The 230,686-nt window shown below is 45.5% G+C and carries 160 protein-coding genes and 1 pseudogene (2 of these 161 cut by a window edge); 63 read left to right on the plus strand and 98 right to left on the minus strand.

Annotated elements, in window-relative coordinates; all coding sequences use genetic code 11:
• The 3 genes from DXN04_RS16765 to DXN04_RS16775 all read left to right on the plus strand — a co-directional run.
• On the plus strand, positions 1-1,647 hold the 3' portion of the coding sequence (locus DXN04_RS16765; protein ID WP_116854537.1) for a M43 family zinc metalloprotease. Its footprint begins 504 nt before the window's first position; 1,647 of the gene's 2,151 nt are visible here — the last part of the coding sequence; its start codon lies beyond the left edge, outside the window; the stop codon is at positions 1,645-1,647.
• Positions 1,648-1,649: 2 nt separating this feature from the next.
• A complete protein-coding gene (gene mqnE, locus DXN04_RS16770) occupies positions 1,650-2,831 on the plus strand; it encodes an aminofutalosine synthase MqnE (protein ID WP_116854538.1) in 1,182 nt (393 codons plus the stop codon).
• A gap of 150 nt (positions 2,832-2,981) precedes the next feature.
• Positions 2,982-3,794, plus strand: a complete 813-nt coding sequence (locus DXN04_RS16775) for a DUF4382 domain-containing protein (protein ID WP_116854539.1) — start codon at positions 2,982-2,984, stop codon at positions 3,792-3,794.
• A gap of 157 nt (positions 3,795-3,951) precedes the next feature.
• Here DXN04_RS16775 and DXN04_RS16780 read toward each other — a convergent pair whose 3' ends face one another.
• On the minus strand, positions 3,952-6,201 hold the full coding sequence (locus DXN04_RS16780) for a DUF7133 domain-containing protein (protein WP_116854540.1): 2,250 nt from the start codon (positions 6,199-6,201) through the stop codon (positions 3,952-3,954).
• Between the two features lie 256 nt (positions 6,202-6,457).
• Between DXN04_RS16780 and DXN04_RS16785 the strand changes: the two genes are divergently transcribed.
• Complete coding sequence (locus DXN04_RS16785) at positions 6,458-7,720, plus strand: NupC/NupG family nucleoside CNT transporter (RefSeq protein ID WP_116854541.1); 1,263 nt, start codon at positions 6,458-6,460, stop codon at positions 7,718-7,720.
• 149 nt (positions 7,721-7,869) lie between these two features.
• Here DXN04_RS16785 and DXN04_RS16790 read toward each other — a convergent pair whose 3' ends face one another.
• Together DXN04_RS16790 and smc are read right to left on the minus strand one after the other, a co-directional pair.
• Positions 7,870-8,265 carry a DUF4259 domain-containing protein gene (locus DXN04_RS16790; protein WP_116854542.1) on the minus strand — a complete coding sequence of 132 codons (396 nt, stop codon included), beginning with the start codon at positions 8,263-8,265 and terminating at the stop codon, positions 7,870-7,872.
• A 157-nt stretch (positions 8,266-8,422) separates the two neighbouring features.
• Positions 8,423-11,953 (minus strand): chromosome segregation protein SMC, encoded by a 3,531-nt coding sequence (gene smc / locus DXN04_RS16795; RefSeq protein ID WP_116854543.1) that lies wholly within the window; start codon positions 11,951-11,953, stop codon positions 8,423-8,425.
• Between the two features lie 409 nt (positions 11,954-12,362).
• On the opposite strand from smc, the gene DXN04_RS16800 reads away from it, so the two are divergent.
• On the plus strand, positions 12,363-14,600 hold the full coding sequence (locus DXN04_RS16800; protein WP_116854544.1) for an FUSC family protein: 2,238 nt from the start codon (positions 12,363-12,365) through the stop codon (positions 14,598-14,600).
• A 68-nt stretch (positions 14,601-14,668) separates the two neighbouring features.
• On the opposite strand, the gene bshC is transcribed toward DXN04_RS16800, so the two are convergent.
• The 6 genes from bshC to DXN04_RS16830 all read right to left on the minus strand — a co-directional run bounded on the left by bshC (position 14,669) and on the right by DXN04_RS16830 (position 25,091).
• Complete coding sequence (bshC, locus tag DXN04_RS16805) at positions 14,669-16,264, minus strand: bacillithiol biosynthesis cysteine-adding enzyme BshC (RefSeq protein ID WP_116854545.1); 1,596 nt, start codon at positions 16,262-16,264, stop codon at positions 14,669-14,671.
• Between the two features lie 145 nt (positions 16,265-16,409).
• Positions 16,410-17,711 carry a TolC family protein gene (locus tag DXN04_RS16810; protein WP_158569057.1) on the minus strand — a complete coding sequence of 434 codons (1,302 nt, stop codon included), beginning with the start codon at positions 17,709-17,711 and terminating at the stop codon, positions 16,410-16,412.
• A gap of 10 nt (positions 17,712-17,721) precedes the next feature.
• The gene (locus DXN04_RS16815; RefSeq protein WP_116854547.1) at positions 17,722-20,787 is read right to left on the minus strand and encodes an efflux RND transporter permease subunit; all 3,066 of its coding nucleotides are present in this window, start codon (positions 20,785-20,787) and stop codon (positions 17,722-17,724) included.
• A gap of 21 nt (positions 20,788-20,808) precedes the next feature.
• Positions 20,809-21,843, minus strand: a complete 1,035-nt coding sequence (locus DXN04_RS16820; protein ID WP_116854548.1) for an efflux RND transporter periplasmic adaptor subunit — start codon at positions 21,841-21,843, stop codon at positions 20,809-20,811.
• A 465-nt stretch (positions 21,844-22,308) separates the two neighbouring features.
• Positions 22,309-23,580 carry a glucose-1-phosphate adenylyltransferase gene (locus DXN04_RS16825; RefSeq protein ID WP_116854549.1) on the minus strand — a complete coding sequence of 424 codons (1,272 nt, stop codon included), beginning with the start codon at positions 23,578-23,580 and terminating at the stop codon, positions 22,309-22,311.
• Between the two features lie 86 nt (positions 23,581-23,666).
• Positions 23,667-25,091 carry a glycogen synthase gene (locus DXN04_RS16830; RefSeq protein WP_116854550.1) on the minus strand — a complete coding sequence of 475 codons (1,425 nt, stop codon included), beginning with the start codon at positions 25,089-25,091 and terminating at the stop codon, positions 23,667-23,669.
• 295 nt (positions 25,092-25,386) lie between these two features.
• Here DXN04_RS16830 and DXN04_RS16835 point away from each other — a divergent pair, with 295 nt between their 5' ends.
• Complete coding sequence (locus DXN04_RS16835; protein ID WP_116854551.1) at positions 25,387-26,292, plus strand: DUF72 domain-containing protein; 906 nt, start codon at positions 25,387-25,389, stop codon at positions 26,290-26,292.
• Positions 26,293-26,357: 65 nt separating this feature from the next.
• Here DXN04_RS16835 and DXN04_RS16840 read toward each other — a convergent pair whose 3' ends face one another.
• On the minus strand, positions 26,358-26,552 hold the full coding sequence (locus tag DXN04_RS16840) for a hypothetical protein (protein WP_116854552.1): 195 nt from the start codon (positions 26,550-26,552) through the stop codon (positions 26,358-26,360).
• Between the two features lie 168 nt (positions 26,553-26,720).
• Between DXN04_RS16840 and DXN04_RS16845 the strand changes: the two genes are divergently transcribed.
• The gene (locus DXN04_RS16845) at positions 26,721-29,078 is read left to right on the plus strand and encodes an ABC transporter permease (RefSeq protein WP_116854553.1); all 2,358 of its coding nucleotides are present in this window, start codon (positions 26,721-26,723) and stop codon (positions 29,076-29,078) included.
• A gap of 178 nt (positions 29,079-29,256) precedes the next feature.
• Positions 29,257-32,187, plus strand: coding sequence for an FAD-binding and (Fe-S)-binding domain-containing protein (locus DXN04_RS16850; protein ID WP_116854554.1), 2,931 nt, complete (start codon positions 29,257-29,259; stop codon positions 32,185-32,187).
• Positions 32,188-32,286: 99 nt separating this feature from the next.
• Here the strand turns inward: DXN04_RS16850 and DXN04_RS16855 are convergent, their stop codons facing one another.
• Positions 32,287-32,841 carry an RNA polymerase sigma factor gene (locus DXN04_RS16855; protein ID WP_116854555.1) on the minus strand — a complete coding sequence of 185 codons (555 nt, stop codon included), beginning with the start codon at positions 32,839-32,841 and terminating at the stop codon, positions 32,287-32,289.
• Between the two features lie 199 nt (positions 32,842-33,040).
• Here DXN04_RS16855 and DXN04_RS16860 point away from each other — a divergent pair, with 199 nt between their 5' ends.
• The 7 genes from DXN04_RS16860 to DXN04_RS16890 all read left to right on the plus strand — a co-directional run bounded on the left by DXN04_RS16860 (position 33,041) and on the right by DXN04_RS16890 (position 42,663).
• The gene (locus DXN04_RS16860; RefSeq protein ID WP_116854556.1) at positions 33,041-33,973 is read left to right on the plus strand and encodes a FecR family protein; all 933 of its coding nucleotides are present in this window, start codon (positions 33,041-33,043) and stop codon (positions 33,971-33,973) included.
• The gene (locus tag DXN04_RS16865; protein ID WP_116854557.1) at positions 33,954-37,010 is read left to right on the plus strand and encodes a TonB-dependent receptor; all 3,057 of its coding nucleotides are present in this window, start codon (positions 33,954-33,956) and stop codon (positions 37,008-37,010) included. Before DXN04_RS16860 ends, DXN04_RS16865 begins: the two co-directional genes overlap by 20 nt.
• 9 nt (positions 37,011-37,019) lie before the next feature.
• A complete protein-coding gene (locus DXN04_RS16870; protein ID WP_116854558.1) occupies positions 37,020-38,354 on the plus strand; it encodes a DUF4876 domain-containing protein in 1,335 nt (444 codons plus the stop codon).
• Positions 38,354-39,955 (plus strand): DUF6850 family outer membrane beta-barrel protein, encoded by a 1,602-nt coding sequence (locus DXN04_RS16875; RefSeq protein WP_116854559.1) that lies wholly within the window; start codon positions 38,354-38,356, stop codon positions 39,953-39,955. Before DXN04_RS16870 ends, DXN04_RS16875 begins: the two co-directional genes overlap by 1 nt.
• Positions 39,956-39,964: 9 nt before the next feature.
• Positions 39,965-41,086: a cytochrome-c peroxidase gene (locus tag DXN04_RS16880; protein ID WP_116854560.1), complete on the plus strand. Its 1,122-nt coding sequence runs from the start codon at positions 39,965-39,967 to the stop codon at positions 41,084-41,086.
• A gap of 223 nt (positions 41,087-41,309) precedes the next feature.
• Positions 41,310-41,837, plus strand: a complete 528-nt coding sequence (locus DXN04_RS16885) for a hypothetical protein (protein ID WP_116854561.1) — start codon at positions 41,310-41,312, stop codon at positions 41,835-41,837.
• 313 nt (positions 41,838-42,150) lie between these two features.
• Positions 42,151-42,663, plus strand: coding sequence for an OmpH family outer membrane protein (locus DXN04_RS16890; protein ID WP_158569058.1), 513 nt, complete (start codon positions 42,151-42,153; stop codon positions 42,661-42,663).
• Between the two features lie 345 nt (positions 42,664-43,008).
• Here DXN04_RS16890 and DXN04_RS16895 read toward each other — a convergent pair whose 3' ends face one another.
• Both DXN04_RS16895 and DXN04_RS16900 read right to left on the minus strand, forming a co-directional pair.
• Positions 43,009-43,887 carry an inositol oxygenase family protein gene (locus DXN04_RS16895; protein ID WP_116854563.1) on the minus strand — a complete coding sequence of 293 codons (879 nt, stop codon included), beginning with the start codon at positions 43,885-43,887 and terminating at the stop codon, positions 43,009-43,011.
• 285 nt (positions 43,888-44,172) lie between these two features.
• Complete coding sequence (locus tag DXN04_RS16900; RefSeq protein WP_116854564.1) at positions 44,173-45,804, minus strand: sodium/sugar symporter; 1,632 nt, start codon at positions 45,802-45,804, stop codon at positions 44,173-44,175.
• Between the two features lie 107 nt (positions 45,805-45,911).
• On the opposite strand from DXN04_RS16900, the gene DXN04_RS16905 reads away from it, so the two are divergent.
• A complete protein-coding gene (locus DXN04_RS16905; protein WP_116854565.1) occupies positions 45,912-46,940 on the plus strand; it encodes a hypothetical protein in 1,029 nt (342 codons plus the stop codon).
• Between the two features lie 25 nt (positions 46,941-46,965).
• Here the strand turns inward: DXN04_RS16905 and DXN04_RS16910 are convergent, their stop codons facing one another.
• Entirely contained in the window at positions 46,966-47,925 is a 960-nt protein-coding gene (locus tag DXN04_RS16910) for a (-)-gamma-cadinene synthase (RefSeq protein WP_116854566.1), read from the minus strand.
• A 177-nt stretch (positions 47,926-48,102) separates the two neighbouring features.
• The gene (gene idi / locus DXN04_RS16915) at positions 48,103-48,618 is read right to left on the minus strand and encodes an isopentenyl-diphosphate Delta-isomerase (protein WP_116854567.1); all 516 of its coding nucleotides are present in this window, start codon (positions 48,616-48,618) and stop codon (positions 48,103-48,105) included.
• Between the two features lie 368 nt (positions 48,619-48,986).
• On the opposite strand from idi, the gene DXN04_RS16920 reads away from it, so the two are divergent.
• The 3 genes from DXN04_RS16920 (at position 48,987) to DXN04_RS16930 (ending at position 51,195) form a co-directional block, all read left to right on the plus strand.
• Complete coding sequence (locus tag DXN04_RS16920; RefSeq protein WP_116854568.1) at positions 48,987-49,466, plus strand: GAF domain-containing protein; 480 nt, start codon at positions 48,987-48,989, stop codon at positions 49,464-49,466.
• Positions 49,467-49,475: 9 nt separating this feature from the next.
• The gene (locus DXN04_RS16925) at positions 49,476-50,234 is read left to right on the plus strand and encodes a tyrosine-protein phosphatase (RefSeq protein WP_116854569.1); all 759 of its coding nucleotides are present in this window, start codon (positions 49,476-49,478) and stop codon (positions 50,232-50,234) included.
• 283 nt (positions 50,235-50,517) lie between these two features.
• On the plus strand, positions 50,518-51,195 hold the full coding sequence (locus DXN04_RS16930) for a response regulator transcription factor (RefSeq protein ID WP_116854570.1): 678 nt from the start codon (positions 50,518-50,520) through the stop codon (positions 51,193-51,195).
• Here the strand turns inward: DXN04_RS16930 and DXN04_RS16935 are convergent, their stop codons facing one another.
• Positions 51,196-52,710: a sigma-54 interaction domain-containing protein gene (locus tag DXN04_RS16935; RefSeq protein WP_199415070.1), complete on the minus strand. Its 1,515-nt coding sequence runs from the start codon at positions 52,708-52,710 to the stop codon at positions 51,196-51,198.
• Positions 52,711-53,221: 511 nt separating this feature from the next.
• Between DXN04_RS16935 and DXN04_RS16940 the strand changes: the two genes are divergently transcribed.
• Positions 53,222-54,199, plus strand: coding sequence for a GNAT family N-acetyltransferase (locus DXN04_RS16940; RefSeq protein ID WP_116854572.1), 978 nt, complete (start codon positions 53,222-53,224; stop codon positions 54,197-54,199).
• A 648-nt stretch (positions 54,200-54,847) separates the two neighbouring features.
• Here the strand turns inward: DXN04_RS16940 and DXN04_RS16945 are convergent.
• Entirely contained in the window at positions 54,848-56,014 is a 1,167-nt protein-coding gene (locus DXN04_RS16945) for a hypothetical protein (protein WP_116854573.1), read from the minus strand.
• A 338-nt stretch (positions 56,015-56,352) separates the two neighbouring features.
• Here DXN04_RS16945 and DXN04_RS16950 point away from each other — a divergent pair, with 338 nt between their 5' ends.
• A complete protein-coding gene (locus tag DXN04_RS16950) occupies positions 56,353-56,583 on the plus strand; it encodes a hypothetical protein (RefSeq protein WP_116854574.1) in 231 nt (76 codons plus the stop codon).
• Positions 56,584-56,658: 75 nt separating this feature from the next.
• Here DXN04_RS16950 and DXN04_RS16955 read toward each other — a convergent pair whose 3' ends face one another.
• The 19 genes and pseudogenes from DXN04_RS16955 to DXN04_RS17045 form a co-directional block, all read right to left on the minus strand.
• Positions 56,659-57,663, minus strand: coding sequence for a hypothetical protein (locus DXN04_RS16955; RefSeq protein ID WP_147319964.1), 1,005 nt, complete (start codon positions 57,661-57,663; stop codon positions 56,659-56,661).
• Positions 57,664-57,672: 9 nt separating this feature from the next.
• On the minus strand, positions 57,673-59,016 hold the full coding sequence (locus tag DXN04_RS16960; RefSeq protein WP_233525612.1) for an MBOAT family O-acyltransferase: 1,344 nt from the start codon (positions 59,014-59,016) through the stop codon (positions 57,673-57,675).
• Positions 59,017-59,331: 315 nt separating this feature from the next.
• The gene (locus DXN04_RS16965; RefSeq protein ID WP_116854576.1) at positions 59,332-60,924 is read right to left on the minus strand and encodes a T9SS type B sorting domain-containing protein; all 1,593 of its coding nucleotides are present in this window, start codon (positions 60,922-60,924) and stop codon (positions 59,332-59,334) included.
• A gap of 226 nt (positions 60,925-61,150) precedes the next feature.
• Complete coding sequence (locus DXN04_RS16970; protein ID WP_116854577.1) at positions 61,151-62,281, minus strand: DegT/DnrJ/EryC1/StrS family aminotransferase; 1,131 nt, start codon at positions 62,279-62,281, stop codon at positions 61,151-61,153.
• A gap of 15 nt (positions 62,282-62,296) precedes the next feature.
• Positions 62,297-62,896, minus strand: coding sequence for an acetyltransferase (locus DXN04_RS16975; protein WP_233525613.1), 600 nt, complete (start codon positions 62,894-62,896; stop codon positions 62,297-62,299).
• Positions 62,897-62,908: 12 nt separating this feature from the next.
• Positions 62,909-63,502 (minus strand): sugar transferase, encoded by a 594-nt coding sequence (locus DXN04_RS16980; protein WP_116854578.1) that lies wholly within the window; start codon positions 63,500-63,502, stop codon positions 62,909-62,911.
• A gap of 27 nt (positions 63,503-63,529) precedes the next feature.
• Positions 63,530-65,668, minus strand: a complete 2,139-nt coding sequence (locus DXN04_RS16985) for a discoidin domain-containing protein (protein ID WP_158569059.1) — start codon at positions 65,666-65,668, stop codon at positions 63,530-63,532.
• Positions 65,669-65,696: 28 nt separating this feature from the next.
• Positions 65,697-66,911 carry a glycosyltransferase family 4 protein gene (locus tag DXN04_RS16990; protein WP_147319965.1) on the minus strand — a complete coding sequence of 405 codons (1,215 nt, stop codon included), beginning with the start codon at positions 66,909-66,911 and terminating at the stop codon, positions 65,697-65,699.
• On the minus strand, positions 66,912-68,000 hold the full coding sequence (locus DXN04_RS16995; protein WP_116854581.1) for a glycosyltransferase: 1,089 nt from the start codon (positions 67,998-68,000) through the stop codon (positions 66,912-66,914).
• An 8-nt stretch (positions 68,001-68,008) separates the two neighbouring features.
• A pseudogene (locus DXN04_RS35805) lies at positions 68,009-68,164 on the minus strand (DapH/DapD/GlmU-related protein); the annotation flags it as partial.
• Between the two features lie 353 nt (positions 68,165-68,517).
• Positions 68,518-69,609: a glycosyltransferase family 4 protein gene (locus DXN04_RS17005; protein ID WP_116854583.1), complete on the minus strand. Its 1,092-nt coding sequence runs from the start codon at positions 69,607-69,609 to the stop codon at positions 68,518-68,520.
• Positions 69,610-69,625: 16 nt separating this feature from the next.
• Positions 69,626-70,822: an O-antigen ligase family protein gene (locus DXN04_RS17010; RefSeq protein ID WP_116854584.1), complete on the minus strand. Its 1,197-nt coding sequence runs from the start codon at positions 70,820-70,822 to the stop codon at positions 69,626-69,628.
• A gap of 2 nt (positions 70,823-70,824) precedes the next feature.
• The gene (gene asnB / locus DXN04_RS17015; RefSeq protein WP_116854585.1) at positions 70,825-72,750 is read right to left on the minus strand and encodes an asparagine synthase (glutamine-hydrolyzing); all 1,926 of its coding nucleotides are present in this window, start codon (positions 72,748-72,750) and stop codon (positions 70,825-70,827) included.
• 3 nt (positions 72,751-72,753) lie between these two features.
• Complete coding sequence (locus DXN04_RS17020; RefSeq protein WP_116854586.1) at positions 72,754-73,977, minus strand: oligosaccharide flippase family protein; 1,224 nt, start codon at positions 73,975-73,977, stop codon at positions 72,754-72,756.
• A gap of 89 nt (positions 73,978-74,066) precedes the next feature.
• Positions 74,067-75,074, minus strand: coding sequence for an SDR family oxidoreductase (locus DXN04_RS17025; protein WP_116854587.1), 1,008 nt, complete (start codon positions 75,072-75,074; stop codon positions 74,067-74,069).
• Between the two features lie 18 nt (positions 75,075-75,092).
• The gene (locus DXN04_RS17030; RefSeq protein WP_116854588.1) at positions 75,093-76,382 is read right to left on the minus strand and encodes a nucleotide sugar dehydrogenase; all 1,290 of its coding nucleotides are present in this window, start codon (positions 76,380-76,382) and stop codon (positions 75,093-75,095) included.
• A gap of 31 nt (positions 76,383-76,413) precedes the next feature.
• Positions 76,414-78,828 (minus strand): GumC family protein, encoded by a 2,415-nt coding sequence (locus DXN04_RS17035; protein ID WP_116854589.1) that lies wholly within the window; start codon positions 78,826-78,828, stop codon positions 76,414-76,416.
• Positions 78,829-78,848: 20 nt separating this feature from the next.
• Complete coding sequence (locus tag DXN04_RS17040; RefSeq protein ID WP_116854590.1) at positions 78,849-79,694, minus strand: polysaccharide biosynthesis/export family protein; 846 nt, start codon at positions 79,692-79,694, stop codon at positions 78,849-78,851.
• Between the two features lie 60 nt (positions 79,695-79,754).
• Complete coding sequence (locus DXN04_RS17045; RefSeq protein WP_233525614.1) at positions 79,755-81,407, minus strand: polysaccharide biosynthesis protein; 1,653 nt, start codon at positions 81,405-81,407, stop codon at positions 79,755-79,757.
• Between the two features lie 1,706 nt (positions 81,408-83,113).
• On the opposite strand from DXN04_RS17045, the gene DXN04_RS17055 reads away from it, so the two are divergent.
• Positions 83,114-84,130, plus strand: coding sequence for a GntR family transcriptional regulator (locus DXN04_RS17055; protein ID WP_116854593.1), 1,017 nt, complete (start codon positions 83,114-83,116; stop codon positions 84,128-84,130).
• Between the two features lie 18 nt (positions 84,131-84,148).
• Here DXN04_RS17055 and DXN04_RS17060 read toward each other — a convergent pair whose 3' ends face one another.
• A complete protein-coding gene (locus tag DXN04_RS17060; protein ID WP_116854594.1) occupies positions 84,149-84,751 on the minus strand; it encodes an FMN-binding negative transcriptional regulator in 603 nt (200 codons plus the stop codon).
• Between the two features lie 162 nt (positions 84,752-84,913).
• Here DXN04_RS17060 and DXN04_RS17065 point away from each other — a divergent pair, with 162 nt between their 5' ends.
• On the plus strand, positions 84,914-85,474 hold the full coding sequence (locus tag DXN04_RS17065; RefSeq protein ID WP_116854595.1) for a Crp/Fnr family transcriptional regulator: 561 nt from the start codon (positions 84,914-84,916) through the stop codon (positions 85,472-85,474).
• A gap of 274 nt (positions 85,475-85,748) precedes the next feature.
• Positions 85,749-86,075 carry a DMT family transporter gene (locus tag DXN04_RS17070; protein ID WP_116854596.1) on the plus strand — a complete coding sequence of 109 codons (327 nt, stop codon included), beginning with the start codon at positions 85,749-85,751 and terminating at the stop codon, positions 86,073-86,075.
• Between the two features lie 21 nt (positions 86,076-86,096).
• Here the strand turns inward: DXN04_RS17070 and DXN04_RS17075 are convergent, their stop codons facing one another.
• The gene (locus DXN04_RS17075; RefSeq protein WP_116854597.1) at positions 86,097-86,597 is read right to left on the minus strand and encodes a GNAT family N-acetyltransferase; all 501 of its coding nucleotides are present in this window, start codon (positions 86,595-86,597) and stop codon (positions 86,097-86,099) included.
• Between the two features lie 91 nt (positions 86,598-86,688).
• Positions 86,689-87,120 carry a MarR family winged helix-turn-helix transcriptional regulator gene (locus tag DXN04_RS17080; protein ID WP_116854598.1) on the minus strand — a complete coding sequence of 144 codons (432 nt, stop codon included), beginning with the start codon at positions 87,118-87,120 and terminating at the stop codon, positions 86,689-86,691.
• A 306-nt stretch (positions 87,121-87,426) separates the two neighbouring features.
• Between DXN04_RS17080 and DXN04_RS17085 the strand changes: the two genes are divergently transcribed.
• Positions 87,427-87,966, plus strand: coding sequence for a hypothetical protein (locus DXN04_RS17085; RefSeq protein ID WP_116854599.1), 540 nt, complete (start codon positions 87,427-87,429; stop codon positions 87,964-87,966).
• Positions 87,967-88,150: 184 nt separating this feature from the next.
• Here the strand turns inward: DXN04_RS17085 and DXN04_RS17090 are convergent, their stop codons facing one another.
• On the minus strand, positions 88,151-91,081 hold the full coding sequence (locus tag DXN04_RS17090) for a DNA polymerase III subunit alpha (RefSeq protein WP_116854600.1): 2,931 nt from the start codon (positions 91,079-91,081) through the stop codon (positions 88,151-88,153).
• A 200-nt stretch (positions 91,082-91,281) separates the two neighbouring features.
• The gene (gene dinB / locus DXN04_RS17095; RefSeq protein ID WP_116854601.1) at positions 91,282-92,427 is read right to left on the minus strand and encodes a DNA polymerase IV; all 1,146 of its coding nucleotides are present in this window, start codon (positions 92,425-92,427) and stop codon (positions 91,282-91,284) included.
• Between the two features lie 472 nt (positions 92,428-92,899).
• On the opposite strand from dinB, the gene DXN04_RS17100 reads away from it, so the two are divergent.
• The 5 genes from DXN04_RS17100 (at position 92,900) to DXN04_RS17125 (ending at position 98,131) form a co-directional block, all read left to right on the plus strand.
• Positions 92,900-94,333 (plus strand): hypothetical protein, encoded by a 1,434-nt coding sequence (locus DXN04_RS17100; RefSeq protein ID WP_116854602.1) that lies wholly within the window; start codon positions 92,900-92,902, stop codon positions 94,331-94,333.
• Between the two features lie 108 nt (positions 94,334-94,441).
• Positions 94,442-94,624, plus strand: coding sequence for a DUF6934 family protein (locus DXN04_RS35810; protein ID WP_116854603.1), 183 nt, complete (start codon positions 94,442-94,444; stop codon positions 94,622-94,624).
• Between the two features lie 71 nt (positions 94,625-94,695).
• Complete coding sequence (locus tag DXN04_RS17110; RefSeq protein ID WP_116854604.1) at positions 94,696-94,893, plus strand: hypothetical protein; 198 nt, start codon at positions 94,696-94,698, stop codon at positions 94,891-94,893.
• Between the two features lie 217 nt (positions 94,894-95,110).
• Positions 95,111-95,710 carry a tetratricopeptide repeat protein gene (locus tag DXN04_RS17115; protein ID WP_158569060.1) on the plus strand — a complete coding sequence of 200 codons (600 nt, stop codon included), beginning with the start codon at positions 95,111-95,113 and terminating at the stop codon, positions 95,708-95,710.
• A 1,191-nt stretch (positions 95,711-96,901) separates the two neighbouring features.
• Complete coding sequence (locus DXN04_RS17125; RefSeq protein ID WP_116854607.1) at positions 96,902-98,131, plus strand: AAA family ATPase; 1,230 nt, start codon at positions 96,902-96,904, stop codon at positions 98,129-98,131.
• A 7-nt stretch (positions 98,132-98,138) separates the two neighbouring features.
• On the opposite strand, the gene DXN04_RS17130 is transcribed toward DXN04_RS17125, so the two are convergent.
• The 3 genes from DXN04_RS17130 to DXN04_RS17145 all read right to left on the minus strand — a co-directional run bounded on the left by DXN04_RS17130 (position 98,139) and on the right by DXN04_RS17145 (position 100,329).
• Positions 98,139-98,579, minus strand: a complete 441-nt coding sequence (locus tag DXN04_RS17130) for a carboxymuconolactone decarboxylase family protein (RefSeq protein WP_116854608.1) — start codon at positions 98,577-98,579, stop codon at positions 98,139-98,141.
• Positions 98,580-99,024: 445 nt separating this feature from the next.
• Positions 99,025-99,336, minus strand: a complete 312-nt coding sequence (rhaM, locus tag DXN04_RS17140; RefSeq protein WP_116854610.1) for an L-rhamnose mutarotase — start codon at positions 99,334-99,336, stop codon at positions 99,025-99,027.
• Between the two features lie 423 nt (positions 99,337-99,759).
• The gene (locus tag DXN04_RS17145; protein ID WP_116854611.1) at positions 99,760-100,329 is read right to left on the minus strand and encodes a LutC/YkgG family protein; all 570 of its coding nucleotides are present in this window, start codon (positions 100,327-100,329) and stop codon (positions 99,760-99,762) included.
• Between the two features lie 87 nt (positions 100,330-100,416).
• Here DXN04_RS17145 and DXN04_RS17150 point away from each other — a divergent pair, with 87 nt between their 5' ends.
• From DXN04_RS17150 to DXN04_RS17165, 3 genes are all read left to right on the plus strand, one after another.
• Positions 100,417-100,653, plus strand: a complete 237-nt coding sequence (locus tag DXN04_RS17150; RefSeq protein ID WP_116854612.1) for a hypothetical protein — start codon at positions 100,417-100,419, stop codon at positions 100,651-100,653.
• Positions 100,654-100,978: 325 nt separating this feature from the next.
• The gene (locus DXN04_RS17160; RefSeq protein WP_233525615.1) at positions 100,979-102,295 is read left to right on the plus strand and encodes an amidohydrolase; all 1,317 of its coding nucleotides are present in this window, start codon (positions 100,979-100,981) and stop codon (positions 102,293-102,295) included.
• 76 nt (positions 102,296-102,371) lie between these two features.
• Positions 102,372-102,881, plus strand: a complete 510-nt coding sequence (locus DXN04_RS17165) for a hypothetical protein (RefSeq protein ID WP_116854615.1) — start codon at positions 102,372-102,374, stop codon at positions 102,879-102,881.
• A gap of 297 nt (positions 102,882-103,178) precedes the next feature.
• Here DXN04_RS17165 and DXN04_RS17170 read toward each other — a convergent pair whose 3' ends face one another.
• Positions 103,179-104,168, minus strand: coding sequence for a 2-hydroxyacid dehydrogenase (locus tag DXN04_RS17170; RefSeq protein ID WP_116854616.1), 990 nt, complete (start codon positions 104,166-104,168; stop codon positions 103,179-103,181).
• Between the two features lie 254 nt (positions 104,169-104,422).
• Between DXN04_RS17170 and DXN04_RS35625 the strand changes: the two genes are divergently transcribed.
• Both DXN04_RS35625 and DXN04_RS17175 read left to right on the plus strand, forming a co-directional pair.
• Complete coding sequence (locus DXN04_RS35625) at positions 104,423-104,554, plus strand: hypothetical protein (protein ID WP_262512478.1); 132 nt, start codon at positions 104,423-104,425, stop codon at positions 104,552-104,554.
• 18 nt (positions 104,555-104,572) lie between these two features.
• Positions 104,573-104,797 (plus strand): SusD/RagB family nutrient-binding outer membrane lipoprotein, encoded by a 225-nt coding sequence (locus DXN04_RS17175; RefSeq protein WP_158569061.1) that lies wholly within the window; start codon positions 104,573-104,575, stop codon positions 104,795-104,797.
• A 90-nt stretch (positions 104,798-104,887) separates the two neighbouring features.
• Here the strand turns inward: DXN04_RS17175 and DXN04_RS17180 are convergent, their stop codons facing one another.
• Positions 104,888-105,928 (minus strand): baeRF3 domain-containing protein, encoded by a 1,041-nt coding sequence (locus DXN04_RS17180; RefSeq protein ID WP_116854618.1) that lies wholly within the window; start codon positions 105,926-105,928, stop codon positions 104,888-104,890.
• Between the two features lie 246 nt (positions 105,929-106,174).
• Between DXN04_RS17180 and DXN04_RS17185 the strand changes: the two genes are divergently transcribed.
• Entirely contained in the window at positions 106,175-107,218 is a 1,044-nt protein-coding gene (locus DXN04_RS17185; RefSeq protein WP_116854619.1) for an XAC2610-related protein, read from the plus strand.
• Between the two features lie 114 nt (positions 107,219-107,332).
• On the opposite strand, the gene DXN04_RS17190 is transcribed toward DXN04_RS17185, so the two are convergent.
• The 9 genes from DXN04_RS17190 to DXN04_RS17230 form a co-directional block, all read right to left on the minus strand.
• Entirely contained in the window at positions 107,333-108,712 is a 1,380-nt protein-coding gene (locus DXN04_RS17190) for a lactate utilization protein B (protein WP_116854620.1), read from the minus strand.
• A gap of 19 nt (positions 108,713-108,731) precedes the next feature.
• On the minus strand, positions 108,732-109,469 hold the full coding sequence (locus tag DXN04_RS17195) for a (Fe-S)-binding protein (RefSeq protein WP_116854621.1): 738 nt from the start codon (positions 109,467-109,469) through the stop codon (positions 108,732-108,734).
• Between the two features lie 22 nt (positions 109,470-109,491).
• On the minus strand, positions 109,492-110,865 hold the full coding sequence (locus tag DXN04_RS17200; RefSeq protein WP_116854622.1) for an FGGY-family carbohydrate kinase: 1,374 nt from the start codon (positions 110,863-110,865) through the stop codon (positions 109,492-109,494).
• Between the two features lie 173 nt (positions 110,866-111,038).
• Entirely contained in the window at positions 111,039-112,313 is a 1,275-nt protein-coding gene (locus DXN04_RS17205) for a TIM barrel protein (protein ID WP_116854623.1), read from the minus strand.
• A gap of 133 nt (positions 112,314-112,446) precedes the next feature.
• On the minus strand, positions 112,447-114,564 hold the full coding sequence (locus DXN04_RS17210) for a bifunctional aldolase/short-chain dehydrogenase (RefSeq protein ID WP_116854624.1): 2,118 nt from the start codon (positions 114,562-114,564) through the stop codon (positions 112,447-112,449).
• Between the two features lie 150 nt (positions 114,565-114,714).
• Positions 114,715-115,773 carry an L-rhamnose/proton symporter RhaT gene (rhaT, locus tag DXN04_RS17215; protein ID WP_116854625.1) on the minus strand — a complete coding sequence of 353 codons (1,059 nt, stop codon included), beginning with the start codon at positions 115,771-115,773 and terminating at the stop codon, positions 114,715-114,717.
• Between the two features lie 324 nt (positions 115,774-116,097).
• The gene (locus DXN04_RS17220) at positions 116,098-116,286 is read right to left on the minus strand and encodes a hypothetical protein (RefSeq protein WP_116854626.1); all 189 of its coding nucleotides are present in this window, start codon (positions 116,284-116,286) and stop codon (positions 116,098-116,100) included.
• A 1-nt stretch (position 116,287) separates the two neighbouring features.
• Complete coding sequence (locus DXN04_RS17225) at positions 116,288-116,755, minus strand: DUF6934 family protein (RefSeq protein WP_116854627.1); 468 nt, start codon at positions 116,753-116,755, stop codon at positions 116,288-116,290.
• Positions 116,756-116,908: 153 nt separating this feature from the next.
• A complete protein-coding gene (locus DXN04_RS17230; RefSeq protein WP_116854628.1) occupies positions 116,909-118,426 on the minus strand; it encodes a glycoside hydrolase in 1,518 nt (505 codons plus the stop codon).
• A 277-nt stretch (positions 118,427-118,703) separates the two neighbouring features.
• On the opposite strand from DXN04_RS17230, the gene DXN04_RS17235 reads away from it, so the two are divergent.
• The 4 genes from DXN04_RS17235 (at position 118,704) to DXN04_RS17250 (ending at position 125,805) form a co-directional block, all read left to right on the plus strand.
• The gene (locus DXN04_RS17235) at positions 118,704-119,615 is read left to right on the plus strand and encodes a helix-turn-helix domain-containing protein (RefSeq protein ID WP_116854629.1); all 912 of its coding nucleotides are present in this window, start codon (positions 118,704-118,706) and stop codon (positions 119,613-119,615) included.
• A 201-nt stretch (positions 119,616-119,816) separates the two neighbouring features.
• Positions 119,817-120,848, plus strand: coding sequence for an efflux RND transporter periplasmic adaptor subunit (locus DXN04_RS17240; RefSeq protein ID WP_116854630.1), 1,032 nt, complete (start codon positions 119,817-119,819; stop codon positions 120,846-120,848).
• Positions 120,849-120,866: 18 nt separating this feature from the next.
• On the plus strand, positions 120,867-125,219 hold the full coding sequence (locus DXN04_RS17245) for an efflux RND transporter permease subunit (RefSeq protein ID WP_116854631.1): 4,353 nt from the start codon (positions 120,867-120,869) through the stop codon (positions 125,217-125,219).
• Between the two features lie 28 nt (positions 125,220-125,247).
• Positions 125,248-125,805 (plus strand): TetR/AcrR family transcriptional regulator, encoded by a 558-nt coding sequence (locus DXN04_RS17250; protein ID WP_116854632.1) that lies wholly within the window; start codon positions 125,248-125,250, stop codon positions 125,803-125,805.
• A 53-nt stretch (positions 125,806-125,858) separates the two neighbouring features.
• On the opposite strand, the gene DXN04_RS17255 is transcribed toward DXN04_RS17250, so the two are convergent.
• The 5 genes from DXN04_RS17255 to DXN04_RS17275 all read right to left on the minus strand — a co-directional run bounded on the left by DXN04_RS17255 (position 125,859) and on the right by DXN04_RS17275 (position 133,021).
• Positions 125,859-126,452 (minus strand): hypothetical protein, encoded by a 594-nt coding sequence (locus tag DXN04_RS17255; RefSeq protein ID WP_116854633.1) that lies wholly within the window; start codon positions 126,450-126,452, stop codon positions 125,859-125,861.
• Between the two features lie 88 nt (positions 126,453-126,540).
• Entirely contained in the window at positions 126,541-128,517 is a 1,977-nt protein-coding gene (locus DXN04_RS17260; RefSeq protein WP_116854634.1) for a PAS domain-containing sensor histidine kinase, read from the minus strand.
• A 108-nt stretch (positions 128,518-128,625) separates the two neighbouring features.
• Positions 128,626-129,654 (minus strand): LLM class flavin-dependent oxidoreductase, encoded by a 1,029-nt coding sequence (locus DXN04_RS17265; protein ID WP_116854635.1) that lies wholly within the window; start codon positions 129,652-129,654, stop codon positions 128,626-128,628.
• A 168-nt stretch (positions 129,655-129,822) separates the two neighbouring features.
• Complete coding sequence (locus tag DXN04_RS17270; RefSeq protein ID WP_116854636.1) at positions 129,823-132,027, minus strand: helix-turn-helix domain-containing protein; 2,205 nt, start codon at positions 132,025-132,027, stop codon at positions 129,823-129,825.
• 115 nt (positions 132,028-132,142) lie between these two features.
• Entirely contained in the window at positions 132,143-133,021 is an 879-nt protein-coding gene (locus DXN04_RS17275; RefSeq protein ID WP_233525616.1) for an SAM hydrolase/SAM-dependent halogenase family protein, read from the minus strand.
• Between the two features lie 852 nt (positions 133,022-133,873).
• Here DXN04_RS17275 and DXN04_RS17280 point away from each other — a divergent pair.
• The 5 genes from DXN04_RS17280 (at position 133,874) to DXN04_RS17300 (ending at position 146,676) form a co-directional block, all read left to right on the plus strand.
• Positions 133,874-134,392 (plus strand): DUF4402 domain-containing protein, encoded by a 519-nt coding sequence (locus tag DXN04_RS17280; protein WP_116854638.1) that lies wholly within the window; start codon positions 133,874-133,876, stop codon positions 134,390-134,392.
• A 20-nt stretch (positions 134,393-134,412) separates the two neighbouring features.
• Positions 134,413-135,270 (plus strand): fimbrial biogenesis chaperone, encoded by an 858-nt coding sequence (locus DXN04_RS17285; protein ID WP_147319966.1) that lies wholly within the window; start codon positions 134,413-134,415, stop codon positions 135,268-135,270.
• Between the two features lie 336 nt (positions 135,271-135,606).
• Positions 135,607-143,454, plus strand: coding sequence for a T9SS type A sorting domain-containing protein (locus tag DXN04_RS17290; protein ID WP_116854640.1), 7,848 nt, complete (start codon positions 135,607-135,609; stop codon positions 143,452-143,454).
• Between the two features lie 4 nt (positions 143,455-143,458).
• A complete protein-coding gene (locus DXN04_RS17295) occupies positions 143,459-143,956 on the plus strand; it encodes a DUF4402 domain-containing protein (protein ID WP_116854641.1) in 498 nt (165 codons plus the stop codon).
• Positions 143,957-143,958: 2 nt separating this feature from the next.
• The gene (locus tag DXN04_RS17300) at positions 143,959-146,676 is read left to right on the plus strand and encodes a carboxypeptidase-like regulatory domain-containing protein (protein WP_147319967.1); all 2,718 of its coding nucleotides are present in this window, start codon (positions 143,959-143,961) and stop codon (positions 146,674-146,676) included.
• 63 nt (positions 146,677-146,739) lie between these two features.
• Here DXN04_RS17300 and yiaK read toward each other — a convergent pair whose 3' ends face one another.
• From yiaK to DXN04_RS17340, 8 genes are all read right to left on the minus strand, one after another.
• Positions 146,740-147,711, minus strand: a complete 972-nt coding sequence (gene yiaK, locus DXN04_RS17305; protein WP_116854643.1) for a 3-dehydro-L-gulonate 2-dehydrogenase — start codon at positions 147,709-147,711, stop codon at positions 146,740-146,742.
• Positions 147,712-147,823: 112 nt separating this feature from the next.
• The gene (locus tag DXN04_RS17310; protein WP_116854644.1) at positions 147,824-149,044 is read right to left on the minus strand and encodes an ABC transporter permease; all 1,221 of its coding nucleotides are present in this window, start codon (positions 149,042-149,044) and stop codon (positions 147,824-147,826) included.
• 145 nt (positions 149,045-149,189) lie between these two features.
• Positions 149,190-149,939: an ABC transporter ATP-binding protein gene (locus DXN04_RS17315; RefSeq protein WP_116854645.1), complete on the minus strand. Its 750-nt coding sequence runs from the start codon at positions 149,937-149,939 to the stop codon at positions 149,190-149,192.
• Positions 149,940-149,968: 29 nt separating this feature from the next.
• Complete coding sequence (locus DXN04_RS17320; RefSeq protein ID WP_116854646.1) at positions 149,969-151,219, minus strand: efflux RND transporter periplasmic adaptor subunit; 1,251 nt, start codon at positions 151,217-151,219, stop codon at positions 149,969-149,971.
• Positions 151,220-151,241: 22 nt separating this feature from the next.
• Positions 151,242-152,558, minus strand: coding sequence for a TolC family protein (locus tag DXN04_RS17325; RefSeq protein ID WP_116854647.1), 1,317 nt, complete (start codon positions 152,556-152,558; stop codon positions 151,242-151,244).
• A 136-nt stretch (positions 152,559-152,694) separates the two neighbouring features.
• Positions 152,695-154,653 (minus strand): alpha-L-arabinofuranosidase C-terminal domain-containing protein, encoded by a 1,959-nt coding sequence (locus DXN04_RS17330; protein ID WP_116854648.1) that lies wholly within the window; start codon positions 154,651-154,653, stop codon positions 152,695-152,697.
• 223 nt (positions 154,654-154,876) lie between these two features.
• Entirely contained in the window at positions 154,877-156,325 is a 1,449-nt protein-coding gene (locus DXN04_RS17335; protein WP_116854649.1) for a RagB/SusD family nutrient uptake outer membrane protein, read from the minus strand.
• A gap of 21 nt (positions 156,326-156,346) precedes the next feature.
• Positions 156,347-159,415, minus strand: a complete 3,069-nt coding sequence (locus DXN04_RS17340) for a SusC/RagA family TonB-linked outer membrane protein (RefSeq protein WP_116854650.1) — start codon at positions 159,413-159,415, stop codon at positions 156,347-156,349.
• A gap of 504 nt (positions 159,416-159,919) precedes the next feature.
• Here DXN04_RS17340 and DXN04_RS17345 point away from each other — a divergent pair.
• The gene (locus tag DXN04_RS17345; RefSeq protein WP_116854651.1) at positions 159,920-160,642 is read left to right on the plus strand and encodes a hypothetical protein; all 723 of its coding nucleotides are present in this window, start codon (positions 159,920-159,922) and stop codon (positions 160,640-160,642) included.
• Between the two features lie 194 nt (positions 160,643-160,836).
• On the opposite strand, the gene DXN04_RS17350 is transcribed toward DXN04_RS17345, so the two are convergent.
• The 9 genes from DXN04_RS17350 to DXN04_RS17390 all read right to left on the minus strand — a co-directional run bounded on the left by DXN04_RS17350 (position 160,837) and on the right by DXN04_RS17390 (position 171,079).
• The gene (locus DXN04_RS17350) at positions 160,837-161,361 is read right to left on the minus strand and encodes a hypothetical protein (protein ID WP_116854652.1); all 525 of its coding nucleotides are present in this window, start codon (positions 161,359-161,361) and stop codon (positions 160,837-160,839) included.
• Positions 161,362-161,524: 163 nt separating this feature from the next.
• A complete protein-coding gene (locus DXN04_RS17355) occupies positions 161,525-162,022 on the minus strand; it encodes a hypothetical protein (RefSeq protein WP_116854653.1) in 498 nt (165 codons plus the stop codon).
• Positions 162,023-162,185: 163 nt separating this feature from the next.
• On the minus strand, positions 162,186-162,551 hold the full coding sequence (locus DXN04_RS17360; protein WP_116854654.1) for a hypothetical protein: 366 nt from the start codon (positions 162,549-162,551) through the stop codon (positions 162,186-162,188).
• An 80-nt stretch (positions 162,552-162,631) separates the two neighbouring features.
• The gene (locus DXN04_RS17365; RefSeq protein WP_116854655.1) at positions 162,632-164,068 is read right to left on the minus strand and encodes a RagB/SusD family nutrient uptake outer membrane protein; all 1,437 of its coding nucleotides are present in this window, start codon (positions 164,066-164,068) and stop codon (positions 162,632-162,634) included.
• 18 nt (positions 164,069-164,086) lie between these two features.
• Positions 164,087-167,245 (minus strand): SusC/RagA family TonB-linked outer membrane protein, encoded by a 3,159-nt coding sequence (locus DXN04_RS17370; RefSeq protein ID WP_116854656.1) that lies wholly within the window; start codon positions 167,243-167,245, stop codon positions 164,087-164,089.
• A 100-nt stretch (positions 167,246-167,345) separates the two neighbouring features.
• Positions 167,346-167,915 (minus strand): peroxiredoxin family protein, encoded by a 570-nt coding sequence (locus DXN04_RS17375; protein WP_116854657.1) that lies wholly within the window; start codon positions 167,913-167,915, stop codon positions 167,346-167,348.
• Between the two features lie 178 nt (positions 167,916-168,093).
• Positions 168,094-168,297, minus strand: a complete 204-nt coding sequence (locus DXN04_RS17380) for a heavy metal transport/detoxification protein (RefSeq protein ID WP_116854658.1) — start codon at positions 168,295-168,297, stop codon at positions 168,094-168,096.
• A 4-nt stretch (positions 168,298-168,301) separates the two neighbouring features.
• Complete coding sequence (locus DXN04_RS17385) at positions 168,302-170,449, minus strand: heavy metal translocating P-type ATPase (protein ID WP_116854659.1); 2,148 nt, start codon at positions 170,447-170,449, stop codon at positions 168,302-168,304.
• A 66-nt stretch (positions 170,450-170,515) separates the two neighbouring features.
• Positions 170,516-171,079, minus strand: coding sequence for a helix-turn-helix domain-containing protein (locus tag DXN04_RS17390; protein WP_116854660.1), 564 nt, complete (start codon positions 171,077-171,079; stop codon positions 170,516-170,518).
• Between the two features lie 49 nt (positions 171,080-171,128).
• Between DXN04_RS17390 and DXN04_RS17395 the strand changes: the two genes are divergently transcribed.
• Positions 171,129-176,573, plus strand: coding sequence for an alpha-2-macroglobulin family protein (locus DXN04_RS17395; RefSeq protein ID WP_116854661.1), 5,445 nt, complete (start codon positions 171,129-171,131; stop codon positions 176,571-176,573).
• Positions 176,574-176,695: 122 nt separating this feature from the next.
• Positions 176,696-177,520, plus strand: a complete 825-nt coding sequence (locus tag DXN04_RS17400; protein WP_116854662.1) for a hypothetical protein — start codon at positions 176,696-176,698, stop codon at positions 177,518-177,520.
• Here DXN04_RS17400 and DXN04_RS17405 read toward each other — a convergent pair.
• The 4 genes from DXN04_RS17405 to DXN04_RS17415 form a co-directional block, all read right to left on the minus strand.
• A complete protein-coding gene (locus DXN04_RS17405; protein WP_116854663.1) occupies positions 177,504-181,382 on the minus strand; it encodes a PAS domain-containing hybrid sensor histidine kinase/response regulator in 3,879 nt (1,292 codons plus the stop codon). The genes DXN04_RS17400 and DXN04_RS17405 overlap by 17 nt on opposite strands.
• 98 nt (positions 181,383-181,480) lie before the next feature.
• A complete protein-coding gene (locus tag DXN04_RS34815) occupies positions 181,481-181,624 on the minus strand; it encodes a hypothetical protein (protein ID WP_158569062.1) in 144 nt (47 codons plus the stop codon).
• 49 nt (positions 181,625-181,673) lie between these two features.
• Positions 181,674-182,939 (minus strand): exosortase N, encoded by a 1,266-nt coding sequence (gene xrtN / locus DXN04_RS17410; protein ID WP_116854664.1) that lies wholly within the window; start codon positions 182,937-182,939, stop codon positions 181,674-181,676.
• The gene (locus tag DXN04_RS17415) at positions 182,936-185,407 is read right to left on the minus strand and encodes an XrtN system VIT domain-containing protein (RefSeq protein WP_116854665.1); all 2,472 of its coding nucleotides are present in this window, start codon (positions 185,405-185,407) and stop codon (positions 182,936-182,938) included. Before DXN04_RS17415 ends, xrtN begins: the two co-directional genes overlap by 4 nt.
• 266 nt (positions 185,408-185,673) lie before the next feature.
• Between DXN04_RS17415 and DXN04_RS17420 the strand changes: the two genes are divergently transcribed.
• From DXN04_RS17420 to egtD, 6 genes are all read left to right on the plus strand, one after another.
• Positions 185,674-185,955, plus strand: a complete 282-nt coding sequence (locus DXN04_RS17420) for a DUF427 domain-containing protein (RefSeq protein WP_116854666.1) — start codon at positions 185,674-185,676, stop codon at positions 185,953-185,955.
• A gap of 32 nt (positions 185,956-185,987) precedes the next feature.
• Positions 185,988-187,367 (plus strand): mercuric reductase, encoded by a 1,380-nt coding sequence (locus tag DXN04_RS17425; protein WP_116854667.1) that lies wholly within the window; start codon positions 185,988-185,990, stop codon positions 187,365-187,367.
• Between the two features lie 89 nt (positions 187,368-187,456).
• Entirely contained in the window at positions 187,457-188,356 is a 900-nt protein-coding gene (locus DXN04_RS17430; RefSeq protein WP_116854668.1) for an ABC transporter ATP-binding protein, read from the plus strand.
• Positions 188,343-189,890 carry an ABC transporter permease/substrate-binding protein gene (locus tag DXN04_RS17435; protein WP_116854669.1) on the plus strand — a complete coding sequence of 516 codons (1,548 nt, stop codon included), beginning with the start codon at positions 188,343-188,345 and terminating at the stop codon, positions 189,888-189,890. The genes DXN04_RS17430 and DXN04_RS17435 overlap by 14 nt, the downstream gene beginning before the upstream one ends.
• Positions 189,881-191,029, plus strand: coding sequence for an ergothioneine biosynthesis protein EgtB (gene egtB, locus DXN04_RS17440; RefSeq protein ID WP_116854670.1), 1,149 nt, complete (start codon positions 189,881-189,883; stop codon positions 191,027-191,029). The genes DXN04_RS17435 and egtB overlap by 10 nt, the downstream gene beginning before the upstream one ends.
• 27 nt (positions 191,030-191,056) lie before the next feature.
• Complete coding sequence (gene egtD / locus DXN04_RS17445) at positions 191,057-192,049, plus strand: L-histidine N(alpha)-methyltransferase (RefSeq protein WP_116854671.1); 993 nt, start codon at positions 191,057-191,059, stop codon at positions 192,047-192,049.
• Between the two features lie 40 nt (positions 192,050-192,089).
• Here the strand turns inward: egtD and DXN04_RS17450 are convergent, their stop codons facing one another.
• Together DXN04_RS17450 and DXN04_RS17455 are read right to left on the minus strand one after the other, a co-directional pair.
• Complete coding sequence (locus DXN04_RS17450; protein WP_116854672.1) at positions 192,090-193,274, minus strand: aminotransferase class V-fold PLP-dependent enzyme; 1,185 nt, start codon at positions 193,272-193,274, stop codon at positions 192,090-192,092.
• 9 nt (positions 193,275-193,283) lie between these two features.
• Positions 193,284-193,757 carry a DinB family protein gene (locus tag DXN04_RS17455; RefSeq protein ID WP_116854911.1) on the minus strand — a complete coding sequence of 158 codons (474 nt, stop codon included), beginning with the start codon at positions 193,755-193,757 and terminating at the stop codon, positions 193,284-193,286.
• 260 nt (positions 193,758-194,017) lie between these two features.
• Here DXN04_RS17455 and DXN04_RS17460 point away from each other — a divergent pair, with 260 nt between their 5' ends.
• A complete protein-coding gene (locus tag DXN04_RS17460) occupies positions 194,018-194,569 on the plus strand; it encodes a TetR/AcrR family transcriptional regulator (RefSeq protein ID WP_116854673.1) in 552 nt (183 codons plus the stop codon).
• Positions 194,566-195,798, plus strand: a complete 1,233-nt coding sequence (fabF, locus tag DXN04_RS17465) for a beta-ketoacyl-ACP synthase II (RefSeq protein ID WP_116854674.1) — start codon at positions 194,566-194,568, stop codon at positions 195,796-195,798. The genes DXN04_RS17460 and fabF overlap by 4 nt, the downstream gene beginning before the upstream one ends.
• 7 nt (positions 195,799-195,805) lie before the next feature.
• On the opposite strand, the gene DXN04_RS17470 is transcribed toward fabF, so the two are convergent.
• Positions 195,806-196,045, minus strand: a complete 240-nt coding sequence (locus DXN04_RS17470; protein ID WP_116854675.1) for a DUF3820 family protein — start codon at positions 196,043-196,045, stop codon at positions 195,806-195,808.
• Between the two features lie 416 nt (positions 196,046-196,461).
• Here DXN04_RS17470 and DXN04_RS17475 point away from each other — a divergent pair, with 416 nt between their 5' ends.
• Complete coding sequence (locus DXN04_RS17475) at positions 196,462-197,736, plus strand: sensor histidine kinase (RefSeq protein ID WP_233525617.1); 1,275 nt, start codon at positions 196,462-196,464, stop codon at positions 197,734-197,736.
• A 5-nt stretch (positions 197,737-197,741) separates the two neighbouring features.
• The gene (locus tag DXN04_RS17480) at positions 197,742-198,152 is read left to right on the plus strand and encodes a response regulator (protein WP_116854676.1); all 411 of its coding nucleotides are present in this window, start codon (positions 197,742-197,744) and stop codon (positions 198,150-198,152) included.
• 61 nt (positions 198,153-198,213) lie between these two features.
• Here the strand turns inward: DXN04_RS17480 and DXN04_RS17485 are convergent, their stop codons facing one another.
• Positions 198,214-199,440 (minus strand): hypothetical protein, encoded by a 1,227-nt coding sequence (locus tag DXN04_RS17485; protein ID WP_116854677.1) that lies wholly within the window; start codon positions 199,438-199,440, stop codon positions 198,214-198,216.
• A 95-nt stretch (positions 199,441-199,535) separates the two neighbouring features.
• On the opposite strand from DXN04_RS17485, the gene DXN04_RS17490 reads away from it, so the two are divergent.
• Entirely contained in the window at positions 199,536-202,985 is a 3,450-nt protein-coding gene (locus tag DXN04_RS17490) for a T9SS type B sorting domain-containing protein (RefSeq protein WP_116854678.1), read from the plus strand.
• 121 nt (positions 202,986-203,106) lie between these two features.
• Here the strand turns inward: DXN04_RS17490 and DXN04_RS17495 are convergent, their stop codons facing one another.
• The 3 genes from DXN04_RS17495 to DXN04_RS17505 are packed head-to-tail and all read right to left on the minus strand — an operon-like array spanning position 203,107 to position 208,845.
• Positions 203,107-203,748, minus strand: a complete 642-nt coding sequence (locus DXN04_RS17495; RefSeq protein WP_116854679.1) for a DUF3823 domain-containing protein — start codon at positions 203,746-203,748, stop codon at positions 203,107-203,109.
• Between the two features lie 5 nt (positions 203,749-203,753).
• The gene (locus DXN04_RS17500) at positions 203,754-205,628 is read right to left on the minus strand and encodes a RagB/SusD family nutrient uptake outer membrane protein (protein ID WP_116854680.1); all 1,875 of its coding nucleotides are present in this window, start codon (positions 205,626-205,628) and stop codon (positions 203,754-203,756) included.
• Between the two features lie 58 nt (positions 205,629-205,686).
• On the minus strand, positions 205,687-208,845 hold the full coding sequence (locus tag DXN04_RS17505; RefSeq protein WP_116854681.1) for a SusC/RagA family TonB-linked outer membrane protein: 3,159 nt from the start codon (positions 208,843-208,845) through the stop codon (positions 205,687-205,689).
• Positions 208,846-209,125: 280 nt separating this feature from the next.
• Between DXN04_RS17505 and DXN04_RS17510 the strand changes: the two genes are divergently transcribed.
• Complete coding sequence (locus tag DXN04_RS17510; protein ID WP_116854682.1) at positions 209,126-209,476, plus strand: hypothetical protein; 351 nt, start codon at positions 209,126-209,128, stop codon at positions 209,474-209,476.
• A gap of 17 nt (positions 209,477-209,493) precedes the next feature.
• On the opposite strand, the gene DXN04_RS17515 is transcribed toward DXN04_RS17510, so the two are convergent.
• The 6 genes from DXN04_RS17515 to DXN04_RS17540 all read right to left on the minus strand — a co-directional run bounded on the left by DXN04_RS17515 (position 209,494) and on the right by DXN04_RS17540 (position 219,277).
• Positions 209,494-211,062, minus strand: a complete 1,569-nt coding sequence (locus tag DXN04_RS17515) for a SusD/RagB family nutrient-binding outer membrane lipoprotein (RefSeq protein WP_116854683.1) — start codon at positions 211,060-211,062, stop codon at positions 209,494-209,496.
• Positions 211,063-211,090: 28 nt separating this feature from the next.
• Positions 211,091-214,366 (minus strand): SusC/RagA family TonB-linked outer membrane protein, encoded by a 3,276-nt coding sequence (locus DXN04_RS17520; RefSeq protein ID WP_116854684.1) that lies wholly within the window; start codon positions 214,364-214,366, stop codon positions 211,091-211,093.
• Positions 214,367-215,022: 656 nt separating this feature from the next.
• Positions 215,023-215,292, minus strand: a complete 270-nt coding sequence (locus tag DXN04_RS34575) for a hypothetical protein (protein ID WP_147319968.1) — start codon at positions 215,290-215,292, stop codon at positions 215,023-215,025.
• Positions 215,293-215,332: 40 nt separating this feature from the next.
• Positions 215,333-216,034, minus strand: a complete 702-nt coding sequence (gene pepE / locus DXN04_RS17530) for a dipeptidase PepE (RefSeq protein WP_116854686.1) — start codon at positions 216,032-216,034, stop codon at positions 215,333-215,335.
• Positions 216,035-216,219: 185 nt separating this feature from the next.
• Positions 216,220-218,583 (minus strand): TonB-dependent receptor, encoded by a 2,364-nt coding sequence (locus DXN04_RS17535; RefSeq protein ID WP_199415071.1) that lies wholly within the window; start codon positions 218,581-218,583, stop codon positions 216,220-216,222.
• Positions 218,584-218,731: 148 nt separating this feature from the next.
• Positions 218,732-219,277 carry a hypothetical protein gene (locus tag DXN04_RS17540; RefSeq protein ID WP_116854688.1) on the minus strand — a complete coding sequence of 182 codons (546 nt, stop codon included), beginning with the start codon at positions 219,275-219,277 and terminating at the stop codon, positions 218,732-218,734.
• Positions 219,278-219,424: 147 nt separating this feature from the next.
• On the opposite strand from DXN04_RS17540, the gene DXN04_RS17545 reads away from it, so the two are divergent.
• The gene (locus DXN04_RS17545) at positions 219,425-220,264 is read left to right on the plus strand and encodes a glycoside hydrolase family 16 protein (RefSeq protein WP_116854689.1); all 840 of its coding nucleotides are present in this window, start codon (positions 219,425-219,427) and stop codon (positions 220,262-220,264) included.
• Between the two features lie 43 nt (positions 220,265-220,307).
• On the opposite strand, the gene DXN04_RS17550 is transcribed toward DXN04_RS17545, so the two are convergent.
• The gene (locus DXN04_RS17550) at positions 220,308-220,835 is read right to left on the minus strand and encodes a hypothetical protein (RefSeq protein ID WP_199415072.1); all 528 of its coding nucleotides are present in this window, start codon (positions 220,833-220,835) and stop codon (positions 220,308-220,310) included.
• Positions 220,836-220,937: 102 nt separating this feature from the next.
• Positions 220,938-221,459, minus strand: coding sequence for a CPCC family cysteine-rich protein (locus DXN04_RS17555; protein WP_116854690.1), 522 nt, complete (start codon positions 221,457-221,459; stop codon positions 220,938-220,940).
• Between the two features lie 418 nt (positions 221,460-221,877).
• On the opposite strand from DXN04_RS17555, the gene DXN04_RS17560 reads away from it, so the two are divergent.
• Positions 221,878-225,822, plus strand: a complete 3,945-nt coding sequence (locus DXN04_RS17560; RefSeq protein WP_116854691.1) for a sugar-binding protein — start codon at positions 221,878-221,880, stop codon at positions 225,820-225,822.
• Positions 225,823-225,913: 91 nt separating this feature from the next.
• On the opposite strand, the gene DXN04_RS17565 is transcribed toward DXN04_RS17560, so the two are convergent.
• On the minus strand, positions 225,914-227,512 hold the full coding sequence (locus DXN04_RS17565; protein WP_116854692.1) for an alpha-amylase family glycosyl hydrolase: 1,599 nt from the start codon (positions 227,510-227,512) through the stop codon (positions 225,914-225,916).
• 100 nt (positions 227,513-227,612) lie between these two features.
• Between DXN04_RS17565 and treZ the strand changes: the two genes are divergently transcribed.
• A complete protein-coding gene (gene treZ / locus DXN04_RS17570) occupies positions 227,613-229,409 on the plus strand; it encodes a malto-oligosyltrehalose trehalohydrolase (RefSeq protein WP_116854693.1) in 1,797 nt (598 codons plus the stop codon).
• Positions 229,410-229,456: 47 nt separating this feature from the next.
• Here the strand turns inward: treZ and DXN04_RS17575 are convergent, their stop codons facing one another.
• Positions 229,457-230,686, minus strand: the end of a protein-coding gene (locus tag DXN04_RS17575) for a DNA gyrase/topoisomerase IV subunit A (RefSeq protein WP_116854694.1). 1,311 nt of this gene lie beyond the right edge of the window; only the last 1,230 of its 2,541 coding nucleotides appear in the window; its start codon lies beyond the right edge, outside the window; the stop codon is at positions 229,457-229,459.

Here is a 230,686-nt window from a genome sequence, read left to right on the forward strand (position 1 = left end):
ACCGGTGGTACCCCCCAATGGGACGGTGATAGCTATCTCAATATCTGGGTCACTCATCTCGAAAGTGGTTACCTCGGTGTAGCTACTTTCCCGGGTTTATATGCTGACGACCAGCAGGGCGTTGTAATTGATTATACCGGTTTCGGTACCACCGGTACCGCCACCTCTCCATACAATAAAGGCCGTACCGCCACCCACGAAATAGGTCACTACTTCAACCTCCGCCACATCTGGGGCGATGAAGATGCCTGTGCCGCGGACGATGGCATCGATGATACGCCTAAACAGGCAAAAGCAACTTATGGCTGTCCGGCATGGCCACAGGTTGACCAGTGCGCAAGCAGTAATCCGGGGTATATGTTCGAAAATTACATGGACTACTCCGACGATGCCTGCCTGGTACTCTTCACCACCGAACAGGTAGACGTGATCCGTACTACCCTCACCGATGACAGGGCTAGCCTGCTCAACTCCAATGGCTGTACTCCCCTGGACCTGAAAACACTCGATGCACAGGTAGAAAATGTAATCAGCCCATACAACCAACAGTGTGATGCCAGCATTACACCTTCCGTTCTCCTGAAAAATATGGGTCTGACCACCCTCACCAAAGTGAACATCAACTACCAGACCGACGAAGGCACCGTGTATACCACGGCCTGGACGGGTAGTCTGGCAGCACTGAAATCAGATACCGTTAGTCTGCCTACCAGTTCACTCGATGTGGGTGAGCATGTGCTGAAAGCATGGACCACTCTCCCGAATGGATCCGCGGACGATGATGCCACTAATGATACTGCCTGGAGCACCTTAAGCTATTATAACAACATCACCTTCCCCCTGAAAGAGGGTTTCGAAAGCAGCACCTTCCCGCCTGCCGGCTGGGAGATCAGCAATCCGGATGGATCTTATACCTGGGAAAGGACCACCGTAAGCCGTGGCGATAGCAGCTACTACGCCATCGTGGTCCGCAACCATGCCTACCAGGTCAACGACGAGGCAGACGATATCCGTACCCCGACCATTGATCCGGGCGGTGTGGATTCCATCTTCCTCTTCTTCGATGTGGCAGCAGCCAGCTATACGAACATTACTGACAATTCGAATACTTATTGGGACAGGCTCCTGGTGATGACCACTTCCGACTGTTCCCTTACCTACGATACCCTTTACAATAAAGAGGATAGTACCCTGGTAACGGTAAAAACACCGGTAACCTCAGAATTTGTACCTACCGCCGCACAATGGCGCAGGGATTCTGTGAACCTGACTCCTATCATGAAGAAGGGCCAGTTCAGGGTCGTATTCAGGAACATCGCCAATAACGAGAACAATATATACCTGGACAATATCAACATCGTGACGAAGTCTACGCTCCCTTACCTGAAGGAAAAAGGTATTACCGTAGGACCGGTTCCGACATCCGGGGCACTCTACGTGACCTTCCTGGAAAAGCCGGACAACCTGGATTACATTGGTTTATATAATACTTCAGGGCAAATGATCGCGAGTCAGCGTGGCTCCAATATCGATGGCAGCAATCGTTTCACTTTTGATTTGGTAAATGAGCCAAATGGTGTTTATTTTGTAAAGTTAATTTACCGGAATACTAAGGCAAAGACTTATAAGATCATAAAAGTGAATTAGAGATGATAACTCAAAACGATTATCCTGCAGTGGAAACGCTGTTGCAGGATGCCAGGCTGGATAAAGCATTGAAGACCATTGGAGAAAAGGTGCTCGCAGGTGAGCGGCTGACGACTGATGAGGGCATACTGCTGTTTGAAAAAGGCGAACTGGGCTATGTGGGTGCGCTGGCCAATTTCGTACGGGTACGTATGCATGGGGATAAAACCTACTTCAACAGGAACTTCCATATTGAGCCAACGAACGTTTGTATCTTCACTTGTAAATTCTGTTCATATTCAAAGCTTTATAAGCATAAAGAGGAAGGCTGGGAACTGAGCGTTGACCAAATGCTGGACATCGTTAAGAAGTATGACGGCCAACCAGTTACGGAAGTGCACATCGTAGGTGGTGTGCATCCGAAAATGAACCTGGATTTCTTTGTAGAACTGCTGGAAAAGATCAGGGCTCACCGTCCTGATTTACATATCAAAGGATTTACAGCGGTAGAGCTGGACTATATGTTCCGCAAAGCCAAACTGAGTGTACAGGAAGGGATGAAAAAACTGCACGATGCCGGTCTGCAATCCATGCCGGGTGGCGGTGCGGAAATCTTCCATCCTGATATCCGTGCACAGATCTGCCATGATAAAGTAGATGCAGATGGCTGGCTGGATATCCACAGGACAGCCCATAACCTGGGTATGCATACGAATGCAACCATGCTGTATGGTCACGTAGAGCAGTACTGGCACAGGGTGGATCATATGGAGCGCCTGCGCCGCTTGCAGGACGAAACAGGAGGATTCAATACCTTCATTCCCCTGAAGTTCAGGAATAAGGATAATGAAATGGAACATGTAGGTGAGGTTTCCGTAATTGAAGACCTGCGCTTGTATGCAATCGCACGCCTGTATATGGACAACTTCCCGCATCTGAAAGCTTACTGGCCAATGCTGGGCAGACAAAGCGCGCAGCTGACTCTCTCATTTGGAGTGAATGACCTGGATGGTACCATCGATGATACTACGAAGATCTACTCAATGGCGGGCGCTGAAGAGCAGAACCCGAGCATGAATACCGCTCAACTGGCCATGCTGATAAAGCAGGCAGGCAGAAGACCGGTAGAGAGAGATACTGTTTATAATGAGATTAAAGATTATACAGACGTTGTTTTTTCTGATGAGGAATTAATGGCGAAGTAAAATCGACCCTCCATAAGAGAATTATAAAAAGCAGATGATCAATTCATCTGCTTTTTTGTTTATATAAAAAGGAAATCTTCTTAAATATATAAATATAGTTTTATACATTTGGTATTAGTTTTTAGAAAAACCTACATAAACCAAGTATCAATGAGAAAAACCAATTTCGTAAATCTGACGAAGGGACTATTATTTGCATCTACACTCTCTTTTTGCTTTACAGCATGTTCAAAAAACGACAAGGAAGGTAAATCACAGATCCAGATTGCACTGACTGACGATCCGGGTGATTACAAAGCTGTGTACATTGATGTACAGGAAATCAATGTCAACTATTCTGACAGCGATGACAATGGCTGGCAAAGTTTGCCCGGTGTGAAGAAGGGCATTTACAACCTGCTTACATTGGTGAACGATAAGGACACCGTATTGGCAGATGCAGCTATCGCCTCAGGCACACTTAAGGAGATCAGGCTGGTGCTGGGAGATGACAACTGGGTTGTGACCAACAGTGGTGACTCCATCAGGATGCAAACACCCAGCGGACAATCATCCGGTATCAAATTAAAGATCAACATGCCGGTATCAGAAGGCATCCTGTACAAATTACTGCTGGATTTTGACGTGGCTAAATCTGTTCATGAAGCAGGTACCGCAGGTAAGTATGTATTGAATCCGGTGATCAGAACGATCCTCGAAGCGCAGGGCGGTAGTGTGAAAGGCGTGGTATTGCCGGCAGTGGTACCATCAGCAGTAATGCTGATCAATGGTACGGATACAGTAGCCAGTACGTATACCGGAGCAGGAGGTGCATATTTATTGAAGGGTATTGATGCAGGTACGTATAGTCTGCATGTGGTATCTACTGATTCCACATTGGCACCGGCAGCTATTGAAGGTGTGAGTGTGACGACAGGACAGGTTACCGTAGCTGATACAATTACATTGCCTGATGCCAGATAATAAAAATTAAAAAGAGGTTGTAGCAAAAGTATAATTTCCGGGATTTAATCCGGATTCCTGGTGGAAAGCATTTTCTTTTATTGAATGCTAAATGCTACCAGATTACTTTTGATACAACCTCTTTATTTTACCAGGGAAGTTAACTCAACCTGTATTTTTAATTCAACTCTTCTATCGTAAACGGCTTTTGCCTTCCTTTGTACTTCTTCCTTATTTCCTGTATATCCTTATCCGTTACCTTCGATCCCTGGTTACTCCAACAATTTCTGATGAAGCTAAGCACCTCCGCAATGTCCTGATCATTGTATTCATCATTACTTCCAATCCCCGGCATATCTGCACTGATTTCGGGTGCTTTATAGTGTTTTCCATTTACATCAATTGGTCCGGTAAGGCCGTATAACACTATGGAAATCAGCCGTTTCTTGTCGCCGGTTACTAACTGTGACTGATTCAGCGGAGGAGCTAAAGATTTGATTCCATCCCCGTCTTTTCCGTGACAGGTCTGGCAAATATTGGCAAATAACTTTGCTCCTCTTGGATACTCTTTTACGAGTGCATCCGTCATTTTTGCTTTGCGATGATTCTCGATATCTTTTATAATTGCTTCGAGATGACGACGCATGGCGATGGTGGTATCGCTATTTATCTGAATGAGCTGAGTGAGTAATTGTGATTCTTTCCCAGCATTATTATTGATAATTGCATCTGCTACATAACGGTCGTTTGCATAGCGTGTCATCAATTTAGTTTGCAGGTCTGCACTGTTAGGCAGGTATGGTAATACCAGCGCAATGTAAGGCGCGAGGAATACATTTTCTTCCAGTGATGTCAGCAAAGCGGTGGCGGCAGGAGCCTTCACCGAAGGTAGTGCAGCGATGGCCGCAGCCTGTAAGTAAGGGTTCTTTTGATGGAGCAGGAACTCAATTTCTGAGAATTGCAATGCCCCCAGACCTTCCAGTGTCCATAGTGCATGGATGGCACCATAGGTATTCCCTTCCTGGTGCAGGCGTTCCTTCAGGTGTGGAATGAGCTGGGTGTAGTGATGATCAATGATCATCTGCTGTGCCTTATCCCTGATCCAGCCGTTCGGATTTTCCAACAGGGCAAAGAGCTTGTCAGGGTTATTATCCAGTGCCATCGGCCGGATCTTTGCCCCTGCCGGCACAACGCGGTAGATGCGGCCGCAATTGAGTGGGTTGGTCAGCTTACGACTCTTGATCTCATCTTTGAGATAAGGAGTCAGGTAAGTTTTGTGCTGGATGATCCCGCGGTACATATCTACAATATAAAGGGCACCATCGGGTGCATCGTAGAGACTTACAGGCCGGAAACGTTCATCATCGCTGGCCAGGAATTCTTTTTTCTGGTAGGCCTGCCGGCCTTTTACGATATAGCCGCTATCCTGGATAATATTACGTTTGATCAGGTTGCCACAGGGCTCTGCTACAAAGATGTTGTTGTTGTATTCCTTGCCGAGCAGGCCCCCCCTGTATACGAGCGGACTACAGGCAGCGGTCATTTCTACCAGTCGCAGACTATCATCGAGGACGCCTTTCATATAACCCCGGTTCACACCTGGTGTCGGGTGAATAGGATATACACGGTTGTCCGGAACGATCTTCTCATCATAACCAGCGATGGATTTCTGGTTCGGGTTGCGGGCACCGAGGCCGGGTGGAAAGTAATCGCCAAGCACGTTCTCAGAGTTATTATTGGAATAGAGACGGCCGAAATTATCCTGGGATATACCCCATTGCCCCCGGAAGTGGGTATCCTGTTTCACCCATTTACCGTTGATCTGGCGGTAGCGTTTATCAGATTTTGCATTATAGATCCAGTTGTCCATCGCGCGGAGCAGGCCGTTGGGCTGGTGCTCAACGTTGCCCCCTTCAGTGTATTTGTCATCTACGAGTATGCGCTTGCCGGCGATGTCGTTTTTCACAGGCACGAACCAGAGTTTAGGTGGTTCTGCCAGCAGGAAGCCGCCGGGTACGAGGCAGATGGCACGGGGCAGGATCAACGAGTCCAGGAGCACCTTGCGGGTATCAGCAATTCCGTCATGGGTGGTATCCTCCAGGATTACCACTTTGCCATTGGGTACGTCCTCGCCTGTACCGACAGTATCGGGCATGTAACCCATCATTTCAACGACCCACATACGGCCTTTGTCGTCGAAGGTCATGGCAACGGGAGTTGTGATCAACGGTTCCGACGCGACCAGCTGGATTTCGAGTCCTTTTTCAACCTGCATGTGAGAGATAGCGGTTTTGGCATCCAGTACAGGGGATGGACCAAGTTTTTGTCTCATAGCGGTGGAATCTGCATGTTGATCCTTTGCCGGTCCCGGGCTGGTACAGGCGGAGAGCCAGTAAGCAGCAGCCAGGAAAAGTGTCCAGTTTTTCATTTATGAAATCGATTGAAATGACAATTTAGATATAAAATTATATTAAATGCAAGTGATTTTGATAGGGGGTAAATGCTTGGTTACCTAACCAGAACTTTAGCAGGATCCCCATTTCATTAGAAAAAAACTAAATCCGATTATCCAGGGAAAAAAGTACCCATTTTTACCCCTTAAAAGCTCCTATTTACAGCAATTTCATCCTAAGTATTTGCCTATTTGTTTTTATCTTCGCTCCTTACTAGATCTAAATTAGCTTATGGGACGTTTTCAGGGCCTTTTTGGTATTATCCTCATCCTGGGACTTGCTTACTTATTTTCCAACAACAAAAAGAAGATCAATTTCCGTCTTGTATTTAGTGGTATCGGATTACAGGTAATAATTGCCCTGCTGGTATTTAAGGTACCACCGGTTTTCCGGTTTTTTCAGTTATTAGGTAAGGCGATGGGTAAGCTGGAGCAGTTTGCCCGTGAAGGTGCGGCTTTTGTGTATGCCGGTATAGCGGTGAAACCGACGCCTGATACGATCAGTGATTATGCGCAGAGTGGTTTTGTATTTGCGTTCAATGTGACGGCTGCAATTATCCTGGTCTGTGCGCTGGTAGCGATCTTTTATCACTTTGGGATTATGCAGCGGATTGTGGCGGTGATTGCCAAAGCGATGAATGTGGTGATGCGTGTGAGTGGTGCGGAGGCTTTGAGCAATGTGGCGAGTGCATTCGTGGGGCAGATAGAGGCCCAGGTAATGATTCGTCCTTATTTGCCATATATGACCAAAAGTGAGTTGCTGGCATCGATGAGTGGTAGTCTGGCGTGTATAGCCGGGGGGATCCTGGTAGTGTATTCCAATATGGGCCTGGCTGCGGGCATGGACCTGGCACCAATGCTGATTACGGCGAGTCTGATGGCGGCACCGGGTGCATTGGTGATTTCGAAGATCGTCTTTCCGGAAACCGAGGAGTCACAGACTATGGGTGTTGTAAAACTGGATGTAAAGAGTCATTATGTGAATGTGATTGATGCGATTTCGCATGGTGCGAGTGATGGCTTTAAGATTGCGATGAATGTGATTGCAATGATCATTGGTTTTATTGCCCTGATAGCGTTTTTGGACTGGGGCCTGCTGAAGATCGGGCATATATTCAACCCTGAATTTAATTTGAGTCTGAATTATATTTTCGGGAAATTGTTTTATCCGGTAGCATGGGCGATGGGTGTGCCGAATGGAGATGTAAATAGTGTGGCGACATTGCTGGGCCAGAAGCTGACGGTGAACGAGTTTATTGCGTTTAAGCATTTGACGGATAAGACGATCCCGGTGGTTTCTTCTAAAGGCCTGTTGATTGTGAGTGTGGCGATTTGCGGGTTTGCTAATTTTAGTAGTGTGGGAATGCAGATTGGTGGTATTGGAGTATTGGCACCAGAGAGAAGAGGGGATCTGGCAGCCTTGGGCCTGAAAGCGTTGTTTTGTGGTACACTGGCGAGTTATTTATCAGCGACGATTGCAGGGATCCTGATTTAATATTATTCCATATATAAAAAAGGGGGGCGACCAATAGTCGCCCCCCTTTTTTATTGAGGCAGGCAGTAATGCCGCTTGTATGACTACAAATAGATAAAGCCTTCTGGCACAAGTCCAAAAGGCTTTCAATCAGGTATTTACAGGTGTAATTAGCTCAGTCTTCTGATCAGCTCATCCTGTACAGCAAACCACGCTTCTACCTCACCACTGTCTGTATATGTCTGCTTCATTTCAGAATTCAGCTTGATCTTTTCAACTACTGAAATTGCCAGTTTTCTCAATGCCAGGGTAGCCAGAACGTTTAAAGAATCCAGCTTTTCCAGTGGAGTTTCAGGATAATCTTCACTGGCTTTACCCGTCAGTGCGGCTACTGTTTCAGCGGCTGCCAATGCGTCTTCGCATTCAGAAGTGTCGAGGAGACCGTCTTTGTTCAATGAGAACTGCAAGGTATCAGCGATCAAGCCTCCATCCTTAGCATCAATCATTTCAAATACCCAGTCTAGTGAACCATCATTTTCAAAATTTCTGGTACCCCATGTGCCCATAGCTATGTAAGTTTTTTGTTTGGTTGCGTAAAGTTAATTCAGACTTCTGAAATCTAAAAGTTCGTACAGCTAATGAATTTTAAAATTTCATGCAGTTGTCAGAAAATAATTTAGAATTCCAGTCCTCAAATTTTAGTCCAAGCGGCTAAAATTTAATTTAGTTCAAACTTCTAAAGTCCACCGGCACCAGCTTACTCACTCCCGGCTCCTGCATTGTCACCCCATAGATCACATCCACTGCCGCCATTGTCTGCTTATTATGCGTGACAATAATAAATTGTGAATTATCTGAAAACTTACGGATCATATTCGTAAACTTCCCAACGTTCGCATCATCCAGCGGCGCATCCACCTCATCCAAGATACAGAATGGAGCCGGCTTGATCAGGTAGATGGCAAACAACAACGCTGTTGCCGTCAGGGTCTTCTCCCCCCCGCTCAACTGTGTGATTGCCGCCGGGCGCTTACCCTTTGGCTTTGCTATGATTTCAATTCCTGTGTCTGCCAGGTTTTCCGGATCACTCAGGATCATATCACACTGATCCTCCTCTGTAAACAGCGCTTTGAATACTCTAACAAAGTTTTCCTTCACCTGGTTAAAGGTTTCCAGGAATTTCTGGTTAGCCGTTGCCTCTACTTCCTGGATCGTGGCCATCAGGGATTCTTTTGCTGTCACGAGGTCATTCTTTTGTTCCAGGATGAACTCATAACGTTTCTTCATCTCCTGGTAGGCTTCTATCGCTGTTGGGTTGATCTCACCCATATTTTCCAGGCGCTTCTTCAGGCGTTCTGCACTACCCTGCAATTCATCTGCCGGCAATGTAGAGCTACGCACTTCATCTATAATCTCATCAAGGTTTACCTTGAACTCCACACTAAGGCGTTCCTTCATGGAGGCCAACTGCAGTTTCAGTTCGTTCACCTTGTCCTTTATCACGGTCAGGGCACGGTCCAGTTCTTCACGCGCACGGGTGCGGGTACGGAGACTGGTTTCCTTTTCCTGCAGCATGTTGCGGAAGTTGTAGTATTCCTGGTCTTTCTCGTTCAGTTCTTTCTCTTCTTCTGCTTTGCGGCGGAAGAGGTCTACCAGACCATCTTCGGCAGCACCCAGCTTGTCTTCGGCAGCGGCGATATTGGCGACTGCGTCTTCCAGCTGACTTTTATTGCTGGTGATCTGGTTGTGCAGATCGCTCAGTTGCTTGCGTTTGAAATCCAGTTCCTGGCGCAGGGCCGCTACTTTGGATTGCTGGCGGGTTTGCTGTAAGTTCTGGTTGTTGAACTGTACGTTTGCCTGGTTGAACTGGGCTTCTGCATCGCTGGCAGCGCGTTCTGCATTGACAATGCTGTCATGCAGGGCATGTACCTTTTCGTTCAGATCTTCCAGTTCTTCCCTCACACCGGCTATACTTTCCTGGTTTTGTTCCAGGGATTGCTGCATTTCGGCCAGGCGTTTATCGCCTGAATCGATGAGGTGACGGAAGTTTTCAATCCTGTTCTGCAGGCCAAACACCTGGTTATTCAGCTGGTTGATCTTTTCACGCTGCTGGTTGATCTTGTTTTCATTCAGCTGGGTGTTGAAGCCCAGGACTTGATTGTGCTTTTCCTGGATCTGTTCGCGCAGGGAAGCTACGATTGTCTCCAGAGCACGGATTTCCTCATCCAGTTTCTCGAGGTTCTTGGCACGGCCGAGTTTCTTTCCTTCGAAAGCACCTACGCTACCGCCGCTCATATTGTATTTACCACGTACAATGCGGCCGCTCTTTTCGATCACGAGTACATCCTGGTCGGAGAGCTGGTCCCATTCGATTCCTGTTACGTTGTCGGCGATGAATACTTTGCCCAGCAGGTAATTGCCCAGACCTTTATAACGTTCGTCGATCTCTACCACATCCAGTGCCGGGATGGTATTGGTTGGGGTAAAGAGCTGGCCGCCCTGGTGATGGAACTGGTCCAGGATAAAGAAATTGGCTTTACCCTTTTTGTTGTCGTCCAGGAGATTGATTGCCTGAATGGCTTCAGCGGCGTTATTTACAACATAATAGTTCAGGTAAGGTTCGAGCAGGTTCTCTACGCAGGTGCGGTAGTCTTCACGACAGAAGAAGATATCGCTGAGAATGGGGGCTTTATTGTTCCAGTCGGTATTTTTCTTAAGGAATTTGATACTGTCGGGGTAACCTTCCAGGCTGTCAACGAGAGATTTCAGCAGGTCGTACTCGTTCTTTTTCTGATCGAGGGTACGGTTCTCATCCACCAGTTTATCGCGGAGTCCTTCGATTTCGCCCTGGGTGGTGAGGATCTTGCCTTTGGTCTCTTCCTGGAAAGCAATCATATCTTCCAGGTCTGCCTTACTATCCAGCAGGGTATCCTGGAGTGCGGCCTTTTCTTCTTCCAGCTGGGTAATTTGCAGCTGGCGGTTGGCTTTTTCTTCCTGGAGCTGTTGGATGCTGCGCACCAGGTTTTGTACCGAGGTATCAGCTACGGCCACTTTCTTCTCTGCTTCGAACTGCTGGCGTTGCCATTGTTGCTGATCGCGGCGGAGGGTTTCGAGGGCCAGTTTCTTCTGATTAAAGGATTCCTTCTTTTCATCAACCATGTCCTGCAGGCCTTCCAGTTGGTCCTGGAGGGAATCGAACACTTCCTGTTCTTCTGTGACCTGGTTTTCGGTAAAGGCGATGGAGTCGGTGAGACCTTGCAGTTGTCCTTCGGCGTTGGCGAGGAAGGAGCTGATGTTGCGTTCTCTTTCCTTTAAGTAGGTAAGTTGTTGGGTCGCGAGGTTCTTGTCGTTTTCCTTGGTACGGATGGTGGCAACCAGTTCGTTAAAGGATTTCTGCAGTACGGACAGTTCGCGTTCCTTGGCTACGAAGTGCAGTTTATCTTCTTCTACGGAGGCTTCATCTTTGGTGATGTCAGCTTCCAGGGCCAGTTTCTTATCTGATTCGGCTTGTTGCTTGTCTGTCAGGTCTTTGAATTCAACATTAAAACCTTCAAGGGCAGCTTTGGCCAGTTCTATAGAGACTTCTCTGTATTCTTTTTTGATTTCGTAGAAGCGTTCAGCTTTGCGGGCCTGTGCTTCGAGGGTTTTGAGGTTGTTGTTGATTTCGAACAGCAGGTCCTCAATACGGTTCAGGTCACCTTCGGTGGCATCGAGCTTAGTCTTGGCCTCCTTTTTACGGGTTTTGTAGATGGAGATACCGGCGGCTTGTTCGAGCATGCGGCGGCGGGAGTTCTCTTTATCTTTGATGATATCATCTACCATACCGAGTTCGATGATGGCGTAGGAGTCTGTGCTGACACCGGTATCCATAAAGAGATTATGGATGTCTTTGAGTCGGCAGGCTACGTCGTTGAGCCGGTATTCGGAATCGCCGTTTTTATAGAATTTGCGGGTGATAGTGACGGTGGTAAACTCAGTAGGGAGTACATTGCGGGTATTCTCAAACGTGAGGCTTACTTCAGCCATCCCACTGGCGGAGCGGGTTTTGGAGCCGTTGAACACCAGGCCGGATTGGTTTTCAGAGCGGAGATTTGAGATCTTATGCTCACCGATAACCCATCGGATGGAGTCGATAATATTACTTTTGCCACAGCCGTTGGGGCCTATAACCCCGGTTACACCTTCATCGAAGTGTAAGACAGTCTTGTCTGCAAAACTTTTGAAGCCTTTGATTTCTAATGTTTTTAAACGCACAATTGCTCCTCTTTGTTTTTTTTAAGCCGTCAAAGATAACTATGATTTCTCTGATTTCTTGTATCAGATTTGCCATTCACAGCACAATTATGTTTCCAGTCATTATTTTTTCAAAGAAAGCAGTAATTTATAATAGATGGACATGTCGGGGGAAATTTAATTATACACAGGTGTGTATAAATTTCAGACAGGTTGTTGACGATCATTGCTTTAGATGAATTATAATGATGGGTTAGCCGATATGGTATGGACTAACAGGGGGCACAAATTAGGGATTTTTTCCATTTTATGCTAAAATTTAAAATGGGCATCAGGCCAACTATTCCAGCCCTAAAGCCCCGGAATAGTTGGGGGTCCACCACCGGGTATAATCTTTGAATGACTATCTTTGCACATATTTAATTTCTACATGCGGCACTGGATCCAGGAAGTCAGGAATTTCATCTACAGCTATCATTTTAGTACTGGTTTACGTACTACCATCAGTGTGGTCGTGCCTTCTGTAGTCTGCTCACTGATGGGCAACCTCCCACTCGGGATCGTTATCTCTCTCGGTGCCCTTGCTACTGCCCTCTCGGACGTTCCAGGCACCGCTATTCATAAGCGAAACGGGACCCTTATTGCCATTGGTTTCATTTGGGCGACCGCCCTCACCACCTCGATCTTCATGCCTTACCCGGTATTGATGACCTTCTATATATTGATCTGTTGCTTTTTGAACCCTATGTTGCTTGTTTATGGCAACAGAGGGGGAAATATCGGGATAGGGGTAATGCTCGTGATGGTGTCCATCCTTGGCGAAAAACCGGTTTCGGTTCACGAGGCTTTCATTCACAGTCTCTATATCTTATTGGGTGCGGTATGGTATGGGCTTCTGGCCCTGGTGCTCTGGCAGATCCGGCCTTACCTGAGTGTACAGCAAATGCTCGCCGAGTGTATTAACGAAACGGCGGATTACCTGCTGGCAAGGGCGCGGTTCTACGATCCGGACGCTGGTAATAAGATTGACGAAATATATAAAGACGTGCTCGCGCAGCAGGTGGTAGTGAGTGAAAAACAGGAAGCGGTCCGCGAACTCTTACTGAAAAGACGCTCTCACCAGGAAGGTACGACAAGTATCAATAAGGCCCTGGTGCTCATCTTTCTCGACATGGTCGATCTGCAGGAGCAGATCATGGCCGCGCAGACTGATTACCAGGCACTCCATGAATCATTTGACAATGCAGGTATCCTGGATAAATTTCATTCACTGATTCTTGAAATTGTAGGTGAACTGAAAATCATCGGTGACGCGGTAGCCGCAGGGCAGCGCTCATTGCCAAAGGCAAACCTGAAATATGAGATTGTGAAAGTGCAAAAGGCGGTGGATGAGATCAGGAAGACTTTACCTACAGTAAAAGAAAGAACACGCTTATTAGTGCTTTCCAATATCCTTCATAACCTGTCCGATATGGCGCAGCGCATTTATAACCTGCACCGCCTTACCCGCCTGGAAAGGGTGAAAGATGAAATCATAGACCCAAGATTACAGTTGTCAAGTTTTACGAGCCATGGCCAGTATGATTTGGAAACCTTTTTGAATAACCTGACTTTCCAGTCGCACATTTTCAGGCATGCCCTGCGTGTGAGTCTGGCGACGGTAACAGGGTATGTAATCGGCCAGGTCTTTCATCTGGACAGGGTATACTGGATCCTGCTGACAATCGTCGTGATCCTGAAACCGGGTTTTAGTATTACGAAAGCGAGAAGTTACCAGCGTATCTATGGAACGGTAGCAGGTGCTTTGTTTGCAGCAGGGATCCTGTTTCTGACAGCGAATAATACCATTATTTTCATTGCCATGCTCCTTTGTATATTGGGTGCGTATAGTTTTATGACGCATCAGTATACTTTGAGTGTGTTTTTTGTGACACCGTTTGTAGTTTTCCTTTTGCACTTTTTGCATCCGGCGCATTTGTATAATGTAGGTTGGAGAGTGATGGATACAACCATTGGGGCCGTCATTGCGTTTTGTGCGAACCTTTTGCTATGGCCGAGTTGGGAGAAGAATACCCTGCCGAACCATATGATTAAGATGGTGAAGAGCAACGCGAAGTACTTTGAGCAGGTGATGCGTATGTATACGCAGGATCCATTTGTGTTGAATGATTATAAATTAGCGAGGAAGGATTCGAATGTAAGTGCAGCGAACCTGATGTCAGCATTTCAGCGGATGCTGTCGGAGCCGAAGAGTAAGCAGCGGAATGGCTCGCAGGTCTATCATTTTGTAGTAGTGAATAATTCGATCATCTCGCATATTGCGGCGCTGGCGAATTATGGGACGACGCATAATGGTGTGAGGTTTCCGCAGCCGGAATACAAGTTATTGAGTCACAATTTGCAGGCATATTTTACGTGTATCCTGGAGATGCTGGAGAAGCCGGGTGAGAAGCCGTCTTCGCCGCCGGTGAACCTGGAGGCCTTTGAGACCCTGGATATGAAGCTGGAGGCGATGTACCAGAAGAGGCAGGAGGAGGTGAACAATGGGAAAGGAGATACGGATCTGCGGCAGGAGATCCTGGAGGTGAAACAGGTGAGGGATCAGTTGCATGCAGTGATGTCACTGCTGAAGGATATGAAGAAGATGCTGGAACAAAGTAATCAGTAATAATAGAAAACGCTTTTCCCTGAGGGAAAAGCGTTTTCTATTAGAGGCCTGCGGCCCCTTATAATTTTTTAATCCGTATAAATGATCCCGAATTGATCCGTCACCGGTTCCAAATGCTCCAATATCAAGTCAAAGAAAGCAGGCCCCTGCTGAATATACCAGGGCATAAAGTTCTCTTTACGCTCCTGTAGACTATTTCCGGGGAATAACCTTTGCTTCAGCACCCGGATCTGGTCCGTTTGCCATGCAAACTTTCTTTTCTCTGCCCGCAGGAACTTGTGCTCCAGCTTACCAATAGACTTAATCGCCTTGGCGCGCTCTGATTCCACTGACTTCACCAAAGTAATATCAATATCTTCCGCTTTCAGCGACAGCTCATCAAATAATTTCTCTACAGCGGTATATTCATCTTTCAATACCAGCGCGGCATTGGTGTGTTTCTGTACATACTCATTGACCAGTGACTCCACATCCCTGAACAGGTCCGCCATATCCAGGCCCAGTTTCTCCAACCTGGCCAGCGATGGCAAATCAGCCATCAGGAATGAATTGCGCAGCAAGAGCACAGGGAATGGTACCTGGTAATGTGTAAACAGGTCCTGTAGCTCCAGCCAGTAAGCGATCTCCCCTCCCCCGCCAATGAAAGCGATATTAGGCAGGATGGTCTCCTGGAAAAGGCCTCTTAATATTACATTCGGACTGAATCGCTCCGGATGCTCCTGCAGTTCCTTCTCCAGCGTTTCGCGGGTAAACTCCACCGGCATGTGCAGCACTTTCCAGGTATCTCCTATCTGGACAATGCGCTCACGGGCAGTCGGGGTCAGGTAAAACAGGTTGATTTCGCGGGGATTCGCCTGTACTTTATAGTGTTGGGACAGCTTTGTAAGCGTCTCATTAACAATTTTGTGGGAATGCTGGTGCAGCAATTCATCTCTCATCACGGGGATGTAGAGACGCTTCAGCGCCGGACTATCCGGCACCAGTACCACCAGTCCGTAACGGCCAAAGAGCTCATTTACAAGGTATAAGGTGGCTTCCTGGATGTTTTCGTGCTCGAGGTATGCCTTCTTCATCATGGCCATGAGTTCGGCAGCATGAGGGCCATAACCCAGGGCGGATTCGATGGTGGTGAAGAGTTCGGCGAAACCTTCAGGCTGCATCCGGCCAACGGCACCCTGCTGGGAAGTAGCCCAGTTGATATTTTTGCCGCCGATGTATACGTGGCCCAGTTCTTCGAGGTCAGCGTCTTCACTGCCCATATAGTAGACAGGAACAAATTTATATTGCGGGTACTTATCCTGTAACTGGCCGGCAAGCTTGATGGCTTGCAGGATCTTGTATACAAAATAAAGGTAACCGGTGAAAATATTAGGCTGGTGGGCGGTGGTCACAGTAAAGGTGTTCGCCTCGCCTAAACTATGGATATTGTTTTTGACGTGATCGGTGATCTGAAGGCCCTGGTATTGCTCTTGTAAGGCAGCAACTAATACCCCACGGTGTTGCGGGTGGGATTTTTTGGCCTTGATAGCGGCTTCGAAATCAGGGGATAAGGATGAATATTTGTAAAAAGGACGCAGATGCGGATGATCCGCGAGGAAGTCTATTACCAGTTGATTGAAATACCCCGTCTGACTATAACGTATATTGCTTACAGGTTGCTCCATACTACACTCAAATGATCTTTTGAATGCACGAATTTAGGGGAAAAGGTGGAGATGGTGGGGGAAATTTCATGAATGGTAAATTTAATATTACCTAAATAAATGGCTTTCCCCCCCGGTAAAAGCCATTTATTTTTAATGTATAACATTAAGGCTGACCAAGTTGATTCCCATAGTACTTCAACCTGATCTCCGCCGATTTCGCTGCAAAACTCACATTGATCAATAAATACCCCGCATTTTCAAAACTCTGTTGCGCCGTTTTCACATCTATAATCGTGGCCTGTTTCAGCTGGAAACGCTGCAAGACAAGATCAAGCAGTTTCCCTGACAGCTCATAGTTGTCCTTCGCCGTCTGCAACTGCATCAGGTTATTATTATACGCCTGCCAGCTCTTCACTATATTCCCAGTATAGTTGATTCCAAGCGTATCCCTGATCAAACGGTCATTAGAAGTATTGATCCCCGCAATCTCCTGCCTCCTTTTATATACCGAACCATTGAAAATGGGAATATTCACCCCCACTCCCAGGTAAGGCCCATAGTTTTGATTCAACAGGGAAAACCCGTCACTGTTCCTGGTATAATTATAATTATATCCCGCATTCCCCGTCAGGGAAGGATAGCGATAGGCTGCCGTCTCCTTTTCCAGGTATTGATCCACCTGTACCTGCTTGCCTGCGGCGATGAGGTCCGGGTGCTGCTCCATGGATTGCAGAATAGGTGCCAGTTGTAGGTCCGTGGCAACGATAATGGTATCCTTTATAGTAATCACTGAATCCTGTTTTAAAGTCAGCACTGTCAGCAAATCCGTCTTCGCCTGGTCTATGACCAGTTGCTGCGCCTGCAGATTCTGCAGCTGGGTATTCAGATCCACCTGCGCCTGGAAGAGGTCAGCATTGTTTGCCACCCCCACACTCTGCTGCGCTTTCACAATATCCAGTTTCTGGCGGGACACCTCTATAGACCGCTCCAGCGTAGCCGCATAGCTCTCCTGGCGAATGATGTCATAGTACTTCGTCATCACATTATAAGTGATGAAGGCAATGCGTGATTTAAGGTAGTCATTGCTTATAGACGCTGTCAGATCCAGTCTCTTCGCAGCATTCGCCACCTTACTCCCGTTATAGATCGGCACCGATGCCCCAAAACTGGCAGAGAGCTGGTTAGAGCGCGCATTGTTGCTGGATTTGTTATTCGCAGGATTGGCATACTTCTGCTCCAGGCTTGTGAGCTGCTCCACATCAGAGCCGGATGCACTCACCACCGGCATACCGCCTGCAATCCCATAGTTATTATTAGTTTCCGCAATCTTCACGTTATTCTCCGCGATCTTAATGCCCAGGTTTTTATTCAGCGCAATATTCACCGCATCCTTCAGTGTCAGCTGCTGCGCATGCAGCAGACCCGGAAAAAAGAAAATAGACAGATATATAATGAATCTTTTCATGCTAATAGTTTTATTCTGCCACATCAGGTATATGCGCCTTATGCTTACCACTCACAAAGGTGTATACAGCCGGAATCACGAACAGTGTCAGGATCAGTGAAAACATAATACCACCTACAACCACAATGCCCAGCGGTACACGGCTCGTACTCGCCGCCCCCAGGCTCATGGCCAGTGGCAATGCACCCAGTGCCGTCGCCAGCGATGTCATAAGGATCGGGCGCAAACGCTGTGAGGCCGCTTCTACTACCGCCTCGTGCTTACTCATCCCCATCTCACGCTTCTGGTTCGTGAACTCTACGATCAGGATCCCATTCTTCGTGACCAATCCAATCAACATGATCATACCGATCTCGGAGAAGATATTCAGTGTTTGTCCGAACACCCAGAGACTCAACAAGGCACCTGCCAATGCCAGGGGCACCGTAAGCATAATCGTAATAGGATCGATGAAACTTTCGAACTGGGCCGCCAGTACTAAATAGATTAAGATCAGCGCCAGCAAAAACGCAAACACGATATTGGAAGAACTTTCCGCATAGTCACGACTGGAGCCTGACAACGCCGTATGGAAGCTCGGATCCAGCAACCGGTCTCCTATCGCCTGCATTGCCGTGATACCATCACCAATGGTATGGCCCGGTGCCAGTGAAGCTGAAATCGTTGCACTCTTAAAACGGTTAAAGTGATACAAGGTAGCCGGACTCGTACTCGTCACCACTTTCACCACCGCATCCAAAGGAATCTTATCTCCACTAGTATTCCGTACATAGATATGACTGATATCAGCAGGCTCATTCCTTTCAGTTCTTTCCAGCTGTGCTATCACATAATACTGGTAGCCATTCATGATAAAGTATGCCAGGCGGCCACCGCTGAATGCAGCCTGCATAGCTGAAATTACATCATTGGTAGACAAGCCCAGGTCCTTGATCTTCATCCGGTCGAAGGTCACTTCCAGGGTAGGCTTTGTAAATTTCAGATCTACGTCAACGTTAGAGAAGGTAGGATCTTTCCTCGCCTCTTCCAGGAATAAAGGAATTGTATTTTTTAGCTTATTTAAATCCTGGTTCTGCAGGATAAACTGTATCGGCAAACTGGTCTTTGAACCAGAACCCACGGCAATCGTCTGTTCCTGGATGGTGAAGATGCGCGCGTCATTGAAGCGCTTCAGTTTCTTGTTCAGGTCATTCGCTATCTCCGCCTGACTACGTTCTCTTTCTTCCGGAGGCACCAAACCAATACGCGGCTGAGAGCTATTGATCACAGAGCCAGCAGGGGTTCTCGCGAATACAAAGTCTCTTTCAGGCACTGAGTCATAGAGGTAGTTAGCGATCTTATCACTCACCGCCTGAGTATAGCTATAGCTTGTACCTTCGGGCAAACTCACCGTCATACGGATACTGCTCCTGTCTTCCAGTGGTGCGATCTCACTTTGTATGCTATGCAGGATCAGGAGCATCATACCAAAGCACAGGATAATAATCAGCCAGGCTGTCCACCTTACTTTCATAAACGCCTCCAGCAGGCGCTTGTAACCATTCTCCATACCCTTGAAGAAAGGCTCTGTTTTTTCATAGAACTTACCATGCCCTGCATCTTTCTTATTCAGGTATACATTTAATACAGGCGTAATAGTGAGTGATACAAATGCTGAGATCAATACCGCCGTAGCCAGCACCACGCCGAACTCGCGGAATAACCTACCCACAAATCCCTGTAGGAAGATTACCGGCATAAACACTACTGCCAGTGTGAGTGAGGTAGAAATTACTGCAAAGAAAATTTCCTTACTCCCTTCCAGCGCGGCCGTGCGGATATTCATGCCCTGCTCTAATTTCCGGAAGATGTTTTCCGTGACCACAATACCATCATCCACCACAAGCCCTGTAGCCAGTACGATACCCAGCAGCGTTAAGATATTGATCGTAAAGCCGGCCAGGTATACGACGAAGAAGGTAGCGATGAGCGAGATAGGAATATCTATCAATGGGCGGATTGCAATCAGCCAGTTTCTGAAGAAGAAGAAGATCACGAGCACCACCAGTGCAAATGCAATGATCAGTGTTTCTTTCACTTCGGCCAGGGACTGCCTGATGTTGCGGGTATTATCAATCAGTACGTTGAATTCAATATCATCTTTGTTCGATTCTTTGATCGCCTGCATGCGCTTTTTGAACTCATCGGCGATTGCTATATTATTAGCACCCGGCTGGGGGATGATCGCCACCCCTACTGCGTTCACACCATTGTATTTCCAGCCCTGCTCTTCTATTTGCGGGCCGAGTTCTACACGGGCTACATCGCTCAGGCGCACGATACCGGTACTGTCTTCGCGCAGGATCAGATCACGGAAATCCTTTTCCGTCGTCAAGCGCCCAAGGGCGTTGATAGTGAGCTCTGTATTATTACCATACACTTTACCTGCCGGTAATTGTACGTTCTCATTGTTCAATGCCGTGCTGATATCATTGTATGCTATATTGTAAGCATCCATTTTAGCTTCATTGAGCCAGATGCGCATGGCATAACTCTTATCCCCAAAGACGTTTACAGAGCTTACCTGGTCGATGGTCTGCAATTGCTGCTGCAATACGTTGTCTACATAATCACTCAGTTCCATCAATGACTTGGTACGGCTTTGAACCGCGAGGATCAGGATGGGATCACTGTTCGCATCCGCTTTGGTGACTACCGGTGGTGCATCGATATCCAGGGGCAGACTCCTGGTAGCCTGGCTCACTTTGTCACGCACATCGCTGGCAGCGGCTTCCAGGTCAATACCGAGATTGAACTCTACCGTAATGACACTGCTGCCAAGGGAGCTATTGGAAGAAATGGTGCGTATACCGGGAATACCGTTGATCTGCTTTTCAAGGGGCTCGGAGATCTGGCTTTCCATGATATCCGGGTTAGCACCGGTATAAGCAGTGGTCACTGTAATAATAGGAGGATCGATGGCAGGATAATCTCTCACTGCCAGGAAATAGTAGCCAATCACCCCAAACAGTATAATCAGGAGGTTCATCACTGTCGCAAGGACAGGCCGCTTCAATGATAGTTCTGAAATATTCATTTGTTGAATTCCGTTGGGTGATTATTGCTGTGCAGCCACGAGTTTTTCCAGTGTCTTCACTTGTCTGACCTTCACAGGGGCATCCGGGCGGGCAAAGAGCACGCCGGTCACCACCACTGTATCACCTACGCTGATGCCGCTGGTGATCTCTACGTTATTGGCTTCCCGCACACCCGTTTGCACGGTAGAGAGGTGGGCCTTGCCATCTTTGACGAGGACTACCTGGTTATTCTTATCGTTTGGAATGAGGGCGTTGGTAGGCACCATAATGGCTTTTGCATCAGCGCCGGCATTGAAGTAGACTTTCACAAATGCACCCGGGCGGCCTTTGCCATCAGAGAGCAGGGCGCGGACTCTGACATTGCGGCTTGTCTGGCTCACCTGTGGTTCCATAGCGATTATAGTAGCCTGTTTGCGGGTGCCGTCGTTGGCATCGCTCACTACGTCTACCACAGCGCCTTTCTTAATGTTATGGGCGTAGTTTTCAGGAAGGAGGAAGTCTACCCGCATCTTGTCGGGCGACTGGATAGTCGCGATCAGGGTAGCTGGCGTAGCATATGCCCCTATGCTGACCTGGCGAAGCCCGATAGTGCCTGTAAATGGGGCACGGATGGCGGCCTTGTCTATCTGTGCCTGTGTATAGGCCATATCAGCTTTAGTACTATTCACGTTGTTCAGTGCCAGGTCATAATCTGCCTGGTTGATGCCGTTAATGGCCAGCAGCTTGCGGTCGCGTTCTTCAGTTTTTTCGTAGAGGTCCAGGAGGACTTCGGACTTTTTCAGTTGTGCCTGCAGGTCGGCATCGTTGATGCGGGCAATGAGGGTGCCTTTTTCAACGACGGTACCCTCGGGCACATTGAGGTAGGTGATCCTGCCACTGATTTCCGGATGAAGTTCGGCGAACTCATTGGGAACGATCGTACCGTTTGCTTCGATGCTGTTAGCGACACTGCGGGTATCAGCAATGATAACATCTACAATGGTAGGTTGGTTTCCCTGAGATTTGGCATCTTCATTCTTTTTGTTGTTATGGCAGGCGACTGATAATAACAGCATACAACATAGCCCCGTTATATGTATTGCCCTTTGATCCAGCAAGACCATCAAAATTGATTTTTTGTTGAGAACCTAAAAAACAAATGTAGATTTCGGGGGAAGGAGGTTTATGATATGTCGGCCAAGCGGCAAAAAGTGTCGGTGATTAATTGAAAAACGGGGATGAACGGGCTTAAATACCCGGTGAATTGGGCGGAATTTTAACAGTATTTAACGCTTTTATCAGGATTTATTTTTTTACATTCCGCAGGCCTGAAAGGCTGTACTGGCAAGGTTTTTCAAAGATAAAGGATTTTATACCACTTGTCATTTTTAAATTCGATTTTAACAGTTTTTTTGACCGCTTGTAAGGGCGCGGATTAAAAATACAGGAGACCATTACTAAAAGTAACCGGGAGGAATAAAAAAAGAGATTTTACCCAGGGTAAAATCTCTTTTTTATAATCAGGATTATTTATATGCTTATTAAATAACAAATCCGTCTGGCAGCACCATCCCATTCTTGATCACCACTATACCATCTTTCACAGTATACTGCTCATGCTCCCCATCTGGCAGTGTTTCGCCCACATTTATCTTCACATTGTTTCCAATACTCACATTCTTATCTATAATCGCATTATTGATTACGCAATTATCTCCAATACCCATGGGTGGATGTCCTTTCGACTTGGCCCTGGCCAGGTCTTCCAGTGTCTGGTAGAAATCACTCCCCATGATATAGCTGTTTGTAATCACCGATCCCTTACCGATGCGGGCACGAATCCCTACTACGCAACGCTCAAGGGTGCTATCATTGATAATGGTACCATCTGCAATGATGGTTTTCTTAAAGGTTCCACTCATTTTCGCCGGCGGCAGCATACGTGCACGTGAATAAATGGTCTGGTGCTCATCGAACAGGTTGAATTGAGGAATATCATCTGTCAGTGACAGGTTGGCCTCCCAGAATGAGCTGATATTTCCAATATCCGTCCAGTACCCGGTATATTGATAGCTCATTACTTTCAGGTCCGCATTGATCGCATATGGGATAATCTCTTTACCAAAGTCAGTTGCAGCGGCCTGCCCTTTCAGCAAATTTACCAGCGTGTTTCTGCTAAAGATATAGATCCCCATACTTGCCAGGTATTCCCTTCCTGCGGCATGCATTTCATCGCTTACCGGTGATGCCCATGGTGCCAGTACATCCTGCTTGGGTTTTTCGGTAAATGAGGTAATGAGGCCATGATCATCCGTTTTCAGAATCCCAAAATCAGAAGCATCTTTCGCAGTTACCGGGATGGTACCGATGGTTACCTCTGCCTGTGATTCAATATGATGTTGCAGCATCTCCCTGAAATCCATCTGGTACAGCTGGTCGCCGGACAGGATCAGCACGTAGTCATACTCGTAGTTCTCGATATGATGGAGACACTGACGCACCGCATCTGCTGTACCCTGGTACCATGTGGGGTTATCTGGAGTTTGCTCAGCTGCCAGGATATCTACAAACGCTTTACTGAAGTGACTGAAATGATACGTATTCTTAATATGCTTATTCAGTGAAGCGGAGTTAAACTGGGTGAGCACAAAGATGCGGTTCATATCCGCATTCAAACAATTGGAGATGGGAATATCTACCAATCTGTATTTACCTGCTACCGGCACAGCGGGTTTCGAGCGCTTGCGGGTGAGCGGATAAAGACGGGTACCGGAACCGCCTCCTAAGATAAGGGAGATAACTGCGTTAGACATATGTTCTATTCTTTTGTTTCGTTGAAATAATGATTACTATAATGGAAAGTCCCGTTTACAAACTTACGTGGAAAGTTCCGTGCCAATTAAGGTCTGATTATAATTGATTCGTATAATTTTACATATTCTGCGGCAGCACTGTCCCAGGAGTGATCGATCTGCATGATATATTCCTGGATTTCCTGCAATGCCTGTGGATCATTGTACAGCTCCACAGCGCGTGCAACGGCCTGACAGGCATCCCAGGCTTCGGCCTGGATAAAGCGGATTCCGAAACCACCGGGTTCTCCAAAGTCTTTCACTGTATCTTTCAATCCACCTACGCTACGTACAATGGGTACCGTACCATAGCGCAATGCATACAACTGGTTCAGGCCACAAGGTTCTACTCTGCTGGGCATCAACAGGAAGTCACTCCCGGCATATATGCGGTGAGACAAGCCCTCATTATACCCATATTGCACATTGAAGTTAGGTCCGGTACCGGCCTTTGTCTGGTGCAAACGCCATTCTGTATGAGACTCCCCGCTTCCTAATACCAGGAAGTTGAGCTGGTTCTGCTGCTCGTACAATGAACGGCCAATAATATCTGGTAACAGGTCAGCTCCTTTCTCACCAACCAAACGGCCAATGAAGGAGAACAATGGTAATTCAGGGTTAAAGCCAAACTCCTCGCACAACTGGCGCTTTATTTCTTTTTTACCTCTTACAAAGGAAGTTTCATCATAATGGTAAGGTAACATCGGGTCCGTTGCAGGATCCCATACCTTGTTGTCAATTCCGTTCAGGATTCCCTTGCACTTACGGCGCTCGCTTCTCAGCAGACTTTCCAGTCCGTTCGCACCATTGTACATTTCTTCGAGATATCCGGGGGATACGGTGGTCACTCTCCAGGCACACTTGATCGCTGATGCAAGGGGATTCACCGCATTGTCCCATCCTACCAGCCCTGCCTTCCAGAGGTCAAAGCCCGGTAAGCGATATAGCTGATCCCAGCCAAACTGCCCCTGGTACTGTGCATTGTGAATGGTAAGCACCGTGGCGATGTTGCGCAGCCTTTCGTACTTGTAAGCATGCGTCATCATAAAAGGAATAAACCCCGTATGATGATCGTGGCAATGTACCACATCCGGATGGTGCTGCCATTCATTCAGCCAGTCCAGTACAGCGATCTGGAATGCCAGGAAACGTTCCATATCATTCCAGTGCCCGTACACGCCCTCCTGGTCCAGCAGGCCCGGAATGTCCAACAGGTACAGGTCAAAGCCCAGTACATTGTTCTTTTCCCGGAACACGTTGACGTGGTACCAGTTGAACCCTACCCAGGTACCTCCCTGATGCACGAGTTCAAATTCATTCTTTTCGAAAAAGCGGGACTTATAGGCGGGCATCACTACCTTGGCTACACAACCCAGATCATGCTGATACTTAGGCAGTGCACCCACTACATCGGCTAATCCTCCTACTTTCGCTACCGGATAACATTCCGCGCTAACGTGTAAAATTTCCATGCTTGTCAGTTAATAAATAAAGCTCTTGTATATAATCAAATTAGCTTGGAAAAAGGATATTGCAAAGGAATATCCAAACTTTCTTTATATTATTTGTATAGCCGCCACTGGTACAGCCTGCTGCCTCCAAAACCACGCCCATCCGGCTTGTAGCAAGCCTTTCAGTTCATAATAATTTTTTATCATAAGGCATCTTCCGGCACCACGATGTGTGGCGATGTAACCACGGAATGCTGAAAAAGCGATTATAGTTAAAAATCTTATCTTCGAAGGTTATTAATTTCCAACTAGTTTTATGCAATTTGGTCGCGTCAATGATTCATTGTTAAATAACATAGACTTTAGTCTGCCTGATCCTGCTGATAATAAACTGGTATTACCCGGTCAGCCTGCAGCAAATCTTTCTGTTTATATTGGCTGCCCCCGTTGGGGAATGAAAGAATGGGTGGGCACCCTGTATCCAAAAGGAACCAAAGAAGCCAATTACCTTGAGGAATACCCTCATCATTTCAATTGTATTGAGTTCAATGCCACTCATTATAAGATCTATGACCCGGGCACTATCGGGAAATGGAAGGCCCGTGTGAACAGGAAGGATTTTAAATTCTGTCCCAAGGTGCCGCAATCAATTAGTCACTACAGCAGTCTGGTGAATGCCCAGGACCAGACCACCGCATTTCTCGAAGGCATCCTCGCACTTGAAGAAAACCTGGGGCCTATCTTTCTGCAACTGGGTGAGAACTTTAGTCCTAAGAGGAAGGAGAATCTGTATAAATACCTGCAAAGTCTGCCGACAGACCTGTCATGGTATGTAGAGCTCCGCCACCCGGACTGGTTTACGAACCCCGCTACTGCCAAAGAACTCTTCGATACCTTCAGGCAATTGAAAATAGGCGCAGTGATTACCGACACCGCCGGCCGGAGAGACTGTGTACATATGCAGCTGTCCACAGCGGGGTCTATGGTCCGCTTTGTGGGGAATAGCCTGCACCCGACAGATTATAAGCGAATGGATGAATGGGTGCTGCGCATAGACAAGTGGATAAAGAACGGCCTGCAGGAATTATATTTTTTCATGCATATGCAGGATGATATGAGTTACATTGAGGCAAGTGTATACTTCATTGATAAACTGAAAGAGAGATCCGGGATCAGCATCCCCAAGCCCGTATTTCAGCCAAGACAACAGTCATTATTCTAAATAGAAAAAGGCAGATAAAAAGCGTATGCTCCTTATCTGCCTTACCCGCTTAAGCAGCCATCATCTTATCGCTGCTGTTGGTTTTTATCGCCTTTGTCTTGTTCTTTTTTATCTTTGTCCTGATCTTTCTTAGGAATAATGATCCTTTCAGGATCATCGGATGTTACTTCTCTCGTAATATCCCGACTATAGTCATTTCCTAAATTTGGTCCTCCCTGTTCAAGACCATTACTACCTATTGATCTGTCTCTTACTTCCATAACTCTCTGTTTTTTGGGTGAATAATGATATAATTTATAGCCCAGAAACCATGCCAGCAAGAGTGTTCATAAGCGGACACAAGTTCCTGAAAGCGAACAGCCTGCAAAACTGAAACTATTCATTTACAAAGCATTACAAACTGGTATCATTGTAGTAATATTTTTTTTATGATCAGGAATTTTTGCCGTGTTGCCTGGCGCAACCTGCTACAGCATAAGACACTGTCTGTAATTAATATTACAGGGCTCGCCCTGGGTATGGCTTTCGCATTTCTCATCTTTATGTGGGTGCAATATGAAAAGAGCTATGATCAGTTCCATTCAAACGGAGACCGGATCGCTTTGTTCATCAAGCACAGCCTCTTCAATGATCAAAAGAATACACAATATGCCACTCCCCTGCCCCTTTACTGGCTCATGCAGCATGACTACCCTGAAGTGAAACGCGCCAGCAGGATTAGTCAGTCGGACAAGATGGGCATTGCCTATGGTACCAATAAGTTTTTCAAAACAGGGATGTGTGCTGATCCGGCCTTTCTCCAGATGTTTTCTTTCCCCCTGGTCGAGGGAAATGCAAAGACAGCCCTGGATGAAGTGAACAGTATTATCCTGACCCAATCACAGGCCCGTGCCTTGTTCGGAAATGCCTCTGCCATCGGACAATTTGTGAAAGTCGACAATATGGATATGCAGGTAACAGGAATAATGAAAGACCTGCCTGCGAATTCTACATTTCAGTTTGATTTCCTCATGCCTTTTTCACTGATGGAAAGGGAATCCTCTTTTGTAAAAGATGCGAATACAAGATGGGGAGTAAACTTTGCCTGGAATGCAGTAGAATTGAATCCTGGTGTGGACATGGCAAGCTTCTCCAGGAAAATACGCAACCTGGTGAATGAACATGATCCGGGGCATGATAATCAATTCCTGGATCTGCAGGCCTTTACACGCATGCACCTGCACAATGAATTCAAGGACTGGAAAGAAGCAGGAGGCAGGATCACTTATGTACATCTCTTTAGTATCATCGGTATCTTTGTGCTGCTCATAGCGTGTATCAATTTTATGAACCTGAGCACGGCCAGATCTGAAAAGAGAGCGAAGGAAGTAGGCATCCGTAAGGCTATAGGTTCCGGTCGTACGCAGTTGATCGGTCAGTTTCTCAGTGAGTCTGTAATAACTTCATTGATTGCATTTGTAGTAGCGATTATATTGATCCTGATCATTCGGCCTTCCCTCGGACAAGCAGGCATATCAAACCTGCATTTCTCCTATCAGCATGTAGCAATGGCATTAGGTATTTGTATTGCCACCGGCCTGCTGGCAGGTAGTTATCCTGCCTGGTATCTTTCCTCCTTCGTACCGGTGAAGGTATTGAAAGGCGCGGTAAAGACAGGTAAGCGTCCTGTTACATTGCGCCGCGTGTTGGTGGTGTTCCAGTTTGCAATCAGTATTGCACTGATAATTTGTACAACGATTGTATTCCAGCAGATCAGGCATGCGCAGACAAGGTTCATGGGCTATGATCCAAATAATCTTTTATCTATACAAACCAGCACCTCGCTGAATAAAAACTTTACCGCCCTGAAACAGGAATTGCTGAATACAGGGCAGTTAGAGGCGGTGACAAGAACGTCACAACCCATGACGGCTAACTACAACAAGTGGAGCGATTTCTCCTGGCAGGGCAAAGACCCTAAAGCAGAAATTTCGATGGATGTGATCATGGGGGATTGGGATTATGATAAGGTAACGGGGATGCAACTCATAGAAGGACGCTCATTTGAGGCAGGCCATCCTACAGATTCAAGTGCTGTCATTCTCAATGAAACCGCATTGAAGACCATCGGCTATACAGATCCTATAGGCAAGACGATTCAGTCCGGTGCCAATACGCTCACCATTATAGGCATTATAAAAGACCTGGTGCTCTACAACCCTTACCAGACGGCCTACCCGCTGGCGATCATCTTTGAAAAAGAAGATGCAAACAATATCCTGATTCGCCTTAAGAAGGGAGCCGACCTGTCAAAGACACTGAGCATCATCGGACCTGTATTTGAGAAGTATAATACCGATCGGCCATTTGTATATTCCTTCACCGACCAGGACTTCGCCCGTAAATTTGAAATGGAGAACCAGGTAGGCAGCCTGGCGGCATCCTTTGCCCTGTTAGCGATCCTGATATCAAGCATGGGACTCTTCGGACTCGCTATGTTCATGGCCGAGCGCAGGACCAAAGAGATCGGGATCAGGAAGGTTTTGGGGGCTAGTCTGCCGCAATTATGGGTATTACTGTCCAGAGACTTTGTCTGGCTGGTGATCCTGGCGGCGCTGATCGCAACACCTTTTGCGTTCTTTTTGATGCGGCAATGGCTGGCGCATTTTGATTACAAAATTGAGATTCGCTGGGAGATCTTTGCGGGAGCGGGTATGCTGGCCTGTGTGATTGCATTGCTAACAGTGAGTACGCAGGCGATAAAAGCAGCGCTGATCAATCCGGTTATTTCATTGAAATCAGAATAAACACTATAGAATGATGCCGGCCGAAGGCCCAGGCTTCCGAAAAGGCCGCTTTTACTCAATGTTAAAGGGGCCTTTTTTCAAAAAATCCTCTATTTTTTAGACAAAATCTAACAAACTCCCCTATTTGCATTCCAGCAATCAAAACATTACTTTTGCCTTCTGAAAAGGGAAGATTAATATGCGCGAAAAGCTTAGGGAGCTTGCCGGACAATTTGCCGGAACGTTATACACTGACGACACCATGCGTACCCTGTACGCCACAGATGCCTCAGCATACAGAGAAATGCCATTGGCCGTAGCTATACCTGCCAATGAGGAGGACATCAAAACACTGATCCGTTTTGCGAGAGCAAACAAAACGTCGTTGATCCCGCGTACCGCAGGAACGTCGTTGGCCGGACAGGTTGTTGGAAACGGTATCGTTGTGGACGTGTCGCGTACTTTCACCAAAATTCTCGAAATCAATACTGAAGAACATTGGGTAAGAGTTCAGCCCGGCGTAATCCGCGATGAACTGAACATGTTCCTCAAACCATATGGTTTCTACTTCGGCCCGGAAACCTCTACTGCCAACCGCGCCATGATAGGCGGGATGGTGGGGAACAATTCCTGCGGCTCCAACTCTGTCGTTTACGGCAGTACCCGCGAACACCTCCTCGAAGTAAAAGCCATCCTCAGCGATGGTTCGGACGTGACTTTCAACAGCATCTCTGCTGACGAATTTCATGCACGCTGCGAAAGGAATGACGGTAGTCTGGAAACGGCCGTTTATAGGCAGATGCGTAGCCTGCTGGGCAACCACTCCCACCAGGAAGAGATCCGCCGTGAATTTCCAAAACCCAGCATCCTCCGCAGAAATACCGGTTATGCCGTAGACCTGCTGCTGGAAACCGCACCTTTCACTGCCGGTAAGGAAGACTTCAACTTCTGTAAACTCATCGCCGGTTCCGAAGGTACCCTCGCCTTCCTCACCGAAATCAAAATTCACGTAGACCCCCTGCCTCCCAAAGAGACTGGTCTTCTTTGCGTACACTTCAATAATGTAGATGAATCCCTGCGGGCGAATATTATTGCCATGCAATATAAACCCAGCGCAAGTGAACTGATAGACCACTATATCCTGGAGTGTACAAAAGACAATATCGAGCAAAGCAAGAACCGCTTCTTTGTGCAGGGCGATCCCGGTGCGATCCTCGTAGTTGAATTCCTCCGCGATACCCGCGAAGCTATCACTGAGATTGCTGACCGCCTCATTGCAGAACTGAAAGCAGCAGGGCTGGGCTACCACTTCCCCCTCCTGTTCGGTGCAGATACCAAGAAGATCTGGACACTTCGGAAAGCAGGTTTAGGCTTGCTCAGTAACCTGCCAGGCGATGAGAAGGCGGTACCAGTGATCGAGGATACAGCGATTGACATCTACGATCTGCCCGACTACATCCGTGACTTCAACGAAGTGCTGAAAGCTAATAATCTCTATTGCGTACACTATGCGCACGCAGGTAGTGGAGAGATCCACCTACGCCCTATCATCAACCTGAAAACAGAGGAAGGCAATGCCCTCTTCCGTAAGATTGCTGAAGAGATTGCGACCCTCGTAAAGAAATACAGAGGCTCCCTGAGTGGCGAGCATGGTGACGGCCGGCTGCGTGGCGAATTCATTCGCCAGATGATCGGTGACAAGAACTATGAACTGCTCAGAGAAATCAAATATACCTGGGATCCGGAGAACATCTTCAATCCAAACAAGATCGTAGATACACCCAGCATGAACAGCATGCTGCGTTATACACCGGGCCAGCAAACACCGCCTATTCAAACCGTCTTCCACTTCCCTGATCAGACGATCCTGCAACATGCAGAACAGTGTAATGGTTCAGGCGATTGCCGCAAGACACAACTGAGTGGAGGCACCATGTGCCCTAGCTATATGGCTACGCGCAATGAGAAAGATACCACCCGTGCAAGGGCGAACATTTTACGTGAGTTCCTTACCCACTCCAATAAAGAAAACCGGTTCGACCATAAAGAAATCAAGGAAGTACTGGACCTCTGTCTGGCCTGTAAAGGTTGTAAGTCAGAATGTCCGTCCAACGTGGATATGGCGAAACTGAAAATGGAATTCCTGCAGCATTACTACGATGCGAACGGCGTACCATTCAGGGCAAAACTGATCAGTAACTACAACCGGCTGAATGGACTGGCGCAATTTGTACCAGGCATTTACAACTGGATGATCAATACCAAAGCAACTGGCAATCTGATAAAGAAGACTTCCGGTTTTGCAAAAGATCGTTCACTGCCCGGTTTACAGCAGACGACCCTGCGCCGCTGGTTTAAGAAAGAGTGGCCGGCGATGAAAGCGATCCTGCCTGTAGCAAAGAAAAAGGTGTACCTCTTCTGTGATGAGTTCACCAACTTCAATGACACGCATATCGGTATCAAAGCAGTGCAATTGCTTTATCGTTTAGGATATGACGTTGTAATGATTGATCACCCCGAAAGTGCCCGTGCATGGCTGTCTAAAGGCCTGCTGCGCAAAGCAAGGGTGTTTGCAGAACAGAATGTGCGCATCTTTAGTGAGGTGATCAATGACAATGTACCTTTGCTGGGAGTAGAACCTTCAGCAATACTGAGTTTCAGGGATGAATATCCGGACCTGGTGCGCGAAGAATTAAGAGCTGCTGCAAAGGAACTGGCGAAGAATGTATTCCTGATTGATGAGTTCCTGGATAAGGAAGCAGAGAAAGGAAACATCAAAGCAGATCAGTTTACAGGGGAGAAGAAACAAATCAAACTGCATGGACATTGCCAGCAAAAGGCGCTGTCTTCTGCATTGTATAGTAAGAATATTTTATCACTGCCGGCGCAGTATTCGGTGGAAGTGATTCCTTCCGGATGTTGTGGTATGGCAGGGTCTTTCGGGTATGAAAAAGAACATTATGACCTGTCGATGCAGATAGGAGAGCTGGTATTGTTCCCTGCTGTAAGGAGTGCTGCCGATGATACACTGATAGCGGCACCGGGCACGAGCTGCAGGCACCAGGTGAAGGATGGTACCGGTAAGAAAGCGATGCATCCGATAGAGATTCTCTTCGATGCTTTGAAGTAAATGCGTAGAAATTAAGCCGGCCGTAACCCATTCTCTCACTTCCTAAATAAAAACGCTTTTGCCGTCGGCAAAAGCGTTTTTATTTAGCCCTATAAAATATCAATTCAATTCCCTCCGCAACTCCTTTATGGCCTCATGTACTTTATTATAAATAGTCCGCTCCGACAAGCCCGTCTTCGCAGCTATCTCCGCATAAGACAAGCCTTCAAAATACTTCAACCGAATCAATAACTGTTTTCTTTCCGTGAGTCGCTGAATAGCATTTGTAATCCTCTGTTGCAGCAAAACATCTTCCTCCCGGTGCAGGCTCACCTGTTCCGGGGATAGTTCAGTAAATAACTGTAAATGTTCGTCTGTCAGTTCCTGTATTGTCGAAAACGCACCTCCCTCCTTTATTAATTTTCTCCTGAAGGAAGTCGTCACATAAGTAAGCGGGAACTCAATATCCTGCAAGCGCTCCCGCTGTTGCCATAACTGCAGGAACTGCTGGTTCAATACATCTTTCACCAGATCCCTGTCAGCCGAAATCTTCAATCCTATCGATAATAAATATGGGAAAAACTGACGGTACAATGCATAAAAATCCTGTTCGCTACGATTGTTTACAAATGCCGTCCATAACGCCCGGATTTCTTCTGTACCCCTGGCACCCATATGTTGGCATATTAAGGCCGCAAAACTACAGCCTTCAAAAAACCATCGTTTATTGAATCGGGAAAAATGTAGCCGATAAAGTTTTCCCAAATTGATTATTGGCCCTGAAACGCTTCACCACAAAGCAATACAGCCGACTAAAATTTTACGCCCGTAAAAACACGAGGGTAAAAACAAAATTCCCCCTGCTCTATATAATATGATTCAGCCACCCGACATAGAAACGTTACTGTTAGACGACAGCTTTATTCAATACTGCCTTGGCAAGGCAGACGAAGCTACCATCCGTCACTGGGATGCTATCAGCAATGAACATCCTGATACTGTAGCCCACGCCAGAGAAATTATACACGGTATTTATAACTGGGGGGCCAGCGAAGAGCTTAATCTCGCTACCGACGCGCTTCGCAGGCAAATTAATCAACCGGCCCGTATCTATCGGATCATAAAGCGTGTGAGCGTAGCAGCAGCCGTTTTGCTCGCAGCAGGTATTAGTTATAAACTGCTGCAACCATCCGCCATGATTACCCTTAGCACTGCCGGCAGTGTCAAAAAAATTATCCTGCCCGACAGTTCAGTGATCTGGATGAATGCTAAAACCACTATTCAATATTCCGGCAGGAAGATCATTCTCAAAGAAGGTGAAATCTTCTGCGAAGTTCAGCATGATGTCAATAATCCATTCACCGTCACTACCGCTACAGGACTGAAGATAGCAGACATCGGCACCAGTTTCCAGGTACGTAGCTATCAGGCTCTTAACGAAGAAAACGTAAGTGTGAGCAGCGGGGTAGTCATGGTAAAAAATCAACTCTTACATCAGGGTGAAGGCATGTCAGTGAACAAGTCTACCAATCAGGCTACACTCATCGCTGCGGAAGAAGTGAGCTGGGTGCAGCAGAAATTTGTCCTGAACAATGTACCACTTAGTCAACTACTACAATCGCTCCAGGAACAGTTCCATGTACGCTTCATTACAAAACAGGATAATGTCCTGAAATGCCGTGTCACTGTTACTTTTACGACCAGTGATCATATCAGCGATATCCTGGACAATCTCAACCTGATCTACGGAATCACTTATAAAATTCAACAGGACGAAATTATTTTAGATGGTAAAGGATGTAATTAAAATAGCCTGCCTGCTGCTCATTACAGCTGTCTGCCATGCACAAACAATCAGCTTCCGTACTGAGAAAGGCTGGAAGCTGGATCACTCCCTGCTGGCGCTTTCTGCGCAATCTGGTGTGAACATCGCCTTCAATCCTGCCGATGCAGACAACATTGCTGTACCTGCGCGATCGTTTGACAAACAGTCGATCGAAAGCATCGTCAGCACATTACTCAATGGTACCGGCCTCGCTTATCGCCTGCAGGGCAACCGCCTTGTGGTTTATAAATCAGCTACTGCTGCACCGAGCAGAATCATACCTCCATCAATGCCTGCTGCCACCAGCAGATCCATTATATCCGGCCGCATCATGGCCGAAGACGGCACCGCACTCCCTTCCGCCAGCATTCGCCTCAGGGAGCTCAATCAGTTTTTCACCACTGATCACAATGGTAACTTCACCATCATCCTCTCCAACGCCGGCTCCTTTACCCTCGAAATCTCTTATGTCGGCTATCAGCAACAAACGCGCAGAATCGAACAGCTCACAAGCGATACCATACTCCCCACAGTATTCCTAAAAGAAGTCAGCCTTCGCCTGAAAGATATAGCAGTCACTGCCACCCGCACATTCGAAGGGAGTTCCAACTCATCTCTCATGATCACCCGGGAGATGATTGAACAAACACCTGCACTAAGCCTGAACGACCTGTTGAACCAGATTCCCAACAGGGCCATCACAGCACCATCCCTGCAGCATGTACAGAATATCAACCTGCGCGCCAGCTTCGCCCCTACTACCGATAACCGGGGTGCTTACCAGCTGAACAATGCATTTGGTATTGCCATCATCATGGATGGAAACAATATTACGAACAACATGAATATGCAGAGTTATAACCCGGGCTACAGGGGTATGACCAATTCATTCATCACCAGTCCGCAGTCTTTTGGTCTCAGCGGTGCAGATGGTGACAATAACTATTCCGGCGACTACACTTTTGGTGGCACTGACCTTCGCCAGATTCCGCCGGACAATATCGAAAGCATTGAAGTCATTGCAGGGGTGGCCTCTGCCAAATATGGCGACCTCACGGATGGGGCCATCATCATCGAAAGACAAGCCGGGATTTCAAAAGGTTATTTCCGTACACAGTTGCGCGATGCCGCCACTACGGCCAGCTTCAGTAAGGGCTTCCGTCTCTCGGAAAAAGCCGGTGTGATGAATGGAAGCTTCAACTATGTCAACTCTTACTTCGACAGCCGCGAGAAATTAAAGGCTTACGAACGTATGAATGGTAATATCATATGGACCAATTACTTTGGCAAAAATAACCGGCTTAAAAACACGACCATCGTGGACTACGGTCGTAACCTCGATGGCATAAAGAGAGACCCCGATGATCCGGCATCCTCTAAGACCCGCTTCGACAGCTGGAACCTCAGTCTTTCTGACAAGGTCACCTATCGCGTAAACGGCCGGTTTGTAAAGAACATCACTGCAAACGTACGCTATAGTGCAGGCCATCAATACAGCTACAGGGAATGGCAGGTAAACAATGCGTATGTATTGTACACCACCGCTACGACCACCGGCATTCATGAAGGCACTTATGCGCCGGGCATTTATACTGCACAGGCCATCGTAGATGGTCGCCCCGTCACGCTGAACAGTAGTCTGGACCTGGCCAATGAATTCCGCACGGGCCGTATCAATCACTTCCTCACCATCGGAGCTAATTACAACTGGGGCCGCAACAAAGGCCTGGGCCAGGTTTCCGATCCCAGCGTTCCACGCATCGGTGCCTATGTAAACACTACCTCTGTAAGCAAATCCATGGGCGAGCGCTATTACGACTACACCCGTGTAGTACCACAACGCGACCTCGGTTTCTATGCGGAAGATGTATTCAAAACACCCATTGCACATCGCGATCTGCATGTACGGGCAGGTGCCAGATTAGATATTCAGAACGGTAAGATCAGTGGCTCTCCCCGTATCAATACCAATTATGAAATAAACAGGAACCTGCGTGTAGGACTCGCTTATGGTCTCGCCTATAAATCGCCGGGCCTTGCCATGCGATACCCGGGTCCGTCCTTCACAGAAATCCCATTGCTGAATGCCTACAATGGCAAGGAAGCAGAAAGTGCTGCCCTGATCTACGTATACCGCTATGATCCTACCAACAAAAATCTGAAACCATCCAGGAGTCAGACGATAGAACTATCCAGTCAATATCACAAAAATGGCTGGAACATTTCAGGCAACCTCTATGGCAAGTGGAATACCAACGGAATCAGTACACAAACCCAATATGAGAAGGTGGAACTGCCTATGTACTCCGCTACCTATGTAGAAGGTTCCAAACCTATCATCAGGCAGGATAGCACCAAACCTTTCCAGATGGCCACAAACGTCTTCAAAAACATCCTGAAATCCAGCAACTATGGCGCAGAACTCATCATCGCTACGCCAAAGATCAGGGCGATTGAAACATCATTTACCCTGGCCACAGGAATCAACCGCACCCTGTCAAGGACGACAGTGAACACCTGGGCACAAAGACCAACCAGTGCCGCCAACACGATTCCGGATTATGCCCTGTCGGGACTATTCCCGCCCAGTAAGGAGTATACTACGTATTGCAATGGTCGTGTCACCTCCGTGACACATATTCCGAAAATCAGCCTGATTATACAGTTTACTGCCGAGTGTACACTCATCAGCAAAACGTATACGGAAGCAAGGAGTGGTATTCCTGTTGCCTATATGACCAATGCATATGACATCGTGTATATAGACAAATTTGATAAAGATGATCCGAGATACGGGTACCTCTACCTGCCTGAGACAGACAGAACATCGAACAGGGCACCGAATCCGCTCATGAACTTTCACATGAGTGTAGGCAAGGAGATCCGCAAGCGTTTCAAATTTGCATTCAACGTATACAATGTATTCAACTACCAGCCTTATTATATCACACCTTCCAATACTTACGAATTTCCTAACAGCTCTCCAACGTTCGGAGCTGAACTATCTGTAAAAATTTAATAAACGATAATGAAAAAGACCTGTTATTTTCTGCTGCTGCTTACTATCGCGACCGTCTGCTCCTGCAAGAAGGAAGACGCAGTAAGCACCGGCATCCAACCAGTGAACCTGATCGTCCATCTTACCTATGCCCTGGACTCCAGCGATTATAGCCTGCCTGTAAAAGGTGTAACCGTAAAAATCACTAATACCAGCACCAGCAGCCAACTGACCGCAAGCTCCAATGACTCCGGTATTGCCCGCTTTACAGCGATCCCTGCCGGTACCTATGATGTGGATGCAACCATCACCATCAGTGCAGATAATTATTATACCATCACAGGAACTTATATCGCCGACGATATTACCTTCAACGCGTCTGAAAAGAATGCCGCTATTGCAGTAGGCAATGACCTGACAATGAACATGACACTGGTAGCAGGTACTACCGGACAGTGGGTGATCAGGCAGGTGTATTTCGCGGGGTCTCATCGTACCGATGGTGCACTGTACCGTGACCAGTTCATCGAAATCCATAACAACAGTGACCAGGTATTGTATGCAGACAGCTTGTACATCGGTCAGGTGTATGGCCGGCAATCATTCACATCTTCCAATTACTATACCCTTACCAATGGCCAGATGGACTGGAGCAAGTCTGTCAATATGCCGGCCGATATCGATGCCAATAACGACTATGTGTATACGCGCACACTGCTCATGATACCAGGTACCGGCAAGACTTACCCTGTACAACCAGGCAGCAGCATCGTGATCGCACAGACAGCTATGAACCACAAGGTACCCTGGACAGGAGCAAACGGTACCACTATCAGCGTTAAAAATCCTGCCCTGACAGTAGACCTGAGCGGTGCAGATTTCGAAGCTTATTATGCAAGCTTCCTCTCTACCCCACTGGCATCTGATGTAGATAACCTGAGTGTACCTAACCTGGAAGTGCTTCAGTACTTTGGCAATGACTGGATCCTGGACAATAATGGCCGCGATGGCTATATCATCTTCAAAGTAGACGGGGCACAGATCGTGAAGAACTGGCCTATGTACAATTTCCCTACTACCAGCACACCCTCTGCTACGGCTGTGAAGTACTACCAGGTTCCACTGAAATATGTCATCGACGCGGTAGAGATCCAGCCCAATACAGCAGAAGACCGCATCCCTAAAAAATTCAGTGCACAGTACGATGCAGGGTTTGCCCTGGTACCTAAAGGCGCTTATTCTTCACAGTCAGTAGTCCGTAAAACACAGAAAACAGTAAACGGCCGCGTGGTATTAAAAGATACCAACAACTCGACTGAGGATTTCGATTATTTCGATGTAGCTACTCCGGGAGGATTCAAATAATGAGAAGAATAATTTTATTTTTTATCAGCGTAGGTGTATCTCCTGTTGTCCTTGCACAAGGGCAACAGGGATATCCTGATCCGGGACAAACGGGCCTGCCTGGTATAGAACAACAGGCAATGCCGGCCGTGAAGCGACAGGTGCCGAAGGGCCAGGAAATTGCGGCCATGCTACTGGCATCAGACTCAGGCCGGTACTTCCTGTACGAGGCCGGCAAACTCTCTCCTGCCTTCATCCGCCACTTCATGCCTACGGGTTACAATACAGTAAAGATTGATTATGGTTCACACAATGGAAAGTTCATCCCTGCTCAGGATGCCACTGCTGACAGGACCTTTACCTTCAGCACAGAGGGTAAGACAAACATTGGTAAAACAGATCTCTGGGGCTCATTTAACTATCAGCGCATAGTAGAAGACAGCACGCGATTCCGGCACCAGACACGTTACAATCCTTCTACACCGTATTACTATGGCTCACCTGCATACGTCAGTTATCGCAGGGCTTTGTACCAGACAAATGTAGGCCTGTCACATTATTTCTTCAATAATCACCTGCCAGTGCTAGCCGGTGTCAACTATCGCATCGGTAATCACTTCTCAGTAAATGATCCCAGGGGTTCGATCAATGATTACCAGTTTACACTGAATGGGGGTACTGGTTATTCCTTAGGTAAAAAATTCACCGCTACCATCGATGGCTACTACGGTTATGGCTCAGAAGTGGTGAATATAGCCTATAAAAATGCAAGCTATGGTGAAAGTACAGTATACCCTGACTATGTGAACTATGTAATCAATGGCTATGCAGAACCGAATCCCAGGTTGACAAACCGTAATTACCGCACCCGATTCAGGCGCAATGGTGCTGGTTTTTCACTGATCTATAAGGATAAAAGTTTTGGTATGCTGGCAGCAACGGCAAAACGGATCAAAGAAAAACAATTCTATTATTACCGTTCCGACGGAGGCTTTGATACACTGGCGCATTATCACCTGACAAGCACCAAAGCAAATGTATTATGGTCGAAGAAACGTTTTGCAGCCAGCTTTGCCTACGAAGCACTGAAAGGTGAAGACCTGCAGATCGTATACAAGGCCAATAATTATCAATACCGTTCAAAGAGCTATACTTTCCGCGCGCTATATACCGGTCGCAGCATGAATTATGGCCTGACGCTGAACAGCAACAGCGAAGAGCGGATGGATGGCATTACAGGCAATTATGTGCAGTATGAGCACATCTCCATACAGCCCAATATCGGCTGGAATTACACCACTAAAAACAAAGACCATTGGGGAGCAGACTTTGCCCTGCATTACACACAATCAGTTCATCCCTTTATCTACACCACCTCCGTGAATGTAAGCTACTTCACACACCAGGTGATTGAGTATGATTACTATTATAATGCTGCCAGCAGTGCCGGCGGAAAATTCTCATTACAATATACCAAACACTTCAAAGGATTTTATGCAGGCCTGAAAGGCACTGTAGCATATACAGCAGCATTCAATGAAAGTACCCTGGTACTGGATGGGGCCATGAAGCCCGGAAAGGACAGGGCATACGGCAATATAGCCTTGCAATTTTATTTTTAATACACCAACATGAAGAGGTCAATTCTGATAGTAGGAAGCTTTATTATTTTATGTTCACTGAACAGTTATACTATTAATCATTTCAAGAGCGAAGCAGATTCATTGCGTGCCCTGTATAGCCGACCGGTGGCAGAATGGCCAAAACCGGAGATCGACAGCGGCATCAGGTACGAAGAGATGCAGGCGCTGCCAAAAGAGAATGCCTGGGCGGAGGGGATGAAAGATCCGGAAGTACAATTAGGGAAATTGTTATTCTTCGATCCCCGCTTATCGGGGTCCGGTCAGATCTCCTGTAGTAGTTGTCACGAGCCGGACCTCGCCTGGACGGATGGCAGGCGGGTATCCTTAGGCAATGACCATTTGCAGGGTACACGCAATACACCAACACTGCTGAATGTATTCATTTACGGCGGCAATTATTTCTGGGATGGCCGGGCGAATAGCCTGAACAATCAGATCTTCGGCCCCTTGAGTGCACATCATGAAATGGATATGGATACTGCATTATTACCAGGAAAATTGCAGGCGATCAAAGGTTATGATTCGCTATTCAGGGCGGTATATAAGAGCAGGGTATCGCTGAACAACATTGGTACAGCACTCAGTGCTTTTGAAAAAACTATCCGCAGCAGGAAGAGTCGTTTTGATTTATTTCTTCAGGGCAAAGATAGTGCGTTTACAGACCAGGAAATAAAAGGGCTGCATGTATTCCGTACCAGGGCAAGGTGTATGAATTGTCACTACGGCACTTATTTAACAGATAAGCAGTTTCACAACATTGGCCTTACTTACTACAAGCGGAAATACGAAGACCTGGGCAGGTATGAGATCACAAAGGACACCAGTGATGTAGGTAAGTTCCGTACACCATCGCTGAGAGATGTGGCGTTTACAGGGCCTTATATGCACAATGGATTGTTTCCCGACCTGGAGCAGATCATTCAGTTGTATAATAGTGGGATGATGATCAGGCCAGGACCTGAATTGAAGGATGACAGGATGTTTCCAAAAACAGATGTTATCATGCGCCCCCTGCGTTTGACGTTAGAAGAGCGGAATGCCCTGGTTGCGTTTTTGAATGCAGCTTCAAACAGGCCAATACATGTGAACAGACCTGAATTACCGAAATAAGGCTTTAATCACCCAATGCTGCGTGCTTTACCGGATATAAACCACGTAGCATTGGCTGATTTTTAAAGAGAAATTAAAATATCCGCTCCTTCAACACATTATTTTATTTTGTAAATTAAAAAACTACCCTATCTTTGCATCCGGGACAAACAAGTATATAATAACCCTATAGTGGTAACCCAAATTTTACATTCTATAAACCTATACTGAAACTCAAAATCAAATGAAGAAACTCCTGTTTTCTGCTGCTGTTGCGGCCCTGTTTTTTACTGCCTGTAAAAAGAAAGATGATGACTCTAATGCTGGTTCCTTCAGTGTGAACGGCAAATCCTATGCAGTCAATTATGGTTATGATGGTACTTACATTGAAGATGGTGTGAGTGATGGCGATGTAGCATTCGTCAGCCATAGTTTTTCTGAGACGGATAATGACAAATTCAGCGGTACTTATAGCTATGTTGACCTGGGTATTGACTCCCTGATCGACGGTGCTACTTATACTTACCTAGCTTCTTACGAAGATGGTTACAACAAAGCTAAGAACTTTGGTTGGGCTGATATTGCAGCGGGTATGAAAGTAGTAAATGGTGAGTATGTTGAAAGTGATGGCGAGGTTTCTCTGGGAAGTCCAACCAGCGGAACTGTTACCGTGAAAAAGTCTGGTTCCAGGTACACCTTTACATTCGAGTTGGTATATAGTACTTCTACTACCGTGAAAGGTCAATACACTGGTACCCTGGAAAAATACTAGCAATCAAATCTGTTTACAAAATAGAAGGAAAGCTGTTTCGGAAAAGCCGGACAGCTTTTTTTATTTACTATCTTCTCTAAAAAGCAATTTATACTTTCCTAACTCCAAAGCCCTTTACCGTCCTTCCTAATTTATTGTCCTAAAAACAGAGCTTAACTTTCCTTTATCATAACCTTAACTTTTTATTAAGCCCCTTTTTTTCACCTTAGCACTATCACGGTAGCGGATCAACTGCCAGCGCAGTTCTGGTCCGAAGGGATTGCTAATGAGGACATTGTTGTTTCGCTATCCTTTTCCTAACCAAACAAAGCCTATGTGCAAAAAATTTACGTTCGTTATCCTATTGCTTTGCATCATTATGTTTTCTTCTTACACTTCATTTGCACAGGCCAGGATCGCCTATGTAAATATGCAACAACTGGTTATCAGTATGCCTGATGCCCGGAAAGCATATGACTCACTGCAACGCTATCAGCAAATATTACTGAAAGACGGCCAGGCATTAGTCGTCGCCTATCAGGCAAGAGTAGCCGAATTTGACAGTTTGCAGGAGCAATACAGTCCTGCAATCAGAGAAGCGAAACTGAAGGAACTGGAGCTGGCTAAAAATAATATTGAGGAATATCGTCAGAAGATGGAACAGCAGCTATCGGCCCGTGAGCAGGATCTCACCACACCTATTCTTGCAAAAGTAAAGAAAGCCATTTCCGACCTGGCAGCAGAAAAAGGCTATGTATGTGTATTAGATAATTCAAAAGATATTGTGGTTACTGCTACCTGTGAAGATTTATTTCCGGCAGCAAAACAAAAGTTAGGCATAAAATAAGCGGTCTTTCGCCATTGATAACCCATACACGCAAGCGAAACACGCATTAAGAGCAGTTCCCTCCAGGCAAGGGAGGGAACCTGCTCTCCTTCAATGGATACTAAAAGTGATTAACCACCTCAACAAAGATTTTTTTTCCATTAGTTGTCTGAATAAAAAAACGGCTGTTTCATTTCTGAAACGGCCGCAATTTTTTGTATGCTTAAGTGGCAATGGAAATGATTATAATACCGCTATTCTTTGACCTACTCTCAAAACCATTCCCGGCCGGCATTCAGAACAATCTTAACCAGTACTCAGGTGATGTGGCCCTGATACCGCCTTTAAACACAATTCTAAGCCCCTCTACAACCTGATGGTCGCCGGCAGATACTTCGCAATCAAATCCTCATAATAAGGCTTTAATTCCGATATAACCGGTGGTTTTGGACTCTTACTATATAAATCATAAGGATTAAACTTCTTTACCCACTCAAACATCTCTTTATCATGATTCGTCATCAGGTGCTCATATGCATGCTCCCTGTGCTGAGAATAGAAAGAGTGATACCTGATCATATACAATGCCGGCTCAGGTAGATAATTCTTCGTCATCTGGTACAAATACTCATCATGGCCCCAACTCATAGACACATTATCCAATCCACAATTAGGACTATAAATACCATATTTCGTATTATATCTCTCATCCCTTGTATCCGGATTCAATGCAAAGAATTCGGGATATACAATCCTGTCAGAAAAAGCACAACCCACCGGGAAAGTATCGCCTACCACTGCCCACTGGGCTTCGCCAAACAAACACAGTACCTTACCCATATCATGAATAAAACCAGTCAGCACAAACCAGTCCGGATGCCCGTCCGCACGAATCGCTTCTGCCGTCTGCAGCAAGTGTTGCAACTGGTCCAGGTCAATGTCCGGGTCAGAATCGTCCACTAATGTGTTCAGGAACTCCATCGCTCCCCATACCGGCATCTCCTTCCTGTTAAAACGCAGGAAATCGGCCCGCTTCTCCTGCACAAACTCATAAGTCTGATAGGTATGATTAAGGCGGTAAAAATCCCGTACAGTATCCCTGCCGGGGTTTTCATAATTACGAAACTCTTCTTTGGCTTTGGCTGGTTCACCTGCATCCGGATAGCGCAGGAGTACATCATCTTCCCATTGTTCAATACTCTGCAGTGGGCGTAGCTCCTCACCGGAGAAATCATGTGCTTTCATACGTGTAGTTTTAAATAAAAGAGTGGAATCAGACTTGACAACCTTAATTTACAAATTACAATCGATTTCAACAAATATTTTTGGCCAAAAACGTCTCATTTTGAGCCATTTTTAAACTTTTTTCAAGAAAAAGATATTTTATTGAATTTTGGAACGCCCTTAAAGAAGGCTGGACTCCCTTCATGCAAACCAGGACATCGTCGATAAACTAAGGAACATTACCGTCCATAAATAAAAATAGGCAAACCCAAACAAGGTTTGCCTATTAAAAATATTATTTCTACCCTACCAAAACACCGTATATAGTGCTGTCAAAATCCCCATTATAATCACAGAACCTACCACAAATCCCGGTGTTGCCCTATACATTTTTCTATCCACAATAATCACCGGCTCCTGGTACTTACTATTCTCTTCCACCAACGTCATCACTACCATTATCAATAACAACAAACCGAATACAATACTCATCCTATCCAAAAACGGAAAATCAGGAAACGCTCCTCCTGTCCACACCGGCAAAAACTTCAATACCGCCGACAAAGGAATCGTAAGCAAAGCTCCCGCCATCGCAGCCCTCGTCGTGGTCCGTTTCCACCACAATCCCAACAGGAAAATCGCCAACACTCCCGGTGCAATAAACCCTACATACTCCTGTATAAACTGGTATGCCTGATCCAGTGTACGCAACGCCGGTGCCACCAGCGCCGCTATCAGCATCGCTACTATTACCACATATCGGCCCACTCTCACCAGCTGTTTTTCAGAAGCATTCTTATTAAAATATTTATGGTAAATATCCAGGGAGAAAATGGTTGAAATACTATTCGCCTTGCCTGCCAGCGATGCCACCACAGCTGCCGTCAACGCCGCAAATGCCAGTCCCTTCAATCCTGCAGGCAACAAATTCAGCAAAGTCGGATAAGCCTGATCCGGTTTCAGCGCACCCGTTGCATCATGCAATTCCGCACCAAACACCCCATTCTGATACAACACATACGCCGCAATACCCGGCAATACCGCAATTACCGGTATCAGCAATTTCAAAAACGCTGCAAACAAAATTCCGCTTCTGGCCGTCTTCAGATCGGCCCCCAGGGTACGTTGTATAATATACTGATTACATCCCCAGTAGTTCAGGTTATTCACCCACATCCCACCTATCAGTACAGACAATCCCGGCAGATCCTTATAATAAGGATGCGTGGATGGGAAGATCATATGAAAATGCGTATCTGCCTTATCCCTGATCAGCGTCAGTCCTTTAAAGATGTCGTCGCCATAACCAAAATGCCTGCTCACCATATGCAAAGCCAGGTACGTTGTAGCCAGACCACCTACTATCAGCACAATCACCTGGATTACGTCCGTATACCCAATTACCTTCATACCTCCCAGCGTCACTATCACAGCAAATAAGGCCAGGCCGAAGATGCACCAGAAAAAGTCAATCCCCGAAATGGCAGATATCGCCAGCGCACCCAGATAAATAATAGAAGTCAGGTTCACAAACACATATACCAGTAACCAGAACACGGCCATAATGGTACTTACCGTGGAATTATAGCGCTGCAACAAAAACTGTGGCATCGTATAAATCCTGTTCTTCAGGTACACAGGAATAAAAAACACTGCCACAATAATCAGGGTCGCTGCACTCATCCACTCATACGTAGATATTGCCAGCCCCAGTGCAAACCCTGATCCTGACATACCTATAAAGTGCTCCGCGCTGATATTGGAAGCAATGAGTGAAGCGCCGATCGCCCACCAGGTCAGCGACCCTTCGGCCAGAAAGAAGTCTTTGGAACTCGCCATGGCAGACTTCTTGCGTTGATAGATCCAGTAGCCATAACTCGCTACTATGACAAAATAAATTAAGAATACGATATAATCGAGTGGCTGTAAATGCTTCATTACAACTAAGCTGTTTAATTGGCCTTAGGGAAAATTATAACTGGGCAAAGAAAGGAAAATATACGGAATTAATGCAGGCTTTTCAATTTATATTATATTTACCCAATATGCTGGAAGTTGATAAAAAAGATGCCCACTTGCTGGAAAGAGCCATTGCACAGTGGGAAACAGATTCCCTCATCTCGCCCGAACAGGCACAAAACCTGCGGGGCACCTGGCACATCCGCACTACGGACTGGCAGGCTATTACCCTTTATATTTTCATCGCTGCTATCTCCTGTGCCCTCATGGCTTTTGGCGCACTGGTGCTCGATGAAAAATGGATTGAAGTACTCCGGCTAAAGTATGCACTGAACGATGGCATTATTTCCCTTGGATTTGCTGTACTCACCGTGTTCCTCTGCATCCACGGCTATCGCCGCCAACAGCGCTATCCGGTTTACTCACTGAACAGGGAACTTTTCTGGCTTCTTCCCATACTCAGTATAGGAGTCAGCGTAGTCTACCTGGGCAAGTCATTTCATTACCTGAATGGTAATTATGGTGTGTTCTGGCTCCTCGCCACCATGTGCTATGGCGTACTTGGCGTAATGCTTTCCAGCAGATTACTCTGGTCGGCTACACTGATTTGCCTTATCCCGGCTTTTGTAAAACTCACCTACTTCCTGAGCAATGGACAAGCCTATTTCTGGGGCATGAACCTCCCCTGCCGCATGGTCCTACTCGCCATCATCATGATGGGCATTCACACCATCTTCTATAAAAACAAACATTACAAACGCATAGAAGACATCACGTGGACAGGTGCCTGGTTACTCCTGCTCCTCTCCGGCTGGATGATCTCCATCTTTGGCAACACCGCCGGCTGGGAAGAATGGCAGCAGGTACGACAGGTACATCTGCTCTGGTGGGTGATCGGCTTTACCATCTTATGCGTAGGCTCACTCCTCTTCGGGATCAAAAAACATGACCCTATGATCCGGGACATGGCCGTACTCTTCCTCTTGCTGGATATGTATACACGCTATTTCGAATACCTCTGGGACCGTACACACAAAGGGCTCTTTTTCGCGATCCTGGCGGCCTCCTTCTGGTGGATAGGCAAGCTCCTGGAAAGAAGATTAAAAAAAGGCTGATCTAAAACAGATCAGCCTTTTTACTTTAATGTGCTATCTCCACTTCTCTTACCTGGTACCTTCCTGTATCATAAAAACTCCAGTCATAATTCGCCGTAATCCATGATCGAAGAATCATAATAAATCTTTCCAGCTCCTTATCCATCACTTCTCCAAAAGACGGCACGAGTTTCTCCAGTGCAGTAAACAATTTTACTTCTTCGTTATGCATCCGGGCTGTTTCATCTACCGCTTCCTGAATTGACAGGTTGCGTTCATGCTGTAACACAAGCACCAGGTTGTGTACATCTCCCTGCCTGGCTTCCTTGGCACAGGAGAAGATATCGTTGCTCCAGCAGACAATATTATTACAAGCCAAAACCAATCGCTGAACAATAAAATGCTGCAGAATTTCAGAAGGCAGATACACCTTTTCGATGATCTCAATCGCTTCCACATCTGCAAATAAAGCCCCTGTATAAGGGCGCATCGTTACATATTCCGCTACAGTAGGAGTCACACCAGCGGCGCGGTTGCCGGCTTCCCAATGGCAAGAGGTAAAGTACTCTTCCATGCTCCTGATGAACCGTAATTGCCAGCCGGGAGACCCCAGCGCCTGCATGCGTTCCCAGATATCTGCGAAACTGCGGCCCAGGATGCTATCCACTGGTGTATTATTACGGAGAATTTGCATAAAGCTGTCCGTCACGCTCTCCAGGTATACCGCCTTTTTGCCCAACTGTGCTTCGTCGCACTGGTCATCGAGCATAAAGAGCCAGGTATTGAAGTTAGCAATCACACAAAGCTCATGTAGCTCCGCATGCGGAAAAGCCCTTGCAGCCAGCCACGCAAAGCGTGCTTTGTTAAATTTAGCAATGCCTTCAGGCGAATTGACAAGACCGAACCGTGTTACAAAGTCCAGGTTTTGGGCGTGTGCAGCTTCTACATGCTGGTTAATGAGTGAGGGAAACGGATATGATATCCGTGGCAGAATAATCGTTGGCATAATTAAAGAGGATTTTGAGTGGGTTCACGCATCTGTGGCATTTAAGGGCATAGAAAAAAAGAAGGGCCCGACCCCCGGTGATGCCGGAAGATCAAACCCTCAAACCAGGAAAAAAAGTGCCCGGGACTGTCGGCTCTGATGACAGCTCCCTCACTTTCTTACTGCATTTCGACAACCTTACTTGCCCAGATGCTCAATTAATTTTGGAAATGCCAGCTTAAACCAGCTGGTAAATTGTGCGGGTTGTTCCTGCAACAACCGGGTTATGGTTTCTACAGGTATAAAACGATAATCGTTTACTTCCTGTGGGTTCGGGTTAATTGTACCATTATAAGTCCCCATGAGTACATGGTCATATTCATGCTCAATAAGGCCATTATCAAAATCAGTACGGTAGGTAAACTGGAATAATTCCGACAATGGACAGTCAAAGCCCATTTCCTCGGATAGCCGCCTGTGGGCAGCCTGTGCGACGGTTTCCCCCGGAAAAGGATGACTACAGCATGCATTCGTCCATAATCCACCTGAATGATACTTATCCAGTGCACGCTGATGCAGCAGCATGTCCCCATCATCATTTAAGATAAATACAGAAAACGCTCTGTGTAATAAGCCTTTCCGATGAGCTTCCATCTTCTCCATTACCCCCGTCACCTCATCCTGTTCGTTAACTAGAATTACCTGTGCTTCCATAATCGTAACAAATATACTAAAACCCGGTTGGCATAATAAACAACTGGCAATTGGAATGCTGAATGACAAGCGTTATGCTTGTGGCGGCGAATGAATGGTTCTCATTTTGTTGTTCTTTTAAAGGTTCTAAACGTGTGCTATAACAATAACAAAAAGCGTGGGGATTTCAATAGGTGCACCGTTTTAAGGAAGAACGGGCCAGGTTAAAAAATACGCCCTGAATATACATAATTATTTGTTCATTCTATCTCCAAAAGGGAGCAGCGGCAAGCCCTGCCGGCAATCCGGCGCATGGTTGTTCCCTCCTCTCCTTTCTTCCTCCCCGCTTTGGCCCCCCATATCTCAACTTTCCCGTATATTTGTACCTTATGGCAGAAGATTTAAGCATCGTACAGGGAGATAAAACAGCCCAATACCAATCTATTATTCCGCAAATCAAAGCACTCACCGATGGCGAACCCGATCTCGTGGCCAACCTCGCCAATACAGTAGCTGCACTGAAGGAACAATTTAACTGGTTCTGGGTAGGATTCTACCTCGTAAAAAAAGACGAACTGGTTCTTGGCCCATTCCAGGGTCCTGTAGCCTGCACCCGGATTAAAAAAGGCCGCGGCGTATGTGGATCCAGCTGGGCACAGGCCGCTACGCTCATCGTACCCGATGTAGAAAAATTCCCGGGGCACATTGCCTGCTCCAGTCTGTCAAAATCTGAAATCGTCCTCCCCATCATCCGCCATGGCGAAGTGATCGGCGTACTGGACGTAGACAGTGAACACCTGTCCCACTTCGACGAAACTGACCAACAATACCTGGAGGAAATAATCTCCGGCCTGAACTTTGAGGATTAATTAAGCATTATGTTTTTCTTCCGTAAAAAACCTGAAAATGTCGAACAAAACCTGCCTTTCCTGGCAGGTATTGGCACTGACATTCACTCACACCTGTTACCCGCCGTAGATGATGGCTCACAGGACCTTGACACATCCGTACACTTTATTGAAACTCTACACGACCTCGGTATCCGGAATGTGATCACGACCCCGCACGTTATGATGGATCGTTATCCTAATTCCCCCGAAACACTGAGTGAACCTTACCAGCAGGTAAAGAACGCACTGATAGAGAAAAATATTCCTGTGCAGTTTCACCATGCAGCTGAATACTACATGGATGAGTTTTTTGAAGAGCTGATGAAAGCTCCGCTCATGACACTGAATGGAGAAATGATCCTCGTGGAAATTTCCTTTATGAGCGCCCCGCCGCAATTACATCAATGGCTCTTCGAACTTGCCGCGCAGGGTTACCGGCCGGTACTGGCACATCCTGAAAGATACAATTACTTCCACTCTACGCCGGAAGAATACAGGGTATTCAAACAAAGAGGTTGTCTCCTGCAGGTAAATCTGCTCTCACTCACTGGCTACTATGGCAAACATATCCAGAAAGCAGCAGAATGGCTCATCGAAAACAAACTGATTGATTACATCGGCACAGACCTGCACCACAGCAAACACCTGCACGCCATCAAATCAATTGCAAAAGATAAAAAACTGGTGAAACTGCTGGAAACGTATCCGTTTAAAAACAATACGATCCAACTGGTTCAAAAAGTATAATTTAAAAAGGCGAAGCAATGCTTCGCTTTTTTTTTGATCCCCACCACCTACCTACCCTAAATCATGGTTTTAGTTGTATATCATATCCCGTTCTCCGCAGTGAATAACACTTTCTGAAAAAAATTCAATATCTTTACCTAGGTCTCGCACTTAAAAAAACCCCATATCTTTTCTGTAAAGCCTCCCTAAGATTGTTATTATTCTATTCCAATCCTACGAACCATTATTCAGATTCAACAACGATTGTTTATTCTCATAAATCGTATGGGAAAAACCATATACCATGAACGCACCTAACACTGACCCTGGCGTAAATAATGATGTTACCCAGCGAATTCTTTTAGTAACAGGCGATGCAGGCATGACCCGGAAAATCCGGCAATTGCTTAGCCCGCAATACACCCTTCTCTGTACAAATACCATTACGGAAGGTATAGAAATGGCCCATCAACATCATCCCGATGTCATCCTCTGCGACGCTTTGGTACAGGATGCTACAGGTTATCAGTTCCTGATCACACTCAGGAATGATTCGGTGCTAAAGCCAACCCCATTCATTCTTTTTTCCCGTCCGAATATGCAGGCCAATATGCGTAAAGGCATGAATCTGGGAGCAGATGATTACCTCGCCGCGCCTTTTACCGGAGAGGAATTACTCAAAAGTATCCACTCGCGCATCAGCAGGTTTCATCACATCAGAGATACTGCCTATTTTGCAAGAGAAAAAGTAACCCTGCAGGAAGTAAGTACCATTGCCATCAATGACCGGCTGAGTAAAACAGAGGCTAAAATACTAAGCATGATAGCCCGGGGTATGAGTAGCAGGGACATAGCATCGTATAAATGTATCAGTGTCCGTACGGTAGATAATCACCGGCATAACATCACAAAGAAGCTACAACTCTCAGGGCCAAATGCACTGGTGAAATTTGCAATCGGCTATGCAGGAGCAATGAGATAATCAACCCCTCCGCAACACATGCTCCTTCACAATTCCCAACTTCTTCATTCTGGCCTCCAGGGTCGTGGGTTTTATATCCAGCATCGCTGCTGCACCCTGTGGACCTCTGATCTTACCATTGCATTGCCGCAATGCCTGGATGATCGCTATCCGTTCAGATTCCGCCAGTGAAGCCGTACGGGGAGGAGACGTGTCCGACGATGCCGCTACCTGCCGGCGTTGCGGCGGTATGATCATTATATAAGGATCCGTCGCCGCAATCACCGCCCGCTCCACTACGTTCTCCAGTTCTCTGATATTGCCCGGCCAGCTGTAGGCTAACAATGCCGGTATACATGCCGGGTGAATTCCCTTTATCTCCTTTCCATACCGCAACGCCGCATTCGCTGCAAAATGCTGCAGCAACAACGGAATATCATCCTTCCGCTCCCGCAAGGGCGGCAGCATAATCGGAAATACATACAAACGGTAATACAGGTCTTCCCTGAACCGCCCGGCCGCTATTTCACGCTCCAGGTCCCTGTTCGTTGCCGCAATAATGCGTACGTCAACTTTGATCGTATGGTTTCCTCCCAGGCGCTCAATTTCCTTCTCCTGGATCGCACGGAGCAATTTGGCCTGCAATTCCAGCGGCAATTCCCCGATCTCATCTAAGAACAAAGTCCCCTTATCTGCCAGCTCAAACTTTCCGATCCGCCTTTCGAGCGCTCCCGTGAACGCTCCCTTCTCATGCCCGAACAACTCCGATTCAATCAACTGCGCCGGCAAGGCCGCGCAATTCACCTTCACCATCTGTCGATGCCTCCTCGGCGAAGCCTGATGTATCGCCGCGGCAAACAACTCCTTTCCCGTTCCCGTCTCCCCGGTCAATAATACCGTGGCACTTGTCGGCGCTACCTGCGACAATAAATGCAATGCCGGTTGCAAAGCAGCACCTCCTATCATTCCTGTATTATGCACCACCAATGGCAATGCGCCGCTCATTTTTTGCCTGTATTCCTCCGCCAGCTGTAAGAGTAGTACCTGCAAACAGGCAGCGGCAAATAAGCCCGCAGACTCATTAACGATTGTTTGCACCGAAGCCGTAATCGTATCTTTCGTATCTGAGAGTAAACAAAGAAATCCTAAATTTTTCTGCTGGTAAAGTAAGGGTTGAATCAAGGCCTCTTTTACACCATTTTTGAACAAAGTGGTCTGGAAAGCATCTCTACGATCCGGGGCATCCAGCTCCAAAATATTGGAGCCTTTGTTAGAGAAATAGGCAGCGGGTATCCGCTCCGGCAATGCCGGAAACAGGAAAGTATTGTCAGCATGCAACCACCAAAAGGCCACCATGCCATCAGCATCGGCAATGCCGATCAGAATGGAAATAGTGTGCAGATATGGCCTGAGTACCGACTGTATAAACGCCATTAATTCCGCCTCGCTTTTGATCCCTTTTACAGCATCATGGTCCGGTTGATTGCCCGTGTGTCCCTTGGGCAGCAACCATTCTAACAAACCGAATAACTCCATATGCCCAACTTTCGTTAACAGAACGCCTTTCATGCCCAAGGCACAAAAAACCACAACTCCAACATTTTGTGCATGCAGTTGGAGAACTCCAATATTTTGGAGCTAGCATGGCTATGGCAATTACTACATGTAATTGATTCACAGACTATTACTCTAATGGCATAGACCTTGCGTCTTCTTGGATCACTTGGTTGGAAATAGAAAGGAGGAAATCTGAGTGTATTCTCACCTTATGGTTGGTGATGCTGTCATGTCTCTACAATCATGAATGGGGAATAACTCTTCTCCAGTTGGTTTCTCATAGGGATAGTAAGATATTACTATCTAAGGGCTGTTTTACAAAAACAGTACCATAACTGTTGTGCCCACCAGGTGTTTGATTGCCCGGAACCAGCCATTTTGCTAAAACTCATCAACCTTTTTTTTACCCCGTTGTGGATGTAAAAGAGACTTAACGGTTGCTTTTGCTTACTAATTCATTATATGCTTTATTGAAAAATTAGTAGAGATTATGTCTTTTATCAATGTAACCATCTATGACAATTCCCGGTGGGACCGTTACATTCGTAACGCCCATACATTTGACTTTAACCATACCTGGTATTATCATAGTACATTTCCGGGTGAACCTTATTTACTGGTTTATGAAGAACGTAATGACTACATCGCGCTCCCTGTCGTATTAAATACCAGCACCAATGGAACACGTTCTATCAGTGGTTTCGCGGGCCCTGTAGCCAGCAGAAGTTTTGCTGTGCTGGACAATGGTCTGCAGGAGCGTTTTGAAACTGCGTTTTTACAATACCTCAATGAACAGCAGATCTCACAGTCGTCCATCCTGTTGCACCCCGTTATTCATGCGGCATTCAAACCGCTGCGCACGGGGCGCCTGCAACAACATGCCGATTGCCTGCTGGTAGACCTGTCGCTGGATCCCGAAACACAGCAATCACACTATGGCGGGAACTTCGTCAATAACGTGTCGCTGCTCCGGCGAAAGGGATATACGGTAAGGCAGGCAAAGTCGATTTACGATGTAGACACATTTGCAGATATTTATAATAGAAATAGCATGCACCTCCCGTCTGCAAGTGCTCATTTTGATAAAGCCTGGTTCAGACAAATGCTCAGACCCAGCGGGTTTGCCAGTACCTTACTACTGGCCTGCCGGGGTACACAGATTACAGGCGGCATATTACTTACGCTTTGCAATGACATGATGCAATTGCACCTGGCTGCTACACATGAACATTACTTACAACAGGCCCCTTTACACTTGTTGCTCGCGGAAGCAGGAGGATTAGGACGGGCAGCCGGCATGCAGTATTTCCATCTGGGTGGCATGGGCTGCAAAATGGATGTTTTGCTAGCCAGCAAGGCAATCACTTTGGAGACCTATCCTGGATTCAGAACCTGGCATGTAGGCGAACAACAGATTCAGCATGCACTAAACAATGAGTATAGACCACGATTATCAATAGCTGTATAAAGATTTGAATTTGGAAAACCAGGTTGACCAAACTGTTGAATGTGTTTTCATTTTGTAGCCCTCCTTTGGAGGGCAATTTTTTTTGAGGTGTATTGCTCACATATGGGCAAAAAAAAACGGCCAACCATGAATGGAAAGCCGGTCTTTCATCCATTGTTTGTTAACCCCAGCTGTCGAACTTTTCTGTTTTTGTTAGGCAGCTGGGGCTACCCTTGCAATGTTTGTTATGCAATATTAATGCATTACTCGATACGATTTTGTTAACCCTTGGTTAACGAGAAATTATTCTTTTGTTATTTTTGCCATTCGTTTATTTCCATCCCACTTTAATGGGATATTGCAGAGTCCCTTATCCAGCGTCATTTTCACTATACTAGGTCATCACACGTTATCTATACGCATAGACTAAGATATATATACGATTACCCTGGGATACCGGGAAGTACAACTAAATACACACCGTGTTTTCTGCATTTTTTTTGCCGGGAGATCACTGTTTATTAAGCGGTTGACAAATTACGGTACAGTTTGAGTATTTACATGTCATTAACAGGCCTGGTTGATTAACTAAAAGGTTGTCCCATAATTTATTGAGACAACCTTTTTTGATTTACAGGCGATATTGCTGTAATTCATTTAACAGCTCCACTACTTTTTCCCTACTTTATTTTCCAGCGTCTCAATCCGCTTTTGCTGCTCAATCAGGTACAAGGTCAGTTCCTCGACTTTCTGCAACAGGATCTTATTCATCTCACCGACATCTACTCCTTTTTCCGCTACTTCTGCAGCAGATGGAACACCAGGTAAATGCTGATGGGTATCTATATACTTCGATACTTCATTCAAAGATGGTAATTGGTAATCTTTACGAAATACAAAATCTGCCCAACCGGTTTGTGTAATCTGCAATCTCTTCGCTCCAATCGTACCATTTACAGCAAGTTTATAAGTACTTGTAGTCGTGGTACCGATGCCTACATTTCCTGTGGCATCTATGCGCATACGCTCTGTGCCGTTACTTGTCAGGAAAGAAATAAAACCACCGGTTACCCCGGTTCCCTTGTTAAAAACGATACCACTATTCATATAGCCTGCTATCTTATGAACCAACCCGAACATAGGAGCACTATTGGCATTGTTATAGGTACGTACTCCCAGGAACGTACCATCGGATGTACCATTGCCAAATTCCTGTCTGCCAAGCACGCTGGCAATTGTATCATTTATTGTCGTTGCAACATCCAGGGTAGCACGCGGTGTCAGTGAACCTAAGGCCAGGCGGCCTGTCAACGTCGCATTCAGGGTATCGGCCAGAATAACAGTGCCTTTAAACTGGTTTTTATACGCAATGGAAGTAACAGTAGTGGCTGAAGCGGACAGCGAGTCGTCAGTAATGGTCCAGCCCCGGTAATTGGCTAATATATCAGCAGATTGTCCCATAGAGAACGCTCGTAGATGGACCCTTGGTGCATAGGGTTTATCATCGATCCATAATACCACCTTTCCATCTTCATTAGCAATATAAACTGGGGGTGTATATCCTCCACCACTACTGATATTGGAAGAATAAATCCTGTCTCTATAAATATAGTAGCTGATCTTCAGGTCTATTATCTGGGCCGCACCGAATACGTAGCCCTCGAGCATAATAGTTGGCATGTGCGTACCATTCGTAAAGGGCAGGTTGGTTTTAATTTTTAAACCTTTTGTGAGTGTGTAGTTATTATAATAAGCACCCACACTATCAGAATAAATTTGTGCTTTCAGTGAAAATGAAGCAATCACCAGGGACAAACAGAATAGAATTTTCTTCATTGTTATTATTATTAAACAGTATTAATCCGCAAATGTATTTACACCAACATGTGCGGAAATGAAATATTAACTATAGTGCATAGGTTACACCAAAGCACTTTTACAAAACAAGAGGATTCAGGTTGTCCAATAAGTTTTACGGGGAAAATTTAAATCAGGAAATGGGCTAACTTCGATCGGGTTGCAACCATTCATGAGCTGGCGAAATAACTCAAATACTTTAATAATTACAAATTCAATTTTAATGATTATAGTCAGGCGCTGCTGAATAAGTATTAAGCTATTGTTAATCAATATTGTATAGCCTATTTTTTTTTTGCTCAAAACGTGTATGTATATTGAATGAATCATCTCCAAACGCGTCAGGTAGCAGTACTGATTATGCCGCAGATGTATCGAATATAGCCAGGAAGCAATATTTGAACATTGCCAAAAGAAGAACAAAAGCAAAAGAGATACGCAGGGGTATCCCTCAGCAATTACCATATGTTAAGCGGGATTTAAAGTATGTCAACTGGCTGATAGAAACGGACGCTACTTTTAAAGAGACATTAAAATGGAAAGAGTAGGCGTTAATGCATCCCGCAATGCGCTTTCCATGCCTTTTATATGGATTGGTAATTACAATCCATTTAGAGAAAGGCCTACAACCGGCTCAGGGTATCTTTTCGGTTTAGAGCAGAAGTTTGCAGATTTTTATCAATAATATTATTCGCCTGCCCGCTCCATAAAGTTTTTATCTCCCCTATTACCATATTCGTCATAATTCCTGCTCCCTGATCATTTAAATGATACTGGTCAGCATATATGGAAGGATCCCGCATAAAAGCCGGTAACTGACTATTATTAATATATGTCACCTGTTCCTTCGCACAAATATTTTTGACTACCTCCATAGATTTAGGGCAATTGATCATTTTGAGGTATACAGGAGATGTAAGGACAACCAATTTACATCCCACCTGTTTTACGTCCCTAATCAGCGATTTCAGGCAGTTGATCTTTAAAGTGTCCAAAGGTAGTCTGGACTTCGGATTGTCTGCCACGTCCAGCGTTCCTTTATATTCTTTAAAGAGCGGCATGTAGCCCAGTTCTGTCTTCTCTGAAGCAGATGGTCTCAACCTGTCACCAATGATCTTTATAATTGTAGAATTATACTGATAGAGCGATGATTTTACCTTTATCCATTCGTAATCGCTTCTGAGGTTTAGAATTGGCTGCATTTCAGGATGTGCATCGTAATAAGGTGTCAGGAAGGACAATTTAGAATAGTCATTTTCATCTTCCGCAAATTCATCGGTAGTCAGATCCAGGAGTATCAGCTTTGGAGTAGTTCTGGCCAATATACATTTCAGCACCGCATAAGAATAAAAAATCCCCTCCCCATCACGACCAGCATTAAAACAGGTGACATGCAAACTGTCCTGTATCAATGAGGATTTATAATGGTGGCTGGCCCTGGATGATCCCAAAATGAAAACATCGTCCTTGGCTTCATTGACTGCATAGGTGCAGGCTTTAGTAGCACCCCCACTTATTTTCAGGTAATTATATTGCAATACCTTTCCCAATCCCCAATCAAGCAGGATCATCAATCCGATAAACACAACAACTCTTATAATTATAGCTTTCCAGGATGTAGATTGCATGATCTTGGATTAAAATTGAAAGTAGATAAACTGGCCGCCGTCAAAAACGCCAAATAATAAGATGTACACGATCCCCATTGCATAGGAAGCATATTTTACATATACACTTGAATGCTGTAGTAAAGGCACTTCCCGTGATGAATACTCCATATAAAGTTCTACAAGGAATAACAACGTTATACCTGAAAATGCATAAAGCATAGTAAGCACCAGACTCGAATTCAACGCAGGCGGTCCTAATTCTGTAAAGATCTTCTTCACTATCAGAAATGCATCAGTCACGGTATTTGCCCTGAAAAATATCCAGGCAAACGTGACGAGACAAAATGTAGTTACGATCTGTATGATCTTGAAGATGACAGGATTTCTGCTGATCAGGGTCATTCTGTTAAAGGCAACTCTCCATTTCTTTGATACAATTGCAAAGATCAGGTAGAAACCATTTAATGCACCCCAGATGATATAGGTCCAGTTGGCACCATGCCACAGGCCACTTACCACAAATACGATGAAGAGATTGAAATACCATCTTGGAACCGGCACCCTGTTACCGCCTAAAGGAATATACAAATAATCTCTGAACCAGGTTGACAAAGAAATGTGCCAACGCTTCCAGAACATATCAATAGAAGTGGCAAAATAGGGACGTTTAAAATTTGTCATCAGGTTAAATCCCATCACCTGTGCGGCACCGATAGCGATATATGAATAACCTGCAAAATCACAATAAATCTGAATGGCAAAAAAGAAAGAAGCGAGCAGTAACATGGTACCATTGTTCTCAGGTACATTGTTATAAATCGCATTTACAAATATTGCTACCCTGTCTGCAATCACCACCTTCATAACAAGCCCCCACAACATCTTTCTCAAACCATTTTCTATCAGGGTTGCATCAGGCGAATGCTTTTCATAAAACTGATGCAAAATATTCTGTGGCCGCTCAATCGGGCCTGCTACCAACTGTGGGTAAAACATGACATACAATGCATAAATGCCCAAATGCCGTTCTGCCTTTTGATTGCCTCTGTACACTTCAATGGTATAACTCATTGCCTGAAATGTATGGAAGGACAATCCTATCGGCAGGATCATATTTAGTAAGGGTAAACCATGTGCAGTAATATGCAGCTGATTTAGCAGCTCATTGATATTGTTCGTGAAAAAATTGTAGTATTTGAATACAGCCAATACACCAACATTTGCAATGATACTGGTGGTTAGAAAAAGTTTCCGCCTGCTCCCCTTCGAATTTTCTATTGCAATACCTGCATAATAGTCAATCAGGATGGTGAAGAAAAGTATGAGAATGTAAACAGGAATGAATGCTGCATAAAAAATACAGCTGGACAATAATAGATGGAACCATCTAAACTTATGTGGTAATAAAAAATAAATTATTGTAACAAGTGGAAAAAAGATCAGAAACTGAAAGGAGTTAAAAAGCATAAAGGAGCTTTTGGTACAGTTTAAAAAATCCCAAATAGTCATCATAATATTGGGGCAAGGCAAAAATATATATTTTGACCTATTCCGCCAAAACTTCTGCCAGCCTATAGATCACTGATCTTTTTTACTATGATTCCGATCGGTCATTTTCCAATTGAACCTATAATGCCTATTATCACCTCATCCATCACCAGATTTCGCCATCAACACGGTCCAAACTCACCTCACCATCACCAAAGTTCCGGTCTGCTTCCTATCCTGCCCATGACTGTCCGTATAAGTGACCATATATACATAATGCCCTGCCGGCATCATATTTCCTTTAAACATACCATCCCAGCCTCGTTCAGGATCTTTCGTTTCAAAGATCATTTCTCCCCATCGGCCATATACAGCCATTCGAAATTCTTTCACATCGTCATGGACCACGGCCCGGAAAATATCATTTTTACCATCTCCATTTGGGCTAAAAGCTGTAGGGAGGTATAAAGCACAACCCCGGGTTTCCCTTGAAATTTCTGCTTCTCCTTCGACCATGCAATAATTGCCGTCTGTAACCCTGATCCGGTATTTCCCATCATTGAGGCCGGTAAATATGCTATCTGACTGTTCTGATCCGGCCCCGATGATGCTATAAACATAATTAGGCGTACCTCCCTGTACAGTAAGGGCGATTGAGCCATTCTGTACTGTATTGCAGGCGATATTTCTGGCAGTGACGTTTAGGATCTTCAGCTCATCGGGCGCTGTTATCTTCAGCTTATTTACTACTACATTGCAATTTGCAGCATCCTTTATCTTCACATTGTATGAACCCGCCGGCAGCGAAGTGAAAATGGAAGAAGAGCTATAACTGGCGCCCCCGTCAATACTAAATGCATACGGAGATACCCCGCCGGATGCAGTTAAATAAATAGCCCCGTTATCAGAATTGTAACAACTGTTATTCACCAGCGATGCTTTCACCTGTACTTCATATTCCCCGATGACCACTTTCTGCTCTGCACTGGTACCGTTTGCACTGGTCACCCTTACCGTATACCAGCCAGGTGCCAGGTGCGACACTGTAGAATCGCTAAAATTGCCAGGGATCCAACGATAAGTATAAGGCCCTTCCCCGGCCTTTACCCTCACTGCAGCGGTACCATTGTTTGAGTTCTTGCAGGGTTTGCTGACTGATACTTCTATCTGAGGCACTTCCCTGATAGACTCCGACAAATTATCCAGCAACATGGCCGAATATTTAGATGAATCACAGGTACCTGTGATATACGGACTGAACAACAGATAATCGCAATCCACCTTCGGCCGGATCGTTATCTCTTTTCGCTGCCAGCCGGTATTATAAAATTCACCGGAGAGCCACAAAGTGTCATCTTTACTATTGAAGCCGTTACCCCCATAGATACCCAGTGAGCCCGCGCAGATCCTTGTGTAATAAATGGGAGGATAAGCAATGTCAAAGCTAAAGGTATAAATCTTACCTGCTTTCAATGGAGAGGAAAGCTTCTGACCAAACGTCTCATCCCAGCTATCGTCATGCATGGCACCTACATAGGTGTTCCCATCTGAAGCCAATTTATCCACTCTATTATAACAAGGTTGGGTATCCGGCGATTTACTGCCAATCACCCATTCCGCTGGCATTATCGCCAGGCCAGCTGTACCTTCGAATGACGGATTACGTATCGGTATATCCTGTGCTGATAAGGTTTTGCATAAACAACAGATAATGGATAAAATAATTAAAGCACGATGTAATAGAAAATACACTTTACAGACAGATGCTGTGCTCTGAATCAGTGTTATCATAGGATAATTAAAATAGTTGTTCCTTCAATTAATGGATTCACCCCATTAAAAGGATATAGTTTTCATAGGACTAAAAAATACAACCTAAATATATAGCAATATTTTAATTATAAAAATATTAAATATTAAATAGTTTAAAAAATAACGACTTGTTAACTTAACATAAGTAAAAGAGGGCGCTTTCATCCAATGAAGCGCCCTCTTTTATTTTCCTTATAAACTGAATTTAATCGAACAAATTGCGAATGATCTTTGCAACGCGCTCAAGGTCAGCCCGCATTAAATTGGAACCACTTGGCAAACACAGGCCTGTATTAAACAGTTCTTCAGAGACTCCATTTACATAAGCCGGAGCACCGGCGAATACTGGTTGTAAATGCATGGGTTTCCATAAAGGCCTGGATTCAATATTATCTGCTTCCAGTGCAAGTCTGATGTTTTCCCTGGTCACACCCTTGCTGATAGCAGGATCAATTACCAGGGTAGTCAGCCAGAAATTGCTGAAGGAGCCAGGTACTTCTTCCAGGAATTTAATTCCTGGCAACTGACCCAGGGTTTGGGTGTAAAAAGATTTATTGCTTCTGCGTTGTTCTACGCGTTCATGCAATACTTTTAACTGACCCCGACCGATACCTGCACAGATATTGCTCATCCGGTAGTTATATCCTACATGGCTATGTTGGTAATGGGGGGCATTGTCCCTGGCCTGGGTAGCAAGAAAACGAGCCTGTCTGACAGCTGCCTCATCATTGCTGATCAGGGCTCCGCCACCACTTGTAGTAATAATCTTGTTACCATTAAAGCTAAGGATACCATAATCGCCAAATGCACCACAGGCAGTTCCTTTATAGGAAGAGCCCAATGCTTCGGCAGCGTCTTCGATCAGTGTGATCTCATATTTGCGTGCTATGGCCACAATCTCCTCCATCTTTGCAGGCATACCATACAGGTGTACTACGATAATGGCTTTGGGTTTCTTTCCTTTTTTAATCCGGTCAATAATAACTTCTTCCAGCAGATCAGGATCCATATTCCAGGTATCCTTTTCGCTGTCCACAAAAACTGGTAATGCCCCTACATACATAATAGGATTGGCCGATGCAGAGAATGTCATACTTTGACAGATCACTTCATCTTCCCTGCCCACGCCTGCCAGGATCAAGGCCAGGTGTAAGGCAGAAGTACCTGAAGACAATGCAGCTACATGCTTTACGCCGGTAACGTTCGACAGTTCCGCTTCGAATCCGTCTACATTAGGCCCCAGGGGCGCAATCCAGTTAGCAGCGAAAGCTTCATTTACAAAGGTCAGCTCCTCTCCTCCCATATGTGGAGATGACAGCCAGATTTTTGTGTTCATTATTTCTGATTATAATTATTTTCTTGTCATTGTACTTCCCGGGTTGCCTACTATCACTGCATGGTCCGGCACATTCCTGATCACTACGGTACCTGCACCTATCGTGGCCCATTTACCTACCAGGATACCAGGTTTAATCACAGCTCCGGCACCGATATGAGTGCCTTCACCGACTGATATGCCACCACACAATGCTACGTTAGGTGAAATATGTACATAGTCTTCTATCATGCAATCATGATCTACAGATGCATTGGTATTGATGATGCAATGGCGGCCGATCACGGTATCAGCATTGATCGTTACCCCGCCCATCACAACTGTACCATTGCCTACCTTTGCCCTGCCTGATAAGATCGCTTTGGGATGGATGCCTTTCACAAAAGGTACATCCAGCTGTTCTGCGATCTTCCTGCGGATATGATTATTTCCGAGGGCGATCAGCATGCCGGTGATCTTGCTGTTCCAATCACTTGTATACCGGTTTACAGGATATTCCCATAATGAATGAACAGCGGGATTGTCGTCGAACAGGCCGGCGACTTTGGTACCCTGTTCCTCCAGGATTTCCAGGATCACTTTTGCATGTCCGCTGGCACCGTACAAATAGATCATTGGTTTTTTAATTTAATTGCCCGTGAATTTTTCTGCTGTAGCAACATTGGCTGCACTGATCCCCTCCGACTTTGCCACTTTAGCAAAGGTGAGGTACAGAATCTTTAAATCCAAACCGGCACTGATATGATCTACATAATAGACATCGTAGGTAAATTTCTGTTGCCAGCTGATGGCGTTGCGGCCATTTACCTGTGCCCACCCGGTAATACCGGGCCTTACATCGTGCCTCCTGGCTTGTTCTACATTGTATAAGGGCAGGTATTCAGGCAAAAGAGGCCGTGGCCCTATCAGACTCATATCCCCTATTATTACGTTCAGGAGCTGTGGCAACTCATCCAGTGATGTTTTTCTTACAAACTTTCCAACAGGCGTTAAGCGTGCTGCATCCGGCAACAAGTTTCCTGCTGCATCCTTTTTATCGTTCATGGTTTTGTACTTCAACACCTTAAAAATCTTCCCGTTCTTTCCAGGGCGTCGCTGTAAGAAAAAGGGAGTACCACCATTGAAAATGGCCAATAGCATGGTCATGACGATAAATACAGGGAATAATACTACGAAAGCGATTGTCGCAACTATCAAATCAATCAATCGCTTTACATACATACTATAAAATTTGCCGGACATATATTTTTATTCTGATAAGGCCATTATTATCTTTTCTCTTGCTGCATCTGCCTGTGATGCATCGCCAGGTGCATCTACCACTGACGCTGCTAATGCTTTGGCTTTTGCTGCACCTACTTTCTTCGCGTACAACTGCAGGAGTTCATAATCTTCAACTCCCATCATAAAACCTTCCCAGCGGCGGGAAGATACGATGTTATTACCATCTACATATACTACTGCGTAATTTGTGGATGCTGCAAAGTAACGCGTTTTGAGTATGTCTTTGAAAGATGGATCTTTTGAATCGGCATAAGCCCAGAATCCAACACCGGTATATCCATTTGAAAAAGCTTTCCATGACATCAGTCTGTAATAGTTATACGGACTCAGTAGTTCTGCGTTTCCTTTTGTTGCATACATCCAGTATTTATCAGGAACCGGCGTTACTGCGGACATGACATCCTCATGTATCTGCATGATATCCATATACTGATTTAACTGTCCGATCTTGTCTTTTGAAAGCTTTCCGACTGTCATATATAGTTTTACACCGGGTATTGCGGATTTTGCCCATTTAGAGAATGCCAGCAGTTTATCAGCATTTTCTTCTGCAATTTCATCATATGGGTACAAATAAACATTTTGCATATTCCATCCACTCTGTGTGATAATTTTACTCAGGTTCTGGAACCATGTTTTAAAATCTGCTTTCCAGGCATCCGACATAAAATCGTTCTTCTTACAATAAGCCAGGTTTTCCTGTGACAAAAAGTTCATGTTTAACAACAGGATTCTTGGCTTGTAATTACCAAAAGCAGATAAATACTGGCTCAGACCGGACCCGGAAGTATGTGCAAGGTCACCCAAAGCAGCTGCAGGAATTGCTGCGTTATTTATATGGTGTTCATATAAATCCTTTACAGCTGCAGCCTTCCTGGTGTTTAGCATCGGATAATTCAAATATGCCCATACGCTTGTATTTAAAGCAAACTTACTTTCTTCAAACCTGATATTCGCTACAGACAAACTTATTGTTATTGTCTGACTGGATTTGCCATCACTTACAGTTATTGTGTTTTTGCCATTACCCACCACTTTGCCCGTCATTTTTGCCAGGAATAATCTTGACTCTCCCGGATCCAGGTTCAGTTGTGTATCTGCTACCTGCAATGGATCGGCAGTTTGCTGATAGTTCATATGAGAGGTGAGGAATGGAACCGTATAAATAGCCAGGGAGCCAGTATGCTGATCACCTTTTGCATCAATGGTGTAATTTGCTTTGCTCTGACTTAGATTGGTTACAATAAAGCCTACATAAGAATGTCCATTGATCACCGTTCTGACGATCATATTATCTGAAGAACGTTTCACAGGCTTATAAACTGCAGTCAGTGCATCCCATGCGTTGAAGAAATTCACAGTAAAATCAGTACCCAGCTGCTGTTTTAGCTGCATTGCAAAATCAACACCTGATGCTACTTTATTATTTTTTCCAACCGGTCCTATTGCCGCCTGGTACTGCAGGTTCTTTGCAGCCATGGCCTTGCTGGATGCATCTTTATGTAGCAGGTCGTCAACCTGGTCATCCACCGGGGTATTGCTGAAAGCCATTTTTGCCGGTGCCCCGCCACCTGTATTAAAGACCTGGATTTCATCACAAAACAACAGCACTCCCTGTACAATAGCCACCAACTTTACATAACGGGCACGTACGGTACCCGTTTTCAAAATGAAGTTGTGCACATTATAGTCTCCCGCCACATTATCCGGACTGGCTACCACGTCGCCAATATACTGATAAGACGACTTATCATCAGAAACAAATACAAATACATTTGTCGGATAATATGCCTGTGCAACTTCTCTCCTACCGGTATTAAATGTTACCTGGTTAAAATCAACTGATTTTCCCAGATCGATCTCTATTGCTACCTTATTTACCTTAATCCAGCCAGCTGTCTGCTTATTATTCCAGAAGTAGCCTGAAGTAAAAACCCCATTGGTCAACACAGTTCTGTCGTTCCCGGGAGCTGTGTTCGGATAGTTAGGCGGCACACTCAATGTGTACGGCCTGTTCAGAGCCAGATCCTTTTGTCCGTTAGCCACATTGCAAGCGCCTACGGCAATCATCACAATGGAAAAAAATAGTCTAATCTTTTTCATCCTGCTTAGTTTTGTAATGTCAATAATACTAAACAGCCTGTAGCACCTCCTTGTATCTTGCAGCTGCAATTTCCAGGGAATACTCTTCTTTGGCCAGTTTAATTGCATTTTTCTGTTGTTGCACAAGGGTTGATGAATCATTTAGATTATTGGACAGTGCAAGAGCGGCATCCCGGATGCTCATTGCCGGAGACAATACTAATCCTGCTTTATTTTCAGTAATCGCTTTGGCTTGCCATCCCTCATAATTTATTAAAACGGGCCGGGAGGCTGCCAGGCAATCAAAGTATTTATTGGCTGAATTAGCCCACATTGCTTTTACAGGGATAAAGAAGGAACTACCCATGGTACATTCTGCATATAAAAGAGGCAGCATTTTTTTGGGTACCGGGTCTACAAAAATTACTTGTTTATTCAATACGAGCCTTTCTGCTGCATACCGGAGCACTTCGTCTTTTTCCATACCGTCTCCTACGATCACGAACACTATTTCCGGGTCAATCCTGGAAGTTTCTACTGCCAGATCTACCAGGTATTTAATGCCGTTCACTACTCCAAGGGTACCTGCATAGAGAACAATCTTGCCCGATAGGGTATATTTTCTAAGGATAGGCCCTCCTTCCGGGATATTTGAAAACCTGTTGATCTCAGAGATATTACAGATCACTGTTACCTTCTCAGGTGGAGTGCCTGTGCGGGTTACAATAGAATCCTTCATATCGCTTGAAAGCGCAACTATATGTTTCGATTTCCGGTAAATATGCTTTTCGAAGGCATTCAATACGCTTATCAACAGCTTATTTTTAATAATACCCATAGCTACCGGCACTTCGGGCCACACATCCCTCACTTCGAAGATAAAAGGGGTACCATGTAGGAAACGCTTCACCAGCGCCGGTACTCCAATACTGATAGGAGTTGAAGTGGCAAGCATCACATCTCCTTTTACTTTCAACACCCTCCTGGTTGCAAAAAGCAGGAATTTCAGGAAGATCAGGATACGTTTGGAAAACCGCGTTTTGTTGCTATACTCCTGCTTTAAGATATGCAATTCAATCCCCTCATAATTTACAACAGTCCATGTGCCCGTTAGTTCAAAGTTCTTTAAATAAGCACTGGAAGTGATCATCACTACCTCATGCCCCTGTTCCAGGAATTTCTTTGACAGGTCGTAAGAACGGGTGCCGCCGGACATTGATGGAGTCGCAAAATATTGGTGTAAATAAATTATTCTCTTTGACACTTATTTAGCAGGTTTAATTATTTCATTGTAAATTTTTTCCAGTTTCTGCATGTTCGTCTGCCGGTTTCCTTCCTTCACAACAAATTGCTGATTTTCCGAAATGATAGCCGGCACCCTGCCAAAAAATTCATTCCTCAGATATATCAATTGTTCTGCCAAATTTCCCGAATCACCGACGGGGAAGAATAAAGCTGATCTGTTATGTTCCAGTACAGCCTTATTTGCTACAATATCTGTCACTACCGGAAACAGTCCGGCCGCCATCGCCTCCAGCAGGCTCAGACTGGTACCGTCTGATAAAGAAGAAGATATATATATATTGCACTTTTCGAACACCTCAAGCTGAGCAGTATTTTGTACCTGGCCGTAAAAAGTAACATGCTTATCCAATCCATTATCCTGAACAAATTTTTCAGCAACTTCTTTTAATGGTCCTCCTCCTACAAAATGCATCTCAAATGGCACATTTCTTTCCTTTAAAAGGACTAAGGCCTTAACTATCGTCATATGGTCATAAACAGGCTCAAATCGCCTGTTACATACCATTTTTAACATGTACGGAGCTGCATGGGAACTATGATGCTGAAAGAAAGTTTCATAATTGATCCCAACATTAAAATTATGGAGCTTATGGGCAGGGATACCCAGTTGCAGGACTTTATCATGCAGTTCCCGGGATACAACATTGATCGCTGCTGCCCTGCCCAGGATACGTTTGAGTAAGAACCGCCACAATGGAGATTTCACACTTGCATTGATATCACTGCCATGGGCGGTCACTATGGTGCGGGGGTGATGAATAACATAGGCGGCCAAACCACCGCTGGTAACATAATGTGCATGAATTATATCCGGTTGCAGGGCCTTTATAATTTTCCTGGCACTGAAAGCCGCTTTGATATATTTATATTTATTCGACTTTGCCCTTATATCATATTCCTTTCCTTCCCATGCATTGTGTACAGGCACATTTCTTTCAGGAGAAGGACTCAGGGCTATAAAATGTACTTCATGCCCCTGTTCCTTAAAGTAATCGATATACGGCTGGATATGGGTAAAAGTGCCCGCAGATAAAAAACAGATCTTCATTACTGATTCCTGTATTTAATAATTTTCGCAGGATTGCCCCCTACAATTGCATAGTCAGGCACATTTTTAGTCACAATGGCACCAGCTCCTATTATTGCCCCTGAACCGATTTTCACACCGGGTAATATGATCGCCCTCGTTCCAATCCATACATCATCTCCTATCTCCACTGGCTTCACGACAGTGCCTTTTTCCATATTCATGGGAATGCTCAGGTCATCAAATTTATGATTACGGGTCAGGATGATCACCTCTGGTCCCATCATGACATTATCGCCTATCTTTAAAGGGCCTCTTACATGGGCCCTCACCCCAATTCCCGAATTATGGCCGATAGTAATACCCTTTCCTGATCCAATATTTGCACGGCTCTCCACGTTGATATTATTACCTGCTTTGTCCAGGATACCACTGGCTATGAACGCCCTGATCTTCCTGATGAAAAACAAATACCGGTTATTCGTTTGCGGCAGATAATAGGCAAAGCCGTAATAGAAGATTAAACTGATTATTCTAATCATACCCTCAATAAGTTCAGATATTTATTTAAGAATACTAATTTGTCGAATTCTGCCCTTGCAAAAGCCAGGTTCTCCCTGCTCATATCCTGCAACTGAGCCGGAGATAAAGCCATCAATCTTTTGATAGCATCGGCAATAGAAGCAGGATCTGCCGGGTCAAAGAGAAACCCGTTCACCCCTTCTTTGACCAATCGTGGATTATCGCATACATTGCTGGCCAAAACTGGTTTGCCACAGGCCATGGCTTCGCAGATGACATTTGGACAACCTTCGTAAAAGGATGGCAGGCATACCACAGTGGCCTCATTGAAAAGGCGGGGAATTTCCCTGGAAGGCCCGTCCAGAAAAACCATTTTTTCAAGCCCATGTTCCTTCACATATGCAGCCGCCTCCAGGTACCGGGACGTTCCCTGTGGTACACCATCAACCAGCATCTTATTGCCATACCAGTATAATTCCACTGGTAGCCCTTTCAGGGAATGTATTGCCTTTATAAGGTTTTCAGAATTTTTCAGCCGCTGATAACTGGCTGCTACTACAATTTTCACAACTCCATTTGCGGGTAGAGTTACTTCCATTGGTCTAAACTTCTCAAAATCGACTGCATTCACTATTGTATGCATTTTCTTCTTTAACCAAGGCGCATGATTTACCACATATTCAGAAAGGTTATAGCTATTTGTTACCACAAAATCTGCCAGCCTGTGAAAATGAAAACGGACTTTGTCTCTTGCTGAAATTTTTCCGACTTTCCCCGTGCGCTCGGACACAATCAGGCCCCATTTCCGAAAGGGAACTGATGCCAGTTCTGAAATCAGGTTAGGGTTATCTAAAAAAGAAATGACATAATCAGGTTTCGCCTGCTTTACTGCTACCAGGTACTTATATGTTCTTGAGAACAGGTTCGTCCATTTGACGGTGACTACATTGATCTTCAACCTATCGGTCACTTCTTTATAAAAGTTGTCGTCCAGATAAGTGATGAATTCTACAGTATGTCCTTTGCCAATCAGCAACTCCGCCAAAATTACGATCTGACGTTGCGCACCTCCCGAACCTAATCCATCAATACATAAAACCACCTTCATATCTAATGCTCAAATTTTAATTTAATTGATGCACTGTGACCACCGGAATTTCCCGCTGCACAGTATGCATTTTCAAGTAAGCGACCATGGTGAAATACAAAAGCCAGAACAGCTTCTCTCCAAACAATACGATTGCAAAAGAGCTGATTATGACCATCAGTGCAAAATATATGGTCCAGACAATGCTATTTTTACGATAAATATCTGAACGGTATGCCATCACGACCAATTGAATCAAAGCTGCATGGAAAATCAGGAATCCAAAAATACCTGTATTAGCCAGTAATTCGACCATATTGTTGTGTGAATACAAATTATATCCACCCAAAAACACAAAGGCGCCATATCCCCAACCAAAGAATGGCCGCTGCGTCCACATATCCCATCCTTTCACGGCCAGGTTATACCGAAGCAAGTCAGATTCACTATATTCTCTGTTTCCGGAAAATACATCCTGCAAATACGTGAATCGGTCAAATGCCTCAGAGTTATCCATAAGGAAATTGGTAATAAAAAAACCAGATAATGAAACGAGCAGGATGGATATAAACACGAGCGTTGTGGTATTCTTTATGATACGAATGTAAAATACCAGGTAAAGAACATTTAGCAGGTACATGAACAAACCCAGCTTGGAGCCACTCATCATCACCTGTTGGGCAGCCAGAATAATGAAGATTAAAATAAGACTCCGCCAAAACTTTGAGTATAACTTATAACGCTGTAACAGGAATGAGATACAGAAATTAACCATTAGCGAAAAAAGGTTCGAGTTCCCCAATGTACCTACATAACGACTTGTACGGCCCCAATCATCAACCTGTGGAACAAAAATATTCATGATAAAACCAATGAATAACCCCAAACTTAAACCAACCAGCACCATATCAAAAGCCCGCACATTATCCACGATCCTTGTTAGGATATAAGACAATACAAGAATCATCATAATATTAATGATAGCTTCTCCAGGGAGGTCATACGGAAAGAAGGCGAACGAAATCAAACTATACACAGAGAGGAATACCAGGCAACCCAAACCCCAGTTAAAAGGTCCTTTTACCCTGGGTCGGTTCATGTGTAAGGTCTGAATGAAATATTCCACTATCATCAAACCTGCGAAGATCTTAGGAATGATTGTCAGGCTCTCGTAATCAAAACAAACGATCGCTGAAAATGCATATAAGAACAATAATACATTGATCCGATTCATTATTAAACTCTATCTTTTATCCAGTGGCTAAACCACATTTGAAAACATAAAATCCGCCAGATCCTGTCAGCATCAGCCCTTCGTTGCTTGTCCTGGAAACGGCGGCGTAATTTTTTTATTTCCTGAAAATCAAATACTCCACTTGTTGCGATTTCCTGCTCACTAAGATAAGTGTCGCAAAACACTGCCAGCTCCTTCAGCAACCATTGCTGTATAGGCACTGCAAACCCACGCTTTGGCAGGTCAAGAAGTTCCTTTGGCAGCATTGAATAATCTATTTCTTTCAGCAGGTACTTTGGAATATTATTTTTAAATTTAATGTCCGACGGAATCCTTGTCACATATTCAAACAACCGATGGTCCAGCAATGGTTCCCTTCCTTCCAGGCTATATGCCATTGTAGCCCTGTCCACTTTCACCAGGATATCATCCAGCATATAAGTCTTTACATCGGTGGACTGCATTTTTTCGATTTCACTATTTTCTGCAGACAAATTGCCCGTAACATCAAACGCAGTATCCACTTTTTTATAGTCTCCTTTTAACAGTTTCTTCAGCTCATAATTGCTGAACAATCTATAATCTATCTTTTTCAAGAAAGAAGCACTTCTATTTTTTGCATGCACAATTTCCTGTGCCCGTTCCAGTATTGCGTCCTGATCATAGCGCCCCTGCATTCTTCTGTACCTGCGCATCAGCCCTAATCCCCAACCAATTGGATACTTTAATATACCGGGAGAATTTCGCAGTATATTATACAGCCCACCCTTTGAGTAATATTTTGTGTATCCACCAAAGATCTCATCTCCACCATCGGCGGATAACGCAACTGTAACATGAGAGCGTACCTTCTGACTCAACAGCATTGTTGGTATAGCGGATGAATCAGCAAAGGGTTCGTCATAATACAATGGCAACTGCGGAATGATCTCCAGCGCTTCTTTTTCTGTGCAGATATATTCGTGATGTTCTGTGTTCAACAAAACCGAGACCTCTTTCGCAATCTTCGCTTCATTGTACGCTTCATTATCGAACCCGATTGTGAAAGTTTTCAGCTTGTATCCCAGTTGTTTGGTCAGCAATGCGGTAACCAGTGAACTATCAATACCGCCGCTTAAGAACACGCCCACCGGCACATCTGATACCATGCGATAGTTAAAGGCAGACTTTAACAGTTCAACTGTTTCTGCTGTAATTTCAGCCTCTGTTTTATTGTAGAATTTCTCTTTATTGAATGCGGCGAGCGGCTCCCAATATGTCACCTCCCGCACAACTTTCCCTTTCTCTACATCATATTGTAAAATATGGCCGGGCGTTACTTTTCGCACATGCGTGAAGATGGAATATGGAGTTGGTATATACCCATATTTCAGGTATAAAGGAATTGCATCACGGTTTATGTCATTTTTAAATTCGGGATGCTTATAAAAGGTTTTGATCTCTGAAGAAAACATCAGCAGCTTATCTGATTCAAAAATGAACAGCGGCTTTACACCAAACCGATCCCTGATAAAATACACCTGTTTCTGCTTCCTATCAAACAACACAATGGCGAACATACCTATAAACTTTGATACAGCGTCGATTCCCCATTCTCTGTATGCATAGAGGATCATCTCTGTATCGCTGCCGGTCTTAAAAGAATAGCCCAGTGTTTTCAGTTCACTCCGGATCTCATCAAAATTGTAAATCTCTCCATTAAACACCACTACGAGTTCCTCATCATTGCTCAACATTGGCTGTCTGCCGGCATCTGAAAGGTCCAGTATTGCCAACCGGCGATGTCCCAGGAAAACTTTTTCTTCCTCATTGCCCCAATGACTGTTGCTGTCCGGACCGCGGTGAGCAAGCACCTCCAGCATTCCATCCATGATACCCTCATTGTAGTGTAATTTTGTCTTATGAATATATCCGGCGATACCGCACATGAGTTATTTTTTTAAATCAGCTACTATGGAAAGTCCCTTATATAAAAAGATCAGCAATTGTGTTGCGAACGACAACCATGCCAACCCAGTTACGGAAAAATAATAAATAACCGGCACTACAAGTACCAGGTTCATCACTGCAGAATAAGTCACCGCACGAAGTAATACCTTATTCATATTCTGGATGGCCAGCATGTTTGTAAAGAATGCGCCAAAAGGATAAAGTATGACACTCAACACAAACACGCGTAACACTGCCAATACAACTGCATCTTCATTTCCAACCACCAGTTTTACAACAAAAGGAGCCGCAATAAATACGCCAACACCTACAGCGGTACAAACCGACAATAATATAAAAAAGATTTTCTTTGATTCTTTAATATAAGCAACCATTGACTCCTTATACAGTTTTGCCTGCATAGGAAAAAACACCTGCGTAAAAGGGGTAGATACATTGTATAATCCTCTGAACACCTTATCTGCGGCTGAATATTGCCCCACTACAAACGGTGATTTAAAATAGGCAAGCACCAGCACGTTGGTAGAGGAATATAATGTTACAAATACCCTTGATAAAAAGATCCGCCAGCTTTCTCCCAGGTCAGCCTTCACATTCTGCCAGGTAGGTGCAAAAAAACGAAGGTTGTACTTAGTATATACAGGAATGACAGCTATAATACCACCAGCAAGGAACCCGATTGAGTTGAATAGAAAAACTGTTGCCAGCTGATCAGCACTCCTGATGAATAAAAAGATACAACCAGTGAAAAATATCTTGATCAGCGCATTGATCATCGTCGCCACTTTCATTTTCCTGATGGCCTGGTAAAACCAGATGGGGAAAATAGCCTGACCTACTACAGCAGGAAACGCCAGCAAGTATGCCATGAAGTGATTTCGTACCTCCGGAGCAAATAATCCGGCTATCAGTAACACGAGAAGAGAAATACCAATAAGTAGGCCTTTAGATGCCATTATGGTGTTAAATACCTTTGACTGCTCTTCTTCTGTGGCAGCCTGTGAAATATTCTTAACACCTGTTACATTAAAACCAAAATCCACCAGGATCAGAAAATAAGTAAGTACTGTTTGTATTACGGTATACTCTCCAAATACGCTTAATCCAAACACCCTGATAAGATACGGGAACGTTAGAAGGGGCAGTATATAATTTGAAGCCTGAAAAAGCGACAAATACAAAAACTCAGAAACTAATTTTTTCAACGATTTAAAATTTACTTTCTAACTGCAATTGCTTTTAGTGATATTAAGCGCCGATGATCCGGATATGCTGAATAGAAAGAAAGATCAAACTATTTCAGGTTGCGCCAATACCATGCTACTGCTTCATGCAGCCCATCCTTAAAGGAATAAGCCGGCTGGTAGCCCAGTAATTTTCCAGCCTTTTCAATTGAGGCCAGTGAATGTGGAATATCACCTTTTCTATTAGAACCATAAATGACTGATACATCCCCGATCTTTGGATCGAACACCTGTAGTTCTTTCTTTATGGCATCAGTAAGCTGCGTCAATGATGTTTGTTCGCCAAATGCCACGTTAAATACCTCCCCTACTGCTGCTTCAAGAGTTACAAACAGTGCTTTAATATTTGCCTGCACCACATTGTCGATATAAGTAAAGTCGCGGGAGAAGGCACCATCCCCATTTATAACGGGGCTTTCATGGCGAATGAACTGGGAAACGAACTTAGGGATCACTGCTGCATATGCACCATTCGGATCCTGTCGTTGTCCAAATACATTGAAATAACGTAGACCAATGAGCTCCATTCCATACGTTTTCCCGAATACATCTGCGTACAACTCATTTACATACTTCGTAACCGCGTAAGGTGATAAAGGTTTTCCTATGTGCTCTTCTACCTTGGGCAAGCCTGGATGGTCACCATATGTACTGGAACTGGCAGCGTAGACAAAGCGTTTGCAATTTTCATCTCTTACTGCAACCAGCATGTTCAGAAATCCTGAAACATTTATATCATTGGTTGTAATAGGATCATTGATGGAACGCGGCACGGAGCCGAGCGCAGCCTGGTGTAACACGTAGTCTATACCTTTTACTGCTATTTTACAATCTTCCAGGTTCCGGATATCACCTTCCAGCAGCTCGAATGCCGGGTTATCCATGAACTCATTCAAATTTTTCCTGTGTCCGGTTATAAAATTATCTAACACCCGCACTTTCCCTGCACCATGTTTGAGCAGGTATTCTACAAGGTTGGAACCTATAAATCCTGCTCCTCCGGTTACCAGGAAAGAATGTCCTGAAAGCTGACCGGGATGATAACTTGTATTATACATGAATTAATTAATATTGAATTAAAGCCTTCCATCTACCATTTCCTTACCAAGTACCCCTTTCACATCGTAGACTACACTCGTATCCTTACACAATCCTTTAATATCAAGACCGTTGAACTGTTTGTGTGCTACGGCGGAAATAACCGCGTCATAATCACAGGTACCATCCAGTTCCTGCACGGAATCCCAGCCATATTCATGTTTTACTTCCGCAGGGTTTGCCCACGGATCATACACTACGATTTCGGTTTCATATTCTTTCAGTGCAGTGAGAATATCGATTACTCTGGTATTTCTTACATCCGGGCAGTTCTCTTTGAAGGTAAAGCCCAGTACCAGTATTTTTGCTCCTTTTACAGGAATACTCTTTTTCACCATCAGCTTTACCACTTCCATGGCAACATACTGACCCATGCCGTCATTCAGCCGGCGGCCCGCCAGGATAATTTCGGGATGGTAACCCAGTTCCTGTGCTTTCTGAGCCAGGTAGTAAGGATCTACACCGATACAGTGGCCACCTACTAATCCTGGTTTAAACTTAAGGAAGTTCCATTTGGTACCGGCGGCATTCAATACATCTTCTGTATCAATACCCATCCTGTTAAAGATCTTTGCGAGTTCATTTACAAAGGCGATGTTGATATCACGCTGAGAGTTTTCAATTACCTTCGCTGCTTCGGCCACCTTGATAGATGCAGCTTTGTAGGTACCTGCCACTATCACAGAGTTATACAATGCATCTACTTTATCCGCTGTTTCCGGGGTAGAGCCGGAAGTTACCTTCAGTATTTTTGATACGGTATGTTCCTTATCACCGGGGTTAATACGCTCAGGAGAGTAGCCTGCAAAGAAGTCAACATTGAATTTTAAGCCGGACACCCTTTCAAGTACAGGAACACACTCATCTTCTGTAACACCTGGATATACAGTTGACTCGTACACGACGATGTCTCCTTTCTTCAATACTTTACCGACAGTTTCACTGGCTTTGTACAATGGGGTCAGGTCTGGCCTGTTGTGCTTATCTACTGGGGTAGGCACAGTTACAATGAAATAATTACAATTCCGGATCTCCTCTAAATTCGCAGTACAAAGCAGGCCGGAAGATGCATTGGTGTCTGTTGTCAAGACTTTCAACAGATCTTCACTGGCTACTTCAAGTGTAAAATCATTTCCTTCGTTTAACTCTCCTACCCTCTTCTGATTAATATCAAATCCAATGGTTAGGTATTTTTTGGAAAATTCGACCGCTAGCGGCAATCCAACATATCCCAATCCAATTACCGCTAATCTTGCGTTTGGCACCATAAAGTTGTGATATTTTTAGTTGAGGTTATTGTTATGCTTTTTTCGATTTGTGTAATCTTGATTTCAATCCCTTTGATGGTTTGCTACCACTTGTTTCGCCGGCATAACCATAGCCATAACCATAACCGTATCCATAACCATATCCGCTGGCACGATCCATTTTCACGTCATTCACGATCAGGTTAACTTTTGGCATTTTCCTCTGCAGGTACAGGTCACGGCTAATCTGTAATTGAGCCTTAAATGTGAAGCCTTGTCTTACAATGTACAGGGTGGCGTCGGCATATTTAGCGAGCAGCTGACCGTCTGTTACCAGACCTACAGGTGCTGTATCCACAATAATATAATCAAATTCCTGACGTAAATGCTCAAATAATTTTTCCGTCTTCTCCAGCAGCAATAATTCTGCCGGGTTTGGAGGAATCGGACCAGAGGTGATCAGGCTACAATTGGGGTGAAAATCGGAAGGGCGGATCACATCTTCGATTAAGGTCTTACCAATAGCATAGGTACTGAAGCCTGTTTGGTTGTTGATCCCCAGGTTCACGGAGATTTTTGGCTTTCTCAGGTCCATTTCCATGAGCACGACTTTCTTGCCTGAAATAGCCAGAACTGCCGCCAGGTTGGTCGCAATAAAAGACTTACCCTCACCACTCATGCTGGAAGTGACCAGAATGACCTTTTCATTTTTACCTGACAGTACGAACTGGAGGTTTGTTCTGATAGCGCGGAACTGCTCAACCAATGGCAGGGAAGAGTTTTCTTTCTTTACCACTACCAGGTCTTTAAAATCGCTGTGTCCGATCTCTGCCAGGATAGGCACTGGGCTATTTTCCTTGATATCGTTCTTATAGGCAATCCTTGTGCTCAGGATATCTTTCAGGTATAAACAAAGTGAAGGAATTGCAATACCGACCAGTAAACCGATCAGGATCACCAGGGAATGCTTGGGTTTAAAAGGTATCGGTTCGCTCTTTGCAGGATCGATCACCCTTGCAATCGCCATGTTGGATGATTTGGAAATGGCAGATTCCTCACGTCTTTTCAGCAGGAAAAGGTACAATTCCTGTTTGATGGCCTGTTGTCTTGAGTAGTCCAGGAAGATCCTTTCTTTTCCAGGTACCTGGTGAATCTGGGTATTCAATGCGGAAGAACGTGCCTTTAATTCCCTGATGCTCACCTCCACACCGCGTTTGTACGTACCGAGGCTTGTTTGGAGGTCTGCTCTCAATCCAGCGATCTGTAATTCAACATTTTTTACCACAGGATTTGCTTCTGTATTTGTCATCAGCAACCGTTCTCTTTCCAGCTCCAGGTTGTTGTACTTCTCAACCAGCGACATAAATGTCGGGTCCTGTACGATCAGTGCAGTTGGAACAATGCGGGCGTTATTTTTATCATCTTTAATATAGGATTCGAGTGACTGAATTACGCTCAGGTTAACTTCCTGCTCGGTCAGTTGCTTTGCAAAATCGGTGGTACCACTTATCAGGGCTTTAGACTGTTCGGTAATATCAGCGAGGTTATTCTCCTGTTTGAATTGCTGAATATCTTTCTCAACCCCCGACAATTCACTGCTCACTACTACCAGGCGTCTGTCAATAAATGAGATAGTGCTGTCTGCGATACGGTTCTTATCTTCCACATTTGCATGCAGGTAGGCATCAATCAGAGAATTGACGATCAACTCTCCTTTGGCCGGAACGGAAGAAACCAGGGACATATCGATCACGCTCACCTGTTTGTTTGGAACTGAGATCGCAAAGTTTTTCTGGTAATCGGCAACGGCCTTATCGATAGAGATAACCTTGATACCATATTTATGGCCTGCATCGATCGGGTATTGCCATTCACGGGCTAAAACGGCTGTACCTTCAGTCAACTTCAGGGTATCCCCCCATTTGCCATTGACATTTGCCATGCCCTTACTGGAGATCTCAAAACCGTTTTCTCCTTTTGTAACTACCTGGTAATTATTAGGAATAAGTGTATCTCTCAGGGATATCCAACGTAATTTAAAGGGAACATTTCCAAATATCTCGGCAGTCTTGATGCGACCAGATTCAGTATACGATACATTCAATTGCAGGTCATGCACAACCTTTTCCATGAGGGAGCGGGATTTCAGTACCTCCACTTCATTATCTACATTATCCTTATTATTGAACATGGACAATTGGGAAAGAATTTCCTGTCCAGGAAAATCGCCACCTTTCTTATCATCTTTTACAATGATCTTTGCATTTATTTTATAATCCGGGCTTGCATATCTTAAATATGCCATGGCTACACCGACACCTAAAACTAAAGACAAAACAAACCAATACCAGTTGGAAATGACTTTATCAACAATCCTTCTTACTACAATTTTACTATCTGTACTGTCACTTTTAAAGGTCTGACCGTTAACGTGACCATTTAGATGCATATTATCGCTACTATTCATATATTTTATATGAAATTATACTAGAAATTGATTCTGGAAACCGCAATGATTACCACAGATAATACAGAGGTCAGGATCGAAATGTTTCTTACCTGTGACATATCTGTCGAATTTACCTTGGCTTTGTTTGGCTCTACATATACGACATCACCCTGATGTAAATAGAAGTATGGAGAGGCAAACAATTTGCTATCGTTCAGATTGAAGCGTACAAAATCCTTTTTACCATTATTATCCCTGATCAGCAATACATTTTCTCTTTTGCCATAAATAGTCAGATCTCCGGCCATTCCAATCGCATCCAGAATGCTGACCTTTTCATTAGGCATTACGTATGCAGCGGGTCTCATTACTTCACCAAGTATTGTAATCTTAAAATTCGCAAAACGAACAGCCACAACAGGATCTTTATAATATTGATCGGCACCTTTCTTGACTTCATCTCTGACCTGGTCAGTAGTTTTACCTGCTACCATTATTTTGCCTATAACGGGAAGTAAAACATAGCCATTTTTATCAACCAGGTAGCTGTTGGGGACAGGAGTATTTGTAGAAGGAGCGCCAGGAACCGCTGCGGAGCTGGCACCATTGGTTGCTAAAATCGAATTTCCCGGGTTCATCATAGATGTGGTGGCTACATCCAGGGTTTGTATTGTGACTTGTAAAATATCATCTGCCTGTATAGTTGGAGTTACAAATGCGGCCAGCTCGACACTATGATTATTGATTGTATCTGGAATATCTTTGAAGTAGGTAATATTTTTAGGAGTGGAACAAGAAAACAAGCTAACTAAAACAATACATCCTATCCACAGATATTTAATAGGGCTATATTGTAGTATCCCTTCCTTTTTAATTAGATTCATTTATTTAAATAATTGTTTAAAAATGATGGTTCCGATATTAGCAATTTTATGGCTGCAAACTTAGGACAATTTTATTTTATCTTTATCCAATTGCTCATATGCGGAATTCTTACTAATAAACTCGGGTACCAATTGCTTCATTAGTGCCACTGTAGGTGTAATATAGTGCTTATTAGCAGATTCTATCAGTTGCTCAATTCTTTCATTCACTTCAGCGAAATCGTACTCTCTTACCTTGGCTATCATGATTTTCTCATGGTAGGTACTCACAGTATTCTCAGAATTATTAAGTAATTCTTCATATAGTTTTTCTCCGGGGCGCAGGCCAGTATAGACAATTTGGATATCTTTTCCTGGTTCTTTCCCGCTCATGAGGACCATTTTTCTAGCCAGGTGGGCAATTTTTACCGGCTGGCCCATGTCGAACACGAAGATCTCCCCTCCCTGCCCCATAGCGCCGGCTTCGAGTACAAGCTGACAAGCTTCAGGGATCGTCATAAAGTAGCGGGTAATTTCAGGATGGGTCACAGTCACTGGCCCTCCTTTTTCTATTTGCTGTTTGAACCGTGGAATAACACTTCCATTAGACCCAAGCACGTTCCCGAACCGGGTGGTAATAAACCTGGTAGGGGGATGCCCATAAACCGGCCCAGTCTTTTTGTAGTGCTTGTGCATGTGAAAGTTGAAAGATTGGGTAAAGATCTCTGCGATCCTTTTAGATGCCCCCATCACATTAGTTGGGTTAACAGCTTTATCTGTTGATACAGTCACAAATTTCTCTACGCCAAAGTCTGATGACAATTCAGCCAGGATTTTTGTGCCGAGTACATTATTAATGACCGCTACAGATGGATTCTTTTCCATCATGGGCACATGTTTATAAGCGGCAGCGTGGTACACCATGGCCGGTTCATATACCTCGAACAGCTGCTGCATACGATTTCTATCACATATGTTTGCAATAAACGGAACGATAGCCACGTTGGAAGCCATATCCTGCAATTCCAGTTCAAGTTCATGCAAGGGGGACTCGGCTTTATCGCAAAGGATAAGTACAGAAGGATTGAGTTTTACAAGTTGTCTTACAAGTTCACTTCCAATAGAACCGGCAGCACCTGTTACCAGGATAGATTTTCCTCTTGCTTCTTTGTGAACCTGGGCATTATTGATTTTGATAACGTTACGGTCCAGCAGGTCTTCGATGCGGATATCCTGAAGTTTTGAAGAATTCCAGCCAGAGTTAATCCATTTATTGACAGGTAATACTTTTTGGACCTTTATATTCAGTGAAAGACAATGGTCGACAAGGTTGTTTAGTAAAGCAGGATCAATAGCTTCTTCTACTAAGAGAAGTAGCTTCACTCCTTCCTGGGCAACCAGTTTCTCGAGAGAAGCACGACTGGTACCAAAGATTGGCAGGCCTTCCAGGCGCTTTCCTGTTCTCGTCAGTTTATCGTCAAGAAAACCACAGATACGGATATCGCCGCCAAGATCGTCGTTGATAGCCTTGCGTACCATGAGACCGGAATAATCGGCGTTGTAAATCACCGCCTTAGTCTTATTTATAGCACCATAACGGGCGTAATAGTGGAAAGCCCATTTTACAATCAGTCTATAAGAAAGTAAAGTAGCAATACTAATGAAGAAGTTAATAAGAATAACAGACAATGGGATCATAGTACCCGTACCATAGTGTACGGACGCGTAGTTCACAGAAAAATAGATTAAACTCCCAACTAACCCCATACCAGATATTCTCCCAATATCGGACACACTGGTATAACGAATGATGCCCGTATAAGTACGAAATATCAATGATGTCAACAGATTTGTACAAACAACCACTACCATTATATCGCTAATGGAATAGTGGCTAAAATCTTCGAGGTTAAAATTGAACCTTAGCAAATATGCCAGGTTCATAGCAACAATAGAACACCCGAGGTCTAATAGCAATATCAGCCAGGACGGGGTTATCCAAGATCTCTTAGTCATCGAATTAATTAGATAAGGTTAAAACTGTACCAGTGATTTAAAATTGTCCCAATCTCTGATATTTACCCTTATATTATGTTTATGTCATGCGAGATAAACAACGTGCAAAGTAAATACATTATATTAACTTTTGCATTAAGAATAGTTATCAAAGATTAGATGTTTTTTTTAATAATATCAACTTTTCATAACTTATAAATAATTAGCAAATATAACTTCATTATATATAATAACTTACATCGAATTTGAATCGATCAGTCTGGAAGGTCTCAATTAGGAAGTAAATGAATTTATTTAAAAAAATACGTATTTATACGTACCGGTCAGGGAGGTGCTTATTTGAATTTTTAACGGGAACTGTAATTTTTTTTCTGACAATTCGAATAGTCTACCAAATAAGCAGGGACTCATGCAGTCCGACGATATGCCCTCACGATTATTTTCCGGGGATGGCAGATTAACTCTAAAAGCTAGTTGTGTCAGATAACTATAGCAAATATTAAATCTGTCACCTCCTGTTTCACCAAACAACCACTATTGCTGACTTTTAAGCAAACTCTATACCAATTGAGGGTATTTACAAATAATATGCATCGATCAGATAACAATTTTTATAAAAGATTGTTTTCGGTTTTCGAAAAACAACTAATTGAAACAGTAACAAACGAGACACATTATTTATATCAGTAGTATATCGGTGCTATATTCGGTTTTTCCTTTCCTGGACTTTGGGGGGACTTTAGGGAATTACATCTATTCTCCTTTATACCATATATATGATTTTTTGAAACATTTATAACAGATATACCTTCTAAGCGGGAAAACCCCTAAAAGATACTTGACGATAAAACCCCGCGGCACCCGGTCTTCCAGTGTTCCACTCTTGCAATGCGGACAGCGATGCACCTTTTTAGTAGCAGCGGTTTCTGGGATTGCAGCATGTTGATTTTGATTCATAGCTATTATAGTAAAAGTTGTGTACATATACTCGTGCCCGTAAATAACGATTACATCCGTCATTGGGATAGCTTTCACATCATATGGTTAAAATTCTAAAGGAGGGAAAGAAATATTATAATAACACGCATGTTTGTAAATCAAAATTAATACTATCGTTAATACAAAAACAATAATGATTTGTTAACGAAAATCATCAAATCTCGGGAACGCCCGTCACGTCTACATATAAACGAAGGTCAAATAGTAAGAATTATTGCATTACCACCTATATTGCGCAATTTTGTACGAAATAGAGATCCTTTCTATAACTCTCTGAATTTTGCTGGCAGGTAGACTAATTACATAACAATTATTATGCAAATTATGTTCAGGAGGATATATTAATTATATAGTCATATCACAGGTCTGAAATAACTCATTTTTTTTATACATGAAATGAAATAAGTTTTTAAGTATTTTAGGGTATGAAAGGGCTGAAACTTGATACCAGTAGTAAAATTCCCGTTTATCAGCAGATAGTACATTCCATTATGGCAGCCGTGCGGGATGGCATTTTGAAGCGCGACCAGCAAATCCCTTCTATAAATGAATTGAGTGAAGAATACCTGTTATCCCGCGGAACTGTGGAGAAAGCGTACAATGAATTGAGGGAGAAGAAAGTAATTATATCAGTAAAAGGTAAAGGATATTTCATCAATCGGACCGATGTCACCACTCCCCTACGGATCCTACTTTTATTTAATAAAATAAGCAATTATAAAAAGCAGTTGTATAATGCATTTGTACATGCATTGGGCGATAATGTATTTGTAGACCTGCACATTCATCACCATAGTGTGACCTTGTTCGAGAACCTGATGAATAACCGCATTGGGGATTATGATTACTATGTAATCATGCCTCACTTTTATGAGCAGCCGGAGAAGGTGTTGGAGATTATACAAAGGGTACCTGCAGAACAGTTGATTCTGCTGGATCGGGATCTGCCTGGCTTAAAAGGTAAATACGGCATGGTATATCAAAATTTTGAGAAGGATATATATGCTTCATTGACAGATGCTTTACCTCAACTATCAAAGTATGATAAATTAGTGTATGTGAATCCCGGGATGGTACCTTACCCCGAGGAGATCAAGATGGGATTCCAGTATTTCTGCAGAATGAACGATTTTAATTATTCAGTGATCGAAGGAGTTGAGTTGGATACGCCCGTAATTAAGGGACAGGCCTATGTGATAATTGAGGAAATGGATCTGGTCAATCTGGTGAAAATTTGCCGCAATCAGGGATTGGAAATTGGGAAAGATGTAGGGATCCTGAGTTATAATGAGACCTTGCTGAAAGAAGTATTATTAGATGGTATAACGGTTATTTCAACAGATCATGATGCCATGGGCAAAGCAGCAGCACGGATGATCCTGGGCAAAAGGCTGGAGGTAGTGAAAAATGAGTTTAAACTGATAGTAAGAAATTCTTTGTAAGGGGGAATGGTCCCCCTGTTACTTTTCCATATACTCCCCTGTCTGCGACACATTCGTATCATCTGATTTTTTCAATGACTCAACAATCCGTTTTCTTTCTTCTTCAGTTTTATTCTGGCTCAGTTTCTTTTTTCCCTGCAAGGTCGTAACGCCTATCTCAAATGCCACAATACCATTCGCCATTTTGTATTTAAACGTCTCCGGCAGTTCATTCCACTGCATCATATATGCCGGTTCATAATCATTGATAGCTGATTCCAGCAATGCCATCACTGCTTCTTTTTCGTGGATAATATTCGCTTTCCCATACGCATGCACAGACAGGTAATTCCAGGTAGGCACTGATTGCCTGCTGTCATAATGCGAAGGAGAAATATAGGCATGTGGTGCTGAAAAGATAACCAGGTTCTGCTGCTCACTGATGACCTGCCATTGTTTATTGGCTTTTGCCATGTGGGAGGTCAGGACCAGCTGTCCGCCCCGCATTTCCGCATGAAAAGGCAGGTGAGTGGCAACGGGCGTGCCTTCTATGTTGGTGATCAGAGTGGCAAAACTGTACCGCTGAATAAAGGAGAGGATTTCAGCGGGGTTGTCCATTAGGTTATCGTGTGGTATGTACATGGTACAAAGATGGAGATTTTTAGGAGGTAATGGAGGGTCCAGGGTGGAAATAGTGAATAGTCCAGAGAATAATTATTTTTGCTGCATTAAGACTTTGATTTTTTACTTCATCTTTTACTTTAAAAACCTTGTTTTTAAGTACTCTTTTGATTTTGCATTAGTATGCTTCTGAATGACATCATCAACCGGATTCATCCAATACCTGGGCCGGCGGTCGAAAAACTGCTGGACATAGCGGAAGTCGTGTCTTTTCCAAAATATCACCTGCTCTTCAGGGCTGATAAAATAGATCATAACCTGTATTTTATTAAAAAAGGAATCGTACGTGCCTTTACCGAAAAAGAGGATACAAGTATTACCTTCTTCTTTGGCATGGAAGGCGATCCTGTATTATCAATGAAAAGCTATGTAAGCAGGGAGAAAAGTTATGAGGATATTGAGCTGTTGGAAGACAGTGAGTTTTATCAGTTTGATGGTGCAGCGCTGGAGGCCTTGTACAATCAAGATTTGTATATAGCTAACTGGGGACGCAAACTGGCGGAAATAGAATTAGCAAAGACAGAAGAAAGGCTGATAGCAAGGCAGTTCAGGACAGCAGCAGAGCGGTATTCGGATTTGATGCAGGATATGCCGGAATTGCTGAGGAGGGTGTCGTTGGGACATATAGCGAGTTACCTGGGGATTACACAGGTGAGTTTGAGCAGGATCAGGACGAAGCAGTAGCGGTTTAGGGCTAAGATAGGGCAGGTATGGATTTTCCTTTATTGTGTATATATTGATCTTACAAACTATAAAGGTATTTTTTCTACTGATTCAGCAAGAATTTTAATAATCCCACCTGTAGAGTTAGTTTTAATTCCATGACGTGTTCCTCTCCTCCTGCCCATCATTGCAAACTTAAAACTTCCTCTCCATACCCTTGCATTTTCAATCCACCCATTTCATTTTTTATCATTTGTATAAATTATTCTCCTCTTCTATTCAGACCTTTGCCCCCATGAATTGGATTTTATTAGTGCTTGCGGGCTTCTTAGAAACAGCATTCACCTTCTGCTTAGGCAAGGCCCAGGATGCTGATGGTTCCAACGCCTACGGCTGGTACACAGCTTTAGTTATTGCCATGGCATTCAGTCTCGGCTTGCTGATGAAAGCAGCACAAACCATTCCTATCGGTACAGCCTATACGGTTTGGACCGGGATCGGGACAGTATGTACGGTATTAGTAGGCATCTTTGTATTCAAAGATCCTGTAAATACATGGCGGATTATTTTTATCAGCCTGTTGATCGGGTCTATTATAGGATTGAAAGTGGTGGGAGAATGATCCAAGATCCGGATCATTCTTTTACAGGGCGAGATCGAATCTTAATTCGGTCAAGGGCTTATCGAAAGCGATCGAAAACTTTTCTTCAGTTTGCGTAAAGCCATATCTTGTATAGAGGGAAATAGCGGTAGCTTGTTCAGTAGTCGTCCAGAGATACGTGTTTTTACACCCAGAGGCCTTTGCATATTTTATAAATTCACTCATCAGGTGCTTGCCTAGTCCGATCCCCCTGTACTTAGGCTGAAAGATAAAATACCGGAACTGGATATCACTATCTCTATGAAATCCTACCAGTGAGCCAATGATTTTCCCTTCATGTTCACAGATCCAGACTTTGTCTTTTGCAGGATTATATTGGTGCGCGAATTCGCCTAAGCCATCTAATACATAACCTTCAAAGTTTATTCCGTATCCCATTTCTTTTGCATAGAGGGTTGCATGCATGTAGGCAAGGAAACTCAGGTCGCCTGGCTGGAGTTCGTTTCTGATGGAGATGTCGGCTAGCGTGATGCTGGTGTTCATGATTCCTCTGTGTTGATTGTGTTATTGTTATTATTTAGCTTGTCTTGTCGGCTACCTTTTAGATGTGCGCTTGTAGATTAGCCTTTATGATTTAAAGGTTGCCTTGCAATATTTTCCTGATGGCCTGCATGTGCGCGACCAATTCTTCCTGTTGTTTTGTATTCAAATGATTGACCAGGCCTCCGATCTGTTGCTCCGTTGCCCGCGTCAATTCCTGGAACAAGTCCTCCCCTGCCTTCGTCAGCGACAACACCACTGCCCTTCCATCCTGTTCGGATGCCTTCCTGGCAATTAGCTGATCTTTTTCCAGTTTCTTCAGGATCCTGCTCAGATAACTCTTATCTATATCCATTGCGGCCATAATCTGCGATGCCTGCGCCTCGCCTGCCGTATGGATTTCATACATAATCCTGACTTCTGACAATGAATAGTCGCTATTAAGCAAATGCTTATTCAACAGACCAATCAGGTCTGTATAGAAACGGTTAAATGCGCGTATTTCCTGGATGGTTTTTGTGGACATAACAAGGCAAAGATAATAAATTTAGTGGACTTTGTCCACTAAATTGCCAAATTTCTCCAAATTATCTCTTTTAGTATCCTTCTGTTATTGGATACCTTCTTCCTGGCAATAATCAGACTATAATACTATAACTATATTACTTGATCACTATAAGTACATCATAAGGTCATCTTTATATCAATTGGATATTGAGGTGCCCTTATAATGTACTTATAGTGAAGTATTAATACTCAATTAGCATTAATGTTCAACCAAATTCCGACACTATGCATTACCATTGCTTTATAACTCCAAAAATCTATTGTTATGGCTCTTGTAAAAGACAATATACTTCTCCGGCTCGTCCGCGGTAGCCTCGGCGATCAAATCACCATTTACGAAAGAAACGGCCAGATTATAATGGCTAAAAAACGCGGGCGATCCAATAAAAAACCAAGCGAAAAACAGCTGGAAGCCCGTTATAAGATGATTGTAGCTGCTGCTTATGCAAAGGAAATCCTGAAAGATCCCGAGCTTAAAGCCTACTATAAGTCCCAGGCCGGCCCAGGCCAGAACGCCTATAATATGGCGATTAAAGACGCTTACAACTCTCCTGAAATTCAAAATATCCGATTCGAAGACACAACAGTCGTAGTGAAGGCTAAAGATGAATTCAGGGTAGCAGCTGTAGCAATTCGCGTGCTTGATGCAGCCGGTACCATCCTGGAACGGGGAGCGGCAGTCTTAGGCAGGAATGGCGTGGACTGGTATTATAAAGCCGGTAGTTTGCCAGCTGGAGGGAAATTGATTGTAGTAGCAGTGGATCTGCCAGGGAATGAAACTGTAAAAACACTTAGTCTGGAATAAATACTGCTTGTTTTAATGAATTATTTGTTTAGGTAAACCGGCTCCGCCGCCTGGTTTCGGATGACTGTTTTCATTATATCCACCTGGTTTCGGATGGCTGTTTTCATTATATCCACCTGGTTCCGGATGGCTGTTTTCCTTATAACTATTATTATATCACCTGCATTAATAATAATACCTTTAATTACCCTACCGGCTTCAGTCCTACCTTCTCCATCTCCCCCACCATCACACTATACACCCCAAACTCCTCTATCACCCTCCCTTTCAACCTATAAAATCCCCTCCCCTGAAACGGCCACTTCCTCGCTGCCTCCGGAAAATGTACCGTATCCAGCCAGTCCCCTGCCGCATCCAAAAACGTCCCAAAATGCATCAACTCCCGCTTCTCCCTCGTCATCGTCTCCTTCGTACACACCAGATACCCTAATACAAGCACCTCCTTCCCCAACAAGCCCGGCAACTCCTTTGCCAAGGGATACCTTCCCAAATCGTCATCCACCAACTCAAACACGTTCCCTATCGGAAACCCCATCATCTCCATCTCCTTCATCATATCCTCCCTGTCATTATCCGGCAACATCGGCAACTCAAACGACACCGGCTCTTCCGCAAACAACGCCTGCCGCTCCGGCACATGATCCTCCATATGCACCTGCAAAAAGTTCCCCTCCCACAACAACTGCTTCTTCGTCCTCCCCGTAAACCGAAACGCCCCTACTTTGATCAATAAATTCAACTGCTCTATCCCCACCTCCGTACGCTCTATAAAATCCTGCAAATGCAAATAGGCCCCATTCCGCACCCGCTCCGCTAACAGCTTCTCCACAAATTGCTGCTCCAGATGCTGCACATGAATAAACCCCACAAACACCTTCCCCTCCTTCAAATCCGTCAGGTACTCACTATTATTCACACAAGGTGCCTGCACATCCGCACCCGCCTTCTTCAACTGCTGAAAATATAACTCCCTCGAATAGAACCCACCAAAATTGTTAATCACTGCCACCATAAACTCAACCGGATAATAGGTTTTCAAATACAAGCTCTGGTAACTCTCCACTGCAAAACTCGCCGAATGCGCCTTGCTAAACGAATACCCCCCGAAACTTTCAATCTGTCTCCACACCTCTCTCGCCACCTTCTCAGGATGGCCCCGCTCCTCGCAGTTCCGGAAGAACTGCTGCTCCAGTCGCTTCATCTCCTTATTCCCCCTGTACTTCCCACTCATCGCACGCCGCAATATATCGGCCTCCCCCATATCCAAACCACCAAAATAATGCGCCACCTTAATCACATCTTCCTGGTATACCATCACTCCATACGTCTCCTCCAGCAACTCCTTCATCACCGGATGCAGGTATTCAAACTTCTCCGGATTGTGAAAGCGCCAGATATACTGCTGCATCATCCCCGAACTGCCCACACCCGGACGGATAATCGAAGATGCCGCTACCAGCGTCAGGTAGTCATCACAGCGTAACTTCCGCAGCACACCTCTCATTGAAGGACTCTCAATATAAAAACACCCAATTGTATCTGCACTCCGGATCTGCGCAGCCACCTTCGGATCCTTCTTGAATTTTTCCACCTGGTGAATATCAAGATCTACCTGATGATGCTCACGCACCAGTTCTATTGTATCCTTAATATGCCCAAGTCCCCGCTGACTGAGTATATCCAGTTTAAACAATCCCACATTCTCCGCCACAAACATATCTATCTGTGTAGTCGGAAAACCTTTGGGCGGCATCTCCAATGCTGTATACTGCGCGATAGGCAGTTCACTGATCAGCATACCACCGGGATGTATACTCACATGATTCGGGAAATCTTTGATCAGATCACCAAAACGTATGATCTGCCTGTGATTGTTGTCATTCGTATTATACTCCCCCCTTGACAAACGATCGATCTCCGCCTTTGGCAGTCCATACACTTTTCCCAACTCCCGCACAATCGCCCTCCGCTGGAAAGTCGTATGCATTCCCAAAAGCGCCACATGATCTTTGCCATACCGCTTTAAGATATAATCAATGATTTCATCCCTGTCCTTCCAGGAAAAATCAATATCAAAATCAGGTGGCGAAGTACGATATGGATTCAGGAAACGTTCAAAATACAGATCCAGTTGTATCGGATCCACATCCGTTATCTGCAGACAATAAGCCACGATAGAATTTGCACCACTGCCACGCCCCACGTAAAAGAACCTACGATCCCGGGCATAGCGAAGTACATCCCAGGCAATGAGAAAGTATGCATTAAACTGCAGGTCATTGATGATCTTCAGTTCTTTCAACATGCGTTCATGGGCCTGTTTATTCCTGCTGCCATAACGATAATGTAGTCCATCCATGGCAAGCTTCTCCAGCAGAATACGGTCATCCTCTTTGCTGGCGGTGAATGCCTGTTTATTTTTATCAACTTTAAAATCCATTTGAATCTCACAGCATTCCATGACACGAAGTGTATTCGTTACGATCTGCGGGTATTGCTTAAACTGCTCCATGATAGTAGTCATCGGCATGAAATATTCATGAATGGCAGCTTTGTGTTTGTCCTCCTGTTTGCTTAATACGATGTTCTTGTCGATGGCTCTTAGCAGACGGTGTACGCTGTAAAAAGTACGGTCCTGGAAAGTAACGGGTTGCCGGACTACGAACTTTGTACTATAGGCTGAGAGATCAATGCCAAAGAGTTTATTGACTTCGGTAGGTTGTACACCGATAAGCTCATTGAGACTAAGCTGAGCCGGAGCCGCCATGCCAAGGGCATATACAACCCAGACACTATCGTCCATGACGGGCCTGGCGGGGAAAGGTTTTTTGGCTTGCAGGTGTTCAGTCAGGAATCGATTGATGTGGAGAAAACCGGTATTATTTTTTGCAAGTAATAAATAACAAAAGTGATCACCATTGCGGATTTCTGTGCCAAGTACAGGATGGATGCCGGCGCTGTGGCAGTATTGAACGAAGTCCCAGGCATCGGCAGTATTGTTGATGTTGGTAATAGCGAGACTGCTGGCACCGGCATCAGTGCCGGCGGCTACGAGTTGCTCAGTGGAGAAGGTGCCGTAGCGATAGGAGAAAAATGTTTTACAGTTTAGGTACATAAAATTGCTGATCGAATTTTGAGGGATGGGGTAACGGCAATCGATAATTTAGATAAATTATATGTTTTTGTGTTTTTAAAGAGTGGTAAATGGTGATTGTTGATTCAAATAATGCTTTTATTTTACTATTGGTGTGTTGTTGCTGTTGTTGTTGTTTTGGCAGAGCGTTGTTTTTATTGACAGCGTTCATTCCCCTGTCATTACAAGGCCCTCGCTCTAATGACCGCCCCGGCCCCAAACTGTCGCTTAATACTATCTATAGCCTGATACAACTGTATCATCTCCTTCGTATCATCAAACAAGCTAATCTGATAATTCCCCGGTACCAAATCAGAAAACCGTATCCCTACCAGCCTTACTAACATCCTCCTGTCATACAACTTATCAAACAATTCCTTAGCTGTCCTTAACAATACATGATCCGAAGACGTATAAGGAATAGACACCTGTTTCGTCACAGTGTCAAAATTCGCGTACCGTAATTTCACCGTCACACAGCCCGTCACTTTATTCTGCTGCCGCAATTCAAAACCAATTTTCTCCGTCATCCTCACGAGCTCTCTATTCAAAAAAGCAATATCAATTGTATCATTATTAAAAGTCTCCTGTGTCGAGATGCTCTTCTGTTCCGAATAAGGCACCACCGGTGTCTCATCAATCCCATTTGCGCGTCTTGACAACTCCAGTCCATTTTTCCCGAACCTGGCACCTAATAAACTTGCCGGTATTTCAGACAATGTCCGGATCGTATTCACGCCCATTTCTCTCAATAAAGTCGCCGTCTTGTTTCCAATCATTGGCATTTTCTCAATTGCCAGTGGTGCGAGATAAGACTTCTCCGCTCCAAGGGGAATAATCGTCTGCCCATCCGGCTTTACTTCATTCGTTGCAATCTTACTAATCAGCTTATTTGATGCCAGCGCATAGGTAACAGGCAGTCCTGTTTCTTTATAGATCCTCGCTTTAAGTTCTTTACTGAATTTCGGCGTGTTATAAAACTTATCCATTCCCGTTAGATCGGTATAAAACTCATCGATCGACGCTTTCTCAAACATCGGTACGGCATCGGCAATCACCTCTGTCACCAGGCGGGAATACCGGCTATAGTCTTCATGATCACCTTTAATAACGGTTGCATGCGGACATAGGTACAATGCTGTTCGCATGGGCATAGCAGCGTGTACACCAAAAGCACGGGCTTCGTAACTACAGGCGGCTACTACACCCCGTTCCCCACCTCCTACAATGAGGGGCTTTCCTTTGAACGCACTGTTCTTCAGACATTCAACAGATACAAAAAATGCATCCAGATCCAGATGCACAATGGATCGCTCATTTAGTTTCATAACTTCTCTGTTTAAAGTAAGTCGGCACTGCAATATTACTAATATATTTAGCAGTAAAATCTAAATAAATTAGTATTTTTGGTGAAAACACAAAATTTCTTAAAACAAGCCATGGCAAAGGGTTATAGCAGTTTAAGATATTTGAAAAATATAGCTGATCAACTATTTTTTTTCAGTGAAAATAGACTTATGAAAATGAGAATTTAAAGCTTTTTTACGCTTGTTTTTTATACAGGATTTGGAAACGAAAATGAGGGGTTAAAGAATTCAATGGAATCTCTTTGCACTGAATTTAAGATGATGGAAAGAGGTGTTGAACTCATTAAACAAAATTCCCGGTATTGAATTTAAACGATGAAAATGCGGCTTGTAGTTTCACTCAATTACCGTATAAGAATATAAAACCACCATTGAACATTTCCACCCATCCCCGCGTTATTAAAACCAACTCAAACAATTTAATCCCTCAAATATGAAACGTACGACCACAATCATCAGACTGCTCATGCTGTCGACCATTATCTATTTTGTTTCTCAGTGTAACAATCCCACATCAAAAGAGACACAACGGGCAGTGATTATTCCGGTACCACTCCCGAAGGTAGTACCTGGGTTCAGTTTCCCTGAAGACTCCAACCAGGTTTACGCCTGGCTTTCGCCTTATGACTCCACCCACGTATACCAACATGCATGGGGTATCTGGGCCGGTCTCACTGCAAATTCAGGACAATCATACCAGGGCGATAGTCTGCTGGTATACCAAACCTGGTTAGGCCTCGGAGAAATTCAGTCCTTAGTAGAAAAAGGGGCGGCACTCACACAAGGGCAGGAACTGACGAAAACAAGCCTTACGCCGCTGACGATTCCACGTCAGTTACAACATGCTGCATTCTTCAAAGCTCTTCGTTTAGGACAAACCATTGACACGAGTGCAGGATCTGATTTCGGCACTAATTTCTGGGTAGCGGTCTCCTACAATAATCCTGCGGTGAAACATGTGCTCAAACATGAATTACTGAAACAATCAGTGCTGGACAGCTACCTGAAAAAAGACGCAATTGGGGTGATTCCGCCATTTCCCAATGATGCGATTACAATTAAACCCACATATTATGTAGGGCATGCCACCGATTCACTGATCCGTATTCCTGCATGGATGGGTACTCCATCTCCGGCCAGGGCTTATGATCCGAGTGTATGGCATAGTTATATCTATGCGGATGTAAAGAATCGTCAACCGGCAGGAAAGCACCTGGTCATAGATACCTCCGCCAATCCGACACCGGAGCAGATTGCGGCGGCGACCTGCAATGTCAGCGATTTTATCAGCATCAAAATGGATGCTGCGATGGCGCACTATTTTAATAAAGAACAATCCGGCGTGCAGGGTGATACGGCAAAAGCAGGTGATCTTGCGCTGCTGGTAGCCATGCACGTGACATCGAAGGAGATTAGCAACTGGACCTGGCAGACATTCTACTGGGCACCGAATCCGGAGACGCCACAGGATCCGAGTTCCGCGCTGGCGGCCATGTTAAGACCCGGACAATTATCTCATGCCGCGGCGCATTATGCATTGTCTACCGCGTATGTGGAAGTCTTGCCGAACCAGCCGATAATGGGGGGTACCAATACAGGAGTGAGTACGATGATCGGGTATAATCCTTATCTGGAAGCAACGTTTGATCCTTCAACTTTTGGATTTAAGAACAGGTTGAGTCCTGCATTGACATTTGGCTGCCAGACAAACTGTATGAGTTGTCATGCGATGGCGAATGTGCAGAATCCGAATTTGTATTCTACAGATCAGTATATATCCATGAATGATAGTGTATTTATTAATAAAGTTCAGTTGGATTTCGCGTGGTCAATACAATCGGCGATAATACAGGATCTGAAAAAGTAGTGAGTAGTCAGTAGAATCCCGTGGAACTGAGGTTTCACGGGATTTTTAGTTTTGAAAAATGAACAAAATGAACAGGATAAAACCGGGGGGAAAGATGTAGATTAGGATATGGAAAGGGAGAAGCATACCTATAAAGCCAATAAAACCTTTGCCAGCTTTGAGTTTGAAAGCATGGGACCTAAGGGTGTAATAAAGAAATTAATTGAATACAAAAAGATAGGCCTATTGGATGATGGTACTCCAGTATTCAATTTGAGCTTTGGAGATCAGCGGATAATGCTTTATTCATGAAATAAAGAGGTATTTGTAAAGCCGATAAAAAGAGAAAATAAAAGTTATTTAAAACCGTAAATTTGTTTAAAATGAAAGATATGGATTCGAACTCTTCAAAAAAGCTGAATGAGAGAAATAAATCTGAAAAAGGTGTGGAAACTGTAAAAGCGGTGCAAATTTCTTCATTTACAGATAAGAATAATTTCTTTGCGAATCATTTTGAAAAAGCAAAGGCAATGTGGAAGAAACAACAACCTTTCCCATTGGAATTATTGAAATTAAATTAACCATTTCAATATTTACTTTCAAGAGGGTGTATATAAAGTAAAATTCCCGGATTTAATTCTGCTAACTGACGGAGAGAATTTTGTTTTGATAATTCCCAATGTGTTCAAATTACTTTAAGTTCTTATGTTTGAAGAAAGAAGCATGGTTTCGGGAGGAAATGTAACTTTAATTACAACATCTCTGATACACCCTCTTCTATTTCCCAAATCCCAATTAATGACCTACGCCCAACAGCACCGCAATTTCCTGAAAGGCTACCATCTGGCCTTTAAACTGCGGGGAAGAAAAAAAGACTGGCCAGCTATTCTCGAACTCTGGCAGACCGCTGCCGCTCAGGGACACAAAAGAGCTCAATTCTACCTTGCCTCCCTTTACGACAATGGTTGGGGAATACCGCAGGACATTTCCCAGGCATTTAACTGGTATATGAAAGCCGCCGAACAGGGGCACATGGAGTCCATGTTCAATATAGGTGTCTTTTATTATAAGGGCGAAGTAGTGGAGCAGAATTATAAGACTGCTGTGCGATGGTATACCCGCTCGGCTATTAAAGGAGATTATAGGGCGCAGCATTCATTAGGAGTTTGCTATTTTTATGGAGAAGGGGTGAAAAAAAATGACAAGAATGCGGTGTTTTGGTATAAGAAGGCGGCCAAAGCCGGGTTTTTAAATTCGATTTTCAACTTGGGGCTTTGTTATAAATTCGGGGACGGGGTGCCGCAGTCACATCGCTGGGCAAAATATTATTTCCAGAAAGCGGCAGAAAAGGGGCATAAAAGGGCTTTGGGGCAGTTAAGGAGGCATTATGGGGAATAGCGGGAGAAAATGCTTCAATGAGCAGAGAAATCCCAAAAAACAACCCACTATCAAGCTATCAAAAAATATTATTTGGGGCCGAATACAAATGTGTGTCTAACTTTCGCCTAGCCTTACAATTCTTACACTTTATAACGATCCGGATATCATCCTGCGCTTCTTGCAGGACGATGAACATACATTCCCCAACATCTTCAACACGTAACTCCAACACTGTGCTATTTTGCCTACAAAATACCCGGGCAGAAAGAAGAAGTGAAAGATTATCAGCACCGCCTTTGCGGTAGTATGGAAGCGCCGTGCTCAATTCAATCATGGCAGCGCTATTATAATCATTCCTGTATATCAGCGTCCCTACGACGGCTGAAATGGGGCAATAAAAGGACTTTTCACAGCACATATAAATGACCTGATGCGTCAACAGGGAAAGCAGGAGTTTGCTGCGGCGCTGAAACGACCGGCAGGGAATGCACGGAATGCGATATTTATGGTGAGGCACAATGAAAGAACTATAAAGAGAATGGGAATGCGGATATTAAGTTGCCATCCCCGGAGATAAGGTTTTGTAATTCGCCGGTAAACCTGGTTTTTACTTGTGAAGACGAATATACAGCATACTATACGTCGTATCCTGATTACTTAAGCTGCAGTGCTGGTTAGCTCTTTCAGATAAGCAATTGAGATAAACTTGGTATACCTTTTAAATTCTATAGCACCAGCAGATGATAGCTTAAGAACGGTGGTATATAATGAAGTATTGATGTATAAGAAAGGCATCTACCTGTAGTAGCATCCGTAAGGGGGAGCAGCAAATGCAGGTAACAGGCGATGTGGATTTTATGAGCAATGCAAAGTAATTGGCGGGTAATATACAGAAGGGACTTTACGTTTTTTGATGAACCGGTTCAATTCGGATAAGGAGTTTCCGGTGGATGTCTAAAAGGTATTGCCGCATGATGACCAGTTAAGGGTGTCTGCGGCGGGCTAAATATGATTAAAGGGATTTTGCCGGGGGGATAGCGGTAATTGTTAGCGCTAATCCGGAGAGAAAACAAAAACGATAATGACACAGAAAATGCCACTTTGATAAGTAACGTTTCTTAATGATAATCAATAACTTGTGAGGTAAAAATATTTTCGAAACCGCATTTTTTCTGGTACCTTGGTGATAGACTAGTTAAAGAATAGCAAATGCAACAATTAAAGATCAGAAACTTTGGGCCACTGCATGAAGTGGAATTAATAGTTAAGGATTACATGATTTTTATTGGGCCGCAGGCGAGTGGAAAGAGTACTATTTTAAAGCTCCTTTATATTTTCAGATCATTGCGGGAAGAGGTTTTCAGAACGGTGGCGGATATAGTGGAGGGCATAAATACGGATCCTCTTCCGGAGCTAAAATTGAAGGAGCACATCATTAATAAATTTAAGAGTTTCTGGAATAGTCATACACGTTATGGGGAGTTTTTTTTGAAGTATGATTATGGTAATGACAAGGTTGTAACTATTTACCAGAGTGGGAAGAAGATTAATGTAGCGTTCAGTGAAAAACTGGAGCAGGATATCAGGAATATTTTTGTGGGTCTGCGGACTTATATCACGGAGCGGTATAAGAATGCTACGCAGGAGCATAAGGCAAAGTATTATGCGGAGCTGGACAGGCATATTTATTTTTTGTTTGACAGGGAGAAGATCCCTATTTATATTCCTGCAGCAAGGGTAATGGCCTATGGAGTATTTGGACGTTATCTGAACCGGCGGCTAGACAATACGATAAAGATTTTTATCCAGCAGATAGCGGAGATGCGGCCATTGTATTATCAGGATCTGGAGGAGATGGTAAACGGGATGCGGGCATATGAATTCAGGGATAGGGATAGTATTGATATGGCGATGGTGCTGATCAGGAAGATCCTGAGAGGGGATTATGTGTATGAAGAAAATAATGAGCGGATCAAGCTGGAGAAAAAGGCGTATATCGAGATGCCTTTTGCATCGACCGGTCAGCAGGAGGCTTTGTGGTTAATGTTGCAGTTATTTACGACGATGCTGAGTAGTGGGGAGTATTTTATTATAATAGATGAGCCGGAGGCGCATTTGTATCCGCTGGCGCAGAAATATATGATGGAGTTGATTGCGTTGGTAGCGAACTATGCGGAGAATGAGATTGTGATGGCTACGAATAGTCCGACGGTATTGAAGTCGGTGAATAACCAGGTGTATGCAAAGAAAAAGAATACAGAGGTGGTTCATCCGAAGTACAGGTTGGATGGTAAGATATTGGGAGCATATATCCTGGAGAAAAAGGGCCTGAGAAGTATAGTGGATACCAAAAAAGGAATGATCATGCAGCATGAGTTGGATAGTGTTGGGGATATGTTGGATAATGAGCTGAGGATTATGGAGGAAAGGGAGAATTAAATCTCCCTCAGATCTGCGGTTTCCAGTGCAGCGCTACACCCAGCCGGTTCCAGCTATTGATGGCAAGTATACTCATCATCATCTGGGCGGTAGTTTCTTCACCAAATAAGGTGATGGCTTTGGCGTAAAGATCTGCGGTCAGGCCTTGTTGGTGAATAAGTGTCATCTGTTCAGTTAATTCAAGGATGACTTGTTCTTCTTCAGAGAATAGGTGTTTGGCTTCTTTCCATACGGCAATTAAGTTGAGGCGCCAGGCGGCTTCACCGTATTTAAGGGCCAGCTCTGCGTGCATGTGAAGGCAGAAGGCGCAGCCATTGAGTTGAGATGCACGGATTTTAATTAGTTCTTTTTGGAGGGGGGTAATTTTCAGATCGCCGCTTGCTTTTTCAAGTCCACGGATGGCATCGTATATTTCGGGAAATAGCTTGGTGATGTCCAGTCTTTGCATTGTTTTTTTTATCAAAAATAGGAGAATGAGGGGTGGGTTGGATAGTCCAGATGGGGGAATGGGAATAGTCCAGGCAGGGTGATAAAGAGAAGGATGAAGAGTAAAGGTACTGGGATGGAAAAGTTCAGGATGGTTGATGGGGAGAGTCTGGGGGTGGTGGGGAGAGAGTTCAGGATGGTTGATGGGGAAAGTCTGGGGGTGGTGATGGAGAGAGTCCCAGGATGGCTGATGGGGAAAGTCTGGGAGGGTGATGGAGAGAGTCCAGGATGGTTGATGGGGAAAGTCTGGGGGGTTGATGGAGTGAGTCCCAGGATGGTTGATGGGGAAAGTCTGGGGGGGTGATGGGGAGAGGGATGGATGGTATTTTTACCAGGATAAAATATTTCGGCTTAGTCCCTAGAAAGATGATGGACAGCTCAGAAAATGAGATTAAAATATTCTTAACCTAATCCATATGAAAAACGGCGGTCAGGGGAACAGTGACTGGAGAATGATCGGGATTAGTCTCCATGATATCTGCCATGTAAGCCCACCAGCGTTGAACGATTTCAGTGGTACCGAGTTCCTGTGAAGATTGATCACCGGATTGTTGTTGAACGGCGAATAAGGTATTAGTGGCTTCGTCAAAGAAAATGGTGTAGTCGGTAATGCCGTTCGCTTGCAGGAGTTGTTTAAGTTCCGGCCAGATGGCAGCGTGGCGGCGTTGGTATTCTTCTTTGTACCCGGGTTTGAGGTACATTTTGAAAGCGATTTTCATGTGTGGCAAGGTGGGTTAAAGTTAAAGTATGCAGGCAATGTAACCTGCATACGGTGATTTTTAAATCTATAAATATTTTAGGTTGCCAGGGTCTGGCTTATTAATATTGTTTGTGATTTGTATTTATTGTTTGTTGATTCGTGTTGCCGGTTTGCTGATTCGTATTGTCTGTTATCTGGATCGGTTGGCTGTTATTCCCATCAATTTTCTGTTACTCATATCGATTTTCTGCTATTCGCATCGATTGTCAATTACCCGCATCAATTTTCTGTTACCGGTACCGCTTGTTGGTTATCCATATCGCTTTTGGGTTATCCGTATCTGGTTGCCTGATGGTTATTCGTACCGGTTGTCTGATGGTTATTCGCTTTGCTGCCTGTTAAAGTCTTAACCTATCCTTCATTATCTTCCTACTCCACATTTCTAATCCATCAGGAACACCGTCAGGCTCTTCGCACCATGTGCGCCCAGAACCAATGATTGCTCGATATCTGCTGTCTTGGAAGGGCCCGCAATGAACACTCCAAAACCAGCATCCGGACCTCCTATTTTGCGATATGCATCGTGCATAGTAGGCAGAATCTCCGTACTTTTCAAAACAATTGCCAGGTGTTGTGCAATGAACGGTAATGCTCTTACCTGTAATTCATCATCAGTCACCCAAACCGCTCCGTTTTCCGCCACTCCCAAATGCCCCTGTATAATCGCGAGATCCACCTTCTCCAGTTGACGACCGTCCCCTTCCTGCCAGTTTTGCAAGCCATCGGGATAAAATTCAGGATGAGTAGTTACTACCGATGGGTATTCTTTGATCAGGGGCAGCATATCTGCATAGCTTTTAATAGCTATTACCTGCCCGCCCAGGAACTCCACCACTTTTGTAAATGCAGCTGGATCACCGGCCTCATTATGATAGAACTGTTCCAGTTCAGGAAGGGACTGATGGTCAGGCTGGTTCTTTTTTACAGCGGATAAGATGCTTTCTCTACTCATGGTTTGTTATTGAATTACACTGCAAAATACGGGCAGAAAATAAAATAATAAAGAAATCGGAAAATAAGTTTATATAAAAGCGATGTGATGATTAGTTTATGTGTCAATAAAGTACCTAAATACCTTCAGGAAGATGATTTGCCGGATCATGTGACAGAGCGGGATGATTTAAACGATAATACGCTGCGACATCCCGAAGTGAATGAGAATTATTCTTTTTCGGACATTGGGCAAGAAGAATACGATGGACAACGATATGATTTGGTACAAAAGCTACGTGATGCAGGCCTGGTGATCAATTCACTAAATAATCTATATTTTTAATTTTAAAGCACTTTTGCCATAAACAAAAGTGCTTTTTTATATTCCACACGAAAAGGAATATTACCAGCCGCAAAGTGCCGCTGTATTATACTCCCTACTACAAGAAAAGGTCTTTTATTATTCGTAAAGTACCTTCTTGCTCCTCTCTCACATAATGTTTTATTATAGCCCGCAGAATAGCTTTTTTTTACGCACCCCTCCACGAAAAGGTTTTTCCCCTCCCGTATACTACAAAACCAAATTAATTGTACTTTGTACACTATCACCAAATCTAAACGTCTAATTTAATTGTACTTTGTACAATCTCACCAAATCTATGCTACCCATGAAAAGATGCTTAATCCTGCTGGCCTTTGCCCCCACGCTCTCTATGGCCCAAACCAATCTCGACAAATCCGTGGCCTCCATTAAAGACTCTGTCGTTACCTGGCGCAGGGCCATTCATCAACATCCTGAGCTATCTAACAGGGAATTTAAAACATCGGCATTCGTAGCCGCACACCTGAAAAAACTCGGCCTTGAAGTACATACCGGTGTGGGCAAAACCGGCGTTGTCGCCATTCTTAAAGGTGGTAAACCAGGCCCTGTCGTGGCACTCCGTGCCGATATGGATGCGCTTCCAGTATATGAGCGGGCCAACCTCCCTTTTAAATCGCTGGATTCAGCTGAATATCTCGGCCAAAAGGTGCCTGTAATGCATGCCTGTGGTCATGACTCTCATATCGCAATTCTGCTCGGTACTGCCGATGTGCTGACAGCGATGAAGAAAGATGTGCCGGGTACGGTAAAATTCATTTTCCAGCCTGCAGAGGAAGGTGCCCCTGCTCCTGAGGAAGGTGGTGCCCCTCTAATGATCAAAGAGGGCGTGATGGACAATCCGAAGGTAGATGCCATCTTTGGTCTTCATATTAATTCCCAGACACCGATAGGTATGGTGAAATATAAACCCGGTGCGGAGATGGCATCCAGCGATTGGTTTACCATCAAAGTGAAGGGCAAACAAACGCATGGCTCACAACCCTGGAATGGTATCGACCCGATTGTGGTGGCTTCACAAATCATCCAGGGCTTCCAGACGATCGTGAGCCGTCAGGCAGAACTGACGAAGGGGCCGGTTGTGATCACTGTAGGCAAAATTAATAGTGGTGTAAGAAGTAATATTATTCCGGAAGAATTGACAATGGAAGGAACGGTTCGTACATTTGACAACAAAATGCTGGAGCAGGTACATGAGAAAATGAAACTCACTGCGACCAAGATAGCAGAAGCCTCTGGTGCAACTGCCGATGTAGTGATTGAGAATAAAACGAAAGTGACCTACAATGATCCTGAACTGGTTAAACTCATGGTTCCTTCTATAGAAGCCGCAGCCGGGAAAGAGAATGTAAATGAAACTGAGTGGACAACGGGGGCTGAAGATTTTTCATTTTATGGAGATAAAGCGCCGGCGTTTTTCTTTTTCCTTGGGGGTATGCCCGCTGGTGCGGATCCTGCAAAAGTAGCGGCCCACCATACGCCGGATTTCTATATTGATGATTCAAAGCTGGATGTGGGGGTGAAGGTGTTTTGCCAGTTGGTATTTGATTATGCGAAAAAGAAGCCGGAGTATAAAATGAAGAATAGTACGCCGGGGGCCATGTAAGTACTTGGTATTCCAGTTTAAAAAGAAGGATTAATAAATTCCATTAGCCCGGTTCAATGTAAACATTCTATACTATATGAAACAATTTCTGGCTACCGCCATCCTGCTCATTAGCGCGTTTTTTGTAAGAGCGCAGAGCGGCCCACAATTTCCCGAACTGGTTGCAAAAGAAGATTATGCAAAAGCTGAACCCATGTTTTTGCAAGCTGTTGAATGGCTGAATGAAACAGACCTTGATCAGCAACTGGAATTACGGCAACGTACTAACGCCTTTGTTTTTTCCTGGTTAAATGGATCGCCTACTGTAAAGATGGTGATTGGTGAAGGCATCATGAAACTCGTGAAGGATAATCCATCACTGGCATTTATTTACTTCGGGAATTATTGTAAGTTCTGCATTAATAACCCCGACAATAAATACGCATGGGATGCCGCTAGTGCCGGATTAAAAGCGGTAGCGAGGGTGTATAAAAAGGGTGTGGGAGTTAAGAAAACGAAGATGCTGACAAAGTTGGCTGAGGCAGTGGATACGGGTAAATTGGAAGAGTGGATGGAGGAGAATTTGAAGAAAGATAGCCTGAGGTAGAGCCTCAAATTTTATATGTTAGAAGTCAAATTTTTATTAAAATTAGAATTTGAATGTTCTTAGTAAGCATTCGGATTTTATTATTTAGGATTCGAAATAATACTGGTTATGATGTAAATTTCTGTTAGTTAAGATTCGAATTCAACTAATAATTAAATTTTAAACCCTTTGTTAGTCAGGATTTAATTTTTAAAATAAGCTATGATTTTTCCCAAATATAAATATCGACTTCCATCAATTAAAAAGCCGTCTCTTTAAGGAGACGGCTTTTTACTCAAACATCTACACCGATATTATTTACCCCAATTCATTCCCCCCTTTCTCTCCTTTCACAAAACAATCTAAGTTGTACATCGTCGTTGCTGCTATATTCTTTAATGCGGTGTCAGTAAGAAATGCCTGATGGCTTGTGATCAATACATTCGCAAACGTAATCAGCCTGGAGATCACGTCATCCTGCACAATATCACTTGAATGATCCTCAAAAAACAATCCCCTTTCCTCTTCATACACATCCAGTCCCAGATACCCAATCTGCCCCGACTTCAAGCCCTCTGTCACATCCAGTGTATTGATCAGCCTACCACGGCTCGTATTTATCAGCATTACCCCTTTCTTCATCATGGCAATGCTTTGTTTATTTACTATATATTCCGTTTCCGGTGTCAATGGCGCATGCAGTGATATAATATCTGATTCCCTGCACAATTCATCGATACTTACGTATGTAGCTTCATATGCCTTGGCCCATTCATTATCAGGATAACGATCAAAGGCAACAATCTTACACCCAAAGCCCCGCATGATCTGTCCCACTATTTTTCCAATCTTACCCATACCAATGATGCCCACTGTCTTGCCATGCAAATCAAAACCTGTCAGGCCATCCAGGGAGAAATTAAGATCCCTGATGCGGTTGTGTGCCCTTACCAACTTTCTGTTAAGTGCCAGGATTAAGGCCACGGTATGCTCGGCTACGGCGTAGGGCGAATACTCAGGTACGCGCGCGATACGCATTCCCAGTTTATGCGCAACCTGTATGTCCACATGATTGAAACCTGCGGAACGCAACGCTATATACTTCACGCCCAATGCCGCGAGTTTTTCTAATACCGGCGCTGAACCATCGTCGTTGACAAAGATGCAAACAGCTTCACAACCTGCTGCCAGGGGTGCTGTTGCAAATGAAAGTGCTGGTTCCAGCAATATTAATTCATGCTGGTCCCCGGCTGCCTGTAACAAAAATTCCCTTTCAAATTTATGTGTACTATAAAAGGCGGTCTTCATGTAGTTCAAAGTTATTCAAACAATAGTATTTATTTCGATGATAACGGCTATTATACCGCGTGACTAAGATCATAAAAATTTAGCAATCTGCTGTGAAGAATTTCTGATTCAGAGTGGCTACTTCTGGGGTAAAATTGCCCGAATTTTATTATTACTTATGCTGAGACGGAATTGTTGTCTGCAGAAGTAGCTGTAAGAGGCTGGATGGTGAGTGTTCAGCAACGGTGCATTATGCGAATAATGTGACGGCAGCAATGAAGTCATTGGTCATCCTTAATTCTTCTGAGGCTACGATTTCTGCAGCTATCGCGCTGGTATATACGACAACGCATCCATTGCATGTGAGTTCCAGCACTGCTGCTCTGAAGCAGATCAATGAGCAGTAACAGATAACGAAAGAAGCCTTGTTCAATCATATTGAGGCGTGGATTGACCGGAAGCGGTCCGGGTACCTGGAGCTCACACCGGTGGTGTATAGTAACAATTTTGCGAATGGAACAATTTCGAAAAGGATTCCATATCAGTCAGGCGAGAAGACTGCGAATGTTACGAACTATGATGCGGCTGTAGCCTTGCTGGGTGGTGGGGATAATTATACTTCCAGGATGTGGTGGGATGTGGCGCAATGATGTTTAAAATAATATTTAAAAAGAGGCAGCAGGAACATTATTCCGGCTGCCTCATGTTTAACCCAATGGAAACAGATCTGGACAAGCATCTTAATAACGCGTGATCAATGCGATATGTTTATGATCTTCCAGTACTCCCTCTTTCACGAAAATAATCTCCCCATTCTTATCGATCACAGCCCGCATAGCATCCTCCACCGCATCGATGGTATGGCTGGCTTCGGGACTTTTTGTTCTTAAGCGGCCGGTCAGCTCATCGGTAAAGTCAGCCGAGTTAAAATCTTTTTCTACCAGCAGTTTACTCCCTCTCCCATCTTTAGCCGCGTTCAGCACATCACGGATGCCATCTACAACCTGGGCATGATTGTCTTCCAATTCACGTATGGCCTGCTGATCCCGCATGTCAATAAACGAGCGTACGGCGGGCCAGGCTTTGTCTTCCAGGGTTTTTATAGGCACACTGGAAAAATTACCATGGATGGAAGCGGTGACATCCTTTTTATGGGTACTTACGTCTTCAAAGTAGCCTATATCTTTTGTAGGGCCTGTCAGGATCAATGGCTGACCATGGAGGTAGGCTTCCAGTAAGCGGTCTGCCGCCTTATAAAAGTTCTTTTGCCGAAGGCCGATGACGGTGGATTTATCCTTATCCCTTTCTCCTACCGTTGCCGGGCTATAATCATAGTCATTGTCAAAGTCTAAGGGGAAATTATTATCATTGATCATTTCCAGGCGATCCAATCTTCCGCGGTAAAGTTGTACCTTCTTTTCTTCGAGGTGAAGAACGAGGTAGTCAAAACCATATTGTTCCTGGTAAAGCAGTTCCCGCATCGCGAATTTCTCTCCCAGGCAGACTTTTGCCTGCACCGGGAATGAGAAGCGGAAAAGTTTATTATAATTCGGGGCTACATACAATCCAATGCCTTTGTCGACAGGACTGTAGGTATAATTATCCCTGAGTTCGTAGAATGCGTTAGTGAGTGTAGCGGCTTTATCGGGCCAGGCTGTTCGCAGGTGGTCAGCGGCTTCTTCAATGGATTGATTTACCAGTTGTAAGGCGGCTTTCCTGTCTTGTGCCCCATCAAGTGCTACTACTAACGAAATACAGGGAGGGGCTTCATGTTTTTGCATTACAACTAATTGGTCTGATAACATAATGTCAGCATTTAAAGGGTGATTGATATGGTGCTATAGGTCAACAAGGTATTGATACACAACGAACGTGCCGTGTGAGAGAGTGAAAGTTGGGAGCCGCCTGCCACGGATGAGGTACGGGATTAGGCTGTGACAGGCCGGATACAGGAAGTAGAAAGAAGGCTACAGAAGAACTTGCACACCTCGCTAAGTGTTCTTAGCTTTGTGAAGGAATTTATTGTCATGAAAAGATCTCCCCTTATTCTGGTACTATTGGCATGCAGCAATGCTTTTGCGCAGCACAACATTTCATTTAAGATTGATGGTTTCTCTAACAAATACTACGGGCTGGTGCAGGTTCACGATACGGCGGAGGTGTTTAAGGCGGGTACCGTAAAAGTGTTTGATAAGTCGACAAAGAAAGAGCTTTTTCATACCACCTCCGATGAGTTAACATTTGATTTCCATGATGGGCAGGTAAAGGCAAATATCATGGAGGCACCTTACGGAGAGCAGAGCCTGATCATTTATGAGGATTTCAACTTTGACGGGGTGAAAGATTTTGCGCTGATGGACGGGCAGAATAGTTGTTATCATGGGCCATCGTTTCAGATCTGGCTGGCACAGGGCGCTGGTTTTAAGCATAGTGAAGCGTTTACCCGATTGGCGCAGGAGTATTGCGGGATGTTTATCGTGAACCAAAAGGATAAGGTGCTGGAGACGATGACAAAAAGTGGGTGTTGCTGGCACCAGTTTTCAAGGTTCAAGGTGGAGAATGGGCAGTTGAAGACCTTGAGTGTGGAAGAGTCCAGTTTGAGTAATACAGAACCTTATTTTGAAGAGGTATCTCAGCAGACATGGGTGAATGGGAAAGAAGAGCAGACCTTGAAGCAGTATATGAATGAGCAGGCGGATACCCTGTTTTCGTTTACGCTGGCCAAGAATGGGAAACAGGTAGTTGTGTTTCATGCCGGGGGAGACAGTGAGTTTCTTTTTTATGTGTTGTGTCAGAAGGATGGAAGTGTAGAGTTTTCATATCCGGAGGTGGTGTATGATGAGAAGAAGCAGGAGAATGTGGCTGGAGTAATGAATTATAGTAGTGGGAAACTGGCGTTTAAGAACGAAGAAGCGAGTTATGAAGTGTATGACGAGGGGAATGGGAAGATTGGGGTGAGAGTACTGAGTGAAGGGAAGAGTTATGTCTTTGAGGGGGTCGCAGGAAGTGTGAAGGGAGGATTGGCAGGCTTGAAGGATGTGGAGAAAAAGAATTTGAGGAAGACGATGTAGGAAATGAGATGGGATTAAACGTTATTTTGTAAAAGACTTTAAAAATAAAATGTTTTAGACTGATAGTACCTTAAAAGGAAAACGCTTTGGCCTTATACCGGCCAAAGCGTTTTTTTATTGCTTGTTCTTTTTATACCAATCCGCGAATGATTCTTTGGGAGCCTCCGGCATCTCTCTTTGCTTATACCAGGGATTCATGCCATTGTTCACCACTCCGGGGAAGTGCCGCATTACCCAGCGCCCTACTCCACCGGCGGTTTTAAATACGGCGGGTCTTGTCAGGACCATATTCATCATCTGCATACTTGCTTTCTTGGAGGTCTTGGCATAGCCTTCCTGCACGATGACCTGTCTCCATTTATACAGCTGCTCATGGATATTGATTTTTACCGGGCACACATTTGAGCAGGAGCCGCAAAGTGTAGATGCAAATGGCAGGTCCGCATTCTCCTTCATATCAAGGTTAGGTGCGAGGATGGCTCCGATCGGGCCGGCTACGGCATTATGGTAACTATGACCACCGCTGCGGCGATACACCGGGCAGGTATTCATACATGCACCGCAACGAATACATTTCAGGGAGTTACGGAATTCTTCTCTACCTAATTGACGGCTACGACCATTGTCAACGAGTACAATATGAAGTTGCCGGCCGGCTCCTGGCTTCCGGAAATGGCTGCTGTAAGTGGTGATTGGCTGTCCGGTAGCACTGCGTGCCAGCAGGCGCAGGAATACCCCGAGGTGCCTGCGCTGCGGGATGATCTTTTCGATTCCCATGCAGGCAATATGTACATCTGCCAGGTGAGCCCCCATATCGGCATTGCCTTCATTGGTACATACCACCATCTCCCCTGTTTCGGCTACGGCGAAATTTACACCTGTAATCGCAACGCGGGACTGGATAAATTCCTTTCTCAGGTGAAGTCTTGCAGCGGCAGTGAGGAACTTGGGGTCTGCATTGCCGGCAGGGGTACCTAAGTGAATATGGAACAGGTCTCCGATTTCTTCCTTCTTTTTATGGATACAAGGCAGAACGATGTGGCTGGGAGGTTCCTTTGCCAACTGTACAATACGCTCGCCGAGGTCGGTATCAATCACTTCGATGCCATGTTCAGCGAGGAAAGGGTTCAGGTGACACTCTTCTGTGAGCATGGATTTACTTTTCACCATGCGCTGCACGCCTTGTTCCTTGAGGAGTTTTAAAACGATTTCGTTGTGCTCTTTCGCGTCAGCAGCCCAGTGTACGGTAGCTCCATTTAGTTGCGCATTGCGTTCAAATTCCAGCAGGTAATCGTGGAGATTACCGAGTACGTTGAATTTGATCCGCGAGGCAGTTTCACGGAGGTCTTCCCATTCGGGGAGTGACCAGGCCATTTTATCTCTTTTCTGACGCACCCACCAGAGGGTTTCGTCGTGCCAGTCTACTCTCGCTTCGTCTTTATTAAACACGTCCGCCAGTTCGGCGTGTTCTTTATGTGCAGTTGTTGGTTCCATTCAGATTCGTTTTGGTGTTTTAAAAAGCAGCATTCAGGATCTCTGCGATGTGCAGTACTTTAACCTTGCTCTGCTGTCTTTTGAGAATACCTTCCAGGTGCATGAGACAGCTTACGTCATTTCCTGTGATATATTCAGCACCATGTTTTTCGTGGTCGGCGACACGGTCTTTTCCCATTTTCACTGACACGGCTTCTTCGAATACGCAGAAGGTACCACCGAAACCACAGCACTCGTCTTTGCGGGAGAGTTCGATCAGTTCCAGGCCTTCGACCATCTGGAGCAGCTGTTGTGGTTTGGAATAAGGTGCGGCTACCAGCTCCGTCATCTGGGAGAGGTGCAGACCGCGCTGTCCGTGGCAGCTCTGGTGAATACCAACTTTATAAGGGAAACGGGCTGACAGGTGTTTGACCTGGAGAACGTCCGTTAAGAATTCAGATAATTCGTAGATGTGCTGTCGGATGTGGGTTGCAGCATCTTCTTTGTCATGCACGTGCAGGTGGTCTTTGATGTGTAGCGTACAGCTGCCCGAAGGAGATACGATGTAGTCAAAGTCTGCAAAGTTTTTGACAAATAGTTCATTGCAACCACCGGTGAGATGTTCGAAACCGGAGTTTGCCATGGGTTGTCCGCAACAGGTTTGTCCCTGCGGATATACAACCTCGCAGCCGAGTTTTTCCAGCAGGGATAATGTGGCGATGCCCACCTGCGGATAGAACTGGTCGATATAGCAAGGTATAAAGAGTCCTACTTTCATGTAAGTTCGTTTAGATAAGGCATTACCTGTAAGCCAATTCCCTGTTCACTGCATAATGCCTCATTTGAACCAGATCTCCGGGTAGGGCCTGGTTGTTCCAGTGCCGGTGGATAGCCAGCGCTGCTCCGATGGCCGTAGCTTGTGCTACGGAAGCTGCAAATACCTCCATTTGAGGGAATGCGGCTGCGAGCATGTGCATGTACACCGGGTTTTTACCAAAACCGCCGTCAACGAAAATGCGGCGCACTGCTGTACCTGTAGTAACGAGGGCAGTAGAGTGCTGCTGTTGTTCCATCAGGTCCATTATAAGCTGGTGATAAGCAATTTCGTAACTCGTGAAATCTGACAATGATCTATGAGCAAACCGGGAGGCCTGTAACAGGTCTTTTCCTGAGAGCGGTGCTTCCTTTACCGCTGTTGCCTGCAAATGAGCAAATATAGCGGGGTCAAAGGCGATTTGCTGGTAGTAATTTACCGGTGTTTGATAATATTCTGACAGTCTGCGTACCTGTTGTTCATGTTCGTTCCCGGCGAAGAGGCGGGCAGCTTTTACAGGGCGGCCCTGGTAAGTGAGGTAGCAGAGACAGTCTTGTCCAAGTTCTTCAGGGGTGAGGGCCTGGTTGTTGAAAGGGTTGAGGGTGATGCACCAGGTGCCGGTGCTGATGAGGATGAAAGGTTCCCGGAAGGATTCGAGATATGGAATGAGGGCCGCGGAGGAGTCGTGGAGGCCGGGCCCTATCTTAAAATTATTAATTTCGACTACTTCATCTCCCGGGAAAATTGCCGGTAATTTCTCCTCCAATCCTTCTTCCTTCACCCAGGGATGATATTGTTTATGTGCAAAATCCCACAGCATGGTATGACAACCAATACTGGTAATATCTGTCATCATCTTTCCTGATACCAGGTAGCTGACATACTGTGGCAAATGCAATGCATAACGGATTTGTTTGAACAATGCCGGTTGTTGTTCTTTGATGCGATACAATTGTAAGCCGGAATTCAGGCTGCCTAATGCGGGAGAAGCGGTTTCACTGCAAATCTGCTGCTGACCTCCGTATTTATTATAAAAAGCATCCTGTAAGGAGCCGGGGTACGATTTGAGATAGTTGTACAGAGGAGCAATCACTTCGCCCTGCTCATTGAGGTATACGAAGCTGGCACCATAGGTACTAAAGTTCATTGCTTTGACGTGGAAAGCAGGCTGGGTAGTCAGTTCCTGCAGACTATCCTTCACCCATTGTGTGAGCAGGTGGATGTCTTCACAGTTATCACCATCTTCGTCCTTTGTTTCCGGGAAGCTTAGGCCTCTTTCGTAGACGATATGGTACTGTTCATTGATAAGAAACAACTTTTTGTTGGTCTTACCGATATCTAAAATAGCAATACAATTCATAGCTGCTGTTTAAAAAAGAATTTGTCAATATGCCTTTTGCACATTGACAAATTCAATCTCAATCTCAATATGTAAATGGGCATTAGAAGCGGATGAAATACCGGGCATCTGCATGATATTACCGTTAGGAATGGCTTGCCTTCATTCTCTTACCGTCAATAGCATGCAAGCTGTTACAGTCCTGTAGCGACAGTCTTAAGGCCTCTCTCTTTGATCAGGTTTTCTCTCACCTTGTGCTGGCGATAGAACGCGACCGGATCGAGTACCCCACCGGCATTCAGGCGGGCCTGTGCCACCAGTGGACGTACATCTGTGCGATAAGCCTGCTGAAGTATTTCCTGGGCGGCAACAGCATCATTATTCTGCTGTGCAGCCTGCAGTGCTTTTGTGTCGACCAGCAATGCCTGTGCATAGGCGATCTTGATAGCTTCTACGGATTGCAGCAGATCTTCAAGGGGATCCTTTACATTGTGGGAAGCGTCGATCATCCATCCCAGATCACTTGCGTGGTGCATACCACGGGCATCCATGCCTTCTACCAGTTCGTTGAAGATGAGGAATAATTGGTAAGGGTTGATGCTTCCTACAGTGAGGTCATCATCCCCGTATTTGGAGTCATTAAAATGGAATCCGGCCAGCTTGCCTTCCATAAGGAGGAGGGCTACAATCTGCTCTATATTTGCGTTCGGGAGGTGATGTCCCAGGTCAACAAGGGTTTGAGCTTTAGGACCTAGTTTGTTAGCGAACAAGAGGGATTGCCCCCAGTCGCCGATTGTGGTGCTATAAAAATTGGGTTCGAAGGCTTTGTATTCGATGTAGAGTTTCCAGTCTTCAGGAAGGGCTGCATAGATTTCCTGGAGGCTTTCGTAAGTGCGTTTGAACGCACCGCGGAAGTTTAGTTGACCGGGGAAGCAGGAACCATCTGCCAGCCAGAGGCTGAGTGCGTTAGAACCGAGTTCAACACCGTATTTGATCACTTCGATGTTGTGTTCAACAGCTTGTTGTCTTACGCCTTTGTCAGTATGGTGGAGTGAGCCGAATTTGTAGCTATACTCCTGTCCGGGCTGGTCCTGGAAGGTATTTGAGTTTACGGCATCGAAGCGGATGTCGTATTGTGCAGCGAGGGCTTTGATATTGCTTGTATTTTCAGGAATATCCCATGGAATATGCAAAGACACGGCACCGCTGCTGCGGTTAAGGGCGTGCAGGAGGCCGATGTCAGTGATTTTTTCTTCCAGGTTGCGCGGTTCGCCGCCACCGGAAAAGCGGCCAAAGCGGGTACCGCCGGTGCCGAGGGCCCAGCTGGGGATGGCTACCTGGAATTCTTCCAGTTTTTCAAGGACCTCGTTGAGGTGATTGATTTTTTCAGAGATATGCTGAAAATTGCGATCGTGGGCTTGTTTGCGGGCATCGTTAAAGTCAGAGATGTGGAATTTTTCGATGTTCATAACCAGAATTTTGCGCGTGATTCAATTTAACGAAAATGTGGCGGATTGGCAAGGCCTGCGTAGCAAGCCTTGCCGGGGTAATTTTAGCATGCAGCTATTGATGTTTTTATCAAATGCTGCATTTGAATTGTTATTATCTCACGAAGGCCGTTGCCACACCACCATCAACGTTCACCACATTTCCGGTTGACTTGTTCAGCAAGCCACCAGTCAGGGCGAAACAGGCATTAGCAATATCCTCCGGTAAAATGATCTGATTGAGCAGGGTGCGTTTTGCATAGTAACCAGGCAGTTCTTCAACAGTGATACCATATGCTTTGGCACGACCGGCAGCCCAGTCACCTTCCCATATTTTGCTATCCGCAATGACTGCATCAGGGTTAATGACGTTTACGCGGATACTGTCTTTACCTAATTCAGCAGCATTGAGGCGGCTCAGATGCAGCTGTGCAGCTTTTGCAGAACCATAACCAGCGTTGTTAGGGCCACTCATCAGCGCGTTCTTGCTCACGATGTTGAGTACATCGCCACCCATATCCTGTTTACGCATTACTTCTACGCCAGCCTGTGTGACGAGGAACTGACCTTTCACCAGTACATCATACAGCAGATCCCAGTCTTTTTCTGTATGTGCTTCCAGTGGTTTAGAAATAGACAAACCGGCACAGTTCACTACCAGGTCTACCCCCCCAAATGCCAGGGCACCTATTGCATAGGCTTCGTGGATGTCACTGGCTTTGGTTACATCGAGTACCGCCGTGGTGAATACGTCAGGACCATATTGTTTCTGGAATTCGTCTTTTGCTTTTTCCAGGCGACCAGCATCGTTGTCATTGATGATAACGCAGGCTCCTTCGTCGGCGAATTTCCTGGCGATCGCTTTACCGATACCACCGGCACTACCTGTTACCAGCGCGATACGGCCGGATAATGCTTTAGGCTTAGGCATGCGCTGCAGTTTCGCTTCTTCGAGCAACCAGTATTCGATATCGAATGCTTCCTGACGAGGGAGGGCGGTATATTCAGAAATTGCTTCTGCGCCTTTCATTACGTTGATAGCATTGATATAGAATTCAGCGGCTACGCGGGCGGTTTGTTTATCTTTCGAAAAGGTAAACATACCAATACCGGGATAGAGAATAACTACCGGATTTGGATCGCGCAATGCGGGGCTGTTGTCGTGACGGCAGGTGTTGTAGTACCCGGTATACATCTGGCGGTAAGCTGCGAAAGCAGGTTCCAGTTGTTGTTTTACAGTGGCTACATCATCGAGGGATGCCAGTGGATCCAGTTCCAGTACCAGCGGACTGATTTTAGTGCGCAGGAAGTGGTCAGGGCAGCTGGTACCCATGGGGGCCAGGCGGGCGAGGTCGTTGGAATTAATGAATTCGAGCACGCGTGGATCATCTGTAAAATGACCGATCATGCGGGTATGACCGGAACAGAGGCCGCGTAAAACGGGTGCCAGTGCAGCGGCTTGTTTTTTACGTACTTCGGGAGCGGCAGCAGTGATTTTAGCACCTCCGAATACCGGACGATTTTTGTTGTAATTATCTTCGAGATAAGAGGCACAACGCTCAATTACTTCGAGGGTATTGATATAGCTTTCGTAAGCGGTATCACCCCATGTGAAGAGGCCGTGAGAGCCAAGCATAATACCTCTGATACCTGGATTATCTTTCAGGCACTGGCGGAGTTGCAGACCGAGGTCGAAGCCTGGGCGCTGCCAGGGCACCCAACCGATAGTGCCGTTGAAGAGTTCCTGGGTGATGCGTTCACCGTCTTTGGCGGCTGCGATAGCAATGGCAGCGTCAGGGTGCAGATGATCGATATGTTTGAACGGCAGGAAACCATGCAGTGGGGTATCGATAGAAGGGGCTTTAGATTTCAGGTCGTAGATGCAATGGTTGAAGAGTTCGACCATTTCATCTTCCATCTGGATGCCTTTATAAATATTCTCGAGGCTGTGCAGGCGGTCTACGTATAATGCGGCGAGACCACTACGTTTGAGGGTGCCGAGGTCTCCACCCGAGCCTTTTACCCACATCACTTCTGTTTGTTTTCCGGTAAGCGGGTCTTTGGCCATGGCTTTGCAGGAAGTGTTACCACCTCCATAGTTTGTTAACCGGAGGTCTGCGCCCAGGAGGTTTGAGCGGTAGATTAACAGGCCAACTTCGTCGCCTGCCAGTGCGGCGGCTTTTTCCTCATCCCATAAGTAGCTTACGTGCTTGAAATTTACAGACTGAATCATGTATGTATGTTTAAATATTTTCTTTTAGTTAAAAGTGATAGCGCTTGTGAGCATTGATCAGTAGCTTTAAGCAACTGAATTCTATCCTTTGGCGACTAAATGATATTCTAAGTAAATTGTTTGAATGTATCAATGTTGAATGCAAAAGCACTACTCTGCCAATGAATTGCCATACCCTACCAACAACACTGAAATCACAATAGTCAACACACCTGCCAGGATGGTCCCAAAGGTCTTTTTACTCACACCTTTCCATTCTTTTAAAGTAATCCCCCACAGGCTTGATATCATAATGATAAACGCCATATGCAGGATCCATGAACTCGCACCATTGCCCAGTTTGCTCTCTCCCATTCCATAGAAAAAGAACTGGAAGAACCAGGTTGTACCGGCTAATGCAGCAAAGAAATAATTGCCTGCCAGCGGTGTTTGTTTATTGGTATAATCAGAAAAGGTTTTATTTCTTGCATTCAGCAGCAAGCACCAGAACAGGTTGGTTGTCAAACCGCCCCAGAGCAGCACCACGAAGATGACATTGTTCTGAAAGAGCGGGTTAGCACCCTGTTGAACGGCGATTGCGGCCATCGGTTTACCGGCTTCGATACCGAAGTTGAAACAGGCGCTGAGAATCCCGGAAATAGTACCTACAATCAGCCCTTTTTTCAGGTTGAATTCTGAGATACTTTTTTTCTTCTGATCATCTGACAATTCATTTTCTTTCATCATGCCGGCTTTTCCGCAGATGGCAATTCCGAGGAGACAAACGACCACGCCTGCAAGGACCAGTTGTCCGCTGATGTGGTGAACCATGGATGAAAAGGTATGGGCGGTTTCGCTGGTAAACAGATCCCGGTAAATAGGTGGGATCAGTGCACCGAATGCGGAGGTATAGCCCAGCGCGACAGACATACCGAGAGACAATCCGAGGTAGCGCATGGTGAGGCCAAAGGTAAGGCCGCCGATACCCCAGAGGATGCCCATGAAATATGTCCAGAATAGTGTAGAACCATCGGTAGCACGGATGATGCTGAGGAAATCAGGGATGGTGATCCATGCGGCAAGGAAGGGCACGATCAGCCAGGAAAAGAATCCGCCTACTATCCAGTAACTTTCCCAGGCCCAGTTCCTGACTTTTTTAAAAGGGATGTAAAAACTACCCGAGGCAAAGCCTCCGATGAAATGAAAAAATACACCAAGAATAGCTTGCATAAATTGTGGAATTGTGGTTTTTATCTAGTTTAACGGTGGAATTTGAATAGTGGCTGCACTATCTGATTTGTCAAATGTAGGGAATGGGGTTGGGGCAACTGTCCTATACATTCCTATTATGCGGAGTGGGTGTTTACAGCGCGCCTGTTAGCGCATGGGTCGAATGATACTGAGGATACTAAAAAAAGCCCTCTTACCGCATTTGGAAACATGGGAGCTAACGATAGCCCGCTAGCGTATTGATGGGATGAGGTTCATTAAAAGCTTATTACCCCACTCCATTCAATCGCTAACAGGCTGATGGTCGGTTTTAAATGAAAAACACTAATCCTTCCAGATAATTTTACCTAAGGGAGGTGGACATTCCTTCAGGTGACGTTTATACATTTCTTCCTTATTTTTAAAGTAAGGACTATTAAAATCTGCTTCTAACTCAGGAGTCATTATTAATTTCTTAGGAGGGATACGATTTTTAAAATAATCATCCCATTCCTGTTTTACATTTTTATTCATCTTATTCAATTTTATAGTTTTTCTTTTTAGCGACAAATGCCGAATAATTCACACCCGGCCTGAAATCTTCCCAACCAGTCTTTGACTTTCCCAGAATATCTAAATGACTATCTATATCCGCTTTATTGGCATTTATTCTCATTTGATACAACCTGGTTCTTGCCGGCGTTGCTCCCTCTGCATATATAACAACATTCCCAAGGCGCTCCATAATGTCTAAAACAGTAGAGGCCACTGTTGCTAATATCTTATCTCTATCGGCATTATTTGAAATAGCTGTATCATTATAACTATCCTGTTTTTCTATTGAATCTCCAAATCCCAAACCCAGAATTTGGGTACCATCATTTAGCTTCCCCAGATCTACATACTTTACCATTTTCTTAATGGTCCCATTCGGGCCCTCACTATCGAACCTGAACATTGTTCGATCCTCATTGGCATCAAATAAATACTTCTCTAAGTTCATACTTCAATTTACTTCCTCCTCCAATCTCATCCATATTCTTCCCTGTTCATTTTCTGTTCATTCCCCTAAAACCACCCATTACTCACACTTCCTCCAAAAATCAAAGGCCCGTAAAACTATGTTTTACGGGCCTACAAATATTCTCTACTCCTCCTACTCCATCACCACTGTCACCACACTCCTCTTTTTTAGTTCAATTTGTTCATTTTCCGGATTTCCAGCCTTTACCAAATGCGCTCCCATATCCTCATCCTTGCTGGTTTCATAATACCTCAGCTTCTTATACCTCCTACCCTTCACATCTACGCTTATTATCTTCGCTTCTTCCCCCTCATTTACACACACCAACACCACCTGATTCTTACTCACAAACGCACTCACCAGCAAAGCAGGATCTCCACTTTCCGCCATCACACGGTGCATCCCCGGCCGCACAAAGCGGCTATACTGCCCCAAAGCCCACAGATTCTTCACCGCCGTCACCGTACCATCTTTATACGAATTATCTTTCGGATGCAGCGCCACCAGGTAATACCTCGTATCCACATCTGCTCTCCCAGGCTCCCAGCTGTTCCAAAACTGCCATGCCGAAGCATTTCCATATACAAAGTCATTATGAATCACCTTTGCCAGGAACAAGGCGCAATCCATCGCCGTACGCGGCCCCTCATGCCCTTCCTTATATCCATCCGCCAGCATTGAATACTCTGTTTGCCAATACTGCAAACCATATTTAGCAGCAGTATCTCTCACATGCTCCCTGATCGCCCTCCTGCTGCTATCTCCATTATCCGTAAAATAACTATGCCCACCAATGATGGCCGGCACATGAGAAAGCCCATAAACGCCTCCTTTCTTCAAAGCCTGGATCTGATGTGAGGCTGTACCTTCCTGAGCGTATAAATACTCCAGGTGCCCCGCCTCTGAAAGCAAAATTTTCGTATTCGCTTTCGCCCTGGCCAACGCAGTATCCAAAGCTCCTGCTACCCGCACCACCTCCTCATTCGTCCAAGCAGTGCCCTCCTGTGATGCCTCTCCATAAGGATTACTCCAGTCCCATTGTGGCTCATTCACCGGACTGATATAATCAAAATGCAATCCTTCCTTATCAAAATGCTGCCAGACCCTGGTTAAAAAATCCGCATAAGCATTATACTGATCCACCTTCAGGTTGGAACGATGATCCTTGGCTGTCTTGTACCCCAGCCCATTCTGGTTCATCCACACCGGCGGCGTATTTGAAAAAGCTATCAGGGTTTCTACTCCATATGCACGCGCCTTCTTAGTAAACCACAAATACCCTGACTGTTTAGACCAGTCATAAGTTCCATCCGGCTTCAAAAAGCACTCCACCCGCTTCCTGAAATCCCTGATCCCACTACTATCCCCCTGCTCCGCCGTACCCCCGCCAATATTAAAACGCCAGCTGGAAAGCCCGATCCCTTCCGGCGACCCGTCCTTTTTAAAGCCCTTACTAAATAACCAACGGGCCATTTGCTCCCGGATTTCCGGCGACCAGTATTTACCAATGCCTTCCGAAAACCAGGCACCGGAAGAGCCTATATTATCTATCACCTGTGCCTTTTTGTTGACATCAATTGTAATTCGGTGCTGGCCATGGGCAAAGGCAGCCGTCATGAGCAGCATGATTGTAAAGCGAGACCGTTTCATTTATATTCACATGGATTCGCTCCAAGGTAGGAATATTATTTTTAATTGTCAATCAGACAATGAAAAACCGTATTATAATTTGATATATTCCGGGACTATCCGGCCACCGGAAGGAAAGTACGTCCAAGTTGAAAATGAAGTCAAATTATGACAGTACCAATGAAAATCAGTAGAAATCCAACCGACTTTTAGACCAGTTTTGCCGACTAATGAACCTTTTGGTTTAATTTTATTACCAGACCTTTACACCCGAATTCAGGAAATACAACTATGAAGCATGGCAGGTAAAAAACAGTCTGCGAATATATACAGACATGCAGAACTATTGCAGGATACAGAAATTGACGCTAAGTCTACTGTACCCGGCTTTGCTGTAAACTGTAATCTTCAATTCATGGACATCCCTGCTTTGCGGAACAATTTCAGGTCAGACTTCCTCGGCATCATACTCGTAGTAAAGGGTAAACTAACCATCTCCATCAACCTGGAAGAGCATATCATGTTGCCAAACAGTCTCCTGCTGGCCACCCCACATGCCTTGAAGCAGGTAATCTCTATGGACGACGACACCCTCCTCTGCGGCCTCTCAGCTACCGTTGATTTCATGGGCAAGATCTTCGCCGATAAGGTGCTCGACCTCATGAATTACTTCAGCACTAAATATTGTCCGCACTGGCAACTGGATAGCAAAGATGCTGCGACAATTGCCAATACCTTCAATATGATCCTTCATCGTACGGAGGAATACAATACGCATACTTATGGTAAGGAACTCTTCTACCATTCCTTTGCAACCTTACTATATGAACTGGGTGGTCTGGGACAGGTATATGCAAAGATCAATCATGCAGACTTCTCCCGTAAAGAAAACCTGGTCATGGCATTCACTTCACAAGTTCAACAGCATTTCAGGCAACAAAGAAACGTGCAGGCATTTGCGGAACAACTGCATGTGACACCGAAATACCTGACTGAAACTGTCAAAGAAATTACCGGCAAGACAGCAGGAGAAATCATCGATCATTTTGTAATACTTGAAGCGAAACGCATGCTTAGCGATACGCCGCTCAGTATTCTCCAGATAGCAGAAGAACTGAATTTCAGCGATCAGTCCTTCTTCGGAAAATATTTCAAGCGATTTGTCGGACATTCTCCAAAGGAATACAGGCAGATCCAGCGAAAATATTAAAAGTGTAGTGTTACAACACAGTGTAACAGTTGTAGGTTTAAGGAATGGCCGGAATAATCATATTCCGGCCTTGTTTATTCTACTAAAAAATATGAACCGACATTCAGACCATTTTTACCGATTTTCTAACCTTTTTCCCCGGATTATTACGCCCAACTTTGCGCAGTGAAATCATCTGTTCAATTTTCAATTACCAATTTTATGACATTGATTGTAAGACAGGCATCATTATTTCTAATGGTTACCCTGATTGCAGGCTGTAGTACCAAGGCCGATAAGAAGCCACAGTCCGACCCTGTTAAAGTAAAAACCATCCGCATTCAGAAAGCCCCGCTTCCTAACCAGTTAAGTTATTCCGGCACTATTGAACCAGACAATACTGCCGACATAGGTTTTGCTGTAGCCGGCACCGTTAATAACGTCAATGTACAGGAAGGCGATCAGGTGCAACAGGGGCAATTACTTGCCAGCATAGATGCCACTGAATACAATAATGCGCTGGCTATTGCCAATGCCTCCCTGGAACAGGCTGAGGACATGTACCACCGTCTCAATGACCTGTACCAGAAAGGGAGTTTGCCTGCTAAGGACTATATCGAAATTAAGTCCAAACTCGCACAGGCACAGGCCAACAAAAGCATCAATGCCAAACATATTGCGGATAGTAAATTATATGCGCCTATATCAGGCATTATCACCGCACGTAAAATAGAAAAAGGTAGTACTGCCGCTCCTGGTATTCCCGCATTTACCATTATCAAAACCGATATCGTTACTGCGAAAATTACCGTTCCAGAAAGTGAAGTAGGTGCGATTCGAAACGGCATGGATGCAAAAGTATACATTGCCACACTCGAAGATACCATCCCCGGGAAAATCACTATCATCAACCCGCAGGCTGATGCTGTATCCAGGACATATTCCGTCAAAATCAAATTGATTAACAGCAATAAGCGCTTGTTACCTGGTATGCTCACAAATGTATTCATCAATACCGGTAAAGCTGTCAATACTATTTCTATTCCAGCCACTGCCATCGTACGGGATGCGGATGACCTCACATACGTGTTTGTCGCCAACGAACAGCACAAAGCCATTCGTAAAAGGATCACTGCAGGCCTGCTCACAGGCAGTAATGAAGTCGTCATCACAAGTGGTTTGCAGGAGGGTGATCAGCTGATCACAAACGGGCAATCCCATCTGAAAGATGGTAGTGTCGTGATTGTTGAATAATCATTTTAAAAAAGGCTAATGAAAAGACAAAAAATCAGCTTCATTGAAGCTGCCATGAAATATAAACAGGTCACGCTTGTAGCCATGGGTATGCTGCTCCTGCTGGGCCTTTATGCGCTGCTCAATATGCCCCGCTCGGAGAATCCAAAGATCGATATGCCTGTTGCTTTGGTGTATGCTTTCTACCCGGGTGCAGATGAGCTGCAAATGGAGAAACAGGTGACGAATAAGATTGAACAATTCCTTTTCTCTTACGAGGAAGTCGACAAGAAAAAGACAACTTCACAAACAAAGGATGGACAGGTATTCATTACTGTCAATCTGCATACTGAAGTAAAGGACCGCAAGAAGTTCTGGAGTACCCTACAGCACGGTTTAAATACTACCTTAAAATCCAATATTCCTTCAGGTGTAATTGGTCCTGTTGTGAACAGTAGCTTCGGTGATGTGACTGCACAAATTATTACTGTATCCTCTCCTATCCGCAACTATGCCGAACTGGAAAAGTACATGGATAAGATTGAAGATGGGCTGAAGGTTATTCCGGAGGTATCCAAAATCAATCGCTCCGGCGGACAGCAACAACAGATCTATGTGACAGTGAATGATGAGAAGTTACAACAGTATGGCTTTGATCTGTCTGCAATTGTACGTACCCTCCAAATGGAGAATGTGACTGGTTATTCCGGTGAAGTAACGGTGAATACCAATACTATTCCGGTATTTACGAATAGTCAGTATAAAACTGAAAATGATATCGCGGAGCAGATTATTTATACTACACCAACGGGAACTGTCGTGAGACTGAAAGATGTAGCGACAATTACCCGCAGGTACGAGGAGCCGTCTTCATACATTCGTGTAGGTAATGACCGGGTACTGATGCTGGCAATTGAGATGCAACCCGGTAATAATATCGTCCAGTTCGGGCATACGATCGAAGAGAAACTGGCGGCGATTAAGGCTAAGTTGCCCGACGATATCCAGATCAATACGATCGTCAACCAACCGGAGGTAGTGGATGAAAGTATTAAGCATTTTATGCGGGAATTTGGTCTGGCGATAGCTTCTGTGATCCTTGTGGTAATGCTGCTCCTGCCTTTCCGTGTAGCTGCTGTTGCTTCTGTTGCGGCACCTATTTCAATTCTTATCACATTTGGCCTGATCAATATCATGGGCATCGAGCTGCACCAGGTTACGCTGGCGGCATTGATCATCGTGCTGGGGATGGTTGTAGATAATGCCATTGTAGTAGTAGACAATTACATTGAAAAACTCGATGAGGATATTACACCATGGACGGCGGCCTGGCAGGCTGCAAAACAATTGTCATTGCCAATCTTTACGGCTACCCTGGCAATCGTATTTGCATTTGCACCGCTGGCGATTTTTATGTTTGGTATTGCCAAAGATTTTATTGCTGCACTGCCGGTAACGGTGGCAGTGGCGCTCATTACCTCAATGGCAGTGGCATTGCTCGTTACCCCCTATACCTGTTACGTGTTTATCAAACAGGGATTGAAGCACAAAATGAGTAACAGGGGAAATAAGCGTAGTCTCCTGGACAGGTTGCAGGAAACATTTAACAAGGGCATTGAGATAGCCTTCCGCTTTCCGAAGATCACTTTGTCAGTAGCCGTAATGGCGCTTGTACTGGCATTGGTGTTGGCAGGTAAGGTGAGCCAGCAGTTCTTTCCATTGAGTGAGAGTAAACAATTCAATGCGGAAATCTGGATGCCGAACGGTACTTCTTTTGAAGAAACGGAAAAGGTGGTAAAGGCGGTGGAGGCAGAGTTGAAGAAGGATAAACGTGTAGTGAATACCGCGAGTTTTATTGGCACCAGTTCTCCCCGCTTCAATGTGACTTATGCGCCAGAGATGCCAAGACGTAATTTTGCACAGGTCTTTATCAATACAGTGAGTAGTGATGCTACGAATGAACTGGTCGCTAAATACCTCCCTATTTTCGATAAATATCTTCCTGACGGATATGTACGGTTACGCCAGTTAAGTATGCAGGAAGGTTCTCCTATTGCAGTGCGCATAATAGGTGATAATATGAATGATCAGAAGAAGGTGGCGGAGCAGGTGAAAGATATTTTGCAACATGCAGCAGGAACTAACTGGGTGCGTTCTGACTATGAAGATGACTATCTGGGCATTAGTCTGAAAGTGAAAGAAGACGAGGCAGCCAGGCTTGGTGTGCCTAATCAGGCGATTACCCAAACGATGGGTGCCGGACTGAAAGGATTTGCTGTGACACAACTGTGGGAAGGTGATAAAACGATTTCAGTTTATTTAAGATTAGATACAGCGAACAGAACGAATTTCAGTGATCTCGGCAATCTGCACATAAACAAAGTATTGTTGAAGCAGGTGGCTGACATCGGTCCTTCCTGGCATACAGGTGTCATTGCCCACAGAAATGGTTTACGTACACTTACAGTACTTTCCGAGGCACAACGTGGTATCAGGGCTTCCGATATTTTAAAGAAAGTACAACCAGCTATAGAGAAACTGTCTTTACCGGATGGTGTGCGTATAGAATACGGAGGTGATGCAGAATCCTCTGCGGAGAATGCCCCGGGCATGGGTCTGGCATTAGGTACCAGTTTACTGTTAATCCTGCTGACACTACTTTTCCAGTTTAAAACCTTCGGTAAGACACTGATCATTCTTGCAACTTTCCCACTGAGTTTACTGGGTGCATTTTTCGGCTTGTTTATCACCGGGAATCCGATGGGTATGACGGCCTTTATGGGGATTATTAGTCTGATCGGGATTGTGGTCAGGAACGGTATTATATTAGTTGATTATGCAGATGAACTGGTGAGAGATCATCATTACAGCATTAAAGCAGCGGCACTTGCTGCAGCGAAGCGTCGGATGCGTCCGATCTTCCTGACTTCTGCTGCTGCGGCGATCGGGGTAGTACCTATGATCATGGGGAAATCTCCCTTATGGGCACCTTTGGGAAGTGTACTTGCATCAGGACTGATCGTGTCCATGGTACTGACATTATTTGTTATCCCGGTGATGTATTATTTGTTTGTACGCCATCCCGATGAAACAAGCGGTACTCCGGACATCCAATATAAACCTGCAAAGGCAGTCTTAATAATTGCAGGAATAATTTGTAGTCCTTTTTTACTGCATGCGCAGTCTGGTAGTTTATCACTTAGCGATTGCCGCAAAATGGCTCTTGAGCAAAACAGGCAATTAAAAGCGGCACAGTATGAAATAGATGCTGCCAAAGCAGCGGCAAAATCAGTAGCGGCCAATGCCTATCCAACTATAGACGGTTCTGTGATGGGGGTATATCTTGGCAAACCAATAGGGGGAGCATTCAATGGATTAATACCCGATTATTTCGGGAGTGCCATGGTGACTGCTTCAGAAGCAATCTATGCCGGAGGTAAAATCAAGACTGGCAAAGCTGCAGCCAATAAGGGTGTAGAGATCAAAGAGACGCAGCGTGTGCTCACTACTTCACAGGTATTACTGAATGTCGAAACTGCTTACTGGCAGGTGATACAAGTGCAGGAAAAGATTGTTTTAGCAAATCGCTTCAGAGATATGTTGAAAGTGCTGCACCAGGATTTACAGAACTCGTATGATGCAGGGTTAATTTATAAGAATGACCTATTAAGGGTGGATGTGAATCTCAATGAAGCGGAACTGAATATAACGAAAGCAGAAGATGGCCTGGTGCTGGCTAAATTACGCCTTGCACAACTCACGGGTATGCCAGGCAATACAAGCTTTGCTGTCACGGATGGTATTTCTGGTGACTTTCAAACACAATCGCTGCAAGGTAATGGAGATAAAAGGCCTGAGATCCTGTTATTGAATCAGGCTATCGAAGCGGGGCATTTGCAAAAGCAATTACTGAAAGCAGAATCACTGCCTACTATTGGAGTGGGTTTTAGTGGTCTTGCAACTGCCGGCAAGGGTGTGAATCTTAAGGATGGGAGCAATTTTATGGGCTCTTATTTTGGTTTGGCGAGTATAAGCGTACCTATTTTTGATTGGGGTAAAAGGTCTGGAAAAGTAAAAGAGCAGACCCTGAAAATTGCTGCACAGGAGCAACAATTGATCGATACAAAAGAGCTGGTAGATCTGGAAATACAACAGGCATATCTTTCCCTGAATCAGTCTTCGCGAAAGGTAAACCTGACATTGCTTTCATTACAACAGGCAGATGAGAACCTGAAATTGGCCAATGACCGTTTTAAAGCAGGCACGATCACCGGCAAGGACGTGCAGGAAGCACAGGTCATCTGGCAACAGGCATATAGTAGTCTGATAGATGCAAAAGTAGAATATAAGATCAATGAAGCAGGGTATAAGAAATCTATAGGTAGTTTATAAATTTTTCGGCAAAAACAACACATATCCCATGAAAAAGGAAATGATGCGGATCATGACAATTGCCACCGGCTTATTCGCTGCACAAGGTTTGCGAGCGACTAATATCGATCATATCAGCAGCCATTGTCAGATAAAAAAACGGGAATTCTATACTCATTTTGAAAGCAAGGAAGCGCTGATACGCGAAATAATTGCTGAATGGATCAGTAAGAGTGGAAAGCATTTGCGCATGATCCCTTCACTTTCCTTTAATGCTGTTACGGAATTACAAAGCTATTTTTCATTCGTTGAAGAAACGCTGGCTAACCTGACACCTGGTATTATTGCTGAATTACAGACTTATTATACAGAACAATGGCTTAGATTATCTTATTTCCGGAATACGGAGATTTTCCCTTTTGTGGTGCGGAATTTAGAGAGAGGCTTATCAGAAAACGTCTACCGGTCAAACGCGGATAAGCAGCTCCTGGCAAGGCTTTATTATTACCAGGTACAGGCTGTGTACCACGATAAATATTTACTCCAGGAAATGCACCGTTTATTCATATACGGTATAGTCAATCATAAGGGTTTGCAGTTTATATAAAACTAAAAGGCGCTTTCCCGGCAAGGAGAAAGCGCCTTTAGTTCTATATGATTTTAGTACTGAACTTTTACGTCAGCAATGATATGATCTGAGGCCAGGCTCTTTACTTTCACTATTCCTTTCTTTCCATCACTATTTTTAAAGAACACCAATAATGGCAGGTCGGTAGCACCAAAAGTATTTTCGTCATTTGACACATACAATTTCTTTAAGGTCACCGCATGTGTGAGCGTGTCAAAAGCAGACAATGCAAAGGTATCGGTAGGTACATAGTTACGTACCAGCGTAGTCCTTGCTCCTGAAATTGACAAATCAAAAGAAGCGTCGTTAGCACTCAGGAAATTCATCTGAATAGAACCCAGGTAATTAAAGGCAAGATCGATATATTTTCCCATCGTATCAGGGATGGCATGGTCTAAGTAAACTATCCCTGTTTTAGATGAAAATACACGGCCGTATGTACTGCTATTCGGACTCCAACCAACATTAACGTCCTGAAAAGTGACAACACTGTCAGCTCCTGTAACAGGGTTAGTAATTACGGTCGTATCGGGGTTATTTGTTGAACCCCCTTCCGTAGCACCCTCTTTGGTACAGGCTGTGATTGCAATCGCGATCATAATAACCGGCAGCAAAAGTTTCTTCATAGGAAAGGTTCTATTATTTATTACAAAAATATGAATATTTTATAATAAATAAATAATAGATGAGCAGAAAACCGGAATTAGCTGGCTATCAACTGGTAAAAACCGGTAAAATAACTATAAAAGTAGCTCCCTTACCTTCTTCTGACTCAGCATAGATGACTCCATGATGTGCGGTCACTATTTTTTGACAGAGCGCCAGTCCGATGCCGCTGCCTTCATATTCTCCCCTTCCATGTAGCCGCTGGAAAATAACAAAGATCTTTTTTGCATAAGTAGGTGCGAAACCAATACCATTATCGGTTACACGAATTTCGCAATAAGGCATCCCATTTTGAAGTTGGGGATGTGCTGCTACTTCGGAATTTGACAAAATGCGACTATCGATTTTTACAACAACCTGTTTATCAGGCTGGGTAAATTTCAGGGCGTTGCTCAGCAGATTGTGGAAGAGCTGTGTCATGTGTAAGGGAATGCCATATACGGAACAGAGGGCATCCATTTCGATCACTGCATCTTTTTGCTGGATAAGCATATCGAGGTCGGTGAGTACCTGTTGGATGATCTTTTGCAAATCGACGGCTTCGAACAGGTGGTCCTGGCGGGATACACGTGAAAATGCGAGCAGATCCTGGATCAGTGTAGTCATGCGGGTAGCAGCATTGCGGATGATGCCGAGATTACGCATACCGGTTTCGTTCAACTGGTCCTGGTATTTATCCTGCAGCAAAGCGGAGAACATGTTGATCTTACGCAAAGGTTCCTGCAGGTCATGACTGGCAACATAGGCAAATTGCTCCAGGTTCTGGTTAACGATATTCAGGTCGATATTGGCCTTTTTCAGTTCGCTGGTACGCATTTCTACCATGCGCTCAAGTTCTGCCCTGTTTTCCGTCTGCTGCTGGCGAATAGCCTTTTCCTGGCGTAAATCGCGGGAAATGGTGGCCTTACCCTGGGAGGCACCTGAAGCGGTATCGATCACGCGCATGGTGGTGGTAAAAACCGGGATGGCTTCTCCTGTTTTGAAGTTGCGGTAATTCACTTCGCCGGTCCACTGACCTTTTTCGGCTATAGCGGAATCGATCTCTTTCATGATACTATCAACAGCTTCGGGGAAGAGGAATTCCGTATTGGGCCTTTTTGCTTCTTCTACGGTGTCCAATCCGACGAGTTGAAGACCGGCAGGGTTCACATAGGAAACAATGCCATTATTATCTGAAAGGCTTACGAAATCCCGGCTGTTTTCCAGCAGGGCCAGTAATTTTTGTTGTTCCTGTTTTGCCTGGAGAGCGGGGCGTAGATCGCGGAGGGTGGCACCGCGGCCGATGATCTTGTCAGAACCGGGCTCACGGATGACGATAAAGTCGGCATAGCAGGGTATGCGTTCCTTCGTCCGGGCATGTTGAATATGGATATTGCCAGACCATTTCCGGCCGACGAGTAGATGTGGATAGACTTCTTCTTCCATGAATGTAAAATCATCCGGGAGAAAAAGGTCTTTATTGACAAGCGATGTAATGTCAAAACTGTCGGAGATACCGAGGAGTCTTTTACCGGCGGTATTCATGTAGAAAAAGCGGCCTTGGTTGTCGGCAGCGGCCATGTAGTCCGGGCTGTTTTCGACCAGGGCGATCATAAGTTCTTCCCTATCGCGGTCTTCGATTTCCCTGGTAATGTCCTGTGCGGTGCCGGCGAAACGGTAGGCAGTGCCATCGGGATGGAAGTAGGCTTTGCCTTTACAATCGAGCCAGCGGATTTTTTTGTCTTTCGCTCCGATAGTACGGAAGCGAACAGAGTAGTTGCCTCCGCTTTCGGATTTAAGTGCATTGGTGACAGCCTGGTCAACCCTGGCTTTGTCATCGGGATGGATGTATCTCAGGATATCCTGGTATTCAATCACCTGACCTTCAGGAAAGCCATAAAGTTCCCGGCAGCGATCGTCCCATTTTACTTCTTTATTCAATGGGTCCATGTTCCAGGTACCCAGCCCGGCGGAGAGGAGCGCAAAGTGCATCCATTCTTCATTATTTTCCTCCCTGAAGGTGCCAGTTTCTGTTTGCTTTTCCATGCGTAAGTTTAAGTTCGACCCGGCATCTGATATAAGGAGCCACCCCGGATACCACAACAAGTATACCGGTTAATACGCATATTATGTATTATTTTTTTTTGACTAGTATTATTTTGTATCTCTTGGTTCGAGTTGGAATTGTTCGGCGAGGAGCTCGTAGGATCGGAAGCGGTCCTCCACTTTGTCGGCCATAGTAGCGATTACGATCTCATCTACCTGATAATCATCGGCTAATTTCTGCAATTTGATCTTGACGTTTTTAGGTGTGCCGGAGATCATGCGACCCCTGTTAGCCATTACGCGTTGCCATTCCATATCGGTGTATTCGTAGTCTCTGACTTCTTCCCAGGTGGGGTATACGTCGAATTTACCTTTTTCGAGGCTAAGGAGGCGATAGTCCATCATAGCCTGGAGTTCATCTGCTTTTTCCTGGGTATCAGCACAGAAGACGAAGATGCCGACGTTAGCTTCCGGTTGGGGCAGGAAGACGGATGGCTGGAAACGGTCGCGGTAAGTTCTGACTGCCTGCGGGCCACCAACGGGATAGATAAAATGAGCGAAAGATAAGGCCCAGCCCTGACGTGCCGCGAGGAGTCCGCTTTCCCCACTGCTGGTCAACATCCACAATCCGGGGAAGGTGTCGATCTGGGGAATAGCTTTTACTTTTTCGTGGACAGTGCCAAGGGCGTTGCTGTCGGTGAGGTAGCCTTCGAGGTCATGGATTTGCTGTACAAATTCCCTGGGTTCGAAGCTGTTGGATGGGTTGAGGATGTGGGCAGTGAGGCGGTCGCCACCGGGGGCGCGGCCTATGCCGAGATCAATGCGGTTGGGGTAGAGGGCTTCGAGGAGGCGGAAGTTTTCTGCGACCTTTAGGGTGCTATGGTTAGGGAGCATGACCCCACCTGAACCCAGGCGGATGTATTTGGTGGCGGCGGCGAGGCGCGCAATGAGGATTTCGGGGGCAGCACCGGCGAGGGCGCGGGTGTTGTGGTGTTCGGAAAGCCAGTAGCGGGTAAAGCCGAGGCGGTCGGCTAGTTGGGCTAGCTGGATGGATTCCTGGAGGGCTTCAACGGCGTTGGAGCCTTTGCGGATGGGAGATTGGTCTAGTACGCTGAGTCTTATTTTCCTGTCTGACATATATTTTAGAATTATCGTTCCAAAATTAAGGAATATTATTGATTGGGTGTGGGATTTATTGAAAAATGTCGATAGGTTGGGGAGAAGGGGATTTAGAGGAGTTTTTTGGAGGGTTTAGCTGTATCCATGTTTTCAGTACCATGGATACAGCTAACAAACAAATATTCTTTAATCCTTCTCCGTCTCCCTTCTCCAATGTTGCTGTACTGCCCTGATCTCTCCCCAACTCACACCATCACCCAGTCTCGCCTTTATAGGAGCAGAAGCAGTCACTCCCATTTCCTTCACCAAGGGCAAGATTAGTTTTATCTTCTCTTCACTCAATACCTTAGAAAGTTCTAACTCCCCCTGCCCTATGGCATCGGCCAAATGACTTTCTATCGTACTCATTGCGAGATTACGTGCTGCGGCAATATCAGCCAGTGACTTGCCTGCCTGAAACATTTCGACTGAATCTCTCCTGCTTCCACCGGCCTCCCTCTTCTTCGCTTTTTCTTTTTCCTTTGCCTTTGCCGGAGTACGCAGTGCAGTATAGTCAGGTAATCCTTCACTGAAGCGCAAATCGCCGTAACTGGCATTTACAAATCTGAACAATCTATTCCACAGGAATTCTTCCAGCATGGTCAGTTGTGCAGTATATTTCTTAATTTTTGGAATGTCTTTTACCAGTTCCAGTTCCCGGCGAATAGGCTGAATCAGGCCTTCATACATATCCTGGGTAAAGTAGGCCACCGCCTTGGTAACCCTTTCTTTTAAAAGAGAAGTATCGCCATCTACGAGTAACTGCTCCAGCAGGGGCTCAAGCTGATTCCGGAAGCGATTTCCCACGTCCTGTAACTGCACAGCTTTTAGTTGCAAATTCCGGCTGAGGGTGAGTGCACTTTCCATCCCGTTCATTTTCTTATCCCTTAGCCAGATTGAATGCATGTGGAGTTCAGAAGCGATCTTTTCAGCACTGAATAGTTTTATCAGCTGTGCTGCCCAAAAGACAAGTTTTTCCTTATCCAGGTTGGCAAAGAGTTGTCCTACTTCGGTCTCCCTGTTCGAATAATCGAGTACTTTTTCATCTGTACGGATTGCCCCAGGATGGATACGGGTATTGAGTACCAATCCTTCAAGCGAAGTACAGCGGCTAAGAGCGACATACACCTGTCCGGGTGCAAAGGCATTTCCAGCATCAATAATGGCCTTTTCGAAGGTGAGCCCCTGGCTTTTATGGATGGTAATCGCCCATGCGAGCCGGATTGGATATTGGGTAAAACTGCCTACTTCTTCTTCCTCTACTGTACCTTCTGTTTTATTCAGGGAATAGCGGATATTGCGCCAGGTCTCTTTCTCCAGCACCAGTGTTTCGTTGCTACCGGCAAGTACTACGACTATTTTATTGTCGTCAATCACACGTTCTACGGTTGCCAGTTTACCGTTATAATAACGGCGTGGTTCTGCCAGATCATTTTTGATAAACATCACCTGGGCACCGGGTTTGATTTGCAGCAGCATATCAGTAGGCAATGCCTTATCACTGAAATCGCCCTTGATTTCCCCGGTGAAACTATAAATCTCTCCCGGCATGTTCGCAAGTCGCTGTGCATTGATTTCATCTGCCCGGCGGTTGTGTGTGGTGAGTACGATGTATTGATCTCCCTCGCCGGTAAAATGCGGATCGTAGCGTTCATTCAACGTTGTAATTCCTTCCCAGTCAAGAGTACAGTTTCTTACTCCATTGAGTATATCGATGAAAGAACGTTCGTTCTGTCTGTAGATTTTTTTAAGTTCAATGTAGAGTGGTGGTGCCTGTTGCATAACCCGTGCATGGAAGAAAAACACGCTTTGATAGTGATCTTTCAGCAACTGCCATTGGTCATCCGGCATTACAGGTGGCAACTGAAACAGGTCTCCTATATATAAAACCTGTACACCGCCAAAAGGTACGAGAGGCTGATTACGGAAGTGGCGGAGAATGGCATCGATGGCATCGAGCGTATCGGAACGAACCATACTGACCTCATCGATGATGAGAAGTTCCATTTCCTTGATTAGTTCTTTCTTTTCATAGTTGAAACGGATATTCCGGAAAAGGGCATGCGTATCCGTTACACCGTTATCTACACCAAAAAGGTGTGCACCTGAGGGTACATAAGGGCCGAAAGGTAATTGGAAGAAGGAGTGCATTGTTACGCCTCCTGCATTGATAGCGGCTACGCCCGTAGGCGCAACAACGACTGTATTTTTAGTTGTGTTTTCCCTGATGTATTTGAGAAAAGTTGTTTTACCTGTTCCGGCTTTCCCGGTCAGAAAAATATGACGGTTTGTTTCGTTGATATAATTTGCCGCCAGGTGAAACAGGTCATTGGAATGATCCGGTTGTGGCATAAGCTGGTTCTACGTTGAGCTGTTTTTTTAATGTTTTGAATGGCTGTGAAATTACGCAAAAAACTGTGATTAAAAGTGTGTTCATTCTGTTCATTCTCCTTTGCGATTCTTGCTTTTATTCATTTTTGAAACTAATTGCTACTTTCCAGTCAGGTCCGCTATATATGTGATATCTTAAAGAAAAGTTATCCATGTTTAATGCAAACGATACATTCAATAAACTATTGAGATAAGCCAGGGGCGCACCATCCGGCACTGCTGAAAATGTAGTTACGTAAGGTATATTTCCCGTGTATATTAATGTATCGGCATGGAAAATTTTCACATGCATCGTATCACCGGTCTTTAATTTCAATTGATTAAAAGTTGGTCCATCAATATTTGTCCAGATATTTCCGTATTGGATATCAAGTACGGGAATATTGCCACTAATTACATGGTTCTTGTAAACTGGCTCCTGGAAAGGAATCCGTACGACGCTATCAGCTAGTTTCGGACCTACCTGTTCAAATGTAATCATGCCGGAAGCCAGGCGGGCAGCGGTATATGAGTATACATCGCGGCCATGGAAAGTGTATGACTCCGCAGAGTGCTGACGGCGATTGCGGGATTCATCGATTTCGCGGATGGCGGCAATGCCCAGTTGTTTTGCTACGAGTGTCAGGGTGCCATTATCAGGAGTGACAAAGAAATGTCCGCTTTTCGTTTTTAGCACTACCGATTTTCGGGAGGAGCCCACACCGGGGTCTACAACAGAGACGAATACCGTACCCGTAGGCCAGTAAGGCGCGGTTTGCTGCAGGCGGTAAGCGGCTTCCCAAATGTTGTAAGCGGGAATTTCGTGTGTAAGGTCAAATAACTGAAGGAAGGAGGATACGCCTAGGGCTACACCTTTCATTTCAGCAACAGCACCGTCTTTAAGACCGAAGTCGGTTTGGTAGACGATGATTTTGTTTTGGGCGATGGCAGGGATGTGGTTTATGATGAATGCCAATGTAATAAGGCTGAAGATAACAAGTTTGCAGTGAAGACGACGATGGAGAGAGGAAAAAGCGGTACGACGGGAGCCAGATATAGCATGACCCTGGAAAGTAAAATTGCCAGGAAGTTGGAGAGTCGAAATTTCCGAATGACGGGTATGTGAAATCAGGGAAGGCTGAAAGGCAGAAATGCCTGGATTTTGAAAGGATGAAGTTTCTGGGTACCGAGTACCTGAAACAGCATTGTCTTTAATACTGCAAATACCTAAGTGCTGAAAACCAGAAATCCCAGTGCCTGAATTGCCTGAAATCCTGAAATCAGAAAAGTGAAAAACGCGCAATCTTTTCATATGGCTACTAAGTTAAATGAGCAAAGGGCTACCAGAAGGATTTACATTATACGAATCATTATTGATTTGATTCCAATGTGCCTGTTAAGTTAATGACTTAAATGTTTAAAAACAGATACATGACGTAAAATATCAATTACCTATTTCCGAAATATATGTCTCTATTTATAATAGAAATACCAATACCGGGCAGCGGTAATTTTACTATTCACAAAGATTAAACAAAAGCAAGTTGTGCAATTTATCAATTATCTAATTTCTAGATATATCCTCGTAAATCACTGATTCAATATTACCGGACTGAGGTACATTAATCAAATTATTAATTGCCATTTCCAAAAATATCTGTAATATGCATTTAATTAGGAATGCAATAATAATACTGTCTTTACCCACTTTTTACAGGTCCGCCGCTGACCTGCAAATTTTGTTGTTCATAAATCCAGATGAGAATTTTTGAATTGGCCATGAAAAGCATGACCAACGTCAAATTTATTCATATATAAAATCTGAATTATGAGAAAAGTATCATTACTCTTCGCCGGAACATTCCTACTCCTAGGTTTAAGCAAAACCTCCTATGGCCAGGCCTCTGCTACTGCAAACGTATCAGCTACTATCATCGCGCCAATCGCTATTACCAAAACTAATGACATGAACTTCGGCCGTGCTGCCGCTACAGCTGCTGCCGGTACTGTTGTACTGACACCTGCCGGCACACGCTCGTTCACAGGTGGCGTAACCCTGCCTTCTTTTGGTGGAACCGGAGACGTTTCTCCGGCTATCTTCACCGTATCAGGTGCCCCAAACTACACTTATTCCATCACATTGCCTACAACTGCTACAACCATCGAAAACGGGGCAAATACAATGACTGTGGATACCTGGACCAGCGATCCAACCCCTACCGGCACCCTCGCAACTGATGGTACAGAAACCCTACGCGTAGGTGCTACCCTTCATGTGGGCGCTAACCAGGCTCCCGGCTTGTATACTTCTGCTACTCCATTCACGGTAACTGTAAATTATAACTGATAAAAGGATCTCTGATACTTATGAGATTGATACAGATGCGGCAACTATTGCTACGCATAGGAGTTTTGTTGACTACCATTTTCTATTTGCCTGTACAGTTAAAAGCACAGGGTGATTTGCTGATCACGCCCCGAAGGATCGTATTTGAAGGAGGTAGCAGACTCCAGGAGATCAATCTTGCCAATTCCGGGTCGGATACGGCCAGATATGTCATCTCACTGGTAGAAGTCAGGATGAATGTAAATGGCACATTCGAGTTCATTAATGCGCCGGATTCCGGCCAATTATTTGCCAGCAACTTCCTTCGCTTCTTTCCACACAGCGTAATACTCCCACCCAAAGAAGCACAGGTGGTTAAAGTGCAGTTGCAACACACCGCGGATCTGGATACAGGTGAATATCGCTCTCATATTTATTTCCGGGCAGTGCCAAAACAACAACCACTCGGTGATGAAAAGCAACTGGATAGTCCACAGACAATATCGATCAAACTAACGCCGGTATTTGGTATTACCATTCCCGTTATTATCAGGGTAGGTAAAAACAATGCCTCTGCAAGTATGTCGGATATATCGCTGACGATGGAAGATACCATTCCAAAACTGAATCTTACTTTTCATAGGGAAGGCAATATGTCAGTGTATGGAGATCTGTCTGTAGATCACATCTCTCCTTCTGGGAAAGTCACCCCTATCGGCTCCCTAAAAGGGGTAGCTGTATATACCCCTAACCGGGCAAGACAATTGCATGTTGCGCTGGCAAGGGTAAGTGGGGTGAATTATCATTCGGGCAAACTGAGATTGTCCTATTTGGAGATACCGACACAAATGAATGCGAAGGTAGAGGTGTTAGCGACATCAGAGATATCATTGAATTAGAAGAATAGGGCTATTTACTGATCTATTAATTAAATGACAATTGACTCAATGGACCAAAAATTAATGTCTCATTGAATCAAGAAAATCATCAAACCAGATTACTCCTATCAGTTCTTATATCATAACAGGAATAAAGCAGATTCATTTTGCATTGTTCGTACTTACAATTCCTTCTAAAATTATAAAAGGATAATTGGATCTCATAATCTCCCTCAACCAGAGATTATAATACTAATTGTACTGCTCATTTAGGCAAGCGTATTGAGTATGCAAAAAATAAAACAATTCAGTTACTTACTCATAGTTACCTTTTGCTTGTTTGTCCCACTCTCCATAATGGGACAAACAAGCTGGAAAGGTACTGTCAATACCTCCTGGAATGAGTCCGGCAACTGGACCGCCGGCATACCTACCGCTACCAGTACCGTCGTAATCGGAGACGCTAACTTTACCGGCTCCTTTCAGCCAACAGTCAACATGCCGGCCTCCTGTAAATCATTGACAATTACCTCCGGTACCCTTACCCAAAACAAAAGTCTGTATGTAGGCGGCAACCTGACCATCAACACCGGTGCTACCCTGGCACACAACACAGGGCCACTCACCGTCTCCGGAAATTTTATCAGAAGTGGTACTTACACCGCTACCACCGGTGCCACCGTATTATTAAGCGGGCTTACATCCACCATTACAGGTACCACCACTTTCAATAACCTGACTATCCTGGCCGGCAGCAATGTAAGCATCAGTAATAACATCACCGTCAATAACACGCTGACTGTAAACGGTACCTTTACACCCCTGGAAAATACAACACCATACCTCGTATCCGGAACAGGCAACCTGAATGTCGGAGCGAATGGCACCCTAAAAGTAAACGCCGCTACCTTTGGGGCCAATTACGCCCTTACAGGAGCCATCACACTTGCCGCTGGCAGCACTGTTGAATACAGCGCCAACACGATCGCACAATCTATATCTGCTACCCACTCCTACTCTACTTTGAAAATCAGTGGAAGCACCGTAAAGACGCTCCTGGGCAACCTGAATGCCCTCAACTCAACGACCGCCTACACCGGCAAAATTGATGTCTCCGCAGGGACCCTGGACCTTTCTACCTTCACAGCAAACAGAGGTACTACCGTAGCAGGAGGATGGCTTCACGTAGGCAATGGCGCTACGCTCAGAATAGGCGGTACCAACACCCTTCCCGCCAATTTCGCCAGCACACAACTGGAATTGAATAGTACCGTAGAATATTACGGTAGTTCACAAACAGTAGCAGCAACAACGTATGGCAACCTAACGCTTTCAACGGCCGGCAGTACGAAGGTAACCACCGCTACCCCCACTACTGTAAATGGTGACCTGACCATCGCCGCCAGCGTCACCTTCACCCCCGCCGCCAATATGACTATCAATGGAGCCACCAATATTAACGGCATTATGAATGGCGGCACTTTCACTTATACCCTGAACGGCAACTGGGCAAATGCAGGCACATTTACGGGCAATACCTCAACTGTGATTTTAAATGGGAATGGCAATACTTTAACCGGAACTGGAACCAATAATTTTAATAACCTGACTATAGGAACAGGCAACGTAACAGCAGCTGCGAATACAGCCATCAACGTGGGAGGAAATCTGGTAAGCAACGGCACCTTTACCCATAGCAGCGGCGGTACTGTTACCCTATCCGGCGCAACATCCACCATTAGCGGTTCAGGAATCACCTTTGACAACCTCACTATTTCAGGTACTGTGAGCGCCAGCAGCAATTTTGCAATGACAGGGAATCTTGTTGTAAATGGCACCTTCACCGGAAGTAGTAATATTCTCACCATGACCGGCACCAGTAAAACGATCAGTGGAACAGGAACAAGCACATTCAGCACCTTGTTTGTACAAGGAAGTGTAACAGCCACCAATAATTTCACCATTGCCAATGCCCTTGATGTAAGCGGAAGTCTTAGTACTACTAACACCACAACATTTACGGGTAGCAGTACAGTGAGCGGCACTCCCAACCTGAACAACGTAACTGTAAGTGGTACGTCCCTGCAACTGGCAGCGAATACCGTGCTTGGCATTGCCGGTACACTCACCCTGACAGGCACGCTGAACGTGACAGGCACCATTCCCAATACCATCAGTTTCAATGGTACCGGCGCGCAAAGCATTCCTGGCGGCACTTATAATAACTTAACGATAGCAGGCGGAAATACAAAAACTGCCGGTGGCGCACTGACTGTAAACGGAGACCTGAACATAGCGTCAGGAGGAACTTTTTCTGCAGGCACCTTTACACATGCTGTATCCGGCAACTGGGTGAATACAGGCACTTTTACACCTGGTACAGGAACAATTTCGCTGACAGGAAATACGAATACCACCATCTCTGGTGCCGCTGCTACTACAATCACATTCTATCACCTTACCCTGAATAAAACTAACCAGACCAATACTGTTACATTGGCCAACAACGTCACCATTAATGGGACACCCACGTTGACAACCGGCATCATTTATACAGGCAGTAATGTGCTGACCTTTGCTGGTAGTGAAAGAACGACATTAGGTACCGGTATTGTGCTAGGTACTATTACGAGATTATACAATAGTGTTTTAAGCCTGACAACATCCTATTTTGAAAGCCCATTTACCTCCCTTTCCGGTGTCACAACTGTACTCGGCGGTTCCCTTACCGTGACCGCCACCAAAGCTCCGGTGACAAGCTTTACAGCCGGGGCATCTGTTAACAGGACATACTCATTTTCAGCGAGCGGCGTTTCATTAGGTTTATTGCCTACCTTATCATTACACTATGAGGATATAGAATTAAACGGCAATAACGAAAACACGATGCAGATCTATAGTAGCACTACAGGAAGTGGTACCTGGTCTGCTTTAGGGAAAAGCAGCAATAGTAGTACAAGCAACTATGTCAGCTACACCAATATCGCCATTTTAGCAAGCGGCTACTCCGCCACTTTCGCTGATGTCGCGCCTGTAGTACGATGGGTAGGCGGAACCAGCACAGACTGGAATACCGCCAGCAACTGGAGTGTGGTAGGTGGGGGTACGGCACGTGTACCTTTAGCTACCGACGTTGCAGACCTGGGGAGTGTAGCCTTCACCAACCAGCCAACTATCAGTAATACCGTCAGTGTAAGAGCTGTTTATTTTGGCAGTGCCAGTACAAATCCGGTTACTTTAACAATTGCTTCCGGAGGATCATTAAGCACATCCGGGAATATCACCGCAGGCTGGAGTGCCAATAAAACACACACCATTAATGCCGGGGCACAGAATATCACCGTAGGTGGAGACCTGCTGCTCAGCGATGGTACCACAGGTCATGCAATCAATCTGAATGTAAGTACCGGCACTATTAGCGTAGCCGGTAATGTATGGCAATCAGGTGGAGCAAATATCACTTTCTCAGGTGCTGGCGCATTGAATATTGGTGGTGATTTCAACTACAGCAGTGGTACCTTTACGGCTGCTACAGGCACCGTTATCTACAATGGAACGGGCCCGCAATTAGTAGCAGCAGTGCCTTATAATAACCTTACTATTTCAAAAACTGCAGCAATTGCAGGCATTAATAACACCACTACCGTAGCCGGTAATTTAACCCTTACTACCAGTACCGGCACCTGTCAACTGGACCTCAATGCAAACCTTACAGTGACAGGTAATGTCAGCAACGGAGGCATCCTCAATGCTAAAAATGCTACTCTCACTGTCGGTGGCAACTGGTCAAATACCGGCACTTTCACCCCCGGCGGCAGTACCCTTTCTTTCAATGGAACAGGCGCACAATCTATCAGCGCCAGCACCTTCAACAATCTTACTGTCAATAAATCCAGCGGCACTGCCACATTAGGTGGTATTGCCGTAATAAATGGCAACCTGACCATAAGCAGTGGTACCCTGGACCTCAGTACTTTTAGCGCCAACAGAAGCGTAGCAGGTGGTAGCGTTACACTTGCAGCCGGGGCATCGTTGCTGGCAGCTGGTACCTTCCCTGCCAATTACAACCTGTATTCTTTTGCTGCAACAAGTACAGTGACTTACGCAGGTGCCAGTGCACAAACCGTTGCGCCACTTACTTATGGTAATCTTTCTTTTACCGGAGCAGGCACTAAAACGCTCTCCGGTATTACCATCGTAAATGGTAATATAAACAATGGTAGCGGTTCAACATTGAACGGCGCTACTAACCTGTTAAGTATTTCCGGTAGCTGGACAAACAGCGGCACCTTTACCCCTGCTACCGGCACAGTTGCACTCTCCGGAAGTGGCCAAACCATTACCGGGGCTACCACCTTTAACAAAGTAAGTGTAACCGGCAGCTATACAGCGAGCGGCATTAACCTTATCTTCAACGGCCCACTTGCCGTGCCCGCAGGCGGTACCTTCACTACCGGTGCTGGTGTAATCACGCTCAACGGAGATGTGAGTATCGGAGGCAGTTTCAGCAATACCGGTACACTTGCTTTTGGTGGTACTGCCGTACAGAACATCCTGCTTAAAAGTGCTATTACCAGCAACATCATGAGTTTCAATGGCAGCATCTCCCCTGCTTTTTACGCCAGTGCGATCCCTGGTATTGCAACACTGAATATCAATAATACTGCTGGAGTGAATCCGGTGACCGATCTGCTCGTTACTACTGCCTTAAATACCGGTGCTACAGGCAATTTCAATGGCGGATTCTTTACCCAGGAAATCCAGGGAGGATTTACTAACAACGGCACTTATAGCAGCAGTGGCACCGTTTACTTTAATCCATCTGCTGCACAGGTTTTAACTATCAATGGGACCAGCTTTATCAGCAATGACCATGTAATTTTCGGAGGTACCAGCTCACTCAGTATCTCAGGGACACCGACTACTTTGACGCATGTTACATTTGCCAATACAAGCGCTGTTACACCTGCATCTAACTGGACCATTGGGGGTAATTTCATGCTGACAAGTACCGCAATTTTCAATGCAGGCAGCAACACATTTACAGTAACCGGCGATCTGACAAGCAACGGTACACTGAATGGTAATACTTCTTTGTTTACGATGAGTGGCAACCCCGCGGGTATTGCCGGCAATCCTTTGACTACTTTTTATGACTATACTGTGTCTGGAAGCGTGTCAGCTCTGAATGACTTCAATGTATCGCACAATTTCACTAATAATAACACATTCAATTCCACACAGGGTACAGTGTTCTTTACAGGTTCTACAGCTTCGATTATACAGGGTACGGCATCACCTTACAACCTGGCGCAATTTGCTATCAGCAAAAGTACCGGTATCTCTACTACACTTGCCGTGAATGTGACCGCGGTTGCAGATCTCCATGTCTTCAGCGGTACGCTTGATGCCAGTTCATTTACTATCACGCAGAATAACGGTTTGCTGAGTATTGAGGACAATGCATCCCTGCTTATAGGCGGCACGAATAGTTTGCCTACATTCAACGCTTACTACCTCGACACACTCAGTACTGTTAATTATAACGGCGCTACACAGGCTGTTTCTTCTGCTACCCCTTACGGGAACCTGGTGATCTCTACAGCAGGTAATAAGACAGCTTCGGCCAACCTACATGTCCTGAATAATTTCACATTGGAAAATGGCACCTTCATTCCCGGTGCATTTACTGACACGCTGGAAGGCAACTGGACAATGACCAGCGGTACATTTACAAATACAGGAAACACCGTGCTGTTTTATGGTGTTAAAAGTCAGACCATCAGTTCAACAGGAGGCTTCAATAATATCACTGTAAATAAATCGGCTAATAACGTCACACTAGCCAGCAGCGTGTCTGCAGCAGGTGTCACCACTTTCCTAAAAGGACTTATCGTCACTGGCAGCAATTCCTATAGCATTCCCGCAGGCGGCTCCATTTCCGGAGCAGGTGCTACTACAGGATGGATCTATGGAAGATTACAAATGAACTTCGCAACAGGCACAAACGTCAGCAACCTATTCCAGATAGGTGATGCTACTAACTATACGCCTGCCACTGTAGTAATGGCCAGTGTTACTACCAGCGGAAATCTGACAGGGATTACGCTTACACCGGATCATCCAAATATCAGCACCTCTGGACTGAATCCTAACAGGAGTGTGAACAGGTACTGGTCATTCACTAATTCAGGTACGGTATTTACTACGCTGAATGTCACCGTCAACTGGGTGACGGCGGATGTGGATGCAGGTGCCTTATTCCCTTATTTCCAGGTTGGTAATTATAACGGTAGCAGCTGGACATTGCCTGCTGTCACTTCACCACTGGCGAATACAATCACCGCTACAGGCCTTACTGGTATCGGGGATATCGCAGTTGCTGAGTTGCTCACGAATAACGTATGGACGGGCGCTGTGAGCACCAACTGGTTTAATGCAGGTAACTGGTCAGCAGGGATCGTACCGACAATTACAACAGATGCGACTATCCCTACTGCACTGACAAACTATCCGTTTATCAATACCGGTACCGCAATGACACACAATATTATTATTCAGACAGGTGCTTCTGTAACTGTGAGCGGTGGTACTATGCAAATCAGCGGACTCATTACAAATACCGGTACTTTTACTGCCAGCAATGGCTCTATTGAAATGAACGGTAGTACTGCACAAATCATTGCAGCGGGTACTTTTGCAACGAATACAATTAATAACCTTACTGCCAATAATGCAGCGGGTGTTACGATTGGCGGTACACTCAATATTGCAGGTGTATTGAAAGCCACGACCGGCACGCTTGCTACTGGTGGTTTTATAACCTTACTGTCCACAGCAGCACAGACGGCGCTGATCGATGGTAGCGGTGCAGGGAATGTGACCGGTAATGTGACGATGCAGCGTTACCTGCCTTCAGGGTTTGGTTATAAGTACATCAGTTCTCCGTTCCAGTCAGCAACAGTGGCCCAGATGGCAAGTGCAATTAACTTAACTGCGCCATTCCCGACTTTCTATAGTTATGAGGAGAACCGCTCCTACTCAGGTTGGACGACATATACAACAGTGACTAATCCATTAATACAAATGGCAGGGTATGCAGCAAATTTTGGTAGTGGTACGGCTGCAACTACTTTCAGTCTGACCGGAGCGGTGAATAATGGGCTGATTACTTCACCAACATTTACAAACAATAATCAACCATATACACTTGGATTTAACCTGGCAGGGAATCCCTATCCCTCGCCGGTGGATTGGAATGCTGCGGGCGGATGGACAAAGACCAATATTGATGATGCTATCTATTATTTCAATGCGGGAACGACGAATCAGTATACCGGTACATATAGTTCCTATATCAATGGGGTTTCAAGTGATGGGGTAGCAACCAATATCATTGCCGCCATGCAGGGATTTTTTGTGCATGTAACAAATGGTAGTTTTCCGGTGACGGCAACCTTTGCCGTGAATAATACTGCCAGGGTGAATAATCTTACGCCCAATTATCACAAGGATGCACCGTCGACGGTGCCATTGCTGCGTTTGAGTGCTGGTTTTACGGATGAAGGATTGGGAGAAGATGCCGCTGTGATTTATTTTGATCATAGTGCTGTGACGGATTTTGATCTTACCCTGGATGCCTTAAAGCTGATGAATACAGATGAGAATGTGCCGAATTTGTTTATGCGGGCGACCGATACAAACAGGTTGTCCATTTATTCATTGCCTTATTTGCTGGATACGGCTTTCGTAATCCCACTGGGCTTGTATACGAAAAAGACAGGAATACTGACATTCCGTACGCAGGATTTATTGCGAATGCCTGCTGGATGGCATGTTTATTTGAAAGACGGTAACACTTCCCTGAGGGAATTGTTGCAGGAATCGAAATATAAAGTGCAGGTGAAAGCGGGGGATGATGATACAAGGTTTTCATTGGTGTTTAGTCCGGTGGCGATAGAGACGGATGGTGCTGGCGTGAATGAGTTTAAGGCATATAGTGCCTATGGGAAGATTTTTGTGAGTTTGCCCGAAGATGGACAGCTCGCGGTGACAAACATGGCGGGCCAGGTGATGTTTCAGCAGAAGATGACGGGCACTGGTATGAAGGAGTTAAATGCAGCGTTTAGTAGCGGCATCTATGTGGTAAGTTTTTATTCGGGAAAAGGGTTGAAGACGAAAAAAGTGTTTGTGGCGCATCAGTAATGACATGAAAGTACCTGTTCATACCATATTACTCATTTTCGGTTTACTGGCCTGGCGACCAGCGCAGGCGCAACAGCCTCCACCAAGACCTATCTCGATCTTTGTAAATCCTGCGCAGGGTTTACGGTTCGGGGCATTTACACTGGGTACAACGGGAGGAACTGTTGCTGTCGCTGCAAGTGGCGCAAGAACGAGTACGGGGGATGTAGTATTGTTACAACTGGGGTACACATTTGCGCCAGCGGTTTTTGAAGTAGATGCAAATCCTGGAACACTGATACAGATTGTGAATGGCCCATCTACTGTCCTGACAGGCAGTAACGGAGGTACACTGTTGCTGACTATTGGTAGTTCCAGTACAGGTACGCCATTTATTGCTACAGCGACTCCGCCGGCGAGAACGCTGGTGAGGATAGGCGGTACGCTTACAGTAGGGAACCTGCTGAGTAACCCGGCAGGACAGTATAGCGGGATGTTCAATGTGACTTTTATACAGGAATGATTTTGAAGAACCATGCAAATATTATTACCCATTGTATGTCTGCTTACAGGCATATGTGGAACTGTTTGCTGTTACCGTCACGGGCATTTTGTGACAAAAAAATAAATTCCGGTTCAAAGAAAAACACGCCTACCCTCAAACGCATTGGGCTGTGCCTCCTTTTATTACTCACCTCCTTATCTCTCAAAGCTGCCGGCCCTGATCGTGAAGATGATGATGATTTCGATTATGAAGAAATTTCCATCACCTTTGTCGTAAAAGATATGGGTGGCGTGGAAATGCCCGCACTCATTCACAACGATACCGTCTACCTGCCAGTATCTACCCTTTTCAATTACCTGAAGATCCGCAACATCCCTTCCGAAGGACTCGATTCTATTTCCGGATTCTTCATCCACCAGGACTCTACCTACCTCATTGACAGGGCTCATAAACTCATCAACTATAAAAACAAAACTTACCATCTCCAGCACCAGAGTCTTGTCAGGGTGGCGGATGAACTATACCTGCGTTCGGACATCTTCGGACAGGTATTTGGCCTGACCTGCAGATTTAACTTCAGGAATCTTGCCATTAACATGGAACCTAAAGTGGAATTGCCGGCCATCCGGGAATTACGCCAGGAACTAATGCGGCAAAATATCGGCAAACTCAAAGGGAATATGGTCGCCGATACAAACGTTGCCCGAACCTATCCTCTATTCCATTTTGGCATGGCAGATTGGGCAGTCATTGCTACGCAAAGAACTCCCGGCAATTCTGACACCCGCCTCAACCTCTCGCTGGGAGGTATTCTTGCAGGTGGGGAGGCAATCGTCTCATTGAACTATAATAACTTTTCACAACAAAACAGAACCACCATCTCTCATGACAGTGATTATATCCGGCCATTGGATGAACGTCAGCAATTCTATCGGTGGCGGTATGCAAATAATGATCATGCTGCACTGAGACAGGTTATCGCAGGCAAGATTTATGCACAGTCAGTTGCGTCTATTTTCTCCCCGGTAGTCGGTGTTACATTGACCAATACGCCGACCGGCATTCGTCGTGCTTATGGCACTTATACCCTCAGTAATTTCACGGAGCCTAACTGGACAGTGGAATTATATGTAAACGGTGCATTGGTGGATTACACCAAAGCAGATCCGGCGGGATTCTTTACATTCCAGGTACCGCTGGTATATGGGAATACCCAGGTGACGCTTCGATATTATGGACCATGGGGCGAAGAAAGATATAAGGATGAAAATATCATTGTGCCATTCAACTTCCTGCCTTATCATGAATTCGAATATTCTGCCAGCGGGGGAATGGTACAGGATACAGGGCATAGCCAGTTTGCGCATATCCAGGGGAATTATGGCCTTACAAGACAGATTACAATCGGCGGGGGCTTTGAGTATCTTTCCTCTGTGAGTACGGGAAAACACATGCCTTTTGCAAATGTGTCTATGCTGATTGCTAAAGGACTATTGTTTACCGCAGACTATACCTACAATGTGCGGGGAAGAGGGATCCTTACCTATCGTCACCACTCCGGCTTAGAACTGGAGGCGGATTATATCAGGTATAAAGAGGGCCAGAAGGCTATAAATTTCAATTACCTGGAGGAGCATCGATTCATTGTATCAAAGCCTGTTACCTTTAAAAATATGGCCGCTTATACACGATTAACACTGGACCATATTTTATTGCCGGGAAATATCAATTATACAACTGCCGAATGGATGGTTTCGGGAGCAATTAAACAGGTGGGGACCAACCTGACCACTTACGGCATCTTCCTGGGGAATACGCATAAATACGTTTACAGTAATCTCGCCCTTACTTTCCGCCTACCATCCAACATTGTTTTTTTACCACAGGTGCAGTATAGTTATACTGATAAAAGTATCAGTTACTACAGAGCGGAGTTAGGAAAATATCTTTCCAGCAGGGGGTATGTGAACCTTACCTATGAGCAGAATAATGAGAGTCATGTAACGAATATCGGGCTTGGGCTGAGATGGGATTTCAGGGGAGCGCAGACAGCGGTGAATGCATGGCGGGGAGGCGGTGTAAGTACTTTCGTGGAGTCTGCAAGGGGAAGTTTTATTTACGATCGTCCTGCCAGGTATGCAAACTTTAATAACCGGGTGAATGTGGGAACTGGTGGAGTGACATTGGTGCCTTTCCTTGATTTGAATAATAACGGGCAACGGGATAAGGGAGAGCCAAAAGTAGAAGGTGTGAAAATTGGGGTGCAATATGGAAACGTGATTTATAGTAAGCGGGATTCTATCATAATGGTGACTAGTCTGGAGCCGTTTGTGAATTATCTGGTGAAGATAGATCCGAATAGCCTGCCGAATATTGCCTGGAGGATTAAGGACCAGACTTATAGTATTGCGATTGATCCGAACAAGTTGAAGATGGTGGAGATACCCGTATACATTGTCGGAGAGATTTCAGGCAGGGTGTATCTGAATAATGCACCCCAGGGAAGGGTGCTGGTGATTATCAGGGATAAGAAGGGGACGATGGTGGCGAGGGCCCTGACCGAGAATGACGGAACCTATGATTATATAGGCTTACCACCGGGTGATTATACGGCGAGTGTGGATCAGGGGCAGTTAAAGAAGATACGGAAGAAGGCCACGCCGGGGACATTGGCTTTTACGATCCGGCCGGTGAGGGATGGGGATGTGGTCGAGAAATTAGATTTCCATATTGAGTAAAAAGCGAAGAGACAATTGAGTTAATTCAATTGCCTCTTCCGGAAAAATATACATACTATAATGTTAAATCGCCTTTACCTTCTCCCACATCTCCTCATTCACAGGCACTCCATCCCTCAAATTCTCCAATCTCGTCCTATACGTATTCTCCCCAGGAAAACTAATCTCCTGCGGACTCTCTGATTTAGTATACTCCAAAATCCCGGCTATCAAATTTTCATGCAGATCAGGTTTGTGGATCGCAATAAAACACTGCGACACCCCAAACTCCTTCCCACTGGCAGTAATCTGTTCCACAGTACGGCCTCCCGTCAAAGCCGCCAGCAATACATCCAGCATCAGCGCTAAACCGGATCCTTTCCATAAACCAATAGGCAATGCTCTCTTCGTCTTCCTAATCTCTGCAGGATCGCGGGTAAGTTCACCTTTGCTATCAAAGCCTCCTTCAAACGGGAGTTGTTTTTGCTTCAGTTCATATTCCTGCATCTTGCCATAGGAATATTGAGACATCGCCATGTCCAATACAATGGGATGCTCTGGTCGGGGCACTGCAATGACCAAGGGATTATTGCCAAGACGGGGGAAGGTACCACCCCATGGAGGCATGCTACCCATAGCGTTTGTAAAACAGATCCCGATGCAATCTGCCTGGGCCGCCTGCCAGCCATAAGTGCCACCGCGCATCCAGTGGTTGGTATTCCGGATGCCAACGATGCCTACCCCATATTGCTTAGCCAGTTCGATTGCACGGTCCATACATACGGTAGCGTTGAACATACCGGGACCATTATAGCCTTCCCATGTTTCGATGAGGCCGTGTTTTTCCGCCATTTCAGGGATAGCATTGGGGTCTACAAGGCCATCTTTTATTAATTGCGCAAATACAGGGAAACGGTTTAGACCGTGAGAATAAACTCCGTCACGGCTGTTATCAGCAAAGATGCCGGCAACGATATCCGCTTTTGCAGAGTCAAATCCAAGGTCTATTAATTTCTCTTTAAAAACGCCCTTCAGTTCTTCGTATTTAACTCTCATGTTATAATTTTATTCGAATTTGAAATCTTTAAAGAGATATTTCTGACAATAACCGGCAGTAGGCTCAAAAAAGAATCCCTACTTTGTTTGAATACCAATAATCAAAGCTCTTCTACTCATACCGCAACGCCTCTATCGGATCCAACCTCGATGCCTTCTGCGCTGGATAATACCCAAAGAACACGCCGGTGGCAGCACACACCAAAAACGACAACACTATAGATGATTCCGATACCAGCGTCGGCCAGGACAAAAAGATCGTAATTAATTTGGCAGATGAGATACCTAAGATCACACCGATAATCCCTCCGGTAATACTAATCATAATTGCTTCTATCAGGAACTGCATCAGGATATCTATTCCTCTTGCTCCTATTGACATGCGCAATCCTATTTCACGTGTACGCTCCGTCACAGATACATACATGATGTTCATGATGCCAATGCCACCTATTACCAGCGAAATCCCTGCTATCGCAGTTAATAATATGGTGAGCAGATTGCTGGTAGAGCTTAATGCGCTGATCAGCTCAGCCATTGTTCGTACCTGGAAATCATCTTCGTCCGAGGAACGTAAACGATGCTGCTTGCGGAGGATGCTGGTGATTTCATCTGTAGCGGCATCTGAAGCACTTTCACTGACTGCAGAGGCGTAAATGGTACGGAAATAAATGGATGCTAATATTCTTTTTTGTACGGTAGTATATGGCGCAATGATGGCATCATCCTGATCCTGACCGAAGGAGCTTTGTCCTTTGGCTTCCAGCACACCTATTACCTGGAATGGGATATTATTAAACCGGATAATTTTGCCGATTGGGTTATCACCATTGGGAAATAAATTAGTGACTACTGTCTGGCCGAGGAGGCAGACTTTTGCGGAGGCACGTACATCCTCATCACTGAATGGGATGCCATCCTTCAACGCCCATTTCCGAATATCTAAATAAGATGGGCTTACACCATAGATAGTAGTCGGCCAGTTAAGCGCACCATTTATAGCCTGCCCGCTACTGTTTGCGGCAGGCGATACAGCGCTTACATTTTCAGCTTGTTTGCGGATGGCTTTGACATCGTCAATAGTAAGTGTATTGACGGATGTTCCACCTAGCCTGGCACCACCTGCCACATTGCTGCTGGGCAGGATGGTGATCATATTGGATCCCATGCTGGATAGCTGGGATTGAATGCTCTCTTTGCTGCCCTGGCCAATAGCCACCATGGCTATCACAGCAGCAACGCCAATGATGATGCCCAGCATGGTCAGAAAGGCCCGTAGCTTGTTACGAAGCAGGGCCTTGAAGGCAATTCTTAAAAGGTTTAATACATTCATACGATAAAGATCATCTGAAACCGGCCAGGAAAAAACGGTTCACGCTGCCGGTCTTATAATCATCAACTGTAAACTAAAACAAGACCCGTCGAAATGAAATATCCCCACTCTCTCAATTTTAAAAATTTCAATTCCTCTACCCACTCTAATAGTCATCCGACACCGGCAACGCCGCTAATGCCTCCTTCGCTGACCTCACATTCTCATTCTTCGTATCCTTCACTACCTTCCCATCCCGCAACATCACCGTCCGGCTACTAAATGCTGCTATATCCGGCTCATGCGTCACAAACACAATGGTCTTCCCCTGCTCCCTGTTCAACTCCTGCATCAGGGCCATGATCTCATACGATGTCCTCGTATCCAGATTCCCCGTTGCCTCATCCGCCAATATCATCACCGGCTCATTTACCAATGCCCTCGCTATCGCCACACGCTGCTGCTGCCCACCCGAAAGCTGACTCGGCGTATGATCCATTCGCTCCGCCAGTTTCACTGCCTCCAGTGCATGGATCGCTTTCTTACGCCGATCCTCATGACTGATTTCCATATTATAAAACAAGGGCAATTCTACATTCTCCAACGCAGAGGTGCGGGGCAATAAGTTGTACGCCTGGAACACAAATCCTATTTTACGATTCCTCAGCCGCGCAAGCTCATTCCGCGATAGCTGACCAATGTTTACTCCATCCAGGAGGTAATTACCCTCCGTAGGCTTGTCCAGGCAACCCAGTATGTTCAACAATGTCGTCTTGCCAGAACCACTGCTCCCCATGATCGTTACAAATTCACCCGCAAATACATCAAAGGATACGCCTTTCAGTGCACGAACGATCTCTGTGCCCATCCGGAATTCTCTTTTGATCTGCTGTATTTCTAATATCTTTTTATCCATCGCTTTATGTAAGATGAATGAACAAATTCCTACCGTCTCCTTCGCTGCGGCATAAACGGACTTCCACCGGATCCTGTTGTCTTCGTGCCCTTGCTTTCCACTTCCTGCGTCATTGCAGTGATCACATCATCATTCTCTGTCAATCCGGATATCACCTCGGCACGCGTATTATCATTCAATCCTATGATCACCTTTTTCTGCAACAAGGTATCTCCCTGTTTTACCCATACATAACTCGCCGTCACCTTCGAAGTATCTGCATGTTGTCTTCGCACTGTATCCTGCTCCCCTCCCGTCACCGGTTTGGATGATTTATGTTTCTCTGCTGCTGCCGGCGCGATACTTACAACCTTGAAATTCTTCGCCATCGCCGAATCCGGTTTAAACATCAGGGCCTTTGCCGGTATCAGTAATGCATGGTATTTCTCTGCTGTATAGATTGTCACCGTAGCAGTCATACCCGGTTTCAGTTTCATATTCTCATTTGGCGCACTGATGATCGTTGTATAAGTAACCACATTGGATGACACTGTTGGTTTCAAGCGGATCTCCTCTACCCTGCCGGAAAACTCATCTTCCAGATAGGCATCTACCGTGAAGGATACACGCTGACTATCTTTTACATTCCCGATGTCTGCTTCATCCACATTTGCCTGCACCTGCATCTTTGTAATATCCTTGGCAAGTATGAATAATGTAGGTGTGCTGAAACTTGCCGCTACGGTCTGTCCCACACTTACGGAGCGACTTAACACTACGCCGTCTATCGGGGAATAGATCTCTGTAAAGAAGAGATTTCTCTGTGCGGTGGCCAGGGATGCCCGTGCACTTTCCACGCTCGCCTTTGCCGCCTGGTACAAATAATTTGCATTATCGTAATCCGCCTTACTCACCGCACCTACATCATACAGTTGTTTCTCCCGTTTAAACTGTGCTTCCTGGTAGATCAGCTGGCTCTGTGCACTTGCCAGGGTTCCTTTATTCCTGTCTACCTCGGCCTGCAACAGCACTTTATCCAATTCTGCAATCAATTGCCCCTTCTTCACGGTAGAGTTAAAGTCGGCATAAATGTATTTCAGCGTACCTGATACCTGCGTACCTACCGCTACCGTATCCACCGGCTGCACATATCCAGTTGCTGTGACACTCGTATAGATATGACCATACTTTGGCTTTTCTGTTTCTACTATCACAGGTTTCTCTTTCTTTCTAAAAAAGAAGAACCATACGGCTAATACGGCCACAACGATCAGTATGATTATAAGGACCTTTTTATTCATCCTATATTAGTTTATTCAAATTTTATAATGTAACAGGTACTCCCCTATAAAAATCATAAATCCTTATATACAGCGCCGAACTATATTTCGCCTGTATATACGACTGCAATGCCTGTATATAGAGGTTTTTCTGCACCAGCACCTCTGTTGTATTCGTTGCTCCTATCTTCAACTGCTCATTTGCAATCCGATAGCTCTCCTGGGTATACCTTAACTGTTCTACTGCCGCATCGTATTGTGACTGCGCATTCAACACATTGATATATGCCTGCTCCACCTCGTAAGACAATGTAGTACGTGTATTCTGTAACGTAAGTTGTGCCTGCCCTACTCCCAGTTTCGCCACCGCCTCATTTACCTTATTCGCACGACGGCTGAAGATGGGTACCGAAAGGGTAACACCTATTTGTTGATAAAAGTTGTTATCCATCTGTTTCATAAATGCATAAGGACTATTATCCGTATAACTGCTACCTATGCCTGCGCCCGCAGTCAATGAAGGCAGGTATCCTGCCCGGGCTTTCAACACATCCAGCTTTGCGGACTCCACACTCAGCTCACTGCTCTTTACCTCTGGCCGGTTATTCAGCGCCGTTTGCCGGGCTTCAGACAAGGAGGTCAATACAGGATTAGACATCAGCGTATCAGGTTCCACTACTGCAAAATCGGTATCCGGCGGCAATTGCAGGATCTGTTTTAATGTAAGCAGGTTCTGACGGTGAGTATTCTCCGCAGCTACCAGGGTATATTTATCATTCGCTAATTGTGCCTGCAACTGGATCAGATCTTTCAGCGCCACCGTACCCACATCATAAAACTGCTGTTCCTGTTTCACCTGTGCTTCGGACGTAGCTACCACATCCCTGACATAGACAATATTCTCCTTTGCCAGCAGGATATTCAGGTAAGCCTGGGTAATGCTCAGGGTAATATCATTCTCAGAGGCAGCAAGGTCCAGGCCCGCTACCTGTACCAGCAATTCCTTTTGCCTGATATCATTCCGGAGATAACCACCATTATATAATGTAACAGAGGCACTGGCAGACGTGTTACCCGAGGTAGTGACCCGGGATCTGAGGTCGCCATTGCTATCAGCGACCCTGGAACGGGTCACAGATGGAGCCAGAGAGGCTGATACGCCGGGCAATACAGCTGATCGGGATAACAATAACTCCTGTTCAGAGATACTGCGGTTCAGGCGTAAACTATTCAGTGTGATATTATGCGTCTTTGCATAATCGAGGCAAGTCTGGAGACTCCAGCGTGGAACGGAGTCCTGGGCCTGCACAGGGGCACACTTACAAACAAAGAAACAGAAGATTATGAGTTTGTTGAACATATGGGAACATTTCAAGGCAGATACTCATCCGTTACTAATTTAACTAAAAAACGTGCCATGCTGTTCACTTAAAAAATGCAAAAGCCCATTTTTCTACCACCGGCAGAAAAATGGGCTAAATGGGAACAGTATTTTATTACTTGTATGGGATAACGAAAACGTTCACAGAAGAGGGCTGCAGGGTCACACTCGCACTGTTCTTTGTAACAGTCAGTTTCTGCTGCCGGGGCGCTACCAGTGAAGGTTCGTCCAATGTATTGATAGCCAGTTTGTCGGCAGCTGTCAGGAGTTGTTGTACGGCCGCCTCTTTGGTAGTCGTAGCACCTTCCAGCTGGATCTTGTAAGGACGGACAGCCGTGGAGACATTGACCACCTTCAGCAATAACTGGTGCTTAGCCGCATCGATGGTGGCACTGGCATAAATGCTGTCCTGGCCAGTGAGCGCCTTACCCTTTTCAAGAACAGGAACGGTGTTGGTGCCTTTGTAGTTAGCAAACAGTTTCTGTACATAATAATTAGGCGTACCCACTGAACGCAGGTTATCGAACCAGATGAGGTCTGGCCGCCATTGCCATGCATCTACATGTGCCAGCAGCGGTGCATAAGATGCCATATTCACTACATCCGCATTTCTTTCCAGGCCAGTCATGAACGCAGCTTCCGCCAGGGCACTCCCCCAGGTATTGCGACTTTCAGGCTGATCCTTCTCCTTATCCTTAATATGAGCTGCATACTCTCCTGCGAAGATATGAGGCGCTTTACGGTCATAATTATCGTACCGGGAGGCATTCTGCAGGAACCAGTCAGGAGCCATGTAATAATGTTCGTCTACCAGGTCCGCTTTGGAGTCTTTCAGCTGGGACCAGCCATAACGAAAACGCTCATCGTCAGGTGAAGGCCCTACGCTGGACACCAGTTTGATCTCAGGGTGTTTCGTCTTCAGGGCTGTTTCCCACATTTTATAGCGAACAATGTACTGGCTATCCCATTGCTCATTACCTACCCCGATCATTTTCAGGTTGAAAGGCCTGGGATGCCCCATATCGGCCCTCAGTTTTCCCCATTTTGTATCTGTACCGGCATTGGCAAATTCGATCAGGTCCAGTGCATCCTGGATATAATTATTTACATCCTCATCCGCAGCTACCTCCCCGGTATTGAACTGGCAGGCCATGCCGCAGTTCAGGATAGGCAGTGGCTCGGCACCAATATCTTCTGCCAGTTGGAAGTATTCGTAGAAACCCAGGCCATAGCTCTGGTAGTAGTCACCCGGAGCGCGGTACGGGAACTCAGTATTCCACCTGTTTACGATCAGGGTACGGTCTTCAACAGGACCTACAGTCTTTTTCCACTGGTAACGGTTTACCAGGTCCTTACCTTCCACGATACAACCACCCGGGAAACGGACAAATCCAGGATGCAGGTCAGCCAGGAGTTGCACCAGGTCGGATCGAAGACCACCTGGACGCTGTTTCCATGTATTAGCGGGGAAGAGAGAAAGCATATCCGCATCTACAGAACCCTTGCCTTCGAAGAAGACCTGCAGGCCACCTTTAGCCACCGTTTCGCTGGCAGTGATACTTGCTGTGTAAGACTTCCAGTCTTTGCCGGGAGTTCCTACGGTAGCAGAGCCGATAGCCGTGCCTTTGTCGTTGAGGAGGACTACCTTAATGGTAATGTCCCCGGTTGTATTGCCGGCCAGTATGGAGAAATTGTAGGTCTCCCCTTTCTTAAAACCCATACCCCGGAAACCTTCGTTGAAAAGACCGAAACTGCCGGTGGTAGTAATGTGTGCATAGCGTGGGTTAGCCGCATTTTCCGGGGCACGGTTCACGATCAGTACCTTTCCGGCATTGGCATCCCTGATCACTTTCCATCCCTGTAAAGGCTGGGCAAATTCAAATGAGCGGTTTTTGACCAGCTCAGCATAAATGCCGCCGTCCGCCGAGAAATTTATGTCTTCAAAAAAGATCCCCCACATGGTGGGTTGAACAGTGTGTTGCGGTGTGTTTACTTTGACGGTGAGCGTCTGAGCCACGGAAATGGTTCCGGACAATAATAGTGCTGTCAGACAGCGATGAAATTTGTATCGCATAACCAGGAATTATTCAGAAGCTCAATATAGGCTTAAAAAAGGAAACTTTGTGTGTAAATTTGACAGTTATTTAATGCACCCTGGTAAATAAGAATTTTTGGCAATAAAAAAGGGGCAGTATCAAAAGTAAATTTCCTGGAATTAAACCAGGAACCTGATGGAAAGAATGCCTTTTTAATTCTTAATCCTATCAGGTTACTTTTGATACCGCCCTGTTCACATATTAATAATTTGAATTCTGTACCAGCACCCCGTTACTTTTGTCAATCTCAGATTGTGGTAAGGGGAAGTAGTAATTCTTTGGTCTGGTAAAAGTCCTTGCTGCCTGGATCACGGCTCCTGAAGACGTGAGCTTTGGCTTGTTGTAGATCGTAGTGATATCAATGATCCCCGCCTTGTCCCAACGCATCAGGTCCTGGTGGCGCTCATTCTCCCCACACAATTCTACTCTTCTCTCATGCATCAGGGCGGTCATGCCAGCATTGGATACAGGTGTCAAACCCACTCTTGAACGAAGGGCATTGATTTCGGCATCGCCGGCACCGGCACCAGTCTGGCGGATCTTCGCTTCTGCCACACACAGATAAATATCTGATGTACGCATCAATGGATACTTAAAGGAATAGTTCAGGCCACCTGTGCTTATCCATGCGCAAAACTTATTGTAATGATACCCTGTAGAAGACAATGATGCGGTGTAAGTAGCTGTACCTGTACCAATATTGATCACATCTCCCGGTTTCATAATACATACATCCTTGCGGGGATCTCCATCTTCAAATTCGTCCAGTAATCCCTGTACAGGCTCAAAGAAATCCCATCCACCCCAGGCACGCGGTGCGTGATAAGTGATGAAGTCAGAATACCCCCATCCGTCCAGCGTTTGTACGTTCAACAGCATTTCACTGTTATTGCTGGTAGCAGGAGTGAAGTTTGCCGCATAGGTAGATTGCAATGCATAGTTCGCATTTGTAATCACGCTATCACCATATAATATAGTGTTTGCAAAATCATTCTCATAGAGATACAGTTTCGCGAGCAAGCCCCATGCTGCACCTTTGCTCACACGACCTGCCTGTGATGCATCGTAACTTTCCGGCAGCAGGATAGCCGCTGCTTTCAGGTCCGCTTCGATCTGTGCATGTACTTCGTCGATAGTAGATTTTGCTTTATTGTAAGTACCGTTTTTGATATCCTCTTCCATGATCATTGGTACATCACCATAGATCAAAGCGAGTCGCCAGTAAGCGAATGCACGGAAGAAGTGGGCCTCACCCAGACAACGGTTTTTTACATCCGCACTGATATTTGTAATCGCCGGAATGTATAGCAGTGCACTATTCGATCTGTTCAGCATTTCATACTTCCACTTCCAGGGTGCTTTTACAGCAGCATTGGAGGCATCGTAGGTAAAGGCTTCCAGGTCCGCCAGTTCCGGGTGATCCCCTGCACGGTACTGGTCGTCCGAACAATTGTCGTACACAAATTCACCAAAGCCGGTAAAATCTTCTTCCAGTAAAATATTATAGATCCCCGTGATGCCGTCTACCGCGTCAGATTCATTGCGCCAGTAGTTGGCCGTAGTATAGCTACCTTTTTTATCTACATCCAGTTCCTTATTACAGGCAAAGAACGCAGGTACACACAGCAGCAGATATTTCATTCGTTTCATTGCTTAATTCGTTTTGCTTGTTTAGAAATTCATGGTTGCACCAAAAGTAAATACGCGGGCCTGTGGGTAAGTGGCCACGTCAACACCACGCATCAGGTTACCATCTGTGGAAGGAGCAGCATAACCCAGTTCAGGATTCAGGCCCTTGTATTTGGTGATCATGAATACATTCTGACCGGTTGCATATACCCTGATATCGGAGATACCTGACTTACCCCATACACGGGCAGGAATGGTATAGCCAAGGGTCACATTTCTCAGGGAGAAATAATTACCACTTTCTACAAAACGGTCGGATGTACGTGCATTCTGATTGGCATCTTCGAGAGACATGCGTGGCATACTGTTGCTGGTGCCTTCGCCATGCCAGCGCTCCATTGCTTCTGCATACATATTATAAGAATAGGTTGGATCCAGGCCCTGCATCCTGTCAGCATTGTAGAGCTTCACACCGGCTACACCTGCAAAAGTGGCACTCAGGTCAAAACCTTTGTAGTCTACGCCTGCCTGGATGCCATAAGTCATTTTAGGGTTTGGATTACCAAGGTTTGTACGGTCGCTTTCATCGATCTTACCATCACCGTTGATGTCCACAAAGCGAACATCACCCGGTTTGATATCGGCCCTGTTATTGTCATGTGCTACGTTAGGATCGTTGTTGATCTCAGTCTGATTCTGATAGATGCCATTTGTCTTCCAGCCATAGAAGGAAGCAATCGGCTGACCTTCGTAGGTACGGGAAATCTCCTGTGCCTGGCGACCGTAGGGCGTAGAACTGATATAAGTACCGGAGTACAGTTTAGTAACACGGTTTTTGATGAAGGATGCATTCACTCCTACATGGTAATGGATGTCTTTCTTACCTCCATTGTAACCGACTTCAATTTCCCAACCTTTGTTGCTCATCTGACCAATATTCTGATCAGGAATCTTACTTGTACCATGTACATCCAGTTCAGGATAAGGCACCAGCATGTCGCGGGTTTTCTTATTGAACCAGGTCACGGTTGCATTCAGTGCATTATTAAAGAAGCCCATTTCAGCACTGATATTTGTCATCTCCGCCTTTTCCCAGGTGATGTTAGGGTTGGCAAGAGAACTGTTCCAGATACCGGTGTAAGGGTTGCCGCCAAAAGAATATTTCCGGTCTTTGGTCACAATCGCGAGGTATTGGTAATCGGTCACATTCTGATTTCCGAGCTGTCCCCAGCCACCGGTGAGTTTCAGGTTGCTCATGAAACCCACATTATCTTTAAAGAATGTTTCATCGCTCACGCGCCAGCCAAGTGAGAAGGCCGGGAAATAACCCCAGCGCTGGCCGGCAGGAAACTTACTGGAGCCATCCGCACGGAAGGTACCGGTGAAGAGGTATTTGCCCTTATAACCATAGAAGGCACGGAGGAACCCTGATACGATGGCAGTTTCCGGATTGTAGTTACCGGAAGCATTGTATACGGTAGTACCGTTGTCGAGCACACGCTGATCAGCCGCTTCATCGGTATAGCCCCAGCGCTCTGCGCGGAAGTAATCACCGTGTGAAGTTTGAGCGGAGTAACCGCCTGTCAGGGTTACCTGGTGCACATTGTTGAAAGTTTTGTTGTATGTCAGGAAGGCTTCGCCCAATGCCGTACCATTTGATTCAGTACGTTGCCACAGGTCAGCGTTTGCACTTACGCGGGTCTGATCCAGAATGGCGGGCGTGAAACTGTATTGCTGGTAAATATTACCATCATAGCCCCCGTTTACACGCAGGGAAAGACCATCCAGGATCTGTACTTCAGCATATACACTGGCCAGTACGCGATAGGTTTTGCTGTATGCATCGATATTATTAACCGTGAAAACAGGGTTGTTGATATCTCCCAGTTCATTGCTGGCTTTGGCGGATCCCCAGCTGCCATCTTCGTTCTTCACCGGGATAGCCGGGTTGAAACGCAGGGCGCTAAAGATCAGACCTGTCTGTGAAGAATACGTATCGAAGCCTCTGGCATTACGATAAGTGAGCTGGAGGTTTTCTCCTACTTTCACATGACTACCGAGTTTGTGTTCGGAGTTGATGCGGAAACTATAACGTTTGAAGAATGAATTCTGGATCAACCCTTTTTCATCATAGTAACCGGCGCTGAACAGGTAGTTGGATGCAGCACTACCGCCACGCAGGTTTACGTCTGCATTTGTAGTGGAGCCTGTGCCAATGAGCGCTCTTTGCCAGTCCGTACGTTGTACAGCGTAGTAAGGATCCTGCCAGAGCGGGTTTATGGCAACGCCATCATTTGTATAACGCTCCTGTTTCAGCTGTACAAGTTCTGGTGCCGTGAGGAGCGGGATATACCGGCGTGCATTGGAGGTACCTCTATATACGTTCACGGTCGCATGGGTTTTCTCGCCATACCCTCCTTTTTTGGTGGTGATGATCACAACACCATTCGCAGCGCGGGTACCGTAGATAGCAGAGCTGGAAGCATCTTTCAGTATTTCCATGGAAGCGATGTCGTTGGGATTTACATCGCTCATGCCAGTAGCAGGTACACCATCTATAATGATCAGTGGTTCTGCATTGTTGATGGTACCTGTACCACGGATGCGGATATTGGGTTCTGAACCCGGGGAACCATCGGAACGCACAATGTCCACACCGGGGACCTTACCCTGGATGGCCTGGGCGGCATCGCTGACAGGAAGGTTTTTGATATCGGATCCTTTGATGGACGATATGGTACCTGTTACATCGCGACGGTTTTGTGTACCATAACCTACTACGACTACTTCACCCAATCCTTTGGAGGTGGACTGTAGTGATACGGAGAAGCTGGTCTGGGTACCGATAGCAATAGTTTGCTGGGTATATCCCATGAAAGAGAAGGTCAGGCTTTTTGCGGATTCGGGGACCTGCAAAGAGAAGTGGCCTTTTGCATCAGTGATGGTGCCTGTAGTTGTCCCTGGCACAGTAATATTAACGCCCGGGAGACCGCTGCTATCACTGGCATCTTTGACTATCCCTGAGATAGTGCGCTGTGCGAGGGCTGCTGTGGTGAGCAGACATGACATAAAAAGGAGGAAGCATAGCTTGCCCAGTGGTTTGTACCTCATAGCAAAGTAAGTAGTTGGATTTTGGAAAACGTAATTATTATATTTTTCAAGGAAGCTTACACACTGTTCGCTGGCATTACATTCAAGTGGTGTACATAATTAATTAGGAACACTTTATTACGATGTCACATTCACAGATATGGCGGTAAATGTAGACTTTCTTAACAAGAAATTATGATATTAATTTAACGAGTTTTAAAAATTTTGGCTAAATGGCGATGCTTCATTTTTAAGCTTACTATTCCCAGTATGAAAACGTATACCCGGTGATGTTACCTGCTATCTACAATATTCTCTTTTGGCGGACTTACTTTTTTGAGTAAAGTTTAATGAGGTAACAAAAACTACTCAAATAAGAATTCTTTCTATTTAATTGTATTTCAATTTCTTATATAATTAGTTATTGTCTTTAACATTTTCTTAGAGGATTCTTGCATCGTTTTGGTTATATTCTAAGCAACCATCATTTATTGATTTTTATTAACCAATTAAAATTGAAAAACCATGAAGAAGCAATTAATCCGTTTCGGCCTTATGGCAGGTTTTGGCGCTTTTGTTCTGGCCAATGTGAATGCAAAGAATGTTATGTCTAACAGCGGTAACGCAGCCGACACCATTATGTCAGCAGACACTGCGAGCTTTTTCAAAGCAGACACTGCCAGCTTTGCGAGAGACACTGCTGCCTTCAGCACCGACACAGCCAGCTTTGTAAGAGACACAGCGATGACGTATGACACAGCAAATTTGTTTAAAGCAGATACTGCGAGCTTTTTCAAAGCGGATACCGCGATGATGAGTGATACAGCCAGTATGTTTAAAGCAGATACGGCTAATTTCCGCGACACCGCTTCTTTCTTCAAGGCTGATACTGCGCTGATGAGAGACACCGCTTTCAGTTTCAAGGCAGATACTGCCAATTTTAAAGCTGACACAGCCAACTTCCGCGACACAGCGGCTTTTGCAAAGGCAGATACTGCTTTTAGCAAGGATACCCTGGCTGCTTCAATGATGAAAGACACCGCCAGCTTCACTTTAAAAGGTGATACTACCAAAGGTGTAAAGGCAGACACTGCCGCTTTTGCTCACAGACTGGACACAGCAACCTCTGTAAAGGACACAGCTGCGTTTAAAAATGCAGGTGATACTACAGCTGCCAAAGCCGATACAACAGGCAAACCAGTTGCTGATACTACTGCGAAGAAACATAAGAAACAACCTAAACAGTAGCAGTACAGTGAACATGCCGGTACATTATAATTGACCGGAAAGATTTTCTTATTTAAACGGAAACCTTTGAAGCCTCCTGATATGTCAGGAGGCTTCTTTCATTAGACAATTGAAAGGCATCCATTGCAATCACCCTCCAAAACAAAAAAGCCTCCGAAAAGATCCGGAGGCCACTATTAATAAATAACAACTGACTAAAAATTATACCCGGCCTTCAGACCAAAGAAACCTAAATGGTCGCCGTCCTTAAACCACGCCTCATACTTCGCCTCAACATCCAAACCAAGGAAACGAATACCGATACCAGGCGCAAACAGGGTAGCTGTACCACTATAATCACCTACGTAAGTAGCAGTACCACCTTCCGCTTTTACATACAATAACGGAATAGGAAATTTATACTTCACACCCACTCTTACAGGAAACGCCTGCAATGCAGAGAATTTACCCACGGGACCATCTACAGCACTGTAATCAAACGATTTTCCGCCGAAACGAATGTAACCAGCAGAACCGGTTACACCCAAACCAGCAATCAGTTTGATGTCTGCATTCAGACCAGCACCCCAACCAGCGTTGTGCGTGTCTTTGAAGTCACCGGTAGGAACACCTGTTTCTACGTAGGGGCCAATGCTGAATCTCTTCAGCTGCGCCTGCGACTGGAAGCCGATCACACAGAAAAGAGCCAGTAATAATGAAATTTGAATGGTTTTAATCATACGGATATTTTAAAATTCTCACAAATGTAAGTAATTCATATTAAATGTAACTGCGGATCATAAAAGGGGTCATTTTTAATATTTTAGGCAAATAATGGCAGGCTTCTTTAATGGTTTTGAAAAAAATGTAAGCATTTTAATAAACTTTGCACCTGTATCCCCCTTAAAAAGACAGGGCCGCCTTCACCCCAATACTACTATTCGCATTTTCCTTCACCCAGGTCTCATACTTCGCCTCCACATCCAGGGCTTTTAAATGCACGCCCAATCCCGGCGTTACGATCGCCTTCGTACCCTGGCCGCTATAATGCCCGATAGTCGTAGCCGTCCCTCCCTCTATCTTTACATATACCGCCGGCACAGGCAATTTATACTCCAGCCCTAAACGTACCGGTATAACCTGGTAGTCTGCGCCGGAAACATTTTTCTGCGTAGTATTTCCTTTAAAACACACATAACCTGCCGATGCCGTAAAACTCCATCCGGTCAGCAATTTTACATTCACACCGACACCGGCTCCTGCACCAACCCTGGAAGCCGCAGGAAGTTTCCCCTGGTTGATAAGGGTCTCCACATATGGACCATAAGTCAGTTTTTTAGACTGCCCGAAGCCGGATACAGTGATAAAAAACACGACAGCAATTGCGTAAATAATCTTCATAGTCTGAAGTTTATGTATAGGATTGGGCTAAGGATGAAACACCGGGAATAATAATAGGCACAAGCTGTCGCATGCGCTCACATGTGGTTAAACGGTGTTGTTCCGGAAAGGTTACTGCTTAAACAAAACTTTAACATTTTGAGAAATGCCAAAAAAAAAGCCGCTACTGCGGCAACACTTTATACACCGAATCCTTCGCCGGTATACTGTCTGTCTTCATCTCCCCCGGCAGCTGGTGTGTGGCCGATGGCAAACTCACCCCGCCCACAGCCTCATTCTGCTCTCCCGCCGGCAATCCCATCTTCCTCAGATCCTTCCGCTCCTTATTACTGAATAAATATTGCGGATGCTTCTCCCGCCGCATCCCATCCTCAAAACGATACTCTGCACCCAACCTGGGCGGCTCGTAATTTCCACTACGACTCGAAGCACAACCAGTGCCTAAAAACACAAAACCTGCCAACATCATAATAAGTATTAGGATATTGGCAGGCTGTCTAAATTTCTTCCAGGTAGATCTTCTAAGCATGATCCTGGGTTTACTGTCCGATTATAAAACGCAATTTGTTCGTTGTTATTGTAAGACTGCAAATACAGGGCCAAACTTTATTAATAAAGCTTATTTGTTGTCAGCTCATTGTTCGGTGCCGGGAAAATATAGTTTGACGCTGACGGCTCTACGGCATTCGCCTGTAAACTGCTACTACCCTTAGCCGGGATCGTCTGCAGGTTTCTCAGCAAATCACCGGATCTGAAACCTTCACCCAGTAATTCAATTCTTCTCTCTACCGCAATCGTAGCTACCAATGCTGCAGCGGTCGCTACATCCGCATCGGCAAATGTATAACTCGCATCACTGCGTGCATGCACCGCCTTCAGCAGGTTCGCCGCCAGGGTAAGGTCACCCGTCTGTGCCGCGGCTTCTGCATAGTTCAGCAATACCTCAGAATAACGAATCACCGGAATATAGTCTACATAAGGGGATGCCTTCGCGTATTTTTTCAGGTAATACAGGTTGGAAGCTACCCGCAGCAGACTTCTACGTTTATCATTAGTGCCCCACTGTGCATTACCCAAAATCCCGGAAGGATTCAGGTAGTACTCTGAGTTTGCATTATAAATATACCCTATCGCTGACTGACCGGAATAAGAATCGGTTGATGTCATCGGCATAGAGAAAATGGACTCAGTCGTGGTATAAGTCGTACCAAACAATGTCGTAATATCTGACTGCAATGCATGCTTCACCCCATAACTGGTAGTGCTAAACGGCGCTGTCGTCTGTGGAACAATCTTCGCAGCTTCTTCCACAACCTTCGCAAAATTGTTCATTGTCAGGTACACCCTTGTCTTCAGTGCTATCGCCGTACTCTTATGCGCCCGGGTCGTATTCAGCAGGTCTGAGGAATAACTGTCCGGCAGGTTCGCTTCCGCAGCATCCAGGTCAGCAAGGATCTGTGCATACACTTCCGCTACCGAACTACGTGCCAGGTCATTGTTGTCCCCATTCGTTTCCGCCTGCAAACGCAATGGCAACCCTTTGGATGCCCCCTGATCCGCATTGTAGGGAGTGGCATACACCGTCACCAGACTAAAATAACACAGCGCCCTGATGTACCTTGCCTCCGCCGTATACTGTGCATTTAACGTATCGGAAATTACCCCCGTGCTGGTAGCCAGGCCTGCTATGATAATATTCGCATCATTGATCGCTGTATACGCCTGTGACCACAGGTTATTGATATCGTTCGAGCCCGAATTATAACTATTATTCCAGCTCTCGTAAGCTGTATATGAATTCGCCGTTACGTTGATAAACTCCTCCCCTCTCACATCGCAGTACAACAGGTATCTGCCACCATATAAGGAGGCAGCCTTCACCGCATCATAAGCACCGTTCACCAGTCCCAGGATACGGGTAGCAGAACCAAATGCATTTGCATCACTGATAGAGGTAGACGGCACAGTGTCCAGCAAATCCTTCTCACTGCAGGAGCTGAAACCCAATAATGCGCCCAGCCCTATATATAAATATATCTTCTTCATTTTCCTGATTGTTTGACGTTAAAAACCTACGTTAATACCAACAGTGAAAGTCCTTCCCTGACCCACTGCATTCTTCTCAATACCCGGAGTCGTGTTTGAATTACCATTGCTGCTTGACTCAGGATCTGTACCTGTGTATCCTGTCAACAGCAGAAGGTTGTTACCCGACGCATATACACGGGCACTGGTAATTCCAGAGGTACCAAATACTTTAGACGGAACACGGTAACCCAGTGTCAGACTTTGCAGGCGTACGAAGTCGCCCTTCTCTACGTTCGCTGAAATCGGATAGGAAGAACCATTGGAGATCTGGTCATTGTAAACCAGACGAGGGATGTCCGTCACCTGTCCTACAGTCGTCCAGCGTTTGGAGATGTCAGTATAGTTGTTGTAGAAACGCTGGTCCCTCAGGGTACCTTTGGTACCGTTCATGACATAGTTACCACCGGCATAGGTGATGTTGATACCAAGGTCTAAGTTTTTATAACGGAAAGTATTGCTCAGACCACCATACCATTTTGGCAATGCATTGCCCAGCAGGTAATAGTCACTCGCCGAAATAGCGGCAGCAGTTGTGCCATCCAGGTAAGTCCAGTTGCTCTCACCTGAAGCGACTGTAGCACTGTACTGTACTTTCTCACCAGCCTTATTGATGAAGATCCGGCGACCATTTGCAGGGTTCACACCATCCGTTTTGGCACCATACAGACTACCCACAGAATAACCTACACGCGTTACGTTACTTGCCTCTGAAGAGGTATGTGTATACCCGATGATATCGGAATTGCCGGAAGCCAGTGCAGTCACTTCATTCTTAATGTGTGTGTAGTTGAAGCTCGCATCCCAGCTAAAGTTTTCCTTGCGGATCACACTCGCCGTCAAACCCAGTTCCCAGCCACGATTGTACATAGAACCTACGTTCATGAGGATAGCATTGTCAGGGATGCCTTTGGATGCAGATTGCGGTGCACTCAGGATCAGACCATTCACATCGTTGTTGAACCAGGTACCTTCTACCTGAATCCTGTTGTTCAACAATCCCAGGTCAAGCCCCAGGTTCGTTTGCTTACTGGTTTCCCAGGCCAGGTCAGGGTTGCCTGCCTGGCTCAGGTACCAGGTAGCTGCACTACCATACAGTGAGGAACTGTAGAGACTCTGGCTGGCGTAGTCGTTGCTTACGTTGCCATTACCTACACGGCCCCAGCTGGCACGCAGTTTCACATTGTCTACGATATGACTGATGTTCAGACGCTTGTAGAACCCTTCTTCTGACACCAGCCAGCCTGCACTTACCCCGCCGAAGTTACCGAACTTGCTGTTTACACCCAGCGCAGAGTTACCATCACGGCGGAAGTTAGCTGTCAGGAAATATTTGTTGTTGAAATCATAAGTCACACGGGAGAAATAAGAGATAAATGCCTTCTCACTCCGTCCGTTGCCGGAAGCAGCTACCGTACTGTAGCTACCCTCATAATTTGTAAAGAAATTGTCCGCTGCTACCGTAGCATATGCCCCCCAGGTAGTAGTTTCAAATTTCTGCACATCATACCCAAATAAGGCAGTGACATGGTGCTTACGATACTTATTGTTGAACGATAAGGTGCTTGCCCAGTCCCAGTTGTTACGTAGTGCACTTACATTGGTAGCAGACCCACCCACTGAATACCCAGAGGAACCCAATTGAGAACTTAACCAGGTATTGTTTTCAGTTCTCAACCTGTCCATGGCATAAGTGGTATTCAATTCAAAGTGATAAGGCAGTTTAATGGTCCCACCCACATTACCCTGGAAGCGATCGTTTTCTGTCGTATAACTACTCAGGTCGAACAATGCTTTGGCATTCCAGAGGGTGTTGGTCACCAGGTTGTTGCCCATGCCTAAAGTACCTGTAGAACTCAGGTTGTAACTGCCATCTGCATTGTACACGGACACGTTTGGTGCTAGCGCAGTTGCAAGACGGGCTGCACCGATGAGCAGGAAGGTACTGTTAGGCAGGGAACCTGTATTCTGAGATTGGTTGAATGTCGTATTGTATGCACCACCCGCTCTGAACTTTAACCATTTGGTCACTTCATGATCAACATTAAAACGAAGAGATTTACGTTTAAATTCGTTGTCTACCACAAAACCCTGTTGATTGGAATAGTTAGCGGATAAATAATAATTGGTCGTCTTATTACCACCAGATACGCTGATGTTATGGTTCTGGGAATAGGCCGTACGATAGATATAATCGTACCAGTTAGTATTCACCAGCGAACCATCAGCATTGTAATCAGGGAAGAACAGTTCAGCAGCTACGCTGGTGTTGTTCTCATTACCACCTAATATTTTTGCATTGTATACCGCTTCATTTTTATATTTCATGTAACCTGTTGCATCCAGCAATTTAGGCAGGCGTGCCGCCTTGGTCAGGCTCCCCCATGCATCATACACGACCTTTGCCTTTCCTTCCTTACCTCTCTTAGTTGTGATAAGAAGCACACCGGCAGCGGCGCGGGAACCGTAGATAGAAGTAGATGCAGCATCCTTCAGAACATCGATAGACTCTATATCTGCAGGATCAATATCACTCAATGGGTTGTTAGGTACAGAAGTACTGGTAGAGATGTTCCCTGTACTTACCGGAATACCATCTATCACCACCAGCGGATAAGAGCTGAGCGAAATAGAGTTCACACCACGGATCCTGATTACAGGCGGGTTGTTCAATACACCATTGGGCGATGCAATGCTCACACCTGCCGCACGACCGGATAGTGCCTGGTCAAAACTCTGCACCGGTGCATCTTTTACAAGCGTACCTGATATACGTGCAGCAGCACCTGTAAATTCCTTTTTTGTCTGTGTACCATACCCCACTACGACTACCTCATTGAGACCACTCGTAGTAGATTCCAGTTTGGCATTGACAGTCTGTCCACTGATAGGTAATGTTATTTTCTGGTAACCGATGTATGTAAATTCAAGTGAGGTGACACCTTCAGGTACTTCGATGGAGAAGTTCCCCTGGGCATCTGTTTGAACGCCGATAGCTTTGCCTGTAGTCTTAACAGAAACGCCGGGGATGGGGCTATCATTGTCCTTTGCTGTAACTTTACCGGAGATGCGGCGTGACTGTGCAGCCGCGCCAAGGCAAAGGGATAGCAGTAGTAATGCGCTTACAATTTTTTTCATTGTTTTCGTTGCTTGATAGGAGGTAATAAAGTCCTGCGCACACAGCGGTTGATGACCGTGCACGGAATGGTTGATTCGTAAATTAAAATGCCGGGGAAGCTTAGAGGCTCAATTGCTCATTGATCACTGACAGCATGGCTGCAAACTCTTTTTCATCATACAATCTTGTTAAGTAGATAATTTTTCCTGTTCTATCTATGACAATATTCCTTGTCACGCCTGCATTCTTGTCGGCATAGCGGCGGAAGATAGCAGCGCCGGGATCGAGCGCCAGCGGGTACGAGATGTTCATTTCCTGATGAAACTTCGAGACCTTTTCAAGGGGTTCATCTCTGTCCACACCTATTAATACAAAGTCTTTATTTTTATTCGCCTGCCATACTTCGGATTCGAGGTGAGGCATTTCCTTGCGGCATACACTACACCAGCTGGCAGTAAATTGTAATACAACTACTTTACCACGCAATGCTTTCAGCGTAGTCTTTTTTCCATCGGTCAATACCAATTCAAAATCATCGGGGGCCTGATCGCCTACTTTTACAAGATACCCTCTGCTGTCTGCAGCAGGATTTTCATATTTTACTTCTTTGGTTGGTGCAGGTGCAGCTGTCTGAGCAAATCCTGTCAAGGCAAAACCCAATACTGCGCTGCATAACAACAATTTTTTCATTGTACTTTGTTTACTGGTTAAGCGATCAATACTACAGTATAGAGGAGGTTAATGTTACAACTTCACCGGACAAAGATAATCAAATACTCTACAAAACAAGTAGGGTTATAAAATAATTGTTAAATTTCTTACAAAGAAAAAACGCTTCTGCTTGTGGCAGAAGCGTTTTAATACATTCTTATAATGCGGTGGCCTTGTATCCTGCGGCTTCCACCTGCTTTATCACATCAGCCGCCGACATTCCTTTATCATCACTAACTGTTAAAATTTTATCAGGATTACTGGTATCTACTTTCCATCCATCCTTTGCTGCTGATGCATCTAAATAAGGTGTTACTTTCGCCACACAGGCATCGCATTTAATATTCGTCTTGAATTGCATAATCTTATAATTTAGTCCATTTTAATCTTAAACTATTGCTGACTACCGACACTGAACTGAGTGCCATCGCAGCACCTGCTATCATCGGGTCCAATAAGAACCCGTTTACCGGGTACAGGACCCCGGCTGCCAGGGGAATACCGATCAGGTTGTATATAAAGGCCCAGAATAAGTTTTGCCTGATGGTGCGGACTGTCAGCTTAGATAAAGCCAAAGCCCGTGGAATCGCCTGTAAATCGGCTGTAATGAGCGTCATCTTTGCCACATCCATCGCAATGTCTGAACCCTTGCCCATCGCAATGCTCACATCTGCCTGCGCCAGCGCCTGACTGTCATTGATCCCATCGCCCGCCATCGCTACCACCCTGCCCTGCTCCTGCAATGATTTTACAAAAGCAGCTTTCTCTCCGGGCAGCATACCCGCTTTGTAATGCTCTATACCCACAGATTTCGCTACCGCTGCCGCCGTCTTTTCATTATCACCCGTCAGCATATAAACTGTAATACCCTGTTGTTTCAGCTGCGCTATGGCAGCCCCTGAAGTTGGCTTTACCTGGTCAGTGATATTGACATAGCCAACAATTTTATCATCTTCTGACAGCATGATCGTGGCATCACTCTCTGGCTTTACTTGCAGCAGGGCCGCATTTCCTGCCAGGTAACGGTGACCGTTATAGGTAGCCGCAATACCTTTGCCAGTGATGCTTTCTATCCGGGCAAGTTTCACTGCCTGCACACCTGCTGCCTGTAAATGATGTACTACTGCCACTGCAAGCGGATGTTCAGATTGTAATTCCATTGCTAATAACACAGGCAGCAAATCTTCCTTTACTGCTATACTTTCCACTGTCGGTTTACCTTCGGTAATCGTTCCTGTTTTATCCAACAACAATACATCCGTCTTGTATCCTTTCTCCAGACTCTCCGCATCCCTGATGAGGATATTATGATCCGCACCCCTGCCTATACCCACCATGATGGCCGTCGGCGTAGCCAGGCCCAATGCACAGGGACAGGCGATCACCAATACCGTCACAGCTGCCAGCAGTCCGTGAGTAAAATCACCTGCCACCAGATACCATATCACAAATGTGAGCACAGCAATACTCATCACTACCGGCACAAAGATTCCCGCTATCTTATCGACCAGTTGCTGCACCGGGGCCTTACTGCCCTGCGCTTCCTGCACCATGCGAATGATTTGTGCCAATACTGTATCTGCGCCTACCTTCTCGGCTTTGAACTGAAAACTCCCCTGCTGATTGATGGTTCCTGCAAATACTTTCGCCCCTTTCTCTTTCAATACCGGTATAGGTTCTCCGCTGATCATACTCTCATCTACATAAGACATTCCCTCTACCACTGCCCCATCCACCGGAATACGATTACCGGGTTTCACCAGGATCAGTTCATTGACCTGCACAGCTTCCAAGGGCACTTCCGTCTGCTCATTTCCACGTAATACCACCACCGTCTTCGGCTGTAAACCCATGAGTTTTTTCAATGCAGAAGAAGTATTTGATTTCGCCTTTTCTTCCAGCAATTTTCCTAATGATATAAATGCCACTACTACTGCCGCTGCTTCAAAATACACATGCGCATGTAGACCTCTGGACATCCAGAAGTGCGGATTGATGGTATTAAATACACTGAAAATCCAGGCTATACCGGTGCTGAGTGCCACAAGGGTATCCATGTTCGCTTTCCTGTGCCTGGCCTGCTTCCATGCATTTACAAAAAAGCCCCTGCCCACCCAGAATACCACTGGTGTAGACAATACACACATGAACCAGTTGGCATAAGGTATATTCATAAAGAACATCCCAATCACCACAACTGGCAACGACAATATAATTGCAATAATAGTCCGGATCTTTAAAGCCTGGTAATGGCTTTGTTGTGCCTGCTGCTGAATCTCTTCCCGGTTGTGGGTATCTATGACGAGGTCGTAACCTATACTTCGTACCGCATTACGCATTGCTTCAGGTTTTACCTGATCTTCATCATAGGTAACGAGGGCAGTCTGATTAGCGAAGTTGACCGTAGCTTCCTGTACCCCGGGAACGGAATCCAGCATGGAGGAAACGCTTGCTGCACAGGCAGCACAACTCATTTCCAGCACAGGAAAGGTTTCTTTTATTAAGTGTGCCATGGTACAAAGCTACCAAGGACTACGCGAAGAGCCGTTATATCATGCGGTATAAAATGTATATAATTATTACACCTGGTCCAGCGGCTTGCGGCTGTTCTCTTTTAGCTGGCGGTAAGCACTCGGTGTCAGGCCGGTGACTTTCTTGAACTGCTGTGAAAGGTGCTGTACACTGCTATAGCCCAGACTGTCCGCTATCTCACTCAGGTTCATCTCATCATATTGTAGTAATTCCTTCACTCTTTCAATGCGTTGCAGGATGACGTACTTCTCAATCGTAAGTCCCTCCGCGGCACTAAAAGCAGTAGAAAGGTAATGATAATCAACGCCGATACTATCTTGCAGAAATACAGAGAGTTTTGTATTTAAGGTATCATTATCCTTCCCATGTATCAGGTTGATTATAGTCGTTTTGATCTTCTCTACCAGGGCATTCTTTTTATCATCCAGCAGCTCAAAGCCTAATTGCTTCAGGTTGTCACCCAGTTCTTTCAACTGCTCTGGTGCAGGTGTTTCCATCATACTCACTTCGCCCAGCGAAATGCTGTTGAAAGGAAGCTGTAGTTTCTCCAGTTCCTGGCTCACCACCATAATACAGCGGTTGCAAACCATATTTTTTATAAACAAATGCATTTAGCAAAGTTATACTATCTTAGTAACAGGGACAAACAACCTATACGCTTTGAAACAATTATTTATCCTTATCCTGCTGCTGGGTGGCACGCAGGTATTAGCCCAAAAAGGACTGTCTACCAGTCCAAAGCAAGCTCCATTTACATATGTATACCGAATTCCTGACCAGGCATTGCTGGATGTGTACAAGTCGAAAAAGCACAAACAACTCCCTGGCGATTTTATGACCCGGCCTGTAGATTCTTTCAGAACAGCTGATAAAGATAAACACCCTTTGCCCCCGGGTAATTTTCTGCTGGTAACAGCCAATCACCAGGTCCTGGAAAGGCAGGTGAAAGTAGTGCATAATATCTTCATCAATGTCCTGAACAATAACGAAGACCTGCTGCTCACCCTGCACACCCTCGACGGGAAACAGGTAAGTGAGGCAGAAGTGCACTTAGGTAAAAAGACGATCCCTTATGATAAAAACCTGCATGCATATTACCTGAGAAAGTATCATGGCAAAGGAGGACTGGTACAGGTCAAATACCAGGAAGTCATGAACTTCTTCAGGGTAAATCCTTATGCAAAAGATTATTCCTATCGCACCCGCAGTTATGACAATACATTTCAGGAGACAGGTTACCTCTCTTTCAATAAACCTAAATACAAACCTAATGATACTGTAAAGCTCAAATCATTTATCGTAGATAAAAAAGGTGTACCTGTTAATGAAGACCTGGCCCTGCGCCTTTATACATACGATGGTAGCACAGATACCATCCTGGCGGTATTACACCCTTATCGTCCCGGGGGTTTCGAATACCAGTTCCCGATGAAGGACAGCATGAAGCTGGACATGAGGTATAATGTATCTCTTGAACCGGCGGACAAACCAGCTAAGAACAGGAAAAAGTTTATCTACAACAACTTCTACTTTGAAGAATACGAGTTACAAAAAATAAGACTCAGCGCATCCGTTAATAAAACAAGTACACAACGTAATGAACCGGTCCTCCTGACCATCAATGCCACCGATGAAAATGGATTGCCCCTGCTGGATGCCAGGGCAAAAATCATCATCACTCCTAACAGCACCCCCGACCGGTATAATACCAGCCACGTGTTTCTGGCAGATACCATGTACAACAAAACAATGCCAATAGAAACCCTGGGGCCGACAATTGTACAACTACCAGACAGTATCTTCCCTTCAGCCAGGTTCTCCTATACCATCACCTGCCAGTTACTCAATTCAGAAAATGAAACAACCACCTATACATTTATTCATGAGTATACGGACGATGTTAAAAAACTGGATATTGAAGAAAAGGAAGATAGCCTGTACATGAATATGCTGACCGCTGGCAAACCCGTTCCGGATACCGCTACCCTCTACCTGTACGATGGCAACAATAACCTGATAAGTTCTTCGCACCTGCAATTACCTGCCACAATCAGCCTGGCACCTCATGTAGTAAGCTATGAGATCAGCAGCGATACAATGCATGAGAAAAGAATGGTAAACGACACACATATTTTACCATGCGAAAGCAGGCGTACTTCCGATAGTATTTATTTTAACGTCGACAATCCACGTCATACGCCATTCTGGTATACCATCTACGAAAATAAGAAAATTGTAGAGAGAGGCTATACACAATCCCTCAACTGGCAAAAGGCCGCTTCCCCTAAACTGGATTATTACCTGCAACTGCATTATATCAGGGGCAACCAGGTCCTGACCGATACCTACAATGAAAAGTACCAGGAGAAAAAGCTGCATGTAGCTATCAAAGCTCCTGCTACGATTGCTCCCGGGCAGGAAAGCCAGATCGAAATTGCTGTCTCCGACCAACAAGGAAAACCAGTCCGGAATGCAGACGTTACAGCCTATAGCTACACCGGCAAGTTTCAGAACAGCAGCGTTGCAGTGCCTTACCTGGGCCGGGATCGCCCGGACCTTAGTTTCAAAAATCAGTATACGCAAAAAGAAGTAGACAACTATCACCATAATATGTACCTGAATTTTGGATACTGGGAATCCCGTATGCGACTGGATACCATTCTCTGGTACCAGTTCACACATCCGGCTCCTGTATTCAGGTATGATGAAAATGCGGTGGACGCTGAAACCCAGCTGGCACCCTTTGTATTCGTAAATGGCTTTCTCCGCAATCCGGGGGCTATCTATATTGACAGGATGCCGGTGTATTACAGCGATGCATCACAACAGAAAATCTATAGTTTCCGTACTAATCCCGGTACATACACTATCCAGATCAGAACGAACGATATGCTCATTACTATTGATAGCTTCATAGTGCATATGGGCGTGAAAAACTTCGTCAGTATTGACCCTCTGAGCCAGGCAAAGCATGTCACTGTCGAAAAAATGTCTGATAAATATTCAGCAGCAGAAGCCAGGGTCCTGAATCATTATTTTATAAATATCAGTCACAATTATGGAGATCGGTTCAGCTATGTCCGTCAAAACAAAAACATCTACCTGCTGTCAGCCAGATATGGCAATCCTGAGAACATTGTAGGTCCGCTGACGGGAGAACCGGCCTCCCTGGTCGTACACGAACAGTTTGAACAAAACTTTGATCCGGAAGAAGGTTATTCATTCAATATCTCTCCCGGCCTGATCAAACAAAAGCAAAAACTGCCTGTTCTGGCCGAAGGCGATTACGTGCATCCCGGGAATAATGACGATGTACTGGAAGATCAGGTGCTGACACCTTCTATGCTCACAGATTATACACGCATACCCAGCCGTCCACTCCTCACTACAGACAGGGAAAACAGCAGCTATGCATTCACCGGGAGATTAGAACTTGAATTACCTGTTGATACTATTAATACGCATTTTTATACTTTACTTTTCAGGGATGATGAGCCTTCTTTTATCAGGGTTATCCGTCCCGGGGTAACAATCATAAAAGGATTACGTGAAGGGAAATACAGGCTCATGTTCCTGTATAATGATAATAGGTTTTCCATGCAGGATAGCATCTATATCAAAAAAGATGGTATCAACTTTTACCGGCTGCCCCAACTTCCACTCCTGCCAACGACGGCAATTTCCAGGCAGGATTCACTCCTGATAAAAAACCGCCGGAACGGATCTGAAAAATACCTGGGCAACGCAGGCTCCATCCGGGGTGTTGTAAAGGATCAAAACGGGGTGCCCCTGCCTGGTGTCACAATTACCTGCGGAGGTACTACTTTCGGATGCTTTACCAATCAGTTTGGGGAGTTTACCCTGCAAGGTGTCTCCATGGGTATCATAAAGGCGATGTACATCGGGTATAAAACACTGGAGGTAGTAGTGAAGCCCAAACAGCGTTATTATGAATTGATCATGGAGGAAGATAGCAAAGCACTGAGTGAGGTGGTAGTAACAGGGTATGGCATCTCCCATGGAAGTGCAAAGAAGAAAAAGATGAAGTATGATGATGAGGAAGCATTGAGTGATAACAGGTCATACTATTCCAACTTATACGACAGCAAAAATGCCGATAAGATGGATGAACCCAGGAGTAAGAGAGAGATTGCCAATATCGGTTTCTTCAACCCTGACAAAATCGGCACTGCGGACATCCCCATGCTGGACACTGCCCTCAGTACCGGAATGAGCGAAGCGCCCGCTCCTTTCCAACTCCGCAGCCATTTCAACGATGCCGCTTTCTGGCAACCCAAACTGGCCACCGATGCCAGTGGCACTGCCTCCTTCAGCACCACCTTCCCCGACGACATCACCAACTGGCGTGTCTTTGCACTCGTCATGAATGATCAGCAGCAATCCGGTCAGGCAGAAAGCAGTATCCGCGCCTTTAAACCAGTCAGCGCCAATCTCGCCCTGCCTAACTTCGCTGTCGAAGGCGATAGTATACATATAATCGGCAAGGCACTAAATTATACTTCAGACTCCCTGCAGATCAGCAGGACCTTCAAAGTGAATGATAACATCCGCCTGCAGCGCAGCGGAAAGCTTGTTCATGCCCTCATTGATACACTGAACGTGGGGATCCCCGCGCGTGATAGCCTACGTTTCAACTATACCATCGATAACAGGGATGGTGAGGAAAGAAGCATCCCCGTATTCCATGCCGGCACCAGGGCAGATACCGGTTTCTTTGCATGCCTGCTCAAAGATACTACGCTGACCTTTGCACCCGGTCTCAAAGGCCCCGTTCATGTCTATGCAGAAGCCGCCATCCTGCCGGTGCTGATGAAAGAAATGAAGTACGTGCAGCATTATAAATACCTTTGTAATGAACAGCTGGCATCCAAACTGAAAGCATACCTGCTGGAAAAAAAAGCAAAGGCCTACCTGAATGAGAAATTTGAACACAATAAAGATATCAGGACCATCCTTAGCCGTCTGAAGAGAACACAGTACCAGGGCATGTGGGGCTGGTGGGAACATACAACACCCAGTATCTGGATCAGCCTTCATGTAGTGGAAGCACTGCAAATGGCACAGGAAGAAGGTTATGAGACCAATATCAATACAGAGACTTTAGCGGACGACCTGCTTTCCAGCTATCATCGTAAAGATAATATAGACAGCATCGGTTGCCTGATGATGCTGTCAAAGCTGAAAGCGAAAGTTGACTTTGCCACACTTACATCGGAAATCTATCCCCGGAATGGTTATGATTCCCTGCGACTGCTGCTCTTAAAACAAAGAGAGCACTTGCCTGTAAACCTGAAACCTATCCTGGCAAGACAACAGTCAACCGTATTTGGAAATGCCTATTGGGGACAGTTTAGTTACGATCTTTTTCACAGCAGTATTTCACAGACCTTGCTGGTATATAAACTACTGCGTGCTACAGGTGGTCATGAACAAACTCTACAAAAAATCAGGGGGTATTTCCTGGAAGAAAGAAGAAACGGACAGTGGAGAAATACTTACGAGTCATCAGCAATTCTTGAAACCATCCTGCCTGATTTATTAAAGGCAGAAGCTCAGGGAAAAGCAAGCCTTCAGGTAAATGGCTATATGGTGACCCGGTTCCCCTTCGATACTGTAATCACTGCAGCCAGTGCTGTAACTTTTGCCAGGAAAGGGGGCATGCCACTGTACCTGACAGCTACGCAGGAATATTGGGATGCATCACCTGACGCTGTTGCAAAGACTTTTGAAGTAAGCAGTAAATTAGATCAGCCTGTACTGGAGACAGGGAAGAAGGTGGGTTTAACGGTGAATGTCTATGCAAAGGGAGATGCAGATTATGTGATGATTGAGATTCCTATCCCGGCGGGTTGTTCTTATGCGGGTAAGCCACAACCATGGTATAATAGTGAAGTGCACAGGGAATATGGAAAAGAAATGGTGAGCATCTTCTGTAGTACTTTATACAGAGGGATGCATACATTTACGATTGAGTTAATGCCCCGGTATTCGGGTAAATATATCTTAAATCCGGCTAAGGCGACCATGCAGTATTTCCCCTTATTTATGGGGCGTACGGGTTTGAAAAAAGTGATCATACAATAGCGGAAAGCCTGCGGGTTTGTAACAAACGCGCAGGCATCCTTCTTTCACCCCCTCAGATCTTAAAAATACCCATTAGTTTACCGGTAATTATTACCTTTGCGCCGGTCTTACAAAATATCATCATGCGAAAGTATTTACCTTTTCTGCTCGCCGCTCTCGTGTGCAGCTGTGCAGAAAATGCGAAAAAGCCCTTACCTGATGCAGACAAGTCCCTTACCGCCAATGAACAGTCTGCCAGTTCCACGTCCAGTCCTCTTCCCGACAAAATCATCTCGGAAAGGACCAATGGTGCCGTCACGCTCCTGGATACCATCGACGGTAAGCCACTCGTCTCCCTGGATGACAACGTTCTCCTGGATGCAACCATGCCTAAAAATGGCTGGTCTGAAACCAGTATTGAAGTTGCTGTCAGCGCCGCACAGGAAAAGAGCATGATCATCAAAAAAGGTCAGCCCCTCTCCCTCGCAGGCAAAGTAATCGGTAAGGCACTGGATGACCTGCACCTGGTCACTACCGGTGAAAATATGCATGGAGAACTGACCGGGTATTTCTTTGGGTATCTGCAGAAAAAAGATATCAAGGCAGGTTCCGTCATTGAAACCGCACTTGCTGAATACCTGCGTACATACAGTGGCAGATTGCTGCCTGATATGCAACCTTTTATCAAGCAGTTTCAATTGGAGAATACAGGTGTAAATGCACCTTTCCTGGAATATTATAACTACGATAATTCAGTGGATGATCCTTCTCCACTCTACAGGCTTGTATTAGTGTTTTATAAGAATACACTGATCGGCACAGTTGCGGCCAGGCCGTTTCAGCTGAACAATACAAGATCACAGCAGCTGGAAAGAGGATTTACCGCTTACTTCTTCAATGATACTGATCAGAAAGTAATTGATGAATATGTGAAGTTGTTTAATACATTTATTACAAGCGTGGACTAAGCTCCCTGTCAATATACTGCTGCACCAGCCGGATCGCCTTGCTGATCTTTTCTTTGGCCTCAAGCGCCAAACCCTGTAAGGCCTCCGGCTGGGTATTTTTCAGGCCCTCTATCTGCTCCGCCAGCAACGCGATATCCATCAGGCCCACCGTCAATGCCACTCCCCGGAGCTTATGCCCCCAGCCATTGATCGTCAACACATTCTCGCCCTTTAGCACACTGTCAAAATCAGCCATCAGCTTATTAAACTCCTTCACTGTAAGCGTCAGGATCTCTTTCATAAATGCCGGATCGTCATCTCCTAAATAGGTCCGCAAATAATTTACATCCAGCTCCTCCATCCTGCCTTCCAGCTCCTCGGGTTGCTGTGGTTTATCCAACCGTAACCATTTATTAAACATTGCTACCATGGTATTTTCTATGAATGGTTTCGCCATAAAATCGTCCATACCCGCCTCTATACACTTCTCCCGTTCCCCCATCACATTACCCGCCGTCAGTGCAATAATCGGCACCCTGAAACCCGGATAAATATCCCGGATCTGCCGGCTCGCTTCATAGCCATTCATCTCAGGCATCTGTATGTCCATGAGAATAATATCCGGCATCACATGACTCACAATCGCCAATGCCTCCCTGCCATTATTGGCTTCAAGAATCACAGCTGCCGGGGCAATACGATGAATAATGGTTGTTGCCAGGAACATATTGATTGGGTTATCTTCTACCACCAGTACATTGAAACCATCTCCCCGCGAACTGCGGGCAGCATTATCTACGACTACCGGTTTACTTTCTTCTTTCCTGAATAAACGGGACAGGGCATTATACATCTCCTGCATCTTTATGGGTTTTACAAGACGTTGTTGTACATGCAGACGTTCGCATGCTTTGATGATCCTTTCATCGTCAGAGGAACTATGTAGTAAGATAATTTTCTGCCGGGGATCGGCATCTATATTTTTCCGGATCTTCTCAATGGTTTCTATCCCATCCATAAAAGGCATGTGATAGTCCATGAGGATCACATCAAAATTGTTTTTCTTGGACAGGATCTCCAGCGCTTCAAATCCATTCCGTGCTTCTACAAAACTAATTCCTTTCAGGTACAGCATCTCCCGCAGGATCACCCGGTTGTTGTCATTGTCATCCACGATCAACACATGCTTGACCATGTCGATATTTTCCCAGTGCACCCGCTCTCCGTCTTCCGTTTTCACCGTGATGTCAAAGAAGAAGCGGCTTCCCTTACCCGGCTCACTTTCCAGTTGCAGAAAACTCCCCATCAGTGCCAGCAGTTTATTGGAGATGGTCAGGCCCAAACCCGTACCACCGTATTTCTTGGTAGTGGATACATCTTCCTGCAGAAAGGCCTCGAAGATCTTGTGCGCCTTCTCCGGACGAATACCAATACCTGTATCACGCACTTCAAACCGTAAGCGGTCTTCCTTATCCAGTTGGGTAACTTTAAGTTCCAGCTCACCGGCAGGGGTGAACTTCACGGCATTTCCCATCAGGTTCACCAGGATCTGTTTCAAACGCACCTCATCGATATAGACAAAGCGGGGCAGATTGGAAGATACATTCAGGAGCAATTCCAGGCCCTTGTTCTGTGCCTGGTAAGAGATGATATCACTCGCCTGGCTACAGAATTCATAGAGATCCACCTTGTCAATATCCAGTTCCAGTTTGCCTGCTTCGATCTTCGAGAAGTCGAGGATATCATTGATAATGCTTAAAAGGGCATTTGCGGACTGATTTACGATCGATAAGTATTGGTTCTGGGACTCTGTAAGGTGCGTCTTCAAAACAAGGTCTGTGAAGCCAATAACACCATTTAAAGGAGTCCGGATTTCATGGCTCATGTTCGCCAGGAATTCTGACTTTGCAATATTGGCTTGTTCGGCCTGGATCTTCGCTTTTTTATATTCTTCCTGTTGCAGATAAGCGTCGGTAATATCCTGTGTGAACATCATGATCCCGCCGATCTTTCCATCGTACTGGTACCAGGGGCGTACTTCCCAGCGCAGGTATTGGTCCTGGTCCCAGCCTTCGGGCCGCCAAACATCTTTATCTGCCGTAAGCACCTCGCCTTCCTGTGCCTTTTTATGAATCTCCTTCCATTCGGCCGATACATTCGGGAACAATTCGTAATGTGAGAGGCCCAATATATTCCTGCCCTGCACCCTGAATTCTTCCAGCCAGCGGCGGCTTACCGCGATGTAGCGCATCTCCTTGTCGAACATGGCCACTGCCGCCGGCGCGTGCTCCACAAAGGTTGAAAGCCGAAGTTTCTGTGTTTTCAGTTCAATCTCCGCAATTTTCTTTTCTGTGATATCCTGTATAGTTCCAAAGAGGCGTTTACATTTCCCATTATTGTCAAACTGTGCACTGCCCCGGCTCCGGATCCAGCGCTCATTACCTTTTTCAGTGATGATTTCCAGTTCGAGATTGAAAGGATTGCCGGTAGCAATCGTAGCTGCCAGTGCCGACTGTGCGCGCTGGCGGTTTTCACCTTCTTTGTAAAAACGCATCCCATTGCTGAAACGGGCCGGTTCATCGGGAGTAACTTCAAGGATTTCGCGGGTCACGTCGGACCAGAATACTTCTCCATTGCGCATGTCAATTTCCCAGGCACCTATACGCGCCACCTTATTCGTGCGTTCCAGCATTTCAGTAGAGCGCTTCAGTTCCTGTTCCAGGCGATAGTGCACCGTGATATCGGTGGAGTTGGAGATCACGTACTGATCTACCCTTACGTTGTTGTAATGCAAAATAATCGCCGTACCATCTTTCTTCAGCACTTTCATCAATCCATTTAGTTTGCCGGCCGTCTGAATCCGATCAAGGTAGGCCTGCACTTCTTTATGATGCTCCACCGGTGCAATGTCGAACAGACTGTAGCCTACCAGCTCATCGAGGGTATAGCCCAGGCCTGCTGCACCGGCTTCGTTGACAGAAAGGAAATATCCCTTCATGTCATGCGTGCACATGAGGCCCGGGGAGTTTTCGAAGAAGGTGCGAAAATTGCGTTCGCTCTCACTGAGCAGTTTTTCCTTCCTGCGTTCTTCGGTAATATCCCTGCCTATGCTGAAAATATCTTTGGTATCGGGTTCGGCAGTCGCCATCCAGGAAATGGTACGCCATTCGCCTGATTTGGTGAGAAGACGGTTCTCGAAGGCAATCATCGATTTGCCGGCGACCATATTGTTGGTTTCCACCAGTGATGCAGGCAGATCGTCAGGATGAATCATGTCCAGGATGTTCATTTGCAGCATCTCTTCATGGGTGTAGCCAAAGATATGCGTGTAGGCAGCATTCACCCTTTTGAACCGGCCCCCGGCGGTGGTAAGGCCGACAAGATTATCAGAGAGGAGGAACAGTTTTTCCAGGTAGAGCACTTCTTCTTTCTGACGGCGGTTCTGGATGAGGGTCATGATCTCATTGGCAATGAGTTGGAGGGCATGGCGCTGGCTGTCGTGCAACTGACGGGGCTGTTCGTCCATGATGCAAAGCGCACCGATGATGAAACCTTTGGGATCGCGAATAGGGTAGCCGGAGAAGAAGCGGAAAAAGTTCCCTTCGCCGGTGTCAGGTTTTTCGACAAAGTTATTGGTACGGAGAATCTCTTCGGTGAAGGACCATTCGCGGGGGACCTCCCGGAAGTTGAGTCCGACGGCTGATTTGATCCATTGGCGGTCCTGGTCAGGGAAAGTAATGCAGGCTGCAGCAGAATTGCAGGTAAGGGCTGCTAATGTAGTGAGCCGGTCGAATTCCTCTTCCGGTGTTGAGTCGAGTATGTGATAGCCAGCCAGTGTGTTCAATCTTTCGGCTTCGTTCTGGTTAGTACTGGTTGCTTGCATATATTTAAGAGACAATAAGCATACGGTCTTATATTATATAACACGCAACTATTAAAACTGTTCAATATAAAAAAAAAGGGGCCTGCTTTAGCAGCCCCTTACCTCACCTTCCTCACCGCTCTCAGCCATAGATAAGGCTTCATGCTACTGAAATAACGCTGGTAGAGTTCCCGGAATGCATGCTCGTCAGAAGCCTGGAATAGCCGACGCAAGAGATCATCAGTCAGCAAATGCAAATTCATACGTGGAGAAAATATTTATAGTAGGGTAAGTAATTTTAAAAAACAATTATTAAAAATTAAGTGTCATTATTACCTTTCTTAAACTAGCCTCGTCCTGCGCTGTTACATTGATCAATGAATATTGCTTACCACTCTTCAGCGCATCCCAGCGCCAGGCGAACTGGCTGATGTAATTATGCCGCCCGTTTGCATACCACCAGGCTGTATATAATTTTGTCTTTCCATTTACCAGCAATGCTGTATACACAGGTAGTCCATCCCACACCTGCTCCTGCACCTTCTCAAATGTATAACCACTCCCCTTCCAGCAAATCATAGGATGATGTTCTGAATAATAGTAGGAAGGAATATATTTAACATAGATCAATGCCTCCTCATTAGATAACTGCGTAACATGCTGCGGCAAATGCTTCACTGCAAAACCAGTCGTCTTCACCGGCAATGCATAGGCCACTACCGGCCGGGGTTTTACGTTTATATAACAGGCATAAATCATACAGACCAGTAAAATCCCGTTGCGTAATAACAAAGGACCCGTTGGTACAATCCGGTAGAGGTGCTTTTCTGCTACACGCGTTTTCCCGATCCGCTTTACTACATAATTCACCAACACAAATACAGGCAGCAATACATATACTACCAAAGACAGTATTCCCATCACATCGTGCATGGGGGTTCCCGGCATAATCTTAAACTGTACCAGGCAAACAATCCTTATTAAGTTAGCAACTACATTCAATCCAAATACTACTGCCAATAGGCCGGTAGTCATTCCCCCGGATAGATATAATCTATACTTTTTCTGCAATCCTCCTATGATAATTAACCCGCACAACATAGCAGTCACCGTCGTCTGCAAACCCATACAAGCCGGATCTACGGAAAAGTCCAGTCCATCGCAGCTGATAATATTTCCTTCCACATGTGCCCCCATCACCATATTTCCCGCTATCGATGTGAGCTGCAGGCGAATAGGAAATGTAAACAGGTTGGCCCAAAACTCAAAAATCGGTGACATACAGACCAGGACCAGCATCGGCAACAGGTTCAACCTGCCCACATACATCTCCAGGCAAAATGCTACTGCTGTAATCAGGGTGAGGTAATAAAAGGTATGCACCGGTACCAGCAGGAACAATACAAACAGTGCCAGCGAAATGTAGAAATAACGAAGCCCACCTTTCCTGGTTGCATCAAATCCGGTTGTGAAAGGCAGCGCTGCCAGTCCCAAAAGGAAACCGGCAGACTGCCATTCAAAGAAATGCTGCAGCCCTACAAAGAACAGGACAAGGTAAATAGGTATAAGGATCCTCATATTGCTACAGCACGTTTCTTTTTAAACCAAAGCAGGCACATTACCCCGATTAGGATCAGTGCCCATTCATGCGGTTCAGGCACTGCCCCTTTACCATGGATAGAAGCATTCTTCAGACTATTGAGGTCATCATGGATATTGAAGCGGTCATAATCTTTTTGTGTTTCCAGTACAATCAGGCTGGAAGCAGGTGTCACGATATAAGATTCTTTTGCAGCCGCAATAATTTCACTGTCTGACATTTTCTGCGGTCCCATTTTCTGCATAATATGATTGTAGGCAAATAAACGCATCAGGTGATCAGGCGCATTGCTTACCCCTCTGTTCTCTTCCATATTGATCGTGACCCCAGCTGGTTCTATCACTACACGATGATCATTTTCTATGTCTGCAGGAAATTGTTTTAAAGCCATCCATTGTTTTAATTCAGCAACATCTCCTGCTGTATAACGGAACAAGCGGTATTCTTTCAGTGTTTTCAAATACGGAGACAGCTCACCACCCAGGTTAAATAAGAGAAGCTTCCCCGGAGTTTTGAATGAAGCCTGCAAGTCTTCATAGAATTTACTGTCCCCCAGGTCATTCAGAGTAGGAGAGACAACATTGCCTTTGGTAATCACCAGTGAAGTCGCACGCTCCGGCACTTTGTACACAGGGAATAAACTGTAACGGTCTTTTTGCAGACTTTCAAACAATTCTTCCGTAGCAGGCTGCCATTCATTTTCCGCATACACTTTCATGGGATAGTGGAGGTTTTTGATCGCATTAAATTCTGCTAAAGTCCATGACTGGTTTACATCGAGGTAGATCGTCTTTACAACTGCAGCTGCCAGTTCTTTTTGATAAGGTGTTACAAAAAACGACCTGCCGTTGGCCGTAAACAGGTTAGTGCGTACACCCGGATCAATGCAGCTCAACTGCCAGTCTGCATCATATGGCCCCACACTGGAGAAGGTATTCGTTTTCCGGTTGAACAATCCCGGCATTTCCACGCCCACCGGATCTTCCTGGAAATTAATATTCACATCCTCGCGGGCTTCACTGGCATCGGGCCCCTGGAACCAGATGTTCTGATACACCAGCTTCTTACCCTGCTGTAATAAAGGTGCTGTAATACCAATTTTAAACTGTCTGCTGGATTGTCCTAATACCGGGAACACACGCACTGTTACCGTATTCCCCTCCTGCCAGTGCACCACGCTGGGATCCCGCATTTCCCTGCCTACAACTGTTGCATAAGCTTCCGTTGCTTTTTCTTTGGTGGTCAGCACACCTTTTTCTTCCTTCCCGTTGATCCAGAGAGAAAGCGAAGTCACCACCCCACCCTCCGGCAAATGGAAAGTATAAATGGCCTCCTGGCTATTCCATGATGCGGCATCGGGTTCCGCACTGAAAACATTGATGGTTTTCTCGGTATAAGCCATATGCAGCGAAGGCCAGATGTCCGCATTAGTGCGCACCTGTATCGTAGACAATTTATCGCCGCTCCACAGCCTTTCCTGCGTTTCCTGGCGCGAATCGTACATAGCACTCAGTACTTTGGCTGCATCCGTTTCTTCGACATAAGACGGCCTTGTTAAAGAGGCAATCGTTACCAGTGGATCCTGCAACAGCTCCGCATCGAAGATTCCTCTCCTGCGGGGCATTTCCAGGAAAGACAGATCCCCATCCCCGGCAGTCTGGTATACAAGACCAGCTTTCAGCACCCGCTCCGTAATCGCATTTTTAGGTGTCTTACGGGCTACATTTTCCCAGTGAGGCAGATCTTTATTATCCGGCATCAGGTAAGCGTCATTGACAGCGAAAACAGCGTTAATCCACAGTGTGATATACACAGCTATCACCACTCCCACAAAACCAATCCCTGAGAAATAAGCATAGCGATGCTTTTTCCTGAACAACACATATTTGCTTGCCAATGTAAAGGTGTAGATCAAAAACAGGAGAGGTATAAATGCATGCCCTCCAATCCCGAAAAACAACATGCCGATGCCGCCATAGAAGCACATGGGCAACAGGCAAAAGGTGAGGTATAAAAAACAACAGGTAGAAATGCCCAGTACAAAAGCCATGATCGTTCGCACCAGCGGAGGAAATACCTCTTTGAAACCGTACGCAATGTTATTGATACAACATACCGCCAGTGTCACCGCCCACCAGTCGGTCGATTTAGCGAAAATCACAAATTCCTTATTCAGCAAAAAACAACTGATGAGGCAGAGTGTCAGGTACACGGCAAAGGTATTTCGCCCCCGCCTGCCTCTGCGGAGATTTCCACCCACCCAGAGGTAAATAAAATACAGCTGGAGAAGGATGTAATTCATCATGAAATAACCAAAGTTATCATTCGGATTACAGTGAAGAATACCGGGCAAATAGTAAAATCCAAGGGAAACAACGATGAGTATCAGGCCCACCCAAAGGCGGCTGTCCCGTAACATGAATTGGAAATACTGCTTATTTGTCATAAAATAAAGTACTTTGTATTTCAAAGTTTATAGGGCTAAAAAAATTGGCTATGGCCAATCTGCAATCAAAGTTTTCACTTTGAGATACAAAGTAAAGGAAATAGTTTGAACCGGACAAGTCATTTTTCAGAATTTTTTCTTACCTTCTATGTCCATTTTTAAAAAACAGACCAGGAAGTAAACCGATCGCGCAAACCTTGATTCAGGAATAATCCCGCTGGTATAAAATTTGTCCACGTATTTATAACACCTTAAACGACAACACGATGAAAGCAATCTGGCAAAAGGAAGTAATAGCAGAAAGCGAAAAAACGGTGGTAGTCGAACATAATCATTACTTTCCTCCGGAAGCAGTAAAAGCAGAATTGCTCAGTCCAAGCAAGACCCACACAATCTGTCCATGGAAAGGCGAGGCCTCTTACTATGACGTTACCGTGGATGGCAAAGTAAACAAAGATGCAGCCTGGTACTATCCAGATCCAAAAGATGCTGCTCACAATATAAAAGGCTACATCGCCTTCTGGAAAGGCGTTGAGGTACTACGGTAGCCTTATTGATCCTACTTACTAAAAACCCGGGAATGCAAAAATTTGATGCAATCATCATTGGTTCTGGCCAGGGGGGAGTTCCCCTGGCAAAAAAACTGGCAAAAGCAGGCTGGAAAACAGCTATCATAGAAAAACGATGGATTGGCGGTACCTGCATCAATGATGGATGCACTCCCACAAAAGCAATGATTGCCTGTGCCGAAGTAGCATATACTGTGGCCAACAGCAGGCAATGGGGAATTACTGTGCCCGGGTTCCAGGTCGATTTTGAAAAGATCGTGGCCCGCAAGAACGAGATTGTCAGCTCCTTCCGGGGCGGTGCTACCAAAGGCCTGGAAAAAACCGAAGGCCTCAGCATCTTCTATGGCACCGCCAGTTTTAATGGCCCAAAGGTAGTAGATATAAAGCTCCGCACCGGCAGTACTGAAACCATCACTGCCGATCAGATATTTATTAATACGGGTGCCTCCCCAAAGATCCCTGACCTTCCCGGCCTGGCGCAGGTGCCCTACCTTACCAGTACCACTTTGCTGGACCTGCAGGTCCTTCCCTCCCATCTCATTATTTTAGGCGGTAGTTATATCGGCCTGGAATTCGGTCAGCTCTTCCGCCGCCTCGGTAGCCAGGTCACGATTATCGAACGCACAGCCCTGCTGAAAAGAGAAGATACAGATATATCGGCTGCCATGAAAAAGATCATGGAAGGGGCTGGTATTACCGTCTATACTGGTGCCACCGTCAAACAGGCAGAAGGGAATGGAGATGCTGTCAGAATTGTGCTCAATGCCAACGGTGAAAGCAAGACCATCACCGGCTCTCACCTGTTCCTGGCTTCTGGCCGCGCCCCGCAGACAAAAGACTTACATTTAGATACAACAGGCATTTCCATCGACGAAAAAGGATTCATTCCTGTGAATGACAAACTGGAAACTTCTGTACCCGGCATCTATGCCCTTGGAGATGTAAAAGGTGGTCCCGCATTCACGCATATCTCCTACAACGATCACCTCATACTGATTAAAAATCTGCTGCACAAAGGCAATGAAACCACGACAGGCAGACCTGTTCCTTACTGTGTATTTACCGATCCGCAACTGGGCCGTATCGGACTAACGGAAAAGGAAGCACGCGATAAAGGAATAGAGATCCAGGTGGCTTGCCTGGATATGAGCAGAGTAGCCCGCGCTATTGAAACAGGACACACGGACGGTTTCATGAAAGCAGTGGTGGAAAAGACCACAGGCAGGATCCTGGGCGCTGCTATCCTGGGCCATAATGGCGGTGAAATCATGAGTGTTCTGCAAATTGCCATGATGGCCGGTATGACTGCTACACAACTCAGGGAAATGATCTTCGCGCATCCTTTGTATACCGAGTCATTGAACAATCTTTTCATGAGCATCAGCGATTGATTGTACTTATTACGGAACCATTTGTACAATTCACGGATTCTCCCGCATTAACTTTTTCCTATCAACAATATGAGTAATTTACTCCCCATATGATCAAACTGGAAAATGTGAGCAAGTCATTCGCCAACGGTAAGCCCGCCGTTTCTGCTGTTTCATTCGAAGTGAATGCAGGAGAAACACTCATACTCCTGGGCACCAGCGGAAGTGGCAAAACCACTACGCTCAGGATGATCAACCGCCTTATATTACCTGATAGTGGTCGTATCTATGTGAATGGGGATGCAGTCGAAACACAACGACTGGAATCACTCCGCCGGGGCATTGGCTACGTACTCCAGTACCACGGCCTTTTCCCCCACTACACTGTAGGTGAAAACATCGGTGTGGTACCCGGCCTGCTCAAATGGGATGCAAGCCGTATTGCATCCAGGGTAGCCTCCCTCATGGAAAAACTTCATCTTCCCGTATCGGATTACCTCCATGCCTATCCGCATCAACTCAGTGGCGGACAGCAACAACGTGTAGGACTGGCCCGCGCACTGGCTGCAGATCCTCCCGTACTGCTCATGGATGAACCCTTTGGTGCGCTGGACCCCGTGACCCGCGCCAGCGTCAGGAAAGAGTTTCGCGCACTGGATGAAATTCAACATAAAACCATCATCATGGTCACCCATGATGTGCAGGAAGCCTTTGAACTCGGCACCCACATTTGCCTGATGGACAAAGGTAAAGTACAGCAGACAGGCACTCCGGCCACACTCTTATTTTCACCCGCTAATGCCTTTGTCAAATCTTTTTTTGATGAACACCGCTTTGTACTGGAACTGAAAGCTCTCACCCTTGCCGACATCCGGCCATGGTTAGCCACGCTCAATGGCGATGACACACTCACTGTCTGGGATGCCATCGCCGCCGGCATGCCACGCAATACCCTGCTGGATGCCGTAGACCAGTACAGGCAATCTAAACATATGCATGGAACCAGCTAACAGCTTCATTGATTTTCTACAGCAGGAATCCGGCAAAATACTGGAACAAACCCTGCAACATATCGGCCTTACCTTTATCTCCTTGTTGATCGCCGTAGTAATTGGCGTGCCCCTGGGTATCGCCATTTCCCGTAAACCTAAAATGGCTGCTGCGGTATTAGGCTTCGCAGGCATCCTGCAGACCATACCCAGTATCGCATTGTTAGGCTTCATGATTCCCTTATTGGGCATTGGGCCTGCACCAGCTATCGTCGCCCTGTTTTTGTATGCACTATTACCTATTGTACGCAATACTTACACAGGCATCACACAGGTAGATCCGGCTATTATTGAAGCAGCTACAGGGATTGGTATGAGCGCCCGCCAACTGCTTTTCAAAGTGCAGATTCCACTGGCTATGCCCGTCCTGCTGGCAGGTATTCGTACCGCTACCGTGATCAATGTAGGTGTCGCCACCCTCGCCGCTTACATCGCTGCCGGTGGCCTCGGTGAATTCATCTTCGGCGGCATCGCCCTCAACAATACGAATATGATCTTAGCCGGTGCCATCCCTGCCGCCCTGCTCGCTATCATATTCGACTGGGGCTTGTCGCGCATCAGGTTTCGGAAGGTCTTACTAATGCCTTTACTGATCCTGGTGCTTTCTTCTTTTTACCTGCTCCCTGATTTTTATGGCTCTAAATTACTGGCAGGATTCACCCCTGAATTTATGGGCAGGAATGATGGTGATGTAGGCCTGAAAAAAATCTATGGACTAAAGATCCGTACCGTGGTGATCAGTGATATGATCATGTACAAAGCCGCCTTCGATAAAAAGGTAGATGTCATCAGCGGGAGTAGTACGGACGGGCGTGTAAAGGCTTATGACCTGCAGGTGCTGCAGGATGATAAACACATTTTTCCCCCTTATTATGCGGCCCCTATCGTACGCCAGGATGTACTCGATAAATATCCGGAACTCGAACCCGTCCTCAACAAACTGTCTGGTACAATTAATGATAGCATTATGACAGCATTGAATTACCGGGTAGATATTCTAAAACAGTCCCCGGCTGTTGTTGCTAAGGAGTTTCTCGAAGCCCACCACCTGCTGCAATCACCCGGACCGGGTACAAAAGGTACGATCCGCATTGGTGCCAAGTTATTTGGTGACGGCTATATCCTCGTCAACATCTACAAGTTACTGGTCGAAGGCTATACCGATCTGCATGTAGAAACAAAAACCGGACTGGGAGGTACTAAAATCTGCTTTGAAGCACTGACGAATGCACAGATTGACCTGTATCCGGAATACACCGGTACCGGTCTGCTCGTGATTCTACAGGCCCCGCCTTCTACCCTCGATTCTCTCGGCGGACAGGCAGACAAAGTATACAACTATGTAGCGGATGCTTTTCAACAACGTTATCATATCAAATGGCTGGCACCTGTAGGATTCAATAATACATACGCACTCATGATGCGGAGACAACAGGCCGGCACCTTACAAATAAAGACGATCAGCGACCTGACAAAATACTTACAATGGAATTAAAGCAAGCTTTTGACATCGTGCGCCAAAGATCCGTGAGCATATGCGCGCCGTTACAAACAGAGGACTATGTAGTACAACCTGTGGTAGATGTGAGTCCGCCTAAATGGCACCTGGGCCACACGACCTGGTTCTTTGAGACCTTTGTATTACAACCGAACCTGAAGGATTATAAAGTATTTAATCCGGAATATAATTTTGTGTTCAACAGCTATTACGAATCAGTAGGTGCAAGGGTCATCCGCACAGACAGGGGCAACCTGAGCCGACCCGGCGTGGCAGATGTATACAAATACAGAACCTATGTAGACGAGCAAATGACACTGCTCCTGGCACAGGACATTTCGCCTGAACTACATGCCCTCATCACCCTCGGCTTAAATCACGAAGAACAACACCAGGAATTACTGATTACAGATATCAAGTATATTCTTGGCCATAATCCCCTCTTCCCTGCTTACCAGGAAGACTATTCTTTCAAAGAAAGAAGCATCACTTCTTCTGACTTTATCAGGATGCTGGCCGGCATCTATGAAATCGGTCATACAGGCAATGGCTTCTGCTTTGACAACGAACTGAACAGGCACAAGGTGTACCTGGAAGAATACAGCATCAGCAACGTTCTCGTTACGAATAAAGAATACCTGGAATTCATGCAGGCCGGCGGCTATACGGACTTCCGTCACTGGCATGCCGAAGGCTGGGACTGGGTAAAGACCAACCAGGTCAGGTCCCCCCTGTACTGGCATGAAGTAGATGGCCAGTGGATGAACTACACCCTGAAAGGTTTGCAGCTCATAGCCCCCAACCAGCCACTTGCCCATATCAGTTATTACGAAGCAGCAGCTTATGCTTCCTGGAAAGGCCTGCGCCTGCCTACCGAAAATGAATGGGAAGCCGCTGCTCCACAACTGGCATGGGGAGAAAGGTGGGAATGGACGGAAAGTGCATACCTGCCCTACCCCGGTTTTGTAAAAGCACCCGGTGCAATCGGAGAATATAACGGAAAGTTCATGGTGAGCCAGATGGTACTGAGAGGCGGCTCAGTAGCCACTCCACCGGGACATAGCCGTATCACCTACCGGAATTTTTTCCATCCACCACTGAGATGGCAATATACTGGCATCAGATTAGCTAAATAATTCTCATTCAACAATTAAGTTTACATTATGGCTACCACCTCTGTAATGAATGCTTTCACTGTATTGACCCCCAAACAGGACCAATTACCGGCTTTCCATCGTGATGTACTGCAGGGATTGAATGCAAAGGACAAATACCTTGACGCGAAGTATTTTTATGACGACAACGGAGACCGGATTTTTCAGCGCATTATGGCTTGTCCGGAATACTATCCGACAAATTGTGAGATGGAAATTATGCAGGAACAATCTGCAAAAATCAGCGCACTGATAGCTTCACTCACAGAGACTTTTGATGTTGTAGAACTGGGTGCCGGAGATGCGACCAAGTCCATTTACCTCCTGAAGGAATTACTGAATATAGATCACTCTTTCACTTACTACCCCATTGACATCAGTGCAAATGTGATCAGCCAACTGGAGCAGCATTTACCCGAACGCTTACCTGCATTACAGGTGCATGGGCTGCATGGTGAATATTTCGAGATGCTGCGTATGGTGCAGACTTTATCCGCAAGGCCTAAAGTCGTACTGTGTATGGGCGGCAATATCGGGAACTTTACACCCATGGAGACACGTAAATTCTGCCGCCAGCTGCGCAATTATTTACAGGCCGGCGATATGCTGCTCACAGGCTTTGACCTGAAGAAACATCCGCAGATTATTCTGAATGCGTACAATGATTCGGAAGGGATCACGAGGGAGTTCAATCTGAACCTGCTGACGAGGATTAACAGGGAAATGGATGCGGACTTTGATCTGACAAAGTTCGACCATTATGCTACATATGATCCGGGTACAGGGGCGTGTAAAAGCTATCTGGTGAGCCTGGAAGATCAGCAGGTGAGGGTATTGGATGAGGTGATTGAGTTTAAGATGCATGAGACGATTTATATGGAGATCTCGCAGAAGTATAGCCTGGATGAATCGGAGAAACTGGCTGTGCAAACAGGGTTTGAGCCGGTGGCGCATTTTATGGATAAGAAAAAATGGTTTGTAGATAGTCTATGGCAGGCATAATAAAATCGGCGGTTGCTCTATGCAACCGCCGATTTTATTTTTAAGGATTCGTAAATAAACTTTCCAGCGCATCCAGCAAGATATCAATCTCCTCTTCAGTATTGTAATAATGTGGCGCTACGCGCAGCGCCCAGTTCACACCTTTCGATCTCAGGTCGATCAATGCACTCGCTGTAACGCTGACTGTTGTATGGATATTCCGCTCTCTCAGTGCAGTCAGCAAAGATTGCGGATCACTCACCGGAGCAGTCATAGTAATGATACTGGCCAGCTCCGTACCTTTGTCCAGGAGCTTTACCCCCGGCAGGGATTGCAGCCCTGGCCGCAGTATACTACCTAAATATTTATTCCGCGCAGCGATATTTTCCAGTCCCAGTTCATTTGCATAATGAATGGCTGCATAACTGCCTGCCATCAATGCATAGTTCTGCTCCCAGTCCTGGAAGCGCTTTGCATCCGGCGCTGTCACGAAGGTGTCATCATCCGTCCAGGTAGCTGCGAACATATCCAGGAACAAAGGATACCATGGTTTGTGCAGGATCCTGTCAGACACATAGAGCAGGCCCGCTCCCCTCGGCCCGCGCAGGAATTTCCGCATCGTTCCACAGAGAAAATCACAACCTATTTCTTCCACATCCAGCGGTAATTGCCCGACGGACTGGCATGCATCTACCAGGTATGGTATATCATACTCCCGGCATACCTTTCCGATAGCTGCAATGGGCTGGATCAAACCAGTATTGGATGGTACGTGTGTAAGCGACACGAGCCGGGGTTGCTTTTCTTTTATCAATGATACCATATGATCTACATCGACACCACCTTCAGGCAAACTATGTGCACGTACCAGCTCTATCCCAAAACGTTCTTCCAGCGACAGGAACTGCAACTGGTTGCTGGCATAATCCTCATTGGCAATAATCACCACATCACCTTTCTTAAAAGGGATGCACGACAATGCTCTTGCAAAACTATTGGTCGCACTACTTGTAAATGCAATATTCTTAGCCGGGGCATTCAGCAATTTTCCTGCGGCCATGTAAAAACGGTTGAGGGCCGTTGCATTGGCTGCAGCTGTTTCATAACCTCCACAATTAGCTTCTTCTGTCAGGTAATCCTGCATCGCCTTCAAAACAGGGTAAGGGGGCAATGCAGCGCCGGAATTGTTGAAATGTACTTTGGTCTGGCAGCCGGGTGTATCTGCCCTCAGTGTAGCAATGTCCATGGTATTTAATTATTTCCACGCCCCGAGCATTCTTCTCACCGCCACAATCTCGCCGGTATGGTAGCTGGTATGATCCGCAATTAAAAGGGCTTCACGGAAGAGGTGCTGGCCATTGCCATGGGAAAAAGGCTCGTAAAGGTCTGCTCCGGGTCGTTTGAGCAATTTAATGAATTCCGCGCAATCCTTTTTGATCCGGGCAATGCTTTCCTCCCAGGCATCATTGTCTTTGGGGGCAGGATCTTTGGGCCAATAGCCTTCCGGCCATGGGGGTGACTGGTGACCGGGGTTCTTTGAAAATTCAAGAATGTCCCACTGGGCAATGCGGATATGTTCCACCAGTTGCCAGATGCTGTAAGGCATATTTTCCGGTATGATTCCTCTGATCTTTTCAGGTACACCCTTGACGGCATCTTCGAATGAAACGTGGGCATGACTGCCGGTGAGGAGCTCTTCTAATGTTTTGATGACTTCTTTTTCTGCCATGATCTGTTTTTGGTATGTGGTCCAAACAAGGTGCCAATACCATTTAAATATCATCCCGGATTCGAAGCTAAAAGGTCACTATAAGGGCACCATAAGGTCACCTCAATATCCAATCGATATACAAGTGCCCTTTTGGTGCCCTTATAGTGACCTTAAAATGACCTATTGGATAAGATGCCGGGACGAAGCTATATAGGTATTTAGATAGCCTTTCACTGAACCCACTTGTTTACTTACTAGTAAGTAAGTATATTTGCAGTATGCAGGATACCAAAGACAAAATAGTCGGCCTGGCAGACCAGCTGATCAAAACCAAAGGCTTCAACTCCTTCAGTTACAAGGACATCTCCGATCCGCTGGCTATCAAGAATGCCGCCATTCACTATCACTTTCCCAACAAGGCCGACCTGGGCATGGCCGTCCTTGAGCAGGAATTCAACATTTTAAATACAGGAATTGCCAATTGGGAAGCCCTGCCGGAAGACCACCAGCTCCGCCACCTCATCGGTTCCTTTGCGAACAAGTGTAGCAGCCATATGGCCTGTATCATGGGCTCCCTTTCCCCCGATTACAATACCCTCCCTTCGAATATGCAGGAGCGCCTGCGGGAATTCAGTGCTGCTGTAATCAAATGGGTCACCCAGTGCCTTCATAATGGCCGTGAAAAGGGCATTTTTAGCTTCAAAGGAGCTCCGGAAGACAGGGCACTGATGATTGTGTCAAATTTGCTCGCCTCCCTCCTCCTGAGCCGCGTAATGGGCGAAAGTGCTTTCGAAAAAATCAGTAAACAACTATTAGACGATATTTTATGAAAAGAGTAGTCATCACCGGCTTAGGCGCAATCACGCCTATCGGTAACCAGGTCGAAGCCTTCTGGAAAAACCTGCTTGCAGGTAAAAGCGGAGCTGCGACGATCACAAAATTCGATGCAAGTAAATTCCGAACGCAGTTTGCCTGCGAGATCAAAGATTATAATCCATCGCAATACTTAGATAAAAATGACCTGAGAAAAACGGATCCCTTTACACAGTATGCACTCATCGCTGCCCAGCAGGCTGTAGACGATGCAGGGATTGATTTTGCCACCATGAACCCCTTCGATGCAGGGGTGATCTGGGGCTCTGGTCAGGGTGGGATGCAAACTTTTGAAGAGCAGGTAAAGGAATATACTTTAGGCAATTATCAGCCCCGCTTCAATCCCTTCTTTGTACCAAAACTGATTGCGAACATGGCATCCGGTATGATCTCCATCCGCTTCGGCCTGATGGGTATCAATTATACCACTGTATCTGCCTGTTCCACTTCCAACACTGCCATTATGGATGCACTGAATTACATCCGCTGGGGCAAGGCCAAAGTAATCATCACCGGTGGCTCCGAAGCCCCGATTACTGAAGCCTCCGTGGGGGGATTCTGTGCCATGAAAGCTATGTCGCAGCGCAATGATGACCCGGCTACTGCCAGCAGACCTTTTGATACAGGCAGGGATGGCTTCGTGATGGGCGAGGGTGCCGGTGCCCTGGTATTGGAAGAATATGAACACGCCGTGGCAAGAGGAGCGAAGATCTATGCGGAAGTAGCAGGTGCGGCTATGACGGCAGATGCGTACCACATGACCGCCACGCATCCTGAAGGACTGGGCGCTTACGAAGCAATGAAACGTGCATTGGAAGACGGTGGCCTGAACCCTTCGCAGGTAGATTACCTGAATGCACATGCTACCAGTACCCCGGTGGGTGACCTCAGTGAAATAGCGGCAATCACAAAACTCCTGGGCCCCTCCGTAGCCATCAGTGCCACCAAGTCGATGACAGGTCACTTATTAGGTGCAGCTGGTGCGATAGAAGCAATTGCATCCATCTTAAGCATCAAATACGGCATCATCCCTCCTACAATCAATACCCAGGAACTTGATCCCGCACTGCCATCCAATCTTAATCTTATTTTAGGGACTGCGGTAGAGAAAAAAGTAAACGTTGCCATGAGCAATACCTTTGGTTTTGGGGGGCACAACGGCATTGTGGTCTTTAAAGCTATATAAGCAAGCATCAGCCTTTGAGAGTACCGCCTCTCAAAGGCTTCAACAAGTCCATCAGGCCATTCAGCCTGATTTCGTACATCGTACTCAGCAACATACCCAGCTTTCCTTTCGGCCATCCCTCCCTGTTAAACCACTCCAGGTAAGATACCGGCAAATCGCAGAGTAACACGTCTTTATACTTCCCGAAAGGCATCTTCATGGTCACCAACTGCTTAAAAATCTCCGGATCTGGTCCTGCTATTTCCATATGACAATTTTTTACAAATATATTTTTTTAGAATTCTAAATCCATTATTACGGCACTACCGTATATACCTTCATTATTAAAAATTATCTATATCTGTCAGAGCAGGTATACTTGAATAAAGGGACTAGGACGAGCGATTGCTTATAGCAAGCCGACAATACATTAAGGGACAAATTAACGAATTCATTGCCAATTCATTATCTGGAAATAGTCGTGTGAAACTTACTTGCAGTGTCTATACCTATTTGCAACAGCTTAGTACAAAAAGGCACATTTCATTTTGCATTTTTGTGAACTTTTTGAATTAAACATCCCCCCAGAAGAGTGGTTATGAGAATAGCCGGTTGCGGATAACCATGTCTGTAACCGGTTTACCGTTTTTTCAGGCCACCATTACGTAAAAAAAATCAGGGGCAATGGAGCAAGAGATCAGGCAGAGCAGAGCAGAACTATACGACCTGTTGCTGCGATATATCAAGACAGAACAAGCGGAAAAGGATCATCTGAATGAAGATGGTTTGAGCATGGAATTATTATCGAAGAGCATACAGGTATTAGGGAACCGCTTACAGGATGTAGAAGAGAAACTCGCAGCTACCGAAAAATTATTAAAATCATCGCAGGATACATACGCCAGTCTGCTGGGAGAAATCCAGGATTATGCCATCATCACCCTGGATCTCCAGGGCAATATTGTGAACTGGAATAAAGGGGCAGAACACATCAAAGGCTATACTGCAAAGGAAGTTGTAGGCAAAAACTTCAGAATCTTTTACACCCCTGCCGCCCAGGCGGACAACACTCCTGAAAAAATACTGGCTGCTGCCGCCCGCAATGGTCGTGTTCAGCACGATGACTATCGCGTGCGCAAAGACGGCACCTTATTCTGGGGAAGTGTCACCATGACCGCTCTCCACAATAACGAAGGCGAACTGACCGGGTTTATCAAAATCACACGGGATCTCACCCAGCGAAAACTGATGGAAGACCAGACCTTCCAATACCTGAGTAAACTGGAAACCGAGAACCGGGAACTGGAGCAATTCACCTACATTGCATCTCACGACCTGCAGGAACCACTGCGGTCTATCAGTACGCTGGTAGAACTGGTAGCTACCGAATACGCCGGCAAACTGGATGAAAACGCTGACAACTATCTCCGCTTCATCCGCCAGTCGAGCAATCGTATGAGTGACCTGATCAAAGCCCTGCTGGACTACTCCCGTATCGGCAAGGTAAAGGTGAAAGAAGCTGTAGATTGCAACCAGATCATCCTGAATGTAGTTGACGATCTGCGTACGGCTATTCACGAGAGTAAGGCGCAGGTGATCATGGAAAACTTACCTATCGTACAGGCATACCCGATAGAACTGAAATTATTATTTCAAAACCTGCTGAGCAATGCGATTAAGTTCAGACAGAAGGACGTACCACCTGTGATCCGCATCAGCTGTGTCAAGAAGGGACATGAATATGAATTCACCTTTGCAGACAATGGCATCGGCATCGCACCGCGGTACCAGGAAAAAATATTTGAGATCTTCCAGCGCCTGCACAATCAGTTGCAATACGAAGGAACAGGCATTGGACTGGCTCACTGTAAAAAAATAGTTACCCTGCATGGAGGCCGCATCTGGCTTAATTCTATACCAGGCCAGGGCAGTCAGTTTTATTTCACCATCTCAGCATAAACCTCATGAATAAAAAATTACATTCTATCCTTTTAGTAGAAGACGATGAAGCCACCAATTTCATCAGTCAAATGGTGATTAAAAAAATGGATTGTGCAGACCATGTCCACGTAGCATGGAATGGTGCGGAAGCACTTGACTACCTGAAAGACTGCAAGAATATGCCGAACGGCCAGCCAGACCTCATCCTTCTGGACATCAATATGCCTGCACTGAATGGCTGGGAATTCCTGGAGGAATACCACAAACTCGGCGAAAAGGAAAAAGGACAGGTAGTCGTAGTGATGCTCACTACATCCATGAATCCCGATGATCATAAACGGGCCATCAGTCATCCTGATGTATCAGGGTTCAGGAATAAACCACTGACGACAGGATTGATGGAAGATATCCTGGATGCTTATTTTAAGAGATAGCATTCACAACCGGCTTCCTTTTCAACTTTAATTAATTACTGTAATTAATTACTTTGAACATTTACAGCCAGCCTTTTTCCTGCCAGGATGATATTACATCCGGCACGACTCCGCATTCCCCTAAGATGCGTTCAAATTCCTCCATGTCTGATTCCCAGTCTATCGCATAGGCTGCAAAATCATCACTTACAGGCAAACGTTTATAGAGTTTATTAGTCGTGAGCAACCAGGCCACTTTGCGCAGCATTCTCGCCGCTATCTCCCACTTCTCTTCCCGCTCTATGATTTGCATAAACTGCTTAAAAGGCCGCTCAAATTTCTCCATACGGATGTTCATGTAAGGATGGTCCATCTCCGTTGATAAAAAGATCAGATCAAAGATGTCTTCATCCTGGTGACGGCGGGAGATTTCTGCCGTAAATGCCTGTGAGCGTGGAGAAAGGGATGGAATGTATTCTGCTATTTCGTGGTAGTTGATTTCCAACAGGGAAAGTGGTGTTTCTATCTGGGCTTCGACAAGTGTATCTACAATCGCTTCTGCAAGCTTTTCGGCTACTTCTTCTTCCAGTGCCTGTATGTTTACCCCATCAACTGGTCTGACCCAGGTAAGGCGCTCCTTACCTGTTTCGCAGATTGCCCTGATCTCGTCCAGCCGGCCATCGGGCGTATAAGCATAATGCTGACTATAGTGAAATTCCCCATGACCGGGAGCCATACCCAGGCCATCGGCGGTGAGGATGCGGTCGTTATCCCAATGAAATTCTTCTACTGATATAAAGAGGGAATACTGATCACCCAACATATCTGCAATGATCTCGTCCACACTTTCTCCCTCAAAGTTATTCGCACTACCCCTGGTATTGAGGAGCAGCGACTGCCAGCCTACTTTTTTGCCATCTTTATAAAGAATTCGTTTGATACAGGAAGGGATCTGTGTATGTTCTGTCATACAATATTCAACATACTCAACAACGTGGTCACTGTAAGAATAATATCCTTCCCAGTTAATATTGTTCACAACGTGGCGGAATGCAGTATAAACGGGTCTTCCATCCTCTCCAAATCCATAAAAATGATAGTCATTGATCTCCCTGGCACGTGCTTCAGGGAATATCTTCCCCTCAGGCAGCATAAAAGCTTCGGTTCCATAGTCTTTCAGATCGTATCTGAATCCCGGCACATATTTCTCGGTCAGGATCTTCTCTTTAAATTCGGGCAGAAGGGATAGCTCATTAAATGCATGCTTCCATCTGGTTAGTAACTCTTGCTTCAGTATTTCAAGGTCCATCAGCCGGCATTTTGAATAAAAATAATATATATTAATTGACATAGCAAGGAGAATTTCTGTTTATCTTTATCGATTATAACCACGACAAAGAACCTATGCCTAAGAAAAACCTGCAAAGGTACCTGCTATCCTGTATCTGCCTGGTTTACGCCATATCTTTAAGAGCACAATATCCAGTACCACAGGTAGTTGGACAACCTTCCCTCACAGCCAGATGGCTCTCTGTCAATCCCCGTTCATGCGGAACGGATATGATGATGAACACCTGGCGGCAAAACACCGCATTTAGACAAAAAGAAAAGAAGACGAACCACGCTATCCTGATGAATACTAACAGGTTAGCTGCGGCAGATTATACCCTGCCAGTGGTTTTTCATATCATTAATGAGGATCCGGCCTCCATTACGGACCAAAATGTGATCGATGCCCTTGCAGCACTGAACGATGCCTATGGCAGGACCGGGGCATTTGCCGGGGCAAGAACGGATACCCGTATACAATTTTGTCTCGCAAAAACAGATCCCGATGGCGGAGCTACTACCGGGATTCTCCGTACCAAATCGTATCTCGCTGATTTTGATGCGGATATGGAAGGCGATGCACTCACCGCCCTGGGAAAATGGGATGGTGACCGCTATATCAATATATGGGTCGTATCCGGCATCAAATCCGAATTCCTGCAAACCTTTGAATGCGGTGCCTGGACCCGCCTGCACATGGCTGGCTATGCCAGCGCCGGGGGCGATGTAGTGGTATCTGGTTTAGGGGTAGACCTGGTAGCCCATGAAATGGGGCACTATTTAAGCCTTATTCACACCTTTGCGAACCAGGATTGTAAAAACGATGATTGTACCACGGATGGAGACATGGTGTGCGATACACCACCGGATAAATCGATCAACGGAGGATTCCCCTGCAGTAGTCCCGAGAATTCATGTAGTACTGATACCTTATCCGGTTTCAGCACTGATGTACCCGACCTGCCGGATAATTTTATGGACTACGGCGGCGGTACCGGTTGTACCATGTCTTTCACGGAAGGACAGGCACAACGTATGCGGGATTTTATCGGCAGTAGTCTGACAGGCATGATTGGCAGTACTCTCTGTACACCGCCTTGTGCTACTGCTGCCGTAGCAGGGTTCACCAAAGATGCCGATTACCCCCTGATAGGGAGTACTGTAAATTTCACCAATACCTCCACTGGTGCCAGTACTTATCAATGGCTGGTGGACAATGTGGTGGTGAGCACGGCGGCGTCATTTAGTTTGTCCGTAACAGAGAAGAAAAATTATGTAGTAACCCTGCGTGCATACGATGCATCCGGTTGTTTTAGCAGCATGCAGGATGTATTGCAGGTGAGTTGCGGTGTCACTGCACGCTTCTTTCCGGACAAACGTAAGATAGCTTCCAAAGCGGGCGTGCAACTGGACAGCGTGTTGTTTACAAACCGCTCTATCAATGCCACTGCTTATTCATGGAGACTAAAATCAGGTGCGGCAGAAACAGAAGTAGCCACAACTGCTGATTTAACCTATGTATTCCAGGCACCCGGGTCCTACCAGGTGAGATTGATTGCTACGGATGGTACCTGCACGGATACCACCAATTACGTGACGATTGTAGTAGACGATCCAACTGCAGATGGTCATGTGTACCTGAATACAGTAACGTGTTATAACCAGACACAATTACGCATCTCCCTCTACTTCTACAATTTCGGTTATCAGACGATTCCCAAAGGAACGACTGTAACGCTGTATAATGGCACACACGATTCTATCGGGGTATACCTGCTGCCTTATGACCTGAAAGGCAAATGTGCTTCTTACCTGGAAACCTTTACCCTGAATGCATACAGTGATACACTGATTGCTAAATTCGGTACCAACACCGCTACGATGACAAACTACCGGTTCAGAATTCAGCTCACACCTGCGGATATTGCCATGACACCTGCAGAGACGGTTGACCTTACTCCTGCCGCCCTTTCCGGTGGTACGATCAACAGTGTGACCTGGACACCGACCACATACCTGAATTGTGGTACCTGTACTACCACTACCTTTACGGCTCCTTACCGCCAGGATACATTGTTCCGGCAAAATGTGAAAGTGAGCAACGGGAACAATTGTTATGATACCGCTTTTACGACTATTCATATTGCACCAGTAGATGATTATACGGCCAATGTACTGAGCACTGAATGTGCCAGCAATGACAGTATGTACCTAAGCTTTGAAATCTGTAATGGCTATGCCGCAGGTAATATACCACAGGATTTAAACCTGAGTTTTTATGATGCAAATGGGTTGATGATCGGGAACAATTACACCATACCTGCCTTTAGTCCGACTGCCTGCGAAAGCTATCATGTCACTTTAAAAGGTGTGTCTCCCTTCAGCATCAAAGTGAATTCGGGTACATGGCCGGAGACGGATACCACCAACAATTCAGCTGCGGGTACCTATACCTTGCCTACAGGAAGTATGCTGCCTGCTGACACCACTGTATTACGGGGAGCTTCCTATACTTTGAGCACGATGGTTAACAACTTTACGGCTGTTACCTATGCATGGCGTACAGAAGCCGGGAATACCCTAAGTAGTGCCACAACTGCTACACCTACGGTTACTGCAAAAGACAGTGCAGGCATCTATGCCCTGATGACGAATGCCTATGGATGTAAGCTGGCAGTATCAGGAATCGTAAGACTCATTCCTCCGGATCTGACCATGACCATCTCCGAAGTAAAATGTTATGATAACACACATACACTTGTGAAGTTCGAAATCTGCACCGGCAATGGTTATGACAGTATTCCCAAAGACCTGACCGTATCCTTCTATGATGACAATGTATTGCTGAAACCATTGTTCTACAATGATACTGCTACAGCCGGTACCTGTCATTCCTTTCAGCAGGTAATACCTACTCCCGTGAGCGGTACTGTTTCGGCTGTGGTGAATGCCGGCAAACTGTTGAAAGAGACGGATTATGACAATAACAATGACGCTGCTTATACAGATCCGTTTACTGTAGCTTTTGAACCACATGTACTGGAAGTAGGCCGCTTTGAAAATGTGCAACTGACACCAATGCTGACAGGGGGTGAATTACCCACTTCATTTGCCTGGACACCTGCAGAGGGACTATCCTGCAATAACTGCCTCTACCCTACCGTTCATGCAGTTTCTTCCGTGATCTATACATTGTCCATCAGGAATGAGTATTTCTGCACGGATACCGCATCTGTATATGTTCATACTTCAGTGAAAGACCTGTTCGCAATGCCAAATGCATTCAGTCCGAATGGCGATGGTGTGAACGATATATTTTATATCATTAGTGCTAAAGATATTATCTCAATTGATGATTTCCTGATCTTTGACAGGTGGGGAAATAAAGTGTTTGAAAGGCATCGTGGTGTGCCGAATGATAAGTCCTTCGGATGGGATGGTGCAAATGCCAAACCGGGTGCATATGTCTACTATATTAAAGCGGGAAATGCACAGATAAAAGGAACGGTTTTATTGGTTAAATAATACCGTTGCCATCAGAGAAAACGTGGGTATTATCTTTGTAATTTCGAACGTCACGGATTAAAAAAATGAGGTTGCATCAAAAGGATTTCAGAAATTTTACTTTTGACGCAACCTCATTTTTTTATTTCACTTCTGTTACAGCAGAATACACCTGTTCTGCTACACCAGCCGTCTTCACCCCTACCCTGGCAAAATAGGCCTGGTCTGTGGGCAATGTCATTTGTATATTGACAACTCCTGAAAGATCCGGCGTGACAGATACATTGCTGATACTGTTCACCTGGTCTACAATATTCGTATTCCCAATATAGAGGTTCACAGCTTCCAGTGGCAGGTTGTTATTAACCTGCGTAATGGACACGGTGGCTGTGAGTTGTGTGCCACTCTTTACAAAGGAAGCACTGTTGATGATAAAATAAGGCTTCACCGGGATATCTACATTCGTAGACCCGCTTACTTTTACATCAATTGAATCTGCATTGTCCAACCATGGGCCATTACCCTGGCGCAATACTAATTTATAATCACCATCAAATAAGATGGCGGAAAAAGCCCCATCCTGTCCTACGTAAACAGGAATTTTGGAGAACAATGCATAGCCATGTTGCCAGAGTTCTACCTGAACACCATTGGAGCGAAGGCCCAATGCATTCTTATCATATATTACACGTCCGCTGAGTAGAGACTTAGGCTTTTCGAAGTTATCTTTTTTACATCCGGCTGATAAGATCAGCAGCAGGGATGCTATGATGAAGTATCTCATAATGCTTAGTGGAATGGATTTTTAATAATCTTTGGATTATTGTTCAGTACTGACTGATCGATGGCAGTGTAGTAATTTCCCAGCTGGAAGAAGCGGGGTGCGCGGAAACGTGGCGCTACCATTTTTACAAACACATATTTGCCATCGTGTGGACTGCCCGGACGAATCACCCTGTATGGGTACAGTGCATAGATCATGGCATCGGCACTGGAGCTGTTGCCATTCCATACCTTGTCTGCAATGCGCCATCGCTTCAGGTCCCAGAGGCGGTGATCTTCGAAAGCCAGTTCTACGCGGCGTTCATTGCGGATGCGCTCATTGGTCAGGATGGTCACACTGTTTGGAGGGAAACCGGCGCGTTCACGGAGTGTATTGATGTAGTTGAGTGCAGGGCCTGTCTGACCTAATTCGAAAGCAGCTTCGGTAGCATTCAGGTAGATTTCACCCAGGCGGAACCAGACCCACCATACATCGCTTTGAACACCTCTTGTACTGGTCTTATCATTTGGATCGATATATTTTTTCAAATAAAACCCGGTGTTGGATACTTCCTGGATGGAGCGGTGGGGACCAGAGGTACCTGTCAGCAGTTTGCCATCGGAGTAGGTAGTACCGAGGTCACTGCCTTCTACTACGTCGTATGCATTGCGTGTATCATTCCAGACCATTACCCCTGCCTGGATAGAGAGTTGCAGGCCTTTGAAGGTAGTACCGGGATAAATGATAGTGCCATATAAGCGGGCATCTTTGTTGGCAAAGATATCCTGCACATTGTCGTAATAGATGAAGTCACTATTATCTGCTGTACGGATCTTCAATGCGCCATTGCTACCGTCTAAGTATTCATAGCTCTCTACGAGATTCAGGGAGGGAGTGATAGATGATGAGCCAAGATTGTCCTCACGGATCCCGCGGGCGATGTTATCGTAGGAGAATACATGCTTGCGGGTAGGCAGCAGGTAGTCCTTTACAAAGATGGCTTCTTTGTTGGAAGCTTTCTTGGTGACTGCTTCGAAGAAGTTCTCGCCATTGTCAGGATTATTCCTGTACAGGGTATATGCACCGCTGTTGATGATCTCCTGGGAGGCAGCGAGGGATTGCTGATAGTAGTTGTTCGCCATGGAAGCAGGAATGCCTACTTCACCACCGGGTGTGCTGATAGGTGCAGCCATAAGACTGTTGTACTTAGCAATAGAGGCAGCATAGAGCATGGCACGGCTTTTCAGGGCCAGGGCGGTATACTTGTTGGCGCGGGATACGCTACCATCATTTCCCAGGTCATTTTTGACGGCATCCAATTCGCTGCCGATGAAGTCGTAGACTTCTGATTCTTTGGCACGAGGCTGCTGGAGGTTAGATACATTACCACTATAATCGTAGATGAGTTGCGTGGTAATGAGGGGCACCCCTCCCATTCTTTTGACCAGCTCAAAGTAATTGAAGGCCCGGAGGAACCGGAGTTCCGCAGTGTATTGTTTTTTCTGGTCATCTGTGAGGTTCACACCGTAGGCAGCGATGTTTTCAAGGGCGAGGTTCAGATCGCGGATGAAGGTGTAATTCCAGAGGTACCAGCTGTTGTAATTATAAGAGGTCATGTTGTTACGACCATCTTCGTTGGACTGACCACTCCACATGGCATCGTCAAAATTTGCCATATCACGCCACTGGAAGAGGCGGCCATCCGCATTGTCATTAACATCGACAAGACCGGATTCGGCAGGAAGGCGGTCGTAGAAGTTAGCGAGGAGGGCAACGATTTGTTTGGGATCGTTCCATACCTGCTGATCGGAAAGGATAGTGCGGGGCTCCCGGTCCAGCCAGTCTTTCATGCAACTGGTGCTGAAGAGGAGGAATATTAGGAATATGCTGAGTTTTTTCATGTTGTTTGATATTGAATGTGGCTTTCGTAATTAGCATGAACATGCATTTGTTTCAGGCTTAGAAAGACACGTTAAAACCGAAATTGTATAAACGTTGTTGCGGATATACTAAACCATTGGATGAACTGATTTCAGGATCAATTTCAAACTCCTTCACATTATCAAATGAGAAGAGGTTAGTGCCATTTACATACACGCGCAATGCAGAAAGGCCCATTTTCTTCACCAGTGTTTTAGAGAAGTTATAAGCCAGTTCCAGGTTTTTCAGGCGCAGGTAATGCACATTTGTAATCCAGAAATCGTTTACCTGGTAATTGACGTGTGTGGTATTATCCTTGCGGATAGCAGGATACTTGCCACCTATCCAGGCGCTGTTGTTATCGTATGGATCGGCCCTGTGCCAGCGATTGGCCAGCATGTAAGCGGGAGAAGAACCGTTGTTCTGGAATGGATAGCGCAGTTCCCAGTCACGCAGGAAAGACTGCATCGTAGCACCTGCCAGGTCCATCCTGAGGGTGAAGCCTTTGTACCCCACACTTGCATTCAGGCCAAAGCTCATATATGGCTGTGCGCCCTGTGCGTAGCCAATAGGACGCTGATCCATGCCGTTGATGATCTTATCACCGTTTACATCTTCGTACTTGAAATCTCCAGGTAGTTCGGTTCTGTTGCCCTGGCCATCATTGTCGATACCATAGTTCTTAATCTCTTCTTCCGAGTTGAAGCGACCGGTGACGTGATAGCCCCATGTTTCATTCGCCCACCTGTTTTCGATGGAGTTGCGGTATTCATCCCAACCGTTGCCAAAGCGGGGTTTGTAGGTATGCAAACTTCTCAGCCGGGCAAAGGTGGCATTGACACCAATACTGTAATTCACTTTGCCACGCTGCCCCATGTAAGTGACCATCCCTTCGATACCGCGGGTGGCATCGGAGTTCAGGTTGGCATTAGGGAGGGTGTAGCCTACTTCACTTGGTAAGAGTACATCGTAACGCGCCGCGGGCAGACCGGTACGGCGGCGCTCGAATACGTCGAACTGACCACTCATTTTATTATTCAACACAGTGAAATCGAAACCTGCATTCCAGGTTCTGTTCTTCACCCAGGAGAGTTCAGTAACAGGTAGACCGCGGGGGCGCAGACCGATCACATAACTGCTGTTCAGCACAGCGCCACCCTGGTTGAAGTTGTAACCGGCAAGGTAACCGAATGAGGTGGGTGCACTACCATCAGAGAAGCCGATTTCGCTACCGGTTTCACCATAAGATACTCTCAGCTTCAGGTCATTCAGCCAGTCTTTTTTCAGGAAAGATTCCTGGGTGATGCGCCAGCCGAGGGATACACCGGGGAAGAAGCCCCAGCGGTGGCCCTGGGCATAGATGTAGGAGCCATCATAGCGACCTAATACTTCCACGAGGTATTTGGATTTGTAGTCATAGTTGATACGGCCGATGTAACCTGCTCTTGCCTCCAGTGACCATTCGTCAGAGAGGTAGTCTTGTTCTACAAGGTACTGCGTAGGCACATAGTTGTTAGTCGGAATGGTATGCACTACATAGTAGGAGTTGTCGTAGTCGGAGAGCTCGTAGGCACCTACGGCAGAGATATTGTGGTTACCGAACTTGCGGTTGTAACTCAGCTGGAACTGGGCGTAGCGGGAGATCACATTGCGTTTGTGTCTTTCGCGCCAGGGGTTCTGGTTACCGAAGCCGGATTCTGTGTAATAACTATCGTTGGTAGCATCGTATTTATAGGCATCCCAGGTGTATTCGAAACCATCGAATTCCTCGTTCATGTAGTTGTAGGAATAGATTCCTTTTACACTGAGGCCGAAGTCGAAATCGTACTGGGCGTTCAGGTTCACGTTCATACCACGCCACCATTCGTCTACATACCCGGTCACATCATCTTTGTAGGTGGCAGGGTTCACGTTTACGTTGTGCGTCTGGTTGATGTACTTTGGGTTATCGTTCGCATAGGGGCTTTCGGTAGGCCACATGCTGAAGATACTCAGGAAGGGGTTGAAGAAGTCATCGAGACCGGGAACACCCACCTGGTGACGCTTTTCGAGTCGACCGCTGATCTGTGTACCTACTTTAAGGCCTTTGGCCAGGCTGCTTTCGAGGTTTGCCTGGAGATTGGTTCGCTCATAGTTGAAGTCTTTGATCACGGCATCCTGTTTCAGGCGGCTCACGGACATGTAGTAGCTATTGCGGGGACCACCACCAGAGGCATTGGCGCTCAGGTAATATTGCGGCACATTGGGCCGGAGTACTTCTTTGTAATAGTCATAGCTCTTATAGCCTTTTTCAGTACCGGCTTCCCATTTGGCCAGTTCATCTTTGGTGTAGAGCAATGAAGGATCGCGGCCCAGGTTCTGTTCAGATTCCACCAGTGCGCGCACATACTGACCTGCATTGGCAGGATGCGGGTAGCGGGTGAAATTCTGGAAGCCGTAGTAGGCACTCATGTTGATGTTGGGCTGGTCATTCTTACGGCCTTTCTTGGTAGTCACGAGTACAACCCCGTTGGAGGCGCGGAGCCCGTAAATGGATGCAGAAGCGTCTTTGAGGATGGAGATGTTTTCGATATCCTCAAGGCCCAGGTTGTTGAATACATCCTGTCCGGAGCCCTGGGTAAAACCGAAGGCGGTGGTAGCGGGACTACCGGTATAAGGCACTCCATCGATTACGAAAAGCGGGTTCCCGAGGTTACGGATCTGGATGGAGGTACCGTTGCCCGGACGGGAGTCCGCAGCTCTGGCCGTAATACCGGGCATTTTTCCCACCAAAGCGCTGGAGGTAGTCGTGGCAGGGGTACGCACGAGATCGTCCGATTTTATGGTGCTTACGGCCCCTGTCACGGATGCCTTGCGTTGTACTCCATACCCCACCACGACGATGTCCGTCAGATTGCTGGCCAGGGAGGTCATGGTAATTTGAATCCTGCCAGTACCTGTAAGGGGCACTTCGCGGCGCTGGTAGCCGATAATGCTGACGGTGACGATACTGCCGGGTGTGGCGGACAGGGAGAAGCTGCCATCGGGTTTGGTCACGACACCTTTGTTCCCTCCTTTCACGGCAATAGTAGCACCGGGAATCGGGTTGTTTGCAGAATCGGTGACAATGCCATTAAAGGTTTGCAAATCGTGCTGCTGTGGGTATGCCCGTGCGTACACGAGCAGCAGCAACGCTAAAAAAGCGTAAAGCAATTTCATAACGTCTTTTTTTTACGTTTAAGTGGAATGTGAGATTAAACAGGTTACATGCACGACAAGGGCCCTTGCATGCTACTGCAACCAGAGTATAGTTCGTATGGTGTGTACTTTAAATCATCGGTTTAACTACATACAGTGCTACTATCAGTCAGAATGTTTTTTTCTATAACGGGTAATTCTGGGGTGAATTTAAAATATAATTGTCATTAGAACAATTATAAATAGATTCCAGGGGAAAATAAAGATTAAATTATATTTATGCCTTAGAAATTACACCTATATGTCTCTATTTAATGCTGCGGCGGCGAAGAATTTCCTGCGCATTATAGCTATTACTCTTGTGCCGGTTTGTGTGGCCCTGCTGTATCATTTGCTTTTTAGTTTCAATACCTTAGATGATTTATATGGGGTGATGACTGTTGGTTTCCTGTTTGGAGTACCGATGGGACTGGGTGCCCTGGCCATCTTCCTCTCCAGGGGTCATTTCAAGCTGAGTACCCCCTTTAATTTTTATGCGGGGCTATGGGCAAAATGGATTATGCAGGACATCCAGGACACCATTCTGCAGGTTTTGAAAACGAGGTGCGAAAAAAATAGGGATGTACCAGAAGATACATCCCGTTTTGACTAAACACTTATCTCTACTTATCAATTAACATCCCAGAAAATCTTCGTATCCCTGGTATCCTTTGCGGATACTTTAGAATAGTTAGCACTGTTATACAGTTGTTCCGATGACGGATAAAGTAGGCGGTCGGGAGGTGTACTACCACTGGCAGAAGTAGAGGTAGCAAAGTGCAGCACCGGGTACCCGGTTCTCCTGTACTCTGCCCATGCCTGGCCTGCCTGCAGGATGAAGTAGTTCATCCATTTCTGCGTGTAGATTTTAGCCAGTTTCTCCGTAGTGGTTCCGCTGTAGGCGATAGCGCTCTGCAGCAGGAATGTACTGATGGTGGTAGCTGTCGGTGCGGTGAGTGTTGTATAGTCACCGGTCTTCAGCACCATCTTGTTATTGATACTATAATAGAATGCCGTAGACTGGGTAATACCATTTTCGTAGTCAGTCTGGGCGGTTCCGATACTCCATCTTTCATCTGCTTCTGCTTTCAGGAAACTTACTTCAGCAGCGGTCATCAGCACGGCCGGAATATTATAGTTATAAAAGAATGTAGCACTATCGTAGGTAGCATAGCCACCTGCATCGTATTGTGATGAGGTACCATTGGACGGGAATCCCTTGAAGCCATTTTTACCGGCATCCCAGAATACATCTGTGCGTGGGTCACCATTGGCCACCATCATGGTATCCAGCAGGTATGCAGGTGCATAGGGATAACCCGTGAATACATCGTTAAGATCACTTCTCAATGTGGTGCTGTTCATCCAGACTACAGCATTGTAATCATTGGAGGAAATCATCGGATAGGTACCCGCATCATTCAGCATTGTTGTTACCTCTGATTTTGCAGTGGACTCATCGTAGTTGCTGATACGCATGAGCAGGCGTAAGCGCAGTGAGTTGGCATAGCGCTGCCATTTGCTCAGGTCACCGCCAAACATGAGATCTCCGGTGCTCAGTGCAGTGGCCTGTGTAGTGGCCACCGTAGCTGTATCAAAATAAGTATTCAGCGATTTCAGGTTCGTGATCATGGTATCGTACAGGCTCGCTGCATCATCGAATTTAGCGTAGCTGAGAGAGCGGGTGGTGTTCAGTGAATTTGATTCTGAGAAAGGAATGTCACCCCAGAGGTCAATCATCTGTGATGCCTGGTCATAGACTATTACTTCGGCGATCTTCAGGAACACCACTTGTTCTTCCTGCTGGGAGGCAGTGAGTGCATTGTAGGTGGTCTGCATCTCACGGTAGTTGCTCATGATACCAGGACCATCGTAGTTGTAGTCAGTACCGGTCACCCCGTCATAGAAATCCACCCAGCGGTTCTCGGTATAAGAGGTAGAGGGAATATACATTTGTGCGCCGGGAGACAGGGCCACTGTCTGGGAGAAGGCTCCTGTATAAGCCATCACGAATGTATAGTAATCCCAGTAAGAAGGATGGATCCTTTTGTTCAGGTACATGCCCGAGAGCAATTTACTCATAGAGCCGGTAGTAGTGAGCTCAGGATTCAGGTAGTTTTCATCCAGTTGTTTCTTACAGGAGCTGAAGGTACCTGTAAGTAAAGCAAGGAATGCTATATTTAAGAATAGACGTTTCATGTTGTGATCTGATTTTTAGCAATGAATATTAGAAGCGTGCACGCAGACTTGCACCAAGGCTCCGGGTAGGACCTGCAGTACCATTGTCAATACCCTGGCTGGACCAGGAAGAACCTACTGCTACTTCAGGATCTAATCCATAAGGCAGAGATTTGTAGAGGTAGAACAGGTTGCGGCCTATCAGTGATAATTGCAGCTGTTGTACATGCAGGCGATTGGTGATCTTCTTAGGCATGCTGTAAGAGAAGGATACTTCACGCACTTTGATATAACTGTTGCTGAATACTGCAGCGGAGTAATCACCATCAGTACGCCAGTTGAAATTATTCTCATAATATGCAGCAGCAGAGATCACCTTGGTATTGGTAGCGCCACTTTCAGTTACCCCTTTCAGGATCACACCATCATGACGATCGCCATTTGCATTGGCGGTATAGTCAGCCGCTGCATCATCGTTGGATACATAGGAAATACCACCGTGTGCAGCATCCCTGTATTTGAGCGTGCTCTTAAACATACCCGCACCGATCTGGTAGTAGGTGGGGATAGAGACCAGTTTACCTCCAAAGCGGTAATCGAGTGTGAAGTCCAGCGCAAATGCTTTGTAAGTGATGGTATTTGAGAAACCACCTACTATTTTAGGCAGAATATTACCTACGTATTTATAGTTATTTGCATCTACGGTGTAGTAACCATCTGAGTTTACGATCTTGTTACCATTGGCATCGGTTGTCTGCGGATGTACATAGATATTACCCAATGCATCGCCTACTTCTGAGCGCAGGATCAGGTAACCACCTCCTTCTGTATTGTCGGTAAGACTGGTGAGACCATTCAGTGCAACCAGTTTATTTCTGTTGATGGCGAAGTTAAAACGGGTATTCCAGCGGAAGTCTTTTTGCTGCACAGGAGTGGCAGTAATCGCTGCTTCCCAGCCATAGTTGGAAAGGCTACCGGCATTCATCAGTTCTGAAGTGGCACCACTGGAAGGAGGCGTGCTGGCAGTGAGGATTTGTTTATTCACCTTGTTGTTATAGTAGCTGAAGTCCACTCCTACCCTGCCATCGAGGAACCTCGCCTCCAGGCCGATTTCAGATTCACGTTTCTGTTCGGATACGATGCTGTTGTTACCAAAAGAGGAAGCATTCGGCTGTTGGTACAGGATGTTTGCATTATCGTACACTACCGCGTTCTGGTTGTATGCCACGTTTGCAGCGTAGATAGGCGGATGGTTACCTGTCAGACCATAGGAAGCCCTCAGTTTACCGTAGTTCATCCAGGAAGGCATTTTAAAAACATCGGAGAATACGAAACCTGCATTAACAGATGGATAGAAATAAGTGTTCACTCCATCTGGTAAGGTAGAGGTACCTTCGTAACGGCCAGTGGCTTCTAAGTAGAGGAAGCTCTTATAGCTCAGGTTCAGCATACCGAAGGCTGCCACGTCCAGTTGTGTGGCGCGGGCAGATTGAGCGGTCACAGTACCTGCGGAATTTTGCAGACTGAACCAGTTTTCATCTACAAGCCCATTATTGGTGGATGTCTTCTGGTAGAGGTAAGTTTGTTTTCTGCCGGAAGCGCCGCCTGTGACAGAGAGATCAAAGTCTTTGCTCACTTTAGGATTGTAGGTGAGGAGTACATCGCCGTAGGTGACGTTGTTGTTGCGCTGTTCGGTCGCGTATACACCTGTGTAACCAATTGTAGCCGGCTCGGTGTTGTGTTCCTTGTCCGATGCACTCCAGCCGGTGTAGTCACTACCTACACGGCCACGGAACTTCAGGTTGTCGAGCAGGCTTACATTCAGTGTGATGCTGTTGATGAAGCGGTTTTGTGTTTCATCATAACTGTCCCGCAGGTTGGTATACAGGTAGTCCAGCAGGTTGGTGGCACGCATTGGATAGATCAGCTTCTCGTCCTGGTCATAGCTGTAGTTGTTGTACAATACGTATTTATAACCATTGGAGGTTTTGTATTTATCGTAGTAGGTACTCATATCATCCATGCGGCTGAAGAAACCACCATAAGAACCAAAGATGTTGCTCATGGCGTAGGCGCGGTTGTGGGTGAAGTTGTTATTGTAAGTAGACACGAGATCTACAGATACTTTCTTACTCAGTTTAAGCGTACCGTTGAAGTTGAAGTTGTTCTTATTCAGTTTGCTTCCTGGCATAATGCTCTTATAGTCCGTGCGGGTATAAGACATGCGGTAACTACCATTCTCATTGGCATTGGAGAGGGCCATATTGAGGTTGGAGTTGTAACCCTGCTGGTAGAAATCCCTGTAGTTGTTTTTATTCGCTTTGTAGGTACGGGTAGAGCCATCCCAATATTTGACGGTACTGTTGTCGAACTTAGGACCGAACTGCGCATAGGAGCGGTAGTAAGGGTGCCTGGAACCATCATCTTCTGTTTTCCAGCCCTGGTAGTCAGCGATGCCGTTGGCAACGTTGGTTTGGGCATCATAGCCGGGCCCATATTCGTTTTGATAATCGGGGCTGTTAGCCAGGTTCTCCAGGTTGAAGTTGTAGTTGATATCAATGCCAAGACCTCTGCCTTTGCTACCTTTCTTGGTGGTGATCACTACGACACCGTTGGTGGCTTCAGAACCATAGAGGGCAGATGCGCTGGCACCTTTGAGGATGGTGAGGCTTTCGATATCTTCAGGGTTGATATCGAGTGCACCGTTGCCATCGATACGGCTATTGGTAGTACCCCATGACTGGGCGGTGAGTGTATTAAAGTTACGGATAGGGATCCCATCTACTACATACAGCGGCTGGGTGCTCATACCGATAGAAGACACACCTCTTACCTGCACGGATACAGCGCTCGATGCGCCACCGGGAGCAGATACGATCTTTACACCGGCAGCTTTACCATAAAGTGCGGATGCGAAGTTGGTCGCACCGGTTTGTGTAATCTCTTTAGCGCTGACGGTGCTGACAGCATAGCCGAGTGCACGGGTTTCTCTTTTGATACCCATGGCAGTTACGACTACTTCATTCAGGCCTTTCTGATCAGGTGCGAGTTGGACAGAGCTGGCAGCAGACGCGGCGACTTCCTGTTTTAAATAACCAATGTAAGAGAAGATAAGCGTTGCGCCGGGAGCGACTTTCAAAGAGAACTTACCGCCTTCGCCGGTACCGGTACCATTACTGGTGCCTTTTTCCTGCACACTTACACCCACGAGTGGGTTCCCTTTTTCATCCAGTACTGACCCTGAAACTGTTTTCTTTTCCTGTGCAATGGCTCCGAAAGCGCATAGCAGGAACAGGACCGTACATACAATAAACGACCTTTGCATTGATTTGCGAATTTTTGTTGATAATATAGAGTGTGTTAAAGCAAAACTTCCCCCTGCTGTGTTATGAACACAGCCTGATAATTTTAATTTTTTAAATAAGGGAATTCCCTTTACTGCGTGTGCACTTCGCAGTTAGTATTAATTTATGACAATCGTTTCCCCTTTACGGCACTGGTAAGTGCAGTTTAAACTGTTTTTGAAAATAGTAATCCCCTTACCACAGGTGTGACATGCGGTTGAGTGTTGTTTTTAGAAAATAGCTTCCTGTTACTGCACGTGATTCATGCAGTGATTGAGATTTTGGAAATTATTCCATCAGTGTAGGTAATACACAGCTAAGTTTTTCCTGTTAGAATTTCAAGTAATAGCTCTTCTTTTTTTTAGATCATTGTTCCAAATCGACAAGTTTTCCTGCAACAATTACAGTTAGGATAAAAATGGAAATAAAACTCTACAGGTGAAGGTTAGATGGAGAAGGAGCTCTCTATAGGAGAGTAAAATGATGTGTTAAACTTAGGTAAAGTTTTTAGAATTAACAAAACATATTATTAAACAAGTGAAAAGATGCATAATGTGTGATAAAAAAATATTGAAAAGGGCTTGTATCAAAAGTAATTTCAACAGGAAATTTACTTTTAATACAAGCCCTTTCACCACTAAATAATCTTTTCTAAAACAATCACTAAAAGTATAGCGGCTGCAATGAGGAGTGGTCTGAAGAATAATGGCTTTCGCTTTTTAACAGCAAATGCTGATGCTGTATATAATGCAATGAATGCAGACAGCAATATGCAACCCGTGGAGACTTCTTCGGTAATGAGTAAGGATAATGCCACAGGTATAAAAAGCAGGCTGAGTGTAACAGGGATATCTTTGTACCGCTGTGCCTTGATCTGCCTGCGAAGGGAACGTATGTTAAGTATCATATTTAATATTTAGGAGCTGGCGGCGAATTAGAAGTCGAGCTTAGATTTTAATGTCACTGCCTGCAGCTAATTCATAAGGTGTTTTGCCTTGTTCAAATATTTTGGCAGGCATACTGCCTTCGAGGCGGATCTCATTTCCTTTGATACGGATCCAGCTGCCTTCGCGCAGACCGATTACCGGAATAGATTGTTGGGTATGAAATTCAAGAATACGGGTTTCCCTGGTTTCGCCCATATGTGGTACACCGGGAATTGGTTCCTGGTAGTGAGGATTCAGGTTGTAGGGCATTAAACCCATAGTCTGGAAACTAGGCGGATATACAATCGGCATATCGTTGGTAGTCTGCATATTGACACCTCCGATATTGCTACCGGCGCTGGCACCGATGTAAGGGGTGCCTTTGGAGACAACTTCACTAAGCAGGTCCATCAATTTGAGTTCATGTAGTTGTTTTACCAGTACAAAGGTATTGCCGCCGCCGGTAAAGAAGCCTTTAGCTTCCCGGATGGCCTGTACGGGATCGGCGAAGGTATGGAGACCTTTTACAGTGATGCCGGTGCCGGCAAGACCTGCTGCAGCACGGGCAGTATATTCATCGTGCGAGATGCCACCGGGCCGTGCGTAAGGAATGAAGACGATTTCCTCGATGCCGGCAAAAAGTTCCTGCATGACCGGAAGGAGGTACTGGAGGTATTTTTCACCATAGAGTGTAGAAGTACTGGCAAGTACAACGTTTTTCATGAATATTGGTTTAGTATGATGGGGCAAAGGTATATATAAGTTCTATGATGAAAAAGGCAATCGGGGGATGGGGAGCAGTTGAGGATAAAAAAGCGGGTTAACGGAGTTTTAATATTTATACCATAAAAAAGCGGTTGTATGAAAGGTAATTTTGGGATTTCACTTTTCATACAACCGCTTTCTATTTAAAATTTCAATGCAAAACTACCCAACACCCTGGTCGGAGGCTGCGGTGTCAGTCTTACAGACCATGCTTTCTGGCTCGTGAGGTTATCGACCTTCACCCCGATCCGGTATTTAGCTCTTTCATAGAACACAGATGCATCCAGCATTACATACGAAGGAATAGTGATCTTCGTAGTCACAGTGTTCGTCTGGTAAGACAGATCACCTCCATTACCCCCAAATCCAAATCCTAGTCCGCTTAGTTTTCCGCCGGAGAAATGATAACTCGCCCAGAAGTTCCACATATTCGGAGGACCGGACAATGCAGGTCTTAAGCCCAGTGTAGCGCTATCCGATTTCGTATATTTACTATCGTTATAAGCATATCCTGCTACGATGTTCAGCCCTTTCACAGGGTTCACAGTGATTTCTGCTTCCAGGCCTTTGCTGCGCTGTGTGCCATTCTGCTTGCTGTAGCCGTCATGCTCCAGGTCAGTAATTACTACATTCTTCACCCGGATGTCGTAGTAGCTTATTGTACCTACCAGTTTGTGCTGCCATACATCTGCTTTCACACCGCCTTCCAGCTGGTTACCTTCTTCAGGTTTGAAAGCGTTGCCGGCGTAGTCAGTACCTGTTTCATGGAAGAAACCATTCATATAGCTCCCAAAAATGGATACCTTATCTTTCAGTACTTCGTATACCAGGCCGAGCTTAGGTGACAGGGCTGTCTGGTGATAATTGGTGCCTGCCGCGGTAGTATCGTAAATGATGCTGTGGGTACCCTGCGCACGGTAGTAGTCAACACGGAGGCTCAGCATAGCCATCAGGTTCTTTGTGATATTGAATACGTCAGAAGCATAGGCTGCATAACTATTGTCACCATTGTTCTCGTTACGGATGGCAGTACCGGTCGCTCTTGCCACCAGGGAATCTACGGTAGACTTACCCAGGCGGTAGCTGGCACCGGGATGCTGGAAATTGATGGTAGGACCGGTGACGGTGGTCCTGTCAAATGAGTTGCTGTTATTATAGTAATCCAATCCTACTACCATACGGTTGCGGAACTTACCGATGTTGAAATCGCCGATAAAGTTCTGCTGGATATCGGTTGCGATGAAGGTGGTATAACCGCTGATGATGCTGGCACGCAGCGTAGAATCGGTACGGCCGTTCAGTGCATTGATATAACCATTGATGGAGGAACGGGCCCGGGACACCACCGTTTGGGAGGTCCAGTGTTCGGAGATCTTATAGTTGATCTGGGCAAAGATGTTCATCATCTGGGTCTGGTAAGCCAGTTGATTGCCCAGGAAAAGCCTTTTGTAAGGGAATTTCATATCAGCAATGGAGAGGGTTTTTCCACCGCCGGTGTAGGGGTTGAAACGAACCACAGAAGTTCCCTTTTCCTGCCCAAATTCGACATCTAACAAGAGGGAGAGCCGGTCCGTGATCTGGTAGGAGAAACTCGGCGCAAGGCTCAGATTATTCGTAAAGCCCATGTCCTGGAAACTCTTCTGGAAGGTAGTGGCACCATTCAGGCGGAAGAGCATTGTTTTCTCCTTATTTACGGGCGTATTGACATCTACGGTAAGACGGTTGTAGTTCCAGCTCCCGCCGGTAAAAGAGACTTCGCCGCCGAAACCATTGAAAGGTTTCTTGGTCACACGGTTGTACAGGCCACCGTAGCTGCTGGAGATATTGGTACCAAACAGGGTAGCGGAAGGGCCTTTGATGGCTTCTACCCTTTCCAGGTTCACCGGGTCGAGGGTAGCGAAAGCGGCACCGGCTACTCCGTTGCGGGCGTTGGGTTCTGTCTCGAAACCGCGCTGGCGGAAGGTTACACGACCCTGGTTAGCGATCATAGGGATGCCTGCACCAGGTACATTTTTCGAAATGCTACCCAGGTCTACCGCCATCTGTTCCTCAATCAGTTCTTTGGGCACCACGTTGTAGACCTGTGGATTTTCAAGGTTTTTCAGGGGGAGACGGCTTACGTAATAGCTTTCTTTCTTAGAAAACTTATTGGTATTACCGATGATGCGTACTTCCTGTAAAGCCTGGATATTCTCTTTTGGTAATTGATAATCCAGTATGGCCGGGCGGCCGGGAGTAACATCAACATTGAAATCCTTTTGTGCAGCACCGAGGAGCTGGATCCTTAAAGTATAGGTACCGGGCGCGATTTCTTCAATGCGGTAATGACCGTCATTGTCAGTGAGGGTACCCTTCTTTAATTCGACGATAGAAACGGATGCTAGTTCAATAGGCTGGCCATCGAAAGCTGTGATGCGGCCGGTGATAGTACCGCCAGTTTGTGCAAATAGTACAATTGGAAGGCAAAAAAGTATAAGTAGTAGTGGTGCCTTGAACATTCCTGACATTGAGTAAAATTTTAGCAAAGCTACAGTCAGGAATTGTGGAGTATTTACGCAATCCGGAAAAGTTTTAAAAAAATGTTAAAACAAGGGTTGAATAAAAGAGGGCTGCCTTTGTACAAGGCAGCCCTCTTCATCTTTTATCCCGGTGAGATTATTTCATTTCAACACCTACACTTACTCTTGTTTCATCCAGGAATAAATTCAGGCTCTTGGGTTTTGTACCCGCAGGCAGTCTGAATTTATTATCTTCTGAAGACTTGGTAGATTCTGCATCAGCAGATACAGTATTGTAGTTTTCATGTGTGATATTGGTACCATTATCCAGTGTAAGACGGAAATCGTTTGGATTCAGGTACACACTGTTTTCGCCTACTTTATTCTTGTTAGTGAGTTCTATCTCATAGGTGAGCTCAGTACCGGTTACTTTACCTTCATTGTCCTGCAGTTCTACAGCTTTACCATTTTTAAGTCTTATGAAAGCTTCTTTCTTCTTGCCCAGGAAAGCCGTATCCGGGGAGAAAGTTACAGTATAAGATTTAGGTTCGTTGGCAGGGGCTGGAGTAGCACTATTGTTTTCTGGTTCAGTCGTACTGGTAGTATTCGCGCTGCTGTCGGCATTTTCGGATGTAGTTTTGCTTTTGCAGGCAGCGAAAAAGATTGCAATCGAGAATACAGATGCCAGAATGGTTTTGTTCATTTTTATATTTATTGGTTTAACAATACTTATTTGGGTAAGGCAAATGTATGAAATATTGAGTAAATAATGAGTAGTGGCTGTTTTAAGGATAAATTAATTTAATTGCACATATTTAAACTTTACCTTTGCGCGATTAACTCATAACCTATGAACCAATTGAAAAAACCTGTTATCGTAGCATTTACGATAATTACCTGCCTCTTTTCTTTTTCTTCCTGCAAAAAAGATAGTAATAACAACAGCGTAGATACCGATGATCCGGCAAGTGCTGATCCGACGCTGACACTGGTATGGTCGGATGAATTTAACGGAAGCACTATCGACACAACGAAATGGAATTTTGAAGTGAATGGTGATGGTGGCGGCAATGGTGAAGCACAGTATTATACAGCCAGGAGCACCAATGCAGCTATTAAGGACGGTAAGCTCGTGATTACCGCCCGGAAGGAGAACTACTCAGGCAAGAGCTATACTTCTGCGCGTTTAACTACGCAGAACAAGGCAGCGTATACCTATGGCCGTGTGGAGGCAAGGATCCAGTTGCCCACAGGTCGGGGTATGTGGCCGGCATTCTGGATGCTGAGTGCAAAGACACCTTTGGAGTGGCCGCATGATGGCGAGATTGATATTATGGAAGCGGTGGGTTACAGACCGGATACAACGTTCAGTAATATTCACTGTACGGCTGTGGGATATGGTGATTTGCTGCCCGTGCCGGATTATGGCAGAACCTACCATGTATATGCGACTGACTGGACGGCGGATAGTCTGAAGTTTTATGTGGATGACAGGTTGATTGTAAGTTATGCAAATGCGCACCTGGCAGATGCTACGGCGGCTTATAATCAATGGCCCTTTAATCATAATTTCTTTATGATTCTGAATGTGGCCGTAGGTGGCGCATGGGGAGGCATTAATGGGATAGATGATACGATCTTCCCCCAGGCGATGAGTGTAGATTGGGTAAGAGTGTATCAGAGAAAGTAATGTAATAAGCGTTCGCCGCTGGCGAACGCTTATCTAAAAACCATTATTTTTTATGGAAACGGATGTTATACGTTGCACCTATACCCGCATACTGTAAGCTGCTTCCATTTTCTTCGCTTCTGAAAATGCCATTATAGAAAGCAAAGAAATTCCAGTTATAATTATGATACCCTAACTGAGGCCTTACATACACCCCGCCAGTAGCACCATCTACACCTGTAATAAAGCTATACCCCGCATCAGTACCTGCAAAGAATCCACGACTCTTTGGATAGTACCTAACGAATAAGCCTAATGGAACTGTTCCAAAATTCTTAAAGCCATCTTTGGGGAAGAAATGGTTATACCCTGTAGTCAGACCTAAACCTACGTGATTAGTAGACATGACCTGCCCTTTTAATTCAGCGCCTAATGTGAAATTGCTTGTCTTTGAGAGATTACCAAAAGGCACGCCTGCATTGACACCCAGCTTCAGCCATGAATTCTTACTGGTTACTTCTTCTGGTTGCGATTGCGCAAATGTAACGACTGACAGTGCTGTTAAGACCATTAATAATACTACCTTTTTCATATGTCCCTCCTTGTTTTAGAAACGTGTTTTAACGTTACTATAACAAACAGAATGCCATAACCATCAGGCATGCTTAACAGATGAGCGCTACTGTATTACCAATCAGGCTTTCAGGTACTTGTTCGGATGCTTGTTGACGATGTCAATATAAGCCGGATCAGAAGCTCCCATCGCCTTGTAATTATCTCTTCCCTGTTGTAAAGTGAGGTGATTAACTGAACTGTATTTTGTTGGATCATCATTACCATCATCTTCCCAATAGCAATTCGGACATACATCGTATGCACCGGATTCTTCTACGGTACGATAGCCACAACAGGGGCATGGTTCATAGAGCAATGGCTCACCTTCGATGCCTATTTCATGATGGTACAAATCCCTGAGGTCTTCTACTATAAATTCGTTGGTCACATTGAGCAGGCCGGACCTGAGATAATCTACGATGTCGTGATTATATTCGGGGCCATCTATATGTGCATCTTCGATTTCTTCGTCTGCTTTATCTGATTCAATTAATAATTCAGCGACGATGTCCTTTCTTTTTTCCGGATGCATGGTAAGGAGCTTTTGCCAGGCTAATAAAGTCATGGCATCTTCGCGGCTGATGATAATCTGATTGGGCATAACAAGATTTTATTTTAAACGTGGATAGAGAACGAATGTAACGGATAATTATATCCATGGGTAATGAGGCATTACATAAATTATAATTGTATATACATGTTATTACACTTCAACCCATTTTTGTAATTCCATATAACTATTATTGATAGCCAGGAGGAAGCGGGGCTCCTGATGGCCAGCATTTCCTTGTCCCGTCTTTCCAGAGGGAATAACCAGCAGCAGCATATTGAGGATGTGCAAAGGATGACATTTTCCAGTAAAAAGCCTCATAATCTGTCTATATATTTCCTCACAAGACAACATTCATTATCAATATATTACATCCATTTTGGGCGCTTTATTTCTATATTTCCCATGCACTAATTGCCGGTTCTCCCCTTCTACCTTTTCTTTGAATTCCTCTAAATACCTATCAAAGATGAGAAAAACCGGTTCCCTTTTAATGATGGTCCTTTTTGCGCACCATCTGTCATTTGCCCAGAGTGATGGGCTTCCACGAGGCGCTTACCAGCTGCCTTATACCCGTTATGAAGCTGACAATGCCACTTTAAGCGGTGGAGCAACTGTACAATCTTCGCCGCAGTTTGTGCAGACAGACATTGCCTCAGAAGCTTCTGACCAGAAGTATGTGAGCTTATCGGCCAACAATGCCAGTATTGAATGGACCCTCACAGCTGCCGCACAAGGTGTGGACCTGCGGTTCACCATGCCGGATGATAATACCGGCAATGGCCTTAGCGGCTCACTGGGATTGTATGTAAATGGTACAAAGGTGAGAGACATTGCACTTTCCTCTTACTGGGCATACCAGTATTTTCCTGCTGCCGACCCGGTGCAGACCCCGGGAGGCAAAACCTTTATGCGCTTTGATGAAGTGCACTTCAGATTGAATAATGCACTGAATGCCGGCGACAAGATTATGATCAAAAAAGATAATGGCGACGGGCTGACCTATGGTGTCGATTTCATCGAACTCGAACCCGTGCCCGCAGCCTTGTCTCAACCAGCCAATTACCTGTCCGTGACGGATTATGGCGCAGTAGCAAATGACCAGAACGATGACTTTGCAGCATTTAATGCATGTATTGCCGCAGCCGTATCACAGGGAAAGAACGTCTACATTCCTACAGGGCGTTTTTTGTTGAGTGATAAACTGACACTGAACGTGAGCAACCTGAAAATACTGGGTGCAGGTGTCTGGTACACAGAAGTGTATTTCTCAACGGACAAACAGTTTTATGGGGGAATTTATGCCCGGGCAACAAATGTGGAAATTTCAAATTTCAGTTTGAATACCCAGAACAATGACCGCCTGGTGTACAATGAATCCAATCCGCGACTACCCGGTGAAATGTATAAGACCTACAAGGGTTTTATGGGTACATACGGAACAGGTTCCAGGGTGCACGATATGTGGGTGGAACACTTTGAGTGCGGGTTCTGGATTGCGGGCTATGATGCACCCTACCCTGTGGATATTACGAATGATCTGCAGATTACGAAATGCAGGATCAGGAACAACTATGCGGATGGCGTAAATTTTTGCCAGGGTACCTCCAACTCAATTGTAGAGCAGTGCAGCCTGCGCAACAACGGAGACGATGCACTGGCAGTATGGCCGAATAATGCGGCCGGTGTGACAACAACCTGTAAGAATGATATCTTCCGGTATAATACCGTTGAAAATAACTGGCGCGCAGGCGGTGCTGCACTGTTTGGCGGTACAGGTCATGAGATCCATCACAGTATTTTTAAAGATGGCGTGGCTGGTTCTGCTATCCGCTTTACAAATGATTTCGGTGGGTTTACCTTCGAATACCCGGGTGATGTGATCAGGGTGTATGAAAACACCATCAACGGTTGTGGTACCAGTTACGACCTGTGGAATCAGAAACGCGGAGCAATTGAGTTTTATGCAGGCTCGGGTATCTTCAACTTGCAGTTTGATAATAATACAATCCTGCGTTCTCAAAGGGATGCCATCCAGTTGTACGGTTCCAACATCCACCACCTGGTATTCAACAATACAACTATTGACGGTACAGGTCTTGACCCTGTGACAAGAGACGTGGCTGCAGATGTTTACGGTGGATTTGGCCTGTATGTACAAGCGGGAAGCCAGACAGCGACCTTCAATAACCTGACGGTGACAAATGCCGAATCCGGGGCTTATATTAACAAGAACACTGCCTTTCAGCTCATCATTCAGAACATCAATATCCCGGTAAGCAGCGTAGCGATTAAACCAGCAAATGATACAACGCTGACCACCGGGCAGTCCCTGCAATTATCAGCTGATATCAGCCCCGTCGATGCCACCAATAAGGTAGTAAGCTGGCTGAGTTCCGACAGCACAATTGCGAAAGTAGATGCTACGGGTAAGGTGACTGCCGTAGGCTATGGCACAGCGACTATCACCGTCACTACAGCCAGTGGAAATTTTAAAGCTACCCGCAAGATTACCATCCTGCCGGGCATCAATATCGTAGCGACGCAACCAAATGCTGCAGAAGGTGGCAGTGCAGGTGTGTTCACCATCAGTACTGTGGCTTTAAATAAAACCATTGTCGTGAAGTACGCTGTGAGCGGTACTGCAGGTGCAGCTGATTACAGCCCTTCGCTGAGCGGTAGTGTAACGCTGACACCGACAGCACCATCTTCGACTATTACCATCACACCTGTAGATGATAATATTTTCGAAGGACAAGAAACCCTGAGATTAACTTTACTGAAAGACAGCACCTATAACCTGGGAGGTGATACTACCGCTGTGGTAACTATTGCTGACAATGAGAACCCGCCTTGTGTAGCACCTGTGATTGCACGACTGGCAGATAGTCTGAGCGCGCCTTCGAAAAGTATCAGCAATGTAGTGTTAGGCAGTTTGCCAACGGACTATGCCGGCTCCTGGAAAGCCTTGTATGATAATACTAATTTGTACATTAGAATTTCCCTCAATGACGCAACAAAGATCAATGACTCCGGTAATAGCTGGTGGGAAGATGATGCTGTAGAAATCTTCATTGACGGAGATAACAGTAAAGGCACTGCTTACGATGGCGTGAATGATTTTCAGCTGGGCTTCCGCTGGAATGACCCTGTGATCCATGTAGGTAGTAATTCGGTGAACCGCACTACCGGCATTACTTTCCAGCAGACGGCCACCGCTGTAAACATTACGGTTCCATGGTCTACAATTGGAGTAACCCCTGCCATCGGTAAGACCATAGGCCTGGATGTTCAGATTGATGATGACGACAATGGTGGTACACGCGATGCACAGACCACCTCCTTTGCAACGAATACCACTGCCTTCCAGAACCCGTCTGTATTTGGTACCGTATACCTGACTACCTGCAATAATGCGGTGTTTGCAAATGCAGGACCTGATCAGTCACTCGCTGCAGGTACAACCAGCACAACGCTCTCAGGCACCGCATCCGGCGGCGTGACCTATAGCTGGTCGCAGATCAGTGGCCCGGCTTCTACAATCAGTAATACTACGATTGCTTCACCTTCCGTATCAGGTTTGAGTAATGGCAATACTTATGTATACCAGCTCAGTGTAAGCAATGGTACACAAACCGCTACCGACCAGGTAAGCGTTACTGTAGCGAATACGACTTCGGGAGTAATAGTCCATGCAGGTACGCCTGTAATAGATGGTGTATTGGAAAGCAGCTGGAACCTGTCTCAGACAATTTCTAAAACCACTGTCGGCAGCGTGAATAATACAGCTACCTTCGGATTGATGTGGGATGCCAACAACCTGTATGTGGGTGTGAAAGTACTGGATGCTGCATTGTACAACGATACGCCGGATGCCTGGGATAACGATGCGGTAGAAGTATTTATTAATGTCAACAATACAGTAAGACAGTTTATTAAAACATACAACAGCAGTAATACAGCCATCATCAATGGTGGCTATAGTGTAGAGTTTGCGATTCCATGGTCACAGCTGGGTATTACACCTTCAGCAGGATTAGCTATTGGCTTCGATGTAGCCTACGATGATGATGATAATGGGGCTGCACGCGATGGACAGGCGGCATGGTATGGAACGGCAGATAATTACCAGAGTACGGCTAATTATGGTACGATTGTATTGAATGCAGCAGCGATGGTGTCGAAGCTCGCTGAGTTTTCGATCGCTCCCAATCCTGCTGTAAATGGCCAGACCAAACTGGTGACTCCAGGCAATGGTTACATCCTGATCTACGATATGAGCGGCAAACAGGTATATGGAGCCAAAGCACAACCTGCATTGAACTTACAGCTACAACACCTGCCCAAAGGGATGTATATTGTAAAATATGTAAATGGTGAAATGACGCAAACGAAACCCTTATTGATTCAATAAAAAAAGAAGGTTGTATCAAAAGTAAATTCCCGCTGATCTGACTGAGAAAATATTTTCCTCAATATCTCCGGATTACTTTTGATACAACCTTTTATTTTTCTAATCTGATCACAAGGCCTTCATCTCCATCCAAACTAATCGTATCGGTCAAATAAATTCCTTCTGATTCCGGTATGGTAGCTATTTCCACTTTCCCTGAAAAACTGAAATGAGGCGGTCTGAAATAACAAGGCCAGTGCGTGAGATTCAGGACTATTAAAAACGAATCCGCTCCTTCTGCCTCCCGCATATAAGCCAGCATCTGGTTATCTGCATATACAGGTACATAACTTCCTGCATCAAGTGCTGGCTCATTTGTTCTCAATGAAATTAAACGCTTGTGCAGGGTGAGCATAGAATACGGATCCTGCTGCTGCATCTCTACATTCGCCCTGTGAGAAATTTTCGATAAGCGCAGCCAGGGCTTGCCATCAGTAAACCCTGCATTTTTTGAATTATCCCACTGCATAGGTGTACGCGAGGGGTCCCTGCTCAGGTTCTTATCAGGCATATTCAATCCCTGGGGATCTACGACTTCATCAAATGGAATCGCCACATTGCGCATCGCAATTTCATCACCATAGTAAATAGTAGGTGTACCCCGCAATGTCAACAACAGCATGGCTGCAACACGGGCCTGTTGTACTCCTACCCTGCTTGCTATCCTGTGCTGGTCATGATTACTCAGCACCCAGTTAGGCCAGCCATTCACAGGCAATGCACCTTCGTACTGGTCGATCGCAGTAGAGATCTGCAAGGCTTGCCAGGGCAGTGTGAGCAACTGGAAATTAAAAGGCAGATGTGCCCCATTATTATCCACTCCGTAATATGTCACCAACTGGTGGATAGGAAGATAAATTTCTCCTATCATCACTCTTTCATCATCGATTTCTTCCATCACTGAGCGCATTTTATGCACCAGTTCGTGTACTTCCGGCTGATCGGTAGAATACACAGGCAGCAATTGTGAATACGTACTCATGTGCGGCTCATAATTCGGATCGGGCGGATTGTTGCGGAACTGCGCATCCTTGATCATATGCCACATTACATCCACCCGGAAACCATCTACTCCTTTCTTTAGCCAGAAACGCATGACATCGAACATAGCCTGTTGTACTTCGGGATTGCGCCAGTTCAGATCGGGCTGTTCCCTTAAGAATGCATGGTAGTAATATTGCTGCGTAGTATGATCCCATTCCCAGGCATTACCTCCAAACATACTCAGCCAGTTGTTCGGTACGCCGCCATCAGGCAAAGGATCGTGCCAGATGTACCAGTCACGCTTCGGGTTATCCCTGCTGGAACGGGATTCCACGAACCAGGGGTGCTGATCGGAAGTATGATTAGGTACCAGGTCCAGCAATAATTTCATGCCCCGCTTATGTACTGCTTCAAGTAAATTATCGAAGTCCGCCATGTCGCCAAACAATGGATGAATGCCTGTATAATCGGAAATATCATATCCAAAATCTGCCATGGGCGAAGGATAGACGGGTGAGAGCCATAGGGCGTTGATGCCCAGCCATTGGAGGTAATCAAGTCGCTGCAGTATGCCTTTGAGATCACCTACGCCATCGCCATTGCTGTCCTGAAAACTACGTGGGTATACCTGATAGATAATGCCTGTCTGCCACCATTTTTTATCCATAAGATCCGATTTAAAGGTTCTCTTCAAGCGAACAACATTTCTGCCAAAAGTGTAACACGGCATAATCTTTTCTTATAGACCAGCATAAGTCAGCCATGATATGAAAAATACAGGGGCTTTTTACAAGCAGGATAATACATGTACATTTTGTGTATGGGCACCGGAAAAAGAGCAGGTCACACTTCATCTTATATCCCCGGAAGACAGGTCTCTTGCAATGACCAAAGATGAGGAAGGATATTTTTCTATCACCGTAGAGAATGTCCCTCCCGGCGCAAAATATTTTTATAACATTGATGGACAGGATCTGCCGGATCCCGCTTCCGGCTGGCAGCCGGAGGATATCTTCGGGCCATCGGCCGTGGTAGACCATGCTGCTTATGCCTGGCAGGATCAGCAGTGGCATGGATTGCCGTTTAAGGACCTCGTGTTGTATGAGGTGCATGTGGGAACTTTCTCCCCGGAAGGGACTTTTGAAGGGATTATTCCCTACCTGGACGACCTGAAAGAGACCGGCATCAATGCGCTGGAACTGATGCCGGTGTGCCAGTTTCCGGGAGAGCGGAACTGGGGCTATGACGGGGTGTATCAGTATGCAGTACATCATTCTTATGGTGGTCCGGAAGGACTGAAGAAACTGGTAGATGCCTGTCATCAACGGGGAATTGCCGTGTTCCTGGACGTGGTGTACAATCACCTGGGGGGTGAAGGCAACTATTTTGACCGTTTTGGGCCTTATTTTTCGCAGATCTATTCTATCCCCTGGGGTAGTGCCATCAATTTCGACGGGGCTTATTCTGACGGTCCCAAGGGCTATTTTGCAAATAATGTGATTCATTGGTTCGGCCAGTATCATATTGACGGTTTACGACTGGATGCGGTACATTGTATTTTTGATAACAGTGCAGTGACCTTGTGGGAGGTGATCCAGCATAAGGTAGAGGAGCTGAGCGCCAGTACCGGACGGAAATATTACCTCATCGGGGAGAGCGATCTGAATTCACCTTCGATACTGAAAAGCCCTACCGATGGTGGCATGGGCCTGGATGCGCAGTGGTTGGATGATTTTCACCATATCCTCTATGTGTTGCTGGATAAAGAAGGGCAGTCCCGCTATGCAGATTTTAATAAACTGGAACAATTAGCCAAGGCGTATAAGGATGGATTTGTGCATTCGGGGGAATATGTGCAGTTCAGGAAAAGACGGTATGGGCGTAGCTCTGCAGGGGTTACAGGGGAGCACTTTGTGGTCTTTAATCAAAACCATGATCAGATAGGCAACAGGGTAAAAGGGGAAAGGCTCTCCGTATTGGTGGACCAGGCAAGACTGAAGCTAGCAGCAGCGGCGATCTTCTTATCGCCTTATGTACCGATGTTATTTATGGGCGAGGAATATGGGGAGGATAACCCGTTTTTTTTCTTTGTAAGTTATAAAGAAGAGGAGCACATTAAGGGAATCCAGGAGGGAAGGAAAAAAGAATTTGAGTCGTTTTTGAAGGAGGGTGAAACATTTCCCGATCCACAATCTGAGGAAACGTTTATTCAGTCGAGGCTGGATTGGGGAAAAAGGAAGCAGGGAAAGCATAAGGAGTTGCTGGACTGGCATCGGGATTTAATTCAGTTGCGGCGCACGAACGAAATTTTGCAGAATACAATTAAGGATGATTTGTTTGTGCAGTTAATTGGGGAGAAAGGGTATGTGTTGCACAGGCAGAGCAGGAACGGGATGGAGCATTTGCTGTGCTTATTTAATTTGTCGGATGAAGAGTTGGAATATGAGATGCCGACGTTTAAGGATGAATGGAATAAGATATTGGATTCAGAGGCAAATATCCACTCATTAAAAGCTGGTGAAATTTGCCATTTGCGCCCCACCAGTGTGGTTATTTATGGATAGTCAATAAAAGAAAACGCTTTTGCCGGGTGGCAAAAGCGTTTTTAATTTTAAAATAATTCTCCTTGCGGATTACCATTTCCTTCATCCGGTTCTTCTTCTTCAGAAGCCAGCTCCGCACTAATCAAGTCATCACCTGCGATCCGCGTACCGACAGTCTTCCAGCCTGTCACTTCCACAAACTCAGCCAGGTCAATCTCCTCCTCTTCCGGGTTCCGTTTCTTTCCTGTTTTCAGCAGGATCACCGGTTCAGAATGCGTGGTGATCATTTCCAGGTAATTACCCTGACCTTCCTTAATAAATGAGAACTTATTATTCAGCGTCTGGGTTTCAATCTTGAACCGCTTTGCATTGAATTGCTTTTTATCTGCATCAAAGTAAATCGCGGATACGATCTTCTCCGGATTGAATTTCTCTATATACACCAGCTCATTCGGATCGTAACGGTTGGTCAGTTCAAAGTTAGTCAGCTCATATGTACCGTTTTTAAACGCTACAAACACCTTGTCTTCACCTTCAAATGAACCAATGTACACACCTCTCTCTTCTGTGTTCAGCCGGCCGACCTGGTCATCGTACCAGAGCTTCTGCCCTGCTAAGGTAGATACACCTGCTTCTTTGAACTTCACGGTACGGATCGGGTACTTCGTCACCTGGTTACCCATTGAGTTACGACCCTTGATAGCGATCGTTTCAAAGAACAGGTCGAACTCCTTGTTCCTTGCCGCACAGTTAGGGCTCAGGCGAATGCTCACTACCTCTGCTTCACCATTCGGATTCGCTGTGAAGTAATGCACCTTGGAGTTCTTCTCTCCTTTGGTAGTCAGGTCGTATTCTTTATTGAGGGTGATACCTGTTACATTGAAGCGCTTCGCATAGCTGATACCTGACTTACCATCCACATAAATCATGTTGTAAGTAGTACGTTCATCCCCCTTGCGGAAGATATCGATATGAATGATATCCTTACCTACGAAGGTTTTATCGGCTACCTTGGTCACCAGCATCTTACCATCTTTGCGGAAGATAATGATGTTGTCAAGGTCAGAACAATCTGCTACGAATTCATCTTTTTTCAGGGAAGTACCTACGAAACCTTCTGCGCGGTTTACATAGATCTTTGTATTCGCCATCGCGACCTGCTGTACCTGGATGGTATCGAAGGTCTTGATTTCGGTAATACGCTCACGGCCCTTGCCATACTTCTTCTGGAGACCTTCGTAGTAAGATACGGTAAAGTCTACCAGGTTTGCCAGGTCATGTTTTACCTGTTTGATATC

This window comes from Chitinophaga silvisoli, from assembly GCF_003412465.1.
GTDB classification, from domain to species: Bacteria; Bacteroidota; Bacteroidia; order Chitinophagales; family Chitinophagaceae; genus Chitinophaga; species Chitinophaga silvisoli.

Coding starts and splice junctions, on each gene's coding strand:
- mqnE (WP_116854538.1), top strand. CDS start 1,650: ATGATAACTCAAAACGATTATCCTGCAGTGGAAACGCTGTTGCAGGAT.
- DXN04_RS16775 (WP_116854539.1), top strand. CDS start 2,982: ATGAGAAAAACCAATTTCGTAAATCTGACGAAGGGACTATTATTTGCA.
- DXN04_RS16780 (WP_116854540.1), bottom strand. CDS start 6,201: ATGAAAAACTGGACACTTTTCCTGGCTGCTGCTTACTGGCTCTCCGCC.
- DXN04_RS16785 (WP_116854541.1), top strand. CDS start 6,458: ATGGGACGTTTTCAGGGCCTTTTTGGTATTATCCTCATCCTGGGACTT.
- DXN04_RS16790 (WP_116854542.1), bottom strand. CDS start 8,265: ATGGGCACATGGGGTACCAGAAATTTTGAAAATGATGGTTCACTAGAC.
- DXN04_RS16800 (WP_116854544.1), top strand. CDS start 12,363: ATGCGGCACTGGATCCAGGAAGTCAGGAATTTCATCTACAGCTATCAT.
- bshC (WP_116854545.1), bottom strand. CDS start 16,264: ATGGAGCAACCTGTAAGCAATATACGTTATAGTCAGACGGGGTATTTC.
- DXN04_RS16810 (WP_158569057.1), bottom strand. CDS start 17,711: ATGAAAAGATTCATTATATATCTGTCTATTTTCTTTTTTCCGGGTCTG.
- DXN04_RS16815 (WP_116854547.1), bottom strand. CDS start 20,787: ATGAATATTTCAGAACTATCATTGAAGCGGCCTGTCCTTGCGACAGTG.
- DXN04_RS16820 (WP_116854548.1), bottom strand. CDS start 21,843: ATGCTGTTATTATCAGTCGCCTGCCATAACAACAAAAAGAATGAAGAT.
- DXN04_RS16825 (WP_116854549.1), bottom strand. CDS start 23,580: ATGTCTAACGCAGTTATCTCCCTTATCTTAGGAGGCGGTTCCGGTACC.
- DXN04_RS16830 (WP_116854550.1), bottom strand. CDS start 25,091: ATGGAAATTTTACACGTTAGCGCGGAATGTTATCCGGTAGCGAAAGTA.
- DXN04_RS16835 (WP_116854551.1), top strand. CDS start 25,387: ATGCAATTTGGTCGCGTCAATGATTCATTGTTAAATAACATAGACTTT.
- DXN04_RS16840 (WP_116854552.1), bottom strand. CDS start 26,552: ATGGAAGTAAGAGACAGATCAATAGGTAGTAATGGTCTTGAACAGGGA.
- DXN04_RS16845 (WP_116854553.1), top strand. CDS start 26,721: ATGATCAGGAATTTTTGCCGTGTTGCCTGGCGCAACCTGCTACAGCAT.
- DXN04_RS16850 (WP_116854554.1), top strand. CDS start 29,257: ATGCGCGAAAAGCTTAGGGAGCTTGCCGGACAATTTGCCGGAACGTTA.
- DXN04_RS16855 (WP_116854555.1), bottom strand. CDS start 32,841: ATGGGTGCCAGGGGTACAGAAGAAATCCGGGCGTTATGGACGGCATTT.
- DXN04_RS16860 (WP_116854556.1), top strand. CDS start 33,041: ATGATTCAGCCACCCGACATAGAAACGTTACTGTTAGACGACAGCTTT.
- DXN04_RS16865 (WP_116854557.1), top strand. CDS start 33,954: ATGGTAAAGGATGTAATTAAAATAGCCTGCCTGCTGCTCATTACAGCT.
- DXN04_RS16870 (WP_116854558.1), top strand. CDS start 37,020: ATGAAAAAGACCTGTTATTTTCTGCTGCTGCTTACTATCGCGACCGTC.
- DXN04_RS16875 (WP_116854559.1), top strand. CDS start 38,354: ATGAGAAGAATAATTTTATTTTTTATCAGCGTAGGTGTATCTCCTGTT.
- DXN04_RS16880 (WP_116854560.1), top strand. CDS start 39,965: ATGAAGAGGTCAATTCTGATAGTAGGAAGCTTTATTATTTTATGTTCA.
- DXN04_RS16885 (WP_116854561.1), top strand. CDS start 41,310: ATGAAGAAACTCCTGTTTTCTGCTGCTGTTGCGGCCCTGTTTTTTACT.
- DXN04_RS16890 (WP_158569058.1), top strand. CDS start 42,151: ATGTGCAAAAAATTTACGTTCGTTATCCTATTGCTTTGCATCATTATG.
- DXN04_RS16895 (WP_116854563.1), bottom strand. CDS start 43,887: ATGAAAGCACATGATTTCTCCGGTGAGGAGCTACGCCCACTGCAGAGT.
- DXN04_RS16900 (WP_116854564.1), bottom strand. CDS start 45,804: ATGAAGCATTTACAGCCACTCGATTATATCGTATTCTTAATTTATTTT.
- DXN04_RS16905 (WP_116854565.1), top strand. CDS start 45,912: ATGCTGGAAGTTGATAAAAAAGATGCCCACTTGCTGGAAAGAGCCATT.
- DXN04_RS16910 (WP_116854566.1), bottom strand. CDS start 47,925: ATGCCAACGATTATTCTGCCACGGATATCATATCCGTTTCCCTCACTC.
- idi (WP_116854567.1), bottom strand. CDS start 48,618: ATGGAAGCACAGGTAATTCTAGTTAACGAACAGGATGAGGTGACGGGG.
- DXN04_RS16920 (WP_116854568.1), top strand. CDS start 48,987: ATGGCAGAAGATTTAAGCATCGTACAGGGAGATAAAACAGCCCAATAC.
- DXN04_RS16925 (WP_116854569.1), top strand. CDS start 49,476: ATGTTTTTCTTCCGTAAAAAACCTGAAAATGTCGAACAAAACCTGCCT.
- DXN04_RS16930 (WP_116854570.1), top strand. CDS start 50,518: ATGAACGCACCTAACACTGACCCTGGCGTAAATAATGATGTTACCCAG.
- DXN04_RS16935 (WP_199415070.1), bottom strand. CDS start 52,710: ATGGAGTTATTCGGTTTGTTAGAATGGTTGCTGCCCAAGGGACACACG.
- DXN04_RS16940 (WP_116854572.1), top strand. CDS start 53,222: ATGTCTTTTATCAATGTAACCATCTATGACAATTCCCGGTGGGACCGT.
- DXN04_RS16945 (WP_116854573.1), bottom strand. CDS start 56,014: ATGAAGAAAATTCTATTCTGTTTGTCCCTGGTGATTGCTTCATTTTCA.
- DXN04_RS16955 (WP_147319964.1), bottom strand. CDS start 57,663: ATGCAATCTACATCCTGGAAAGCTATAATTATAAGAGTTGTTGTGTTT.
- DXN04_RS16965 (WP_116854576.1), bottom strand. CDS start 60,924: ATGATAACACTGATTCAGAGCACAGCATCTGTCTGTAAAGTGTATTTT.
- DXN04_RS16970 (WP_116854577.1), bottom strand. CDS start 62,281: ATGAACACAAAAATCTGGCTGTCATCTCCACATATGGGAGGAGAGGAG.
- DXN04_RS16975 (WP_233525613.1), bottom strand. CDS start 62,896: ATGATCTATTTGTACGGTGCCAGCGGACATGCAAAAGTGATCCTGGAA.
- DXN04_RS16980 (WP_116854578.1), bottom strand. CDS start 63,502: ATGTATGTAAAGCGATTGATTGATTTGATAGTTGCGACAATCGCTTTC.
- DXN04_RS16985 (WP_158569059.1), bottom strand. CDS start 65,668: ATGAAAAAGATTAGACTATTTTTTTCCATTGTGATGATTGCCGTAGGC.
- DXN04_RS16995 (WP_116854581.1), bottom strand. CDS start 68,000: ATGAAGATCTGTTTTTTATCTGCGGGCACTTTTACCCATATCCAGCCG.
- DXN04_RS17005 (WP_116854583.1), bottom strand. CDS start 69,609: ATGAAGGTGGTTTTATGTATTGATGGATTAGGTTCGGGAGGTGCGCAA.
- DXN04_RS17010 (WP_116854584.1), bottom strand. CDS start 70,822: ATGAATCGGATCAATGTATTATTGTTCTTATATGCATTTTCAGCGATC.
- asnB (WP_116854585.1), bottom strand. CDS start 72,750: ATGTGCGGTATCGCCGGATATATTCATAAGACAAAATTACACTACAAT.
- DXN04_RS17025 (WP_116854587.1), bottom strand. CDS start 75,074: ATGTATAATACAAGTTATCATCCCGGTCAGCTTTCAGGACATTCTTTC.
- DXN04_RS17030 (WP_116854588.1), bottom strand. CDS start 76,382: ATGGTGCCAAACGCAAGATTAGCGGTAATTGGATTGGGATATGTTGGA.
- DXN04_RS17035 (WP_116854589.1), bottom strand. CDS start 78,828: ATGAATAGTAGCGATAATATGCATCTAAATGGTCACGTTAACGGTCAG.
- DXN04_RS17040 (WP_116854590.1), bottom strand. CDS start 79,694: ATGAATCTAATTAAAAAGGAAGGGATACTACAATATAGCCCTATTAAA.
- DXN04_RS17055 (WP_116854593.1), top strand. CDS start 83,114: ATGAAAGGGCTGAAACTTGATACCAGTAGTAAAATTCCCGTTTATCAG.
- DXN04_RS17060 (WP_116854594.1), bottom strand. CDS start 84,751: ATGTACATACCACACGATAACCTAATGGACAACCCCGCTGAAATCCTC.
- DXN04_RS17065 (WP_116854595.1), top strand. CDS start 84,914: ATGCTTCTGAATGACATCATCAACCGGATTCATCCAATACCTGGGCCG.
- DXN04_RS17070 (WP_116854596.1), top strand. CDS start 85,749: ATGAATTGGATTTTATTAGTGCTTGCGGGCTTCTTAGAAACAGCATTC.
- DXN04_RS17075 (WP_116854597.1), bottom strand. CDS start 86,597: ATGAACACCAGCATCACGCTAGCCGACATCTCCATCAGAAACGAACTC.
- DXN04_RS17080 (WP_116854598.1), bottom strand. CDS start 87,120: ATGTCCACAAAAACCATCCAGGAAATACGCGCATTTAACCGTTTCTAT.
- DXN04_RS17085 (WP_116854599.1), top strand. CDS start 87,427: ATGGCTCTTGTAAAAGACAATATACTTCTCCGGCTCGTCCGCGGTAGC.
- DXN04_RS17090 (WP_116854600.1), bottom strand. CDS start 91,081: ATGTACCTAAACTGTAAAACATTTTTCTCCTATCGCTACGGCACCTTC.
- dinB (WP_116854601.1), bottom strand. CDS start 92,427: ATGAAACTAAATGAGCGATCCATTGTGCATCTGGATCTGGATGCATTT.
- DXN04_RS17100 (WP_116854602.1), top strand. CDS start 92,900: ATGAAACGTACGACCACAATCATCAGACTGCTCATGCTGTCGACCATT.
- DXN04_RS35810 (WP_116854603.1), top strand. CDS start 94,442: ATGGAAAGGGAGAAGCATACCTATAAAGCCAATAAAACCTTTGCCAGC.
- DXN04_RS17110 (WP_116854604.1), top strand. CDS start 94,696: ATGAAAGATATGGATTCGAACTCTTCAAAAAAGCTGAATGAGAGAAAT.
- DXN04_RS17115 (WP_158569060.1), top strand. CDS start 95,111: ATGACCTACGCCCAACAGCACCGCAATTTCCTGAAAGGCTACCATCTG.
- DXN04_RS17125 (WP_116854607.1), top strand. CDS start 96,902: ATGCAACAATTAAAGATCAGAAACTTTGGGCCACTGCATGAAGTGGAA.
- DXN04_RS17130 (WP_116854608.1), bottom strand. CDS start 98,579: ATGCAAAGACTGGACATCACCAAGCTATTTCCCGAAATATACGATGCC.
- rhaM (WP_116854610.1), bottom strand. CDS start 99,336: ATGAAAATCGCTTTCAAAATGTACCTCAAACCCGGGTACAAAGAAGAA.
- DXN04_RS17145 (WP_116854611.1), bottom strand. CDS start 100,329: ATGAGTAGAGAAAGCATCTTATCCGCTGTAAAAAAGAACCAGCCTGAC.
- DXN04_RS17150 (WP_116854612.1), top strand. CDS start 100,417: ATGATTAGTTTATGTGTCAATAAAGTACCTAAATACCTTCAGGAAGAT.
- DXN04_RS17160 (WP_233525615.1), top strand. CDS start 100,979: ATGAAAAGATGCTTAATCCTGCTGGCCTTTGCCCCCACGCTCTCTATG.
- DXN04_RS17165 (WP_116854615.1), top strand. CDS start 102,372: ATGAAACAATTTCTGGCTACCGCCATCCTGCTCATTAGCGCGTTTTTT.
- DXN04_RS17170 (WP_116854616.1), bottom strand. CDS start 104,168: ATGAAGACCGCCTTTTATAGTACACATAAATTTGAAAGGGAATTTTTG.
- DXN04_RS35625 (WP_262512478.1), top strand. CDS start 104,423: ATGAAGTCATTGGTCATCCTTAATTCTTCTGAGGCTACGATTTCTGCA.
- DXN04_RS17180 (WP_116854618.1), bottom strand. CDS start 105,928: ATGCAAAAACATGAAGCCCCTCCCTGTATTTCGTTAGTAGTAGCACTT.
- DXN04_RS17185 (WP_116854619.1), top strand. CDS start 106,175: ATGAAAAGATCTCCCCTTATTCTGGTACTATTGGCATGCAGCAATGCT.
- DXN04_RS17190 (WP_116854620.1), bottom strand. CDS start 108,712: ATGGAACCAACAACTGCACATAAAGAACACGCCGAACTGGCGGACGTG.
- DXN04_RS17195 (WP_116854621.1), bottom strand. CDS start 109,469: ATGAAAGTAGGACTCTTTATACCTTGCTATATCGACCAGTTCTATCCG.
- DXN04_RS17200 (WP_116854622.1), bottom strand. CDS start 110,865: ATGAATTGTATTGCTATTTTAGATATCGGTAAGACCAACAAAAAGTTG.
- DXN04_RS17205 (WP_116854623.1), bottom strand. CDS start 112,313: ATGAACATCGAAAAATTCCACATCTCTGACTTTAACGATGCCCGCAAA.
- DXN04_RS17210 (WP_116854624.1), bottom strand. CDS start 114,564: ATGATTCAGTCTGTAAATTTCAAGCACGTAAGCTACTTATGGGATGAG.
- rhaT (WP_116854625.1), bottom strand. CDS start 115,773: ATGCAAGCTATTCTTGGTGTATTTTTTCATTTCATCGGAGGCTTTGCC.
- DXN04_RS17220 (WP_116854626.1), bottom strand. CDS start 116,286: ATGAATAAAAATGTAAAACAGGAATGGGATGATTATTTTAAAAATCGT.
- DXN04_RS17225 (WP_116854627.1), bottom strand. CDS start 116,755: ATGAACTTAGAGAAGTATTTATTTGATGCCAATGAGGATCGAACAATG.
- DXN04_RS17230 (WP_116854628.1), bottom strand. CDS start 118,426: ATGAAACGGTCTCGCTTTACAATCATGCTGCTCATGACGGCTGCCTTT.
- DXN04_RS17235 (WP_116854629.1), top strand. CDS start 118,704: ATGGCAGGTAAAAAACAGTCTGCGAATATATACAGACATGCAGAACTA.
- DXN04_RS17240 (WP_116854630.1), top strand. CDS start 119,817: ATGACATTGATTGTAAGACAGGCATCATTATTTCTAATGGTTACCCTG.
- DXN04_RS17245 (WP_116854631.1), top strand. CDS start 120,867: ATGAAAAGACAAAAAATCAGCTTCATTGAAGCTGCCATGAAATATAAA.
- DXN04_RS17250 (WP_116854632.1), top strand. CDS start 125,248: ATGAAAAAGGAAATGATGCGGATCATGACAATTGCCACCGGCTTATTC.
- DXN04_RS17255 (WP_116854633.1), bottom strand. CDS start 126,452: ATGAAGAAACTTTTGCTGCCGGTTATTATGATCGCGATTGCAATCACA.
- DXN04_RS17260 (WP_116854634.1), bottom strand. CDS start 128,517: ATGGAAAAGCAAACAGAAACTGGCACCTTCAGGGAGGAAAATAATGAA.
- DXN04_RS17265 (WP_116854635.1), bottom strand. CDS start 129,654: ATGTCAGACAGGAAAATAAGACTCAGCGTACTAGACCAATCTCCCATC.
- DXN04_RS17270 (WP_116854636.1), bottom strand. CDS start 132,027: ATGCCACAACCGGATCATTCCAATGACCTGTTTCACCTGGCGGCAAAT.
- DXN04_RS17280 (WP_116854638.1), top strand. CDS start 133,874: ATGAGAAAAGTATCATTACTCTTCGCCGGAACATTCCTACTCCTAGGT.
- DXN04_RS17285 (WP_147319966.1), top strand. CDS start 134,413: ATGAGATTGATACAGATGCGGCAACTATTGCTACGCATAGGAGTTTTG.
- DXN04_RS17290 (WP_116854640.1), top strand. CDS start 135,607: ATGGGACAAACAAGCTGGAAAGGTACTGTCAATACCTCCTGGAATGAG.
- DXN04_RS17295 (WP_116854641.1), top strand. CDS start 143,459: ATGAAAGTACCTGTTCATACCATATTACTCATTTTCGGTTTACTGGCC.
- yiaK (WP_116854643.1), bottom strand. CDS start 147,711: ATGAGAGTTAAATACGAAGAACTGAAGGGCGTTTTTAAAGAGAAATTA.
- DXN04_RS17310 (WP_116854644.1), bottom strand. CDS start 149,044: ATGAATGTATTAAACCTTTTAAGAATTGCCTTCAAGGCCCTGCTTCGT.
- DXN04_RS17315 (WP_116854645.1), bottom strand. CDS start 149,939: ATGGATAAAAAGATATTAGAAATACAGCAGATCAAAAGAGAATTCCGG.
- DXN04_RS17320 (WP_116854646.1), bottom strand. CDS start 151,219: ATGAATAAAAAGGTCCTTATAATCATACTGATCGTTGTGGCCGTATTA.
- DXN04_RS17325 (WP_116854647.1), bottom strand. CDS start 152,558: ATGTTCAACAAACTCATAATCTTCTGTTTCTTTGTTTGTAAGTGTGCC.
- DXN04_RS17330 (WP_116854648.1), bottom strand. CDS start 154,653: ATGCGATACAAATTTCATCGCTGTCTGACAGCACTATTATTGTCCGGA.
- DXN04_RS17335 (WP_116854649.1), bottom strand. CDS start 156,325: ATGAAACGAATGAAATATCTGCTGCTGTGTGTACCTGCGTTCTTTGCC.
- DXN04_RS17340 (WP_116854650.1), bottom strand. CDS start 159,415: ATGAGGTACAAACCACTGGGCAAGCTATGCTTCCTCCTTTTTATGTCA.
- DXN04_RS17345 (WP_116854651.1), top strand. CDS start 159,920: ATGAAGAAGCAATTAATCCGTTTCGGCCTTATGGCAGGTTTTGGCGCT.
- DXN04_RS17350 (WP_116854652.1), bottom strand. CDS start 161,361: ATGATTAAAACCATTCAAATTTCATTATTACTGGCTCTTTTCTGTGTG.
- DXN04_RS17355 (WP_116854653.1), bottom strand. CDS start 162,022: ATGAAGATTATTTACGCAATTGCTGTCGTGTTTTTTATCACTGTATCC.
- DXN04_RS17360 (WP_116854654.1), bottom strand. CDS start 162,551: ATGCTTAGAAGATCTACCTGGAAGAAATTTAGACAGCCTGCCAATATC.
- DXN04_RS17365 (WP_116854655.1), bottom strand. CDS start 164,068: ATGAAGAAGATATATTTATATATAGGGCTGGGCGCATTATTGGGTTTC.
- DXN04_RS17370 (WP_116854656.1), bottom strand. CDS start 167,245: ATGAAAAAAATTGTAAGCGCATTACTACTGCTATCCCTTTGCCTTGGC.
- DXN04_RS17375 (WP_116854657.1), bottom strand. CDS start 167,915: ATGAAAAAATTGTTGTTATGCAGCGCAGTATTGGGTTTTGCCTTGACA.
- DXN04_RS17380 (WP_116854658.1), bottom strand. CDS start 168,297: ATGCAATTCAAGACGAATATTAAATGCGATGCCTGTGTGGCGAAAGTA.
- DXN04_RS17385 (WP_116854659.1), bottom strand. CDS start 170,449: ATGGCACACTTAATAAAAGAAACCTTTCCTGTGCTGGAAATGAGTTGT.
- DXN04_RS17390 (WP_116854660.1), bottom strand. CDS start 171,079: ATGCATTTGTTTATAAAAAATATGGTTTGCAACCGCTGTATTATGGTG.
- DXN04_RS17400 (WP_116854662.1), top strand. CDS start 176,696: ATGCGAAAGTATTTACCTTTTCTGCTCGCCGCTCTCGTGTGCAGCTGT.
- DXN04_RS17405 (WP_116854663.1), bottom strand. CDS start 181,382: ATGCAAGCAACCAGTACTAACCAGAACGAAGCCGAAAGATTGAACACA.
- DXN04_RS34815 (WP_158569062.1), bottom strand. CDS start 181,624: ATGAATTTGCATTTGCTGACTGATGATCTCTTGCGTCGGCTATTCCAG.
- xrtN (WP_116854664.1), bottom strand. CDS start 182,939: ATGAGGATCCTTATACCTATTTACCTTGTCCTGTTCTTTGTAGGGCTG.
- DXN04_RS17415 (WP_116854665.1), bottom strand. CDS start 185,407: ATGACAAATAAGCAGTATTTCCAATTCATGTTACGGGACAGCCGCCTT.
- DXN04_RS17420 (WP_116854666.1), top strand. CDS start 185,674: ATGAAAGCAATCTGGCAAAAGGAAGTAATAGCAGAAAGCGAAAAAACG.
- DXN04_RS17425 (WP_116854667.1), top strand. CDS start 185,988: ATGCAAAAATTTGATGCAATCATCATTGGTTCTGGCCAGGGGGGAGTT.
- DXN04_RS17430 (WP_116854668.1), top strand. CDS start 187,457: ATGATCAAACTGGAAAATGTGAGCAAGTCATTCGCCAACGGTAAGCCC.
- DXN04_RS17435 (WP_116854669.1), top strand. CDS start 188,343: ATGGAACCAGCTAACAGCTTCATTGATTTTCTACAGCAGGAATCCGGC.
- egtB (WP_116854670.1), top strand. CDS start 189,881: ATGGAATTAAAGCAAGCTTTTGACATCGTGCGCCAAAGATCCGTGAGC.
- egtD (WP_116854671.1), top strand. CDS start 191,057: ATGGCTACCACCTCTGTAATGAATGCTTTCACTGTATTGACCCCCAAA.
- DXN04_RS17450 (WP_116854672.1), bottom strand. CDS start 193,274: ATGGACATTGCTACACTGAGGGCAGATACACCCGGCTGCCAGACCAAA.
- DXN04_RS17455 (WP_116854911.1), bottom strand. CDS start 193,757: ATGGCAGAAAAAGAAGTCATCAAAACATTAGAAGAGCTCCTCACCGGC.
- DXN04_RS17460 (WP_116854673.1), top strand. CDS start 194,018: ATGCAGGATACCAAAGACAAAATAGTCGGCCTGGCAGACCAGCTGATC.
- fabF (WP_116854674.1), top strand. CDS start 194,566: ATGAAAAGAGTAGTCATCACCGGCTTAGGCGCAATCACGCCTATCGGT.
- DXN04_RS17470 (WP_116854675.1), bottom strand. CDS start 196,045: ATGGAAATAGCAGGACCAGATCCGGAGATTTTTAAGCAGTTGGTGACC.
- DXN04_RS17475 (WP_233525617.1), top strand. CDS start 196,462: ATGGAGCAAGAGATCAGGCAGAGCAGAGCAGAACTATACGACCTGTTG.
- DXN04_RS17480 (WP_116854676.1), top strand. CDS start 197,742: ATGAATAAAAAATTACATTCTATCCTTTTAGTAGAAGACGATGAAGCC.
- DXN04_RS17485 (WP_116854677.1), bottom strand. CDS start 199,440: ATGGACCTTGAAATACTGAAGCAAGAGTTACTAACCAGATGGAAGCAT.
- DXN04_RS17490 (WP_116854678.1), top strand. CDS start 199,536: ATGCCTAAGAAAAACCTGCAAAGGTACCTGCTATCCTGTATCTGCCTG.
- DXN04_RS17495 (WP_116854679.1), bottom strand. CDS start 203,748: ATGAGATACTTCATCATAGCATCCCTGCTGCTGATCTTATCAGCCGGA.
- DXN04_RS17500 (WP_116854680.1), bottom strand. CDS start 205,628: ATGAAAAAACTCAGCATATTCCTAATATTCCTCCTCTTCAGCACCAGT.
- DXN04_RS17505 (WP_116854681.1), bottom strand. CDS start 208,845: ATGAAATTGCTTTACGCTTTTTTAGCGTTGCTGCTGCTCGTGTACGCA.
- DXN04_RS17510 (WP_116854682.1), top strand. CDS start 209,126: ATGTCTCTATTTAATGCTGCGGCGGCGAAGAATTTCCTGCGCATTATA.
- DXN04_RS17515 (WP_116854683.1), bottom strand. CDS start 211,062: ATGAAACGTCTATTCTTAAATATAGCATTCCTTGCTTTACTTACAGGT.
- DXN04_RS17520 (WP_116854684.1), bottom strand. CDS start 214,366: ATGCAAAGGTCGTTTATTGTATGTACGGTCCTGTTCCTGCTATGCGCT.
- DXN04_RS34575 (WP_147319968.1), bottom strand. CDS start 215,292: ATGATACTTAACATACGTTCCCTTCGCAGGCAGATCAAGGCACAGCGG.
- pepE (WP_116854686.1), bottom strand. CDS start 216,034: ATGAAAAACGTTGTACTTGCCAGTACTTCTACACTCTATGGTGAAAAA.
- DXN04_RS17535 (WP_199415071.1), bottom strand. CDS start 218,583: ATGTCAGGAATGTTCAAGGCACCACTACTACTTATACTTTTTTGCCTT.
- DXN04_RS17540 (WP_116854688.1), bottom strand. CDS start 219,277: ATGAACAAAACCATTCTGGCATCTGTATTCTCGATTGCAATCTTTTTC.
- DXN04_RS17545 (WP_116854689.1), top strand. CDS start 219,425: ATGAACCAATTGAAAAAACCTGTTATCGTAGCATTTACGATAATTACC.
- DXN04_RS17550 (WP_199415072.1), bottom strand. CDS start 220,835: ATGAAAAAGGTAGTATTATTAATGGTCTTAACAGCACTGTCAGTCGTT.
- DXN04_RS17555 (WP_116854690.1), bottom strand. CDS start 221,459: ATGCCCAATCAGATTATCATCAGCCGCGAAGATGCCATGACTTTATTA.
- DXN04_RS17560 (WP_116854691.1), top strand. CDS start 221,878: ATGAGAAAAACCGGTTCCCTTTTAATGATGGTCCTTTTTGCGCACCAT.
- DXN04_RS17565 (WP_116854692.1), bottom strand. CDS start 227,512: ATGGATAAAAAATGGTGGCAGACAGGCATTATCTATCAGGTATACCCA.
- treZ (WP_116854693.1), top strand. CDS start 227,613: ATGAAAAATACAGGGGCTTTTTACAAGCAGGATAATACATGTACATTT.